This is a genomic window from Pseudomonas sp. Yb2C2, assembly GCF_052112325.1.
GTDB classification, from domain to species: Bacteria; Pseudomonadota; Gammaproteobacteria; order Pseudomonadales; family Pseudomonadaceae; genus Aquipseudomonas; species Aquipseudomonas marginalis.
The window spans coordinates 1-223,987 of record NZ_JAVAJK010000003.1 but is presented as its reverse complement, the minus strand read 5'-3'; the positions used below and the strand labels follow the sequence as shown (position 1 = coordinate 223,987).

Below are 223,987 nucleotides of genomic sequence, written 5' to 3'. Positions count from 1 at the left end.
TCAGCTCAGCTCAAGCCAGATCGGCGCATGGTCAGACGGTTTCTCCAAGCTCCGCAGGTCGTAATCCACGCCGGCATCCTTGACCCGCGCCAGCAAGCCATTGGAGGCCATGATCACGTCAATGCGCAGCCCACGCTTGGGCTCATCCTCGAACCCACGGCTGCGGTAGTCGAACCAGCTGAAACGGTCGGCCACATCGGGGTTGAGGTGGCGGAAGCTGTCCACCAGGCCCCAGTTCTTCAGGCGCGCCATCCACTCGCGCTCTTCAGGCAGGAAGCTGCACTTGCCGGTTTTCAGCCAGCGCTTGGCGTTGTCGGCGCCGATGCCGATGTCGCAGTCCTCCGGGGAAATGTTCACATCGCCCATCACCACCAGGGCCTGGTCGTTGCTGAACTGGCTTTCCAGCAGGTGCTGCAAATCTGCGTAGAAGCGCTGCTTGGCCGGGAACTTGGTCGGGTGGTCGCGGCTTTCACCTTGTGGGAAATAGCCGTTCATGATGGTCACCGGCTGGCCATTTTCATCGGCGAAGGTGCCCCAGATAAAGCGGCGCTGGGCGTCTTCTTCATCGCTGGCAAAGCCCTTGTGCACGCTCAAGGCTTCTTTGCGCGAGAGCAGCGCTACACCGTAGTGGCCTTTTTGGCCGTGGTAGTACACGTGATAGCCCAGGGCCTGCACTTCGGCCAGGGGGAACTGGTCGTCGTGGACCTTGGTTTCCTGCAGGCCGATCACGTCGGGTTGGTGTTTTTCAATCAGTGCCGCCAGCTGATGAGGGCGGGCGCGCAGCCCGTTGATATTGAAGGAGACGATTTTCATGGTCGGCGGTCCAGTCTGGCAAAAGGGCGATGCTAGCGGACAAGTCGGACGGGGGCCAGCGTGGCGGTAGGACAGATGCACTGCTAATGTCTGGGAACGACTGGTGCTGCGTAGGTTCGTACCCATAAGAACGCCATCTATTGAGTGGCGCCCAGGGAGATTGACTGTATGACTGACACTGCCATTGGCGAAGTTCGCCTGCTCAATAGCGGCTACTCCCGCGAAGCACGCTCGCTGCTGTACCAGGCCTATCGGCATGAGCCGACGTTTGCCTACATCTTCGAGGCGGAACGCGCAGGCTATGAACAACGGGTACGTGCCACGGTGCGCGAACTGGTCAAGCAGCATTTCTTCCAGAAACTTCCCGCCATCGGCCTGTTCGTCAACGACCGCCTGATCGGCATCGCGCTGATCGCGCCACCGCAGCGGCGCCTGGGGATTACCGAAAGCTGGGCCTGGCAATTGCGCATGTGGCTGAGCACCGGCGTGCGCGGTACCCGACGCTACCTTGACTACCACTATGCGGTGATGGCCTGCCTGCCCAACGAATCGGTGCATGTGTTGCCGCTGCTGGGCATTCATCCGCAATTCCAGGGCAAGCACTACGGTGAACAGCTGCTGGAGGCGGTACACAACTGGTGCGCTGAAGACCCTCACTCGTCCGGTGTGGTGTTGGACACGGGGAATTCGCGCTATCTGGAGTTCTACAAACGCCAGGGCTATGAGGAGATCGGCGAAGTGGCTGTAGGACCGATTCTGGAACACGTATTTTTCCACCCCAATCCGCAGGTGTTACATGCTGCAACGGCTTAGCGCAGAATTTTTCAGAATCCTCTGAGTTCTAAGTTTCTCCCCAGCTCGTGTAGCATCCGCGCCTATGAAGTTTCCAGGAAGATTTACCAGCGGCTTGGTTCTGCTGTTCACAAGCTGCGGCGCATTCGCGCAAAGCGAATTGGACGTGCGGATCAAGCCAAAAAACGACGCGTTGAAAGCCAACATCGAAGGCTATATCGGTGGGGTGGGCGAGCGTGACGAAGAGGCCTTGCTGCGGTTCAGCCGTGGGGCCGAAGAGCAGGCGCGCAAAGCCGCCCAGGCTTTAGGTTTCTATCAGCCCCGGATCGAAAGCGATGTGAAGGGCGGCAAGAACCCGCGCCTGATCCTCACCATCGACCCCGGCGAACCGGTGCATCTGCGCAACGTGACCATTCGGGTCGACGGCCCGGCCGCGGACCTCAAGGCCTTTCGCGTGCCCGCCAGCGACGACCTGAAATCCGGCGCCGTGCTCAACCACGGCCACTACGAAGACGCCAAGCGTCTGATCCAGAACCAGGCCTCGCGCTACGGCTTTTTCAGCGGGCGCTTCACTCACCAGAAACTCTCGGTAGACCCCCAGGCCGGTGTCGCCGATATCGAACTCATCTATGACAGCGGCCCGCGCTACACCTTGGGTAAGGTCAGCTTTGCCGGCGATACGCCGTTTGACGAAGAGCTGCTGCAACGCATGGTGCCGTTTAAAAGTGGCGCCCCCTACGATTCCGAACTGATCGCCGAACTCAACCAGAACCTGCAAGCCAGCGGCTTTTTCGAAGGCGTGCGCGTCGACGCCGCGCCTGCGGCTTCGGCCAATGACGTGATCCCGGTGGCCGTCAACCTGGAGACCCGCAAGCCACGCACCATGGGCCTGGGCCTGGGTTTCTCCACCGACGTCGGCCCGCGCGGCAAGGCCAACTGGACGCGCCACTGGGTCAATCCCCAGGGCCACAGCTATGGCTGGGAAGCTGAACTGTCGGCGCCTCGGCAGAACGTCGGGCTGTGGTACGACATCCCGCTGGACCCGCCGCTCACCGATAAACTGCGTTTCGCCGGCGGTTATCAGAATGAAGAAATCGCCAACACCGACACCTTGAGTAAATTGCTCACCCTCGGGCCCGAATGGCACAGCAAGTTGCCCAGTGGCTGGACCCGGGTGATCTCGCTCAAATACCAGCGCGAAGAATACCGCCTGGGCAATGACTCGGGCCTCAGTAACCTGGTGATGCCGGGTGTGAGTTATTCCTACCTGCGCAGTGATAACCGCATCGACCCCCACAACGGCTACCGCCTGCAATTCGACAGCAAGGTGGCGAAGGAGGGGCTGGGCTCCGACACCAACCTGCTGTACGGCACGGCCATGGTCAAGGGCCTGACCACCCTGTGGGACAACCACCGCTTCTTGGCGCGGGCCCAGGTCGGCGGCAGTGCCACCAACGGCTACAAGTCGGTGCCACCATCGCTGCGGTTCTTCGCCGGTGGTGATCAGAGTGTGCGCGGCTACGAGTACCAGACCCTGTCGCCGGAGAATGACCGGGGCGACCGTATCGGCGGCCGCTACATGGTGGCCCTTAGTGCCGAGTATCAATATTCCATCGCCGAAAAATGGCGGATTGCGACCTTTATCGACCAGGGCAACTCGTTCAACTCCCTGGAGTTGCCCAGCTTGAAGACCGGTGTGGGTGTCGGCATCCGCTGGGTCTCGCCGGTCGGGCCGATCCGCCTGGACCTGGCCCATGCCCTGGAAGACCCGGGCGGCGTTCGATTGCACTTTTCCATGGGACCTGAGCTGTGATGCGTGGTGTGAAAATAGCGGGGCTGGTCGTGTTGGCCATCCTTGTCGTGCTGTTGCTGGCCCTGTGGGCGGTCGTCGGTACCCAGGCGGGCAGTCGCTGGGCGCTGGGGCGTGTACCGGGTTTGAGCGTAGAGAATTTCCACGGCCGTTTGGGCGGCCAGTGGAGCGCCGATCATCTGCTGTGGGAGCAGGACGGCAGTCGCGTCGAACTCGATGCGCCGACGTTTGACTGGTCGCCGGCGTGCCTGTTGCGCATGACCCTGTGCATCAATCGCCTGGATGTGGAGCAAGTCCGCCTGGACGTTGCGCCGAGCACCGAAGAAAGCAGCGGGCCGATTCAATTGCCCGACCTGAAGCTGCCCGTTTCCATTCAGTTGGGCGACGTTCGTGTCGGCAGCCTGCTGCTTAACGGCAGCGAACAACTCAAGGGCCTGCAACTGGCCGCGCACTGGACCGCCGCCGGCATGCAGATTGACACGGTGCACCTGCAACGGGACGGCCTGGTGCTGGACCTGAACGGCCTGTTGCAACCCAGCGGTGACTGGCCGCTGACCGCCAGCGGCAATCTGAACCTGCCCTACGCCCCCGACGGCGCGCCGTGGACGGTGGCGCTCAAGGTTGAGGGCGACCTGCTCAAGACCCTCAAGCTTGATGCCGACAGCAGCGGTTACTTACCGGCCAAGCTCAAGGGGGAGCTGCAACCGCTGGTGGACAACCTCCCGGCCCAACTGCACATCACTGCCGATGGCTTCAAACCCAGCGCTGATCTGCCCGACACCCTGCAACTCAATCAACTGGACCTCACCGCCAAGGGCGACCTGGGCAGTGGCTACCAACTGTTGGGCAAGGCTGTGCTGCCGGCGGAAAAAGGCCCGGTGGACCTGTTGCTGCAAGGCACGGTCGACGCCAAGGGCGCGCAAATTTCCGGGCTGGACCTGAACGCCGGCGAGCAGCAAAGCCTCAAATTAACGGCCCAGATGGACTGGCAACAAGGCTTCAGCGCCGACGCCAAGATCGATTGGCTGGATTTTCCCTGGCACCGCTTCTATCCGCTGGTCGACGAGCCGCAGGTGGTAGTGCGCACCTTCAACGGTGAGGTTTCCTACAAGGACGGCAACTACCTCGGTAACCTCAAGGCCGACCTCGACGGCCCGGCCGGTAAATTCAATGTGGTCACGCCGTTCAGTGGCGACCTCACGCAAGTCTTCCTGCCTGAGCTGAAACTGACCGCTGGCCAAGGCAAGGCCGAAGGACATCTGAACCTGCAATTCGCCGATGGCATCGCCTGGGATACCGCGTTGGACCTGTCGGCGCTGAACCCGGCGTACTGGGTGGCGGAATTGCCGGGCACGTTGGCTGGCCCCTTACGCAGCAAAGGTGAATTCAAAAACGAACAGCTCAAACTCAACGCCGACCTCGACCTCAAGGGTCGCCTGCGGGGGCAAACCGCGGTGCTGGCGGCCAAGGCCGAAGGCGCGGGCGAGCAATGGACCCTGGCCAATCTGGATATCCGCCTGGGCGACAACCGCATCAACGGCAGCGGCAGCCTGCAACAACGCCTGGCCGGGCAGATCGATATCAAGCTGGCGCGCCTGGCCCAACTGTGGCCGCAGTTGCGTGGGCAGGTGAATGGCCGACTCGACGTGGCCGGCAGCCTCAAGGCGCCTCAAGGCAAACTCGACCTCAAGGGCCAGCAACTGGCGTTCGCCGATAATCGCCTGCAAAGCCTGAGCCTGGACGCGACCCTGGACAGTGCCCAGCGCGGGAAAATCGACCTCAAGGGCAGCGGCATTCAAAGCGGTGACACCCAGGTTGGCACGCTCACCGCCAGCGCCCAGGGCGATATCAGGAGCCAGAAGGTCCAACTCGACCTGGCCGGCCCCTTGGTCAAACTGGCCCTGGCCCTGGATGGCAACCTCGACCAGGGCAACTGGCGCGGTCGCCTGGCCAGTGGCGATGTGCAGGCGGGTGGCCAGGACTGGAAGCTGCAAGCGCCGGCAAAAATCGAGCGCATGGCCGACGGCAAGTTGACCTTCGCGGCCCACTGCTGGATCTCCGGCGCCGCCAGCCTGTGCGGTGAAGACCAGCGCCTGATGCCCGAACCCAAATTGCGCTACCACCTCAAGCAATTCCCCATCGACAGCCTGGCGGCGTTTCTGCCCAAGGACTTTGCCTGGCAGGGCAGGCTCAACGCCGATATCCAACTCGACTTGCCCGACAGCGGCCCCAAAGGCGTGGTCTCGGTGGATGCCAGCGGCGGCACCCTGCGGGTCAAGGACAAGGACCAGTGGCTGGATTTCCCCTACGACACCCTCAAGTTGGAAACCACCCTCAACCCCAAGCGTATCGACACCCAGCTGAACTTCCGAGGCGGCAAGCTCGGCGAGTTGCTGTTGCAGGCGCAGATCAACCCATTGCCGAAAAACAAGCCGATCAGCGGCAATTTCAGCCTGACCGGTCTGGATCTCGCCGTGGCGCGGCCGTTTGTGCCGATGGTCGAGAAACTCAGCGGCAAGCTCAACGGCAGCGGTCGGATCGCCGGTGGCCTGCTGGCGCCGCAGGTCAACGGTAACGTCAACCTGGTGGGCGGCGAAGTCTCCGGGCCGGAGCTGCCCATCAGCCTTGAAGGCCTGAACGTGCAGGCGCTGATTGCCGGTGAAAGCTTGCAGTTGAACGGCGCATGGCGCAGTGGCAAGGCCGGGCAGGGCAGCCTCAAGGGCCAGATCGACTGGGGCCAGGCCCTGGTGGTGGACCTCAGCCTGCAAGGCTCGCAACTGCCGGTCACGGTGGAGCCCTATGCGGTGCTCGAAGTGGCCCCGGACCTGAAGATCAGCCTGAAGAACGACAAACTGGCGATTGCCGGCAAGGTGCGGATCCCGCGCGGCGACATCACCGTGCGCGAACTGCCGCCTTCGACGGTCAAGGTCTCGGATGATACCGTAATCGTCGGCAGCCAGACCGAAGAGGGCAAGCCGCCGATGGCCATGGCCATGGATATCGACGTGGCGGTGGGCGAAGACCAGCTCAACTTCTCGGGCTTCGGCCTCACCGCCAAGGTGCAGGGCCATGTGCACATCGGCGACAACATGGACACCCGTGGCGAGCTGTGGCTCAACGACGGTCGCTACCGCGCCTATGGTCAGCGCCTGGATGTGCGCCGCGCACGCCTGCTGTTCGCCGGGCCGCTCGACCAGCCGTACCTGGATATCGAAGCGATCCGCAAGACCGACGATGTAGTCGCCGGTATCCGCCTCAGCGGCAGCGCCGAGCAGCCCACCACGCAGATCTTCTCGGAACCGGCCATGAGCCAGGAACAGGCACTGTCCTACCTGGTGCTGGGCCGTCCGCTGAGCTCTACCGGCGAAGACAACAACATGCTTGCCCAGGCCGCCCTCGGCCTGGGCCTGATGGGCAGCGCCGGGGTCACCTCGGATCTTGCCAACAAACTGGGGATTCGCGACTTCGACCTCGACACCCAGGGCAGCGGCAACAATACGGCAGTGGTGGCCAGCGGCAAGATCACCGAGAAACTCAGCCTGCGTTACGGGGTAGGGGTGTTCGAACCGGCCAGCACCATTGCCTTGCGTTACCTGCTGAGCAAAAAGGTGTACCTGGAAGTGGCGAGTGGCGTGGCCAGTTCCCTCGACATCTTCTACAAGCGCGATTTCTGAGTCCTGCTCGATCAAAAAATGTGGGAGGGGGCTTGCCCTAATGCCAGTCAGTTAAGCGTACATCGCCTCCTGTAGGAGCGAGCTTGCTCGCGAAAAACGTCAACGATAACGCGTGCTTCCTGAATGAACGCGGCGTCTGTGAGTTTTTCGCGAGCAAGCTCGCTCCTACAAAAAGCCTTAACTGACTGGCAAGCCTCCTCCCACATTGGTTTGCATTCCAGCCCGCCGGTCGTGAAATTAGCAAGCAAGCTAATTATTCCATTTGACTTTCGCTGCCTAGGCAGTAACATCTCGTCATACATTCACTGCCTAGGCAGTAATAAGGTGACTTCCGATGCCCCACTTCACCCCTGAAAACTTCCACAACTGCCACCTCGGGCTGTTGCTGGGCCGTGCGGCGCTCCTCAAGGACCGCATCATCGACACCCACATGGAACCCCACGGCATCACGGCCGCGCAGTTCAAGGTGCTGATCATCATGGCCCAGTTCGGCGTCGACACCCCGGCCGAGCTGTGCCGCAACCTGTCCCTGGACAGCGGTTCGATGACCCGCATGCTTGACCGCCTCGAGCAGAAAGGCCTGCTGGACCGCAAACGCTCCGAGCAGGACCGCCGCCAGGTGCAGTTGGTGCTGACTGCCGACGGCCAGCGCCTGGCAGACATGCTGCCGCACATAGGCGCCCAGGCGTTGAACCAACTGGCGGGCGTACTTGAGGCTGGCGAGCTGGAAACCCTGGAACGGATTCTCAAGAAAATTCTGATAGCTGCCGGTGATCCCATCACCCTGCAGCGGGTAGGTAAAGCATGAACACACGTGCCCTATGCCTGGTGCTCGTGGCCATGAGCATGGCCGGTTGCGCCAACTACAGCGGCCTCGACACCCAGGGCCGGCGCCTCGACGCCAACACCTTGCAGACCGGTAAATCCCTGAGCGGGGTGACCCTGTCGAGTGCCGCCTGGCCCAGCGCCGACTGGTGGAAAAGCCTCGGCGACCCGCAGCTCGACGGCCTGATCCAGGAAGCCCTGCAAAACAGCCCCGACATGCAAGTCGCCAGCGCCCGTGCCCATCAGGCCGAAGCCGCCGCCTATGCCGCGAATGCCGCACGCATGCCGACCCTGGATGCCAGCGCCGGCGTGAGCCGTTCACGCCTGGCCAAGGACCAGGACCCGCGCGGCGAGGGCGATGCCTACTCGACCGTGCGTAATATCGGCGCCAGCTTCAATTACAACTTCGACCTCTGGGGTGGCCAGCGCGCCGCCTGGGAAGCCGCGCTGGGCCAGGCCCGCGCCGCCGAAGTCGACCAGCAGGCCGCGCGCCTGACCCTCGCTGCCGATGTGGCCAAGGCCTACAGCGACCTGGGCCAGGCGCACATCGTGCGCGACCTGGCCGGCGATGACCTCAAGCGCACCCGGCAAATGCTCGACCTGAGCAAGCGCCGCCTGGCTGCGGGCATCGACAGCCAGTACCAGTACCAGCAGACCGAAAGCCTGGAAGCCAGCTCCCAGTCGCAATTGATCGATGCCGACAAACAACTGCAGAGCGCCCAGATCGCACTCGCCGTATTGCTCGGCAAAGGCCCGGACCGAGGCGGCGAACTGGCTCGTCCGAATGTGCTCAAGCCCGCCGCTGTCGCCGTGCCTTCGGTGTTGCCCGCCGAGCTGCTGGGCCGCCGCCCGGACCTGATCGCCGCGCGCTGGCGAGTCGAGGCTGCGAGCAAGGACATCGCCGCCAGCAAGACGCGCTTCTACCCCAACCTCAATCTCAGCGCGAGCGCCGGGGCCGAGTCGTTGCTGGGGGATGCGATGTTCGGCTCGGCCAGTCGCTTCTTCAACATTGCGCCGACGATCTCGTTGCCGATCTTCGATGGCGGCCGCCTGCGCGCCGACCTCGATGCGCGCGATGCCGACTACGACCTGGCCGTGGCCCAGTACAACAAAACCCTGGTGCAGGCCTTGGGCGATATCGGCAACACCCTTTCGCAACTGCGCGAAACCGGTCGGCAGATCCAGGCCCAGCAACACGCCACGGACATTGCCCAGCAGTCCTACGACACCGTGGTCCAGCGCTACGGCTCAGGGGTCGGTAACTACCTGGACGTGCTCAGCATCGAGCAGCAATTGCTGCAGGCCCAGCGTCAGCTGGCGACCCTGAATGCCGGGCAAATCGATCTGTCGATTCAATTGATGCAGGCCCTGGGTGGCGGATACAGCGCCGACAACGTGGCGTCGACCACCCCAGCCACACGCACGGAATAATTTGAGGTATTTGTCATGGCCACTGCCGAAAACACCAACGCTACAGAACAACCCAAAGACAACAACCCACGCAAACGCAAGGTCATGCTGATCGGCCTCGCGCTGATCGTCATCCTCGGTGTCGTGGGCGTATGGGGCTGGTATGAATTCTACGGGCGCTTCAACGAGAGCACCGACGACGCCTATGTGAACGGCAACGTGGTGGAAATCACCCCGCTGGTCACCGGCACCGTGGTCAGCATCGGCGCCGACGATGGCGACCTGGTTCACGAAGGCCAGGTGCTGATCAACTTCGACCCCAATGACGCCGCCGTCGGCCTGCAAAGCGCCCAGGCCAACCTGGCCCGCACCGTGCGCCAGGTGCGGGGCTTGTACAGCAACGTCGATGGCATGAAAGCCCAGGTCAACGCACAGAAAGCCGATGTGCAAACTGCCCAGGACAACTTCAACCGTCGCAAGACCCTGGCCCAGGGCGGCGCGATTTCCCAGGAAGAGCTGTCCCACGCCCGTGACAGCCTGACGGCCGCGAAAAACGCGCTGACCAACCTTGAGCAGCAACTCAAGACCAGCAATGCGTTGGTGGATGACACCGTGATCTCGTCCCACCCGGACGTGCAGGCCGCTGCCGCGCAACTGCGCCAGGCCTACCTGGCCAATGCGCGCAGCACCTTGATCGCGCCGGTCACCGGCTACGTGGCCAAGCGCACCGTGCAACTGGGCCAGCGCGTGCAGCCGGGTACGGCGTTGATGGCGGTGATCCCGCTGAACCAGCTGTGGATCGACGCCAACTTCAAGGAAACCCAACTGCGCGACATGCGCATTGGCCAGCCGGTGGACATCGAGTCGGATATCTACGGCAGCGACGTGAAATTCAGCGGCACCGTGGATAGCCTTGGCGCCGGCACCGGCAGTGCGTTTGCCCTGCTGCCGGCGCAGAACGCCACCGGTAACTGGATCAAGATCGTGCAACGGGTGCCGGTACGCATCCACATCAATGCCGAAGAACTGGCCAAGCACCCGCTGCGGGTCGGCCTGAGCACCGTCGTCAATGTCGACCTGCATGACCAGAGCGGCCCGGTGTTGGCGCAACAGGCGCCGCAAAAGGCGACCTTCACCACCAACGTGTACGACCGCCAATTGGCCGAGGCTGACGCCATGATCACCGAGTTGATCCATGCCAACAGCATCGCCGCGCCCAAGGCTGCGCAACGCTGATGAGCAATAACGCCTCCTTCACGCCGCCCAGCCTGTTGATGGCCACCATTGGCCTGTCGCTGGCGACCTTTATGCAGGTGCTCGACACCACCATCGCCAACGTGGCCTTGCCGACCATTTCCGGCAACCTCGGCGTGAGTTCGGAGCAGGGCACCTGGGTGATCACCTCGTTTGCGGTGAGCAACGCCATCGCCTTGCCGCTGACCGGTTGGTTGAGCCGGCGGTTTGGCGAAGTGAAGCTGTTCCTGTGGGCCACCATGCTGTTTGTGCTGGCCTCGTTCCTCTGTGGTATTTCCACTTCGATGCCCGAATTGATCGGCTTCCGGGTGCTGCAAGGCCTGGTGGCCGGGCCGTTGTACCCGATGACCCAGACACTGCTGATCGCGGTCTACCCGCCGGCGAGGCGTGGCATGGCCCTGGCGTTGCTGGCGATGGTCACGGTGGTGGCGCCGATTGCGGGGCCGATCCTCGGCGGCTGGATCACTGACAGTTACAGCTGGCCGTGGATCTTCTTTATCAACGTCCCCATCGGCATCTTTGCGGTGATGGTGGTGCGTGCGCAATTGAAGAAGCGCCCGGTGACCACCAGCTACCAGCCGATGGATTACGTCGGGTTGTTGAGCCTGATCGTGGGCGTCGGCGCGCTGCAGATCATCCTCGACAAGGGCAACGACCTGGACTGGTTCGAATCCAACTTCATCATTGTGGGCGCGGCGATTTCGGTGATTGCCCTGGCGGTGTTCATCATCTGGGAAATGACTGACAAGCACCCGGTGGTCAACCTGCGGCTGTTTGCCTACCGTAACTTTCGCATCGGCACGATTGTGTTGATCCTCGGCTACGCGGGCTTCTTCGGCATCAACCTGATCCTGCCGCAATGGCTGCAAACCCAGATGGGCTACACCGCCACCTGGGCCGGCCTGGCGGTGGCGCCGATCGGCATCCTGCCGGTGCTGATGTCACCGTTCGTGGGCAAGTACGCGCACAAGTTCGACCTGCGCCTGCTGGCAGGCCTGGCGTTCCTGGCGATTGGTCTGAGCTGCTTTATGCGCGCGGGCTTCACCAATGAGGTGGACTTCACCCACATCGCCCTGGTGCAGCTGTTCATGGGCATCGGCGTGGCGCTGTTCTTCATGCCGACCTTGAGCATCCTGATGTCCGACCTGCCACCGCACCAGATCGCCGATGGCGCCGGTCTTGCGACCTTTCTGCGGACCCTGGGCGGCAGCTTTGCGGCCTCGCTGACCACCTGGATCTGGATTCGCCGGGCGGACCAGCACCATGCGTACATGAGCGAGAACATGACCACCTATGACTCGGCCACCCGCGACGCGCTGCAGGCGCTCGGTGGGGCAGGGCACAAGGCCTACGCGCAACTGGACCAGATCCTCACCAGCCAGGCGTACATGATGTCCACCGTGGATTACTTCACGTTGCTGGGGTGGATGTTCATGGGGTTGATGCTGCTGGTGTGGCTGGCCAAACCGCCGTTTGGCGCCAAGGCAGGGCCGGAAGCGTCCGGCCACTGATTGGCAAAGACTGAAATGCAATCAATTGTGGGAGGGGGCTTGCCCTAATGCCGTTCAGTTAAGCGAAAGTGATTCACTGTAGGAGCGAGCTTGCTCGCGAAGAACTCAGGGCCACCGCGCTTATCGAGAATGAACGCGTTGCCTGGGCGTTTTTCGCGAGCAAGCTCGCTCCTACAAAAAGCCTTAACTGACTGGCATTAGGGCAAGCCCCCTGCCACATTTTGATCTCTGTTCACATTGGATCAGTGGTGTTTGAGGATCAGGCGCCAGGCAACGCCAGCTGCGGATTGACGAAGTCAAACGCCGCCAACTGAAAGCCTTGCTCATCCGCCTGCAACGCCCAGCCCTGCTTGTCCCAATCCCCCAGCACAATGCGCTTGGCCGCCTGGTCGCCAATCTGCAGCTTATGGATCGCCGGGCGGTGCGTGTGGCCGTGGACCAGGGTGCGCACGCCGAACTGCTGCATCACCCGCGGCACTTCCTCGGGCGTCACATCGACAATGTCGTTGGCCTTCATGCGCGTTTGCGCGCGGCTTTCACTGCGCAGCTTGCGCGCCAGCCGATGGCGGGTGCGCAACGGCAGGTGACGCAGGATAAACAGCACGATGGGATTACGCAGGATGCGCCGCAGCTTCATATAGCCAAGGTCGCGGGTGCAGAGGCTGTCGCCGTGCATCAACAGCACGGGTTCGCCTGCGAGCTGCACGACACTCGGGTCCTTGAGCAAGGTGGCGCCTGCCGCTTTGCAGAACGCCTTGCCGAGCAGGAAGTCGCGGTTGCCATGCATGATAAAAATCGGGGTACCGCTGTCGCTCAGCTCGCGCAGAGCCTCGCAGATCGAACGCTGGAAGGGCGTCATCCCATCGTCGCCAATCCAGGCTTCAAAGAAGTCCCCCAGAATGTACAACGCCTGGGCGCCACGGGCGCGGTTGTGAAGCAGATCCAGAAACGCCCGGGTAATGTCCGGGCGCTCCTCTTCCAGATGCAAATCTGAAATCAGTAATATCACTCAACGATCTCGGCTTTCTCGACGATCACGTCTTCGACCGGAACGTCCTGGTGACCGGCCTTGGAGGTGGTCGACACGCCTTTGATCTTGTCGACAACGTCCTGGCCTTCGGTGACTTTACCGAACACGGCGTAGCCCCAGCCCTGTACGTTCTTGCCGCTGTGGTTCAGGAAGGCGTTGTCGGCCACGTTGATGAAGAACTGCGCGGAGGCCGAATGCGGCTCCATGGTACGGGCCATGGCGACGGTGTACTTGTCGTTGGAAAGGCCGTTGTCCGCTTCGTTCTGGATGCTTGGGCGCTTGTCTTTCTTTTCTTTCATGCCAGGCTCGAAACCGCCGCCCTGGACCATGAAGTTACCGATGACACGGTGGAAAACCGTGTTTTCGTAGTGGCCGGCCTTAACGTACTCGATGAAGTTGGCGACGGTGATCGGCGCTTTCTCGGCGTTCAGCTCGATGACGATGTCACCGTGGTTGGTGGTCAGTTTGACTTGAGTCATGTTCACTACTCTTTTCAGGGAATTCGTGGGTTTGGACGCCTGGGGCGCCTTACCTGTCTGGCTAAACGGCGGCCAAGGCGCGCAGTTTAGCGTGCCCGGCAGGAATTTCGAGGTGGTTTTTTACCGCCCGGTTAATTAAAGCAGCAGTTTTTGGTCGTGACCTGTCAGTGTCTTGACAGCATCAGCTATGATATCGCCTTTGTTTTATCTGGCCCCAACCGGCCACGAACCTGTCTGTTCAAGGATCCTATGAGCAAGCCCACTGTCGACCCTACCTCGAATTCCAAGGCCGGACCTGCCGTCCCGGTCAATTTCCTGCGCCCGATCATCCAGGCGGACCTGGATTCGGGCAAGCACACGCAGATCGTCACCCGCTTCCCGCCAGAGCCCAACGGCTACCTGCACATCGGTCACGCCAAGTCGATCTGTGTGAACTTCGGCCTGGCCCAGGAGTTCGGTGGCGTCACGCACCTGCGTTTCGACGACACCAACCCGGCCAAGGAAGACCAGGAGTACATCGACGCCATCGAAAGCGACATCAAGTGGCTGGGCTTCGAATGGTCCGGTGAAGTGCGCTATGCCTCCAAATACTTCGACCAGTTGTTCGACTGGGCCGTCGAGCTGATCAAGGCCGGCAAGGCCTACGTCGACGACCTCACCCCGGAGCAGGCCAAGGAATACCGTGGAACGCTGACCGAACCGGGCAAGAACAGCCCGTTCCGCGACCGCTCCGTAGAAGAGAACCTCGACTGGTTCGCCCGCATGCGCGCCGGTGAGTTCCCGGACGGCGCCCGCGTGCTGCGCGCCAAGATCGACATGGCCTCGCCGAACATGAACCTGCGCGACCCGATCATGTACCGCATCCGCCACGCCCATCACCACCAGACCGGCGACAAGTGGTGCATCTACCCGAACTACGACTTCACCCACGGCCAGTCGGACGCCATCGAAGGCATCACCCACTCCATCTGCACCCTGGAGTTCGAGAGCCATCGTCCGCTGTACGAATGGTTCCTCGACAGCCTGCCGGTCCCGGCGCACCCGCGTCAGTACGAGTTCAGCCGCCTGAACCTGAACTACACCATCACCAGCAAGCGCAAGCTCAAGCAACTGGTGGATGAAAAGCACGTACATGGCTGGGATGACCCGCGCATGTCCACACTGTCGGGCTTCCGTCGCCGTGGCTACACCCCGGCCTCGATCCGCAACTTCTGCGACATGGTCGGCACCAACCGTTCCGACGGCGTGGTCGATTTCGGCATGCTGGAATTCAGCATCCGTCAGGACCTCGACGCCAACGCCCCGCGCGCCATGTGCGTGCTGCGCCCGTTGAAAGTCGTGATCACCAACTACCCCGAAGGCCAGGTCGAGAACCTCGAACTGCCGCGTCACCCGCAGAAAGAAGAGCTGGGCGTGCGCAAGTTGCCATTCGCCCGCGAGATCTACATCGACCGTGACGACTTCATGGAAGAGCCGCCAAAAGGCTACAAGCGCCTGGAGCCGAACGGCGAAGTGCGCCTGCGCGGCAGCTACGTGATCCGTGCGGACGAAGCGATCAAGGACGCCGACGGCAACATCGTCGAGCTGCGCTGCTCGTACGATCCGGACACCCTGGGCAAGAACCCTGAAGGCCGCAAGGTCAAAGGCGTGGTCCACTGGGTGCCTGCCGCTGCCAGCATCGAGTGCGAAGTGCGCCTGTACGATCGTCTGTTCCGCTCGCCAAACCCTGAGAAGGCTGAAGACAGCGCGAGTTTCCTCGACAACATCAACCCTGATTCCCTGCAAGTACTCACTGGTTGTCGTGCCGAGCCATCGCTTGGCGACGCACAGCCGGAAGACCGTTTCCAGTTCGAGCGCGAAGGCTACTTTTGCGCGGATATCAAGGACTCGAAACCAGGCGCTCCGGTATTCAACCGTACCGTGACCTTGCGAGATTCGTGGGGCCAGTGATTTAAGGGAAACATCGTGCTAACGATCTACAACACGCTCAGCAAGACCAAAGAAGTCTTCAAGCCGCTGGATGGCAACAAGGTGCGCATGTACGTGTGCGGCATGACCGTGTACGACTACTGCCACATCGGCCACGGCCGCAGCATGGTTGCCTTCGACCTGGTGACCCGCTGGTTGCGTTTCAGCGGCTATGACTTGACGTACGTGCGCAACATCACCGACATCGACGACAAGATCATCAACCGTGCCAACGAAAACGGCGAGTCGTTCGACGCGCTGACCGAGCGCATGATCGCCGCCATGCACGAGGACGAGGCGCGCCTCAACATCCTCAAGCCGGACATGGAACCGCGTGCCACGGACCACATCCCCGGCATGCACGCCATGATCCAGACCCTGATCGACAAGGGTTACGCCTACGCTCCTGGCAACGGCGACGTGTACTACCGCGTCGCCAAGTTCATGGGCTACGGCAAGCTGTCGCGCAAGAAAATCGAAGACCTGCGCATCGGCGCGCGCATCGAAGTCGACGAAGCCAAGCAGGATCCGCTCGATTTCGTGCTGTGGAAAGGCACCAAGCCCGGCGAGCCGAGCTGGGAATCGCCATGGGGCGCCGGGCGTCCGGGCTGGCACATCGAATGCTCGGTGATGTCCACCTGCTGCCTGGGCGAGACCTTCGACATTCATGGCGGCGGCAGCGACCTCGAGTTCCCGCACCACGAAAACGAAATCGCCCAGAGCGAAGCCGCCACCGGCAAGACCTACGCCAACGCCTGGATGCACTGCGGCATGATCCGCATCAATGGCGAGAAGATGTCCAAGTCCTTGAACAACTTCTTCACCATCCGCGACGTGCTGGAAAAGTACCCCCCGGAAGTGGTGCGTTACCTGCTGGTGTCCAGCCACTACCGCAGCGCCATCAACTACTCCGAAGACAACCTCAAGGACGCCAAGGGCGCCCTGGAGCGGTTCTACCACGCGTTGAAAGGCCTGCCATCCGTGGCGCCGGCCGGCGGCGAAGCGTTCGTGGCACGGTTTACCGAAGTCATGAACGATGACTTCGGCACACCGGAAGCCTGTGCGGTGCTGTTCGAGATGGTGCGCGAGATCAACCGTTTGCGTGAGAGTGATCTCGACGCGGCGGCGGGCCTGGCGGCGCGCCTGAAAGAACTGGCCAGTGTGCTGGGCGTGCTGCAGATGGAAGCCGACGAGTTCCTGCAGGCCGGCGCCGAAGGGCGTGTGGATGCGGCGCAGGTGGATGCGCTGATCCAGGCGCGTTTGGCGGCTCGTGCCAGTAAAGACTGGGCGGAATCCGACCGTATCCGTGACCAGCTGACCGCGATGGGTGTGGTGTTGGAAGACGGGAAGGGCGGGACGACGTGGCGGTTGGCTGACTGACGGTTGGTTGCTGTGCTCTGAATGAAAAACGCCCCGACTGGTTCGGGGCGTTTTTTTTGAAACTTCTAATATTGAAAGCCAATGCGTGCAAAGTCGCTCAGAGCTGATATTGTATGGTGGGAATGTTGCGATTAGCAAATATTAATCACTTTAGATTTTGCGTTTGTTTGATAAGCATTGGTCTGTACATAGGTTGGTGCGTAGAAGATTAGATTTTAAGTATATTGACTGCGCGCGGCCCTTTTCCGTCTTTAACGATATCAAAGCTCACAGAGTCGCCAGCAAAAAGCTCGACTAACCCTTCGAAACCATTCACTTCACTGTAGACAAAAAAAGCATCTTTTCCTGCTTTTCTTCTAATAAAGCCGAAGCCTTTCAGGTTGTCCGTAAAAGTAACTGTGCCAGTTTCCTCGCTCATGTTCATATCCTATTTTTTCGTTCTGTTTCGGCACTGTGTTTAAATTTTTTGTCTAGTGTTAGCTTCCAGCGCACAGCTGTTACTTTGTCGTTTCTAGCGACAATCCCAAAATGATAACGAAGTTTTCTATAAACTTTTAACTTGGAGGGGTTGCTCGTATCTACTTCTGGTATTTCGCATAATTTGTAGGCTAGACGTTGAAGTTTTTTAGAGGCGTCGTCGTCATATAGTGGTAAGCACTCGCTCAGTTGAAGCCTCAGCGACTTCGCTTGGGCGTGCCCGAGTCGCGTGAGGACTGCGACTTTCCCGGATGTTCTATTCCAAAGGGAGTGAAAATCTTTGGCGAAAGGGTCTTTCTTGTGTTCTTTTGTACATATATGAACGAGTTGTCTTACGTAGCGACGGTCTTTCTTTTTTAATTTTGGATTTCCGTGTGCAGCCCATAGACCGGTTATTTCAAAGTCCGCTTCGCGATCGTAGACATGTTCAATTTTGGTTTTTTCACGATTCAACTCAAGTTTGAATTTCGTAAAAAGGCCGGCTATTTCAGAAATAATAATTTCTGATTTTTCTTTAGGGATTGTGTTTTTTGAAGATATTGTTATATCGTCAAGTAGCCGCGTATAGCAGTAGCCCTTGGCTCTTAATTTACTGACCTTGGAGAATTCAGCGTTAAAAAATAATAGATTTGCAATATAGCTAGAGCAGCAGCCGCCTTGAGTAACTGCGCCGTTTTTGGTCGTTAAGTTGATGAGGATTTCGCAAACTTCTGCGTCAAATCGAAATAGGTTCTTGAATATTTCGAGGACGTGTTGCTTTTTTATCGATGGGTAGAAGTCTTTGATGTCTAAGCCGATAATGGTTTTAGCGCCGGCATGCGCTTGAACATTAGATACGTAATCTCGCTCTTTGAGGCCGCCATGTAGATAGTCAGGGTACGAGATGCCTTCAAATATCTCTCTATTTATCCTTTTTTGAATTGCCTTTAAGCCTGCTTTGGGCTCGTTAAGAATTCTTTCTTTTGTTTTTCCGTTTTTGATTGTTGTGCGACTAAACTCAGTGTATGAGTTTTTGGCATTGCTTGAGATTGTCAAAAGTCTTGCTTTTGACACACCTAAGCACTGAGCGAGAGCGTCAACAGATCCAATAGATCTATTGCGATAATATGGTTTTTCGTTCGCCATGTGGTATAAGTTCAGAGTCGGTTATTGATCAAGTAAGTCTTTAATAAAAGATATAACCCTAGCAATACCCAAGCCAATATATACGGTGGTGCCCACCCGTTTTATGGCCTCCCTCAGATTCACCCCTTTCAAGCCCGCGCTGTCTCCAGCTAAGGGCTCAATGCTCTTTTTGTTGCGTTTGGTATTACTATTCACGTTTACGTTTATCATGATAAAAATCATGGTTCATCTCCTTTTTGGTGGGTTTTGCCAGACCATAAGAAGACAAGGAATAAATAAGTAAATCTGAGGGGACTCTTAACTTAGCTTGCCAGACAACCGTCGCCAGTGCAGCGCGCCCCCAATGCATACGGACGCATAAAGGGGACAAGGGGACGGGGGGTGCCGGTCGTGATCTCTTTCGAGATCGCCTGTTAAGGCGTCGACTTCCTTGTATACATAGCGTGAATTTTGTAAAGAGCGGGACAGGCGAGATACACCTGTTTCGGGATCATTTATAGCATGGTGCCATCATAATTCAAGCGTTATTTTTCCTGCGAGTAATTTTTCGAAATCAACGGGGGGCGACTGCGTATTAGCTTCATGATGCTCACAGCGGAAGCGAGTGCTGAAAATGGTATGGGGATGCTAAAAAATAGCCGAAGGGGCGGATCTGCTTAATGAATTATAGATGCGCCCCTTTTCAGCGCTATCTAGGTAAAGCTATCTCGCTCTGAACCATGGCTTGTTCCATTAGCAGCTGGATCCCTTCCAGCATCCGGCAAATACCAAGCGCAACACTGCGTGGGGTGCCGTCAATCTCAAACGCTAAATGGGTTGCCAATGCATGCACTGACGCAAGGTCTTCCGAGGCATTGATCAGTAGAATTTCTGCATCTAGACCCTCGCGTACAGCAAATAGACCGTGCCCTTCGGCAGGCGGTTCTGGTTTCGTAACTGGACTCAAATAATGGTTAATCGCTTGATGAGCTGCAGCGTGAAGCGAGGATGAATCGAATGGCGGATTCGGACTGTCTTTAATCATGATTTAGCTCCTAGAGTATTGGAGCCACCACCCATCGCTGCGAAACGATACCCGGGTGGCAGCTGCACGCAGGTTCGCAGACCGGGACTCTAGGCACCCGGCATACCCGAAGGTATCCCGCGCACAGCCGCCATAACATCAGGCATAAAAAAGCGCCCGCTATCTGAGGTGGACGCTGTGCGTCTAGAGTTTAACCGGGCTGCGAAACCCGGTCGCTGAATTTTCAGCGACCGCCGAAGATTAGGCAGCCAGCTTCCCAGCGGCAACCCTAAAACGCTGTCGGAAATTTCCGTGCGTGGCCATGCGGCGATATCCAGGTTTTAGGATATTTTCCAAAATGCCCATTGAGTTTGACGCTTGTTCGCTCCTGTTTTAGATGATTACCACGACCAAACCCAAGACGAAATTGGCGGTGATTCAAATGGATTGTATTTTCTGCAGCATTGTCCGCAAAACCTCCCCAGCCCATATCCTGTGGGAGGATGAACATCACATGGCGTTCCTGTCGATTTTCCCCAATACCCCAGGTTTCAGCGTGGTCATCCCCAAGCAGCACTACGGCAGTTATGCCTTTGCGCAGTCGGATGAGGTGTTGGCTGATCTGATTGTGGCCACCAAGAAAACCGCCTTGCTGATCGACCGGGCGTTTCCCGATGTGGCGCGTACGGGGATGATGCTGGAAGGGTATGGGGTTGATCATCTGCATGCGAAGTTGTTTCCCATGCATGGGACTGGGCAGGACAGTACATTCAAGCCGTTGAGCTCGAAAGTGGACAAGTTTTTTGAGGCTTATGAAGGCTATATCTCGTCCCACGATCACGTGCGGGCGGATGATGCTGAACTGGCAGAACTGGCCGAGCGAATCCGATCTTTCGCCTAGTACAGTTCCCAATGTGGGAGGGGGCTTGCCCCCGATAGCAGTGGGTCAGTCGGCTTATCTGCAGCTGACCCACCGCCATCGGGGGCAAGCCCCCTCCCACAGTTTTGACCATGTTTTCTACAGGAATCAGCGACGGCTGCTGACTTCTGCCGGCACATCATCCCCAGCCATACGCTTGCGAAACAGCGCCGTACGCGCCAGCAGCAACGTAGTCACCGGCACGGTGATCGCCAACAAGATCGGGATCAGCCAGCCGTGCAACACCGGCGCGGACTTGAGCGCCGAAAAGTAGATAATCGACGCCAGTGCCACGCACCATGCGCCCAATGTGGAGGCGAGTGCTGGCGGGTGCATGCGCTGGAAAAAGTCCTTCATGCGCAGCAGCCCAACGGCGCCAATCAGCGCAAACACACTGCTTAATACCAGCAGCACCGCGACGACGATTTCCATCCACAACGGCATCATTCAATCACCTCCCCACGCAGCAGGAATTTGGCCAGGGCAAACGAGCCGACGAAGCCGAACAGCGCAATCAGCAACGCCGCTTCAAAGTAGGTGTCACTGGCATAACGAATACCCAGCACCAGCATCATCAGCATCGCCAGGATGTACAGGTAGTCCAGCGCCAGGACCCGGTCCTGGGCTGAGGGGCCTTTGAACAGGCGTACCAGGGTCAGCACCATGGCCAGGGAGAACAGGAACAGGCTGATCAAGATTGCGTTGGAGAGCAGGGCGCTCATTCGAAGATCTCCATCAATGGCCGCTCGTAGGCGCTTTTGAAATGCGCGATGAAGGCCGCTTCGTCATCCAGGTCGAATACGTGCAGCAGCAGGATGCTGCGGTCCAGCGCCAGTTCCGACCAGATGGTGCCGGGGACCACGGTGGTGATCATCGACAGGGCGGCGAGGCCGTTGGCGTCGCGCAGGTCCAGGGGGATTTTGACGAAGCGCGAACGCGGTGGGCGTGAGCCGCACATCAGCACGCCCCAGGCCACTTGCAGGTTGGAGACGATCACATCGCGGCCGACCAGGAAAAACAGGCGGATGATCACGCCAGGGCGGCGGATGCGGATCGGCAGCGGGCGCAGCGGTGCCATCAGCAGCGGTGCAAGCAGGCCCAGCAGCGCGCCAAGCAGCAGGTTGCCGGGGCTGACGGACAGGTTCAGCACCAGCCACAGCAACCACAAGGCCAGGGACAACCACGGGGCAGGCAACAGGCGCTTCATGGCTGCACCTCCAGCGCGGCGGTCTTGGCTTCGGGGCTGGGGACCGGACGCGTGGCCATCACCGCCATCACGTAGTGTTCCGGGTTGTTCAGGCTTTGGGCAGTGGCCTGGGTGTAGCGCATCAGCGGCTCGGCCTTGAAGGTCAGCAGGATGCTCAGGCCCAGCAGGAAGAAGATCGGCACGCACTCATAGCGGCGCAGCAAGGGCGATGGGCGCTCTTCCGGGGTCCAGAAGCGCTGGATACCCAGGCGCGCGAAGGCGATCAGCGAGGCCAGGCCCGAGAGGATCAACAGCGCCACCAAACCCCAGGCCGCGGGGCGAATGGGTTCATCCACACTGACGCCCAGGCCCAAGGGGTTAACCAGCGCACTCAACAAACTCAGCTTGCCGATAAACCCGGACAGCGGCGGCATGCCGATGATCAGCAGGGCGCAGGCGACAAAGCTCAAGCCCAGGAAGGCCATGGTCCAGGGGATCACCTGGCCGACCACGGCCTTCTGCTCGTCATCCAGGTTCACGCCAGGGCGCGGATGCAGGGATTCCATGGCCTTGGGCAGTGCGTCGATTTCTTCATCCAGCGGCAGGTCGTTGGCCGAGCGCGAACGCTCGACCAATTCGGCCAGCAGGAACAGCGCACTCAACGCCAGGGTGGAGCTGACCAGATAGAACAGCGCTCCGGCGGTCAGGCTTGGCTGGGCGAAGCCAACGGCCGACAGCAGGATGCCGGCCGAGACCAGGATGCTCAAGCTGGCCATGCGCTCGAGCCGCTGCGCCGCCACCATCGCCAGCGCCGCGCAGATGATCGTGGCCATGCCGCCGTACACCAGCCAGTCGCCGCCAAACAACGCCGACGCGCCGGCCTGGCCGGAGAACAACAGGGTCCACAGGCGCAGCACGGTGTACACGCCGACCTTGGTCATGATCGCGAACATCGCTGCCACCGGCGCACTGGCCGAGGAGTAGGCGGGGGCCAGCCAGAAGTTCAGCGGCCACATGCCGGCCTTGGCCAGGAATGCGGTGGCGAGGATCGCCGCACCGGCATGCAGCAGGCCGCGATCCGCCTCGGGGACCAGGGGGATTTTCAGTGCCAGGTCAGCGAAATTCAGCGTGCCGGTCACGCCGTAGATCATCGCCGCGCCAATCAGGAACAGCGACGACGCCAACAGGTTGATCGCGATGTAATGCAGCCCCGACGACACCCGCGCCCGGCCCGAGCCGTGCAGCATCAAGCCGTAGGACGCCGCCAGCAGCACCTCGAAGAACACGAACAGGTTGAACAGGTCCGCCGTGAGGAATGCGCCGTACAGGCCCATCATCTGGATCTGGAACAGCGCATGGAAACTGGTGCCGGCACGGTCCCAACGGGCCATGGCGAACAGCAGCGCGCTCACGCCGATGATCCCGGTGAGCACCAGCATCAACGCCGAGAGTTGATCGACCACCAGCACGATGCCGAACGGCACCTGCCAGTTGCCCGGCAGGTACACGCCAATCGAGCCGGGGCCGCCTTTTTGCGTCCAGTACAACAGCAGGATCGCGATGCCCAGGCCAATGACGCTGGAGAACAGGTTGATCCTGGCCTTCAGCGGGCGGCGTTTTTCGCCGAGCATCAGCATCAGCGCGGCGGTGAGCAACGGCAGCAGGATCGGGGCGACGATCAGTTGGTTGACCCAATTCATTCCTTGGGCTCCCGGCCGTCCACATGGTCAGTGCCGGTCAGGCCCCGTGACGCCAGCAGCACCACCAGGAACAACGCGGTCATGGCGAAGCTGATCACGATGGCCGTGAGCACCAGGGCCTGGGGCAGGGGGTCGGTGTAGTTGAGCAGGTCCTGGGGCACGCCGTCCTTGATGATCGGCTCCTTGCCGATAAACAGGCTGCCCATGCTGAAAATGAACAGGTTGACCCCGTACGACAACAGGCACAGGCCCATCACCACCTGGAACGTCCGTGGCCGCAGGATCAACCAGACGCCGGAGGCCGCCAGGACCCCAATGGCAATTGCGATGACTTCTTCCATCAGGCGGCTCCTTCGGTGGCGGCGACTACTTTGGCCTGGTTGCTCGGTTTATGCGCGCGCACCGACTGGTGGCCGAGGGCGGTGAGCATCAGCAGCGTCGAGCCGACGACCATGGCGTATACGCCCACATCGAAGAACAACGCGCTGGCAACATGAATATCGCCCAGCAGCGGCAGGCTGAAATGCCAGGTATGGGTGGTGAGGAACGGGTAGCCGACAAACAACGCGCCGATCCCGGTCAGCGTCGCCGAGAACAGGCCGAAGCCCATCCAGCGCATCGGCCGCAGGCTCATCTGCGCCTCGACCCACTGGGTGCCGGCAACCATGTATTGCAGGATAAACGCCACCGACATCACCAGGCCGGCGACAAACCCGCCGCCCGGTTGGTTGTGGCCGCGCATGAACAGGTAGAACGACACCACCAACGCAATCGGCAGCAGCAGGCGCACCAGCACCGCCGGCACCATCATGAAGCCCAGGGCGGTGTCGCTGGCCTGGCGCGGGTTGACCAGGTCGGTGGCCACGTCCGGCGCCAGTTGACGCTGCTGTGGCGGCAGCTCCATGCTTTCCTTGGACGGGCGGAAACGACGCAGCAGGGCGTACACCGTCAGCGCCACGGCGCCGAGCACGGTGATTTCGCCGAGGGTATCAAAGCCCCGGAAGTCCACGAGCATCACGTTCACCACATTGCTGCCACCGCCCTCGGGCAGGGCGCGGCTCAAGTAGAACGAGGAAATATCGTTGGGCGTCTGGCGCGTCAGCATCGCATAGGACAGCAGCGCCATGCCGCCGCCTACCACGGTGGAGAGCAGGAAGTCGCGCAGACGACGAATGCGCGCCTTGCGCAGCGAACTGGGCAGTGGCGAGACTTCTTCGATCCGCCGTGGCAGCCAGCGCAGGCCGAGCAGGATCAGTACGGTGGTGACCACTTCCACCACCAGCTGGGTCAGCGCCAGGTCCGGCGCCGAGAACCACACGAAGGTGACGCAGGTCATCAGGCCGCACACGCTGACCATGGTCAGGGCCGCGAGCCGGTGGTACTTGGCTTGCCAGGCGGCGCCGAGGGCACAGGCAATCGCCAGCAGCCACAGGGTGACGAACACGATGGAGCCCGGGATCTTCGGGCGGTCGCCCCAGCTGAGGCCGCTGTTGATCATTGGGATCATGGCGCCGATCACCGCGACGATCACCAACAGGAACAATTGGGTCTGCAGGCGCTTGGTGCTGATGCGTTTCTCGATCCTGCGCACGCCGCGCATCATCACCACCAGGCTGCGCTCGAAGCCGCGCTTGCCGTTGAAGTAGCTGATGACCGGCGGGTACTTGAAACGGCCGCGCTTCAGTTGTTTGCGTAGCAGTAGGTAGAGCACCACGCCACCGGACATGGCCACCAGGCTCATGATCATCGGTGCATTCCAGCCATGCCAGATCGCCAGGCTGTATTCCGGCAGCACGCCGCCGACCACCGGCAGCGCCGCGGCGGCGAGGATCGAACCGACCACCTGGGCCGGGAAGATGCCCACCAGCAGGCAGGTGAATACCAGCAGCTCAACCGGGGCGCGCATCCAGCGCGGGGGTTCGTGAGGTGTGTGGGGCAGGTCGGTGGCGGGCGGGCCGAAGAACACATCCACGGTAAAGCGCAGGGCGTAGGCCACGCTGAACGTGCCGGCGATGGTCGCGATCAGGGGCAGGGCGATTTCCACCCATTGGGTCGACGAGATAAACACGGTTTCAGCGAAGAACATCTCTTTGGACAGGAAACCATTGAGCAATGGCACGCCGGCCATGGATGCACTGGCCACCATCGCCAGGGTCGCGGTAAACGGGATCAGGCGCACCAGGCCACTGAGCTTGCGGATGTCCCGCGTGCCGCTTTCGTGATCGATGATGCCTGCCGCCATGAACAGCGAGGCCTTGAAGGTGGCGTGGTTGAGGATATGGAACACCGCGGCGACGGCGGCCAGCGGGCTGTTGAGGCCCAGCAGCAGGGTGATCAGCCCGAGGTGGCTGATGGTGGAATAGGCTAAAAGGCCTTTGAGATCATTCTGGAACATGGCGCAGTAAGCGCCGAGGAGGAGGGTCAGGGCGCCGGCACCGCCGACGATCCAGAACCATTCTTCGCTGCCGGACAGCGACGGCCACAGGCGGGCCAGCAGGAACACGCCGGCCTTCACCATCGTCGCCGAGTGCAGATAGGCAGACACCGGGGTCGGTGCGGCCATGGCGTGGGGCAGCCAGAAGTGGAACGGGAACTGCGCGCTTTTGCTCAGGGCGCCGATCAGCACCAGCGCGAGCATCACCGGGTACAGCGAATGCGCGCGAATCTGCTCGCCGGCCGCCAGCACCTGGTCCAGCTCATAGCTGCCGACGATATGCCCCAGCAGCATCACGCCCGCCAGCAGGCACAGGCCGCCCGCGCCGGTGACCATCAAGGCCATGTACGCACCACGACGCGCATCGGCGCGGTGGTGCCAGTAGCCGATCAACAGGAACGAGAACAGGCTGGTCAGTTCCCAGAAGAACACGATCTGGATCAGGTTGCCGGAAATCACCAGCCCGAGCATGGCGCCCATGAAGGCCAGGAAAAACGCGAAGAAACGCGGCACCGGATCGTCCGGCGACATGTAGTAGCGCGCATACAGCGACACCAGCGCGCCGATGCCGAGCACCAGCATCGAGAACAGCCAGGCGAATCCATCCATGCGCAGCACGAAGTTCAGCCCAAGGCTGGGCAACCACATGAATTCTTCGCGGATCACGCCACCGTGGGCGATCTGGGGGTAGAGCAGGGCGACTTGAACGGTTCCGACCAGAGCCACAAGGCCAGCCAGCAGGGATTCGGTGTTACGTGCATTGTGCGGCAGCAAGGCCGCCAGACAGCTGCCGATAAAAGGCAGAAGCAGTAGAACTATCAGGGACATAGGCTTCTAATCTGCGGGAGTTTGGGATGCATCATACGTGCCGCTTTGTCGATCACCAAACGGCAACATGTGGCAGGATCCTACAAAGTAGGTCGAAAACTCCCGTTTGGCATTGTTTCGGACCCTAGCCCTGTTGCTCCTGTTCCCGCTCATCCTGCAACTCGATGGCCTTTTGCCCTTTTGTCTTGATCTCACTCACAATCACCGCCACCACAATCAACGCCGCCCCCAGCATGGCAATCGGCGGGAACCGCTCGCCGGCGATCCGCCCGACTACCCCGGCCCACACCGGCTCACCGGCATAGATCAACGTGGCCCGTGTCGGCGAAACGCTTTGCTGCGCCCAATTCATGGCGACCTGGATCACCGCACTGGTCAGGCCCAGGCCCACGGCGCTGAACAATAGCAGCCAGGAGAACCCCGGCAGTGCCTCGCCCATCGGCACCACCATCAAAAACGACAGCAGCGACGCCGTCGCCAGTTGCACCACCGTCACCCGGCGTACGTCCACTTGCCCGGCGAACGCACTGATCAAAATGATTTCCGCCGCTATCGCCACGGCACCGATCAGGGTGGCGATTTCCCCGGGGCTGAAATTCAGCGAAGCCCCGGCGGGACCGGTCAACAACATCAACCCGGCAAACGCCAGCATGATGCCGATGCTTGGCATCAACCCCGGGCGCCGGCCCAGCACCAGCCATTGCAGCAGCGGCACGAACGGCACATACAGCGCGGTGATGAACGCCGATTGGCTGCTCAGGATCGTCTGCAGGCCAATGGTCTGCAAGCCGTAGCCGAACATGATCGCTACGCCGATGAACACGCCCGCCTTCAGCTCGAACAACGTCAGGTCGCGCAGTGTACGCAAGGAAAAGAACCCGACCACAATCGCCGCCGCTGCAAAGCGCAGGCCCACGAAAAACATCGGTCCGCTGACAGTCATGGCATGCTGCACCAGCAAAAACGTGCCGCCCCAGATCATGGTGATAAACACCAGGATGCACTCGGCTTTGCTGAAGCGGTTGAAACGCGAGGGGGAGTTCGGCGTGGTCATGGCGGCTCGGTCTTGCAAGGGAAAGGCACGGACCGCACAATGCGCCGCACGCTGGGCAGTATACTGCGCACACCCACCCATTGAGCAATATAGTGCACAAAGAAAATCCACAACGGGCCTCGGTCCTGCAGCACGTCAGCCAGAACGTTCGTCGCCTGCGTCACGCCGCCGACCTGAGCCAGACTGCGCTCTCGGAAAAGTCCGGGGTCAGCCGGCGCATGCTGGTGGCCATCGAGGCCGGGGAAAAGAATGTCAGCCTGTCCACCCTCGACCGTGTGGCCGAAGCGTTGGATGTGGCGTTCAGCGACCTGATCCAGGCACCGGATGTGCGCGATCACAGCCGCATCAACGAACTGGCCTGGGCGGGGGAAATCGACGGCAGCAAGGCGGTGTTGCTGGCCAAGGCCACGGCGCGGCGCGAGGTCGAGTTATGGGAGTGGCGCCTTGAACCGGGCGATCGTTATTGCCCGGACCCCGACCTGGAGGGGTGGAGCGAGCAACTGTTCGTCTTCGAGGGCAGCCTGACGTTGGTGGTCGGCGAGCAGGAAAATACCATCGGCGCCGGCGAATTCTTCATGTTCGCCAGCCACCAGCCCCATGCCTATCGCAATGACGGCCAGGTCGCCGTGCGCTTTGTGCGCAATGTGGTGATCTAACTGTTTGCCAGCCAACAGTGGATGCACACTTTGCTGGTTTGAAACTGCGGTTGTACGCCTGTTTACGCGGCAACCGGCTGATTTTACTGACGATTAAATTCAGGCACGACTCCTGCAAACACTCCAGTATCCCCTCGGAGCCTGGAGTCGGCCCATGTCTGCCCACCCTCAACAACCTGCCCATATCATCCGCTCGGACGCGGAGGCCATCGAGGTCGCCAAGCGCCTGGCCGAACGCTTTGCCGTCGACGCCAGCGCGCGTGACCGTGAGCGTCGCCTGCCCGTCGCCGAACTGGACGAGTTTTCCGCCAGCGGCCTGTGGGGCATCACCGTTCCCAAGGCCTATGGCGGCGCCGGGGTGTCCTATGTGACGGTGGCCGAGGTGATCAAGTTGATCTCCGCCGCCGACCCGTCATTGGGCCAAATCCCGCAGAACCACCTGGGCGTGGTGGACATCCTGCTGCAAACCGCCACCGAGGAACAAAAGCGCCACTACTTTGGCAAAGTCCTGGCGGGTTATCGCTTTGGTAACGCCTTCTCCGAGGCCAAGAGCAAAAACGCCGGCACCTTCGACACGCAGATTCGCTTCCACGGCGACACCGCGCAAATCAACGGCGAGAAGTTCTACTGCACCGGCGCGTTGTTCGCGCATATCGTGCCCACCGTGGGTAATAACGAAAAGGGTCAGGCCTTCATCGGCCTCGTCGAGCGCGATGCGCCAGGCCTGACCGTCATCGACAACTGGGACGGCTTCGGCCAGCGCACCACCGCCAGCGGCGGCGTGACCCTCGACGGTGTGACCGTGCCCTTGAGCGCGGTGGTTCCCGCCCACCTGGCGTTTGACCAGCCCACGGCCGATGGGCCGATTTCGCAAATTATCCAGGCGGCGGTCGACACCGGCATTGCCCTCGGCGCCCTTGAACAGGCAAAAATCTTTGCGCGGCAGGCCCGTCCGTGGATCGACAGCCAGCAGGATCACGGTTGGCAGGACCCGTTCACCATCGCCGCCATCGGCGACCTGGAGTGGCGTGTGCACGGCACCGAAGCGATCCTCTCCAAGGCCGGCCTGGCCGTCGACCGCGCCCTCGCCGAACCGAATGAAGACACCGTCGCCCAGGCTTCACTGGTGGTCGCCCAGGCCAAGGTCCTGTCGGCCGAAACTGCCTTGCTCGCCAGCAGCAAACTCTTCGAACTGGCCGGCACCCGCTCGGTCACCGCCAAGCACAACCTCGACCGCTTCTGGCGCAATGCGCGCACCCACACCCTGCACGACCCGGCCCGCTGGAAATACCATCTGATCGGCAATTTCGTGCTCAACGGCGTCAAGCCTGCGCGCCACGCCTGGAACTGAGGACCTGACCCATGACCGCCCTGACCCTCGCACGCCAACTGCTGGACAGCACCCGTCGCCACGTCGAAAAAAGCGACGACCCCTACGTGATCAGCCGCTTCGGCGATTGGCAGATTCGCGTGGATGTAGCGGCCGCCTTGCTTGAACGCGCCGAAACCGATCCAAGCCCGGTCGCCGTCACCGAAGCGCAGATCGCCGCCGCTGAAGCCTTGCTCTTTGCCAGCAACACCGAATTCGAACTGACCGGCCAACGCACCGCGCTGCCACCGACCCTGGATGATCCGTTGCGCTGGAAATACCAGGTCGTCGGCAACTACCACCTCAACGGAGTGCTGTGATGTCCCGTGAAATCCGCTTGAACGCCTTCGACATGAACTGCGTCGGCCACCAATCGCCGGGCCTGTGGGCGCATCCGCGCGATCGCTCGTGGCAGTACAAGGACCTTGAATACTGGACCGACCTGGCGAAGATCCTTGAGCGCGGCAAGTTCGACGGCCTGTTTATCGCCGACGTGCTGGGCATCTACGACGTGTACAACGGCAATGGCGACGCGGCGATTCGCCAGGCGACCCAGGTGCCGGTCAACGATCCGTTGTCGCTGATCGCACCGATGGCGCTGGTCACCGAGCACCTGGGTTTTGGCCTGACCGCGTCGCTGTCGTTCGAACACCCGTATCCGTTTGCACGCAGGCTGTCGACCCTCGACCACCTGACCAAGGGCCGCATCGGCTGGAACATCGTCACCTCCTACCTGGAAAGCGGCGCCAAGAACCTTGGCCAGAAAGCCCAGACCGAACACGACGCCCGCTACGACTATGCCGAGGAATACCTGGAGGTCTGCTACAAACTCTGGGAAGGCAGTTGGGAAGAGGGCGCGGTACTGCGCGACCGCGAACGTCGGATCTTCAGCGACCCGAGCAAGATCCACGAGATCCGCCACGTCGGCAAACACTTCCAGGTGCCCGGCATCCACCTGTGCGAACCCTCGCCGCAGCGCACGCCGGTGCTGTACCAGGCCGGTGCTTCCAGCCGTGGCAAGCAGTTCGCCGCCGAGCAGGCCGAATGCGTGTTCGTTGCCGCGCCGTCCAAGGTGCTGCTGAAAAAGACCGTCGCCGACATCCGCCGCCGTGCGGCCGAAGCCGGGCGCGACCCGAAGAAAATCCTGATTTTCAACTTGCAGACCGTGATCGTCGACGAGACCGACGCCAAGGCCAAGGCCAAATTCGACGAATACAAATCCTACGCCAGTTATGAAGGCGCGATGGCGCTGATCTCTGGTTGGACGGGCATCGATTTCAGCCAGTTCAAGCCGGATGAGCCGCTCAAGCACGTGCACACCAATGCGATTCAATCGGCGGTGGAAGCTTTCTCCACGGCGGACCCGAACAAGGTCTGGACCCCCAGCGAACTGGCCGATTGGGTCGGTATCGGCGGCTTTGGCCCGCTGTTCGTCGGCGGCCCGGAGACCGTGTCGGACCTGTTGCAGGAGTGGGTCGAAGAGACCGACGTGGACGGATTCAACCTCGCCTATGCGCTGACCCATGAAACCTTTGTCGACGCCGTCGAATGGCTGGTGCCGGAGTTGCAGAAGCGCGGCGTGTACAAGACCGAATACGCCCAGGGCACATTGCGCGAGAAGTTGTTTGGCGACGGTGCAAGGTTGGGTGCGAACCACCCGGGCGCTGGCTATCGAAACCTTGCTGAGTCCCGCAAAGCAAATGTTGCGTAGCAACTGCGCAGCCTTGGCGAGGCTGCGAATGCCAATCCCCATCGCGGCCTCACCCCGTAGCAGCTGCCGAGCGCAAGCGAGGCTGCGTCGGCCGCGACTCGGGCTCGAATCGGCAGCGCGCCTGACGCAGCCTCGCTTGCGCTCGGCAGCTGCTACGGACTTGCGTGGTGCTCGGTATCTACTTACGGGAAATTGAGTTTGATTTATTTCAGCCAGCGGACCACCGCACGCACACCCCCCAATAGGAGCAACCCCCTATGAGCGTGCACGAACCAACGGCCCTCCTGGAACACCTGCGCCACTGGGCGCAACTCACGCCGTTGCACATCGCCCTGCGCCACAAGCGCCAGGGCCAGTGGTACGCCTGGCGCTGGATCGACACCTTGCGCGATGTCGAACGCCTGGCCGATGGTTTGCGCCAGCAAGGTTTCAATCAACAGTCACGCTTGGTGCTCAGCGGCGCCTTTGAGCCGAACCTGCTGTTGCTGGCGTTGGCGGCCCAGTCCGTCGGCGCACAGGTACTGACGCTGGCCGATAACCTCGAGCCGCAGGCCTTGGAGCAACAGCTGTGGCGTATTCATCCCAGCCATGCCTACGTTCAAGGTCGCCAGCGCGATTGGACCTTCACCCAGCGGTTGGATTTCGCCCAACTGCTCGGCCCCGTCGACCCGGCGCAACACCTGCAGCGCTGGTGGCAGCCCGCCGGTGAAACCGCGTTGTGGAGCGAGGAGGGCACCCACTGGCAAGGCGGCCTGGCGGTGGTGCTGGAGCAGTGGCTGAGCAGCGGCCACGGCCTGGCCTTCCCGGAAAGCCTGGCCTCGGCGCGACGTGATCGCAGCGAAGTCGCGCCCACCGGCCTGCTGCTGTCGCCCGCCCGTTTGCTGCACCTGGCCGACGAGATCGAAAGCCGTCTGCCACCCCACGGCACCTGGCGTCGACGCCTGTGCGACTGGGCCATTGCCCACCCGCACAGCGGCCTGCGCCGCTTGCTGAAAAACCGCGTGCGCACACTGTTGGGCTTCCAGCGCCTGGCCTATATCTGGCAGCCCCTCAAATCCAATGCCGAGCCGACGTGGCTTGCCGAATTCAAACGGGAGCGTGCATGAGCCAAGCCATTCTCCAGGTGCGGGACATCTCGCTGTCGTTCAAGGGCGTCAAGGCGATCAATGGGTTGTCGTTCGAGGTGGCGCGCGGGGAAATCTGCGCGTTGATCGGGCCCAACGGTGCCGGCAAAAGTTCATTGCTCAACGTCCTCAACGGCGTGTATCGCTTCGATGCCGGCGAGATCGTGTTCGAGGCGCAGCATTTCCAGCGTATCGACCCGCTGGGCGCCGCGCGTCGAGGCATTGGCCGTACCTTCCAGAACAACGCCCTGTTCAAGAAAATGAGTGTGCTCGACAACATCCTCACCGGCCTGTCGCGGCATATGCACACCAGCCTTATCGAACAGGCCCTCGGCTTGCCCCGCGCACGCCGTGAAGCCGACGCCTTCCGCCTGCGCGCCCAGGGCATCCTCGAGTTCCTGGAGCTGCAAGCCTACCGCGATGTGCTGGTGGGCAACCTGTCCTATGGCCTGCAAAAGCGTGTGGAACTGGGCCGTGCATTGATCGCCGGGCCGAGCCTGTTGCTGCTGGACGAACCCATGGCCGGCATGAACGCCGAGGAAAAACAGGAAATGGCGCGCTTTGTCGCCGACGTGAACCGCGACCTCGGTACCACCGTGGTGTTGATCGAGCATGACATGGGCGTGGTCATGGGGCTGTCCGACCATGTTGTGGTGCTCGACTACGGGCGCAAGGTCGGCGACGGCACCCCTGCCGAGGTGCAGGCCAATCCCGAGGTGATCGCGGCCTACCTGGGAGTGACGCACTGATGACGTTCTTCTTCGAAACCCTGCTCGGCGGCCTGCTCGCCGGCACCATGTATTCCCTGGTCGCGATCGGCTTCGTGCTGATCTACAAGGCCAGCGGCGTGTTCAATTTTGCCCAGGGCTCGATGCTGCTGTTTGCCGCGCTGACCTTCGTCAGCCTGCACGACCAGGGCGTGCCGTTTGCCCTGGCGTTGCTGTTGACGGTGATCGTGATGATTGTCGGCGCCTTGCTCATCGAGCGCCTGGTGCTGCGGCCGTTGGTGAACCGCTCGCAGATCACGCTGTTCATGGCGACGCTGGGCCTGTCGTTCATTATCGAAGGCCTGGCCCAGGGCGTGATGGGCTCGCAGGTGCGCGCTCTGGACCTGGGCATCGACGATGTACCGCTGTTCGTCGGGCCGCTGATGCTCAGCCAGTTCGACCTGATCGCCGCGGCCGTGGCCGTGGTGCTGGTGACGGTGCTGGCGCTGCTGTTCAACAAGACCCGTATCGGCGTGTCGCTGCGCGCGGTGGCGGATGACACCACGGCGGCGCTGTCCATCGGCATCAACCTCAACCGCATCTGGCAGATCGTCTGGGCGGTGGCCGGCATCGTCGGGCTGGTGGCGGGGTTGTTGTGGGGGGCGCGCCAGGGCGTGCAGTTTTCGCTGTCGCTGGTGGTGCTCAAGGCCTTGCCGGTGTTGATTATCGGCGGCTTCACCTCGATTGGCGGGGCAATTGTCGGCGGGCTGATTGTCGGTGCGGCGGAAAACCTCGCCGAGGTGTATATCGGCCCGCTGATCGGTGGCGGCATCACACCGTGGTTCGCCTATGTCCTGGCGTTGTCCTTCCTGTATATCCGTCCCGCCGGCCTGTTCGGCGAGCGCGCCATCGAGCGAGTCTGAAAGCATGTCGATCCCTGTTGCTGAACACACTGCACCGTTGCTGCTGGTCCAGCGGCGCGTGCCCTGGAGCCTGCTCGGCCTGCTGGCGCTGGCGTTTATCGTGGTGCCGCTGTGGGGCAATGACTATTGGCTCAATGCGATCCTGATCCCGTTCCTGGTGCTGTCCCTGGCCGGGCTGGGCCTGAATTTACTCACCGGCTATACCGGGCAAACCTCGGTCGGTGCCGCCGGCTTCATGGCGGTTGGGGCGTTCGCCACCTATGGGTTTTTACTGCGCCTGCCTGAGCTGGGCCTGCCGGTGGCGCTGCTCGGCGGTGGGATCATCAGCGCGCTGGTCGGGCTGCTGTTTGGCTTGCCCAGCTCGCGGATCAAAGGCTTCTACCTGATGGTCACCACGCTGGCCGCGCAGTTTTTCCTGGAGTGGCTGTTCGTCAAATTCCCCTGGTTCTACAACTACGGTTCGTCCGGAACCATTTCGGCGCCGAAGCTGGCGTTGTTCGGCCATGACCTCAACACGCCGCTGGGCCGCTACTGGCTGACCCTGGTCACGGTGCTGTTGTTGACCTGGGCCGCGGTCAACCTGGTGCGCAGCCAGGTGGGCCGCAACTGGATGGCGATCCGCGACATGGACACCGCCGCCGCCGTGGTCGGCATCCCGGTGGTGCGCTACAAGCGCCTGGCGTTTGCGGTCAGTTCGTTCTACCTCGGCATCGCCGGCGCGTTGTGGGCGTTTGCCTACCTGGGCACGGCCAGCGCCAGCAGCTTCGACATCAACCGCTCATTCCAGATCCTGTTCATCATCATTATCGGCGGCATGGGCAGCATTGCCGGCAACTTCGTCGGCGCGGCATTCATCAGTTTGCTGCCGATCTTCCTCAGCCATGCCGGGCAGGCGTTGTTCGGTGGTGCGGTGGATGCCGGGCAGTTGCAGAACCTGCAGAAAATCATTTTTGGCGTGTTGATCATCGTGTTCCTGATCAAGGAACCCGAGGGCTTGATTCGCCTGTTGCATAACCTTCGCGATCGGCTGCGTCAGTGGCCCCTACGTTTCTGACTGAATAAGAGAATCCCTATGCGTGCATCCTTGAAACGTTCCCTGGCCGGCGCCGCCTTCGCGCTGGCAGCCCTGGCCGGTGCCGTGCCCCAGGCGGTAGCCTCGGCCGACCAGCAGTTCTTTCCCCTGGCCACCTACCGGGTGGGTGCCTACGCCTCCAGCGGCGTGCAGGTGTGGGCCGGGATGATCGACTACCTGCGCTATATCAACGAGGTCGAAGGCGGCATCAATGGCGTCAAGCTGGTGTGGCAGGAATGCGAGACCGAGTGGACGGCGGAGAAGGGCATCGAGTGCTACGAGCGCTTTAAGAACGGCCTGGATGGCGCGCCGGTCGCGGTGTACCAGCCCAACGGTGCACCGGCGGCCTATGCGCTCAGTGAAAGGGCTGAGGTGGACAAGATCCCGCTGATCACCCTCGGCTACGGTCGCACCGAAGCCACCGACGGCATGGTGTTCCCGTACAACTTCCCGGTGATGCTGACGTTCTACAGCGAGGCGTCGACCCTGGTGAACTACATCGCCCAGCGCGAAGGCGGCTTCGACAAACTCAAGGGCAAGAAGATCGCCACGGTCTACCACGACTCGGCCTACGGTCGCGAAACCCTTGGCCCGCTGAAATTGCTGGCGGAAAAATACGGTTTTGAAAACATCCAGATTCCGGTGGCCGACCCGGGCAATGAGCAGTCTGCGCAATGGCGCCAGGTACGCCAGGCCAACCCGGATTGGGTGTTCCTGCGTACCTGGGGCGTGTCTACCCCGGTGGCGGTGAAAACCGCCGCGCGCTTCGGCTTCCCGGTGGACCATATCATCGGCGATATATGGGCCAGTTCCAGCGAAGACGTATTGCCCGCAGGCGCCGCCGCCAAGGGCTACCTGGCGCTCACGCCTTACCCGGCAGGTGCGGATTTCGAGATCCACAAGCGCCTCAAGCAATACATCCTCGACAAGGGCCACAGCGACCTCAAGGACCTGAAAAACTTCGGCAGCGTCTACTACAACTCCGGCCTGGTGAACGCCGCCGTCGCCGTGGAAGCGATCCGCACCGGACAGGCCAGGTTCGGCAAGCGTCCGCTCAATGGCGAAGAAGGCCGCTGGGGCCTGGAACACCTGAATATCGATGACGCGCGCTTGAAGGACATGGGCTACCTGGGCTTGATGCAGAACCTCAAGCTGTCGTGCCGCGACCACGAAGGCGGCGGCTCGGCGCGCGTGCAGCAATGGGACGGCGCCCACTGGACGCTGATCAGCGACTGGATCGCCGCCGACCGCGCCCTGTTGCGCCCGCTGATCGATGAAAAATCCGCGGCGTTCGCCAAGGAAAAAGGCCTGACGCCACGCACCTGCACCGGGGATGAATAAATCATGAGCCAGCTCGCCAGCGAAGCCATGCGCCCGTCGTTGTTGACGGTCAACGATATTGAAGTGATCTACGACGGCGCGATCCTCGCCGTGGCCGGGGTGTCGCTGAGCGTGCCCAAGGGCGCCATCGTCGCCTTGCTCGGGGCCAATGGCGCCGGCAAGAGCACCACCCTCAAGGCGATCTCCGGGCTGGTGCGTGCCGAGCGCGCTGAAGTCAGCCGGGGCGTGATCGAATATGCGGGTGTCGACCTGGCCGGCGTCGACCCCAGCCAGCGCGTGCGCCAAGGCATGGTGCATGTGCTGGAAGGCCGCCATGTCTTCGGCCAGCTCAGCGTCGAAGACAACCTGCGCAGCGGCGGCTTTGTGCGGCGCCTGAGCCGCAAGGCCATGGAGCAGGATCTGGAGCGCATCTACGCCTGGTTCCCCCGGCTCAAGACCAAGCGCCACACCCGCGCCGGCCTGACCTCCGGCGGCGAGCAGCAAATGGTCGCCATTGGCCGCGCCTTGATGACCCGTCCTACTTTGGTACTGCTCGACGAGCCGTCCATGGGTTTGGCGCCTATGATCGTGCAGGAGATCTTCGAGATCATCGCGCAGCTCAACCGCGAGCAGCAGGTGAGCTTCCTGATCGCCGAGCAGAATATCAATGTCGCGCTTAACTATGCGTCCCAGGGCTACGTGCTGGATACTGGGCGCGTGGCCTTGAGTGGCAGCGCCGCCGAGCTGTTGGCGCGGGGCGATTTGCACGACATTTATCTGGGTAAACAGTAAAGGCGAATATGCATGACTGAATCCCTCCGCAACGCTGATGTGGTGATCATCGGCGGCGGCCTGAGCGGCACCATGCTGGCGGTGCAACTGCTGCGCCGGCCTGGGCAGCGCCGGATCCTGGTGATCGAACCGCGCGCCGAACTCGGCCGTGGCGAGGCCTACAGCGCCGTCGAACTGGGCCACACCTTGAACGGCAACGCGGCGCGCATGAGCGTCGACCCGGACAACGCCGACGACCTGACCCAATGGCTCACCGCCTACATCGGCGCCGGCGGTTGGCCCGAGTCGGACCAGCAGCACGTGCCCATCAGCGAGCTGTTCCCGCCACGCGGGATTTTTGGCCTGTATGCACAGCAACGGCTGGCTGAAGCCAAGGCGTTGTCGGCGTCCACCGTCGAGCATATCCGCGCCGAAGTCGTCGACCTGCAGGTCGGCGACGATTCAGTGGTGCTGACCCTCGACAACGGCCAGCAACTGCACGGCGCCCAGGCGGTGTTGGCCACCGGCATGTTCCCGGCGGCACGCACGCCGCAGACCCAGTCCAGCGGCTTGAACGCCGCCGCCGTGGACCCCTGGGACGTGCAGGCCATGACCCGGATCGACCCGCAGGCGCCGGTGCTGATCATCGGCTCCGGGTTGACCATGGTGGACGCCGTGGTGTCCCTGGAACAGGCCGGGCACCGTGGGCCCATCGAGGTGTTTTCACGCCACGGGTTGTTGCCCCATGTGCGCCGGCAGCCGCCGGGCTGGGACGATTTCCTCGCCGCCGACCACGCCTTGTGCAGCCCGCGACAACTGCTGCGCGAGGTGCGGCGTCAATGCCGCCTGGCACTGGCGCAGGGCATCGATTGGCAGGCGCCACTGGACACCGTGCGCGCCCATATCGGCCGGCTGTGGAGCCAGGCCAGCGAAGGCCAGAAACGTCAGTTCGTGCGGCATGTGCGGCCCTGGTGGGAAAGCCATCACCACCGCTCGCCGCCGTTGAGTGCCCAGTTGGTGGCTCGGCTGCATGAGCAAGGGCGGTTGCGCATTCGCGCGGCGTCGTTCAAGGGGCTGGAGCCTTCGGGCGAGGGCGTGACCATTCGCTTGCGTTACCGTGGCGAGCAGGTGATCAGCCAAGTGTCGGGGGCGGCGCTGATCAACTCCAGCGGTATCGAATACGACTGGCGCCGCGTGGCCCGGCCGTTGCCGCAGCAGTTGCTCAAGCGCGGGCTGATCACGCCTGGGCCGTTGGCGTTGGGGATTGCGGCGGATACGTGCGGCGCCGTGCTGGATGCCCAGGGCCGGGTCAGCACGCGATTGTTCGCCATGGGCCCGCCGTTGCGCGGGATGTGGTGGGAGAGCACGGCGGTGACGGATGTGGCGCTTCAGGCCAAGGCATTGGCATTGGCATTGGCATTGGCATTGAAGTTGGCGCATTTCTAAATGTGGGAGGGGGCAAGCCCCAATGCCAGTCAGTTAAGGCTTTTTGTAGGAGCGAGCTTGCTCGCGAAAAACTCACAGGCGCCGCGTTCATTCAGGAAGCACGCGTTATCGTTGACGTTTTTCGCGAGCAAGCTCGCTCCTACAGGAGGCGATGTACGCTTAACTGACTGGCATGCCACAACAGCCCTCTCTGCCGGGCGTTCAGCGTTGAGCCAACGTTTTGTAGAAACCTATGCCCCTCCCACAGGGGATCTTCATTTATCTTGAGGTCTTTACGAAGCCGGGTTTTAGGCCGAATACTTCCACCCCCTGCGGCGTCGATTGCCCGGTAGTCACCTTCACCCGCTCCACCGGCTTATCCATCGTTTCTCGATACTCCACCGTCCTGTCCGCCTGGATCGCCTCGCTCGGAATCACCATCGCCTGCGCATTGTTGTACGTGACGATGGTCAACCGCGCACTCATTCCCAGGCGCACCCGCTGCAACTGTTGCGGGGTCAGCCTGGGGATCGACAACGTCACCGGAAACTGCGCGCTGCCCTGGCTGTCGCTGGCAATCGCCAGGCCGCTGACCACGCTCACCGAGCCGCTCAGCCGTTCGCCGTCAAAACCGTCGCCCAGCACTTCCACCGCCTGGCCCTGGTGCAGTTGGTTGATGTCCAGCTCAGAGACCTTGGCGACGATTTTCAGCCGCTCGATATTGGCCAGGCCGAACAGCACCTGGCCCTGGCTGACCTTGCTGCCGGCCTGAATCGGCGCGTTGGTGTTGCCGCCGCCTTGGGGCGCATTGTTACCGGGGGCGGGCACCACGATGCCGGCGAACGGCGCCTTCACCTCCTTGCCTGCGAGCAGGGTGCGCAGGGCCTCGTATTTCACCGTGGCGTTGGTCAGTTCCATGTCGGCGATCTGGCGGTACTCGCCCTTGCCCTGGTCGAGGGCCTGTTGCAGTTCGCTGCGGGCGGAGGCGAGGTCCAGCTGCTGTTGCTGGGCCTGTTGCTTGAGGTCGTCCAGCTCATTGCGCGGGATGATGCCGCGCTTGAACAGGTTTTCGCTTTCAGTGAGTTTGCGTTGGGTATTGCCGGCGGTCATTTCGGCAGTGCGCAGGCTGCGGCGCGCACGGCTGACGGTGGGGCCGCTGTCCCAGTCCTGCAGCTCCTGCACGGCGCGGCGGGCCTTGAGCTGGGCGGAGAGGGCGTCGCGCAACTGCACTTCAAGGGTGGCCGGGTCCATGCGCAGCAGGACCTGGCCAGCCTCGACCCGCTGGCCTTGCTCCACCAGATTGGCCTGCACGTTGCCGTCGAACGGCGCCGTGAGGGTGAGGGTGGTGTCGGGTTCGATCTTGCCCACCAGGCCGATCTGGTGCACCAGCGGGTCGGGCTTGACGGCCAGCCATTGTTCGGTGGCGCCGGCCGGGCCTTCTGCGGGGCTGCGCAGGGCCAGCCCCGCGCCGGCCAGCAGCAGAATCAATGCGACGCCCAGCAGGCGTTTTCGATTAGTAGTCATTGAGGGCGATTTCCCAACTTTCCAGCGTCATGCCCAGGGTCAGGTCGAGCTGGGTCTGGGCGTTCAAATAAGCGATCAGGGCGTTGAGCTGCGCGTTTTCGGCATTGCGCAGGTCGGTCTCGAAACTCAGCACCTGGAAGTTGGTGGAGCGCCCGGCGCTGAGTTTCTCGCGTTCGATCTCGATCTTGCGCCGCGACAACTCCACCGCGCGCTGGGAGATTTCATACTGGCGCCAGCGGGTGCCGAGGTCGCGTACCACGTCGTTGACGTTGCGTTCCAGTTCCTGGCGTGCGTCGGTGATGCGGATCTCCTGGTCCTCCACGTTGACCCGCGCGCGCACTTCGGCCTGGCGCGTGCTGATGTCGCCGATGGGGATCTGCACCTGCACCCCGGCGTAGCTGTCCCAGGTGCGGTTGTTGGTGCTGCCGGCATCGTTATTGTAGGCGTCGCGTATCTGGTTCGCGCCGGCCACCAGGTCCACCTGCCAGCGCCCGGAGTCCTTGGCGATCACCAGGTTGAGGTCGGCCTGCTGGCTGCCGAGCAGGGCGGCGAGGTATTCCGGTTGCTGGGTCTGCGCCAGGTTGAAGGCCTGGCGTTTGTCGATCTGCATGGGCTTGGCCTCCAGGGCTTCGGTGGCGCGAATCGGCGTGGACAGGTCCAGGGCCAGCAGGCGCAGCAAGGCCAGGCGGTTGGTGTCGAGCTGGTTCTGCGCTTCTTCGACGCCCAGTTGCTGGGTGGCGATGTCGGCTTCGGTCTGCACGATTTCGAATTCGGCCATGCGCCCGGCGCTGATCAAGGCCTTGTTCACCTCCAGCAAGGTGCCGGAGCGCTTAAGGGCGTCCTGTACGATGCTCAGTTGCTCCTGGGCCCGCAGCAGTTCGCGGTAGGTGGCGATGATCTGGCTGATGGTCTGCGCCACGGTCGCCTTGAGGTTCAGGCGGTTGGCCTGCTCCGACAGGCGCGACAGGCGCAACGGTGCGGTGGTGGCGTCCCAGCCGGCGCCGCGCATCAACGGCTGGATGATCGCCAGGTCGAGGCCGTCGCTGCGGTAGCGCCCGGCGCGGTCGGCGTTGTTCAGCTGCTGGGTCCAGGCCATGCTCAGGCGAGTGCCGTATTCACTGAGCAAGCTGGTGGCCGGCGCCACGTTGGCATTGCGCGCACTGTCCTGAGAGCCGCGGGTACTGCGGTAATAACTGTTGAGGGTGAGCTTGGGGTTGAACACGTCTTCGGCGACGCGCAGGTCGAACTTCTGCGTCACCCGTTGCAGGTAGGCGCTGCGGATCGCCGGGTTGTTGCGCAGGCCCAGGTACACGGCGTCACCCAGGGTCATGGTGGTGACCTGGGCATTCAAGGACACGCCCCGGTCGTAACCGCTGCGCGTGCTGCTGGGGGCCGACGGCTTGATGACCACCTCGGCGGCCATGCCGTGCAGGCTGATCAACACGAGCAACCCCAGCCATTTACTCATCGCGCAAGGCCTCCACCGGCTGCAACCGTGAGGCCGATACCGCCGGGTAGATGCCAAAGAACAAGCCCACCAGCAACGTACTGCCCACCCCCAGGGGCAGGGCGGCGACGGCCAGGTCGAATAGCCAGCCCGACAGCCAGGCATAGAGCCAGGCGGCGGTCATGCCAAGTACCGCACCGCACAGCGCACCGACGGCGGTGAGGGTGACGGCTTCGAGCAGGAACAGGTTGCGGATGTCCCGCTGGCGAGCGCCCAGGGCCATGCGAATGCCGATCTCACGACGGCGCTCCGACACGTTCATCAGCATCACATTCATCACGCCTACACCGCCGCCGACCAGGGAAATGGCGCCGAGGGCCAGCAGCAGGTAGGCGAAGGTGCGGCTTTGCCTGGTCATGCCGTCGATCATTTGCTGGGGCACCTGGATGTCGACCGTGTGGTCGGTGAGCTGGGCCTGCAAGGCGCTGGCGGCTTCCCTGGCAATGTGTTCCATGTCCTGGCCGGGCGCGGCGCGGATAATTACATTGCCGATCTGCGGCATGGCATGGATGCGGCGCATGCCTTCGGCGGGAATGAACAACGACTCGTTGGCCTGTACCGGCATCAGCATTGCCCTGGGCTGGTTCTGCAGAATGCCCACCACCAGGAACAGGTAGTCGTTGATGCGCACGCGGTCGCCCAGTTGCAGCGGATCGCCCGGCGCTCCGAGGGCCTGGGCCAGTTGGTCACCGATCACGCCATAGGTTTCGTTGGCGTCGAAGCTCGACAGGAAGCGCCCCTGCCGTACCACCAGGCGCATCGCTGCCTGGATGTCCGGTGTGCTGCCGACGAGGTTGGCGTTGGTGGTGCGGCCATGGAACACGATGGGCCCGCTGAACAAGGTCAGCGCGCCGATATGGGCAATGCCCGGCACGGCCTGGCGCACGGCATCCAGGTCGAGCTTCGCGGGCGCGGGGACCGTGCTGTTGCCCTTGGGCGGGAACTGGGCGACCAGGGTGTCGGTGCCCATGTCCTTGAAAATCATCGCGGCATCCACCGCGGCGTTATGGCCGATATTGATCAGCGCCACCACCGACGAACTGCCGATGACGATGCCCAGCAGGGCCAGCACCGAGCGCTTGCCCAGGGTGCGCAGGCTGACGAAGGCTTCATGCAGCAGTTGGCTGAAGCTCTGTTCGACCCGCAGGCTCATAGGCGCCCGGCCTCGTGCACTAGGCCGTTGCGCACCAGGATCTTGCGCTCCAGGCGCTCGGCGATATGCGGGTCGTGGGTGACGATGATCAGCGTGACCTGTTGCTCGCGGTTCAATGCCAGCAGCAGGTCCATGATGTCCTGGGCGGTGCTGCTGTCGAGGTTGCCGGTGGGCTCGTCGGCCAGGATCACCGAAGGCTTGCCCACCAATGCACGGGCAATCGCCACACGTTGGCGCTGGCCGCCGGAGAGGTCGGCGGGGCGATGGTGGGCGCGCTTGGCCAGCCCGACCTGTTCGAGCATGCGCAGGGCCTGCGCCACCGATTCATGCCGCGACACACCGCGATAGCTCAGGGGCAGGGCGACGTTGTCCAGGGCGCTGAGGCGCGGCAGCAGGTTGAAGCTCTGGAACACAAAGCCGATCTGCTGGTTGCGGATCGCCGCGAGTTGATCTGGAGTGGCGCTGAAAATATCGTGGCCGGCAAAGTGGTACTGGCCGCAATTGGGCAGGTCCAGCAGGCCGAGGATATTGAGCAGGGTGCTTTTGCCTGAGCCCGAGGCGCCGAGGATGCCGCAGCTGTCACCGCGCTCGATGGACAGGCACACCTCATTGAGAATGGTCAGTTCCTGCCCGGCGAGCTGATAGCGCTTGCCGATGCCTTGCAGGGAAATCAAGCCTGGGTGCGCGGGGGTATCTGTCATCGTGACTACGCCTGCAGTCTCGACGCTGCCGTCATGCGCCCTTTGTAAATCTTTGTAACAAGTTCGGGGGCTATCTGGTTCGCGTCACGGACTGGTTTTATTTCTTGTTTTTAAAATATTGTTTGAATACTAACCGTGTTCCCGGTGCTTCGCCAGCCGTGGATGTAGAGCGGTTTTACGCTTTGAAAAGATTTCCCTCGCCGGTACGGGGGTCTACCGAAAGGTCCCTGGCTTGCCTGAGAATCCCCATGGGCAAAGGCTTTGGATAGTATGGCGGTGTGTCACTACTTGCTTTCGACCGTCCACACCGGTATAAAAAATCAAATTATTTTTTAAAACAATATTTCCGCCGTGGAACCCTTATGGTCGCGAAGAAACTCAGCGCTCCAAACGTTACCAAGACTCGATTGCTGGATGCGACAGAGGCTCTCTTCATCAAATACGGCTATGACGCCGTGCTGCTGCGGCAGATTACCGAGCGCGCCCAGGTGAACCTGGCTGCGGTGAACTACCACTTCGGGGACAAGGACTCCCTGATGAAGACCCTGCTGATGCAACGCCTGGAGCCGCTCAACGAGCAGCGCCTGGAATTGCTGGCGCGCTGTGAGGCCGAATCCGACGGCCCCCTCGACTGCGACACCTTGCTCGGCGTGCTCTTCGCCCCGGCCATGGGCCTGGAACGCAGCGACCCGGCGAGTGGGGAAGGGCGTTCGTTCATCCGTTTCCTTGGGCGGGTGTACAGCGACACCTCGCCGTTTATCCAGGAATACCTCAAGGTGCATTACCAGCCGGTGTTCCAACGCTTCTTCGAAGCCTTCGCCCTGGCCTTGCCGGACTTGCCGCGCAACGAGCTGGGGGTGCGCCTGCAATTTGCCCTCAAGGCGATTTCCGGGGTCATGGCCGGTACCGAACTGCGCCTGCTGATGAACTCCATGAGCCTGGGCCGCCCGGCGACGGATGCCGAGGTGATGGCCAAGCTGATCACCCTGGTCTCGGCGGCGATTCGTGTGCCGCAGCAAAGCCCGGAAGCCGAACACGCGCTGGCCAAGGTGCTGGATACCCAGCGTGCCATTCGTGAACAGGCGACAGCGCCGGCCGCCAAGGCCTCGCGCTGAGAAATCCCAGGCAAAAAAAGCCCGCTGGGGCGGCGGGCTTGATGTGCAACGTTTGTAACGGATGAGGCTTCACCCTACGTCCCGGGATGTGAATAAAACGTGAAAAATATGTAAGAGAAAGTGTGAAAGTGTTGATGTGAGTAAACCGGTCAACGGGCCACCTTTCTAGATCTTCCAGCGCCCGGCGCTTTTAGCCAGGCGTTGGCGCATCGCGTCCACATTCGCCGCCAGTTGCACGGTCAACAATCGATACCCATCCAGCGCGCTGTAAACCGGCGCATCCAGGCTGGGCTCGCCGCCGCTGACAGGGCTGGGGCGCTCCAGCCGCTCCGTAACCCCCGACTTCAATGCCCGCGCCATCCCCACCAACTGCACGCGAATCTGCCGATGCTCGGCTTTCAACATCACTTGCATGCGCGCCATCGCCTGTTCGTCGCGCGGGTCCGGGCGGGTGTTGCCGAGAATCTCCAGGGTGCTGATGCACATGCGCAGGTGGCGTTGGATCGCGTCCAGCTCGGTCATGGAGATGCGCACCTCCTTGGACACCGACGGCATCAGCGAGCGCAATTGCAGCATTGCCGCATTCAGGCGGTTGAGCAGCTTCAGGTGTTCATCGTCGGTGACCGACTGGCCATTGATGATCCGACTGTAGATCTGGGCGCAATCACGCAAGGCGCTGGCCAGGTTGTAGCGCCAGGAATACACGGCATACAGCGGCAGGGCGAAGGAAAACGCCAACGCCAAGGCAATGCCGATCAGGATATCCACGGTGCGCCACAGCCCGTCCGACAACGGGTTGTCACCGTGCCCCGCGACGATAAACACCGTGATCGCGGACAACAGCGCCGTGTACCCGCCCTTGCCGATGGCGTGATAGGAAAAGAACCCGCACACCACCGACATCAGCAGGTAGGTGAGCAACGGCTGGCCGACATACGCCTCCTGCACCACCAGCAGCAAACCGACGCTGGCACCGATCAGCGTGCCATAGGCGCGCTCAACGGCCTTCTTGCCGATATTGCCGTGGTGTTGCAAACCGCCGATCACCACCAGCATGGTCACCGATGCCCATTCACCATGGGGCAGGTTGATGCCGGTGGTCAGCAGGATCGTCGCCAGCAAGCCGATGGACACGCGCACGGCGTGGATCAGTTTGGCGTGGCGATAGCGGCGGTAGGGGTCGAGCAAGGGGCGCAGCAGGCGCCGGGCGAAGAGTGGCAGGTTCATCGGTAATTAAAGTGGCCTCGGTTTTGGATATGTACACAATCCAAATGTGGGAGGGGGGCGGTCCCCTCCCACATTGCGATCGGCATTGTGCTTAGAAGATATAGTCGGTGGTCAGGAAGCTTGAGTCACGGTTACGCAGGATATCGCTGACCAGCGCCTTGTTGCTGTCCTGGAACTTGGTCGCCACCAGGGTGCGGATCGAAAACACGCGCAGCGCATCATGTACCGACAGCGTGCCTTCGGCCGAGTTCTTGCGCCCGTTGAACGGGAAAGTGTCCGGGCCGCGCTGGCATTGGGCGTTGATATTGATGCGGCCGACCTGGTTGGCGAAGGTGTCCACCAGGCGTCCGACTTCCACGGCGTTGGTGCCGAAAATACTCAATTGCTGGCCGAAGTCCGAGTCGAGTACGTACTCGATCACCGTCTCCAGATCGCGGTAGGGCACGATGGGCACCACCGGGCCGAATTGTTCCTCGTGGTACACGCGCATCTGCGGGGTCACCGGGTACAGCACCGCCGGATAGAAGAACGAACCACGATGGGTACCGCCATTGGCATTCACCACGTGGGCGCCGTGTTGTTGGGCATCGGCCACCAGGTCGTTGAGGTAATCCACCTTGCCGACTTCCGGCAGCGGTGTCAGTGAAACCCCGTCTTCCCAGGGCATGCCGGGTTTGAGGGTCTCCAGCTTGCGGTTGAATTTCTCGATAAAGCTATCGACCACGTCCTCATGCACAAACAGGATTTTCAACGCGGTGCAGCGCTGGCCGTTGAAGGACAACGAACCGGTGACAGCCTCGCTGACGGCGTTGTCCAGGTCCACCTCGGGCAGCACGATGCCGGGGTTTTTCGCATCCAGGCCCAGGGCCGCACGCAGGCGGTGCGGCTTGGGGTGCAGCTTTTTCAAGTCGCTGGCGGCCTTGTTGGTGCCGATAAAGGCAAAGATGTCGATCTTGCCGCTTGCCATCAACGCACTGACGGTTTCGCGGCCGCTGCCGTAGATCACGTTGATCACCCCGGCCGGGAAGCTGTCGCGGAAGGCTTCCAGCAACGGACGGATCAGCAGCACACCGAGTTTGGCCGGCTTGAACACCACGGTATTGCCCATGATCAGCGCCGGGATCAGCGTGGTAAACGTCTCGTTGAGCGGGTAGTTGTAGGGGCCCATGCACAGCGCCACGCCCAGGGGCACGCGGCGGATTTGCCCGAGGGTGTCCTGTTCCAGCTCGAAGCGGCTGCTGCGGCGGTCGAGTTCCTTGAGGGCATTAATGGTGTCGGTGATGTAGTCGCAGGTGCGGTCGAATTCTTTCTGCGAGTCCTTGAGGTTCTTACCGATCTCCCACATCAGCAGGGTGACCACTGCGTCGCGCTGTTCGCGCATACGTCGCAAAAACGCCTCGACGTGCTGGATACGCTCCACCACGCGCATCGTCGGCCATTCACCCTGGCCACGATCATAAGCGCGCACGGCGGCATCGAGGGCGGTGAGGGCGGTGTCGGCGTCCAGCAACGGCGTGCTGCCGATCACCACGCGGCGGTCGCCCAATTGCACCGGGCTCTGCACCTGGGCCAAGGGGCCGTTCCACACCTGCAACTGGCCATCCACCAGGTAGTCACGCTGTTCGATGGGCGCCGCCAGGCGGTATTGCTCGGGAATATCGGCGACGCTGGTGGGAAACAGCTGGGCGAGCAGGTTGCTGGTGGTCATGGCACTACCCCTGAAATAGTTGCAAAACATGACGAGAGAGTCACCCAACACAGGGCTCTATGGCAAGGCTTGTGCGCGTTGCACTACACACCGGGGCGTGTCGCCTGCTCTTCGAGATAGTAGACTGCGCGCCTTTCTTGAAGGAGTTCACATGAGTCAGTACCAGCCGGGCATTCTTGCCGCACCGGTGCCTTTGCAGGCACGCCATCTGTTTTTTGCCGTGGACACCCTGGCAGCCGTGCCCGCTGCGCTGGACGCGCTGGTGCAGTTGGCCGATTCGGCGGCAGTGGTCGGGTTTGGCGAGCCGCTGGTCAACGCGCTGGGTGCAACGATTGATGGTTTGCGCAGCTTTCCTGCCGTGAGCGCACCGGGTGCGCACAACCCGTCCACCCAGCAGGCACTGTGGGTGTGGCTGCATGGCGTCGATCGCGGTGAGTTGCTGCTGCGCAGTCGCGCTTTCGAGAAGGCCCTGGCCCCGGCGTTTCGCCTGGTGCAGTCAACCGAAGGCTTCCGCTACAAGACCGGCTTCGACCTCACCGACTACGAAGACGGCACTGAAAACCCCCACGACGACGCTGCCGTTGAAGCCGCCCTGACCGACAGCGGTGCCAGCTTCGCCGCGATCCAACAATGGCAGCACGACCTCGATGGCTTCGCCGCGTTGCCCGCCCAGGAGCGCGACCATATCATCGGCCGCCGCCATGGCGACAACGAAGAGCTTGAAGACGCTCCCGAATCCGCCCACACCAAACGTACCGCCCAGGAAAGCTTCACCCCGGAAGCCTTCGTGGTGCGCCGCTCCATGCCCTGGGCCGAAAATGGCCAGGCCGGGTTGATGTTCCTCGCATTCGGCCATTCCTTCGATGCGTTCGAAGCCCAACTGCGCCGCATGAGCGGGTTGGAGGACGGGATTGTCGATGGCCTGTATCGCATCAGCACGCCGTTGACCGGTGGTTACTACTGGTGCGCGCCGGTCAAGGACGGACGCCTGGACCTGAGTGCAATCCTTCAAGGACCGCGTATCTAACGCTGTCCGGATTTGGGTGGCGAAGCGGTTTCTGCGTACGACTGCGGAACCACCCTGGCGTGGGTCGCCACAGAGACAACAGTCTGCTTTGCATATCCGTTTTTCGACGGTATGTAGAGCGGATTTGTCGAGTAATCAAGGAAACTCACTCATGGCTATTATTCATCAGCACCACGTGTCTCTTGTCCATAGTGCATCTTTCGCCACCCATGCCCCTGTTGTTGCCCATTGGCACCCTGCCAACCCTTATGCGGGGCTGTCCGACGCCGCGCTGGCGCGGGAGTTTGACAAAAATTTCGATGCATTCAGGCCAGCAGGCTCGCCACATGCGACACAGGGGAAAATTCGTGAGGTCGCGAGGCGCCCGCTGACGGGAGATGCGCAACAAAACAAGTTGACAATGTTGGCCAGGGAAGTGCTCAAGCGTGACCAGGTGATGAATCAGCTGGATACGGTGGATGTTGCGGGTCGGGACGGTATTATTGGCCGCTGGAATCCGAAGATGGCCGCCGCCAAGTTATCGGACGTTCCCCCACAATGCTCTGCTTCAACTCCAGAAGCTTGGCGTCCCAGTCCCATCATTGCTGCGAGCTTGATTGTTTACTAAGGGATGACAGGCAGGCGTGATGCGCGATGAGGCGCACATTCCATGTTCATCAACATGAAAATTTTGACAGCGGCGCCATGGGCCACTGAAATCAATCCCCGTTGATCGTATGCTAGTGGCCTTTGTTACCTGTCCGGATGGTTCATGTCTTCTGTCGTCGATGGGCTGCCCCTCAATAAACGCCTGCCGGCCGTGATCGCGATCTCCCTGGGGATCGGCATGGCGACCCTGGACACGGCCATCGTCAACACGGCCTTGCCGACCCTGGCCGAAGGGATTGGCACCGATTCCGCCTCGGTGATCTGGGTGGTCAATGCCTACCAGTTGGCGATTATCGCCACGGTTCTGCCGTTTGCGTCCCTCAGCGATGTGCTCGGGCACCGCCGCGTGTATCTCGGCGGGTTGCTGCTGTTTATCGTCTCGTCGCTGTTTTGCGGGCTGGCCGGCTCGCTGGTCAGCCTGACCGCCGCCCGTGTGGTGCAGGGGCTGGGCGCGGCGGCGATCATGAGCGTCAATACGGCGTTGCTGCGGCATATCTACCCGTCAAAAATGCTCGGGCGTGGCCTGGGCTATAACTCGCTGGTGGTGGGGCTGGCGTTTACCCTGGGGCCCACGGCGGCGTCGGCGATTCTGTCGGTGGCGACCTGGCACTGGCTGTACCTGATCAATGTGCCGTTGGGGCTGTTGGCCCTGGGATTGGGCCTGCGTTCATTGCCGACCCTGCCGATGGCCGGGCATGCCTTCGACCGCCTCGCGGCTGCACTGTGTGCCGGGTTGTTCGCCTTGCTGGTGCTGGGGCTGGGCACGGCGGTGCATGGTGCGCAGGGGGCGTTGACCCTGGGCTTGATTGCGGTGGCGCTGCTGTGTGGCGCGTTGCTGCTGCGCCGACAGGCCGGTCACCCGGCGCCGATGCTGGCGTTGGATCTGTTCAAGCGGCCGGTGTTTGCCTTGTCTTCCTTGACGGCGATCTGCGCCTTCAGCGCCCAGGGCCTGGCCTTTGTGTCGCTGCCCTTTCTGTTGCAGGCGGTGCTGGGGCATAGCCAGGTGGAAACCGGGTTCCTGATGACACCGTGGCCGGCGGTCGTGGCGGTGATGGCGTTGGTCGCCGGGCGCCTGGCTGACCGTGTGTCCCTGGGCCTGCTGTGCGGTATCGGGCTGTTGATGTTGAGTGTGGGCATGGCCGCGTTGGCGACCTTGGGCCACGGCGCGTCGGCCTTTGATATTGGCTGGCGCATGGCGTTGTGCGGTGCCGGTTTCGGCTTCTTCCAGTCGCCCAACCTCAAGGCCTTGATGACCAGTGCGCCGTTGGCGCGCAGCGGCGGGGCCAGCGGCATCGTGGCGATTTCGCGCTTGCTGGGGCAGACACTCGGCGCGTCGTTGGTGGCGTTGTGTTTCCACGTGTTCGTGGGCAGCGGGCCGCAATACGCGTTGTGGTTGGGGTGTGTGTTTGCGCTGGTGGGCGCTGTGGCCAGCGGCCTGCGTTTGCTGCCCTACGGGAAAAAGCCGTTGTAAAACCTGCGGCGGGAGGGCTAACGTGGCGACCTGAATATTTCGGGATGTTTCAGATTTATGTCAAGCCTGGCCCTCCGCACTGCTGATACCCATTCCCGCCGCGCTGCGTTGACCCTGGCCTTATGCCTGCCCAGTGACGTGTTGCTCTATCTGCTGCTGCCCATGGAGTCCCAGGCCTTCGGCATCACGCTCGCCCAGGCCGGGGTGTTGCTGGCGGCCAACCGCCTGGTGCGGATTTTCGGCTATCGGCATGTGTTGAATTTCTACGCGCGCAACGGTGATCGCCTGACCTGCATGATTGCCGCCGGGGCTGCAACGCTGTGCGCCTTGGGTAATTCGGTGCTGTCGGGCTTTGCCGCGTTGTTGGGGCTGCGGCTGGTGTGGGGCCTGTGTTTTGCCGCGTTGAACCTGTCGACTCAGGTATTGGCCACCTCCGAACCGGAGGGCGCCGCGCGCCGGGCCGGGCGTTCGCGGGCCCTGATCGCCTGGGGGCCGATGCTGGCGTTGCCGTTCGGTGGCTGGCTGACGCTGTGGGCCGGGCCGCGTCCGATCTTTGTGATCCTCGCCGGCTGTTGCCTGGTGGGGCTGTGGATGGCGCGCGGCCTGCCCAGCGCCGGGCATGATTTGCACAGCACCCCGGGGCGCCGTTTCAAGTGGCCCGACAGCGTGGCGCTGTGGTCGTTTATCGAAGGCGTGGCGCTGGACGGACTGTTTATTTTCGGCCTGTCGATCCAGGCGCAGAAGCTGCTCGGCGGTAATGCGGTGCTGATCGCCGGCGGCTTGATGGCCCTGCGTTATGTCTCGGAAATGCTCCTGAGCCCCCTGGGAGGTCACGCCGCCCAGCGCTTTGGCGCGACCTCGATGTTGTTGCTGTTTTCGTTCCTGAGTGCCTTGGCCTTGACGGCGTTCGGCAGCTATTGGGTGATTGTCGGCGCGGCGGCGGTGTTGGTGCTGCGCGCGTTGCAACTGCCCCTGGTGACCACCCTGGTCGCCGAGCGCAACCCCGGTTCACTGCGGGTGTCGGCCCTGGCGTCGAATGCGGTATGGCGTGACATCGGTGCGGGCCTCGGGCCACTGCTGGCAGGCCTGCTGTTGCCGGTGGCCTCGGCACCCCTGGTGTTTGGCGTGGCGGGTGCGGCGATTGCGGTGAGTGCGTTGTTCTGCTGGCGCACCCGTGTGGCAGCAGACTGACTTACGTGCGTTTCAATCCTTCCAGCCAGGCGGGATCAAAGCGGGTTTGTTCGGTGTCGATCCCCAGTGCCAGCATCGTGTTCTTATGCGCGTCCATTTCACCGACCAACTGCGCCTGGGCACTGGAGTTGGCGTCCAGGGCGTGCATCTGCGTCAGCCCCAGGTGATAGAAACGCAGTATCTTCATGGCCGTCGGATCATTCGCCTGCACACGCTCGGTGACGGTGTGCATCACGTTGGTCACGCGCATCAGGGTGCGCTTGAGCTGCCAGCCATACACGGCCGGTGCCAGCCACGGTTGGGTGCGGAACGGGCCGCGCAGCAGGGCGACCGTTATCAACACCCCGGCGAATACGCCACCGACATTAAAGCGGAAGTTGTCACCGCCGGGTTCGCCGAACAGCATCACCGCCAGGCTCGACAGCAGCATGGCCAGGGCCACGAACAGCACGGCCACGATCAGCGTGCTGCGGCGCGTCTGTTGGCGGTAGGTGACGGGGTCGCAGGGTTTGAGCTCGAACATCCGGTCCAGGTCTCCAGGGCGGGTAGGGGGGAAGGCATCTTCTCATGGTCAGCGGTCAGTGGTGGGGCAATCAAGTTGAACCATGATCTGGGGCAGTTTCTCTAAACCGGTGTAGTCCCTTTGAGGTCAACCACCATGCCCGAATACAAGCAGCCACCGCCCGGACCCCCCGACCCTGACCGCACGCCCGGTGAAGAGGAGCGCGACAACGATGCCTTGCGCCCCAATGACCCGAAAGAGCGTGACGCCCAGGATGATGTGGAGCGCGTCGAAGACGACCTGGAAAACCTCCACGACAAAGCTCGCCCGCTATAACAGGAGACCATGATGAATAAGCGCTCGGATGGACCGCCCTCCAATGAACACGCCAGCGGCAAGGATGAGCTGGGATTTGATCCGGACTCGCCCGATGTGGCTGATCCGCAGGTTGATCCCATCGGTCCGGCCATCGCCCCTCTGGATAAAAAGGCCAAGGACGACGGGAAAAAAAAGCCGCCCTACGATCCGTTGGGCGACTTGAAGAAATGAGCTGGGCCCCGCCAATGAGCGGGGCTTTTTGTTTATCTGGGCGGCATCCAGGTGACGTCGGTAATGCCGTACTTCTCGGCCCACGGGCGCGTGGTTTTTTTCACTTGCTCATGGCCGACCCGGCCGATACGGCTCACATGCGCAATGTCAGCGTCAACGGCTGCCCAGTGCCAGGCCTCGGCGTTGTTCATCACTTCGGCACGCACCACAAAGGACTTCGGTTGACCGTGCAGTTGGTAGTGGATGGTGTAGATTTTTGCGGTACTCATGTTGCCTCCCTGTCTTGTTATAGATGGATAGGGAACGGTTTAAAAAGGTTCACTCAAAATGACAATCTGCATGCTTGCGCGGCATAGTGACGCATTCCTCCCGCGCCCAAGGATCGCGCCATGACCCTCCTGAACCACAGCCGCCTGTACCTGCAACGCTTGGGTTACGACTCGCCACCACCGCCCACCCTGCAGACCCTGCGGGATTTGCAACTGCGTCATGTGTGCACCTTCGCCTTCGAAAGCCTGTCGACCCTGCTGCGCCTGCCGGTACCGATCGACTTGCCCAGCGTCGAGCAGAAAGTCCTGTTCGATGGGCGGGGTGGGTATTGCTATGAGTTGAACCAGATGTTCCTGGCGCTGTTGCAGGAACTGGGGTTCGAGGCGCGCGGCATTACCGGGCGGGTTGTGATGGGTGGTCCGCCGGACGCACGTACGGCGCGCACCCATCGCCTGAGCCTGGTGACCCTGGACGGCGTGCGCTACATCACCGACGTCGGCTTTGGTGGCATGGTGCCCAGCAGTCCGTTGCAGTTGGACACGCAGGCCGTGCAGGCCACGGCCCATGAGCCGTATCGCCTGACACTCAATGAGCAGGAGGGCAGCTACACGTTGTGGGCCGAGGTCGCGGGGGAGTGGCGTGGCTTGTATGTGTTCGACCTGCAAGTGCAGGCAGACATCGACTACGAAATCGGTAACTGGTACGTCTCGACCCATCCAGGTTCGCCGTTCCTGGGCCAATTGAAAGTCGCACGCCTGGCAGCGGGCGAACGCCACACCTTGAACAACGCCCACTATGGGATTCACTACCTGGATCGGCCGAGTGACAAGCGTGTGATCCAGAGCGCCGACGAGCTGCTGGACGTACTGGGCACTACCTTTGGGATTCGCGTGCCGGTTCACCCTCAGCTTGATTCAACCCTTGAGGGCTTGGTAATGGCTGCACGCCAGGAGTATTGATCTAGAGCCATCGCTGAACCGTTTTACCTCCAAGTGGGGGCAAATTTTTTCGAACCTTTGGTGCCAGCCTGGGTTCGAAGCGTTTCCTGAATAATTTGCCCACCAGACAAGGAGATGTAAACGATGTCCAAACTATTCGGAAACCTCCTCAAGCATTCCTCACTGCTGGCGCTGGTCGCCGCGCCAGCAGTGGCGTTCGCCGCACCGTCCACTGACCCGATTTCTACCTTTGGGATTCTGGGCAGCTACAACGACTTCAAGCTCGAAGGCGGTAGTGAAAGTGATAAGGACCACATGCCCGAAGCCGGTCTTTTCTACAACTTCGGCAACAAGCTCACCGCCGAGTCGGGCTTTATCTACCAGGCAGGTGTGGAAGCCAAGTACGGTAAAAAGAGTGATAACAAACTCAAGGAAGGCCAGGCCGACCTGGATCTCGGCTGGCGTGCCGCGCTGGATGCGCGCAACTTCGTCGACGTGATCGTTGGCGGCGGTTACAGCTGGACCCGCTATGAGCTGGACTCGAACGACTACGACATGGAACTCACCAACAAGTCGCCGTTCGCCAAGGCAGCCCTGGGCTACAACCATCAGTTCGATGACATGACGCTGCGTTTCGAAGCCGGTGCGCGTCGCACCATTGATGGTCGTACCAAGCTCAAGGTGGACGGCGTGGGCAGCGACACCGTAGACCTCAAGGACCGCACTAACCCGTATGCGGAAGTCAGCCTGCTGATGAACCAGAAGGGCGACCTGCCGGTGATGGCGGGCCTTTACTACACCCGCACCGAATACAAGCTCGACGGTGATTCCGAAGTGGCCGATAACACTCGGCTCAAGCGGGATGAGTACGGGGTCAAGCTAGGCATCGCGTTCTGACGCGGTTGCAATGTAAAACGCCCCGAACATTCGGGGCGTTTTTTTGGGCTGTTGCAGGTCAGCCCAGAACGCAAAAACGGCGCCCTGGGGCGCCGTTTCTGTTGATTCGCATACCGCTAAGGGATCAAACCCCCAGCACCGCGTGCTGCACCAGGGTCAGCAACGGTTGTGGGTACACGCCGAGGAAGAAGGCGAGCAGGGCGATAGCCAGCAGCATCACGCCACCGGCTTTCTGTTCCCAGTGCAGCTCAGCATCCACACGGCGCAGGTTTGGCTCGATCAGGTACAGGGTGACCATCACGCGCAGGTAGTAGAACACGCCGATGGCACTGCCCAGCACCAGGGACGCAACCAGCCACCACTCGTGGGCTTCGACACCGGTCGCGACGATGTAGAACTTGCCGATAAAGCCCGCGGTCAGCGGGATACCGGCCAGGGACAGCATCATCACGGTGAGTACGGCGGTCAGGTACGGACGGCGCCAGAACAGGCCGCGGTATTCGTACAGGGCGTCGGCGTCACGGCCCTTGTAAGGCGAGGACATCAGGGTGATCACGCCGAACGCGCCGAGGCTGGTGATCACGTAGGTGACCAGGTACACGCCGATGGCTTCCACGGCCAGGCCTTTGCTCGCCACCAGGGCGATCAACAGGTAGCCGAAGTGGGCGATGGACGAGTAACCCAGCAGACGCTTGAGGTTGTTCTGGGTCAGCGCCAGCAGGTTGCCGAACAGGATCGACGCGATGGCGATCACGGTCAACACGTTGCTCAGCACGCCGGTGTTGGCGGCAGGCGAGATCTGGAACAGACGCACCATCACCGCAAACACAGCGACCTTGGACGCGGTCGCCAGGAACGCCGCCACCGGCGCCGGGGCGCCTTCGTACACGTCCGGGGTCCACAGGTGGAACGGCACCAGCGACAGCTTGAACGCCAGGCCGATCAGCATCATCGCCAGGCCCAGTTGGGCAATCGGCGCGGGGCTGTTGGTGGCGGCCAGGGCGTGACCGATACCGGTGAAGCTCAGGCTGCCGGCTTCGGCGTAGAGCAGGGCCATACCGAACAACAGGAACGCGGAACCGGCGGCCGACAGCACCATGTACTTGATGCCGGCTTCCAGGGAACGCTTGTTGAAGAAGGCGTAGGCCACCAGGCCGTAGGTCGGGATCGACAGCAGTTCCAGGCCGATGAACAAGCCGGCCAGGTGCTGCGCGCTGACCAGCACGATACCGCCGGCCGCAGCCAGCAGGATCAGCAGGTACAGCTCTTCGCGGTTGCCCGGGTAGCCGGTGCCGCCTTCGCCGAGGTAGGCGTGGGCGAGGGTGACGCAGGCGAGGGTGGCGACGAGGATCAGCGCGATATACAGCAGCGCGAAGTCATCGACCATCATCAGCGGGGTCACCGCCAGTGGCGCGACCTTGAGTGCCGGGATAATCGACAGCAAGGCCAGGTTCAAACCGGCGCAGGACAGCAGGAACGTTTGTGAGTGATTGCGGCGCCAGGCGATCGCCAGCATCACCACCACGATGGTGAGGCTGGTGATCAGCAGCGGCGCAAGCGCGATAAAGTGTTGGATCGTGAATTCCATAGCGCTCTTACCGGGCCGAAGCGAGTTGAGAGAAGGCGGTGCCGAACCACTGCTGCACGCCATGCATCGTCGCGGCAGAAGTGTCCAGGAACGGTTGCGGGTACACGCCGATGTAGATCAGCAATACCGCAAGGCCGAGCACCATGATCAGTTCGCGAGCATCCATCCCTTTGAGGACGGTGTCGGACTTGGCCGGGCCGAAGTAGGCGCGGTGGATCATGATCAGCGAGTAGACCGAACCGAATACCAGGCCGGAGGTAGCAATGGCGCTGATCCACGGTGTTTGCACGAAGGCACCCATCAGGATCAGGAACTCGCCGATGAAGTTACCGGTACCCGGCAAGCCCAGGGAAGCGGCGGCGAAGAACAGGCTGATCGCCGGCAGGTACGCAATGCGCGACCACACGCCGCCCATCTCACGCATGTCACGGGTGTGCAGGCGCTCGTACAACTGGCCACTCAGGATAAACAGTGCCGCGGCCGAGACACCGTGGGCCAACATCTGGATCACCGCACCTTGCAACGCCAGCTGGCTGCCGGAGTAGATGCCGATCAGTACGAAGCCCATGTGGGAAACGGACGAGAAGGCAATCAGACGCTTGATGTCGGTTTGGGCGAACGCGAGGAATGCACCGTAGAAGATCCCGATCAGGCCGAGGGTCATGGCAATCGGCGCGAATTCGGCCGAGGCGTTCGGGAACAGCGGCAGGGCGAAACGCAGCAGGCCGTAGGCCGCCGTCTTCAGCAGGATACCGGCCAGGTCCACGGAACCGGCGGTCGGCGCCTGGGCGTGAGCGTCAGGCAGCCAGGAGTGGAACGGCACCACCGGCAGCTTCACCGCGAAGGCGATGAAGAAGCCCAGCATCAGGATGTACTCGGTGGTCAGGGACATCTTGGTTTTCAACAGGTCGGCGTAGTTGAAGGTAATCACGCCAGTCGAGTTGAAGTTGACCAGTACCAGGCCCAGGATCGCCACCAACATGATCAGGCCGGAAGCCTGGGTGAAGATGAAGAACTTGGTCGCCGCGTAGATCCGGGTTTTCTTGCCGTCCGAAGAACTGTGACCCCAGAGCGCGATGAGGAAGTACATCGGCACCAGCATCATCTCCCAGAAGAAGAAGAACATGAACAGGTCGAGGGCGAGGAACACGCCGACAACGCCGCCCAGGATCCACATCAGGTTCAGGTGGAAGAAGCCCACGTGACGCTGGATCTCTTTCCAGGAGCAGAGTACCGAGAGGATACCCAGCAGGCCGGTCAGCAGGATCATCAACAGCGACAGGCCGTCGAGGGCCAGGTGCACGTTGATGCCGAAGCGCTGGATCCACACGTGCTTGAATTCAAGCGCGAACGTTGGATCGACACCCGGTGCCGGAGCGAATGAATAGTCGCCATGGGCCCACAGCCAGAGGCCGAGTGCGAGTTCCAGGGACATGGTCAGCAACGCAATCCAGCGGGGGAGGGTGGCGCCGAAGCGTTCACCCATCCAGCAGAGCAGGCCGCCGATAAAGGGGATCAGGATTAGCCAGGGCAGAATCATGACGGGCTCGTTTCCTTTCGCAAGTTCGCAAAGTACGCAGTGCACTTAAACATAGTCAGGCCGCTACCACGACGATGGCGCCGATCACCAGCACGGCACCAGCAGCCATGGAAGCCGCATACCAACGCAACTGGCCGGTCTCGGTACGGCTCAGGGCGGTGTGACCGCCTTTGGCCGCGCGCGGGATCAAACCGATGGTCTGGTCGAGCGGGTCTTTACGCAGTACATGACTGATGGCCAGGTAGGGCTTGACGAACAGTTTGTCGTAGAGCCAGTCGAAGCCCCAGGCGGCGAACCACCAGGCCGAGAGGAAACGGCCGATGCCACTGTTGGCCACGGCGGTCACGAAGCGACGCTTGCCGAGGAACAGCAGGGCCGCCAGCAGGATGCCGGCGATGGCAATGGCGCCCGAGGCGATTTCCAGACTGTGCTTGGCGGCGCCGCCGGCATGGCCGGCGCTTTCCGGCAGTACACCGGCCAGTGGCGGGGTGATCAGCGCGCCGATGAAGGTCGACAGGATGATCAGCACCGACAGTGGCAGCCAGTGGGAGATGCCATGGCCTGCGTGGGCTTCGGTCTTGGCTTCACCGTGGAAGGTGATGAAGATCAGGCGGAAGGTGTACAGCGAGGTCATGAACGCACCCACCAGGCCTGCGTACAGCAGGTTCTGGTTACCGCTGGCAAAGGCTTCCCAGAGGATTTCGTCCTTGGAGTAGAAACCGGCGGTCACCAGCGGCAGGGCGGCCAGGGCGGCACCACCGACGATGAAGCTGGCGTAGGCCAGTGGCAGTTTCTTCCACAGGCCGCCCATCTTGAAGATGTTCTGCTCGTGGTGGCAGGCCACGATCACCGCACCGGAGGCCAGGAACAGCAGGGCCTTGAAGAAGGCGTGGGTCATCAGGTGGAAGATCGCCGCGTCCCAGGCGCCGACGCCCAGGGCCAGGAACATGTAGCCAATCTGGCTCATGGTCGAGTAGGCGAGGATCCGCTTGATGTCGGTCTGCACCAGCGCGGCGAAGCCGGCCAGTACCAGGGTCACGCCGCCGACGATGCCCACCAGGTGCAGGATGTCCGGCGCCAGGGTGAACAGGCCGTGGGTACGGGCGATCAGGTAGACACCGGCGGTAACCATGGTTGCGGCGTGGATCAGTGCCGACACCGGGGTAGGACCGGCCATGGCATCCGCCAGCCAGGTCTGCAGCGGCAGTTGCGCGGATTTACCCACGGCGCCGCCCAGCAGCATCAGGGTCGCCAGGGTGATCCAGAAGTCGCCGACCTGGAATTTCTGCGGTGCCAGCACCAGCAGTTCCTGGATGTTCAGCGTGCCCACCTGTTGGAACAGGATGAACAGGCCGATGGCCATGAACACGTCGCCGATACGGGTGACGATAAACGCCTTGAGTGCCGCGTTACCGTTGTTGCGGTTGCTGTAGTAGAAACCGATCAACAGGTACGAGCACAGGCCCACGCCCTCCCAGCCGAAGTACAGGAACAACAGGTTATCGCCGAGCACCAGGAACAGCATGCTGGCGATAAACAGGTTGGTGTACGAGAAGAAGCGCGAGTAGCCCGCTTCACCGCGCATGTACCAGGACGCGAACAGGTGGATCAGGAAGCCCACGCCCACCACCACGCCAAGCATGGTGATCGACAGGCCATCGACGTAGAGGGCGAAGTTGGGCTTGAAGCCTTCCACCGACATCCACTGCCACAGCACCAGAGTGTAGTGGCCGCCTTCCGGCGGTGCCACGTTGAATTGCCAGATGACGTAGGCGGCAACGATGGCCGACAGGCCAATGGAGCCCACACCGATCAGGGCCGAAAGGTTTTCCGACCAGCGTCCGCGAGAGAACGACAGCAGCAGGAAACCGATCAGGGGAAATACGAAAGTCAGAAAGATCATGTTCATCCGCGCATCTCACTGGCAGCGTCGATATCAAGCGTGTGGAAGCGACGATACAGTTGCAGCAGGATCGCCAGGCCGATACTGGCCTCGGCGGCTGCCAGGCTGATCACCAGGATGAACATGACTTGTCCATCCGGCTGGCCCCAACGTGCACCTGCAACGATGAACGCCAGTGCCGCAGCGTTCATCATGATTTCCAGGCTCATCAACACGAACAGAATGTTACGGCGAACCATCAGGCCGACCAGGCCAAGGCAGAACAGGATGCCGGCGACCGCCAGACCATGCTCCAAAGGGATAGCAGGCATCGTCATTGCTCCTTGGCTTCGTTGCGGCCCAAGTGGAAGGCAGTGATGGCTGCGGCGAGCAGCAGCATCGACGCCAGTTCGACCACCAGCAGGTACGGGCCGAACAGGCTGATGCCCACGGCTTTCGCGTCCACGGTGGTATGGCCGATGGCCTGGCCGCTCTGGTGAGCGAACAGCACATACAGCAGTTCACCCAGCAGCAGCGCTGCGAGGACAACCGGGCCGAGCCAGATGCCGGGCTTGAGCCAGACGCGTTCCTGGGCGACCGAGGCCGGCCCGAGGTTGAGCATCATCACCACAAACACGAACAGCACCATGATGGCGCCGGCGTAGGCGATCACTTCCAGCACACCGGCGAACGGTGCGCCGAGGCTGAAGAAGGTCATGGCCACGGCGATCAGCGAAATGATCAGGTAGAGCAGGGCGTGCACGGGGTTGGTGTTGGTGATCACGCGAAGCGTGGACACAACCGCGATACCCGATGCGAAATAGAAAGCGAATTCCATCTTTCTTCCTTAAGGCAGCAAGCTCTTCACGTTGATCGGCTCGGCTTCGTTTTGTGCGGCGCCTTTCGGCTTACCGGCAACGGCCATACCTGCAACACGATAGAAGTTGTAATCAGGGTTTTTACCGGGACCAGAGATCAGCAGATCTTCTTTCTCGTACACCAGGTCCTGACGTTTGAACTCGGCCATCTCGAAATCCGGTGTGAGCTGGATCGCGGTGGTCGGGCAAGCTTCCTCGCAGAGGCCGCAGAAAATGCAGCGCGAGAAGTTGATGCGGAAGAAGTCCGGGTACCAGCGACCGTCTTCGGTTTCAGCTTTCTGCAGGGAGATGCAACCCACCGGGCACGCCACGGCGCACAGGTTGCAGGCCACGCAACGCTCTTCGCCATCGGGGTCGCGGGTCAGCACGATGCGGCCGCGATAGCGCGGCGGCAGGTACACCGCTTCTTCCGGGTATTGCAGGGTGTCGCGTTTACGGAAGCCGTGACCGAACACCATCACCAGGCTTCGCAACTGGGTACCGGTACCCTTAACGATGTCGCCAATATATTTGAACATGGGTCAAATCCTCACTGAACCGCGCCCGCTGGCGTGTTCAACAACACAACGGCAGCAGTCACCAGCAAATTGATCAGGGTCAGCGGCAGGCAGAAACGCCAGCTGAAATCCATCACCTGGTCATATCGTGGACGCGGAATGGAAGCGCGCAGCAGGATAAACAGCATGATGAAGAACGCGGTCTTCAGGAAGAACCAGAAGAACGCCAGCTGCGGCAGGATGCCGAACGGACCGTGCCAGCCGCCGAAGAACAGCGTGACCAGCAGGGCCGAGATCAAGATGATGCCGATGTATTCACCGACGAAGAACATGCCCCATTTCATGCCGGCGTATTCAATGTGGTAACCGTCAGCCAGTTCCTGTTCCGCTTCCGGCTGGTCGAACGGGTGACGGTGAGTCACGGCCACGCCGGCGATGAAGAAGGTACAGAAGCCGAAGAACTGCGGAATGATGAACCACAGGTTCTGCGCCTGGTACTCGACGATGTCGCGCATGTTGAACGAGCCGACCTGCACCACGATGCCCATCAGCGCGAGGCCCATGAACACTTCGTAGGACACGGTCTGGGCCGAGGCCCGCAGGCTGCCCAGCAGGGCGAACTTGTTGTTGCTCGACCAGCCGGCGAACAGCACCGCGTAGACCGACAGGCCGGCCATGGCGAAGAAGAACAGCAAGCCGATGTTCAGGTCCGCCACGCCCCAGGTCGGGGTGATCGGGATGATCGCGAAGGCGATCAGCAAGGCGCTCATGGCCACGACCGGTGCCAGGGTGAAAATCACCTTGTCGGCAAACGGCGGGGTCCAGTCTTCCTTGAAGAACATCTTCAGCATGTCGGCGGCGATCTGGAACATACCGAACGGGCCAACGCGGTTCGGACCGTAACGGTCCTGCCACCAGCCCAGCAGGCGACGTTCGACGAAGCTGAGCAGGGCGCCCGCGACGACCACGGCCAACAGGATCACGATGGCCTTGACGACCGAGATGATCACGTCGATCACTTCAGGGGTGAACCAGGTCATTGCGCTGCCTCCTGCAGACCGTCAACGGTTTTGCCGAAGATCGCCGGCGGGATGCCGGCAAGGCCTTTAGGCAGGGCAACCAGGCCGGCACCCAGCTCTTCGTTGATACGCAGCGGCAGACGCAGGGTCTGGCCGGCCACGGTCACGCTGAGCAAGGCTCCGTCGTTGACGCCCAGGCGGTCGGCTTCGGACTTGGCCACGGACACGTAGGCCTCGGGAATGCGCTCTTGTACCGGCGCGGCCTTGGAAGAGGTCTCTTCGCTGCCGAACAGGTGGAAGAACGGCACGACCTGCCAGGTGCCCTGGGCCGGGTTGAACGGACGCGGGACCGCAGCGAACCAGTTCAGCGCGTCGCCCTGGGTTTCGATCAGGCGGGTGCCCGGGTCGCCGGCGCGGAGGTGACCACCGACTTCGTCCTGGAACTTGTTCCAGGCCTGTGGCGAGTTCCAGCCCGGCGACCAGGCAAACGGCACCTGCTGACGCGGCTCGACCGAACCCGAGTAACCTTCCATGGAGAAGGCGAACGCGGTGTCGTTGTCTTGCGGGGTACGCGGCTCGTGCACGCTGATGTCGGCGCGCATGGCGGTACGACCGGAGTAACGCAGCGGCTCACGGGCGAGCTTCATGCCCTTGATGCGGAACGCGGCGGACGGTGCGGCGTCGACGATACGCGCCAGCTGCGGCGCGCTCGCGGCGGCTGCGGCGGTGACGTGGTCGAGCTGGGTCCAGTCGATCGGCTGGTTCAGCAGGGTCGCGCGCAGGGCATGCAGCCAGCGCCAGCCTTCGTGAACCAGGATGCTGGCGTCCATGTACTTCGGATCGAACACCTGGAAGAAGCGCTGGGCACGGCCTTCCTGGCTGACCAGGGTGCCGTCGCCTTCGGCGAAGGTAGCGGCTGGCAGTACCAGGTCGGCGCGCTCGCTGGTGGCGGTCTTCTGGTGGTCGGCGACGATCAGGACCTTGGCGGCGTTCAGCGCAGCGTCAACCTTGACGGCGTCGGTGCGGGTGTACAGGTCGTTTTCCAACACCACGATCGCATCGGCAGTGCCGTCGATCACGGTTTGCAGGGCGGCGTCCAGGGACTCGCCACCGAGCATGGCCAGGCCGAGGCTGTTGGCTTCCGGCACCACCAGGCTGATGGAGCCGTTCTTGTCGCGCAGCTTCAAGGCCTTGGCGATGTTGGCGGCGGCTTCGATCAAGGCCTTGGAACCCAGCGAGGTACCGGCAATGATCAATGGACGCTTGGCTGCCAGCAAGGCATCGGCAATGCGTTGGGCCAGTTCGGCGGCTTCAGTGTCCAGGCCTTCGACTGCCGGCGCGCTGGCGTCGAGGGCGTGGGCCACGGCGAAACCGATGCGGGCCAGGTCGTCCGGTGCAGCGTGGACGCATTCTTCGGCGATGTCGTCGAGCTTGGTTTCCGCCAGGCTGGCGATAAACAGCGGGTTCAGCGCGTGCTGGCCGATGTTTTTCACCGCAGCGTCGAGCCAAGGCTGGACGCGCATGGCGTCGGCCATGTCTTCGGCCTTGCCTTTGACCGATTGACGCAGGGACAGCGCGATACGCGCGGCGGTCTGGGTCAGGTCTTCACCGAGCACGAAGATGGCATCGTGGTCTTCGATGTCACGCATGTTCGGCACCGGCAGCGGGCTGTCGTTCAGCACCTGCAGGACCAGGCGGATGCGCTCCAGCTCACCGGCTTCGATACCGGAGTAGAAGTGCTCGGCACCCACCAGCTCGCGCAACGCGTAGTTGCTTTCGAGGCTGGCGCGGGGCGAGCCGATACCGACGATGTTACGGCCGCGCAGCAGGTCGGCGGCTTTGTCCAGCGCCGCGTCCAGGCTCAGCTTGGCGCCATCGGCCAGCAGTGGCTGGCGTGGACGGTCTTCGCGGTTGACGTAGCCATAGCCGAAACGACCACGGTCGCACAGGAAGTACTGGTTTACCGAACCGTTGAAGCGGTTTTCGATGCGACGCAGTTCGCCGTAGCGTTCGCCCGGGGAGATGTTGCAACCGCTCGAGCAGCCGTGGCAGATGCTCGGCGAGAACTGCATGTCCCACTTGCGGTTGTAGCGCTCGGAGTGGGTCTTGTCGGTGAACACACCGGTCGGGCAGACCTCGGTGAGGTTGCCGGAGAACTCGCTTTCGAGCACGCCGTCTTCAACGCGACCGAAGTACACGTTGTCGTGGGCGCCGAATACGCCGAGGTCGGTGCCGCCGGCGTAGTCTTTATAGAAGCGTACGCAGCGGTAGCAGGCGATGCAGCGGTTCATCTCGTGGGAAATGAACGGGCCCAGTTGCTGGTTCTGGTGGGTACGCTTGGTGAAGCGATAACGGCGCTCGTTGTGGCCGGTCATCACCGTCATGTCTTGCAGGTGGCAGTGACCGCCTTCCTCACAGACCGGGCAGTCGTGGGGGTGGTTGGTCATCAGCCATTCGACAACGCTGGCGCGGAACGCCTTGGATTCTTCATCGTCGATGGAGATCCAGGTGTTGTCGGTGGCTGGGGTCATGCAGGACATGACGATACGACCACGGGTGTCGTTTTCGTCGGTGTACTGCTTGACCGCACACTGGCGACAGGCACCGACGCTACCAAGCGCGGGGTGCCAGCAGAAATACGGGATATCGAGGCCGAGTGACAGACACGCCTGTAACAGGTTGTCCGCCCCATCGACTTCGAGCGCTTTGCCGTCTACGTGGATAGTGGCCATGGTTCAAAGTTCTTCGTTGGCCCGTTGTCAGCGGGCGTGGCTAATGGAATCTTGTTATTCATGTGCATCTACACAGCCTTCACGGCGTCAGCACATGAGCAGGCGAAGGGCACGGACCCTTTGCCTGTTTAAGCGTTACGCGCCGACTACGATCGGCCTTGCCAGAGGCGGGACGGCGGCGCTGGTGGGCGCGATGCCGGCTTCGAACTCCGAGCGGAAGTATTTGATTGCGCTGCCCAATGGCTCCACGGCGCCCGGTGCGTGAGCACAGAAGGTCTTGCCTGGGCCGAGGAAACCGACCAGGCCCAGCAGGGTTTCGATATCACCCTCGCGGCCTTCGCCATTTTCCAGGGCCATCAGCAGCTTGACGCTCCACGGCAAACCGTCGCGGCAGGGGGTGCAGAAGCCGCAGGATTCGCGGGCAAAGAACTGCTCCATGTTGCGCAGCAGCGAGACCATGTTCACGGTGTTGTCCACCGCCATCGCCAGGCCGGTACCCATCCGGGTGCCCACCTTGCCGATGCCGCCGGCATACATCTGTGCGTCGAGGTGCTCGGGCAACAGGAAGCCGGTGCCGGCGCCGCCTGGCTGCCAGGCCTTGAGGGTGTAGCCGTCGCGCATGCCGCCGGCGTAGTCCTCGAACAGCTCGCGTGCGGTCACGCCGAACGGCAGTTCCCACAGGCCAGGGTTCTTGACCTTGCCGGAGAAGCCCATGAGCTTGGTGCCCATGTCTTCACTGCCTTCACGGGCCAACGATTTGTACCAGTCCACGCCGTCGGCGATGATCGCCGGCACGTTGCACAGGGTCTCGACGTTGTTCACGCAGGTCGGCTTGCCCCACACGCCCACGGCGGCAGGGAAGGGCGGCTTGGAGCGCGGGTTGGCGCGGCGGCCTTCGAGGGAGTTGATCAGTGCGGTTTCTTCACCGCAGATGTAACGCCCGGCGCCGGTGTGCACGAACAGTTCGAAGTCAAAACCCGAACCGAGGATGTTCTTGCCCAGCAGGCCTGCGGCCTTGGCTTCTGCCACGGCACGGTTGAGGTGCTTGGCGGCGGTGGTGTATTCGCCGCGCAGGAAGATGTAGCCACGGTAGGTTTTCAGCGCGCGGGCGCTGATCAGCATGCCTTCGATCAGCAGATGGGGCAGTTGCTCCATCAGCATGCGGTCTTTCCAGGTGTTGGGTTCCATTTCATCCGCGTTGCACAGCAGGTAGCGGATGTTGATGGATTCGTCTTTGGGCATCAGGCCCCACTTAACACCGGTGGGGAAGCCTGCACCGCCGCGACCCTTGAGGCCGGCGTCCTTCACGGTCTGGACGATGTCGTCCTGGGCCATGTCGGCGAAGGCCTTGCGCGCAGCGGCGTAGCCGTTCTTGGCCTGGTACTCGTCGAGCCATACCGGCTCGCCGTCGTCACGCAGGCGCCAGGTCAGCGGGTGGGTTTCGGCCGAACGCTTGATCAGGTTGGCCGGGCCGAAGGAAGTCAGGGTCATGGGTAGCCCTCGAGCAATTGGGTCACGCCAGCAGGCTGCACGTCACCGAATGTGTCGTCGTCAATCATCAACGCCGGCGCCTTGTCGCAGTTGCCCAGGCAGCACACCGGCAGCAGCGTGAAGCGGCCGTCCGCAGTGGTCTGGCCGAGGCCGATGCCCAGCTTGGCCTGGATCTCGCTGACCACTGATTCGTGGCCACCGATGTAGCAGACCATGCTGTCGCACACACGAATGATGTGGCGGCCGACCGGCTGGCGGAAGATCTGGCTGTAGAACGTCGCCACGCCTTCAACGTCGCTGGCGGGGATGCCGAGGATCTCGCCGATGGCGTAGAGGGCGCCGTCCGGCACCCAGCCACGTTCCTTCTGGACGATCTTCAAGGCCTCGATCGACGCCGCGCGCGGGTCTTCGTAGTGATGCAGCTCGTGCTCGATGGCCGAGCGCTCGGTTTCACTCAAGGTGAAACGGTCTGTCTGGATAAGCGTGCTGTTCATGCTTAGCGGTCCACGTCGGCCATAACGAAATCGATACTACCCAGGTACGCAATCAAGTCCGCGACCATCTCGCCTTTGATCACCGAAGGGATCTGCTGCAAGTGGGCGAAGCTTGGGGTACGAATCCGGGTGCGGTAGCTCATGGTGCCGCCATCGCTCGTCAGGTAATAACTGTTGATACCCTTGGTCGCTTCGATCATCTGGAAGGATTCGTTGGCCGGCATTACCGGGCCCCACGAAACCTGCAGGAAGTGCGTGATCAGGGTTTCGATGTGCTGCAGCGTGCGCTCTTTCGGCGGCGGCGTGGTCAGCGGGTGATCCGCCTTGTACGGGCCGGCCGGCATGTTGCGCATGCACTGCTCGATGATCTTCAGGCTCTGGCGCATTTCTTCGACACGCACGATGCAACGGTCGTAGGCATCGCCATTGGCGGCCAGCGGTACTTCGAACTCGAAGTTTTCGTAGCCCGAGTACGGACGCGCCTTGCGCAGGTCGAAATCGCAACCGGTGGAACGCAGGCCGGCACCGGTGACGCCCCATTCCAGGGCCTCTTTGGTGTTGTACTGGGCGACGCCGATGGTACGGCCCTTGAGGATGCTGTTATCCAACGCAGCCTTCTGGTACTCGTCCAGGCGCTTGGGCATCCAGTCGATGAATTCCTTGACCAGGCGTTCCCAGCCATTCGGCAGGTCGTGGGCGACGCCGCCGATACGGTACCAGGCCGGGTGCAGGCGGAAACCGGTGATGGCTTCGATGACCTTGTAGGCGCGCTGACGGTCGGTGAAGGTGAAGAACACCGGGGTCATGGCGCCGACGTCCTGGATATAGGTACCCAGGAACAGCAGGTGGCTGGTGATCCGGAAGAACTCGGCCATCATGATGCGGATGGTGTCGACGCGGTCCGGGACCTTGATGCCGGCCAGCTTCTCGACCGAGAGCACGTACGGCAGGTTGTTCATCACGCCGCCGAGGTAGTCGATACGGTCGGTGTACGGGATGAAGCTGTGCCACGACTGACGCTCGGCCATCTTCTCGGCACCACGGTGGTGGTAGCCGATGTCCGGCACGCAGTCGACGATTTCTTCGCCGTCCAGTTGCAGGATGATGCGGAAGGCACCGTGGGCCGAAGGGTGGTTCGGGCCCAGGTTGAGGAACATGTAGTCCTCGTTGGTGCCGGAGCGCTTCATGCCCCAGTCTTCCGGACGGAAGCGCGCGGCCTCTTCTTCAAGCTGCTGCTTGGCGAGGTTGAGGCTGAACGGGTCGAATTCGGTGGCGCGGGCAGGGAAGTCCTTGCGCAGCGGGTGACCTTCCCACGTTGGCGGCATCATGATGCGCGTCAGGTGCGGGTGGCCCGGGAAGTCGATACCGAACATGTCCCAGACTTCGCGCTCGTACCAGCTGGCGTTCGGCCAGATACCGGTCACGGTCGGCACGCTCAGGTCGCTCTCGGACAGTGCGACCTTGATCATCACGTCGCTGTTACGTTCCAGCGACAGCAGGTGATAGAACACGGTGAAATCGGCGCCGCTCGGCAGGCCCTGGCGCTTGGTGCGCAGGCGTTCGTCCACGCCATGCAGGTCATAGAGCATGACGTACGGCTTGGGCAGGTTGCGCAGGAAGGTCAGGACTTCGACGAGCCTGGCGCGCGCCACCCACAGCACCGGCATGCCGGTGCGTGTGGCCTGGGCGGTGAAGGCGTCAGGGCCAAAACGGTTATTGAGTTCGACGACCACATCCTGGTCGTCTGCCTTATAAGGCGGGATGCGTAGAGCACTGCCTGTAGTCATGGTTTTTTATCGCTTTCGGTCAACGTAAAGAATGAAGCCAGGTTTTCGTTCTATAAAAGAAGCGGTGCTGGATCAGACTTCGTCTGGGCTGCGCAGGTTGGTGACTGCGATTCGCTGTTCGCGGCGCTGTTCCTTTTGCGACGGCATCTCGGCGCGGTACACGCCTTGATCGCCGACGACCCAGGAAAGCGGGCGACGCTCCTTGCCAATCGATTCCTGCAACAGCATCAAGCCTTGCAGGAATGCTTCGGGGCGGGGCGGGCAGCCAGGCACGTAGACGTCCACGGGCAGGAACTTGTCCACCCCCTGAACCACGGAGTAGATGTCGTACATGCCACCGGAGTTGGCGCACGAACCCATGGAGATAACCCACTTTGGCTCGAGCATTTGCTCGTAGAGACGCTGAATGATCGGCGCCATCTTGATAAAGCAGGTACCGGCGATAACCATGAAATCCGCCTGGCGCGGTGATGCCCGGATAACTTCGGCGCCAAAGCGCGCGATGTCGTGGGGCGCCGTGAAGGCGGTGGTCATTTCCACGTAGCAGCACGAAAGACCGAAGTTGTACGGCCACAGGGAGTTCTTACGTCCCCAGTTGACCGCGCCACTCAGCACGTCTTCGAGTTTGCCCATGTAGATGTTCTTGTGGACTTGGTCTTCTAACGGATCGGAAACGGTTTCCCGTTCGCCGATGGGGTACTGCTCGTTAGGAGCATCCGGGTCGATCCTGGTGAGATTGTATTGCATCGCCAAAGCCTCATTGTTTCAGCTTCGCTTGCCGCTTACGACGAGCTTCCGGAGCCCAGTCAAGGGCGCCCACTCGAAATAGGTAGACAAGGCCTGCCAACAGAATTGCTATGAAAACGAGGGCTTCGACGAATCCGGTCCAGCCGCTTTCGCGGACGGACACAGACCAGGCAAAGAGAAAGAGGGCTTCGATGTCGAAGATCACGAAGAGCATCGCGACCAGATAGAATTTGGCTGAGAGCCGCAAGCGGGCGCCACCTGTAGGCAGCATGCCGGATTCGAACGGTTCATTCTTGCTGCGGCCCCAGGCTTTTGACCCGAGGAGGCTGGACACACCGAGCATGAAGGCGCAAAGGCCGACAACACCGAGGAGGAAAATGGCAAAGCCCCAGTTGTGGGCCATGAGTCCTGTCGCTTCGGTCATGCTGGAAATCCTTAACAGAGAGCAAAGGTCTCTGAGCTCGAAAAAGTAACGATGCAGTGACGATATGTCGCACTGCAATCAATCGCGGTGATTTTATGGCTAAACACCGGGCAAGTAAAATTCCTAGGGCGAAATTATTCGATGGAATAAGCACATAGTGCACCTTCTTGGGGCTGTAGCCCTTGCGGGGCGGGCATTAGCGGGCATTTGATCAAATGTGTTTTGTTTAACCTGTAACGAAGTTTTTATGTTCTAAATGATAATGAATATTGTTTGCGTGGGGTTTAAGCGATTGTTTCTCATACAGCGGAGTAAGTTGCCGTTACTTGCCTGATTAGCGCGAGTTGTTGGAGCGGATCTTTTAACCGATTTATCTGCGGCAAATACCGCTCTGGATCAAGGTTTTGCACAAAATCTTCAGGCTGCAAGCGTTCCTCATGTGGGAGGGAGTTGCCTCCTCCCACATTTGGCTTTGGTGAACCAGCGTGATGTGTACCGGCAAAAAAACGCCCCGAACCAGTCGGGGCGTGATTGTCGTGCGGCACTGCGGTTAGCTCTTTAACGGGTCCGCCGTGGCCGTGTACTCACATCGATCAGTGGAACTGCTCTTCTTCGGTCGAACCGGTCAGCGCGGTCACGGACGAGGTGCCGCCCTGGATCACGGTGGTCATGTCGTCGAAGTAGCCGGTGCCGACTTCCTGCTGGTGGGCCACGAAGGTGTAGCCCTTGGCGGCGTCAGCGAATTCCTGCTCCTGCAGCTTCACGTAGGCAGTCATGTCGTTGCGGGCGTAGTCGTGCGCCAGGTTGAACATGCTGTGCCACATGTTGTGAATGCCGGCCAGGGTGATGAACTGATGCTTGTAGCCCATGGCGGACAGTTCGCGCTGGAACTTGGCGATGGTCGCGTCGTCCAGGTTCTTTTTCCAGTTGAAGGAAGGCGAGCAGTTGTAGGACAGCAGCTGGTCCGGGTATTCCTTCTTGATTGCTTCGGCAAAGCGACGCGCTTCGTCCAGGTCCGGCTTGGCGGTTTCGCACCAGATCAGGTCGGCGTACGGCGCGTAGGCCAGGCCGCGGGCGATGGCCTGGTCGAGACCGGCGCGCACTTTGTAGAAACCTTCCTGGGTGCGTTCGCCGGTTACGAACGGCTGGTCGTACGGGTCGCAGTCCGAGGTCAGCAGGTCCGCGGCGTTGGCGTCGGTACGGGCCAGGATGATGGTTGGCGTGCCGGCAACGTCAGCCGCCAGACGGGCAGCAGTCAGCTTCTGTACAGCTTCCTGGGTCGGTACCAGTACCTTGCCGCCCATGTGGCCGCATTTCTTCACCGAAGCCAGTTGGTCTTCGAAGTGCACGCCGGCCGCGCCAGCCTCGATCATGCTCTTCATCAGCTCGTAGGCGTTCAGTACGCCGCCGAAACCGGCTTCGGCGTCGGCCACGATGGGCGCGAAGTAGTCGATGTAGCCTTCGTCGCCCGGGCCTTTACCGGCTTTCCACTGGATCTGGTCGGCACGACGGAACGAGTTGTTGATGCGCTTGACCACGGTCGGCACGGAGTCCACCGGGTACAGCGATTGGTCGGGGTACATGGATTCAGCGGAGTTGTTGTCCGCTGCCACTTGCCAGCCGGACAGGTAGATCGCCTGGATACCGGCTTTCACCTGTTGGACTGCCTGGCCGCCAGTGAGGGCGCCCATGCAGTTGACGAAATCTTTCTCGGGGCGGAAGGACGGCTTGGCACCTTGGGTGACCAGCTTCCACAGCTTCTCGGCGCCGAGTTTTGCAAAGGTGTGCTCAGGTTGAACCGAGCCACGCAGGCGGACGACGTCAGCAGCGGAATAAGCGCGGGTTACGCCTTTCCAGCGTGGGTTTTCAGCCCAGTCTTTCTCGAGGGCTGCAATTTGCTGTTCGCGTGTCAGTGCCATGGGGGAAAACCTCGTCGCATAGGTCTAGGTGGAAAATTCCATTTGCCAGCCACGTAGTGAATGCGTGGTTATGGCTGCTCGCTGACCAGAAGCTCAGGTGTTCAAGTCAAGTTCGGCGGGGCAGGCGACGGGATGAACGATGGCTCAAGGGGGGAGTTGAGCAGGTAAGGGCGAACTGCGAACGGTCTTCGGGCATCGTGGGCCTTTGTACGATCCATCAGTGTGTAGCCGGGTTACCTGGTTAGCTTCCGTCCCTCGGGACAACTTCGTTCCAGTCGCAACCTCGTCAAACACACCTTGTGGGCGGTACAGACACGAATCGGCTCGGGTGGGTAGCTTGGAGCGTCGATCCGAAGGCCCTTGCCAGGGCCCCTGATTAGCGGGAGCGAGGCCATCATGCCCATGCTTTTTTGGATCGTCAAATGTTTTGTAGTGCTTTTTTTCAGGCACTACATCTTTAGTCTAATACGACTCATCAGTCAGTTTTTGGTGCTTCAGTTCAGGGTGTCGACCTTAACCCGCAACGTCAGGTCATCGCGGCCCTGGGTAGAGTAGCTGCGGGTTGTGGAGGATTTGTCGGCCTGGGTCTCGCGGTTGATGCCGGCCAGGGGGATCCATTCGCCAAGGCGCCCGCTGACGGTTGTGTCGGTGCTTTGCACATTCACTACATCGGGACGTTCCTGGCTCATGCGGTCACGGTTGGTACTGATCGCCAGATGCACGGTCTCGCCGGTGACGCTGGCGGTGACATAGAAGCCCTGGGTGACGTTGCGGTACTGGGTCTGGTTCTGCGGGCGACCGTAGGCGTCAGGCTGAGTGGTGGTCATTGGCACGCTCTGGCCGACCTGGATCAGCGCGGGCACGCCTTCGCTGGCCTGAATCTGCTGGATGCCGCCGTCGCGGCTGGCGGTGCCGTAGCTGATGATGCGGGTCTGGCTGTCGCCGCTGTTCTGCTGGTTGTTTTCATTGGTATCGACGGTGATCAGCAGGCGCTTGGCTGGTGTATCCAGCTGGGCGAGCAGCGTGCGCAGGTCCTGGATCTTGCCGGGGGCAGCGTTAACGATAAGCTGGTTGCCGTAGGCGCTGACGGTGCCGTCCTTGCCGATGAAGTTCTGCGCAACCGGGAGCAGGTCGGTGCTGGTGCGGTTGCTCAGGTTGACGACTTCGGTGTCGGCCATTGCCGAGCAACTGGCGGTGAGGAGGAGGGCGGTGAGCAGGGTGCGTAGGGACATGTCCGTGATCTCTGCGAGTCATTTGGGCTTGATAGTGCCAGTTTGTCGGCCTGGAGTGTAGTAAGCGGACTTGCCTGTGGTGAGCGGGCTTGCCCCGCGCTGGGCTGCGTAGCAGCCCCTATAAAAAACGCCGCGTTCTTACGGAAAGAATGCGGCGTTTGGTTTGGGGCTGCTGCGCAGCCCAGCGCGGGGCAAGCCCGCTCACCACAGGACCACAGGCAAGCTGGCTCACCACAGGCAAGCCCTTACAGCAGGGATCAGGCCCCGCGCACCATATCGACATGGGGAATCCCGACTTCCAGGAATTCCTCGCTGACGATCTTGAAGCCCAGTCGCTCATAGAACGGCGCCGCATACACCTGCGCGCTCAGGAACTGCTTGGTCTGGCCACGTTGCTCGGCCACGCCAATCACCGCTTCCATCAGCTTGTCGCCGACCTTCAGCCCGCGCCAGTCCTTGAGCACCGACACCCGGCCGATCTCGCCGCTGGGCAGCAGGCGCGCGGTACCAATCGGAAAGTCGCCTTCGAATGCAAGGAAATGCACTGCGTCTGCGTCGTCCGCATCCCACTCAAGTTCAGGTGGGACGGACTGTTCAGCGATAAATACCGCTTCACGAATGCGCCGAATCTCGGCGATATCCTTATGCCAGTCCGCGACACCTACGTGAATCCTATTCATCGGCAAACCCCAGGCTTCCTTGCTTGACCAGTTCGCACAGCAGGTCGCGGGCGTCTTCGTCCAACAGCCATTCGCCGAGGTTTTCGGCGTGCAGGGCATCGGCGGCGCAGACCAGTTTCAGCAGTTCGCGCAGTTTGCCCGGCAGGTAACGGCTCTGGCCGCTGGCGAACAGCAGGACGTCATCGTCGACTTCCGACCAGGCCATGCGCGCGCTTGGGTTGCGCACCAGGATCGCACCGTCCTGCAGGCTGTTGATGAAGTCGTCTTCGCCCAGTTCTTCGCCCGCCACCAGTTCCGGGTAGCGCGGCTCGGTCATGAATTGGCCGAACCAGGTCAGCAGCATGCGCTCGTCGCTCATGTGCTCGGCCAGCAGGCTCTTGAGGCGGTCGAGGGCGTCGCTCTGGATCTGGTGCGGGTCGCTGACCGGCTGCGCGTCGGCGTCGGTGTAGCGCTCTTCGTCGGTCAGGTACTGGGCGAGGAAGTCGGTGAAGTGGGTCAGCACTTCGGCGGCGCTTGGGGCGCGAAAGCCCACTGAGTACGTCATGCAGTCATCTTCGGCGATGCCGAAATGCGCCAGGCGTGGCGGCAGGTAGAGCATGTCGCCCGGTTCCAGCACCCATTCGGCGCTTTCTTCGAATTCGGCGAGGATGCGCAGGTCGGCGTGTTGCAGCAGCGGGCTTTCGGAGCTGCACATCTGGCCGATCTTCCAGTTGCGCTTGCCCTGGGCCTGCAGCAGGAACACGTCGTAGTTGTCGAAGTGCGGGCCTACGCTGCCGCCGGGTGCGGCAAAGCTGATCATCACATCGTCGATGCGCCAGCTTGGCAGGAAGCGGAACTGCTCCAGCAACTCGGCCACTTCCGGCACGAACTGGTCGACCGCCTGTACCAGCAGGGTCCACTCACGCTCAGGCAGGGTGCTGAAGGCGTCTTCGGCGAACGGGCCGCGGCGCAGTTCCCACGGGCGTTCGCCGTGTTCGATCACCAGGCGCGATTCGACTTCTTCTTCCAGGGCCAGGCCGGCGAGTTCGTCGGCGTCGATCGGGCTTTCGAAGTCAGGGATCGCCTGGCGGATCAGCAGTGGTTTTTTCTGCCAGTAGTCGCGCAGGAATTCCCGTGCCGTGATGCCGCCCAGAAGTTGAAGAGGGATATCAGGATTCATGTGTAACCTATTGAAAAAAAGCACTTTTCAGACTGAAATAAAAACGCCCGGCGCGGCCGGGCGTCTCAAGGGGGCTTGCGCTAATCAGATGCGCTTGGCTTGCTCTACAGCGTTGCCGATGTAGTTGGCCGGGGTGAGCAGTTTCAGCTCGGCCTTGGCCGCGGCTGGCATGTCCAGGCCATCGATGAAAGTTTGCAGTGCTTCAGGGCTGATGCCCTTGCCACGGGTCAACTCTTTCAGCTTCTCGTAAGGGTTTTCGATGTTGTAGCGGCGCATCACGGTCTGGATCGGCTCGGCCAGCACTTCCCAGCACGCGTCCAGGTCAGCGGCGATTTTCTGCGCGTTGAGCTCCAGTTTGCTGATGCCTTTGAGGCTGGCTTCGTACGCGATCACGCTGTGGGCAAAGCCCACCCCGAGGTTGCGCAGTACGGTGGAGTCGGTCAGGTCGCGCTGCCAGCGGGAGATCGGCAACTTGCTGGCCAGGTGCTGGAACAGGGCGTTGGCGATGCCGAGGTTGCCTTCGGAGTTTTCGAAGTCGATCGGGTTGACCTTGTGCGGCATGGTCGACGAACCGATTTCACCGGCAATGGTGCGCTGCTTGAAGTAGCCCAGGGAGATGTAGCCCCAGATATCGCGATCGAAGTCGATCAGGATGGTGTTGAAGCGCGCAATGGCGTCGAACAACTCGGCGATGTAGTCGTGCGGTTCGATCTGCGTGGTGTACGGGTTGAAGCCCAGGCCCAGCTCGTCTTCGATGAAGGCGCGGGCGTTGGCTTCCCAGTCGATCTCCGGGTAGGCCGACAGGTGGGCGTTGTAGTTGCCGACAGCGCCGTTGATCTTGCCCAGCAGTGGGACTGCGGCGACTTGAGCGATCTGGCGCTCCAGGCGGTACACCACGTTGGCGAGTTCCTTGCCCAGGGTAGTCGGCGACGCCGGCTGGCCGTGGGTTCGCGACAGCATCGGCACGTCGGCGAAACGGATGGCCAGCTCGCGGATGGCTTCGGCGGTCTGGCGCATCAGCGGCAGCATCACGTCATCACGGCCTTCGCGCAGCATCAAGGCGTGGGACAGGTTGTTGATGTCCTCGCTGGTGCAGGCAAAGTGGATGAATTCGCTGACCTTGGCCAGTTCCGGCAGCTTGGCCGCCTGCTCCTTGAGCAGGTATTCGATGGCCTTGACGTCGTGGTTGGTGGTGCGCTCGATCTCTTTCACGCGCTCGGCGTGCTCCAGGGAGAAGTTGTCCGCCAGGGCATCGAGTACAGCGTTGGCTTCGGCGGAGAACGCCGGTACTTCGCTGATGGCGGGGTGAGCGGCCAGGCGCTGGAGCCAGCGCACTTCAACCAGTACACGAGCACGGATCAGGCCGTATTCGCTGAAAATAGGGCGCAGGGCCTGGGTTTTGCCGGCGTAGCGGCCGTCAACAGGGGAAACCGCAGTGAGCGAAGAGAGCTGCATGGGGTGTTCTCGGACAGTCGGGCAACGAAATGGGGCGCGTATCATACATGAAAAAATTCGCCGGTCCGTTGCCAACTGACCGGCGTATTACGCGTAACGGCTTGAAAATAGCCTGTCGGTGCGACTTATTCGTTGCGCATCAACGGGTAAAGCTCTTTGAGCAATTTGCGTCGGCTGATCACCAGCTGCCAACGATGACCGCCCAATTGCCGCCACAACCGCGCCGACCGAATACCGGCCAGCAGCAGTGCGCGGATTTTCGAGGCGTTGTTCGGTTGCTGCAGGTTGCGCATGTCGCCGTGCACCTGGATGCGTTGGCGCAAGGTGCTCAAGGTGTCCTGGTACAGCGCACCGCAGGCGGCGATCACGTTTTCGTGGGCCGGGCCGAAGTGTTCTACCTGGGACTGGATCTGTGGCAGGCGTTTGCCGATGGTTTCCAGCATGTCTTCGCGCTTGGCCAACTGGCGCTCGAGGCCGAGCATCGACAGGGCGTAGCGCAGCGGCTCGCGCTGCAAGGTGCTGGGGTCGCGCTCCAGGGCGCCGATCAGTGCGCGATAACCTTCACGCAGTGCGAGGTCGTCGCCGCCGTAGACTTCCAGGGTGTCCTTGGGGTCGCGGATCAGCAGGCTGCCGAGCATGCAGGTCAGGCCGGCTTCGGTGACCTGGCCGGTCTTGGCGATCTTGTCCACGAGCACGGCGGAGAGAAATACCCCGCCGAGTGCCGTCAATTGCTCCTGGGTCGGGCTCATGCCGGGTTGCTCCAGGCTTCGGCGACTTCAATCACGCCGCCGCCCAGGCAGATTTCGCCGTCATAGAACACCACGGACTGGCCAGGAGTGACCGCACGTTGCGGGTCATCAAAGGTGGCGCGGTAGCCCGTCGCGGTTTTTTCCAGGGTGCAGGGCTGGTCGCCCTGGCGATAGCGCACCTTGGCCGTCAGGCGGCGCGGGGTGCTCAGGTCGATCGGGTTGACCCAATAGATCTCCGAGGCCAGCAGCGCGCCCGAGAACAGCAGCGGGTGTTCATTGCCCTGGCCGACGATCAGCACGTTGTGCTCCAGGTCCTTGACCAGCACGTACCACGGCTCTTCGCCGGCATCCTTCAAGCCGCCGATGCCCAGGCCCTGGCGCTGGCCGATGGTGTGGTACATCAAGCCATGGTGACGGCCGATCACTTCGCCGTCGGTGGTCTTGATCTCGCCCGGTTGCGCCGGCAGGTACTGCTTGAGGAAGTCGCTGAAACGGCGCTCGCCGATAAAGCAGATCCCGGTGGAATCCTTCTTCTTGGCGGTCGCCAGGCCGTGTTGCTCGGCGATCCTGCGGACTTCGGGCTTTTCCAGCTCGCCCACCGGGAACAGGGTCTTGGCGATCTGTTCACCGCCGACGGCGTGCAGGAAGTAGCTCTGGTCCTTGTTCGGGTCCAGGCCCTTGAGCAGTTCGGTACGGCCATCGATGTCGCGGCGACGCACGTAGTGGCCAGTGGCAATCAGGTCGGCGCCAAGGATCATGGCGTAGTCGAGGAACGCCTTGAACTTGATTTCGCGGTTGCACAGGATGTCCGGGTTCGGCGTGCGACCAGCCTTGTATTCGGCCAGGAAGTGCTCGAACACGTTGTCCCAGTACTCGGCGGCAAAGTTGGCGGTGTGCAGCTTGATGCCAATTTTGTCGCACACGGCCTGGGCGTCCGCGAGGTCGTCCATGGCGGTGCAATATTCCGTTCCATCGTCTTCTTCCCAGTTCTTCATGAACAGGCCTTCCACCTCATAACCCTGCTCCATGAGCAGAACGGCGGAAACGGAAGAATCCACGCCGCCGGACATGCCGACGATGACGCGCTTCTTTTGTGTGTCAGAAGGGGCTGGATCACGCATAGGGTTTCAACGGGTGTCTTGAAAAAGGACGCGATTCTAACAGGCCTGGGCCCGCAAGGCTAAAGAGAAGGGCGGATCAATTCCAGGCTGTGACGCTGGCCGGCCAGATAATCATCGATACAGCGGATGATCAGCTCGCTACGCCAGTCGTCGCGCACGGCCATCAGCTCGTCACGGCTCAGCCAGCGGGCGCGCAGGATGCCTTCGTCCAGTTGATAGTCCGGGTGGTGTTTCAGTGCCTTGGCAATAAAGCAGACGCGTTGATAGGTAACCCCGTTGCTGGGTGCGGTGTACAGGTAGATGCCGACGATGCCGGTGGCTTCCACGTCCCAGCCGGTTTCCTCGAGGGTTTCGCGCACGGCGGCCTCGGTCAGGGTCTCGTCTGGGTCGAGGTGGCCGGCAGGCTGGTTGAGCACGGCGCGGCCGCCCTTGAGTTCTTCGACCATCAGGAACTTGCCGTTGTCTTCGACGATGGTGGCGACGGTGATGTGGGGTTGCCAGGTCATGGGATGCCTCTCGATTCTGAATGCAGCGCAGTCTTGGAGCAGGATTACAGCAGTGTGGGAGGGGGCAATCCCCCTCCCACAAGGATGATGCATAAGCAATCTGCATGATGCGCCTGACATTTTATGATTTTACCGATTTCAGCGCCTGGCGCAGCTTATCTCTCCAGAACCCTCAGTTTGGAGAGTGTCATGAACCCTATTGCCGATAAAAGCTACGAAGTACGCCTTACATCGCCACTGCCCATTGTCTTCATCCTGCTGTGGAGTTCCGGCTACATCGGCGGTGCGTACGGTGTGCGTTATGGCGAGCCCTTCACCATGACGTTCTATCGGTTTGCCCTGGCTGCCCTGGTGTTCCTGGGCGTTGCACTCGCCATCAAGGCGCAATGGCCTAAACGACTTGCCCCCTACCTCCATGCTGCGACAGTAGGACTGCTGTTGCAGGCCCTGCAGTTCGGCGGCCTTTACACCGGCATCAGCCACGGCGTTCCCGCAGGGCAGGCGGCATTGATCGTCGGGCTGATGCCGGTGTTCGTGGTGATCGGTGCCTATTTCTGCCTGGGTGAACAATTGAGCTGGCGCGACCTGCCGGGTTCGATCCTGGGTGTTGGCGGCGTGGCCATCGTCGTGGCCAGCAGCTTTTTTGGCTCCGAGGCGTCAGTGGGTGGTTACGGCGCGGTGGGCTTGGCGCTATTGGGTATCACGCTTGGCACGCTCTACCAGAAGCGCTTTCTTGGCGGGGTGAATCTATGGGTGGGGTGTTTCATTCAGATGGTCACCGCGTCGTTGGTCATGTTGCTGCTGGCATACACCACTGAAACCATGCAGGTCACCGAGTGGGTTCCATTCGCAGCGTCGGTGGCCTGGATCACGCTGATGAACTCCGTGGGTGCGCTGACGCTGCTGTATTTGATGATTCGACGCGGGGAGGCGAGTAAGGCGACGAACTTGTTTCATGTGATTCCGGCGGTCACGCAGATCATGGCGTCGTTGGTGTTGGGTGAGGTGCCGAGTGGGGTGGCGATTGTAGGGTTTGTTGTTTCAGGGGCAGGGGTTTATTGGATGAATCATGTGCGCGCCAAGTAGGTAGTCTTGACAGGTATAGCGGGCGCCTTGCACTAATGGCAGGGAATAATTACTCACTCCCATGGGTGTGGCATGAGAGTCAATCTTGATATTCAGTCGCTGCGCAGTTTCCTCAAGGTCGCAGAACTGGGCAGTTTCACCCGGGCCGCGCAAGCGTTGAGCCTGACCCAGCCGGCAATCAGCCAGCAAATTCGACGACTTGAGGATTTGCTGGGTGTCGAGCTTTTTGCCCGCGACAATCGGCAGGTGTTGCTCACCCTCGAAGGAGAGCGCTTGACCGGCTATGCCCAGCAAATGGTCAGCGTCAACGACAAAGTGGGGAGCCTGTTTGATGCCAGTCGCACTCAAGAGTCCGTGACGCTGGGTATTCCCGAATATTTCAGCGAGGAAATCCTGCAGCGCGTTATTCCTGCTCTGGCGCTTGAATTACCTTCAGTGCGAATTGTGGTCAAGGTCGCGCGTTCCCAGTTGCTCGCGGAGGCGTTCAGTGAGGGACGAATCGATATTGGCCTGATGATTGATGAGTTGCCAAAAGTCGCTGGCGTGCCTTTGCATGCACTTTCGTTGATGTGGCTGGGTGGCGAGTGTGCGGCAGCCCCCATGGAAGGGCAGGAAGTTTCGCTGGCGCTGTTCAAGGCGCCCTGCGTGTTCAGGAGCCTGGCGATTCGGCGTTTGGAGGAGAGTGGCATCAGGTGGCGCTGCGTGTATGAGTCTGAAGACTTGATGTCGCTGCGTTCAGCGGTCCAGGCGGGAGTCGGTGTGACGCTTTTACCCTGGTTTGCCCAGGTGCCGGGCTTGAAAAACGTCGAAGCGCTCGCGCATTTGCCTGCGCTGCCGGGGTTTGGGGTTGAACTCAAGCAGAGGCCGGGCTGGGAGCCTTGGTACAAACCGCAGTTCCTGGCGATTATCGAGGCCGCATGGCGCGAGGAATACGGTGTTGCATAAACCCTGAAAACACAAACCCCGGCACGTGGCCGGGGTTTGTGATGCATCCCTACAACCTTACTTCAACTTGGCAATCGCCGCATTGAGGGTGTTGCTTGGGCGCATGGCCTTGCTGGTCAGCTCCGGGTTCGGCGCGTAGTAGCCGCCGATGTCCACTGGCTTGCCCTGTACGGCATTGAGCTCGGCAACGATGGTTGCTTCGTTCGCGGCCAGGGTCTTGGCCAGTTCGCTGAATTGACCTTGCAGTGCAGTGTCTTCGGTCTGGGCGGCCAGGGCCTGGGCCCAGTACAGCGCCAGGTAGAAGTGGCTGCCGCGGTTGTCGATGTTGCCGACTTTGCGCGATGGCGACTTGTTGTTGTCGAGGAACTGGCCGGTGGCCTGGTCCAGGGTCTTGGACAGCACCAGGGCTTTCGGGTTGTTGTACGTCACACCCAAATGCTCGAGGGAAGCGGCCAGGGCCAGGAACTCACCCAGGGAATCCCAGCGCAGGAAGTTCTCTTCCAGCAGCTGTTGCACGTGCTTCGGCGCCGAACCGCCGGCGCCGGTTTCGAACAGGCCGCCGCCATTCATCAGCGGCACGATCGACAGCATCTTGGCGCTGGTGCCCAGTTCCATGATCGGGAACAGGTCGGTCAGATAGTCGCGCAGTACGTTGCCGGTCACCGAGATGGTGTCCAGGCCTTTGCGGGTACGTTCCAGGGTGAACTTCATCGCGTCGACCGGCGACATGATGCGGATGTCCAGGCCTTCGGTGTTGTGGTCTTTCAGGTAGGCCTGGACTTTCTCGACCACGACGCCGTCGTGTGCACGCTTGGGGTCCAGCCAGAAGATGGCCGGGGTGTTGCTGGCGCGGGCACGGTTGACGGCCAGCTTGACCCAGTCCTGGATCGGCGCGTCTTGGGTCTGGCACATGCGGAAGATGTCGCCGGCTTCGACTTTCTGTTCCATCAGCAGGTTGCCCTTGCTGTCGGTCACGCGGACGACGCCGTCAGCCTTGACCTGGAACGTCTTGTCGTGGGAGCCGTACTCTTCGGCTTTTTTCGCCATCAGGCCAACGTTTGGCACGCTGCCCATGGTGGTAGGGTCGAAGGCGCCGTTGGCCTTGCACTCTTCGATCACCGCCTGGTAGATGGTGGCGTAGCAGCGATCCGGGATCACGGCCTTGGTGTCGTGCAGCTGGCCGTCGGTGCCCCACATCTTGCCGGAGTCACGGATCATGGCCGGCATCGAGGCGTCGACGATCACGTCGCTCGGCACGTGCAGGTTGGTGATGCCTTTGTCGGAGTTGACCATCGCCAGGGAAGGGCGAGCGGCGTAGACCGCCTGGATGTCAGCTTCGATCTGCGCCTGCTGCTCGGCCGGCAGGGCCTTGATGCGGGCGTACAGGTCGCCGATGCCGTTGTTCAGGTTGAAGCCGATTTGTGCCAGCACGTCTGCGTGCTTGGCCAGGGCGTCTTTATAGAATTCGGCAACGATCTGGCCGAACATGATCGGGTCGGAGACCTTCATCATGGTGGCTTTCAGGTGGACCGACAGCAGCACGCCTTGTTTCTTGGCGTCTTCAATTTCAGCGGCGATGAAGCTGCGCAGGGCGTTCTTGCTCAGTACCGCGCTGTCGATGATTTCGCCGGCCTTGACGCTGGTCTTTTCTTTCAGGACGGTGGTGGTGCCGTCCTGGGCGACCAGCTCGATCTTGACAGCGTCAGCGGCTTCGATCTGCACGGCTTTTTCGCTGCCGTAGAAGTCGCCGTTGCTCATGTGGGCAACGTGGGACTTGGAGTCTGCAGCCCAGGCGCCCATCTTGTGCGGGTGCTTGCGAGCGTAGTTCTTGACCGACAGCGGCGCGCGGCGGTCGGAGTTGCCTTCGCGCAGTACCGGGTTCACGGCGCTGCCCTTGACCTTGTCGTAACGTGCACGGGTTTCTTTTTCCGCGTCGGTGGTTACGGTTTCCGGGTAGTCCGGCAGGGCGTAGCCCTGGGCCTGCAGTTCCTTGATCGCCGCTTGCAGCTGCGGGGTCGAGGCGCTGATGTTAGGCAGCTTGATGATGTTGGCTTCAGGGGTAACGGCCAGGTCGCCCAGTTCGGCGAGGTGGTCCGGTACGGCCTTGGTGCCCAGTTGCTCGGGGAAGCTTGCGAGGATGCGCCCTGCGAGGGAGATGTCGCGGGTTTCCACGGCAATATCAGCGGAAGCGGTGAAGGCCTCTACGATAGGCAGCAGTGAATAGGTGGCGAGGGCTGGGGCTTCGTCGGTGAAGGTGTAGATGATCTTCGAGCGGGTGGGCATATTCGGATTAACTCTCTTCTTTGCTGAAAGCGTGCGCAGAAACTCGAGATGCGCCGGGTGGAGCGCGTTCGTTCAAAGTCATCCATGAGCGAAAGGTCGAGGTTTCTTCGCGGTGATGTTGGGTTGCATCAGTCGAGCGTCAAGCGGGTGGACTATTGTATTAGTCCTGCTTTGTAGCGGAGGGCCCTGTTCCAGAGCGGTCTGCCATCGTGACTCTTTGGTCAGCGGCGGCATTATACATAGGTCGCTATGCTTACGCCGAGCCTTCATACAAAAGGTGTGTCGTCCATTGGTCTAAAGGTCGCAGGTACCGGGTTACGCCTAAAGTCGCACGAAGTGCTCAAGATTGGCGCTTTTCCCTTTGCTTTCAGGCTTGTAGGCGACAATTTATGCTGTTTTCGATGCAAATGAGCATGGCGCGAGGTTTCAGTCGCCATTTATCTGGAGTAGGCTCGAACGCAGCCAGATGTTCAATCCATAGATGGAGTTCAGCATGGGATACAAGAAGATTCAGGTTCCGGCAGTCGGCGACAAAATCACCGTCAATGCAGACCATTCTCTCAATGTTCCTGACCAACCGATCATCCCGTATATCGAAGGTGACGGTATTGGCGTCGACATCAGCCCGGTGATGATCAAGGTGGTCGACGCAGCTGTTGAAAAGGCCTACGGCGGCAAGCGCAAGATCTCGTGGATGGAGGTGTACGCCGGCGAGAAGGCGACCCAGGTCTACGACCAGGACACCTGGCTGCCCCAGGAAACCCTGGATGCGGTCAAGGATTACGTGGTGTCCATCAAGGGCCCGCTGACCACTCCGGTAGGGGGCGGCATTCGTTCGCTGAACGTGGCCCTGCGTCAGCAACTCGACCTCTACGTGTGCCTGCGCCCGGTGCGCTGGTTCGAAGGTGTGCCCAGCCCGGTCAAGAAACCAGGCGATGTGGACATGACCATCTTCCGCGAAAACTCCGAAGATATTTACGCCGGGATCGAGTGGAAGGCCGGCTCGCCGGAAGCGACAAAGGTCATCAAGTTCCTCAAGGAGGAAATGGGCGTCACCAAGATTCGTTTCGATCAGGATTGCGGCATTGGTATCAAGCCGGTATCGCTGGAAGGCACCAAGCGCCTGGCGCGCAAGGCCCTGCAATATGTAGTGGATAATGATCGCGACTCGCTGACTATCGTGCACAAAGGCAACATCATGAAGTTCACCGAAGGGGCCTTCAAGGAATGGGCCTACGAAGTGGCGGCTGAAGAATTCGGTGCGACCCTGCTGGATGGCGGCCCGTGGATGCAGTTCAAGAACCCGAAGACCGGCAAGAATGTAGTGGTCAAGGATGCCATCGCCGATGCCATGCTCCAGCAGATCCTGTTGCGTCCGGCCGAGTATGACGTGATCGCGACCCTCAACCTGAACGGCGACTACCTGTCCGACGCCCTGGCGGCAGAGGTGGGCGGTATCGGGATTGCGCCGGGTGCCAATCTGTCCGACACCGTTGCCATGTTCGAGGCGACCCACGGTACTGCGCCCAAGTATGCGGGCAAGGACCAGGTCAACCCGGGTTCATTGATCCTGTCGGCGGAAATGATGCTGCGTCATATGGGCTGGACCGAAGCGGCCGACTTGATCATCAAGGGCACCAACGGTGCTATCTCGGCCAAGACCGTGACTTATGACTTCGAACGCCTGATGGATGGCGCGAAGCTGGTGTCTTCGTCGGGCTTTGGGGATGCGTTGATTTCGCACATGTAAAAGCCTGGTACAAAAAAACCGGCAACCCAAGTCGATCGGGTGGCCGGTTTTTTATCGCATGTCACTCGCTTCGCGGGGTGTCAGGCCGTTTGTTTCTTTTCGTTATGAGCGGTTGATGGCGTGTTTTTTTCATGTGTTTCGGCTTTCACTGCACCGATATTCACGGCGTGCAGCCCTTTCGGTCCTTGAATGATTTCAAAGCTCACAGCTTGGCCCGCCTTCAGCGTTTTGTACCCATCCATGTTAATCGCTGAATAGTGCGCAAAAAGGTCCTCGGTTTTACCGTCTTCATTAACAAAGCCATATCCCTTGGCATTGTTGAACCACTTGACCTTGCCACTGATCTTGACGCCAGACATACCCATATCCCTCTGCACCAGACTCCATCACTGGAGTATCATCCAGTTTATCCGTCCTAACCCGAATAAATAAGGTTGACTGCGCGGACCTTTTTTACCCACTGTGGGTTCTATTGGTTGTAACACCGATTTGCCGATAGTCAAGGCGACTGAGCGGTCAGAGTTGAAATTCTGACAGGTCGCCCCCACCACTGTATTTGAACCACTGACGAACCTTTCTTTCCATGCATGCAATCAGCCAGATTCGACTAACATTCAATCAGGATCGACCGGATCACGAACACGATGACGACGGTTCTGCAGGCATTGCTGTTCAGGAGGCCAGGCCTGCTTTACAGGCGCCGCCGATGTACAAGGTGGTTTTGTTCAACGATGACTACACACCGATGGATTTCGTGGTCGAAGTGCTCGAGGTGTTTTTTAACCTGAACCGCGAGTTGGCGACCAAGGTAATGCTGGCCGTTCACACAGAAGGACGGGCAGTATGTGGAGTGTTTACCCGTGACATCGCCGAGACAAAGGCCATGCAGGTCAACCAGTACGCCAGGGAAAGCCAGCATCCGCTACTCTGTGAAATCGAGAAGGACGGTTAACGCCGACCACTTGGGTATGAGGTGAAGCTATGTTAAACCGCGAGCTCGAAGTCACCCTCAATCTTGCCTTCAAGGAGGCTCGTTCGAAGCGTCATGAATTCATGACCGTCGAACACCTGCTGCTGGCACTTTTGGATAACGAAGCTGCCGCCACGGTTCTGCGTGCGTGCGGCGCCAATCTCGACAAGCTCAAGCATGACCTGCAGGAGTTTATCGACTCCACCACGCCACTGATCCCCGTGCATGACGAGGACCGTGAGACCCAGCCAACCCTGGGCTTCCAGCGGGTATTGCAGCGTGCTGTTTTCCACGTACAGAGCTCCGGTAAGCGTGAAGTCACAGGCGCCAATGTGCTTGTGGCGATCTTCAGCGAACAGGAAAGCCAGGCAGTGTTCCTGCTCAAGCAGCAAAGCGTTGCCCGTATCGATGTCGTCAACTACATCGCCCACGGTATCTCCAAGGTGCCTGGGCACGGCGATCATTCCGAGGGTGAGCAGGATATGCAGGACGACGAGGGCGGTGAGTCTTCTTCTTCAAGCAACCCGCTGGATGCCTATGCCAGCAACCTCAATGAGCTGGCGCGCCAGGGGCGGATCGATCCGTTGGTGGGGCGTGAGCTTGAGGTGGAGCGCGTAGCGCAGATCCTGGCGCGCCGTCGCAAGAACAACCCGTTGCTGGTGGGTGAGGCGGGCGTGGGCAAGACCGCGATTGCCGAAGGCCTGGCCAAGCGCATCGTCGACAACCAGGTGCCGGACCTGCTGGCCAATAGTGTCGTCTACTCCCTTGACCTGGGCGCGTTGCTCGCCGGGACCAAGTACCGTGGCGATTTCGAGAAGCGCTTCAAGGCCCTGCTCGGCGAGCTGAAAAAACGCCCGCAGGCGATCCTGTTCATCGACGAGATCCACACCATCATTGGTGCCGGTGCGGCATCCGGAGGTGTGATGGACGCCTCCAACCTGCTCAAGCCGTTGTTGTCGTCGGGTGATATCCGCTGCATCGGCTCGACCACCTTCCAGGAATTCCGCGGCATCTTCGAGAAAGATCGTGCCTTGGCGCGTCGCTTCCAGAAAGTCGACGTGTCCGAGCCGTCGGTCGAAGACACCATCGGCATCCTGCGCGGGCTCAAGGGGCGGTTTGAAGCGCACCACGGCATCGAGTACACCGATGAGGCGCTGCGTGCGGCCGCCGAGTTGGCGTCGCGCTACATCAATGACCGGCACATGCCGGACAAGGCCATCGATGTGATCGACGAGGCAGGGGCCTACCAGCGCCTGCAGCCGGTCGAGAAGCGTGTGAAGCGCATCGACGTGCCTCAGGTCGAGGACATTGTCGCGAAGATCGCGCGGATTCCGCCAAAACACGTCAACAGTTCCGACAAGGAGCTGCTGCGTAACCTGGAGCGCGACCTCAAGCTCACCGTGTTCGGCCAGGACGCAGCGATCGACGCGCTGTCCACCGCGATCAAGCTGTCGCGTGCGGGCCTCAAGTCGCCGGACAAGCCTGTCGGTTCGTTCCTGTTCGCCGGTCCTACCGGTGTCGGCAAGACCGAGGCGGCGCGGCAATTGGCCAAGGCCATGGGGATCGAGCTGGTGCGCTTCGACATGTCCGAATACATGGAGCGTCACACCGTGTCGCGCCTGATCGGTGCGCCTCCGGGCTATGTCGGTTTCGACCAGGGCGGCCTGTTGACCGAGGCGATTACCAAGCAGCCCCATTGCGTACTGCTGCTCGATGAAATCGAGAAGGCCCACCCGGAAGTCTTCAACCTGCTGCTGCAGGTAATGGACCACGGGACCCTGACCGACAATAACGGGCGCAAGGCGGACTTCCGCAATGTCATCCTGATCATGACCACCAACGCCGGTGCCGAGACGGCCGCGCGGGCTTCGATCGGCTTTACCCACCAGGATCACTCGTCCGATGCGATGGAAGTGATCAAGAAGAGCTTCACGCCGGAGTTCCGCAACCGCCTGGATACCATTATCCAGTTTGGTCGCCTCAGCCATGAGGTCATCAAGAGTGTGGTGGACAAGTTCCTTACCGAGCTTCAGGCGCAGTTGGAAGACAAGCGCGTGCAACTGGATGTCACGGAAGCGGCACGCAGCTGGATCGCCGAAGGTGGCTACGACGCGGCAATGGGCGCTCGCCCGATGGCGCGCCTGATCCAGGACAAGATCAAGCGGCCGCTGGCCGAAGAGATCCTGTTTGGCGAGCTTTCCGACCATGGTGGCGTGGTGCATATCGACCTGAAGGATGGCGAGCTGACCTTCGAGTTCGAAACCACGGCTGAAATGGCCTGATCGTTCTGCAATAACGCAAAAGGCGCCGAAAGGCGCCTTTTTGCTGTCTTGAAATGCAATTCTCAGAATGGGGCTTGCCCCCTCCCACAGGATCCCTTGGTGTTGGAGAAATCCCATGCACACAAAAACGCCCGGCATAACCGGGCGTTTTGTATTGACTTGCTTAGCGAGCGCGGTAAGTGATGCGCCCTTTGCTCAAGTCATAGGGCGTCAGCTCGACGCGCACTTTGTCACCGGTAAGAATACGAATGTAGTTCTTGCGCATCTTGCCGGAGATATGCGCGGTTACGACGTGCCCATTTTCCAACTCCACACGAAACATGGTGTTGGGCAGGGTGTCGACGACAGTGCCTTCCATTTCGAAGCTGTCTTCTTTCGACATGCAGTAAAGCCCTCGGTATCCAGTGAATGGCCCGGTGCAACTGCGCCAGGCAAAAGCGGCGTGCATTGTGCCCGAAAAAGGGTGTTTAAGCCAAGGGGTTCTAGTTAAGCGTGACCCATCTTTGATTAATCAGCAGTTCTATGGGGCGATATTGGGTCTTGTAGTTCATTTTTTTGCAGTTCTTGATCCAGTATCCGAGGTACACCGCCTCCAGTTCCAGGCGCAGTGCTTCACCGATTTGCCAGAGGATTGCAAAGCGCCCAAGGCTGCGACGCTCTTCGGCTGGCTCGTAGAAGGTGTAGACCGCTGATAGGCCGTTAGGCAGCAAATCGGTCACGGCGACGGCCACCAGACGGCCGTCCGCGCGAAATTCGTAAAAGCGCGAGAACGGCAGGTCACGCACCAGGAAGGTGGAAAACTGGTCGCGGCTGGGTGGGAACATATCGCCGTCGGCGTGGCGCTGCTCGATATAGCGCTGGTACAGGTCGAAATACTCTTCGGTGAATCGTGGCTTGGCAGCTGCCACCGTCAGGTCGGCATTGCGCTTGAGGATGCGCTTCTGATTGCGGTCCGGCAGAAACTGCGCCACGGGGATGCGTGCCGGCACGCAGGCATTGCAGTTCTGGCAGTGGGGCCGGTACAGATGATCGCCGCTGCGTCGAAAACCCATTTCCGAGAGATCGGCATACACGTGCACATCCATTGGCTGGCTGGGGTCGAGGAACAGCGTGGTGGCCTGCTCGTCGGGCAGATAGCTGCAAGAGTGGGGTTGAGTGGCATAAAACTTCAAGCGCGCCAACTCGGTCATGATCAACCCTCGGATAAGCTTTGAAATAAGTGTAAGCCAGGTGTGCGGATGTCGCCTAAGAAACCCATGGCCCGGAATTGCGTTGGTCCAGGTGGTCTTGTAGGAAATCGGCAAATTCACTGCGAGGAATGGCGCGAGCACCCAGGCTATGCAGGTGATCATTGGGCATCTGGCAGTCGATCAGTACAAAGCCCCAGGCCTGCAATTGCCGGGTCAATGTAGCAAAGCCGAATTTCGAGGCATTGTCGGCACGGCTGAACATGGATTCGCCAAAAAACAGCTGGCCCATCGCCAGGCCATACAGTCCGCCCACCAGCACGCCTTCGTCCCATACCTCAACCGAATGTGCATAGCCGCGCTGATGCAGTTCCAGATAGGCGCGCTGGATACCTTCGGTGATCCAGGTGCCATCGGCATACGCACGCGGCGCGGCGCACGCCTGGATGACGGCGGCAAAGTCCTGGTCGAAGGTCACGGTATAGCGCTGCTGGCGCAATAGTTTGCCCAGGCTGCGGGAGACATGCAGCTCGTCGGGGAATATCACGGTGCGCGGGTCCGGCGACCACCAGAGGATCGGCTGGCCCTCCGAGAACCAGGGAAAGCAACCGTGGCGGTAGGCTTGCACCAGTCGCTCGGCCGACAGGTCGCCACCGGCGGCGAGCAGGCCATTGGGTTCACGCATGGCCTTGGCCAGCGGGGGAAATGTCAGTGAGTCGCGTTGTAACCAGGTCAGCATGGCATCCAGGCTTGCGGAAGGGGAGGGGAGTGGCAGGCGGATCGCCTGCCCCAAGGGGTGTGATTATTGTCGACGCAGCGCTGTGGGGCCAGCCCGAATCGGCTGTTGGCGTGCATAAGCGTGAGCGGGTGTTTCTGCAACTCTCTGCGTGAGGCGTGGTCGTAATCGGGTCTGGCCCATGCAGGCCATTTGCCAAGCTTGCCTGGATTGGTAAAAACAGCTCATAAGCCTTTGTCAGCAAAGACAATGCATGCTCAAATTGAACATGTTGTGACACACAATTGGCTATGCTGCCTGAAGAAAGCCAAGTGGCGTGGCAACCGCAACACAAACCCGTACAATGCGGCCATTGTGGCGTTATCGCCATTTCATCCAGCAATCGCCCAGTGTTAAAAGTAGATTCCACGACGTTCGTTCATTTTTCAGCTGCTCGGATTGGGCAGTATTTGCAGTTATTCAACAGATGGACGCGCTAACAGGCGCAGGAAAAGACCCGTTTTGAAGAAATCCGCCGCAACACCTAAAGCAGCCGTCGTGCCGGCCTGGCGCCAGCACCTGCACTATCGACTCAAGGAAGGCGCGCTGATCGCTATCGGCGCGCTGTGCCTGTTCCTGATGATGGCCTTGCTCACCTATGGCAAGGACGATCCGGGCTGGAGCCACAACAGCAAGATCGAAGACGTGCAGAACTTCGGTGGGCCTGCCGGTTCCTACAGCGCCGATATCCTGTTCATGGTGCTGGGTTACTTCGCCTATATCTTCCCGCTGTTACTGGCGATCAAGACCTGGCAGATCTTCCGCCAGCGTCATGAGCCGTGGCAGTGGAGCGGCTGGCTGTTTTCGTGGCGCCTGATCGGCCTGGTATTCCTGGTACTGTCCGGTGCCGCCCTGGCGCATATTCATTTCCACGCACCCACCGGCCTGCCGGCGGGCGCGGGTGGGGCGCTGGGCGAGAGCCTCGGCGACCTGGCGCGCAAGACCCTGAATATCCAGGGCAGCACCCTGATGTTTATCGCGCTGTTCCTGTTTGGCCTCACCGTGTTCACCGACCTGTCGTGGTTCAAGGTGATGGACGTGACGGGCAAGATCACCCTCGACCTGCTGGAGCTGTTCCAGGGCGCTGCCAACCGCTGGTGGGCCGCCCGGGTCGAACGCAAGCGCATGGTGGCCCAGTTGCGCGAGGTGGATACCCGCGTCAACGAAGTGGTGGCCCCAAGCACACCGGACCGCCGTGAGCAGGCCAAGGTCAAGGAACGCCTGATCGAACGCGAGCAGGCCCTGAGCAAGCACATGTCGGACCGCGAGAAGCAGGTGCCGCCGGTGATCGCCCCGGCGCCGCCCAAGCCGGCCGAGCCAAGCCACCGCGTGCAGAAAGAGAAACAGGCTCCGTTGTTTGTCGACAGCGCCGTGGAAGGCACCTTGCCGCCGATCTCGATCCTCGACCCGGCCGAAAAGAAACAGCTCAACTATTCCCCTGAGTCCCTGGCGGCCGTCGGCCATCTGCTGGAAATCAAACTCAAGGAATTCGGCGTCGAGGTGTCGGTGGACTCGATCCATCCCGGCCCGGTGATTACCCGTTACGAAATCCAGCCGGCTGCCGGCGTCAAGGTCAGCCGCATTTCCAACCTGGCCAAGGACCTGGCGCGCTCCCTGGCCGTGACCAGCGTGCGCGTGGTGGAAGTGATCCCGGGCAAGACGACCGTGGGTATCGAGATTCCCAACGAAGATCGCCAGATCGTGCGCTTCTCCGAAGTGCTGTCGACGCCCGAATACGACAACTTCAAGTCGCCGGTCACCCTGGCCCTGGGCCACGACATCGGCGGCAAGCCGGTGATCACCGACCTCGCCAAAATGCCTCACCTGCTGGTGGCCGGTACCACCGGTTCGGGTAAATCGGTGGGCGTGAACGCGATGATCCTGTCGATCCTGTTCAAGTCCGGCCCGGAAGACGCCAAGCTGATCATGATCGACCCGAAGATGCTCGAACTGTCGATCTATGAAGGCATTCCGCACCTGCTCTGCCCGGTGGTCACTGACATGAAGGACGCCGCCAACGCCCTGCGCTGGAGCGTTGCCGAGATGGAGCGCCGCTACAAGCTGATGGCGAAGATGGGCGTGCGTAACCTGTCGGGCTTCAACGCCAAGGTCAAGGAAGCCCAGGACGCCGGCACGCCGCTGACCGACCCGCTGTACAAGCGCGAAAGTATCCACGACGAAGCACCGCTGTTGAGCAAGCTGCCGACCATCGTGGTGGTGGTCGACGAGTTTGCCGACATGATGATGATCGTCGGCAAGAAGGTCGAAGAGCTGATCGCGCGTATCGCCCAGAAGGCGCGGGCGGCCGGTATTCACTTGATCCTCGCCACCCAGCGTCCGTCGGTGGACGTGATCACCGGCCTGATCAAGGCCAACATCCCGACCCGCATGGCGTTCCAGGTGTCGAGCAAGATCGACTCACGGACCATCATCGACCAGGGCGGTGCCGAGCAACTGCTGGGCCACGGTGACATGCTCTACATGCCGCCGGGTACCAGCCTGCCGATCCGGGTCCACGGCGCCTTCGTCTCCGACGATGAAGTGCACCGCGTGGTGGAGGCCTGGAAGCTGCGTGGCGCGCCCGAATACAACGACGACATCCTCGCCGGTGTCGAAGAGGCCGGCAGCGGCTTCGACGGTGGTAGCAGCGGTGGCGACGATGATGCCGAAACCGACGCGCTGTATGACGAAGCCGTGGCGTTCGTGCTGGAAAGCCGCCGCGCCTCGATTTCTGCGGTGCAGCGCAAGCTGAAGATCGGCTATAACCGCGCTGCGCGCATGATCGAAGCCATGGAAAACGCTGGCGTCGTCACTGCAATGAACACCAACGGCTCGCGCGAAGTCATCGCCCCCGGGCAGATGCGCGACTGATTCCGTGCCGCGTGGCAGCACGCGGCGCGCCCTTACGACTCAATGAGGACTCCCATGCGTCTTATCCGCATGCTGTTGTTGCCGGCACTGGCCCTGACCGCTGTTTCGGCCCACGCTGACCCGGCCTCCGTCGCCAGCCTGAAAAACCTGTTGGACAAATCCCAGACCCTGACTGCGCGCTTCTCCCAGCTCACCCTGGATGCCGGTGGCACCCAGTTGCAGGAAACCGCCGGCGAGATGGCCGTGCAGCGCCCAGGGTTGTTCTACTGGCACACCGAAGGCAAGGCCGAGCAGACCATCGTCTCGGACGGCCAGAAAGTCACCCTGTGGGACCCGGACCTGGAGCAGGCGACCATCAAGAAGCTCGACCCGCGCCTGAACCAGACGCCGGCGCTGCTGCTGTCGGGCGATGTGTCGAAAATCAACGACAGCTTTGACATCACCTCCAAGCAAACCAGCAACGTGATCGAGTTCACCCTCAAGCCGAAATCCAAGGACACGTTGTTTGACACGCTGTCCCTGTCGTTCGGCAACGGCGTGATCAATAACATGCGCCTGGTCGACAGCGTCGGCCAGCGCACCGATATCCTGTTCTCCGGGGTCAAGGCCAACCAGCCGGTACCGGCGTCCAAGTTCAAGTTCGACATCCCCAAGGGTGCCGACGTGATCCAGGAATAAACTGCCCAGAGGTTTCAAACGCTGCCCATGGATCTGTTTCGAAGTGACCCGATTGCCCAGCCTTTGGCCGCGCGCCTGCGCTCGACCAACCTGGATGAGTACGTCGGTCAGGAACACCTGCTCGCTCGCGGCAAGCCTTTGCGCGAAGCCCTGGAGCAGGGTGCGCTGCACTCGATGATTTTCTGGGGGCCGCCGGGCGTGGGTAAGACCACCCTGGCGCGGCTGCTGGCAAAAGTCTCGGATGCACACTTCGAAACGGTCTCGGCCGTGCTGGCCGGGGTCAAGGAGATCCGCCAGGCCGTCGAGGTGGCCAAGCAGCAGGCCGGACAGTACGGCAAGCGCACCATCCTGTTTGTCGACGAAGTGCATCGCTTCAACAAGTCGCAGCAGGATGCGTTTTTGCCCTATGTCGAGGATGGCACGCTGATTTTTATCGGTGCCACCACCGAAAACCCTTCGTTTGAATTGAACAATGCGTTGCTCTCGCGGGCGCGGGTCTATGTGCTCAAGAGCCTCGATGAAGCCGCGATGCAAAAGCTGTTGCACCGCGCCCTGAGCGAAGACAAGGGCTTGGGCAAGCGCCAACTGAGCCTCAGCGATGAAGGCTTCAAGATTCTGCTAAGCGCCGCCGATGGTGATGGCCGGCGCTTTCTCAACCTGCTGGAGAACGCCTCCGACCTGGCCGAAGACGGCAGCGAGATTGGCGTCGACCTGCTGCAAAGCCTGCTCGGCGATACGCGTCGGCGTTTCGACAAGGGCGGCGAAGCCTTCTACGACCAGATTTCGGCGCTGCACAAATCCGTGCGCGGCTCCAACCCGGACGGCGCGCTGTATTGGTTTGCGCGCATGATCGACGGCGGCTGCGACCCGCTGTACCTGGCGCGCCGCGTGGTGCGCATGGCCAGTGAAGACATCGGCAACGCCGACCCGCGCGCCCTGAGCCTGTGCCTGGCGGCCTGGGAAGTGCAGGAGCGCCTCGGCAGCCCGGAAGGTGAGCTGGCGGTGGCCCAGGCCATCACGTACCTGGCCTGCGCGCCGAAAAGCAACGCGGTGTACATGGGCTTCAAGTCCGCCCTGCGTGCGGCCGCCGAACACGGCTCCCTCGAAGTGCCGCTGCATCTGCGCAATGCGCCGACCAAGTTGATGAAACAACTGGGCTACGGTGATGAATACCGCTATGCCCATGATGAGCCGGACGCCTATGCCGCCGGCGAAGACTATTTCCCCGACGAGCTTGAGCCGCAGCCGTTCTACCAGCCGGTGCCCCGCGGCCTGGAGCTGAAGATCGGTGAAAAGCTCAATCACCTCGCCCAACTCGACCGCCTCAGCCCCAAACAGCGGAGAAAGTAGTGTTCAAGACGATTCTTGCCGTGTCCGCAGCCGGCATCGCTGGTACATTATTGCGTTTCGCCACTGGTACTTGGGTGAGCGCCAATTGGCCGAAGCATTTTTATGCAGCGACCCTGGCGGTCAACCTGGTGGGTTGCCTGATCATCGGGTTGTTGTACGGCTGGTTCCTGTTGCGCCCGGAAGTACCGATTGAAATTCGCGCCGGCTTGATTGTCGGCTTTGTAGGCGGTCTGACGACCTTTTCATCCTTTTCACTGGATACGCTGCGCCTGCTGGAAAGCGGGCAGGCCCTGGTCGCCTTCGGGTACCTCGGCATCAGCGTGTTCGGCGGGCTGCTCGCCACCTGGGCCGGCCTGTCCTTGACCAAACTTTGATAAACGAGAGACCGACATGCTCGATTCCAAACTGTTACGTAGCAACCTTCAGGACGTAGCGGACCGCCTGGCTTCCCGTGGCTTTGCCTTGGATGTTGCGCGCATCGAAGCGCTGGAAGAACAGCGCAAGACCGTCCAGACCCGCACCGAAGCACTGCAGGCTGAGCGGAATGCGCGTTCCAAATCCATCGGTCAGGCCAAGCAACGTGGCGAAGACATCGCGCCGTTGATGGCGGACGTCGAGCGCATGGGCACCGAGCTGTCCGACGGCAAGGTCGAGCTGGAAGGCATTCAGTCCGAGCTGGATTCGATCCTGCTGGGCATCCCCAACCTGCCGCACGAGTCCGTGCCGATTGGCGAAGACGAAGACGGCAACGTCGAAGTGCGTCGCTGGGGCACGCCAACGGCCTTTGATTTCGAGATCAAGGACCACGTCGCCCTGGGCGAATTGACTGGTGGCCTGGATTTTGAAACCGCCGCCAAAATGTCCGGTGCGCGCTTTGCCTTGCTGCGCGGCCCGATTGCACGCATGCACCGTGCCCTGGCGCAGTTCATGATCAACCTGCACACCGGCGAGCACGGTTACGAAGAGGCTTACACCCCGTACCTGGTGCAGGCGCCGGCGCTGATGGGCACCAGCCAGTTGCCGAAGTTCGAGGAGGACCTGTTCAAGATCAGCCGCGATGGCGAAGCCGATCTGTACCTGATCCCGACCGCCGAAGTGTCGCTGACCAATATCGTTGCGGGCGAGATCCTCGATGCCAGGCAACTGCCGCTCAAGTTCGTCGCTCACAGCCCGTGCTTCCGCAGTGAAGCCGGTGCGTCGGGTCGTGACACCCGCGGCATGATCCGCCAGCACCAGTTCGACAAGGTCGAGATGGTGCAAGTGGTTGAGCCGTCGACCTCCATGGAAGCCCTGGAAGGCCTGACCGCCAACGCCGAACGCGTCCTGCAGCTGCTGGAGCTGCCGTACCGCGTCCTGGCGCTGTGCACCGGCGACATGGGTTTCAGCGCCGTGAAGACCTACGACCTCGAAGTGTGGGTACCCAGCCAGGACAAATACCGCGAGATTTCCTCGTGCTCCAACTGCGGTGATTTCCAGGCCCGGCGCATGCAGGCGCGTTTCCGTAACCCGGAAACCGGCAAGCCGGAGCTGGTGCACACCCTCAACGGTTCGGGCCTGGCTGTAGGTCGTACCCTGGTGGCGGTGCTGGAAAACTACCAGCAGGCTGACGGTTCGATCCGCGTACCTGAAGTGCTCAAGCCTTACATGGCGGGCGTCGAGGTCATCCGCTAAATGGAATTCCTGCCGCTGTTTCATAACCTGCGCGGCAGTCGTGTGCTGGTCGTCGGTGGGGGGGAGATTGCCTTGCGCAAATCCCGCCTGCTGGCTGACGCCGGCGCAGTGCTGCGGGTGGTTGCTCCCCAGATCGAAGACCAGTTGCGTGAGTTGGTGCATGGCAGTGGCGGGGAATTGATTCTGCGCGGTTATCAGGAGGCCGACCTGGAAGGCTGCACCCTGATCATCGCGGCGACCGACGACGAGCCACTGAACGCGCAAGTGTCCAGTGACGCCAAGCGTCGTTGCGTTCCGGTCAATGTGGTGGACGCGCCGGCCTTGTGCAGCGTGATTTTCCCGGCGATTGTCGACCGTTCGCCCTTGGTGATCGCGGTGTCCAGCGGCGGCGATGCGCCGGTGCTGGCGCGCTTGATCCGCGCCAAGCTGGAAACCTGGATTCCGTCCACCTACGGCCAGTTGGCCGGGCTGGCGGCGCGCTTTCGTGCCCAGGTCAAAGGTTTGTACCCGGATGTGCAGCAGCGTCGGGCGTTCTGGGAAGAAGTGTTCCAAGGGCCGATTGCCGACCGTCAGTTGGCCGGGCAGGGCGATGAGGCTGAGCGTCTGTTGATCGAAAAGGTCAACGGCGCACCGCCTTATGCGCCGGGTGAGGTGTACCTGGTCGGTGCCGGCCCAGGCGACCCGGACCTGCTGACCTTCCGTGCCCTGCGCCTGATGCAGCAAGCCGACGTGGTGCTGTACGACCGTTTGGTGGCACCGGCGATTCTGGAGCTGTGCCGTCGTGATGCCGAGCGCATCTACGTCGGCAAGCGCCGCGCCGACCACGCCGTGCCGCAAGACCAGATCAACCAGCAACTGGTGGACCTGGCCAGGCAAGGCAAGCGCGTGCTGCGCCTCAAGGGTGGCGATCCGTTCATCTTTGGCCGTGGCGGTGAAGAAATCGAGGAACTGGCGGCCCATGGCATCCCGTTCCAGGTGGTGCCGGGGATCACCGCAGCCAGTGGTTGCGCGGCGTACGCCGGGATTCCGCTGACCCATCGCGACTACGCACAGTCGGTACGCTTTATCACCGGGCACTTGAAGAATGGGACGTCGGACCTGCCTTGGAGTGACCTGGTAGGGCCGTCGCAGACCCTGGTGTTCTACATGGGCTTGATTGGCTTGCCGATCATCTGTGAGCAACTGATCAAGCATGGGCGTGCCGCGGATACCCCGGCGGCGTTGATCCAGCAGGGCACCACGTCCAACCAGCGCGTGTTTACCGGCACCCTGGCGGACTTGCCGCGCATGGTGGCGGAGCATGAAGTGCATGCGCCGACGCTGGTGATCGTCGGTGAGGTGGTGGTGCTGCGCGAGAAGCTGAAGTGGTTTGAAGGCGCCCAGTCACAAGTCTGAGCACCTGCGCACACATCGACTGTAGGAGCGAGCTTGCTCGCGAAAATCGTCAACGATAACGCGCCCATCCTGAATGCACGCGGTGTTTTTGAGTTATTCGCGAGCACGCTCGCTCCTACGGGTTTTGTATCAGCTCCAAATGCCTTTGCTGGTTAGCCGCGCTCGATCATGCCCGGCATCAAACGCCTGCAACGGCCCCTTCGGCACGATCGCCGTCGGGTTGATGGTGCGGTGGCTCCCATAGTAATGCCCCTTGATGTGTGTGAAATCCACCGTCTCGGCCACGCCCGGCCACTGATACATCTCCCTCAGCCAATTCGACAGGTTCGAATAATCGGCAATCCGCCGCAGATTGCATTTGAAGTGGCTGTAATACACCGCATCAAAACGAATCAGCGTGGTGAACAAGCGCACATCCGCCTCGGTCAGGTACTCGCCGGCCAGGTAGCGATGGTCGCCCAGGTGCTGCTCCAGGTGATCCAGTTCGGCAAACACATCATCAAACGCGCTTTCATACGCTTTTTGTGAGGTGGCAAAGCCTGCGCGGTACACGCCATTGTTCGCGGCCGGGTAGATCCGCTCGTTGAGCCCATCGATGGTCGCGCGCAGCGGCTCAGGGTAGAAGTCCAGGGTGTTGCCGGTCAGGCCGTTGAACGCGCTGTTGAACATGCGGATGATCTCTGCCGATTCATTGCTGACGATGCGGTTGAGCTGCTTGTCCCACAGCACCGGCACGGTGACGCGGCCGGTGTAGTCGGCGGTGTCGGCGGTATAGCGCTGGTGCATGAATTCGAAACCATCGAGCTTATCGCCGGTGGAGCCGTGGGCCTTGTCGAAGGTCCAGCCGTTTTCCAGCATCAGCCAGCTGACCACGGACACGTCGATCACGCTTTCCAGGCCCTTGAGCTTGCGCAGGATCAGGGTGCGGTGGGCCCAGGGGCAGGCCAGGGACACATAAAGGTGATAACGACCGGCCTCGGCCTTGAAGCCGCCTTCGCCGCTGGGCCCCGGCTGGCCATCGGCGGTCACCCAGTGGCGGCGCTGGGCCTGTTCGCGCTGGAAAGCGCCATCTGCGCTACTTTCGTACCACTGGTCTTTCCAGTGTCCTTCGATCAGCAAACCCATGACTGGCTCCTTGGCTAATAAGCGTTGGAGCCCAGTCTAAAGGGATGAGTTCGAACTAAAAGCGCAAAGACCGGGCGTGAATGATCGATTAAATCGATTTGTCCCGTGCATCCCAGTATTGCCGGGCTAATTCGAACGCCTGTTCCCGTGGGTGGCCGAGGCCGCGCAAGGCCAGGGCCATGGTGGCGATCAGCGCCAGTTGCGGGTAGCTGTCTTCTACGTCGCCGCGCCACACGGCCTTCAAGTGATCAGGCTCCAGGGTTGCCGGCTTGACGTGGCGCTGGTCGGAGAGGGCAGGCCATTCTTCATCCCAGCTTTCGCCACCGGTGGTGCCATAGAGGTGGCTGATCGTGTCGGGGTTGATCTCGACTTCGCCGCCGTCGCCCTTGACCACGATCACATGATCGCCAAGCAGGCCGCTGGCATCGCGGTGCACGCCCTGGTAACCGGGGTGGAAAATGCTTTGCAGGCCGCAGCGCGCATTCAGCGGGTTGAGCAGGCGCGCCAGGGAGTGGATCGGCGAGCGCAGGCCGAGGGTGTTGCGCAGGTCGATCATGCGTTGCAGTTGCGGCGCCCAATCGCCCAGCGGGATAAACGCCAGGTTGCCTTGTTCAAACGCGGTCCCGACCTGCTGCCAATTACGGCACAGCGGGATGTGCAGGGTTTGCAGCAATTGTTCGGTGTACAGCCGGCCCGCCGTGTGTGCGCCGCCGCCGTGCATGAGGATGCGCACGCCATGTTGCGCCAGGCACTTGGCCGCCAGCAGGAACCACGGCAGGTGGCGCTTCTTGCCGGCGTAGGTCGGCCAGTCGACATCCACATTCAGTGCCGGGGCGTTCAAGCGTTCACGCACGGCTTCGGTAAAGCCGGCGAGTTCTTCCGGGCTTTCTTCCTTGTGGCGCAGCAGCATCAGGAAGGCGCCGAGCTGGGTGTCTTCGACTTTTTCGTCGAGCAGCATGCCCATGGCTTCGCGGGCCTCTTCGCGGGTGAGGTTGCGCGCGCCGCGCTTGCCTTTGCCCAGGATGCGCACGAACTGCGCAAACGGATGCTCGGCAGGGGTTTCAAGGGTCAGCGGGGCGAAGTCGGTCATAAGCAATTCGTCGGTCTGGGCAGGCCCGCCAGCTTGGCGGCGAGTTTGGCGGGAGTGCCGTTGAACAGTGTGTTGAGGTGCAAGCTGTTGCCCTTTTCCGGGCCCAGCTTCAAGGCCGTGTACTTGATCAGCGGCCGCGTGGCAGGGGACAGCTGGAATTCGGCGTAGAACTGGCGCAGCAGTTCGAGGATCTGCCAATGATCGGCGGTCAATTCCAGGCCTTCGACGGCGGCCAGGGCATTGGCCACCTCATCGGACCATTCATTCAGGTCGACGAGGTAACCGTCCTTGTCCAGGTCCAGGGTGCGCGCGCCTACGGTCAGGGTGTTCATAGCCAGGTGTTGACCTTGCTGTAGTCGAGCGACAGCTGCACGAAACCCGGGTAGTCCACGCTGTCGGCCCAATCCGGCAGCGGCAGATTGCGCGCCTGCATGTCTTCGGCCAGCACAAAAACCTTTATGCCCTTGGTGTGCAGGGCCGCGTTATGCAGCCCATAGGCGCCATCGCCGCAGAGCAGGATCGCGTCTTCGGCGCCACAGATACGCAGGCAACTGTCGAGGCGGCTGTCGGTAAACGGGGAGTGGGAAACCACATGTAGAGTCGACATCAGAGGGTCATCACCTGGTCGTAACGGTCAATCAGCTTGGCGATCGCTTCGCTGTCCAGCGACTGGGCATTGGCCGGCTGCGTCAGCCCGCGCTCACCCAGGCTATGGCTGCAGGCGAACACGTCATCGATGCCGAACAGGCCCAACGCCTGCAAGTTAGCGCTGAGGTCCTTTTGCTGCACGGCCTTGGCATCCTGGTGCGGCGCCAGTTGGAACACGCCGTCATCCATGAACAGCACGCCGATCGGCAGATCGAATGCGCCCCCGGCCAGCACGATATCCAGCGCTTCGCGCGCGCTCGGCCCGGACCAGGGCGCCTGGCGGCTGATCACTAACAAGGATTTGGACATGTCACGGCCCTCCAAAACAGATCAGGCGGTCGGCGGCCTGGGTGGCGTCGTGCAATTGCCCCAGGCCCGACAATGCCCAGGGCGCATCCAGGTTGGCCGCGCTGCGTTGATAGCGCGTGGCTTCCTCGACATTAAGCACGCCACGACGCAAGGCGGCAGCGATGCACACCACGCCGTCGAGTTGATGCACATTGACCAACTCGCGCCATTGGCGGGCGATGTCCTGCTCATCCTGGGGTGCAACGATGTTATTGGAGGCGCCGTAGACGCCGTCCTGATAGAAAAACAGCCGCACAATCTCATGCCCGCCGGCCAACGCCGCCTGTGCAAACAGCAGGGCGCGGCGCGAGGAGGGCGCATGGGCGGCGGAAAACACTGCAATCGCAAACTTCATGGAACACTCTGCAAGCAAACGTGGGCCAATGATAAAGCCGCCGCCACGAAAAAGCCCGCCATGATCAAAACGGTCACCCTCGATGATCGTTCTGACGATTGCCGGTAGGCGCCAGGCTGCCTAGTCTGTGGGAATCCGAAACCCAAATGGAGTCTCCATGTCAGGTCCCTTGGCGTCCCTCAAAGTGCTGGATTTTTCCACCTTGCTGCCCGGCCCGTTTGCTTCCTTGATGCTGGCGGACATGGGCGCGGAGGTACTGCGTATCGAGTCCCCCACGCGCATCGACCTGCTGCGGGTGCTGCCGCCCCATGACCAGGGGACTTCCGCCAGCCATGCCTATCTCAACCGCAACAAACGCAGCCTGGCGCTGGATTTGAAGCAGGCCCAGGCGCTGGAGATCGTGCGCGAACTGGTCAAGGACTACGACATTGTCCTCGAACAATTCCGCCCCGGCGTGATGGAACGCCTGGGTCTGGGGTACGAGGCGCTGAAGGCGATCAACCCGCGGCTGATTTATGTGTCGATCACCGGGTATGGGCAGACCGGGCCCTATAAGGACCGCGCCGGGCATGACATCAACTACCTGGCGCTGGCCGGGGTCGCCAGTTACACCGGGCGCCGGGACAGCGGGCCACTGCCCTTGGGCGTGCAGTTGGCGGACGTCGGCGGCGGTTCGCTGCATGCAGTGGTGGGGCTGCTGGCGGCCGTTATCGCCCGGCAGCAGAGCGGGGTCGGCCAATACCTGGATGTCAGCATGACCGATTGCTCGTTCAGCCTGAACGCCATGGCCGGCGCGGGTTACCTGGCGTGTGGTGTGGAGCCTGAGCGGGAGGGCCATGTGCTCAATGGCGGGAGTTTCTACGATTACTACCGCTCCCGAGATGGGCGCTGGATGTCGGTCGGCAGCCTGGAACCGGCTTTCATGCAGCAGTTGTGTGAAACGTTGGGCCGCCCGGAGTTGGCCGCGCAGGGCTTGAAGCCTGAGCAGCAGCCGGCGCTTAAGCAGGCCTTGCAGGTGGAGTTCGAGAAGCGCAGTTTCGAGCAATTGTGCGAGCTGTTTGCCGGGGTGGATGCCTGCGTGGAGCCGGTGCTGACGCTCAGCGAAGCCGTGGCCCATCCGCAGTTGAAGGCGCGGGCGCTGGTCAGCCAGGTGCCCAGGGGTGATGGCTCTAGCCAGGCGCAGATAGCCTGCCCGTTGAAGTTTTCGGAAGGGTTGCCAGCGCCCCGGCACATTGGCGTCGCCGTGGGTGCGCACAGTGATGAAGTGTTGGCGGAGCTGGGCTTGAGCCCCCAGCGCATCAGCGAGCTGCGCAGCTCCAAGGTGATTATGTAGTGGCTGGGCGGACGCTATCGGGAGCAAGCCCCCTCCCACATTAGGCCTGTGAATACGATCAAAATGTGGGAGGGGGCTTGCTCCCGATGAGGCCTTTATTCCACTCTGGTTTCGCCGGTAAACACCAATGTCTGCCGACAGCGCCGACACAGGTACCGCCGCCCCTGAGCCACCATGCCATGGCGTTGCGACGAAAACGGAAAGTCACTGTCGGCACACGGGCAACGATAAATATAGCGGGTTACCTGGCGACGCTTCACGGCATAGGTGTGGCAGCGGTCCGGCGGCAGTTCATAGACCCCACGCATGATCAGTTGCCATTCCTCGCCATGGGGCTGGATGCGTTCGCCGAACAATTGGTGGGCAATCAGGTGCGCCACCTCATGGGCCACGGTCTGTTTCAGGAAGTGTTGGCTGTTTTCTCGGTACAACTGTGGGTTGAAGCGCAGCAGGTTCTCGTGCAAATGCGCGACACCGGCCTTCTGGCCCCGCAGCTTGAGGCTGACCTGGGGGCGTTTGAAGCTTCGTTTGAAAAAGGATTCGGCTTGCAGGAAACAATCTTCGACGCGGGTATTGAGTTGCTCGGGCATGCTGTACATATCTCCAGAGGCGTCCAGTATGCCGCAAAGCGGGGTGTTTCCGAATCTGTCAGGCGCCGAATGGTCATGCATAACGCACAAGGCCACCTTGCGGTGGCCTTTCCTTCACGATTGAGCGGGTCAGTTAGTGTAAATCGGTCCTACGCCCAGCCCCCAGACAATCACGGTAAACGCCATGATCGCCACCAGCACCACCAGCCCTACGGCCAGTATCGAGCTGGAAAACAGGAAACCTTCATCCGGATCGATGCTCATGAAGGTCGGTACGCCGACATACAGCAGGTACACCGTGTAGCAGATCGCCGCAGTGCCCACCACCATGCCCAGCCACATATGCGGGTAGAGCGCCGCCAGCCCGCCGATAAACAGAGGTGTCGCGGTATAGGTGGCAAACGCCACGCACCGCGCCATGCTGGGGTTGGCGTCGTAGGTGCGGGCCATCCAGTGGATGAACGCGCCCATCACTGCCACGCCGCCGAGCATGGCCGCGTAGGACATGAGAGTCATCCACAGCGCACTTTCCTGGGTCAGCATGACCGGGGAGCGGTTGCCGATGACCCAGCCGACCTGGGTGGTGCCGATAAAAGCCGATACGGCGGGGATCGCCGCGAGAATCAGGGTGTGAGTGAGGTACATGTGGCCGATGCTTTCTTCTTTATCGCCACGAATTTCCCGCCATTCCTGGTCGGGATGGGTAAACAGCCCCACGACGTGATGGATCATGCCAGTCACTCCTGTCGTTATTACCATCGCCCCCCATCGGAGCGCCCACGGGCCAGATGGCCACAAAGGTCTGGATATATGTGTGCGACCTCAAGTCGCAGTATAGGAAGGGATGACCGGAATAACCGTAGGGCCTTTAGAGCAAATTGCGCTGTAAACAGGGGGCCTAATCGCGGCGGGGTCTTTTACTGTTAGCCCTTTAGCTGTTTTTTTTGCGTAAAATACCCGGCTTTTCGTCACACACCTCCAGCGGATCCAAGCGCCATGGGCACTCTTACGGTCAACCAGAACAAACTGCAAAAACGCCTGCGCCGCCTGGCCGGTGAGGCAGTCGCCGATTTCAACATGATCGAGGACGGCGACAAGGTCATGGTCTGCCTCTCCGGCGGCAAAGACAGCTACACCATGCTCGACGTGCTGCTGCACCTGCAAAAGGTCGCGCCGATCAAGTTCGACATCGTTGCGGTCAATATGGACCAGAAACAACCGGGCTTCCCCGAGCACGTGCTGCCGGCCTACCTCAAGGCGCTGGGCGTCGAGTACCACATCGTCGAAAAAGACACCTATTCGGTGGTCAAGGAACTGATCCCTGAAGGCAAGACCACCTGCTCGCTATGCTCGCGCCTGCGCCGTGGAACGCTCTACACCTTTGCCGATGAGATCGGGGCGACCAAGATGGCCCTGGGTCACCACCGCGACGATATTGTCGAGACCTTCTTCCTCAATATGTTCTTCAACGGTTCGCTCAAGGCCATGCCGCCCAAGCTGCGTGCCGATGACGGGCGCAACGTGGTGATCCGCCCGCTGGCGTATTGCAACGAGAAGGACATCCAGGCCTACTCCGACTTCAAGCAATTCCCGATCATCCCGTGCAACCTGTGCGGCTCCCAGGAAAACCTGCAGCGCCAGGTGGTCAAGGACATGCTGGTGGATTGGGAGCGCAAGACCCCCGGGCGTACCGAAAGTATCTTCCGCAGCCTGCAGAACGTGCAGCCGTCGCAATTGGCCGACCGCAACCTGTTCGACTTCACCAGCCTTAAAATCGATGAGAGCGCCGCGCCGCGTTTCGTCAATGTTGTGAACCTCTGAGCTCATTCAACGCTCTGACACACGGCGCTCGCGGGCGCCGTTTTCAATTCCATTGCCAGCATTCAACAGCAGGAGAGGGCATGCGCGATTACAAGTGGCTGCACGAATATTGTCTGAATCGCTTCGGTTCAGCGGCCGAGCTGGACGCCCACCTGCCGGTGCCCAAGACCCCGGCGCAGTTACGCAAGATCAGTGATGATCGCTACCTGTCGACCTTGGCGTTGCGCGTGTTTCGCGCCGGCTTGAAACACAGCGTGGTGGATGCCAAGTGGCCGGCCTTCGAGCAGGTGTTCTTCGGCTTCGACCCGGAAAAAGTCGTGTTGATGGGGGCCGAGCACCTGGAGCGGCTGATGCAGGACGCGCGCATCATCCGTCACCTGGGCAAGCTCAAGAGCGTGCCGCGCAATGCGCAGATGATCCTGGACATCGAGCAGGAAAAAGGCAGCTTCGGCGCATTTATCGCCGACTGGCCGGTGACCGATATCGTCGGGTTATGGAAATACCTGAGCAAGCACGGTCATCAGCTGGGCGGGCTGTCGGCCCCGCGCTTTTTGCGGATGGTGGGCAAGGATACCTTTGTGCCGAGCGATGACGTGGTCGCGGCATTGAATGCGCAGAAGATTGTCGACAAGGCACCCACCAGCCTGCGCGACCTGGCCACGGTGCAGGCTGCGTTCAACCAGTGGCATGCCGAGAGTGGGCGGCCGATGTGCCAGCTGTCGATGATGCTGGCCTATACGGTGAATCACTGACCGGGTTCTAGGGTGTGGCCAACCGGCGGTTCAACTGGTGCCGCCAGCGCACATACAGCAGCGCCGTGCAAAACACCGCCAGGCTGGCCAGCATCTCCAGCACCCCGAACCACTGCCGGTTCGGGTCATACGCCGCCAGCGCGCCCTTGATGAAATACAGGTTCACCGCAAAGCACATCCACGAATGCCCGCGCGCGCTGCCGATGATCATCCCCGGCGCCAGCACCAGCAGCGGCACCAGTTCGATCAGCAGGATCACCCACGGGCGTGCGCCGTGCAGGTCGGCGACGAACAGGTAGTACCCGCACAACAAACCCACCAGGGCGAAAAACGCCAGCAGGCTTAACGCGCGTGCCGCCTTGACCCGTGGCTCCAGCCACGCTTGCGGCGGTAGAACCTTAGGCTTCCTGGCCACGGCCGTTCTCCAGCAGCGTGGCGGTCTTGGCCAGGCGCAGGCCCAGGGCCCGGCACAGGGTGATTTCATGCGGGTCGAGCAGGCGCTTGCCATCCGGCCCGGCATGGTGGCTGGCGCCATACGGCGTGCCGCCGCCCTGGGTGTCGAGCAGCGCCTGTTCGCTGTAGGGCAGGCCAGTGATCAGCATGCCGTGGTGCAGCAGCGGCAGCAGCATCGACATCAGCGTGGTTTCCTGGCCGCCATGCAGGCTGGCGGTGGAGGTGAACACCCCGGCCGGCTTGCCGACCAACGCACCGGTGAGCCACAGGTTGCTGGTGCCGTCGAGGAAGTACTTGAGCGGCGCGGCCATGTTGCCGAAGCGCGTCGGGCTGCCCAGGGCCAGGCCCGAGCAGTTTTTCAAGTCATCGAGGCTGGCGTACAGCGCGCCTTCGTCCGGGATGCTCGGCGCCACGGCTTCGCATTCGGTGGAGATCGCCGGTACGGTGCGCAGCCGCGCTTCCATCCCGCCTTGCTCGATGCCACGGGCAATCTGCCGAGCCATTTCGCTCACCGAGCCATTGCGGCTGTAATACAACACCAGCACATACGGCGCAGTCACGGCAGGATCTCCAGCACGTTCTCTGGCGGACGGCCAATGATGGCTTTATTGGCGGTTTCCAGGATCGGGCGTTCCATCAGCTTGGGGTGTTCGGCGATCGCGGCGATCAACTGCGCTTCGCTGAGGCTGGCGTCGGCCAGGTTGAGGGCCTTGTATTCGTCTTCGCCGGTGCGCAGCAGTTGGCGGGCGCTGATGCCCAGCTTGGCCAGCAGTGCCTTCAATTGCGCGGCATTCAGCGGGTTTTCCAGGTAACGCACCACGGTGGGGGCGAGGCCTCGGGCTTCCAGCAGTTCGAGCGCACCGCGGGATTTCGAGCAGCGCGGGTTGTGATAAAGCGTCAGATCGGTCATGTGCGGGTCGCATCTTGCGTAAGGTGGCGGGTATTCTACCTGCGCGGCGTCCTGTCCTTAAACCGTAAGAGGCGATAGGTCGCAGCCAACGTTCATTTTTGCGAAGGAATACCCCATGACAAGGCGACTGATCGGTGCATTGGCGATCATTACAACCCTGCTGCTCAGCGGCTGCGGCAATGACTACGGCGTTGACCAGTACGGCCAGAAGGTCGAGGCCGAGCGCCTGGACAAACAGTGGCTGGTGGTCAACTACTGGGCGGAATGGTGTGGCCCATGCCGTACGGAAATCCCCGAACTCAACGCCCTGGCGGAACAGTTGAAGGGGCAGGGCGTGGGGGTGTTCGGGGTTAACTTCGACAATGTGCAGGGTGCAGAGCTGAAAGAGGCCAGCGACAAACTGGGGATCAAGTTCACCGTGCTGGCACAGAACCCGGACGGGATCTTCGAGATTCCGCGCAGCGAAGCGTTGCCGGTGACCTATATCATTGATGACAAGGGCAAGGTGCGCGAGCAGTTGATGGGTGAGCAGACGGCGGAAGGGGTGTTGGCCAAGCTCAAGGCCTTGCGCGGCTAGAGTATTGCCCCCGATCAAATGTGGGAGGGGCGGTGCGACGATTCGACTTGCCCCGATAGCGGTGTGTCAGCCGACACACCTGCCAACCATGCCGCCGCCATCGAAGCCTCGCTAAAGCTCGACATCTCCCACAGGGGCCCAGCGGTGCCCACGAGATCTACAGCCGAGCAACTTCCCACCTGCCAACCCATCTCATTATTTAAATCTCACCAACCTGTAGGTCGGTGGAATCAGCCCTCTTCGAGCCACAGGCGAATCGGCTTGCCTTCGGTCGGCCAGAAGCGGGTCTGCTCGATCGGCGAGATGTCCCAGCGCTGTACGCCTTGCAGGGCCTGGAAGAAGCGCTGTTCCTGCTCCATCAGGGCCTCGGCGCAGAGCTTGCGGGTACTGCCGAGCTTGCCGAAGCTGAGTTTGTCGCCCTCAAGGATGTACGGCGCGAACCAGTGGTTGCAACCGCCGTTGCCGTAGGCACGCCCATCGGCGCCGAGGGTGACGGTCAGGTGTGCGTAATCCATCAACGGCCGCTCACCAATCCACTCCACCACGTAGCTGTGATCCTGCTTGAGCTTGGCCGCGTCACCGGCGCAGCCACTCAGGGCCGCACCGACGGCGGCGAGCAGAAGCAGGCCTTTCATTGCCCGGCCTTCTGGCATTTCGGGCAACGATGTTTGTCGCCTTCGCTGGCCCAACCCAACTCGGCAATGCGTGCATTGGCGGCCGGTTGCAGCGGCTCCTTGGTCAGCTTGGTTTCCACCGCGAATTCAAACTCCAGCACGGTGTCGCAGCTGTCGCAGTTGACCTTCCAGGTGTGAATCTCCAGCTCGCCGAACTTCGGCCCGCGGGCCATGGCGACCCACTGGCCGGCAGGGCGGATGGAGTAGCGCGCGTCACCTTCGACGGTAAGGCGCATGGACAAGGTTTTACTGCCGCGCAGAGTGACGATCAGCACGTCGTCATGCTTGATCGAGCCACCGTTGCCGGTGACCTGGTAACGGCCCGGCACCAGGGCACGGCATTCGATCAGGGTGTGTTGCGGGCTCAGCAAGCTGAAGCGGAAATCGTGTTCGGCCATGGATCCTCCAAATAGGCGCGGCATCCTATCACGGGTGCCTGCTGATCATGAGCCTGGTATGTGACCGCTGATCATCCTTCGACGAGGTTCTGCGCCCGGCCATCGGCCCATGCCGCAATATTGGCCAATGTGGTGCCGGCAATCGCCGCCAGGGCTTCGCGGGTAAGGAACGCCTGGTGTGCGGTGACGATCACGTTGGGGAAGGTCAGCAGGCGCGCGAGCACATCGTCCTGCAAGGGCAGATCGGAGCGGTCCTCGAAAAACAGCTGGGCTTCCTCCTCGTACACATCCAGCCCCAGGTAGCCGAGTTGGCCGTCCTTGAGTGCTTCGATCAGCGCCGGCGTGTCGACCAGGCCACCGCGACCGGTGTTGATCAACATGGCGCCGGGTTGCATCCGCGCCAGGGAGCGTGCATTGATCAGGTGCTTGCTGTCGGCGGTCAGCGGGCAGTGCAGGCTGATGATCTGGGCCTGGGCCAAGAGCTCCGGCAGGCTCACATAGTCAGCGCCGAGGGCATGGACCTGGGGGTTGGGGAACGGGTCGTAGGCGAGCAGCCGGCAACCGAAGCCCGCCATGATCCTGGCGAACGTGGCGCCGATCTGGCCGGTGCCGACCACGCCGACGGTCTTGCCCACCAGGTCGAAGCCGGTGAGGCCATGCAGGCTGAAATCGCCGTCGCGGGTGCGGTTGTAGGCGCGATGCAGGCGGCGGTTGAGGGCGAGGATCAGGGCCACCGCGTGTTCGGCGATCGCATGGGGCGAATAGGCCGGGACGCGCACGATGGTCAGGCCCAGACGTTTGGCGGCAGGCAGGTCCACATGGTTGTAGCCGGCCGAACGCAACGCGATCAACCGCGTGCCGCCCTTGGCCAGGTGTTCCAGCACCGGGGCGCTGAGGTCATCGTTGATAAAGGCGCAGACTACCTCGTGGTGTTCGGCCAGGGCGACGGTGTCGAGGTTGAGCCGGGCGGGTTGGAATTGCAGTTCCAGGCCGCGCGGCAAGGGTTCGCCGAGGAAACTGTCGCGGTCGTAGGTCTGGCTGCTGAAAAGAATCACGCGCATCAAAGGCGTCCTTTTTGATGAGTTCAGGCGCTGACCCGCGCTTCACTAGCCAGCCGTGCAATGGCCATGTCCAGCTCGTCCAGCGCGGTCATGGCCTTGGCGTCGTCCTGCTTGAGCAGGGTTTCGGCGCGCTGGCAGGCGGCGCGCAGTTGCGGCACGCCACAGTAGCGGGTGGCGCCGTGCAGACGGTGGACGCGTTCGATCAGGGCCAGGTTGTCCTTGGCCTCGCGGGCGACGTGAATGGCCTGGCGATCGGCTTCCAGGGAGGCCAGCAGCATGGCCAGCATGTCGGCCGCCAGGTCCATCTTGCCGGCGGCCAGGCGCAGGCCTTCCTCGTGGTCCAGCACCGGCAATTGCACCCCGGGGCCCAGGCCTTCGACGGCGCGCTCCGGCACCTGGTTGCGCAGGGCCAGGCCGGTCCATTTCAGCACCACCTGGGCCAGTTGCCGTTCGCTGATGGGTTTGGTCAGGTAGTCGTCCATACCACTTTGCAGCAGGGCGCGCTTTTCGTTGGCCATGGCGTGGGCGGTGAGGGCGACCACCGGCAAGGGCGTGCCATGGCGCTCGCTTTCCCACTGGCGGATCGCCTCGGTGCTCTGGCGTCCGTCCATGCCCGGCATCTGCACGTCCATCAGCACCAGGTCGAAGGTGTCCTGTTTCACCGCGTCGACCGCCGCGTAGCCGCTTTCCACTGCCCGGACCTGCGCGCCCATGTCTTCCAGCAGGGTTTGCACCAACAGCAGGTTTGCCGGGTTGTCGTCGACACACAGCACACGCGGCGCACGGCTGGACAACGGCTCGCCCGGTTCACTGCGGGAGGGCCGCGGGCTGATCAGGTCGGACAGGGCACGGCGCAGCTTGCGGGTACACGCCGGCTTGGCCTGCAACTGGCTGTTGGGGTTGGGTACCGACTCGTTGAACAGCATCTGTTCGGTGGTGGGGCACAGCACCAGCACTTTGCAACCCAGGTGTTCGAGGTCCCACAGGTGCTGGTTGAGGCGCTCGGGCGGAATATCGTTGGCGGTCACGCCGAGTACCGCGAGGTCGATAGCCTGCTCGGTCTGGTGAGCGCTGGTGATGCCGTTGGTCAGGCTTTCCAGGGTATTGAACGGCGTTACTTCCAGGCCACAGTCTTCCAATTGGTGCTGCAGGGCCTGGCGAGCCAGGTCGTGGTTTTCCAGCACCGCTACACGATGGCCCAACAACGGCGCGCAGGGCAGGTCTTCGACGTCGTCGCGGGTCTTGGGCAGGTTCAGGCTGATCCAGAATTCAGAGCCTTCGCCCGGCGTGCTGTCGACGCCGATTTCACCGCCCATTTGTTCGATCAGGCGCTTGGATATCACCAGGCCAAGCCCCGTGCCGCCGGGCTGGCGCGACAGTGAATTGTCGGCCTGGCTGAACGCCTGGAACAACGCCCGCACGTCCTGGCTGGACAGGCCGATGCCGGTGTCCTGCACGCTGATGCGCAGTTGCACGCTGTCTTCCTGCTCGTCCTCGATCATCGCCCGGGCCACGATGGTGCCTTCGCGGGTGAACTTGATCGCATTGCTGATCAGGTTGGTCAGGATCTGCTTGAGCCGCAGCGGGTCGCCCACCAGCGCCAGCGGCGTGTCGCGGTACACCAGGCTGACCAGTTCCAGCTGCTTGGCATGGGCGGCGGGGGCGAGGATGGTGAGGGTGTCTTGCAGCAGATCCCGCAGGTTGAACGGGATGCTGTCGAGCACCAGCTTGCCGGCCTCGATCTTCGAGAAATCGAGGATCTCGTTGATGATGCCCAGCAGGTTGTCGGCGGATTTTTCGATGGTGCCCAGGTAGTCCAGCTGGCGCGGGGTCAGCTCGCTTTTTTGCAGCAGGTGGGTAAAGCCGAGTATGCCGTTGAGCGGCGTACGGATTTCATGGCTCATGTTCGCCAGGAACTCGGACTTGATGCGGCTGGCCTCCAGGGCCTCCTTGCGCGCCAGGTCCAGCTCGATGTTCTGGATCTCGATGGTTTCCAGGTTCTGGCGCACGTCTTCGGTGGCCTGGTCGATGCTGTGCTGCAATTCTTCCCGGGCGTTTTGCAGGGTTTCGGCCATGCGGTTGATGCCCGATGCGAGTTGATCCAGCTCCTGGCTGCCCAAGGGTGGCAGGCGGGTTTCCAGGTTGCCGTCCTTGAGTTGGGCCACCGCTTGCTTGATCAGGCCAATCGGCGCGTTGATCGTACGGCTGATGCGCAAGGCCAGGGCTGCGGTGCAGATCAGGCCGATGGCAATCAGCAGCAGGCTGGCGAACAGGCTGCGATAGCCGCGCAGCAACATACCGTTGTGGGACAACTCCACCTCGACCCAGCCGAGCAGGCGATCGGCTTCATCGGGGATCAAATCGCCCGCCAGGTTGCGATGGCGACCAAACACCGGCAGCAGGTAGCGCGTGGCGTCGTTGCCGGTGCGCTGCAGCAGGTGGGAACTGTTACCCACCGGCGGCTGGTTGAGCATGGTCGGGCCGGCGTGGGCCAGGGGCGTGCGGTCCGGCGCGAGGAACGCCACGGTGCGTACGTCCGTCTGTTCCAGGGATTGGGTGGCGATACGCTCCAGCAGGTCGGTATTCCTGCTGCCCATGGCCGGAGCCACCAGGGGCGCCAGCTGCTCGGCGATCATTTCGCCGCGTTGCAGCAGTTGGGCCTGCAACTCCGAGAGCTGCATCCAGGTGAAGTATCCTCCCAACAACAAGGCCATCAGGCTGGTCGGTAATAAGGTCAGCAACAGTACGCGGCCTTTTATCCCCATTCTTTTAAGCACGCCACTCTCCTGCTACCACACTGATATCAATCTTCCGCGCCGGCATCCGGCCCGCGCCACCTGCGCAGTGTAGCCATTTGCGCGGCCTGGAATCTTGCAAATTAATGACAGAGGGCAATCTTCGGGCCGTTGGACGCCGTGTGGCGATTGCCTGCGGCGGGGTTATCTTGAATAATCAGTGATTGAGAATGACTTGCAGACGCTAATGAATCCCGCAGCAGTTGGCCTACCCCGTATCCTCACAATTGAAGATGACCCCGTGCTGGGTGCCTATGTGCATGAGCATTTGGGGCGCTGTGGCTTCCAGGTCACCTGGTGCCAGAACGGTCAGCAGGGCTTGGAGATGGCGCGCGACCAGGCATTCGACGTGGTGTTGATGGATATTCTGCTGCCGGGCCTGGATGGCTTGTCGATCCTCACCCATCTGCGCCGGAGCCATTCGATTCCGGTGATCCTGATGTCGGCCCTGGGCGCTGAAACCGATCGCGTCAGCGGTTTTCGCCTGGGTGCCGATGATTACCTGCCAAAGCCCTTCAGCATGGTAGAGCTGCGCGTGCGTATCGAAGCCATCCTGCGGCGGGTGGCCCTGGATCGGCGCCCGTTGCCGACGCTTGAGCCCGTGCGCGAGGATACCCGCACCCTGCGTTTCGACGATGAACTGTGCGATGTTTTTCATCAAGGCCACTGGGCGGGCCTGACCCGCAGCGAATATCGCCTGCTGGAAACCCTGCATCGCAACGCTGAAGAAGTCCTCAGCAAAGCCTTCCTCTACCAGCACGTGTTGCAACGGGGTTATGCGCCCCATGATCGCAGCCTCGACATGCATATCAGCCAGATCCGCCGCAAGCTCAAGGCCATCGGCTACAGCGAGCGTGAGGTGCGCACGGTGTGGGGCAAGGGCTATGTGCTGAGCGGTCACGACGATGGGCTTTGAGGCATCACTGAAACGGCTGCCGGGCAGGCACTCGTTATTCTGGAAGCTCGCCTGCCTGCTGATCGCCTTCTGTTTGCTGATGATCTGGCTCAGTTGGTCCTGGGGCCGGTACATGGAGCAAAAGAACGCCTACCTGTCCGATGAGGCCAGGAGCACCTTGAGTGGTTATGCGGTCGGCGCCGAGCAGGCCTGGAACCAGAGCGGCAATGCCGGCGTTGATGCGTGGCTGCAGGCAATGGGCAAGCGCGAAAGCACGTGGATCGGGGTGATCGGCAATGACTTGCAGTCGTTGAGCAGCTACCCGCTGACCGACACGGAAAGCCAGCGCCTGACCTTTCTGCGGGGCCTGGATTGGCCGGTCAGCCGCCACGTCAAGGGGTTGCCGTGGTTGAAGATCCCGTTTGCGGTGGATCCGGGCGCCGGTTCGCTGGTGATTGAACTGCCGCAGCGTTTTATGCCGGGGCGCTACCAACTGTTCTGGCGGGTGCTGACCAACGGCGTGATTCCCGGCCTCTTTACCTTGTTGCTGTGCATCGGCCTCTATCGGTTGCTGATCATGCCCCTCAATCAACTGCGCGAGCAGGCCAACGCATGGCGTGCCGATCAATTGAATACGCGGATGTCCCACGACGCCACCAGCCGCCAGGACGAATTGGGCGAGCTGGGGCGCGCGTTTGATCATATGTCCGAGCGCTTGCAGGGTACGGTGATGCTGCAACAGCAGCTGTTAAGGGACATGTCCCATGAACTGCGCACGCCCTTGAGCCGTTTGCGGGTGGCCTGTGACAGTGAGCAGGATCTTGCGCGCCTGCGTGAGCGGCTGGGGCGGGAGATCGATGCCATGCAGCGCCTGGTGGAAGACAGCCTGCAACTGGCCTGGCTGGATACCGAGCGGGCGCCGCTGCCCAAAGAAGATATTCAGGTGCAGGCGCTGTGGGACATGCTGCGCGAGAACGCGTGCTTTGAAAGCGGTTGGCCGGCGTCGCGGCTGCCCTGCCTTCTGGGCGCCGACAGTTGGGTACGGGGCAACCTGAATGCCCTGGCCCAGGCCCTGGAGAATATCCTGCGCAACGCCATACGCCATTCCCCGGCGGAGGGGGTCGTGTGCCTGGATGGATGCCGCGAGGGGGAGTATTGGCACCTTTGGTTGGAAGACCAGGGCGGGGGAATCGATGAGCAGGATCTGGAGCGAATCTTTGCGCCGTTTACGCGGCTGGACGGTTCGAGGCCCGGCGATGGTGGCTTCGGGCTGGGCCTGAGCATCGCGCGCAATGCCGTGCAACGCCAGGACGGCAGCCTGTGGGCGGAAAATACCGGCCAGGGCCTGCGTGTGCACCTGCGGTTGCCGGCGCGATAGGTCTCAGCCTCGGCGCTGCTTGCGCTTTTTCCATTGGTGCGCGACCCACCAGCGCCAGTACCCCATGGTCAGGCAGTAGGCCAGTGCGCCCAGCACCAGCCCCAACACCACCGAACCCAGCAGGAAGGGCTGCCACAGCGTGCTCAACTGGCCGCTGATCCACTCCCAGGTCAGGTCGTCGGGCAGGCTGCGCGGTGGCACATTCATCAGCCAGGCGCCGGTCATGTAGGTGCAGATGAACACCACCGGCATGGTGATCGGGTTGGTCAGCCATACCAGGCTGATGGCGATGGGCATATTGCCGCGCACGGTGATCGCCAGCACTGCCGCCAGCAGCATCTGCAATGGGATCGGGATAAACGCCGCGAACAAACCCACGGCCATGGCGCGTGCCACGGAGTGCCGATTCAGGTGCCAGAGGTTCGGGTCGTGCAGCAACGTGCCAAGAAACTGTAATGACTTGTGTTCCCTGATACTGGTGGGGTCGGGCATGTACCGTTTGAATAAGCGCCGAGGCATAGGGGGTCCAGGTCAGTTCGAGGGGCAAGTATGCCCGCATTCTATAAACAGAAAATTCAGACTTTGTGACAAAACATCATAGGACACGCTGGGCCCTCGTCTAAGACTGAGTGGATCACTTGAAAAGGAGGGTTCATGAAGACAGGGATGTTCGCGCTCGCGCTGGGGTTGCTTGCCTTGCGCTTTCTACCGGCGTTGCCGTCGACGGGGTGGCTGATAGCCATGTTGGTGCTGGCATTGATGCTATTGCCTTTTCGTACGTCGCCACTGGCATTTTTCCTGCTGGGTTTGAGCTGGGCCTGCATCAGCGCGCAGTGGGCGCTGGATGATCGACTACGGCCGGTGCTGGATGGCCAGACGCGATGGCTGGAAGGCCGTGTAACCGGGTTGCCGCAGCAGACAGGGACGGGCGTGCGTTTTGAGCTGGCCGACAGCCAGGCGCGCAACGCCCGGTTGCCCAAGCGCATCCGGGTGTTTTGGCACGGCGGGCCGCCGGTACGCAGTGGCGAGCGCTGGCGTCTGGCCGTGACGCTGAAACGGCCTGCCGGGCTGCTCAATTTTCACGGTTTCGATCAGGAGGCCTGGCTGCTGGCCCAGCGCATTGGCGCCACTGGCTCGGTGAAGGATGGTGAGCGCCTGGCGCCGGCGCGTCATGCCTGGCGTGACACTGTCCGCCAACGTCTGATGGCGGTGGATGCCCAAGGCCGCGAGGCGGGCCTGGCGGCTTTGGTGCTGGGGGATGGCTCCGGGCTGGCGGCCGAAGACTGGCAGGTGTTGCAGGACACTGGCACGGTGCACCTGTTGGTGATTTCCGGCCAGCACATTGGCTTGCTGGCGGGGTTGATCTACGGCTTGGTCGCGCTACTTGCACGCTACGGCTGCTGGCCCCGCACCTGGCCGTGGCTGCCGTGGGCGTGCGGCCTGGCGTTTGCCGCCGCGCTGGGGTACGGCCTGCTGGCAGGGTTTGGCGTGCCGGTGCAACGGGCCTGCGTCATGGTGGGGCTGGTGTTGTTGTGGCGCCTGCGCTTTCGTCATCTGGGCTTCTGGTGGCCGTTGTTGCTGGCACTCAATGGCGTGCTGATCCTGGAGCCACTGGCCAGCCTGCAACCCGGATTCTGGCTGTCCTTCATGGCTGTCGCGGTGCTGGTCCTGGGATTTGGTGGGCGCTTGGGGCCGTGGAGTGTCTGGCAGGCATGGACACGCCCCCAGTGCTTGATTGCCGTTGGTCTGTTTCCTGTGTTGCTGGTGCTCGGCTTGCCCGTCAGCGTCAGTGCGCCGCTGGCCAACCTGGTTGCCGTGCCGTGGATCAGCCTGGTGGTGTTGCCCCTGGCGTTGCTGGGGAGCACATTGTTGCCGCTGCCGTATGCGGGTGAGGGCTTGTTGTGGCTGGCGGGTGGGGCGCTTGACGAGTTGTTCCGGGGCTTGGCATGGCTCGCTGGGCTAATGCCTGCCTGGATACCGGCCGAAGTGCCCCTGGGTTACTGGCTGATCAGCCTGGTCGGCGCGGTGCTGTTATTGCTGCCCAGCGGCGTGCCGTTTCGGCCCCTGGGCTTGCCACTGCTGTTGTTGGCCGTGTTTCCACCCCGCGAGCTCGTGCCCCATGGGCGGGTGGAGGTGGTGCAGCTGGATGTCGGGCAGGGTCAGGCCTTGATCCTGCGTACCCGCCATCACACGTTGCTCTACGATGCCGGTCCGCGTTCGGGGGCGGTTGACCTCGGTGCCCGTGTGGTAGTGCCCGCGTTGAAAAAGCTCGGCGTCGGGACGCTGGATATGATGCTGCTGAGCCACGCCGACGCCGATCATGCCGGGGGGGCGTCGGCTGTTGCCCGAGGGTTGCCGATCCGGCGTGTCGTGGGCGGTGAAACCGAGGGGTTGCCCGCGTTTCTCGCCACCCAGCCCTGCGTCAGCGGCGAACAGTGGGAGTGGGACGGTGTGGCATTCGAGCTGTGGCAGTGGCCTGATGCGATTGATGGCAACCCCAAGTCCTGTGTTCTGCAGGTCCAGGCCAATGGTGAGCGGCTGCTGCTCACGGGGGATATTGATCGGGCTGCCGAGCGAGCATTTCTCGCGTCTTCGTTGGCCGTGCACACCGACTGGCTGCAATCCCCTCACCATGGCAGCCGCAGTTCGTCGTCCTGGCCTTTTCTACAGCGGCTGGCGCCCACGTCGGTGCTGATTTCCCGTGGGCGTGGCAATGCGTTCGGCCATCCTCACCCGCAGGTGGTGGAGCGCTACCAGCGACTGGGCAGCCAGATATACGACAGTGCCGAGCTGGGCGCGGTGCGCGTGCAATTAGGGGCTTTCCAGCCACCCACTGTTGCGCGTAGTCAACGCCGTTTTTGGCGCGAAACGTTACCCTGAGCCGGCCATGCCAAAGGCCGGCGCCTGGGACAGACGGGTCCATGGCCGACGAACCCCGCCGCCGAACCTATATGGTAAAGTGGCGCACTTTTTCGAGGGGACATTCACTGTGTGGGAATTGGTCAAATCTGGCGGCTGGATGATGTTGCCCATCATCCTGAGCTCCATCGCCGCACTCGGCATCGTTGCCGAACGTTTGTGGACCCTGCGCGCCAGTCGCGTCACCCCCGAGCATCTGCTGGGGCAGGTCTGGAGCTGGATCAAGAACAAGCAGCTGGACAAGGACAAACTCAAGGAACTGCGCGCCAACTCGCCCCTGGGTGAAATCCTCGCCGCCGGCCTGGCCAACTCCAAGCATGGTCGCGAGATCATGAAGGAGTGCATCGAAGAGGCCGCCGCCCGGGTCATCCATGAACTGGAACGCTATATCAACGCCCTCGGCACCATCGCAGCCATGGCGCCGTTGCTCGGTTTGCTGGGGACGGTACTGGGCATGATCGATATTTTCAGCTCGTTCATGGGCTCGGGCATGACCACCAACGCGGCCGTGCTGGCCGGCGGTATCTCCAAGGCCCTGATTACCACGGCGGCGGGCCTGATGGTCGGTATTCCTTCGGTGTTCTTCCATCGTTTCCTGCAGCGGCGCATCGATGAACTGGTGGTCGGTATGGAGCAGGAAGCCATCAAGCTGGTGGAAGTGGTGCAGGGCGACCGTGATGTGGACCTGGTTGGGGGCAAAGCGTGAAATTTCGCCGCAAGCAACGGGAAAATGTCGACATCAACCTCGCGTCGTTGATCGACGTGGTGTTTATCCTGCTGCTGTTTTTTGTCGTCACCACCACCTTCACCCGGCAGACCGAACTGCGCGTCGACCTGCCGGAAGCCGTGAGTGGTTCGCCGGCCGAAGACCAGGAAGTCAAGCAACTGGACATCGCCATCAGCGCCGACGGCGCGTTTTCGGTGAATAACCAGGTGCTCGAGAAAAACGACCTCGCCAGCCTCATGGCGGCCCTGGAGAAAGAGTCCGGCGGCGATACCAAGATGCCGTTGTCCATCAGTGCCGATGGCAAGACCCAGCACCAGGCCGTGATCACTGCGATGGACGCTGCCGGCAAGCTCGGTTTCAGCCATCTGCGCATGAGCACTGTCGAGGCGGCGAGCCAACCCTGATGGCCATGTCCGATCGTTTGCTCAAGGCCTGGTACGAGGGCCATCCGGCACTGGCGTTGTTGCGTCCGCTGGAATCGTTGTATCGCCGGGTGGTGCAGCGCAAGCGCGCGCGGTTCCTGGCGGGAGAGGGCGAGATCTATCAATCGCCGGTGCCGGTGGTGGTGGTCGGTAATATCACCGTGGGCGGCACCGGCAAGACGCCGTTGATCCTGTGGTTGATCGAACACTGTCGGCGCAGTGGCCTGCGGGTGGGTGTGGTCAGTCGCGGGTATGGCGCCAAGCCGCCGCAGTTGCCATGGCGCGTCGAGGCGAGCCACAGCGCCACGGTGGCGGGCGACGAGCCTTTGCTGATCGTGCAGCGCTGCGGCGTGCCGCTGATGATCGATCCCGACCGCAGTCGTGCGGTGCAGGCCTTGCTTGCCAGCGAGACCCTCGACCTGATCCTCTCCGACGACGGGCTGCAACACTACCGCCTGGCCCGTGACCTGGAACTGGTGCTGATCGACGCCGCCCGGGGCCTGGGCAATCGCCGTTGCCTGCCGGCGGGGCCGTTGCGCGAACCGGTTGAGCGTTTGCACAGTGTGGATGCACTGCTCTACAACGGTGCCGGCTCGGATCGCGACGACGGCTTTGGATTTCGCCTGCAACCTACCGCATTGGTCAACCTGCACAGCGGCGAGCGCCAGTCGCTGGCGTATTTTCCTGAGGGGCAGCAGGTACATGCGGTTGCCGGTATCGGCAACCCGCAACGTTTCTTCAACACCCTCGAAACGCTACACTGGCAGCCGATTCCCCATGCTTTCGCCGACCATGCGCCCTACAGTGCCGAGGTCTTGAGTTTTACCCCGTCATTGCCACTGGTCATGACCGAGAAGGACGCGGTGAAGTGCCGCGCCTTTGCCCAGCCCGACTGGTGGTACCTTGCGGTGGATGCGGTGCCGTCGCCGGCGTTCGTCGCCTGGTTCGACACGCAGCTGATGCGCCTGCTGCCCGCCCGTCTTTTGCCTTAAACGCTTTTTTCCAGGAAACACTCATGGACACCAAACTGCTCGACATCCTCGCTTGCCCGATCTGCAAAGGCCCGCTCAAGCTCAGCGCCGATAAAACCGAGCTGATCAGCAAGGGCGCCGGCCTGGCGTACCCGATCCGTGATGGCATCCCGGTGATGCTGGAAAGCGAAGCCCGCACCCTGACCACCGACGAGCGCCTGGATAAATGACCACAGCCTTTACCGTTGTCATTCCTTCCCGCTACGCCTCGACACGCCTGCCGGGCAAGCCGCTGCAACTGATCGGCAGCAAGCCGATGATCCAGCTGGTGTGGGAGCAGGCCTGCAAAAGCAGCGCTGAGCGTGTCGTGGTGGCCACTGATGACCCGCGCATCATCGAAGCCTGCAAAGGGTTCGGCGCCGAAGCGGTGCTGACCCGTGAAGATCACAACTCCGGCACCGATCGCCTGGCCGAAGTGGCCACGCAGTTGGGCCTGGCGCCAGACGCCATCGTGGTCAATGTGCAAGGCGACGAGCCGTTGATCCCGCCGGGCGTGATCGACCAGGTGGCCGCCAACCTGGCCGCCCACGGTGAAGCGCGTATGGCGACCCTGGCTGAGCCGATTGAAGACATCGACACCCTGTTCAACCCGAACGTGGTCAAGGTGGTCAGTGATGTCAACGGCCTGGCGCTGACCTTCAGCCGTTCGACCTTGCCCTGGGCGCGCGACGCCTTCGCCAGGAACCCTGACCTGCTGCCGGAAGGCGTGCCGTATCGTCGCCATATAGGTATCTACGCCTATCGTGCGGGGTTTCTGCATGACTTCGTCAGCTGGGGGCCGTGCTGGTTGGAAAATACCGAATCCCTGGAGCAACTCCGAGCCCTTTGGCACGGCGTACGCATCCACGTGGGCGATGCTCTGGAAGCACCGCCTGCGGGTGTCGATACCCCGGAAGACCTTGAGCGCGTCCGTCGCCTGCTGGGGGCCTGATGGAGGTTCTGTTTGTCTGCCTGGGCAATATCTGCCGCTCGCCCACCGCTGAGGGCGTACTGCGCCATAAATTGCGCGAAGCCGGGTTGGCGGGGCAGGTCGACGTAGCGTCCGCCGGCACCGGCGAGTGGCATGTCGGCAACCCGCCGGACCAGCGCAGCCAACGTGCGGCGCTGGTGCGCGGCTACGATTTGTCGGCCCAGAGGGCCCGGCAGGTCTCCCGCGCCGACTTTGCGCGCTACGACCTGATCCTGGCCATGGACCACAGCAACCTGCGCAACCTCAAGGCCATGCAGCCCGGCCAGGGCAAGGCGGAGTTGGACCTGTTCCTGCGGCGCTATGAGGCTGAAGTGGACGAGGTGCCGGATCCCTACTACGAAGGCGAACAAGGCTTCGAGTGGGTCCTGGACCTGATCGAGCGGGCGTGTGATTTACTGGTGATCGAATTGAAGGGGCGGTTATGACCTTGCAAGTGCGGGCGCAGGTGTCGCTCAAGCCATTCAACAGCTTTGGCATTGATGTGCGTGCCCGACTGTTCGCCGAGGCCCGCAGTGACGCCGATGTGCGCGAGGCACTGGCCTATGCGTCGACCCAGGCGTTGCCCTTGCTGGTGATCGGCGGTGGCAGCAACTTGCTGCTGACCCAGGACATTCCTGCCCTGGTGTTGCGCATGGCCACCCAGGGTATTCGCGTGCTGCAGGATGATGGCGTGCAGGTGGTGGTCGAAGCCGAAGCAGGCGAGGCCTGGCACCCGTTTGTGCTGTGGACCCTGGAGCAGGGCTTCTGTGGTCTGGAAAACCTCAGCCTGATCCCCGGCACCGTCGGTGCCGCCCCCATGCAGAACATCGGTGCCTACGGTGTGGAGATCAAGGACGTCTTTGCCGGCTTGACCGCCCTCGATCGCCAGACGGGCGAGTTGCGCGATTTCAGCCTGGAAGAATGCAACTTTGCCTACCGCGACAGCCTGTTCAAGCACGAAACCGGGCGCTGGTTGATCCTGCGGGTACGCTTTGCCCTGAGCCGCGCCAGCCACCTCAAGCTCGACTACGGCCCAGTGCAGCAGCGCCTGGCAGGGCAGGGGATCACCGAGGCGACACCGAGCGATGTCAGTCGCGCGATTTGCAGCATCCGTAGCGAAAAATTGCCCGACCCGGCAGTGCTTGGCAATGCCGGCAGCTTCTTCAAGAACCCGTTGGTGTCCAAAGCCCTGGCTGAAGAGTTACAGGCACAGTATCCGGACCTGGTGGCTTACCCACAGGCGGATGGGCAGATGAAGCTGGCCGCTGGCTGGCTGATCGACAAGGCCGGCTGGAAGGGCTTTCGTGACGGCGATGCCGGCGTGCATGCCCTGCAGGCGCTGGTGCTGGTCAACTATGGCGGCGCCACAGGGCACGATATTGCCAACTTGGCCCAGCGTATCCAGCGCGACATCGCCCAGCGTTTCAAGGTCGAGCTGGAAATGGAACCCAACCAGTACTGATACCCCGAAAACAAAAATGCCCCGCATCTTTCGATACGGGGCATTTTTTATGCAGCGAGTAAATCAGTCGTCGCGGCTCATGATGCCGAAGATCTGCAACAGGCTGATAAACAGGTTGTAGATCGACACATACAGGCTGACGGTCGCCATGATGTAGTTGCGTTCACCGCCGTGGATGATGGCGCTGGTCTGGAACAGGATGCACACGGAGGAGAACAGCACAAAACCCGCGCTGATCGCCAGTTGCAGGCCGCTGATCTGGAAGAACATGCCCGCCACCACCGCCGCCAGCAACACGAAGAAGCCCGCGGTGATGAAGCCACCCAGGAAGCTCATGTCCTTGCGGGTGACCAGCACGTAGGCCGACAGACCACCAAACACCAAGGCGGTCATGGCAAACGCCGAGCTGACCACTTCCGCACCACCGGCCATGCCGAGGTAACGGTTGAGGATCGGGCCGAGGATAAAGCCCATGAAACCGGTCAAGGCAAACGCCGACACCAGGCCCCAGGCCGAGTCACGCAGCTTGTTGGTCAGGAAGAACAGGCCATAGAAACCGATCAGTACGACAAAGATATTCGGGTAGCCGACGTGCATCTGCTGGGCCACGAACGCCATTAAGCCGCTGAATGCGAGGGTAAGGGCGAGCAGGCCATAGGTGTTGCGCAACACGCGGCTGACTTCAAGCTGCTCAGCCTGCGCGTTACCATTCACTGCGTAATTCTGTTCGCGCATGGCGACACTCCTTCGGTTTTGAAACGTTCAGTCGCAAAGATCATAACAGACGCTCTGTAACAAGCGATGGCGAGAGTTTGACAGTGTGTTTCATTCGGGTATTATGGCGCCCGCTGAGACAGGATGGGCTACCCTAATCCTGTGATGCACAAGGGAAATTGGCAGAGTGGTTGAATGCACCGGTCTTGAAAACCGGCGAACGTTAATAGCGTTCCCAGGGTTCGAATCCCTGGTTTCCCGCCAAGATTCAAACGAAAGCCCCGCTATGCGGGGCTTTTGCGTTTCTGGGGTTTGGCGATCTTCTGATTACTGTGCCCTGTAGCAGACTCGCGCAGCCAATACTGATGATTGCCGATGCAGCCCGGGACCTGAATCAAGCAACTGAAGCCACTTCCACTGGCTCATTTAATTCGTGGTTTTTTCAGCCAGCTTTTGCTCGTCATCTTTTTATTTTTTTACTACTATCGTTCATCTGCGCACTCAAGGAAGAGAGGCTGAGCGCCTTGAGGCTGGTAGAAAAATTACACTCGATCATTGAATGAGTTATTACTTTTACCCAGAACCTAACGACTCAGCCATCCGTAATTACCTCTTGGTGGAACCGATGGATAAAATGTGTGGCATCGTTGTAGTGGTAGGGCTTGCCCTCTCTGGATGCGCTACGAAAACTCCCGAAAAACCTGATGTGACTCCACCTCCTGCCGTCGTCCGGGAAGCACCGCCTGAGGTCGCACCTTCGACCCCAGAAAAGTGGACTGTGCGATACGAGGCTGCACCTGCGAACGCCAGTGCTGACGCCCCGAAAGCAACTTCTCCGGAGGCGGCTCAATCAGAATCAGAAACAAACTTGAACCAAAATCGCGCTGAGCAATGCCGTAAAGAACTGGATGTTTTAAAGGTCTACAACAAAGCGTCTTACGATAAATACGAGGCGCAATACCAGGCCATTGCTGCCAAGACTGCCAAATACATGGAAATTAAAGACTCATTGGGTCCCGATTTAAACTACATGGTTATGCCGGCTTATCAATTTCAAATTCGTGAGTTCTGCTTCCGAGTTAAGACCCGTCTGTCGGAGCTTGTGCTTCGCCAAGCCCGATAATGATTCCACGTCCGGGGACGTCTTTTGCCAGCTGGTGAAACAAGCGCTGCATTGTCCGAAAGATGACGAGGGTCCCAGGCGTGGTTTCCCGCCAGGACTTAAACGAAAGCCCCGCCTTAGCGGGGCTTTCGTGTTTCCGGCCCCAATGTCGCGAACGTTGTGAACCCGTTGGCATTAACCCATATGCACAGGGAACGATGTTAATGGGCCATGTTCCAACCTGCCGTGCCAAGCCCGCCCAATGACGGCAGGGTTCAATCGGCCCCGCATAAACAGCGGTGCGCGCAACCCCATTACAAGGACGCAAGCGTTATGCAGTCATCCCCCTCCCAAGCGCCTTCCGCCACCGGCGAACTGATCGCCAGTTTCCGTCACGGCAAGGGTTTTCTGATTTTCAGTTTGATATTTGGCGTTGTGTTGTTAGGTCTCGCCGGGTTTGTGTTGTATCTGGGCACGATCCTGCCACCGGGCAATGAAGGGCCGGTCAGCCTCCAGACGTCCCGTGGCATGGCCTTCAGCTTCAGCAGCCCCCATACCTTGATTTACGCCACCAGCGCTTTGCTGGCGGTTCTCGGGCTGGGTGTATTTGCCGCTTACGCCTGGCACAGGAAACTGCGTGCGCCGCTTTACGACGTGTATGAGCATGGTATCGAGCGCATCATCAACGATCAGCGCGAATACACCGCCTTTGCCGAGATCGATGACTTGTATCTGTTTGGCTCCGGGCAAACCGTGCTGACCGGCATGATCACCAACGTGGCTTACCGTCGTAATGCCACGGAGCCGTTTCATCGAGTGATCGAGAGCCTCAAGGGCTTTCACGATTTCCAGCAGTTGGTCCGTGAGCTGCACGTACGTGCACGTCTGCCGGGGGTGCGGGCGACGCTGGAGTCGGGTGGGGCGGTCAGGTTCAATTGCATCAGCTCCGGGCAGGTCTGGGGCAAGCGTGTCAGCGGCAACTTCCTCAAAATCACCACGACGCCGATTGTGGTGAGCCAGGATTTTCTCGAATACCAGGGGCGCAAGGTGCCGATGTCGTCGCTGCGTACCGTCGACCTCAACGCCTGGACCGAAAAGGTGGTGATCAAGGACGAGAGCGGCAAACCCGTGTTGTCGACCATCGCCACCGGCATTCTGAGCCACGACCTGTTCCTCAACACACTCGATGCCGTGTTTGCGGCTGAAGAGCAAGCACGCGAACCGGCTTGAGCCAATCGTGTCATTCATGAGGATTAAACGATGATCTATCGCGGCGCAGGCTGGCTGACACTGTTCACGCCGGTGGCCATGGTGTTGCTGCTGATGGGGGTGTGGCCCGACCCCAGCGTCAAACCCGGCAATACCTCACTGATGCAACTGTTGATGGGGGTGGGGATTGGCTCGGCCATCAATACCGTGCTGGGCTTTGTCCTGAATCGGCAGGTGCATGAAGATGGCGTGCGCCATCACTTCTTTTTCATGCCCATGCAGTGGCCGGCGCTGGCGATCATGATTGTCTGCGCGGTGATTGCCCTGCTCAAGTAAGGCCGCCCGTAGGCGGGCGTCCAACTAACGGTTTGAGGGGAACGCAAAGGTTCCTGGCTTTTCGCCCATTATTGAACGCTGCAACCCCTGGAGCCTGTTGGATGAACCGTCAAGACCCACCTCACCTCGTCGCCACGCTTCCCGGAGCGCCAAGCACTGGAAGCCCTGTCGCGCACCCACCCACCTGGTATTACGGCCCGGATCTACCGAGCGTTGGCGGCAGTGGTCGGGGGATCCTGGGGTTCTACATTGCGCTACTGATGCTGTTGCCGGGCTATGGGCTGGTGATGTTGCTCCTGGCCGGGCTCGGAGCGCTTCAGGGCACGCCGCCCAGCGCTGAATCGAGTTTTACGACGTCGGCGCTCATCCTGTTCATGCTCGGTACCGCAGTGCTCATCGGTGCGATGTTTGCCTGGATGGCCTCTACGCCTCATGTGGAGGCCTTCACGTTCGATGAAAACCAGCAACTGCTTAGCCTCACGGTTATCCGTCGTGGCCGCAGGCCCTACGAAGTGCGGGTGCCATTCAGCAACATCATTTACGTCTGCCCCTACGTCCTCGCCCGGTTTGATCGCCATGGGCATTTCCACCTCGTGGGTCAGGTACCCAAGGACAAGGTTTTCGAATATCGGTTGGGTGAGGGTATCTCTCTGGACGAAATGGCGTTTCACGCTGAATGGTTGCGGGGAATGATAGGGGCGCGGATGCACGAGCTGGTGAATCTGGATAAATGAAACATTCGCGTTAATACCAGACGCGTAGTGTCGGGCCGTCCGCGCTTGAAACCCGCGCGAACGCTACTGCGGCAGCAATGGCATTTAAGTTGATGGGCCCAAATACAGGGCGAAAACTGCCCCAGCCACACGCGCAGCTGATCTTAAAGGCAGTGACCCATGGCTCAGCAGAAAAGCTGAGCCACCGAAAGCAGGCATATCACCTGGACAAAAATCTGAGCTCGAATGGGATGTTTCATCTGTGCGACCCTCCTGTACAGCTGCGGGGGGAAGTGCCATACGCGATGTAGATCCTCCCTGGATCGCCCACAACACTCGCAACTGTTCCATGGAGTATAGGCCCTGAAACGAATCTTTCACGATTGGGCCGATTCAGTCCCCGGCGGGCTCTGCTTACAACTATATGCCCAGCCCATTGCACTTTTTTTCATTTATCCAATCTATCTTTGTCCCAGCCCTGCCGATTTCCCGCGTGGGCAAAAGAACCAGATCGGGTGCCGATGGATCGCACGTTACTTTTATTCAAGACTCGACGAGTGCCTCGGCCCCTGTGGCTGGCCGTGGTGTTGATACTCTGCGCCAGTGGCTGCACCCAGCAGCAGGGGCGGGATATCGCCAAGCAGTTCAGCGATGGCAAACCCGATGAATTCTTCCAGACCAGTGTCGATCGCATGGCGACCCTGGGCATGCGCGACAACTTGCAAAGCCTGTATTTGCTCATGAACAAGCTCTACCTGCGTAACCCCAACCAGTGGCGCCAGTCGGGTTATCCGGATGCGGTGAGCGCTGCGCGGGAGATCCGCCTGGCCATTGAGCAGCGCCGCTCATTACCCGCCCTCGGGGAGCGTCGCGACCTGGCGGCGCTGAGCTACTCCTTGAGCCCTGAGTTTCAGGGCGATCGGGTCGGGGCGTTTATCTATGCCATCGGCAGTATGATCGTGACCGCCCACGGTGGGCGTACCGAGTTCTACATTACCGACTCGATCAACCCGCAGTTCGTCAGCAATGCCGCGCGCAATATCGAGAAGGCCACCTGGCTGCTCAGCAAGCGTCAGGATGCAAACGGTGTCCTGCTCCTGTTTTCCAATGAGATCTCGGAGGAGGGCAGCAACCTGAGTTTCGCCGTCGAGTTCGGCAAGATTGTTGCGCGTCTGGACCTGTTGACCCAGATGCTCGACGAACGCTACCGCCGTATTGGCCTTAACTATGCACAAAGCCTGTTGTTGATGAATTTCCTGCCGGTGCAGTAATTGGGTTGTTCGGTATGCTGTTTCTGCTTTGGATGTAGGAAGCGGCCTATCTTGCATTCCGATGCTTGAAACACCTCCCTGTGCGCAATAGCCTCGGATTTTTCTGAAAAAACGAGGCCCTACCTTGGGTAAGCGAAAAACGGCTTGGCCGACGGACCGCGAAATACGCCTGCGCTTTATCCTTTTCGCTGTGATCGACGCCGCGAGCGTTCACGGCGTCCCCTCTGAGCTGTTGCTGCCCGCGCATAAATTGCTGCGAGACTCGCCGACAGAGGCGCAGTTGCTCGCTGCTCTGGGGGAAATTCTGGCCACTGATGAAATGCATGGGTTCAGGCTACCACCAGGGTCGGAGGCCGATGAATTGATGCAGTCGCTGGAAAAGCCCGACGGCTAGGCTCATCCGTTAGACCGTTTATTTCCTTAAGATTGGACGAGATTCCTCAATCGAATATCCATGACGTCCATATCCGCCAGGTAACGGATATAAGTAACGCAATAGCGTCCTAATCACTGTTATCACGCCAAATACAGCTGTCTTGTTCGACTAAGCGTGCCTGGGAACACCCATTCCTGCTGCTCTGCCGGCGTCTTGCGCAGCCCTCCGGTCTCTCTAGAATCGACGCCAGAACCTAGCCATTTCCTGTCGATTACGGAGTTTCGAACATGATGAATGCAATGCAGATGCCGATGAACACCTCCATGCCAATGATGCCGATGATGGGCATGCCGATGATGATGGCAACCATGAAATGCGAAATGGCCGCTGACGCCATGATGTGCACCATGAAGCCGGCAGCCGGCATGGACATGGCCCAGTTCAAGACCAATGCCGAAATGATGGCGATGATGATGAACTGCGGCATGCCGATGATGATGCAGTGCGCCAACATGTCGATGATGTGCATGTCGGCCGACGCCATGGCCATGATGACCGGCATGAACATGATGCCGATGATGGGCATGCCGATGCTGATGATGAAGTGCGTCATGGAATGCACCATGATGGCTGACGGCATGATGTGCAAAATGATGCCGATGCCGGGCATGAGCATGGACATGATGAACAACTGCTGCATGCTCATGAACAAAATGATGAATGACTGCGCCATGCCCATGATGATGAGCTGCAACGGCATGCCGATGATGTGCTGCACCTGCTGACAGGTCCCGCGCGATGAAAAAACGCCCCGATAAGTCGGGGCGTTTTTTTTGCCGTGATTAATCCAGCCGCTCGGGGTAGGTGATCACCAGGAACGCCACGGCTTCGCTGTCCGCCGGGTTGCGGTAGCGGTGGGGCTGGTCGGCGTAGAACAGGATTGAATCGCCGGTGGACAGCAGGTAGCGCTCGTCATTGACGCTGACTTCCAGTACGCCTTGGGCCACCACCAGGTTTTCCTGGATGCCCGGGCCGTGGCCTTGGGAGACTTCCTCGCCGAGTGCCCGCAGGCGAATCTCGTAGAACTCGGACTGGCGTGCCGTATCGTAGGGAAACAATGCGCGGCTGATAAACGCGCCATCGGCACTCACCAGGCGCTTGCTCTGCTGCGCCGGCAACACTTCCACCCCTTCGAACGCGCGGTCTTCCAGGAACGCCGCCACCGACACCTTCAAGCCCTTGGCAATTTTGCACAACACCTTGATCGACGGCACGCTGCGCCCGGATTCGATCTGCGCCAGCATTGCCCGGCTCACGCTGCAGGCGCGTGCCAGGGCGTCCAGTGACAAGTGCCGTTTGCTGCGCAGGCGTTGCAGGTTATGCGCAACGCACAGGCTGATCACATCGTCATCGGTGTTGGGTTTGGGCAGCGGTTCGGGCGGTTCGGGAATCACATGCAGGAAATTCATTGGCCTACGCCCGGCGTGTATCGCTGGGCGTTGCGGCGTGGGTGGTAAACACCGCCAACCCTGCGCGCGCTGCGTACATCGCCCACATCAACTCGGCCGCAGCACGTGCCTGGCGGCGTTTGCGGTGGAGGGTAAAGTCGATGACGGTGGCGGATGCAGGCATGGGAGGCGATCTCGTAGGTGACTCGATGGCTCCACAGTAATGCGTACTGGTTATTTCTTTAAATATTGAGTTTGCATGTATTAATTCGATTTTGGACTTAAAAAATAAATCCGGTCCGACGCTGTTGTGGGAAGCGTCTGGTCCGTTATTAAGGCGTGACTTGGCGGGCATCGTTGTCTTCCCATCACTGTTCGCGTGACGGCCCAGCCTTTCACGCCCCCGAATTCCAAGGATCCGCCCATGCTGCTGCGCCCACCTCCGTTCCTGTTCGCCGCCCTGACCTTTAGCTCCCTGGTGCACGCCGAAGACTTGCAATTGGCGCCGGTCGAAGTTACCACGCCCGAGGCCGGCGCCGGCGAAGTCGCCCAGGCGCAGCTCAAGAGCGTGCCCGGTGCTACCAATTACATCGACATGAGCAGCGTGCAGCAGGGGCGGGTGAGCACCAATGAAGACGTGTTCAAGTACCAGCCTGGGGTGTATGCCAAGGCGGCAAACAATGAAGGGGTGAAGCTGTCCATTCGTGGTTCGGGCCTGAACCGCAGCCCAGGCGCCCATGCTTCAGGGCTGTACGAAATGTTCGATGGCTTGCCGCTGACCGGCCCCGGCGGCACCCCTTATGAACTCAAGGACCCGCTGTGGCAAAGCCGCGTCGAGGTGCTGCGTGGCGCCAACGGTTTTGATCAAGGCGCGTTGGCTCTGGGGGGCGCGGTCAACTACGTGACCCATACCGGCTACGATGCGCCCAAGCTGCAAGTGCGCTATGAAGCCGGCAGCCGTGGCTATGCCCAGCGCGAGATCAGTTCGGGCCAGGTGCTGGGGGATGCCGACTACTACATCAGCCTCACCGACTCGGAATCCGACGGCTACCAGCGCCAGAGCGCCGCCACCGGCAAGGGCATGGCCGCCAACTTCGGCTACCGCTTCAACCCGGACCTGGAAACCCGCTTCTATTTCCGCTACCGCGAAACCACCAACGACACCCCCGGCAAACTCACCCGCGCCCAGATCAGCCACGACCCGCGTGCCGCCAACAGTCTCAACGCTGCCCGCGATTCCAAGCGCCTGCAACCGGGTTCCACCTGGATCGCCAACAAGACCACCTTGCAGTTGGACGACAATTCGCGCCTGGAAGTCGGGCTGGCCTATCACGATTACCCGATGGACCTGCGCGAAGGCACCAACCGTCTCAAGGTGGCCTACACCGATATCAGCAGCACCTTGAATTACATCCGCCAGGACACGCTGTTCGGCCACGACAGCAAAACCACCCTCGGCCTGCGCACCACCCAGGCGATGCCCAACAACGGCACATCGGAATACGTGCGCACGCCAGCCGGCAACACCGCAACCTATGCCCCAGGCACCAAGACCCGCGACTACAGCTACCTGGGGTCAGACACCGTGCTGCATATCGGCAATGACCTGGAGCTGGTCCAGGACCTGTGGCTGACCACCGGCCTGGCGGCGACCTACACCCGCCGTGAAACCCAGGTCACCTATCCCGAAGGCCAGGCGCCGCTCAGCCAGCATGACTGGGACTACGCACCGCGCATCGGCCTGCGCTATGACTTCACCCCGCAGTTGCAGGTGTACGGCAACCTGAGCCGCTCGGTCGAGCCGCCGCATGCGTGGTCGATGATCTGGGGTTCCAACAAATACTTTCCAGCGGGCAGCGGCCCGGCCACTGGATTACAGCGCGAAGGCGTCAGCCTGAAAAACCAGACTGCCACCACTCTGGAAATCGGTGGCCGTGGCGAAGCATGGCTCGGCCAGTGGGACCTGGCGCTGTACCGCTCCGAAGTGCGCCACGAACTGCTCACCGTGGAAACCCAGGCCCAGACCTCGACCAGCAATGCCATCGTCGCCGAATCCAATGCCAGCCCCACCGTGCATCAGGGCGTGGAGCTGGGCCTGCTCAGCCCGCTGTGGGACGGCGGCCGCAGCGGTAAGCTCGACCTGCGCCAGGCCTATACCTTCAGCGACTTCCACTACCGCGACGACGACCGTTTCGGCGGCAACCGCTTGCCGGGCATCCCCCAGCACTACTATCAGGCGCAACTGCGCTACGGCCACCCGACGGGCTTCTACACCAGCCTCAATACCGAGCATTCCTCGCGGGTGGCGGTGGATTACGCCAATTCCTATTACGCCGCGTCCTACACCCTTCTGGGCGCGACCTTCGGCTACGACGCACCCAAGCAGGACTGGCAAGCCTGGGTCGACCTGCGCAACCTCACCAACCGCCGCTACGCCAACACCGTCACGCCGGGCTACGACGACAAGGGCCTGGATGTCGCACGCTCCACCCCGGCGGACGGACGCGGGATCTACACCGGTGTCTCATGGAGCTGGCGCTAAGCCGCAGCTATCCAGCCCCCTGTGGCGAGCGGGCTGCGACGGGGAGGGCCTTGCTCCTACACCGTTTTACTGGCATTGTTTGCGCAATTGGTAACTCTTCCCATTTGAGACTCTTTTGCGCATGCATGACATTCCGGCCGCGCTGGGCGATTCAGTGCGTCAGCAGACCCTTACGGCGATGTACCGCGAGCACCACGGCTGGTTGCAGGGCTGGCTGCGCCGAAAACTGGGGTGTTCCCAGCACGCCGCCGACCTGGCCCACGATGCCTTCATCCGCGTGCTGATGCTGGCCGAGCCGCAAAATATCCAGGAACCCCGGGCCTTCCTGGCCACCACGGCGGGGCGTTTGCTGATCGATGGCGCCCGGCGTCGACGCATTGAAAAAGCCTACATGGAAGCCCTGGTGATCCAGAGCGAGGACGCCGGCATGCCCGACCCGGCCGCGATCCATATCGCCCTGCAAGCCCTGGAACGCATCGCCGAAATGCTTGCCGGCTTGCCCGCCAAGGCCCGCGAAGCCTTCCTGTTGAGTCGCTTGGACGGGTTGACCTACAGCGAAATCGCCACGCGCCTGGACGTGTCTGCCAGTACCGTCAAAAACTACATCTCCAGCGCCCTGGTGCACTGCTATCACAGCCTGCACGCGGCAGACCCGCTGGCATGAACTCCGAACAGATCATCCAGCAAGCGGCAAATTGGCTGACCCGCCTGCACGACGACGAGGTCAGCGACGCCGAGCGTCAGGCCTTCAACGCCTGGTGCCAGGCAGACCCTCGTCACGCCGTCGCCATCGACCGCATGCGCGCGCTGTGGGGAAGCCTCGATGCCTTGCCTGCACAACCCGCACGCGTGGCCCTGAACCGCGCATTTGCCCCGCGTCGCGCGCGCGGTGCCCAGGCGATGGGCGTGCTCGGCGTATTACTCTGCGGCTGGCTGGGCCTTACGCACCTGCCGGTGTGGATGGCCGACCAGCGCACCGACGTGGGCGAGCGGCGCCAGATCGTCCTTGAAGACGGCAGCCAGTTGCAACTCAACAGCAACTCGGCGGTGGACGTGAAATTCGACGGCCACCAACGGGTGATCGAACTGCTGCAAGGCGAGCTCTGGGTCGACGTGGCCAAGGATGCGACGCGGCCCTTCGTGGTGCGTACCGACCAAGGCACGGCGACGGCACTGGGCACGCGTTATTTGGTCAAGCGCGCGCCAGACGGCACGACGGTGGTGACGGTGATCGAGTCCACCGTGGCAGTCAAAGGGGACAGCAGCGAAGGGGTCAAGGTCACTGCCGGCCAGCGTTCGGTCCTCGACCATGGTCGCGCCCAACCGCCCCAGGCTACCGACGACACCGACCCGGACGCCTGGACCCGTGGCCTGCTCAAGGTCAACGACCAACCCCTGAGCGAAGTGCTGCAAACCCTGGCCAGCTACCGCCACGGCCTGCTGCGCTTCGACCCTCAGGCCTTGCAGAACCTGCGGGTGACGGGGGTGTTCAAGCTGGATGACACGGCGGCGGCGCTGTCGACCCTGGCGGATAACCTGCCGATCCAGGTGGAGTACTTCACCGACCTGCTGGTGGTGGTCAAGCCGCGCTAGCGTTCGTTCTGGCGCAGGCGCTTGTACAGGGTGTTGCGGCTCACCCCCAGCTCCCGCGCCAGGTGGGAAATATTCCCGCCAGCGGCCTTCAAGCGCTGGGTCAGGTCGATGCTGGCATCCAGGTGTTCACTGGCGGGCAGTGGCGCCGTCACGTTCAAATCGACAAAAAAATCGTCCGGCAGATGCTCCGGGCGGATCGGCTGTTCCTCGGCCATCGCCAGCGCCACCTGCAGCACGCTGCTCACCTGGCGCAGGTTGCCGGGCCACGGGTGCTGTTCGAACAGTGCCAGCACCTCGGCGCTGAGCCCGGCCCACTGGCCTGGCTCCCGGTGTTGCTGCCACAGTTGCTGGAACAGCGCCCGTTTGTCGCTGCGCTCGCGTAGCGGTGGCAATTCAAGGGTCAGGCCGCCGATGCGGTAGTACAAGTCCTCGCGAAAGCGCCCGGCCTGGACCTGCTCGCGCAAGGCCCGGTTAGTGGCCGAGATGATGCGCAAATCCACCGGGAACAACTCGCTGCTGCCCACCGGCTGCACACAACGCTCCTGCAATACCCGCAACAGGCGCGCTTGCGTCGGCAGCGGCATATCGCCGATTTCATCGAGGAACAGCGTGCCCTTGTCGGCCTTGCGGATCAGGCCAATGCTGCCTTTCTGGTTGGCGCCGGTGAACGCGCCTTTTTCGTAGCCGAACAGTTCCGATTCCACCAGCTCGGCGGGAATCGCCGCACAGTTCACCGCGATAAACGCCTGCTGGCTGCGGGAACTGGCCTGGTGCAGGGCCTTGACGAAGACTTCCTTGCCCACCCCGGTTTCCCCGTGGATCAGCAGCGGGATGTCCTTCTCCAGCAAACGCTCGGCCTGGCGCACGGCTTTTTCCACGCGCACATCGCCAAAGTGCAGGGTCTTCAAACCAATCGCGGCGGGCTTTGGCGCAACGGGTTCGCTGAACACGCGGGCCTGCACCGGCATCTGCTTCGGTCGCTTCAGCAGGCACTGGAAGCGATTGCGTCCCGCCGCCTGCAACGAAAAGGGCAGGCCCTCCGGTTGATTGAGCAACTCCAGCAGCGACACCTTGAACAAACTGTCGATCATCACCCGCGACAGGCTGATGCCCAACAGGTTGTCGGCCCGGCGGTTGGCCGAGAGCACCTGGCCGCTCTCGTCAAAGATCAGCAGGCCCGCCCATTGGCTGTCGAGGTTGCTCAGGCCGGTGTTGAAGGTCAGTTGGAAATGCTCACCGCGAAACAGGTTGAGGATCAGCCGATTCTCCACGGTCTGGCTCATCATCTTGACCATGCCCAGGGTGTGGGAGGGCGGCAGGTAGCTGTCACTGGAGACATCCAGCACCGCGATGATTTCGCGCTGGGCATCGAAGATCGGTGCTGCCGAGCCGGTCATGAAGCGGTTGGCCTTGAGGAAGTGTTCGTCATGTTCGATATGCACCGCCTGGGCACAGGCCAGTGCGGTGCCGATGGCATTGGTGCCGCTGGAACGCTCCATCCAGCTGGCGCCGGCGCTGAACCCTCGGGCCAGCTTGGGCTCGATAAAGCGCTGGGTGCCCCAACTGGTCAGCACCTGGCCCTGGTTGTCGGCCAGCATGATCAGGCAGTTGGAATTGCTCAGGATGTTTTCGTAGTAGGGCAGGACTTCCTGGTGCGTGGTCTGCACCAGGGAATGCTGGCTTTCCAGCAATTGGCTGATGCCCTCGGCGGGCAGTTGATCGAAGCTGGGCGTGCTCTGGTGGTCCAGGCCGAAGGCGCGGCAACGGCGCCAGGATTCCTGGATAAGGGTGTCGTGAGCCAGGGGTTCGGCCATGGGGCGACCTTCTTTTTATTGTTTTGGGGTCTTGCACAATCAACGGATGCAACCACGTCAATCGGGTTCAAAGAGTGTTGTTCATAACTGTTCATTGTCAACCCCCGGATTGTTCAGTTGTTCAGCCAGACCTGTTCATTTCTGTTCGCTCCTGAACATCCCGTTTCACCCATTTCCTTGCGGATCAAGCACCTGCCGTTTTTGGCATGAAACTCGCTCTGACGACTGGCCAGATTCATTCCAATAATAAAAAGGTCGTGTCATGTCATTGACCCTGGAACATGTCTCCCGCGTCGTCGAAGGCCAAACCTGGATCGACGACGCCAACCTGCGCTTCGAAGCCGGCTCCTTCAACGTCTTGCTTGGTCGCACCCTGTCCGGCAAGACCAGCCTGATGCGCCTGATGGCGGGCCTGGACAAGCCCGACAGCGGGCGCATCCTGATGAACGGCGTGGATGTCACCCACAAACCGGTGCGCCTGCGCAACGTGTCGATGGTGTATCAGCAGTTCATCAACTACCCGACCATGACCGTGTTCGAAAACATCGCCTCGCCGTTGCGCCAGGCCGGTGTGTCCAACGAGCTGATCCAGAGCAAGGTGCTGGAAACCGCGCGGATGCTGCGCATCGAGAAGTTCCTGCAACGTCACCCGCTGGAGCTGTCCGGTGGCCAGCAGCAACGCACGGCCATGGCCCGCGCGTTGGTGAAAGACGCCGAACTGATCCTGTTCGACGAGCCACTGGTGAACCTGGACTACAAATTGCGCGAAGAGCTGCGTCAGGAAATGCGCGAGCTGTTCAAGGCGCGGCACACCATCGCCATCTACGCCACCACCGAGCCCAACGAGGCCCTGGCCCTGGGCGGCACCACCACCATTCTTCACGAGGGCCGGGTGATCCAGAGCGGCAAGGCCGCCGAGGTGTATCACCAGCCACAGACCGTGTTGGCCGCCGAGCTGTTTTCCGAGCCGCCGATCAACCTGATGCCGGGGCGTATCAGCGGTAACGAGGTGAGCTTCGCCAATTTCGTGCACTTCCCGCTGAACGTTGACCTGCGTCCCATCGGCGAAGGCGAATTCCGCTTTGGTGTGCGCCCCAGCCATATCAGCCTGGTGCCGAGCAACGACGACGACCTCGAGCTGGCGGTGACCGTGGAAGTCGCCGAGATCAGCGGTTCGGAAACCTTCCTGCATGTGCGCAGCGAGCACTTCCTGCTGGTGCTGCACCTGCCGGGGGTGCATGAGTACGACGTCGACGCGCCGATCCGCGTGTACATCCCCACCCATAAACTGTTTGTGTTCGATGGCCAGGGCCGTTTGGTCCAGGCCCCCGGGCGCCGCGTCGCGAGGGTTGCCTGATGGCCGAGATCCATTTGCAGAACCTGGCGCACAGCTACAGTCCCACGCCGAGCGGCCCTGAGGACTACGCCATCCGGGCAATGAACCACGTGTGGGAGCAGGGCGGTGCCTACGCCTTGCTCGGGCCGTCGGGCTGCGGCAAGTCGACGTTGCTCAATATCATCTCCGGCCTGCTGAGCCCGTCCGAAGGGCAGGTGCTGTTCGATAGCAAAGTGGTCAATGACCTCACCCCGGAAAAACGCAACATCGCCCAGGTGTTCCAGTTCCCGGTGGTGTACGACACCATGACCGTGTTCGATAACCTGGCCTTTCCCCTGCGAAACCAAGGCATGGCCGAGGCGAAAATTCACAGCAAGGTGCAGGAAATTGCCGAAGTCCTCGACCTGCAAAACCTGCTGAGCAAAAAAGCCCGCAACCTCACCGCCGACGAAAAACAGAAAGTCTCCATGGGCCGTGGCCTGGTGCGGGATGACGTGTCGGCCATCCTCTTTGACGAACCGCTGACGGTGATCGACCCGCACCTGAAGTGGAAGCTGCGGCGCAAGCTCAAGCAGATCCATGAGCAGTTCAATATCACCATGGTCTACGTCACCCATGACCAGCTTGAGGCCTCGACTTTCGCCGACAAGATCGCGGTGATGTACGGCGGGCAGATCGTGCAGTTCGGCACGCCCCGTGAGTTGTTCGAACGGCCCAGCCACACCTTTGTCGGCTATTTCATCGGTAGCCCTGGGATGAATCTGATCGAAGTGCAGGCCGAGGCCGGCGGTGTGCGCTTTGCCGGTACGCTTCTGCCGTTATCCGAGGCCTTGCAGCAACGCATTGCCGGCAGCGACTACAAGACGCTGCAGGTGGGGATCCGCCCGGAATTCATTCACGTGTGGGACGAGTACAACCCTGACGCCCTGCAGGCCGATGTCACTCACCTCGAAGACCTCGGCACCTACAAGATCATGACCCTCAACCTCGACGGCGCCACCCTCAAAGTGCGCCTGGCCGAAGACAAACCGGTGCCCGAGGGCAGGGCGTCCATCAGCTTTCCCGCGCAGTGGCTGATGGTGTATGCCGACGACTACCTGCTGGAGGTGCAGCCATGAACAAGGTGCAGAACAACAGGGCCTGGTGGCTGGTGTTGCCGGTGTTCCTGCTGGTGGCGTTCAGTGCGGTGATCCCGATGATGACGGTGGTCAACTATTCGGTGCAGGACATCTTCGACCAGTCCAGCCGCTACTTCGTCGGCGCCGACTGGTACAAGCAGGTGCTGCTCGACCCACGCCTGCATGACTCGCTGCTGCGCCAGTTCATCTATTCGGCTTGCGTGCTGCTGATCGAAATCCCCCTGGGTATCGCCATCGCCCTGACCATGCCGACCAAGGGCCGCTGGTCGTCGCTGGTGCTGATCATCCTGGCCATTCCGTTGCTGATTCCGTGGAACGTGGTGGGCACCATCTGGCAGATTTTCGGCCGTGCCGATATCGGTCTGCTGGGCTATAGCCTCAACGCCCTGGGCATCAGCTACAACTATGCGGCCAACACCATGGACGCCTGGGTCACCGTGCTGGTGATGGATGTGTGGCACTGGACCTCATTGGTGGCGCTGCTGTGTTATTCCGGGCTGCGAGCGATCCCGGATGTGTACTACCAGGCCGCACGTATCGATCGGGCTTCGGCGTGGGCGGTGTTCCGGCATATCCAGTTGCCGAAGATGAAAAGCGTGCTGCTGATCGCGGTGATGCTGCGCTTCATGGACAGTTTCATGATCTACACCGAGCCCTTCGTCCTCACGGGGGGCGGGCCGGGGAATGCCACGACGTTCCTCAGTCAGACGCTGACCCAGATGGCCGTAGGCCAATTCGACCTGGGCCCGGCGGCGGCGTTTTCCCTGGTGTACTTCCTGATCATCTTGTTGGTGTCCTGGCTGTTCTACACCGCCATGACCCACTCCGACGCCAACCGCTGAGGCCGCCAACATGAGCAAGCGCAAGGTTATTCCGCTGCTGATCTACATCCTGTTCCTGCTGGTGCCGATCTACTGGCTGCTGAACATGTCCTTCAAGAGCAACACCGAAATCCTCGGCGGGCTGACCCTGTTTCCGCAGGATTTCACCCTGGCCAACTACAAGGTGATCTTCACCGACCCCAGCTGGTACACCGGTTACCTCAACTCGCTGTACTACGTGAGCCTGAACACGGTGATTTCCCTGAGCGTGGCGTTGCCGGCAGCCTATGCCTTCTCGCGCTACCGCTTCCTGGGTGACAAGCACCTGTTCTTCTGGCTGCTGACCAACCGCATGGCGCCACCCGCGGTGTTCCTGCTGCCGTTTTTCCAGCTGTATTCGTCCATCGGCCTGTTCGACACGCACATCGCCGTGGCCTTGGCCCACTGCCTGTTCAACGTACCGCTGGCGGTGTGGATCCTGGAGGGCTTCATGTCGGGGGTGCCCAAGGAAATCGACGAAACCGCCTACATCGACGGCTATAGTTTTCCCAAGTTCTTCGTGAAGATTTTTATCCCGTTGATCGGCTCCGGCATCGGTGTGACCGCGTTTTTCTGCTTCATGTTTTCCTGGGTCGAGCTGCTGCTGGCGCGCACCCTGACCTCGGTCAACGCCAAGCCCATCGCCGCGGTGATGACCCGCACGGTGTCGGCGTCGGGTATCGATTGGGGGGTGCTGGCAGCGGCGGGGGTGTTGACCATCCTGCCCGGCATGCTGGTGATCTGGTTTGTTCGCAACCATGTGGCCAAGGGCTTTGCCCTGGGCCGGGTCTGAGGAGTCGATGATGGAATGGATGGCCTGGACCACCCCCACTGCACTGTTCTTTGGCGGCATTGCCCTGATTCTGGCGGGCATGACCACCTGGGAGCTGCGCTCGCCGAGCATTCCGCGGCGCGGCGTCCTGCCGATCAGCACCACCCGTGGTGATCGCTTGTTTATCGGTCTTCTCGGCAGCGCCTACCTGCATTTGCTGGTGATCGGCGTTACCGACTGGAGCATCTGGGTAGCGTCCGCGCTCTCCCTGGTATGGCTGTTGAGTGTGATGCGTTGGGGCTAGTGCCCCGACACCTTGTAGGAGCGAGCTTGCTCGCGAAAATCGCCAACGATAACGCGGGCATTCTGGATGTACGCGGTGTCCTCGGGTTTTTCGCGAGCAAGCTCGCTCCTACAGAGGGTTGTGGCGTTTGTAGTCCTTTTTGAAATTAACCAGGAGGTCTCTATGTTGAATAAAAACAATAAGCTGCGACATAGCATTTCATTGGCCGCCGTACTGGCCCTCAGCGGTTTGAGCGCTTCGGCCTGGGCTGATGCGTATGAAGATGCGGCGAAGAAATGGATCGGCAGCGAGTTCAAGCCGTCGACCCTCACGGCCGACCAGCAGTTGGAGGAGTTGAAGTGGTTTATCAAAGCCTCGGAACCGTTCCGTGGGATGAAGATCAACGTGGTGTCGGAAACCCTCACCACCCACGAGTACGAATCCAAGGTGCTGGCCAAGGCCTTCAGCGAAATCACCGGCATCAAGCTGACCCACGACCTGCTGCAGGAAGGCGACGTGGTGGAGAAACTGCAAACCCAGATGCAGTCCGACAAGAATATCTATGACGGCTGGGTCAACGATTCCGACTTGATCGGTACGCACTTTCGTTATGGCAAGACCGAATCCATCACCGACCTGATGGCCAACGAAGGCAAGGCCTTTACCTCGCCAACCCTGGATATCAAGGACTTTATCGGCATCTCCTTCACCACCGCGCCGGACGGCAAGATCTACCAGCTGCCCGACCAGCAGTTTGCCAACCTCTACTGGTTCCGCGCCGACTGGTTCGAGCGTCCGGAGCTGAAAGCCAAGTTCAAGGAAAAATACGGCTATGACCTCGGCGTGCCGGTGAACTGGTCGGCCTATGAAGACATCGCCAAATTCTTCAGTGAAGACGTCAAGGAAATCGACGGCAAGCGCATCTATGGGCACATGGACTACGGCAAGAAAGACCCGTCCCTGGGCTGGCGCTTCACCGATGCCTGGTTCTCCATGGCCGGTGGCGGCGACAAGGGCCTGCCCAACGGCTTGCCGGTGGACGAGTGGGGCATCCGCGTGGAGGACTGCCACCCGGTGGGCTCCAGCGTCACCCGTGGCGGCGACACCAACGGCCCGGCGGCGGTGTTCGCCACGCAGAAATACGTGGACTGGATGAAAGCCTACGCCCCCCCGGAAGCGGCGGGCATGACCTTCTCCGAATCCGGCCCGGTGCCGTCCCAGGGCAACATCGCCCAGCAGATATTCTGGTACACCGCGTTTACCGCCGACATGACCAAGCCGGGCCTGCCGGTGGTGAACGCCGACGGCACGCCGAAATGGCGCATGGCGCCGTCGCCGGTCGGACCGTATTGGGAAAAAGGCATGAAGAAGGGGTACCAGGACGTGGGTTCCTGGACTTTCCTCAAGTCGACGCCGGAGAAGCAGAAACTCGCGGCCTGGTTGTACGCGCAGTTCGTCACCTCGAAAACCGTGTCCCTGAAGAAAACCATCGTCGGCCTGACGCCGATTCGTGAGTCCGATATCAACTCCCAGGCCATGACCGACATGGCGCCGAAACTCGGTGGCCTGGTGGAGTTCTACCGCAGCCCGGCGCGGGTCGAGTGGACCCCGACCGGTACCAACGTGCCGGACTACCCACGTCTGGCGCAACTGTGGTGGAGCAACATCGCCGCCGCCGCCAGCGGCGAGAAAACCCCGCAACAGGCCCTCGACAACCTGGCCAAGGAGCAGGACGCGATCATGACGCGCCTGGAACGCTCCAAGGTGCAGCCGGTGTGCGGCCCGAAAATGAACCCCGAGCGTGACGCGCAATACTGGTTCGACCAGCCGGGCGCGCCGAAACCGAAACTGGCCAACGAGAAACCGAAAGGCGAGACCGTGGCCTACGGCGACCTGCTCAAGCAGTGGGAGGCCGCGCGTAAGTAAACGTGCCGGGGCGTGGAACACAAAACGGCACCCAGGTGCCGTTTTGTTTTGGTGCAAACATGAAGGCGCAGCTCTGTGACCGATGACGCGCGGTGGTCAGGCAATCCTGAGTATGGGCAGCTTACTTTCGTGGCGGCCTTCGGGCCGACCATGTCGTTGGAGTTGACCGAGTACATATCCGTTGCTGCGGTAACGGCTGCCTATGGTTCCGCTCTTACAGCGGGTCACTTTTGGAGGGACCCAAAAGTAACCAAAAGGTCCTCGCCCCAACACTCGGCACCTCGCCTAGGCTCGGTGTGCCCTCACTCCGGCTTTGGAGCGTGGGCCGCCGCGATGGGCCATCCATGGCCCAGCGCGGCTAACCCGGCGTCCTGCCGGGTTACCCACGCTCCAAAGCCTGCGTTCGGCCAGCGTGTTTGACGGGGCGATTTTAGATCAAAAGCCAAAGCGAGGCGGCCTTAAAGCCGACCTGATCTTTGAAGCGTACGCGGTGTGGCTTCTACTTCCTTAACCGCTGACGAAGTCAGCAATCTTTTGATCTGCTCTGGCTCTGGCTCTGGCTCTGGCTTTTGATCTTGATCTCAGTCGCCCCGTTAACCACGCTGGCCGAACGCAGGCTTGAATCCGTGGGTAACCCGGCAGGACGCCGGGTTAGCCGTCCTGGGCCAGGGATGGCCCATGACGGCGGCCCACGGATTCAAGCCTGCGTTCGGGCATACCGAGCCTAGGCGAGGTACCGAGTGGTGGGGCGAGAGCCTTTTGGTTACTTTTGGGCTCTTTCCAAAAGTGACCCGCTGTAAGAGCGGAACCCTAAGTGGCCGTGACCGCAGCAACGGATATGTACTCGGTCAAACCCAACGACATGGTCGGCCCAGAGGCCGCCACGGAACCAAGCCCCCTCACCACAAAGAGATTTCTCAGCCTGAAAGACAGACTCGCTAGCCAGCGCTGCGACAACCCCCTGTTCGGTAAACCACCGCTGATCCTTCAGGAACAAGGACCCAGAACTGACCGATCTGTCACCCACGGTTCATAAACCAGACGGAAGGCACCTAAGTCACCTCAAGTTGCAAGTTACAGGGCAGATAACAACTATGTCACTTACATCCGCAACAACGTTCAAGGATCGAACTCATGCCCCAGCGCCAATCCAGCCGCCTGCCTCTTCCCGTTTATCCACGTTTTCGCTGGTTCGCTTTGATCCCGGTCGTGCCCGCCGTGTTGTGGATACTCGTGCAATCAACCTCGCCGGCCAATCTGCTGGCCTGCACGGTACTGGTGCTGATCGGCCTCGGTGCCTGTGCCTGGAGCGCGAGTTCGCAGCGCAACGCGATGCTGCAAGCGCTTGCACTGGCGGAACAGTCAGATGCGCACGCGGTGCACGACGGCATGGCCTCTCGTGCCCAGCTCGATGAGGTATTGCTGGGCGCCATGCCCATCTGGGCCAAGCAGGTGGAAAGCTCGCGCCATCAGACCGAAGAAGCGATCGTGAGCCTGGCCAACCGTTTCACCGGGATCGCCGCACGATTGCAGGAGACGGTACAAGCCTCGCAGCACGCGGCCGGTGAACTGGACGGGCAGGCCGCCGACGGCGCGCTTGAGGTGCTGGCACGCAGTGACAGCGAGCTGAGCCAGGTGATCAATTCGCTCAAGGCCACCCAAACCAGCCGTGACCAGACCCTGGCCCAGGTCCGCAGCCTGACCGCCTATACCGGCGAACTGCGGACCATGGCCGCCGATGTGGCAGCGATTGCCGCGCAAACCAACCTGCTGGCCCTCAACGCCGCCATCGAGGCGGCGCGTGCCGGTGAGGCCGGGCGCGGTTTTGCGGTGGTGGCCGACGCGGTGCGCAGCCTGTCGAGCAAATCCAGTGAAACCGGCCAGCAGATGTCGGCCAAGGTCGACATCATCAACAACGCCATTACGCAATTGGTCCAGGCCGCGTCCAGCAGTGCCGACCAGGACAGCCATTCGGTGGCCGAGTCCGAAAACAGTATTCAAGTAGTGCTCGAACGCTTCCAGAACATCACCGGGCGCCTGGCCGAATCCGCCGACCTGCTCAAGCAGGAAAGCTACGGCATCCGGGATGAGATGACCGAAGTGCTGGTCAACCTGCAATTCCAGGACCGGGTCAGCCAGATCCTCAGCCACGTGCGCGACAACATGCACGCCCTGCATGAGCACCTCCTGCAGGCCAGCCAGGCCCCGGACCAGCCGGTGGCCGTCGACGCCCGCCAATGGCTGGCGCGCATGGAAGCCACCTATGCCACCGACGAGCAACGGCGCCTGCACCATGGAGAGGCGGCCGTCCAGCAGAATTCTCAAGACATCACCTTCTTTTAGGAGCACATCATGGCGAAGAGTGTATTAGTGGTCGACGACTCCAGCAGCGTGCGGCAAGTGGTCGGCATAGCCTTGAAAAGCGCCGGTTACGACGTCATCGAGGCCAGCGACGGCAAGGATGCCCTGGGCAAGCTGACCGGGCAGAAAGTGCACCTGATCATCAGCGACGTGAACATGCCCAACATGGACGGCATCACCTTCGTCAAGGAGGTCAAGAAGCTGGCCAACTACAAGTTCACCCCGATCATCATGCTCACCACCGAGTCCCAGGAGTCGAAAAAGGCCGAGGGCCAGGCCGCCGGCGCCAAGGCCTGGGTGGTCAAGCCGTTCCAGCCTGCGCAGATGTTGGCAGCTGTGTCTAAACTGATCCTGCCTTGATCCCGGCGCCAGGGAGGCTCCCATGCCGATTACCACTGAAACACTCGACGACACTGCCCAGGTGCGCATTGACGGCGAGCTTACGATCTACACCGTAGCGGAACTGGCGGCGGCGCTGCTGCCGCAGATGGGCGCGGCACCCCGCCTGGAACTGGACCTGTCGCAGGTCACAGAGATGGATGGCGCCGGCTTGCAGTTGCTCGCGGTTATCCGACGAGAGGCCAGTAATGCCGGCATAGCCTTGAGCGTGACCGGCCAGAGCCAGGCGGTCACGCAGGCGCTCCAACTGTGTCGCAGCGCGGCCTCATAGTCAGCGCTTCCCATGTTTTTGATCGACAAGGAAAGTCACGGTGAGCATTAATCTCGATCAGGCACAGCAGACATTCATCGTAGAGGCGCGCGAGCTGTTGCAGGCCATGGAGCAATCCCTGCTGCAATTGGAAAGCGAGCCCGGCGACCAGGATGCCATCGGCGCGATTTTCCGCGCCGCGCATACCATCAAGGGTTCGGCGGGCCTTTTCGGCCTGGCGTCGATCGTGGGGTTCACGCATATCGTCGAAGACGTGCTTGACCGCCTGCGCGAAGGCAGTGTGGCGGTGGACGCTGCCTTGATCGCGCTGCTGCTCAAGTGCGGCGACCACATGCTCGAACTGGTCGAAGTGGTCGCCAACCGCGGTGAGGTGCCGACGCCTGCCGCTCTGGAGCGCGGCGAGGCATTGCGCGAGGCGCTGAGTGCCTACCAGCCGATGCGAACTGCCGTTGCCAGCGTCGAAACCGCCGAGGTGACCGACGACGTGGCGGTCGAAGTGCTTTGGCATATTTCCCTGCGCTTCGGCACGGATGTGTTCCGTAATGGCATGGACCCGCTGTCATTTCTGCGCTACCTCGAGACCTTGGGGCAGTTGATACAGGTCGCCATCCTGACCGACAGCATCCCGCCCATGGACAGCTGGGACCCGGAAAGCTGCTACCTGGGTTTCGAGATCGACCTGCGCTCGACGGCCAGCCACGCCAGCCTCAACGAGGTGTTCGATTTCGTGCGTGACGACTGTGAGGTGCACATCAGTGCCGTCGATGAAGCGCCCGACAGCACCCAGGCCCCGGCGGGCGAACCGGGCACGCAGGCCGAGCCAGCCCTTGTGACGGCTGCACCGCAGCGTCTGGCGACCGGCGAAGCGAAAAGCCGCGACGGCAATTACGTGCGCGTCAACGCCGACAAACTCGACGAGTTGATCAACCTGGTGGGTGAGCTGGTGATCGCCAGCGCCGGCGCGAACCTGCTGGCCCGGTCCTGTAACAACGACCCGTTGCACGAGGCCTCCTCGACGGTATCGGGGCTGGTGGAAGAGATCCTCGATGGCGCCCTGCATTTGCGCATGATCCCCATCGGCGACACATTCAACCGCTTCCGCCGCGTGGTGCGCGATATCAGCCAGGAACTGGGCAAGGACATCGAACTGAGCATCAGCGGCGCGGAAACCGAACTGGACAAGACCGTGGTCGAGAAGATCGGCGACCCGCTGATGCACCTGTTGCGCAACGCCATGGACCACGGCATCGAAAGCGCCGATGCGCGGCGTGCGGCCGGCAAGTCGGCCAAGGGGCATCTGAGCCTCAATGCCTACCACGACTCGGGGAGCATCGTCATTGAGATCGCCGACGACGGCGCCGGCCTCAACCGCGAACGCATCCTGCAAAAGGCCCAGGAACGCGGGCTGGTGGCCAGCGGTGCGGTGCTCAACGACCAGGAGATCTACAACCTGATCTTCGAGGCGGGGTTCTCCACCGCCGAGGCGGTGACCAACCTGTCCGGGCGCGGTGTCGGCATGGACGTGGTCAAGCGCAATATCACCTTGTTGCGCGGCACCGTCGACCTCGACAGCCGTCCCGGCCAGGGCACCGTGGTGCGCATTCGCTTGCCGCTGACCCTGGCGATCATCAATGGGTTCCTGGTCGGCATCGACCAATCCACCTACGTGATTCCCCTGGACATGGTCCAGGAGTGTATCGAGCTGGATGAACAGCAGCGCCAGTCCAGTCGCGACACGGGTTATCTGGACCTGCGTGGCGAGGTGTTGCCGTTGGTGCACCTGCGCGACCACTTCAGCCACGAAGGCCCCGCGACCCGACGCCAGAATGTGGTGGTGGTGCGTTACGCCGAGCATAAGGCCGGGCTGGTGGTGGATGACCTGCTCGGCGAGTTCCAGACCGTGATCAAACCCCTGGGCAAGTTGTTCGGTGCACTGCGTGGCATCAGCGGCTCGACCATATTGGGCAGCGGCGCGGTGGCCCTGATCCTGGATGTACCGGTACTGCTCAACCAAATCGTACAACTGGAAGCCCGCACGGCCCAGGCGCCTCAGTCGCCACCGGCCGTCGCTCGCTGACGCATTTGCAATTCCATGGAGGTTCCCCGATGAAATGGTTCTACGATCTTAAGATTTCCACCAAGTTGATCTGTTCATTCCTGGTGGTCCTGGCGCTCACTGGGGCCATGGGCGGCTTCGCCATCCTCCAGCTCGGTGCCGTCAACCAGGCCGCCCAGGACATCAAGGGCAACTGGATGCCCTCCATGCGTGCCGCGGCAGGCATGCGCTTTTTTGCCGCCAACTATCGCTTGAAAGAGAACCGCCACATCGGCACCGAGATTGCCGAGGAAAAGGCCCAGGCCGAACGCGAAGCCGCCGACGCGCGCCAACAGTTCGAAACCCGCATGGGCACCTACGAGCAATTGCTGTCGAACGATGAAGATCGGCAACTCCTGGCCAGCGTGAAAAGCGCTTGGGACGCCTACCTTGCAAGCAGCAAGCAGGTGCTTGAGTTTTCTCGCCAGAACCAGGAAGCCCAGGCGCGCGGTTTGCTCAGGGGAGAATCCAAGGGGCATTTCGATGAGGTGACGGCCCGTCTGCAGAAAATGGTCGAGCTCAATGATGCCGGCGCAACGGCCGCAGGTGACAAGGGTTCCGTGCTGTATGAAAGCGCACGGGTGTCGATCATCGCGGTACTGGTCGCCGCCCTGTTGATCGGCCTGGGCCTGGCGATGTTCATCGCGCGGATCATTTCCCGCCCGTTGCGCCAGGCCGCGAGCGCCGCCGAGCAATTGGCCGAAGGCAACCTCAACGCGCACATCGAGCCGGGCGGGAAGGATGAAACCGGCATGGTGCTCAACGCCATGCGCAACATGGTCGGCAAGCTGGCGCATATCATCGGCGAAGTGCGTAACGCCGCCGACAACCTGGCCAGCGCCTCCGAGGAGGTCAGCGCCACCGCGCAATCGATGAGCCAGGCCACCAGTGAGCAGGCCGCCAGCGTCGAGGAAACCAGTGCGTCGGTCGAGCAGATGAGTGCCAGCATCAACCAGAACACCGAAAACGCCAAGGTCACCGATGGCATGGCCAGCAAGGCCGCCAAGGAAGCCACCGAGGGCGGCGAATCGGTACAGCAGACCGTGGTGGCGATGAAGAAAATCGCCCAGCGCATCAGCATCATCGATGACATCGCCTACCAGACCAATCTGCTCGCGCTCAACGCCGCCATCGAGGCCGCTCGGGCCGGCGAGCACGGCAAGGGGTTCGCCGTGGTGGCCGCCGAAGTGCGCAAGTTGGCCGAACGCAGCCAGGTTGCCGCCCAGGAAATCGGTGAACTGTCCTCCAGCAGCGTGGACATGGCCGAGAAGGCCGGCAAGTTGCTCGACGAAATGGTGCCCTCCATCAACAAGACGTCCGACCTTGTGCAGGAAATCAGCGCCGCGTCCGAGGAACAGGCCGCCGGTGTCGCGCAGATCAACACTGCGATGACCCAGCTCAACCAGGTAACCCAGCAAAATGCCTCGAGCAGCGAGGAACTGGCGGCCACGGCGGAAGAAATGAGCAGCCAGGCCGAGCAACTGCAACAGGCCATGAGCTTTTTCGTGCTGGATTCAGCGCCCAAGGCCGCAGTTCAAAGCAACAGCGTGGACAGCCCGGGCAGCAAGCCCAACCGTCAGGCGCCACAGCCGAAACCACCGGCGCAGCGCAAGGCGTTCGCCTACACCATGGCCAGTGCCCCGGACGAAGCGGATTTCACCCGCTTCTGATCCCATGATCAATACGGGCCTACTAGGGAGAGTGACATGGGTGCAGCAATGACGACTCGGCAGACCGCAGCAGCGGTCGATGAGGATGCGCAGTATCTGACCTTCATGCTCGGCGGTGAAATGTTCGCCATCGGCATTCTGGGGATCAAGGAAATTATCGAATACGGCAGCCTGACCGTGGTGCCGATGATGCCCGCGTTCGTACGCGGAGTGATCAACCTGCGCGGCGCGGTGGTGCCGGTGGTCGACCTGTCGGCGCGCTTTGGCCGGGCCAACTCGGCGATCAGCCGGCGCTCCTGCGTGATCATCATCGAGGCGAGTACCGAAGATGGCCAGGCCCAGGACATCGGGCTGCTGGTCGATACGGTGTCTGCGGTGCGGGAGATCCCGGCGACGCAGATCGAACCGCCACCCAACTTCGGCGCACGAATTCGCGCCGATTTCATCAGCGGCATGGCCAAGGTCGACGGCAAGTTCGTGATCGTGCTGGAGGTGGACAAGGTGCTGTCCATCGATGAGATGTCCAGCCTCGCCGAGGCCGGCCAGGCGCCGGCCCTCGACCTCGACCCGCGTTGAGACCCGACCATGGCAGACACCGTGTCCATCGATGACCATGAATTCGGTCAGTTCCAGACCTGGCTGTACCGCGCGGCGGGCATCAACCTGTCGCCGACCAAGAAAGCCCTGGTGGCCGGGCGCCTGTTCAAGCGCCTCAAGCACTATGAGCTGCACAGCTATGGTGAGTATTTCAAGCTGATCATGAATGACCAGCGCAAGGGCGAACTGCAGGTTGCGCTGGATTTGCTGACCACCAACGAAACCTATTTTTTTCGCGAGCCCAAGCACTTCGACTTCCTGCGTCAGCACGTGCTGCCCCGGGCCGCGCCGGGCAAGGTGTTTCGCGTGTGGAGTGCGGCCAGCTCCTCCGGTGAAGAACCCTACAGCCTGGCGATGACCCTGGCCGAAAGCCTCGGCAGCACGCCCTGGGAAGTGGTCGGCTCGGACATCAGCTCCCAAGTGCTGGCCAAGGCGCGCACCGGCCATTACTCCATGGAACGCACCGAGACATTGCCCCAACCGCTGCTGGCCAAGTACTGCCTCAAGGGCATTGGTCGCCAGGAGGGCACCTTGCTGATCGACAAGGCCTTGCGTAGCCGCGTCAATTTTGTCCAGGTCAACCTTAACGAAGCGCTGCCGGCCCTGGGTGAGTTCGAGGTGATTTTCCTGCGCAACGTGATGATTTATTTCGACCAGCAGACCAAGAGCCAGGTGGTCGCGCGCCTGTTGCCGCTGCTCAAGCCGGGCGGTTACCTGATCATCAGTCACTCGGAAAGCCTCCACGGTGTCAATGACACCTTGAAACTGGTGGCTCCGTCGATTTACCGCAAGCCATGAAAAAGCCCGTCGGTACGGCCGAAGTGGTATTGGCGCCTGGCCAGGTCAGCTTTGCGACGCGGCCGACGCGCCTGCGCACCTTGCTTGGTTCCTGCGTGGCGATCACCTTTTGGCACCCGCAACGGCTGATTGGCGGCATGTGTCACTTCATGCTGCCGGGCCGCGTGCGCGACCGTCAGCCCCTGGACGGCCGATATGCCGACGAAGCCCTGGAGCTGCTGCTGCGCCACGCCGAGATCAATGGCACGCATGCACAGGATTACCAGGTCAAATTGTTCGGCGGCGGCAAGATGTTTCCCCAGCTGTGCCGCCTGCCGACGCAGGACGTGGCCAGCCTGAATATTCGCGCGGCACTGGCCCTGGCCGAGCGCTATCACCTGCACCTGACGGCCCAGGACATGGGCAGTACCGGTTACCGCACGATCATGTTCGACCTGTGGAACGGCAACGTCTGGGTCCGGCACCAACCAATGGGAACAATTCAACAAGATGCCTACCAAAAAAATCAGTGTGCTGCTCGTCGATGATTCGGCCGTGGTGCGCCAGGTACTGCTGGCGATTCTCAGCGATACGCCGGATATCCATGTCATGGGCGCCGCCTCCGACCCGATTTTCGCCATGGACAAACTCGCCCGGGAATGGCCGGATGTGATCGTGCTGGACGTGGAAATGCCGCGCATGGACGGCATCACCTTTCTCAAGAAAATCATGAGCGAGCGGCCGACGCCGGTGGTGATCTGCTCCTCGCTGACCCAGAAAGGCGCGGAAACCTCCCTGCAGGCGCTGTCGGCGGGCGCTGTGGAAATCATCACCAAGCCCACTACCGGGTTGAAGAATTTCCTGATCGAGTCGGCGGCCGAACTGGTGGCAGCGATCCGCGCCGCAGCAAACTCCAACGTCAGGAACCTGGGCAAGCGCAGCGCCAGCCCGGCGCCGGTACTGGCCCCGGCCAGCAAGCTCACTGCGGATGCGATCCTGCCTGCCGCCAATGGCCATGCCATGGCACAGACCACCGAGCGTATCGTCGCCATCGGCACGTCTACCGGCGGTACCCAAGCGTTGGAGGCGGTTCTGACGGCACTGCCGAGGGTGTGCCCAGGCATGGTGATCGTGCAGCACATGCCGGAAAAGTTCACCGCCTCGTTTGCCGAACGCCTCAACAGTGTATGCGAGATCGAGGTGCGCGAAGCGCGCAACAACGACCGCATTCTGCCGGGCCTGGCCCTGATCGCGCCGGGTGGCAAGCACCTGATGGTGACTCGCAGCGGCGCCTATTATCACGCCCAGGTCATTGATGGGCCCTTGGTCAACCGGCACCGGCCATCCGTGGATGTGCTGTTTCGCTCGGTGGCCAAGTTCGCCGGCAGGAACGCCACCGGCATCATCATGACCGGCATGGGCGACGACGGCGCGCGCGGGCTCAAGGAGATGCTCGAGGCCGGCGCCGCCACGGTGGCCCAGGACGAGGCCAGTTGCGTGGTGTTCGGCATGCCCAAGGAGGCCATCAAGCTGAATGCCGCCCAGCGCATCATGGCGCTGGAGGATATCCATCAGGCGATCTTGTATAAGTGACGTCGCGCGCCGGCTTTTGCGCTGCGCCAGAATCCGCGGCGTGGGCTACTGACGACCACTGATCCGCAGCCGCACAACCCCGATTGAATTTTCCCCATGCCCGCAGGCTCTGCATTTTAGACGCGTGTGCTGTTGAGCGCGCTTGCGGGGCCTCCTTGTCGGGAGGCCTGGTTGGATCGGACTTTGCGGAAACTGCCATCATGACGCTTCTCACAGCGCTGTCGGGCCAGCCGGCCTCCATCACCCAACCGGGTCAGTATCAGTGGTTGTACCAACACCTGTATGGCGAAACCCCTGGCGCTGAAGAGGTTGCGCGGGAGTTTCTACGCACGCACTTGGCGCAGGTGCGCGACGCGCCCAGTGAGTTGCCGCAGATGCCCGAACAACTGCCGGCCTGGATCGAACAGCGCTGCGCCGACGTGGCCCAGGCCTATGCCGATTACCTGGAGCAACGCCAGCAAGGCCGGCCACGTCGTTATTTCCAGAACAAGGCCCATGCGCTGTATTTCCTGCAGCGCGTGGCACCGACCAAACAGGTCGACGGTGCCTGGCTCAATGGCCTGCTGCGCTATTGGCACGACCCGCGCTTCGACGGCCTGCTCACCACCTATCTCGAAGAGCTGGGTGACGGCGAAGCGGCGCAGAACCATGTGGTGATCTACCGCAAATTACTCAGCGAGCATGATGCCGACAGCGACGCCGGCCTTGAGGACGACCATTACCTGCAAGGCGCCCTGCAACTGGCGCTGGGCCTGTGCGCCGACGACTTCCTGCCGGAGATCATCGGTTTCAACCTCGGTTATGAGCAGTTGCCGTTGCACCTGCTGATCACCGCGTATGAGCTGAGCGAACTGGGCATCGACCCGTATTACTTCACCCTCCACGTCACCATCGACAACGCCAGCAGCGGCCACGCCTGCAAGGCCGCGCAGTCGGTGTTGAACCTGCTGCCGCTGGGGGAGGGCAGGGAGGACTTCTATCGCCGCGTGGCCGAGGGGTACCGCCTGAATGACCTCGGCCCGGGGACCAGCGCCGTTATCCACGACTTCAACCTGAATGACGAAGTGGTCGCCATGCTTGAACGCAAGCGCACGTTCGGCCAGCACATGCATTCGGATTACTGCCGCTTCGAAGGCAAGACCGTCAACCAATGGCTGGCGCGGCCGGGGCAGATCGGCGCCTTTCTCCAGGCCCTGGAAGACAAGGGCTGGATCAAGCGCAACCAGGATCCGGCCGAGAGCCGCTTCTGGCAGTTGATCGAAGGTGCGGGCGCGGCGATGTTTGGCGTGTTCAGCGGCTATGAGAAACAGCTGCTGCGCGATTGGATCGCGGGTGATTGGATCAGCGCTCAACGTGTGGCGCCCGTGCGGCCCGGACGCGGCAGCCGCTTCTCCCGCGAGCAGCATCGCCCGTCCGACCCGGACACCCAGGCGCTGGTGGATTCGCTGTGGAACCTGCCCGATGAGCAGCAGCTCAATGCGCTGATCCCGTGGCTGTCGGCGCGGCGTCACTGCACGCCCGCCGGGTTGTATGCCACTCGCCGCTTTATCCAACTGCGTGCGCGCCTGCGCTAAGGAAATCATCCATGTCTGCACAACAACTCGCCGACCGCGCCCTGCTGAACCTGGGCCGGGGGTTGAAGGAAAATGGCTACCGCTTCATCACGCCAACGCCCTTGACCCATGAACGGTTTTTCCAGCGCCAGGGGGCGCCGCTGGCGAAGGACCTGCGGGATGTCTTCGGCTGGTCGCTGCCGTTTGACCGCGAGCTGTTGCCGGAGGCGTTTCGAGAGGAGCTGCAGCAGGCCGATGTGGTCGAAAAACACGAGGCGCTGTGGCGCAGTGCGGTGCGTTGGTCGAGCCTGGACGACCTGCTGTTTGCCCACTCGGCATACCCCACCACGCAAGCGGACGCGGTGTTTTTCGGGCCTGACAGCTATCGGTTTGCCCAACTGATCGAAGCCCATCTGCAACAGCGCGTCGAGCCGATCAAACGCGCCGTGGACATCGGCTGCGGCGCCGGTGTGGGCGCGCTGGTGGTCGCCCGTGCGCGGCCTGACGCCGAGGTGCTGGCGGTGGACATCAACCCGCGCGCCTTGCGCCTGACGGCAGTGAATGCCGAGCTGGCCGGGCTGGCGAACGTCACCGCGTACCACAGCGATGTACTGGGCAGCGTCGAAGGCACGTTCGACCTGATCGTCGCCAACCCGCCCTATATGAACGACGACCGCCAGCGTGCCTACCGGCATGGCGGCGGGGCACTGGGCGAGCAACTGTCGGTGCGCATCACCGGCGAGGCCGTTGGGCGCCTGGCCCTGGGCGGCAGCCTGGTGCTCTACACCGGCGTGGCGATTGTCGCCGGGGAAGACCCGTTCCTGGCCGCCGTCACGCCGTTGCTGGACAGCGATGCCTTTGGGTGGACCTACCGCGAACTTGACCCCGATGTGTTCGGCGAAGAGCTGGAAAAGCCCGGCTATGAGCGTGTGGAGCGGATCGCCGTGGTGGCGCTCACCGTCACCCGTTTGCGCTGACGCTCATCTATCCCCCGTAGCAGCTGCCGAGCGCAAGCGAGGCTGCGTCAGGCGCGCTGCCGATTCAGGTTCTAGTCGCGGCCGACGCAGCCTCGCTTGGGCTCGACAGCTGCTACGCGACGATTTGATTCAGGGAGAAGGCGTCAGGCCGTGGCTTGTGGCTGCAGGTGCAACTCGCCGTCGACATCCTTGGCCAAACCACTGGCCAGAAACAGCGGCACCAGGCGCTTGTGCAACTGCGGCTCGACAAATTCCTTCACCGTCTCCAGCGCCAGCGGGCCACTCGAAGGCAGCTCAGCCTTGGTGAAGGACAACCAGGCCTTTTTCAGCGCCATCAACACATCACTGCCCGCCGTGGAGGCAAAGCGGCGCTGGGTCGGTTTGCCGTCGAAGCTGAAGGTGTGCTGGAACGCGTAGCCGGTTTCGTCACCGCCGCTGGCGGTGCAGCGTATGCAGGTGCACGGGCCGTCGCCGAAAGCGCTGCGCAGGTAGCTGTTGAAGTCCACCACGGGTTTGAGTGACAGGCGCTTATCCACCTCGAACAGGTCCCCGGTCATTTTTTCGTCAGTGTTCAACGTGCAGTTCCTCACAGTGTGCGGCAGTTTTTTCAAAGCGCGGCACGATACCAGCCGCGCGCCGTTTTAGGGGTATTTGCATAACAATAGACCCAGATATTCTTTTGCTGTCTAAAAAACCGCGGCTACGCTCCATCACCTTCTCGAAAACGCGGCAGATTCCCCATGACGTTCAAGCGTTCCTCCCTGACTCTCCTGGCCGCGTCCCTCGCCGCCGCCAGCGTCTTGCTCAGCCCTGGTGCCCAGGCCGAAGGCAAGATCAGCATCGCCCAGCAATTCGGCATCGGCTACCTGATCCTCGATGTGGTGCGCGACCAGCACCTGATCGAAAAACACGGCAAGGCCCAGGGCCTGGACATCCAGGTGGAATGGAACAGCATTTCCGGCGCCACCGCCATGAACGAATCGCTGCTGGCCGGCGCTCTGGATGTGGTGTCCGCCGGTGTGCCGCCGATGCTCACCCTGTGGGACCGCACCAAGGGCAAGCAGAACGTCAAGGCCATCGCCTCCTTGGGCTCGATGCCCAACTACCTGTTGACCAACAACCCCAAGGTAAAGACTCTCAAGGACTTCACCGAGAAAGACCGCATCGCCGTGCCCGCTGCTGGGGTGGGTTTCCAGTCGCGGACCTTACAGATTGAAACCGCCAGGCAGTTCGGCGATGCCAACTACAAGAAGTTCGATGACATCTCCATCAGCCTGGCCCACCCCGATGCCACCGCCGCGTTGATTGCCGGTGGTTCGGAGATCAACGCGCACTTCTCCAGCCCGCCGTTCCAGTACCAGGAACTGTTGAACCCCAATGTGCACAAGGTGCTCAGTTCCTACGACATCCTTGGCGGTCCGGCGACGTTCAACGTGCTGTACACCACGCAGAAATTCCACGACGAAAACCCCAAGACCTACCAGGCGTTCTACGCCGCGCTGGCCGAAGCCGAGCAGATCATCAAGGCCGACAAACCCGCAGCGGCCAAGGCGTACATCCGCGTAGAACAGTCGAAGCTGCCATTGGACCTGGTGGAAAAAATCGTCCAGGACCCGGAAATCGACTTCACCATCGTGCCGCAGCGTACCTATATCTATGCCGAGAAATTGCAGGAATTGGGCGTACTGAAAAACAAGGCGGCGAGCTGGAAGGACTACTTTTTCGAAGAGGCTCATGGCGGTAACGGCAGCTGAACGTCGATCCCCATTGGAAATACGCTCAACTTTGTGGGAGGGGGCTTGCCCTAATACCGGTCAGTTAAGGAGGAACACTGTAACTGTGGCACGTTCAGCGTTTGAAGTGTCAGCGGAAGAACTCACCCGGCGTGGCATCGAACTGCTGCCGAAACGCGTTGATAAACGCCGAGGTGGACTCATAGCCACAGTTCAACGCCACATCCGTCACCCGCTCGCCTTGCTCCAGGGCGGGCAGGGCGCTCAGTAACCTTAAACGCTGGCGCCAGGCCCGAAACGTCAGGCCGGTGTCACGCAAGAACAACCGGCTCAGCGTCTTCTCACTCACCCCTAGCTTCTGGCTCCAGTGCCCCAGGGTGGTCTGCTGTTCCGGGTGCAGGTTCAGGCTGCGATAGATTTGCCGCAGGCGCGGGTCCAGCGGCAAGGGCAGCATCAGGTCTACCTGGGGCGCTGCCGCTAACTGGTCCAGCACCACCTGGGCCAAGCGCCCATCCGGGCCATCCTCGGCATATTCCACCGGCAGCTCGCTGAAACTGCGGATCAACTCGCGCAGCAGGCTGCTTACCTCCAGCACCTGGCAGCGCTCTGCGGCCCAGGCGGTGACGCTGCAATCAAGGTACAGGCTGCGCATCTCGGTATGGGGCGAGCTGTACACCCGATGCGGCATGCCCGCCGGGATCCACACCGCCCGCTGGGGCGGTGCGACGAAGCGGCCGGCGCTGGTCTGGATCTCCAGCACCCCGGAAATGGCGTAGGACAATTGCACCCACGGGTGGCTGTGCCGGCGGGTCAGCGCACGGTTGGGCAGCGATTCGGTGCGCCCATACACCGGCCGTGGCAGGCTGGAAAGCCCAGGCACACTGCGACGTACGGTATTGGCATGTCCTTTAGGCGGCATTTACTGGCTCATTGGCGTTAGTCGGTAACAAGGCGTTACGTTAGAGTCGCCATGACGCTCTTGGCAACCCCCGGAAGATTCGCTTATGACTCGCCCCCGTTTTCTGCCCGACAACTTCACCCTGACCTTGATCGCCACGGTGATCCTCGCCTCCCTGCTGCCCGCCAGCGGCCAGACCGCCGTGGCCTTCGGCTGGGTCACCAACCTGGCCATCGCGCTATTGTTCTTTTTGCACGGCGCCAAGCTGTCGCGCCAGGCCATCGTCGCCGGCGCGGGCCACTGGCGCCTGCACCTGCTGGTGTTCAGCCTGACTTTTGTACTGTTCCCGCTGCTGGGCCTGGCGCTCAAACCGGTGTTGTCGCCGCTGATCGGCAAAGACCTGTACATGGGCATGCTTTATCTCTGCGCCTTGCCGGCCACGGTGCAATCGGCGATTGCCTTTACTTCGCTGGCGCGGGGCAATATCCCGGCGGCGATCTGCAGCGCGGCGGCCTCCAGCCTGTTCGGCATCTTCCTCACGCCGTTGCTGGTGACGCTGTTGCTCAATGTGCACGGCGAGGGCAGCTCCACCGTCGATGCGATCCTGAAAATCAGCGTGCAACTGCTGCTGCCGTTTATCGCCGGGCAGATCGCCCGCCGCTGGATTGGCGCGTGGGTGGGGCGCAATAAAGCCTGGCTGAAGTTCGTCGACCAGGGTTCGATCCTGCTGGTGGTGTACGGCGCGTTCAGCGAAGCGGTCAACGAAGGCATCTGGCACCAGATCCCGCTGTGGGAACTGGGCGGCCTGGTGGTGGCCTGCTGCGTGTTGCTGGCCTTGGTGCTGGTGGCGTCCACCCTGTTGGGCAAGGCTTTTGGCTTTAACCAGGAAGATCGCATCACCATCCTGTTCTGCGGCTCGAAGAAAAGCCTGGCCACTGGCGTGCCGATGGCCCAGGTGCTGTTCGCCGGGGCGAGCATGGGCGTGCTGATTTTGCCGTTGATGCTGTTTCACCAGATCCAGTTGATGGTCTGTGCGGCGTTGGCGCAGCGTTATGCCAAGCGGCCGGAGTCAATCCCGGAACTGATGGCACAGGTGGATCCTTGAAGGTCCGTGTTACTATTTTTCCGCGCTGCTCAAGGGCTGGCATTGGGCCGCCTTGACCCGCGCGGAAACCGAGTACGACGACCTGTAAATGAGCATTTCAGCCGCAACCCCCCAAGCCAACTGGCAACCGGTCATCGCCCTCGCGTTGGCCGCGTTTGTGTTCAATACCACTGAATTCGTCCCCGTCGGGCTGCTCAGCGCGATTGGCGCCAGCTTCGACATGCCCGTGTCCAGCGTCGGCCTGATGCTCACCATCTACGCCTGGATCGTGTCCCTGACCTCGCTGCCGGTGATGCTGCTGACCCGCAACATCGAGCGGCGCAAGCTGCTGATCGTGCTGTTCTGCCTGTTTATCGCCAGCCACATCTTGTCCAGCGTCGCCACCAGCTTCGGCCTGTTGATGGTCAGTCGCGTCGGCATTGCCTTGTCCCATGCACTGTTCTGGTCGATCACCGCCTCCCTGGCGGTGCGCCTGGCGCCGGAAGGCAAGCAGGTGCAAGCCCTCGGACTGCTCGCCACCGGCACGTCCCTGGCGATGGTGCTGGGCATTCCCCTGGGCCGCCTGCTCGGCGAAGCCATGGGCTGGCGCACCACGTTCCTGGTGATCGGTGCTTTCGCCGCCGCCCTGGTGTTCTGGCTGGCGCGCACCTTGCCGTTGCTGCCGAGCCAGAACTCCGGTTCCCTGCGCAGCCTGCCACTGCTGTTCAAGCGTCCGGCGCTGGTGGCGTTGTATGTGCTCACCGCCATGACCGTGACCGCGCAATTCACCGCCTACAGCTACATCGAACCCTTCGTCGAAGGCGTGGCCGGCATGAGCGGCAGCGCGGTGACCCTGATCCTGCTGGTGTTCGGCGGCGCGGGTATCATCGGTTCGCTGTTGTTCAGCCTGGTGCACCGCTTCAACCCCCACCTGTTTGTGGTCGGCGCGGTGTTTATCCTGGCCGCGTGCCTGGCGCTGATGCTGCCCTTGAGCGGCGCCGAGTCGTACCTGGTGATCCTCAGTGTGTTCTGGGGCATGGCGATCATGGGCTTCGGCCTGGCCATGCAGTCCAAGGTGCTGGTGCTGGCCCCGGACGCCACCGACGTGGCCATGGCGATGTTCTCCGGCATCTACAACATCGGCATCGGCGGCGGCGCCCTGATGGGCAGCTGGGTCGGCAGCCACTTCGGCTTCGCCTGGGTCGGCCTGGCGGGCGGGTTGCTGGCGGCGCTGGCATTGATCGGGTATTGCCTGGCGATTCGCAAGTTTGGGACGGGTGTCGCGCAAAGCTGAGGCAGGAGCGAGCCTGATCGCTCCTGGCATTTATGCTCGCCAGCAAACAGTGGGCTGGCGGGCACCGGGTGTGGGGCGTCAGGCCACCGGAATCAGCGGGTCAGCCGCCGCCAGGGCGGTGGCCCGTTCTGCGGCTGGCGGGTAGATCCACACCGTGTTGATCTGCTGCTTGAGCTCCTTGGCTTCCTGGCCCACCAGCTTGAGTTGACGATCCCAGCCCTCGGTGTACACCGCGCCCCAGGCCCCGAGGTCGAGGCAGGTGACGTATTTGGGCTGGCTGTAGGTCATCGGGGCCACGCCGATCAGGTCGGCGGCGACGTTGTTGCCGGCGTAGCGGCCCAGGGCGATGGCGTGCTGGCAGGACATGCCGGCGAAGTGACCGAGGTCGTCGGTGGCGGCGTAGGCCACATCACCGGCGGCAAAGACATCGGCCTGGCCCTTCACCTTGAGGTTGCCGTCCACATGCAGGCGGCCCTGGGGGTCAAGGGTGCCGCTGACCTGTTCGGTCAGCGGGTTGGCGCGAAAGCCGATGGTCCAGATCACGGTGCTGGACTCGATGCGCTGCCCATCGGCCAGGGTCACGCCGCCGGCATCCACCGCGGCCACGGAGGTGTTCAATCGCCATTCGAGGCCCAGGTGTTGGCTGGCTTCGACGATGGACGGGCGAATGCCATCGCCCATGGATGCCCCGATCTGCGGGCCACGGTCCACCACGATCACACGGATAGTGGCGTCGTCACCCAGTGCTGCGCGCAGGCGTGCCGGCATTTCGGTGGCGGTCTCGATCCCGGTAAACCCGCCGCCGGCCACCACCACGGTGTTGCGTGCCGGGCTGTCGGGCAGGTTTTTCAAACCCTTGATATGGGCTTCGAGGCGCGTGGCGTCTTCGATCTGGTCCACATCGAACACGTGCTGGAGGCCTTCCATCTGCGGGCGATTGAGACGACTGCCGGCGGCCAGCACCAGGCGGTCGTACTTGAGGGTGGTGGGGATGCCTGCTGCGTTGCGGTAGGTCACCTGCTTGCCGTGTTCATCGATGCGGTCGGCGGCGCCCTCGATGAAGTCCACGCCGACTGCCGCAAACAATGGGCCCAGCGGTGCCTGCATGGCATGCACTTCGGCCTCGTAGAAACGTGGGCGAATACGTAGCGCCGGCTGTGGGGCCAGGACGCTGATCTGCACGTCATGGCGATCATGTTTATCCAGCAGGCGCGCGGCGCTCAAGGCGCTCCAGACACCGCCGAACCCGGCGCCGATGATAAGGATGTGCTGCTTCATGGGGATGCTCCAGGGACCAGGTCGATACGATTGCTCAAGGCGCAATGCGTTACCGGCCTACTCTAAGAGCGCCGCGGTTTGGCGGGTAGGACAGAAAACCCTGAATAACTGCCAAGCGGCCTGCCGTCAGCGGGAAAAGCGCGCGCGGTAGTCGCGAGGGGAAATCGCAAGGTGGCGATGGAAGGTGTAGCGCATGCGCTCTTCATCGCCAAAGCCACACAGGTGCGCCACCTGGTCGATGTTGCGCTGGGAGTCTTCCAGCAGGCGCCGCGCCGCCTCCACGCGAAACAACTCGATGGCCTTGGCCGGGGTGCGCCCGGTTTTTTGCTTGTAGACCCGGGCGAAGTTGCGCGGGCTCATGCGGCTTTGTTCCGCCAGGCGCTCCACCGTAAGCTCGCGGTCGCTGAGGTTGTCGGCGATCCACAGGTGCAACGCATCGAAACCGGCAGTGTCGTCGGTCTGGGCTTGCAGCAGTTGGCTGAACTGGGCCTGGCCGCCAGGCCTTTTGAGAAACACCACCAGTTCCCGTGCCACTTGCAGGGCGACGTGACGCCCGCAATCGGCCTCTACCAACGCCAGCGCAAGGTCGATGCCGGCACTCACGCCTGCCGACGTCCACACATTGCCTTGCTGGACAAAGATCGCGTCCATGTCCACATCGATGCTGGGGAACCCGCGCTTGAGCATGTCGCACATCGCCCAGTGCGTGGCAGCACGCCGGCCCTGGAGCAAGCCGGCCTGGGCCAGCAGGAAGGTGCCGCTGCACACCGAGGCCGTGCGCCGGGCCCGAGTGGAGGCGTGACGCAGCCAGTCCACCAGGTCGGTGTTGGCGGCCAGCGCCTGTTGAATGGCGGGGGCGCCGGGTACGATCAAGGTGTCCAGGGCGGCGGGGTCAAATTGCGCCAATGGCAGGGTGTCGACGCTCAATCCTTCGGCCGTTGGCATCAAGCCGCCCGCCAGGCTGGCGGTGTGCACCACATAGCCCGGCAGGCCACGCTCGACCATGGCCTTGGTGGCAGCCCAGAACACGGTCTGGGCACCGGTCAGGTCGAGCAGGCCCATTTGCGGGTAGGCCAGGAACACCAAGGTGCGCGACTGGCCGAGCGGCTGGACGGGGGTCATAGCGCCGACAACACCGCCTCGAGTTTTTCCTGATCCCGCGCAAACTGTCGAATCCCTTCCGCCAGCTTCTCCGTGGCCATCGCATCTTCATTCGACGCCCAGCGGAACTGCGCTTCGTTCATTGGCTGACGCGCTTCGCCTTCGGTCACCGGCACCAATTTGCGCGCCAGCGTGCCCTGGTCTTCGTCGAGCTTCTGCAGCAGCTCCGGGCTGATGGTCAGGCGATCGCACCCCGCCAGCTGTTCGATCTGGCTGAGGGTGCGGAAGCTTGCGCCCATCACCACGGTGTTGATCTGGTTGGCCTTGTAGTAGTTGTAGATGCGCGTCACCGATTGCACGCCTGGGTCATCAGCGCCGGTGTAGTCCAGGCCGGTGTTCTTGCGGTACCAGTCGTAGATGCGGCCCACGAACGGTGAGATCAGGAACACCCCGGCATCGGCGCAGGCCTGGGCCTGGGCGAAGGAGAACAGCAGGGTGAGGTTGGTCTGGATGCCGGCTTTTTCCAGGCGTTCGGCCGTGCGGATGCCTTCCCAGGTGGAGGCGAGTTTGATCAGCACGCGGTCGCGGCTGATACCGGCCTGGTCGTACAGGGCGATCAACTGGTTGGCCTTGGCCCACAGCGCGTCTTCATCGAAGGACAGGCGCGCGTCGACTTCGGTGGAAATACGCCCGGGGATAACCTTCAAAATGCCGGCACCGACGGACACCGCGAAGTGGTCGCAGGCCAGGCCGACGTCGCCCTTGGCCAGGTTGACGGCATTGCGCAGCAGCTCGGCGTATTCCGGGATCGCGGCGGCCTTGAGCAGCAGCGACGGGTTGGTGGTGGCGTCCACCGGGCGCAGGCGGCTGATGGCTTCGAGGTCGCCGGTGTCGCAGACCACGGTGGTGAATTGCTTGAGTTGTTCGAGCTTGGACGTCATGAGCGGCAGTCTCCAGAAATAGGGTTAGTGGTTCAGGGCCTGTGCGGTGTCCAGGTCGGTGATCAGGATATCCAGGTAGCCGCCCTTGAGCGCGCCACGAATGGCCTGGACCTTGTTCAGCCCGCCGGCCAGGCCGAGCACGCGGTGGATACTGCGCAACTTGGGCAGCGCCACCGAGACCACGAATTCTTCATCTTCCTCCAGCACCGGCTTGCCCTGGGCATCGAAGTAGCGCAGGCAGATATCGCCGACGGCACCGCGCTCGGCCAGCAGGCGCAGCATGTCCTCGGTGTAGTAGTTGCCACTGTTGCGCAGCAACTGTGAGGGTTCCAGGTCGCCGATGCCGACGATCGCCAGGGTGATGCTGTCAAAGCGTTGCAGCACTTCCTTGACCTCTTCCATCTGCACGATGCGCTGTTTGCTTTCCACCGATTGCTCGATGCTTTGCGACGGCAGCAGGAACGCCGGGCAGTTGAGCAGGGTGGCCAGGCGCTGGGTGAGCAGGGTGGCTTCAAACGCGCCTTTGTGGCCGACGCCGCCCAACAGTTGTACCACTTCCTGGGCGCCTTGTTTGCCCGGCTGGGCATGCAGGTGGCCGACCATGGCGCGAATGGTGCTGCTCCACGACGAAATGCCGATATGGTCCTGGGGCGACAGGCTGGTCTCCAGGTAGTGGGCAGCCGCCGAGCCGATGGCTTGCTTGATGCTTTCATCGTTGCCGGGCTCGGTGGCTTCCACCACGATCACCTGGCGCACGTCGTAGCGGCGTTGCAATTGGTTTTCCAGCTCCAGGTGCAGGCCTTGCAGGCGCATCACGCTGATCTTCACCACGCCTTCCTGCAGCGCCCGGCGCAGGGCACGGCTGATAAAGGATTGGGACAGGTCCAGCTGGGCGGAAATCTCGGACTGCTTGAGCCCGTCTTCGTAATAGAGGCTCGCGATCTTGGTGATCAGGCGCTGTTCTTCGATCTGGCTCATGAAGGCCTCAGTGATGACATCAATGCGGGTGAGGATACCAAACCCTTACGACATGATCAGGCCGCCGTCGATATTGATCGCCTGGCCGGTCAGGTAGGCCGCGTCATCCGAGGCCAGGAACGCCACCAGGCCGGCGACATCCGAGGGCTTGCCGGCCCGGCGCAGGGGGATGTTCCTGACCCATTCGGCCATCAACTCGCCCTTGGCGTAGCGTTTTTCGTCGGTGCTGAGGATCTCGCCCCACACGCGGTCGTTGTAGTCCCACATCTCGCTTTCGATGATGCCGGGGCAGAACGCGTTGACCGTGATGTTATGCCGCGCCAGTTCCAGTGCCAGGCTCTGGGTAATGCCGATCACGCCCATTTTGCTGGCGGCGTAGTGCGGGGTGTAGATAAACCCCTGGCGGCCCTGGCCGGACGAGGTGTTGATCAAGCGCCCGCTGCCTTGCTTGACCATGTATTTGGCCGCCTCCCGGCAGCCCAGCCACACGCCGGTGGTGTTGACCTGCAGCACCTTGTCGAAGTCGGCGCGGGGCATCTTGTCGTAGTGGTCGATGGTGATGATGCCGGCGTTCTGCACTGACACGTCGATGCTGCCGAAGCGTGCGTGACCCTCGCGGTAGAGGGTTTCGATGTCTTCTTCGCGGGTCACGTCGATGCCCAGGGCCAGGGTGTCGACCTTGTATTCCCGGGCCAGTTGGTCGGCGGTGAATGTCACGCGCTCCAGGTCGTTGGAGGCCAGCACCAGGTTGGCACCTTCCTGGGCGAAGCGCTCGGCAATGCCGGCACCGATGCCACGGCAGGCGCCGGTGATCACGATGGTTTTACCGCTGAAACGTTGCGACATGACAAAACTCCTTACCAGCAGACAAAACCACCATCGACCAGCAGGTCGACACCGGTGCAGAAAGACGAGGCCTGGCTGACCAGGAAAATCGCCGGGCCGACCATTTCGTCCACGCTGGCCATGCGGCCCATGGGCGTGGTCTGTTCAAAGATCTTCACCTGGTCGGCGACTTCCGGGCGTGAGTTCATCGGCGTGGCGGTGTAGCCGGGGCTGATGCAGTTGACGCGCAGGCCTTTGTCGGCCCATTCCATCGCCAGGCTTTTGCTCAGGTGGATCACCCCGGCCTTGGAGGTGTTGTAGTGCGCCTGCAACAGGCCGCGGTTGACGATGCTGCCGGACATGGAGGCGATATTGACGATAGCGCCCTTGCCACGCGGCAACATCACCGCAGCCTGGGCCTGGCAGCTGAGGAAGATGCCGGTGAGGTTGATGTCCAGGGTGGTTTGCCAGCGTTGCAGCTCCAGGTCTTCGGCGGCCTGGGCATTGGCGATGCCGGCGCAGTTGACGGCCACGCTGAGCGGGCCGAGCTCATGCTCGGTGTGCGCGACCGCTGCATCCAGGGCAGCTCGCTCGGTGACGGTACCGCTCAACGCCAAGGCGCGCCGGCCCAGGGCCTGGATGCGTTCTACCGTGCTGGCAATGCCGGGGCTGCCCGGAAGATCAAAGCAGGCTACATCGGCGCCGGCTTCGGCGAGCCCGACGGCGATAGCCTGGCCAATGCCGCTGCCGGCGCCGGTAACAAAGGCCACTTGGCCTTGAAGACTAAAAAGCTGCATGAATAACTCCAATTTTTGAAATCACAGTAGATCCCCCGTGGGAAGGGCGGTGCGACGACTCGACTTGCTCCCGATAGCAGTGGTTCAGTTACAGATGCATCTACTGACACTCCCTCATCGGGGCATAGGTATTTACATAATTTTCAGAGACTGGCGAGTTCTCGTGTGGTGAGCGGGCTTGTCCCGCGCTGGGCTGCGAAGCAGCCCCATTACAGGCGATGTGTTTTTAACTGACACACCGAGGTGCCTGGTTTTGGGGCCGCTTCGCGCCCCAGCGCGGGGCAAGCCCGCTCACCACAGCAGCCCTATCTGCCGAGCGTTCAGCGCCGAGCCAACGTTGTGTAGATACCCACCGCAATCGGGGGCAAGCCCCCTCCCACATTTGATCGCCATTGTTTGTGAGGACCGGGTTCCTAGGCGGTGGCCATTTCCATGACCGCAACCGGAGTGGCCTCGCCACGCTCCAGAATCCCCATCTGCCGCCCTCGGCTCATCACCATCACCCGATGGGACAAGCCCAACACTTCATCCAGATCGGAACTGACCACAATCACCGCCATGCCCTTGGCCGCCAGGTCCGCGATCACTTCATAAATCGCCGCCCGCGCGCCCACGTCGATGCCGCGTGTGGGTTCATCGAGGATGAACACCTTGGGGTTGCGCGCCAGCCACTTTGCAATGATCACCTTCTGCTGGTTACCGCCGGACAAGCTGGAAATCCGCGACTGCGGCGCACCTTTGACCCCCAGTCGCGCCACCGCCGTGCGCGCGAATTCGCGCAGTGGGGCAGGGAACACCCAGCCGCGTTTATCCAGCAGGTCGGTGTTGCCATAAATCAGGTTGTCTTCGATGCGATGCTCCACCACCACGCCTTGCTGCTTGCGGTCTTCGGGCACCAGCACCACGCCGGCCTGGATCGCCTCGAAGGGCGAGCGCAACTGGCGGACCTCGCCATCCAGCACCATATGGCCGCGAATATCCTGGGCCGCGCCGGCAATGGTACGCACCAGCTCGGTTCGCCCGGCGCCGACCACCCCGGCAATGCCGAATACCTCGCCGGCACGCACGCTGAAGTCGATGCCGTGCAAGGCAAACTCACGGCAGCTCAACTCCTTGACCTGCAACATCACCTGCTCCTGGGGCGCCTGCAACGCAGGAAAGATCCGCTCCAGGCTGCGCCCGACCATCTGCTCCACCAACTCCCGCACCGGCACCTGGGCCGTGGCATGCAGGGCGATCTGGCGACCGTCGCGCAGCACCAGCACGCGGTCGGCGATGCGTGCGATCTCTTCCAGGCGGTGGCTGATATAGATAAACGACACACCCTCGGCCTTCAGCCGTTCCACCTGCTTGAACAGCAGCTCGGTTTCCTCGCCACCCAATGCGGCGGTGGGTTCATCGAGGATCAACAGGCTGGCCTTCAGCGTCAGCGCCTTGGCGATTTCCACCAGTTGCTGGGCCGCCACGCTCAGGCCTTCGACCTTGCGCGAGGCCGGCACCTTGAGCCCCAGGCGCTCTAACTGGATCTGCGCCTGGGCCTCCATGTACTCGCGGTCCACCCGCCCACGGCGCATGGGCAGGCGGCCGACGAAGATGTTCTCGGCAATCGACAGTTGCGGCAGCAGGCGGATTTCCTGGTGGATCAGGCCGATCCCGGCCCCCAGCGCGGCCCCCGGTGAAGCGGGGGCGTAGGGCGCGCCGAGCCAGGTCATGCTGCCCCCGGCTTCCGGTTGCACCAGCCCGGCGATGATCGACGACAAGGTCGACTTGCCCGCGCCGTTTTCACCGAGCAGGGCCAGTACTTCACCGGGGCGAATGTCCACGTTGACCTGCGACAACACCTGCACCGGCCCGTAGGCCTTGCTGATATTGCGCAGGCACAGCACCGCGTCTGATCGAGCGGTGTCAACGGCTGCTGCTTGCATGACGACCTCCAAGGCTTACGGGTGCTGTTGCAGGAACGGCGCGACGTTTTCTTTAGTGGTCAGCACGGTGGGCAACAACTGCTCCTTGGGCAGGGTCTTGCCGGCTTTGAGGTCGATGGCCGAGGCCACGGCCAGGCGCCCCATTTTCTGCGTCTGCTGGGTCATGGTCGCGTTCAGCACACCGCTTTGCACGGCCTTGAGCCCGGCCACGTCGCCGTCGAAACCGACCACGACCACCTTGTGATCGAGGTTGCCGACTTTCACCGCCTGGGCAGCGCCCAAGGCCATGGCATCGGCTCGGCCGAAGAACACGGTGATGTTCGGGTCACGCTGGAGCAGGTCCTGGGCCACGGCGAAGCCTTTGTCCTGGGCCCATTCAGCTGGTTGCTGGGCGACGACCTTGAGGTCCGGGAAGGCTTTCAGGCCCTCTTCAAAGCCTTTGGCGCGATCATTCTCGGGGGTGGTACCGATCTGGCCTTGCAGGATCGCGATGCGGCCCTTGCCGTCGGTGATCTTGCCCACGTACTCGGCCAGGGTCTTGGCGCCGGCCACGCTGTCGCTGGCGATAAAGGTGTCGCCCGGTGCGTCGGGGGCGTTGCGGTCCACGGCGATCACCGGGATGCCCGCAGCCTTGGCGGCTTTCACCGGCACACCGGCGGCGGTGGCACCGGCCGGGATGTAGATCAGCACGTCGATCTGGCGGGTGATCAGGTCTTCAATCTGGCTGACCTGGGTGGAGGAGTTGCCCTGGGCGTCCACGGTGATCACCTTGACCCCCTTGGCTTTGCCTTCGGCTTCCACCGATTGCTTGATCTGGTTGAAGAAGTCGGCCTGCAGGTTGGCCACGGCCAGGCCGATGGTCAAATCCTTGGCCCAGGTGGTGCCGGCAACGGTGAGGGTGGCGGCGGCGAGAGCGGTGGCCAACAGCAATTTCTTGGGGCTGAACATGTCGGTGACTCCTGGTTTTATTGTTGGAGGGTGTCAACTGTCGAACAGGTTTAACGGGCAGTGCTGGAGCGGCGTCGCAGGGTGTCGATGGTGACGGCGAGGGCGATGACCACGCCGATCACCACTTGTTGAATAAAGGGCGAAACCCCCAGCAGGTTGAGGCCATTGCGCAATACGCCAATGATCAGTACGCCCACCAGGGTGCCGCCGATGCTGCCGACGCCGCCACTGAGGCTTGCGCCGCCAATCACCACGGCGGCGATGGCGTCCAGCTCCAGGCTCAGCCCGGCGCTCGGTTGCGAGGAGTCCAGGCGCGCGGCCAGGGTCACGGCGGCGATGCCGGCCAGCGCACCGCTGATGGCGTACACCCAGAGGGTAATCGCCCGCACCTTGATGCCCGACAGCCGTGCCACTTCCGGGCTGCCGCCCATGGCGTAGAGGTTGCGGCCGCCGGCACGAAAGCGCAGGAACACCCAGGCCACCACCAGCATCACCAGGAACAGGCCCACGGTGGCCGAGAGGAAACCGAAGTGACGCACCGTCGCCAGGCTGGTGAACCAGTCCGGATAGCCGACGATCTGCCGGCCTTCGGTGAGGATATTCGCCAGGCCACGGGCCACCGACATCATGGTCAGCGTGGCAATAAAGGGTGGCAGCTTGGCGTAGGTGATCAACGCGCCGGAGACCAGCCCGGCGAGCATGCCGCTGGCAATCGAGATCGGAATCGCAAAGCCCAGGGGCACCGCCTGATCCTGATACAGCCAGCCGAGCATCATCATCGAGAAGGCCAGCACCGAGCCGACCGACAGGTCGATGCCGCCGATCACGATCACCGCCGTCATGCCGATCGCCAGGATGCCCAGCACCGTGACCTGATCGAGGATGTTCAGGCCATTGCGCAACGAGAAGAAGAATTCGGAACTGAAGGAGAAGACCAGCACCAGCAGCACCAGCCCGATCAACGGGCCGCCGATATTACTGGGCAGCAGTTTGACAATACGTGGGCGAGGTGGCGGCTTGAGTTCGGCCGGGTGCTGGACAATAGCTTTGGCGTCCACAGTGTTCTCCTGAGTTATTTTTTTTGGAGTGCTTCAGGCTTCTTGAATATTTATGCGTGCCTGACTGTTAATTCAGATTCCAGTGACACCGTGTCAAAGTCAAGCGCTTAATTTTTCTTGCCTGCCGCTGAAACGGTGTTTTTGCCCGGCGCAAAGCCACGGTCTAGAGGAGCCGGCGTGGGATTTTGGCCGTTTGTCCGAGGGGGATTTCCGAGTTTTATTTGATTTTTCGGCGGTTCGCTCACTTGACCTGCCGGAGGATCGGCGTCTAAATAGAAATATATTGTCACTGCTGAATAAATATTCAAAGACAGCCTTGGACACTTTCACCCCGCGTGGTCAGCCTCAAAGGAGCCGCTGCATGAATGCCTTCCAGTACGACGCCCACCAGATCAAGGAACAGGCCCGCCTGATTCGTCGCCATGTGATCCGCCTGAACGCCGACTCACCGGCCGGCGGGCACACCGGGGCGGATCTTTCCGAAACCGACATCCTCGCCACCCTGTATTTCCGCGTCCTCAACACCGGCCCGGAACGCACCGAAGACCCCGAGCGCGATATTTATATCCAGAGCAAGGGCCACGGCGTGGGCGGTTTGTACTGCTGCCTGGCGCAGGCGGGCTACATCCCCACCGAGTGGCTGCCCACCTACCAGCACTTCAACTCGCACCTGCCCGGCCACCCGGTACGCCAGAAAACCCCCGGCATCGAACTGAACACCGGCGCCCTCGGCCACGGTTTGCCGGTGGCGGTCGGGCTGGCCCTCGCGGCGAAGATGTCCGGCAGCAACAAGCGCATCTACGTGCTCACCGGTGACGGCGAACTGGCCGAAGGCTCCAACTGGGAAGCGGCGATGGCGGCGGCCAAGTACGGCCTGGATAACCTGTTTGTGATCGTCGACAAGAACAAGCTGCAGCTTGCCGGTTTGACCGCCGAGATCATGCCGCTGGACCCACTGGACGTGAAATGGGCGGCCTTTGGCTTCCGCGTCAGCGAGTGCGACGGTAACGATGTCGGCCAATTGATCGAAGCCCTGGAAAGCATGCAGACCAAGACCGGCGCGCCCCAGGTGCTGATCGCCCACACCATTAAAGGCAAGGGCGTGTCGTTTATCGAAGCCCGCCCCGAATGGCACCACCGCGTGCCCAAGGGTGATGAAATCAACGCAGCACTGGAGGAGTTGAACCATGGCGAGTGAACATTTGGCGAGCGTCATGGTGCAAGCGTTTATCGCTGCCGTGGATGCCGGGCTGGACGTAGTGCCGGTGGTCAGCGACTCCACCTCCACGGCCAAGATCGGCCCGTTTGCCCAGCGGTTTCCCGAGCGGCTGATCAATGTGGGCATTGCCGAGCAATCCCTGGTCAGCGTCGCGGCGGGCCTGGCCCTGGGCGGCAAGATCGCCGCCACCTGCAATGCGGCGCCGTTCCTGATCTCGCGGGCCAATGAGCAGATCAAGGTGGACGTCTGCTACAACCAGGCCAACGTGAAGATGTTCGGCCTGAATGCCGGCACCAGTTATGGCCCGCTTGCCAGCACCCACCACAGCCTCGACGATATTTCGGTGATGCGCGGGTTTGGCAATGTGCAGATCTTCGCCCCCGCCGATGCCGTCGAGTGCCGGCAGATCGTCGATTACGCGCTGCGCTACCACGGCCCGGTGTATATCCGCCTCGACGGCAAAGCCTTGCCCGACGTGCACGGCGCCGATTATCAGTTTGTGCCCGGTCAGGTAGACATCCTGCGCCAGGGCGCCGATGTGAGCATAGTGGCCCTGGGCTCGGTGGTGCATGAAGCGGTGGATGCAGCGGCATTGCTGGCGGAGCAGGGCATCCAGGCGCAGGTGATCAACCTGTCGTCGATCCGGCCCTTGCAGCGTGATGTGTTGCTCAGCGCTTTGAGCGGCACCCGCGCGGTCATCAGTGTGGAGGAACACAACATCAATGGCGGCGTCGGCAGCCTGGTCGCCGAAGTGCTGGCCGAAGCCGGGTTGGGCATTGCCCTGATCCGCCTGGGTATCGGCGATGGCGAGTACGCCGCCGCCGGTGCCCGCGAACCGACCCGCGCCTTGCATAACATCGACGCGGCTGGGATCGTGGCGGCTGCCACTCGGTTGCGGTGAATTCAATGAATAACAATACCCCGCTGATCCTGGCGATAGATGAAGGCACCAGCAACGCCAAGGCGGTGCTGGTCAACGAACTTGGCCAGGTGATTGCGCGCGGTTCGCGACCCTTGAGCATCAGCCATCCCCAGGTCGGGTTTTCCGAGCAGGACCCGCTGCTGATCTGGCAAAACACGTTGGCTGCGATTGAAGAATGCCTGGCCCAGGTGGACCGTCCGATCACTGCGTTGGCCATCAGCAACCAGCGTGAATCGGTGGTGGCTTGGGATAGGCATACCGGTGAGCCATTGTCGCCGTGCATCAGTTGGCAGTGCCGACGCTCTACGGCGTTGTGCACGCAACTGCATGAGCAGGGTCATGAAGCGCTGATCCTGGAAAAGACCGGGCTGGCGTTGGACCCGATGTTCTCGGCGGGCAAGTTCCGCTGGATTCTCGATCACCTTGAGGATGGTCACGCCCGCGCTGCTGCAGGCGATATCTGCCTGGGCACCGTCGACAGCTGGCTGTTGTGGCAACTCAGCGGCGGCCAGGTGTTCGCCACCGACTATTCCAACGCCGCACGCACCCAACTGTTCAACCTGCACACCTGCGCCTGGGATCCTGAGCTGTTGGCGCTGTTCGGCATTCCGGCTGCGGCGTTGGCGCCGATCCGGCCGAGCGCCGGTTTCTTCGCCGAAACCGTCGCGTTGGGCGGCTTGCCCGCCGGCATCCCGGTGATGTCGATGATCGGCGACTCCCATGCGGCGCTGTACGGGCAGGGCGGTTTCGCGCCGGGGCTGGTCAAGGCCACCCTCGGCACTGGTTCGTCCTTGATGACGCCCATGGGCGGGCCGATTGCCTCCACCCATGGCCTGTCGACCACCCTGGCCTGGCACGATGGCAGCCAACCTACTTTCGGCATGGAAGGCAATATCGTCCATACCGGCGCTGCCGTGCAGTGGGCGTCGAAGCTGGTGGCGGGAGAATCCCTGGATGCGCTGACCGAACAGGCCGCGCAATTGCCGGATAACGGCGGCGTGTATTTTGTCCCGGCGCTGTCCGGCCTCGGCGCACCGCACTGGAAGGCCGACGCCCGTGGGCTGATCTGCGGGCTGACCGAAGCCACGTCCGGCGCGCACATCCTGCGCGCGGCGCTGGAATCCATCGGCTATCAGATTCGCGATGTGTTCGAAGCCATGCAGCAAGACATCGGCAGCCCGCTCAAGGAACTGTGGGTGGATGGCGGCGCCACGCGCAACCGCTGGCTGATGCAGTTCCTCGCCAACCTGCTGCAACGCCCGGTGGTGCGCAGCCTGTCGCCGGAGGTTTCGGCATTGGGCGCCGCGCACCTGGCGGGACGGGCGTTGGGGGTGTGGGCGAGTGATGCGGCGCTGGGGCAGTTGGAGCGCCAGCGCGAGCGCTTTGAGCCGCAGGAGGATCCGGCGATGGCGGAGCGTTACTCAGAGTGGAAAAAGGCTCTAGCCCGAACACTCCTCTAACCGCATATGCAAACCAACTGTGGGAGGGGCTTGCCGCCGATGAGCATAGGGATCTACATAACGTTGACTCAACACTGAACGTCCGGCAGATAGGGCTGTTGTGGTGAGCGGGCTTGTCGAATCGTCGCACCGCCCCTCCCACATTGAGATCACACCCGCCTTCAAGGCCGCCAGGTCTGCACATCCTTGGCATCCACCGCCTTGGGCAATAACCCCGCCTTGAAGAACGCATCGGCAATTTTCTGCTGCTCACCCAACTGATCCACCGTCACTTGCTGCACCTGATAACTGCGGTGCGCGTTCGCCGCTTCCACCGTGGCCACATCCAGGTTGCCCCACAGCGGGCCGAGCACTTTCGCTGCTTCTTGCGGATGGGCTTTCACCCACTTGCCGGTCTTTTCCAATTCCCCATACACCACCTTCAACACTTCCGGGTGCGCCTTGGCGTACGGCGTGCCGGTCAGGTAATAGCGCTTGTAGCTCGCCAGCCCAGCACCATCCGCCAGGGTGCGCGTCGGCAGTTGCCGCTGCACGCTGGTGAGGAAGGGTTCCCAGGTGACCCAGGCGTCCACCTTGTTGTTCTCGAACGCCGCGCGGCCATCGGCCGGCGACAGGTAAGCCGGCTCGATATCCGAGAATGCAAGGCCGGCCTTGGCCAGCGCGGCAATCAACAGATAGTGAGTGCCGGCGGCCTTGGTCACCGCGATCTTCTTGCCCTTCAAATCCGCTAACTGTTGGATCGGCGAGTCCTTGCGTACCACGATGGCCTGGGCCGAAGGCGAGGGCGATTCCTGGGCGAAGTAGGTGAGTTTGGCCTGGGCTGCCTGGGCGAAGATCGGCACGGTGTCGGCCACGTCGGCGCTGATGTCCACGTTGCCGACGTTCAGCGCTTCCAGCAGCGGCAGGCCGCTGGGGAACTCATGCCAGCTCACCTCGATGTTGTCGGCCTTGAGGGCTTTCTCCAGGGTGCCCTGGGTCTTGAGCAGGGTGATCAGCGTGGAGGATTTCTGGTAACCGATGCGCACGGTTTCCTGGGCTTGCGCACTGACAGCGACGGAAAAAGCCAGCAATCCTAATACAGCGGCGAGGGGACGACGAAGGGGCATGGTAGGCTCGATTTTCAACGAAATATGCCCAAGCTTAATGATCTAAAAACCATTCGATAAATACTCTTTCGATCTGAGCTTAGGGCGCTTTCATCCGCTTCCTGCCCATCAGGCATAACCATAGAATTATATGGTTCTTTCATAAAAGTCAGTCATTAATATAATCAAAATGGTTTTTTTGACGCTTTCGGCCCTTCTTTGGAGTGGGCTGATCCATTAAATAGGGATAGTTCGCATGGCTGCTTTTGATCACCTGACCCGTCGCCGCCTGCTGGGTCTGGCCGGCCTCACCCTGGCCAGCCTGTCGCTGCCGCGCCTGGGTTTTTCCGCCGACGCACACGCCGGCCACACTACCGCCCAGGAGCCTGCCGGCACCGGTGAGTTCATCCGCCTCGACGCACCGCGCAAACTCAAACTGGCAGTCAACCTCAACGCGGTGTGCCTGGCGCCGGTGGTGATCGCCCATGGGCAGGGCTTCTTCACCAAGCACAACCTGGACGTGGAACTGGTCAACTTCGGCAACTCCACCGAGGTCTTGCTGGAAGCCATCGCCACCGGCAAGGCCGACGCAGGCGTGGGCATGGCGCTGCGCTGGCTCAAGGCCCTGGAGCAGGGCTTTGACGTGAAGCTCACCGCCGGCACCCATGGCGGTTGCCTGCGGTTGCTCAGTGCCGCCAACGGCGGCGTGAGCAAGCTGGAAGACCTCAAGGGCAAGGCCATAGGCGTCACCGACATGGCCAGCCCGGACCGCAATTTCTTTTCGATCCTGCTGAAAAAACACGGCGTCGACCCGGTGCGCGATGTGGAGTGGCGCCTGTACCCGGCCGATCTGCTCGGCACGGCGCTGGAGCGTGGTGAAGTGCAGGCGGTGAGCGGCAGTGATCCGTTCATGTACCGTCTGATCAAGTCCGGCGTGGCGCGGGAGCTGTCCACCAACCTGGTGGAGGAATACGCCAATCTCAGTTGCTGCGTGGTCGGCGTCACCGGCAAATTGGTCCGCGAAGACAAGCGCGTGGTCGCGGCGCTGACCCAGGCGATCCTGGAGGCCCATGACTATTCCGTGCAGCACCCGGAGGACGTCGCCAAAGGCTTCCAGGCCTACGCACTGAACACCTCCACCGAAGAAGTCCAGGCGATCCTCCACGACCACACCCACGGCCACCACGCGGTCGGCGCGGCGCTGACCCAGGAGATCACCACCTACGTCACCGACCTGAAAACCGTGGAAGTGATCAGCAAAGGCACCGACCCGATAGCGTTTGCCAAGGAGATCACTGCCGATGTCTTCAACTGACGCAACCGTCCTCAACCCGCCTGTGGCGCTCAAGCTCGGGTGGCAAGGCGCGGCGGTGGTGACGGCCTGGGTGGCCGTCGCGCTGCTGATCAGTTACTGGCCCAACGCGGTGCGCAACTGGCCGATGACCCAGGGCCTGGCCAACCTCTGCTTGGGCGTGGCGGCGTTGTTTATTGTGCTGAGCCTGCTGGGGCGCAGGCTGTCGACACTCGCGCTGCGCTTGCGCAGGGCCGCGCCCTGGCTGATCGCCTTGCCGGTGCTGCTGGGCCTCTGGGAATTGCTCACCGCCAAGCTTGCGCTGTTGCCGGTGCCGTTCTTCGCACCACCCCAAGCCTTGCTCGCGGTGTATATCGAAGACTACGCACGCCTGGCCGACAGCCTGCTGCATTCGGCGCTGCTGCTGGGCTCGGGGGTGGCGCTGGGCGCGGCCACCGGGTTTGTCGCCGGCGTCGCCATTGGCTGGTCCACGCTTATCGGCTACTGGCTGCACCCGGTGCTGCGCATCCTCGGCCCGGTGCCATCGACGGCGTTGTTGCCGCTGTGTTTTTTCCTGTTTCCCAGCAGTTGGAGTGCGAGCGTGTTTTTGATCGCCCTGGCCACCTGGTTTCCGGTCACGGTGCTCACTTGGTCCGGCGTGGCCAGCGTCGATAAGGCCTATTACGACGTGGCGCGCACCCTCGGCGCCCGGCCGGGTTTTCTGATTTTCAAAGTAGCGATTCCCGCCGCGCTGCCCCACGTCTTCGTCGGCCTGTTCATGGGCCTGGGCGCGTCGTTTTCCACCTTGGTGGTGGCGGAAATGATGGGGGTCAAATCCGGCATCGGCTGGTACCTGCAATGGGCCCAGGGCTGGGCCGCCTACGCGAACATGTACGCCGCACTGCTGATCATGGCGCTGGCCTGTTCGGGGTTGATCACCGGGTTGTTCCTGGTGCGTGATCGGTTGCTGGCCTGGCAGAAAGGAGCGATGAAATGGTAGCCCTGGCACACGCGGTATCGGCTTCGGAAGGATTGGCGCTGCGCATAGAAAACCTCAGCCATGGTTTTGCTCTGGACGGCCAGCATTTGCCCGTGTTGGAGCGGGTGTCCCTGGACGTGGCGCCGGGAGAGTTTGTGGCTTTACTCGGGCCTTCGGGGTGCGGCAAGTCCACCTTGCTGCGCCTGGTGGCGGGGCTGGAACCGGCGGACGCCGGACGACTGTTGGCCGATGGCGAACCCATCACCGGGCCGGACCCGAGCCGTGTGGTGGTATTCCAGGACCCGACCCTGTACCCATGGCGCCGGGTGTGGGACAACGTCGCCCTCGGCCTGGAAGCCCAAGGCCTGCTCAAGACCCATTCGGCCAAAGTCGATGAGGCCCTGGACAAGGTCGGCCTCGGCCAGTTCGCCCGTGCCTATCCTCGGCAATTGTCCGGCGGCATGGCCCAGCGGGTGGCGTTGGCCCGTGCACTGGTCAATCAGCCGCGATTGCTGATCCTCGACGAACCCTTGGGCAAACTCGACTCCCTGACCCGCATCACCATGCAAAAGGAACTGATCGACCTGTGGCAGCGCCAGGGCTACACGGCGCTGCTGGTGACCCACGATGTGGAAGAAGCCTTGCTGCTGGCTAACCGGGTGATTGTGTTCAGCGACCGCCCGGCGAAGATCCAGGCACAGTTGAGCATCGATAGGCCCTATCCACGGCACCGGGATGATCCTTACCTGGTGGACCTGCGGCGGCAGATAATGGGCCTGCTGGGGTTGGGCGAAAACTGGTAGTCAGTGGGCGTCTTTCAGCGCAATGGTTTGGATGGTTGGGCTGAGCACCCCCGCACGGTCCGCCAGGTAACGCGCCGGCGGCTGGCCCACCGCCTTGCGGAACATGGTGATGAAACCGCTGGCGTTTTCATAACCCAGGTCCAGTGCCACCCGCTGCACACTTTCACCCTTGGCCAGCCGTTGCAGGGACAGGATTACATGCAACTGCCGGCGCCAGCGGCCGAAACTCAGGCCCAATTCCTCCAGCAACAGGCGCGTCATGCTGCGCTCGCTCATGCCGATGCGCACGGCCCATTGACCGAGGGTGGCTTTGTCGGTCGGGTCGGCCAGCAGGCTGTTGGCCAGGCGGCGCAAGCGGGCGTCCTGGGGCATGGGCAGGTGCAGGGCTTCGATCGGTGCGGCGGCCAGTTCATCCAGCAAGGTGTTGATCAAGCGGCCTTGGGCGCCGGCCTCGTCATAGAGTTGCGGGAAGCTGACGGCCTTGCTGATCAGCTCATGCAGCAACCCGGACACGGCCAGGGTGCAGCATTGCGGCGGCAGGGCGTGGGCGGCGTCGGGGTCGATCAGCAGGCAATACACCTCGGCCTCGCCAGACCCGCGCGCAGCATGGGGCGTACCGCCGGGAATCCATAATGCGCACTGGGGCGGCACGATCCAGATCCCCGCTTCGATTTCACAGTGGATGACCCCGCGCAGGGTGTACATCAACTGGCCCTTGCGGTGGGCGTGCTGGGCATGTTCCCAGGTGTCCGACGTGCTGGTGGCGCCCACGGCCACCACGGCGCGGGGGAACAGGTCGGCGTCCTTGGCCATCAACGGGTCGAGCAGATCAAGACGGTGGTGCTTCATGGCGCGGGTCGCAAGTTGGCCGGATTGCGAAACAGTCTGGCTATTCTGTGCAATGCCGTCCAGGGGTTCGAGCTTTATATTGAGATCCACTCTCATTAAGGAGCTTTGCCATGCGACTCGACAGTACAAAGTTCCCTGTGGTGAAAATCGTCTTCGATGCGCCCAGCGAAGGTGGGCCGCAGGATGCTTTCCTGGCCTTTGAAGGGCTATTGGCGAGGGAGCAGGCCTTTATGTTGCTGCACGAAAAATCCGTGGATGAAAACAACCATGAGCACTCCCACGAAGAGCGTAAGCAGGCGTCGATCTGGATGAAGAAAAACAAACAGGCGCTGCGCATGTTCGTCAAAGGCATGATCCAAGTTGAGCCCAGCGCCGCCAAACGCCTGGCACTCAAGCCGTTCGCGGTGATGTTCAGCAAGGCCTGGGGCTACCCGTTGCTGGTGGTGGAATCCAAGGACCAGGCCTGGGCACTGGCGCGGGATGTGCTGGATGAGCGGGTGTCGGATGTGGCGCATTTTTGAAGGGTAAAGTGGAGCAAAAAATGTGCGAGCGGGTCTGGCCGCGGGCCCGCTCCCACATGGGTTGGTGGTATGGCTCAGTCCACGCAGTTCGCTCGGCCCAGCTTGCCTTTCTCCACCGTCGCCGAGCAGCCGAAGTGGCCGTTATCCACTTGGCACGCGCCGGTCACCGGACCGTTGCCGGACTGGGTGGTGACGCTGGTCTGGCACTCGCCTTCACACTGGCTCGAATCGGTACATGCCTTGCCCGCATCCTTGTACGGGGTGATGCATTTCCAGCTCTGCAGCTTGCCGACTTGCTTCATGGTACCGCCGCCTGCCAGGCAGGTGGACGCCGCAGCGTCCTGGGCGGGTGGGGTCGTGGTACAGGCCGATACCAGCAGTACAGCGGCCAGGCCAATCATCAATTTCATGCAAAGTCCTCGTGGAGTAAGCGCAACGGTGCAGTGTACGGGCATATGGACTACTTTGATTGACAAGCGATCCCCACCCGGTAATGACTCATGCGCACGTTATGGAAGCGGTATGTGGCCCTGCTGGAAAACGACCTGAGCACGCAAATTTTCGACAACGTCAAAAACCTGCTGGTGTGCGCGCTGCTGTTTGCGGCGGGCACCAATACCCTCGTGGGGCAGCAGGACCTGTTTATCGGGGTGTTTGCTTCCAGCGTGGCAGGGTGGGGGCTGATCCTTCTGTCGACAGTGCTGATGCTGTTGAACGTCAGCGATGGCATTCGCCGGCTGGCCAAGCTGCGTTATCACCTGGCATTGCAGCTGTTGCTGATCCTGGTTTATCTGGTGGTGGCCGAGCGGGTGGTAGAGATTGTGTGGGGCTTCAGGGCGCATTGAATCGAGGTGTTCACCGCGTTCGCGCTAGAATTGCCCGCCCGCGGACCAGGATGCGCACCATGCACACGCTTTATTGTTACGTCGATGGATCTGACAACCAAGCAATCGAACCGGTATTGGCCGACGCCTTTCGCGCATTGGTCAGCGATTGGGCGCAATATTGCGCCGTGTTTGTGAATCACCAGCACGAGCGTACACCCGACCTGGCGCCTGATGATCTGAATGACTGGTTTATCGGGCTCAACCTTCCTTTACCTCACGTTAGCCAATCTCAAATTGACCAATTGGTTGTGTTTGCCAAAGCCCTGGCTGGCGCAACAGGGCGTGATTTTGTGGTGGGTATTTCGTTGCCGTCGGGGCTTTGCGAGGATCTGGTGTTTCTCGACGCGAACGCTGACGAGACTGAGGGATTACGCTTGTACACACGGTTGGAGGCTGCGCTCCATGGGGCTTGATATTCATCTTGAGGCTGATAAGCGAATGTCCCTGGTCCATCTGGCTGACGCCGTGAACGCGGTGGGCGTTGCTGAACTGGAACAGAATGAACACTCGGTGGTGGCGCACTTTCATTCAGGTCTTTTTCTGAGCGGCTGCTATGAAGTGGATGATCCTGATATTCGGGCGCAAGGCCTGAGCGATCTGGCATTTCCGGTGGCCGTTCGTGGTTATCTGCGCATCAAGGGGCCTGCGCCACAGGACGCTGATCCATTGGCTGACGTCAGGCACCTGGTTGAGCAACTGACTGCGAGGTGTGAGGCCTGTTTCTTGATGTCGTTTCAGTACGAGTCCCTTATGTATTGCCGGGACGAGGAGGGCCTTCACGTTATGTAGTACGCCACCTGGCCTGCGTGTTTCAGGTATCCTCCGCACCCCGCTTTCCACCGATTCAAAGACAGATGACAGGACAAGACATGCAGGCGCTGCTGGAGTCGATCCTCGACGAAGTGCGCCCACTGATCGGCCTCGGCAAAGTCGCCGACTACATTCCCGCGCTGGCCGATGTACCGGCCAACCAACTGGGCATCGCGGTGTACGGCAATGACGGCTCGGCCTACCGCGCCGGTGACGCCGATACGCTGTTCTCGGTGCAGAGCATTTCCAAGGTGTTCAGCCTGGTGCAGGCCATCGACCACGGCGGCGAAACCATCTGGGAACGCCTGGGCCACGAGCCTTCGGGGCAACCGTTCAACTCGTTGGTGCAACTGGAATTCGAACGCGGCCGCCCGCGTAACCCCTTCATCAATGCCGGCGCGCTGGTGATCTGCGACATCAACCAATCACGCTTTGCCGTGCCGATCCTGTCGATGCGCGACTTCGTGCGGCGCCTGTCGGGCAACCCGCAGATCCTGGTCAACAGCGTGGTCGCCGACTCCGAAGCCCAGCACGGCGCACGCAACGCGGCCATGGCCTACCTGATGAAATCCTTCGGCAACTTCCACAACGATGTGGACGCGGTGTTGCACAGCTACTTCAACTACTGCGCCCTGCAGATGAGCTGCCTGGACCTGGCCAAGGCGTTCAGCTTCCTCGCCAACGAGGGCACCAGTGCCCACAGCGGCGAACAGATCCTGAGTGCGCGGCAGACCAAGCAAGTCAACTCGATCATGGCCACCAGCGGGCTGTATGACGAGGCGGGCAATTTTGCCTACCGCGTGGGCTTGCCGGGCAAGAGCGGGGTCGGCGGCGGCATTGTCGCGGTGGTGCCGGGGCAATTTACCGTGTGCGTGTGGTCGCCGGAGTTGAACGCGGCGGGCAACTCGCTGGCGGGGATCAAGGCGTTGGAGTTGTTGAGTGAGCGGATTGGGTGGTCGGTGTTTTGAGATCGTTCCCACGCGCGTGGGAACGATCATCTGAGTGTCATGCCGCTGGATGGGCGTCATCCAATGCTTTGTCCACCAACAATTGCACACCTTCCAGCATTCGGCAGATGCCCAACGCCACATTGCGTTGGGCGCCGTCGATTTCAAAGGCCAGGTGCGTGGCGATATCGGTGATGGAGGATAGATCCTGGGAGGCGTTGACCAGCAGGGTTTCCGTGCCCAGGTCGGGGCGCACGGTGAAGAGTTTTTCTGGGGGATTGGGGCTGTCTTTGATCATGGTGAAGCTCCTTTGTAAATGGGGCTGCCACGATTCGCGGTCAATCGAAGAGGGTGGCAGCTGTACGCGGGTTGACCGACCGGCCCAAAGAACAAAACCGGCATACCCTAAGGTATCCCGCGTACAGCTGCCGCGACACGATACATCAGACGTAAAAAAACGCCTAAGCTCGGGGTTGGCGCAGTTGCTCTTTGAAGTCGGACGGTCAAATCCGGTCGCTGAATTGGCAGCGACGGCACAGAGGTTAGTCAGCGAAGTTCCGAGCGACAACCTGAAACAGTCGTGGGATAAGTCCTAAGGAACTCATGGCCAGACGCTACATCCTGTGGCGAGGGAGCTTGCTCCCGCTGGGCCGCGAAGCGGCCCCAAAAATGGGACTGCTGCGCAGTCCAACGGGAGCAAGCTCCCTCGCCACAAACGCCTATTCAGCGTCCTTTTTTGCGCGTCTTCGACCCCGGCAAAATCATGCCCACCTCTTGCTGGTAGCGCCGATACCGCTCACCAAACAACGCCACCAGGTCCTTTTCTTCAAAGCTGGCGCCAATGAAGAGGTAAACCGTCATCCCTGTCGCAAACAACAGGTGCCCGGCCGTCATGTGCGGTGTTGCCCAAAAGGCGATCAGGAAGCCGAGATACAGCGGGTGACGCACGATCCTGTAAAACAGCGGCGTCCTGAATACTGGCGCCTGTGGTGTGGTTTTGCGCCAACGGTCGATGGCCTGCTTGAGTCCGAACAGTTCGAAGTGGTCAATCAAAAAGGTTGCCAGTAAAGCGATGCCCCAGCCCAGCCAGAACAGGCCAATCCACAGGGCCTTGGCCCACGAGGTTTCAACCTTCCAGACGGTGAGCGGCATCGGTTGCCACAGCCAGAACATCAGCACCAGCACCAGGCTGCTGAGTAGTACATACGTGGAGCGTTCAACCGGCGCAGGCATGAATGTCGCCAGCCACTGCTTGAAGCCTTTACGCGCCATGACCGTGTGCTGGACGCCGAACATCAGGATCAGCGCGCAGTTGATCAGCACGGCGACTGGCCACGCGACGAGGGGGCCATCGTTGATGTTCTTGGGCACCGCCACACTGCCGACAAAGCCGATCAGATATAAGCACGTGAACAGGAACGCCAAATAGCAGCAGGTGCCGTACACCAGCCCCATGGCACGGGAGGTGCGAGTGTTGTCGAGTTGCATGAGCATGCCTTTCCCACAGGATGAATAGACCGCAAACCCGCAGGTCAGCCAGTCCATGGCTAAGCCTAGCGGGTTTTGCGTACCAAAGGACCTGTGAGGGATAACGGTTTTCAGCGTGCCTGCAATTAGGATTCAGCTGATATTGAGCCGATCCAACAAGCTGTACCAAGCCACCCCCGCACCAATGTAAAACCGCTGCAATCCGTGCATCGGCAAGCGTTGCAGCGGCGTGACCGGGTAGGAAAATTCAGCCTGGCTGTCGCACAACCGCCCGGCCAGTTGCTGCCCCAGGCTGGTACACAATGCGATACCGCGGCCATTGCAGCCCAGCGCCAAGGTCAGCCCCGGCGCCGGTTCGTGGACATGGGGCATGAAGTCCCGCGTGATTGCGATACGCCCGGCCCAGCGGTACTCAAACTCCAGCGGGCCCAATTGCGGAAAGAGCAGCGCCAGGGAGCGCTCCAGGTGGGCAAAATCGGCCGGTGACGTGGGGTCGTTGAACAACCCGCGTCCGCCCATCAGTAAGCGCCCATGACTGTCTTTGCGAAAGTACAGCAGCAGCCGTTGTGCGGTGGACACGGTTTCCTGTCCCGGCAAGATGCTCTCTGCCGCACGCCCACGCAGCGGTTTGGTGGCGACGATAAAACTGTTCGCCGCGAGGATGCTCTGCGCCATGCCCGGCCACAGGTTGCCGCTGTAGCCATTGGTGGCCAGCACCACTTGATCGGCCATCACCTGCGCACCGCCAGCGGTCTGCAGTTGCCATCCCGGGCCCTGGCGCTGTAACCCTGTCACTGCGCTGTGACCATGAACGCGAACACCCGCCGCCAACGCCGCCCCGACCAGCCCACGGGCATACGCCAGCGGCTGAATCGCCCCGGCGCGGCCATCCAGCCAGCCGCCGGCAAATGCCTCGCTGCCCATGCGCGATGCCACCGCCGCCGCATCCAGGCGCTGCACCGGCACGCCGCGCCGCGCCCATTGCTCGGCTCGCGCATGCAGGCCGGCTACGCCCTTTTGCGTGTACGACACCTGCATCCAGCCTTTGCGCACCGGCGCGCAATCAATGCCGTGCCTGTCGATCAACGTGAACACCAGGTCCGCCGAGTTCGACACTGTCGAGATCAACGGCTCGGCCTGCTCCGGTCCGTACATCTGCACCAGTTGCTCCGGGTCGTACTTGAGCGTCGGGTTGACCTGCCCGCCGTTGCGTCCCGATGCGCCCCAGCCGGGCTCATTGGCTTCCAGCACGCACACGCTGACCCCGCGCTCGGCCAGATGCAGGGCTGTCGACAGGCCGGTATACCCCGCGCCGACAATCGCCACATCCACGTTCACCGACTCACCCAGCGCAGGCGTCGGCACCACGGAGGGCGCCGTCGCCGACCACAATGATTTCATGACAGGCTCCGCGTGTTGCCGGTGGGGTGCAGCACGCGCCGCAGGAAGTCCTGGGTACGTGCATGCTGTGGATCGCCCAGCACCTGCTCGGCCGGGCCGCTCTCGACGATGTAGCCGCCATGCAGGAAGCACACGCGGTCGGCGACTTCGCGGGCAAAGCCCATTTCATGGGTGACCACGATCATGGTCATGCCTTCGTCGGCCAGGGTGCGCATTACCGCCAGGACATCGCCCACCAGTTCAGGGTCGAGGGCCGAGGTGGGTTCGTCGAACAGCATGGCTTCAGGTTTCATCGCCAGGGCGCGGGCGATGGCCACGCGTTGCTGCTGGCCGCCGGAGAGCTGTTCGGGGTAGGCGTCGGCCTTGGCGCTCAGGCCTACCTTGTCCAGCAACACCAGGGCCTCTTCGCGGGCCTGCTTGAACGGTTCGCCTTTGACATACACCGGACCTTCCATCACGTTTTCCAGCACGGTGCGGTGGGGGAACAGGTTGAAGCGCTGAAACACCATGCCCATGCGGCTGCGCAGCGCGTGCACGGTTTTGCTGCCGCGTTGCACGGTTTCGCCGAACACGTTGATGTGGCCGCCATCGTAGGCTTCCAGCGCGTTGATGCAGCGCAGCAGGGTGGATTTGCCCGAGCCCGAGGGGCCGATCAGGCACACCACTTCGCCCTTGGCCACGTCGAGGTCAACGCCGTGCAGGACGCGGTGGCTGCCGTAATGTTTTTGCAACTGACGAATCTCGATCATGCTTTTTTCCTCCGCCCCAGGTGCTGCTCCATACGACGCAGGCCATACACCAGCGGCAGGCTCATCAGCAGGTAGAGCAGGGCGACCAGGGTGTAGACGGTCATGTTCTGGAAGGTCGACGAGGCGATCAGTTGGCCTTGGCGGGTCATCTCGGCGACGGTGATGGTGGAGACCAGGGACGAATCCTTGAGCATCATCACCAGGGTGTTGCCGTAGGGCGGCAGGGCGATGCGAAACGCCTGGGGCAGGATCACCCGGCGCATCATCAGCGCCGAGCGCATGCCCAGGGCTTCGGCGGCTTCACGCTGGCCCTGTTCCACGGCGATGATGCCGGTGCGGAAGTTCTCGGCCTGGTATGCCGAGTAGGCGATGCCCATGCCGATCACCCCGGCGTAGAACGCCGTGAGGTGCACGCCCATGTCCGGCAGCACGAAGTAGATGTAGAACAGCTGCACGATGATCGGCAGGCCACGGATCACGTTGATGATGGTGCTGGCCACCCATGACAGCGTGCGAATCGGCGACAGCTTGAGCAGCGCCAGCACCAGGCCGATCGCACTGCTGAGCAGGAACGACAGCACGGTGATCTGGATCGTCACCCAGGCGCCCTGCAGCAGAATCGGCAGGAAGTCCCGGGCGTTTTGCAGGAACTCGGCCGGGTTCATGGGCGCACCTGGGTATCAAGTCCCCACTTCTTGAGGATGCTGTCCAGGGTACCGTCGGCCTTGATGCCGGCGATGGCGGTGTTCAGGCGCCCGAGGGTTTGCGCATCGCCTTTGCGTACCACCAGGCAGACTTCGCCGACGTTGGTGGGCTGGTAGTCGGGGGCGAGCTTCACGCCTTTGAACAGCTTCTGGCGAATCTGGTAGGCCACCACCGGCTGGTCGCCGACCGCCGCTTTGATGCGCCCCAGGGACAGGTCGCGGACCATCTCGCCGATGGAGTCGTAGGTGCGAATCTCCTTGAAGATCCCCAGCTTGTTCAGTTGGTCGTAGAACACCGTGCCGGCCTGTACGCCGACCACCTGATCCTTGAGCGGCGTGAGGTCGGGGTAGGCGGCGCTGTCGTCGGCATTGATGATCAGGCCCTCACCGTAGGCGTACACCGGGGCGCTGAAGTCGACGACCTTGGTGCGCTCTTCGGTCTTGAGCATGCCGGCGGAAATGAAGTCGAGCTTGCCGGAGGTGAGGGAGGGGATCAGCGCGGCGAAGTTGGTCTGTTCGATCTGGCTGGTGAAGCCGCCGGCCTTGCCCACGGCCTCGGCGACGTCGACCATCACGCCCTGGATGCTGTTGGTCTTGATATCGAGGAAGGTGAACGGCGACCCACTGGCGGTTGCACCGACTTTGTACGTGGACGCACTTTCTGCGTGCGCGGCGCTGACGCAGAGTGTGGCGCACACACCGAAGGCAAGGCGGCGAAACAAGGGCGAAAGACTGTTCATCGGGCTACTCCAGAAGGAAAACGGAAAGTCAGTACCGCGAGCGGTTACCGATGAAATCGCAAGCTCTGTGCCATTTCGATTCAAATAAATCGAATCACGCTATATAAAATCGACAAAATGAACTATTCGTATCGCTATGCGATATTTATTGGTCTATTTTTGTGATTTGGGGTAGTAATATCGCCACGCCTGATCCACCTGACCGCGAGTCCGCCATGTCCGAAGAACGCAACAGTCTGCACAACCAATCCCTGGAGAAAGGCCTGTCGGTGCTCAAGGCATTCAGCGCCCAGCGCCGCAGCATGAGCCTTGCAGAGGTGGCCGAGGCCGCTGGCATGACCAAAAGCTCGGCCCAGCGCATGGTGTTTACCCTCGAAAGCCTGGGTTACCTTCGGAAACACTCCCGCACACGGCATTACCAACTCACCCCCCGGGTGCTGGAGTTGGGGTTCAGCTACCTGGATGCGCATTCATTGATCGAGGTGGCCAACCCGTTTCTGTCGGAACTGACCCGGCTGACCGGCGAGACCTCGTGCCTGACCGAGCCGGCGGGCTACGACATGACCTATATCGCGCGCTTTGTCAGCGCGGGTTTTGTACCTGTGCATATGCCGATCGGCTCGCGGGTGCCGATGTACTGTACGGCGTCGGGGAGGGCGTATCTGAGTGCATTGCCGCAGGAGGAGGCGTTGGCGCTGATCGAGCACAGCCAGCGGGTGGCACACACCAGCCAGACGTTGACGGACGTGGCGGGCATTCTGGAATCGTTGCAGCAGGTGCGCGAGCAGGGCTATGCGGTGAATGCCCAGGAGCTGTTCCTCGGCGACATGACCATCGGCGCGCCGGTGCTGGGCGCCAATGGCCGGCCGGTGGCGGCGGTGCATGTGGTGGCGCCGACCAGTCGGTGGAGCAGGGCGGATGCGGAGAAGCAGCTGGCGCCGGCGCTGTTGCAGTGCTCCAGGGCACTGAGCAACTCGGCGCGGAACCTGGAATAACCGGCAATGTAGATGCAAATGTGGGAGGGGGCTGGCCGCCGATGGCAGTGTGTCAGCGAGCAACTGCTTGCTGATCCACCGCTATCGGGCAAGCCCCCTCCCACATTCTGTTCGGTTCGCTATGGCCTGTCAGGCCATTGCATCCCAGGCGCGATCACCGTGCTCGTCCTTGATCCGAGTCGGCAGGCCCATCACGTCCAGCGCCTTGAGAAACGGCTCAGCCGGCAGTTCCTCGACGTTGGCCATGTGTTTCACATCCCACTCGCCCCGGGCGACCAGCAGCGCTGCGGCTACCGGTGGAACGCCTGCGGTGTAGGAGATGCCCTGGCTGTCCGTCTCGGCAAAGGCTTCTTCGTGGCACGCCACGTTGTAGATGAACATCTCGCGTGGCTGGCCATCCTTGGTGCCTTTGACCAGGTCGCCGATGCAGGTCTTGCCGGTGTAGCCCGGGGCGAGCGAAGACGGGTCGGGCAGCACGGCCTTGACCACTTTCAACGGCACCACTTCCAGGCCTTCGGCGGTGGTGACCGGCTTCTCGGAGAGCAGGCCGAGGTTTTTCAGCACGGTGAACACGTTGATGTAGTGTTCGCCGAAGCTCATCCAGAAACGCACGTTGGGCACGTCAAGGTTTTTCGACAGCGAGTGCACTTCATCGTGGCCGGTCAGGTACAGGTTCTGCGAACCGACCACCGGCAGGTCGTCGGTGCGTTTGACTTCGAACATGGTGTTGCTGGTCCACTGGCTGTTCTGCCAGCTCCACACCTGCCCGGTGAATTCGCGGAAGTTGATTTCCGGATCGAAATTGGTGGCGAAGTATTTGCCATGGGAGCCGGCATTGACGTCGAGGATGTCGATCGAATCAATGCGGTCGAAATGCTGTTGCTGCGCCAGCGCGGCATACGCGTTGACGACACCCGGGTCGAAGCCCACGCCAAGGATGGCGGTGATGTTCTTCTGTTTGCACTCTTCCAGGTGGTTCCATTCGTAGTTGCCGTACCACGGCGGGGTCTCGCAGACCTTGCCCGGCTCTTCGTGGATGGCGGTGTCGAGGTACGCAACGCCCGTGTCGATGCAGGCACGCAGTACCGACATGTTGAGGAACGCGGAACCCACGTTGATGACGATCTGCGATTCGGTCTCGCGGATCAGGGCCTTGGTCGCTTCCACGTCCAGGGCGTTCAGCGCGAAGGCCTGGATGTCGGCGGGAACCTTCAGGCTACCCTTGGCCTTGACGCTGTCGATGATGGCCTGGCATTTGGAGATGTTGCGCGACGCGATAGCAATACGACCGAGTTCGTCGTTGTGCTGCGCGCACTTGTGGGCCACCACCTTGGCGACACCTCCTGCACCAATGATAAGAACGTTCTTTTTCAATTGCTTTATTTCTCCTATATCCGCCAGCTTACGAAAGGCTGGACAGGTAGTCGTCGTAACCAAATTCACGAACCACTTCGACTGTACCGTCGAGTTGTTTCACTACGATGGACGGCATTTTCAGGCCGTTGAACCAATTTTTCTTGACCATGGTGTAGCCCGCGGTGTCGATGAACGACAGCCGATCGCCGATGGCCAGCGGACGATCAAATTGATACTCGCCGAAGATGTCCCCGGCCAGGCAGGATTTGCCGCACACCATGTAGGTGTGTTCACCCTCGCTCGGCGCCAGCTTGGCGTTGAGGCGATAGATCAGCAGGTCCAGCAGGTGGGCTTCGATGGAGCTGTCCACGACGGCGAGATTTTTGCCGTTGTAGAGGGTGTCGAGCACGGTGACTTCCAGGGACGCGCTGTTGGTGATCGCCGCTTCGCCGGGTTCCAGGTAGACCTGCACGTCGTACTTCTGCGAGAACGCCTTGAGGCGCTGGCAGAAGGCGTCGATGGCATAGCCTTCACCGGTGAAGTGGATGCCGCCGCCGAGGCTGACCCAGTTGACCTTGTGCAGCAGCGCGCCGAAGCGTTCTTCGATGGTGTTGAGCATCTGGTCGAACAGGTTGAAGTCGCCGTTCTCGCAGTTGTTGTGGAACATGAAGCCGGAGATCTGCTCGATCACGCCTTCGATCTTCACCGGGTCCCATTCGCCCAGGCGGCTGAACGGACGCGCCGGGTCGGCCAGCAGGTAGTCGGAGCTGCTCACCTGCGGGTTGACGCGCAGGCCGCGGGTCTTGCCTTCGCTGCGTTCGGCAAAACGCTGCAGCTGGCTGATGGAGTTGAAGATGATCTTGTCGCAGTTATCGAGCATCTCTTCGATTTCATCATCGGCCCAGGCCACGCTGTAGGCGTGCGCCTCACCTTCGAACTTCTGGCGACCGAGCTTCAACTCATACAGCGACGACGAGGTAGTGCCGTCCATGTATTCCTGCATCAGGTCGAACACCGACCAGGTGGCAAAGCACTTGAGCGCCAGCAGGGCCTTGGCGCCGGACTGCTCGCGCACGTAAGCAATCTTCTGCATGTTGACCAGAAGCTTCTGTTTATCGATGAGGTAGTACGGCGTTTTGATCATTTTTGAGAGCCTGCGGCGGTGCCTGCCAAAAAAGGACACGCATTGTGCCCGCACTTGGATCGAATCGAAAGGTTAGCCGGCGGATTTCGCACGCCGGTTTTTCAAGCATAGCCCCGGAGTATGACTATCTAAGGATATGCACCGGCCCGGTGTGGGAGGGGGCTTGCTCCCGATAGCGGTGGACCAGCCCGCCAATAGGGTGCCTGACACACCACTATCGGGTTCAAGCCCCCTCCCACATTTTGGCCTATGTGACTTTGTTGCACTGCCATCAAACCGTCATCTCCCCACCACCTTCCTGCCACATTCCGCCGTTACTGTCCTCGCCAATGAGATCGATCTCAAGCGAGTAAACATGACTGACCTGAAAGACGTTGCGGGGCTGGCTGGCGTATCCCGCGCTACCGCCGCCCGCACTTTTGCCTCCCCCGACCAGGTGCGCCCGGCGACCCGTGAGCAGGTGTTCGCCGCTGCCCGGGAGTTGGGGTTTCGGCCCAACCTGCTCGGCCGCCAACTGCGCCTGCAAACGACCCAGTTGATCGGCGTGGTGGTGCCCAACCTGCTCAACCCGGTGTTCGCCGAACAGTTCCAGGCCATGGAGCGTGCCGCACGTTTGCGTGGCTACAGCCTGGTGCTGGCGACCACCGACTACAGCAGCGAGCGCGAGTGCATCGTAGTGGAAGAACTGCTGCGCCAGCGCGTCGATGGCCTGGTGCTGACGGTCACCGATGCCGAAAGCAACAGCGTGCTCAGCAGCCTGAATACCGAACGGACGCCGTTCGTGCTGGCCTATCACCAACCGAGCAACCCCAACTACAGCGCCGTGTCGGTGGACAACCGCGCCGGCATGGCCTTGGCCACGCGTTACCTGCTGGAGGCCGGTCATCGACGCATCAGCATGGTCGCCGGCCCCGCCTTGCAGTCCGACCGCGCACGCCTGCGCTATGCCGGTTACTGCGACGCGATGAAGGCATACGGTCTCAAAAGCCGCGCGGTGATCGAAATGCCTGCCCATACCCAGGCTGAATTCGCTGCCATCCAGCCGTACCTCAACGGCCCCGACGCCCCCAGCGCGCTGGTGTGTTCCAACGATTTCCTGGCTATCAGCCTGATCGCCGAGCTGCGCCGCAACGCCTGGAATGTACCTGGGCAACTGTCGGTGATGGGCTTTGACGGCATCGCCCTCGGCACCCAGATGCACCCGACCCTGTGCAGCGTGGTACAGCCCATCGCGCTGCTGGCCAGCACGGTGATTGACCAACTGCTGGCGCAGATCGCCGGCAACGATCCCATTTCCCATTGCCTGCCTTGCCATATCCGGCCGGGCGAAAGTACCCAACCCTTTGAGGAGTCCCTTGATGCGCGCATTCAGTAAAACCCTGGCCACCGTGCTGCTCTGCGGTGTGGCCAGCCTGGCCCAGGCCGCCGACACCGCGATTTGCTACAACTGCCCGCCGGACTGGGCCGACTGGGGCACCCAGCTCAAGGCCATCGCCGCCAGCACCGGTGTGCAGGTGCCGCTGGACAACAAGAACTCCGGCCAGTCCCTGGCGCAACTGGTGGCCGAAAAGGCCGCGCCCGTCGCCGACGTGGTCTACTACGGCGTGACCTTCGGCTTGCAGGCGCAAAAGGCCGGCGTGGTCGAGGGTTATAAGCCCAAGGGCTGGGAACAGATCCCCGCCGGGTTGAAAGACCCCGCCGGCCAGTGGTTTGCGATCCACTCCGGCACCCTGGGCATCATGGTCAACGTCGAGGCATTGGGTGGCCTGCCGGTGCCGCAAAGCTGGGCCGACCTGCTCAAGCCTGAATATAAAGGCATGGTCGGCTACCTGGACCCGTCCAGCGCCTTCGTCGGTTACGTCTCTGCCGTGGCGATCAACCGCGCAATGGGCGGCGACCTGGACAACTTCGCCCCGGCCATCGACTACTTCCAGAAACTGGCGAAAAACGCCCCCATCGTGCCCAAGCAGACCGCCTATGCGCGGGTACTGTCCGGCGAGTTGCCGATCCTGGTGGACTACGACTTCAACGCCTACCGCGCCCGCTATAAGGACAACGCCAATGTCGCCTTCGTGATCCCCAAGGAAGGCAGCATCAGCGTGCCCTATGTGATGAGCCTGGTGGCCAACGCGCCGCACCGCGCCAATGGCGAGAAGGTGCTGGACTTTGTGCTGTCCGACGCCGGCCAGGCACTCTGGGCCAAGGCCTACCTGCGCCCGGTGCGTCCGGTGCAGATGCCGGCTGAAGTGGCCGCGCAGTTCCTGCCCGACAGCGATTACGCCCGCGCCGGTGTGGTGGACTATCAGAAAATGGCCGCTGTGCAGGAAGCCTTCTCCGCCCGTTACCTGAACGAGGTCAAGTAAGTGGCTGCATCGGCAAAACAGGCAGCCTGGGCGCTGGCCCCGGCCTTTGCAGTGCTGTTCGCGTTCTGGCTGCTGCCGCTGGCACACTTGATGGTGCTCGGCGCCGATAGCCGCGACAGCCACGGCAGCGGCTATTGGCAGGTGCTCAGCAGCGCGCAGTACCTGGGCAGCCTGGCGCAGACCTGCGTGCTGGCCATCGTGGTGACGTTCACCGCGTTGTTGATCGGTGGCATCAGCGGCGTGTTCCTCGCGCGCCAGCAGTTTTTCGGGCGCTCGGCGTTGGTGGCGTTGCTCACGTTTCCCCTGGCGTTTCCGGGGGTGGTGGTGGGCTTCCTGGTGATCCTGCTGGCCGGGCGCCAGGGGTTGCTGGCGTCCCTGGGCCTGCAATTGGCCGGTGAGCGCTGGATCTTTGCCTACTCGCTGGCCGGGCTGTTTGTCGGCTACCTGTACTTCTCGATTCCGCGGGTGATCCTCACGGTGATGGCCGCGTGCGAAAGCCTCGACCGCAGCCTGGAAGAAGCCGCGCATTCGCTGGGAGCAGGGCACTGGCGGGTGGTCTGCGACGTGATCGTGCCGGGCCTGGCGCCGGCGTTGGCGTCCTGCGGTGCGATCTGCTTCGCCACGTCCATGGGCGCGTTCGGCACCGCGTTCACCTTGGGCACGCGCCTGAATGTAACCCCGGTGGCGATCTACAATGTATTCACCAACTACGCCAATTTTGCCGTCGCCGCCGCGTTGTCGGTGGTGCTCGGCGCGGTGACCTGGGCGGTGCTGTTGCTCACGCGACGCCTGGTGAAAAATGCGGGGACGGTCTTGTGAAACGCTCATCGCTGTTTGTGATGCAACTGCTGTTCACCCTGCTGGTGTGCGCGTTCATGCTGGTGCCGGTGCTGATGTCGTTGCTGGCCGGGTTGACGCGCAATTTCTTCGTCGGCCTGTCCAGCGGCCTGACGTTCGACTGGCTGATCCAGGTATGGCAGGCCTATTCGCCCACCGTATGGCTGTCGTTGCAATTGGCCCTGGCGTGCGCGGTGTGTGTCTGCGTGATCGGCGTGCCGGCGGCCTATGCGCTGGTGCGCATGAACAACCGCTTCAGCCGTGCCTTCGAAGAGCTGATGGTGCTGCCCGTGGCGATGCCGGGGCTGGCCAGTGCGCTGGCGTTGCTGCTCACCTACGGCCAGTTCGGCACGTTTCGCAGCAGCTGGCTGTTCATCCTGGTCGGCCATGTGTTGTTCACCTTGCCGTTCCTGGTACGTCCGGTGATGGCGGTGATGCAACGCCAGCAACTGCCGGTGCTGGAAGAGGCGGCGGCCAGTCTGGGCGCCGGGCCGATCAGGCGCTTTTTCAGCGTGGTGGTGCCCAACTGCCGGGCGGGGATTCTGGCGGGCGTGCTGATGGTGGTGACCTTGTCGTTGGGGGAATTCAACCTGACCTGGATGCTCCACACGCCGATGACCAAGACATTGCCCGTGGGCCTGGCCGACAGCTACGCCTCGGCGCGCCTGGAAATCGCCAGCGCCTATACCCTTATCTTTTTGCTGATGATCGTGCCGCTGCTGATTGCGTTGCAGGCCATCAGCGCTCGTTTGTCCCGTGGAGAGCGTCGATGACCGCTATCACTATCCGCCTGCAAGGCTGTCGCAAGGCATTCGCCGACGGCACCGTGGCTGTGCATGACCTGAACCTGACCGTCGAAGGCGGTGAGACCCTGGCGATCCTCGGCCCGTCCGGCTGCGGCAAGACCACCACCTTGCGCCTGATTGCCGGCCTGGAACGCCCGGATGTAGGCCAGGTTTTTTTCGGTATCGACGACGTCACCCGCCTGCCCATCGAGCGCCGCGACGTGGGCATGGTGTTCCAGAACTACGCGCTGTTTCCCAACCTCGATGTGGCCGGCAATATCATCTACGGCTTGAAGATTCGCGGCATGGCGCCGCTTGCGCGGAACAAGCGCTGTGAGGAACTGCTGGAGTTGGTCGGCCTGCAACAGCATGGCAAGCGCAGCATCCACGAATTGTCCGGTGGCCAACGTCAACGGGTGGCCCTGGCCCGTGCCCTGGCGCCGCGCCCTAAAGTGCTGTTGCTGGATGAACCGCTGGCGGCCCTGGATGCGCAATTGCGCGAGCGCCTGCGCAGCGAGCTGAATGAACTGCTGCGCGGCCTCGGTATCACCTCGGTATTTGTCACCCACGACCAGGGCGAAGCCATGGCCCTGGGCGATCGTATCCTGGTGATGGAGCACGGCCGCGTCGCGCAACTGGCCAGCCCACGGGAGATCTACCAAAAGCCGGCGAATGCCTTCGTCGCCGGTTTTGTCGGCAACCTCAATGCCTTTGCCGTCACCTCGCGAACAGCCCATGGCCTGAAAGTCTGCGGCGGCGAGTTGCCGTGGCAGGCCGTCGACGTGCCCAACACGGTGTACTGCCGCCCCGAACACTTGCGGGTGATGGAGAGCGAAGGGCACTTGCACGGCCATCTATTGGCGCAGTTTTTCCAGGGCGCGCAAAGCCGCCTGTTGGTGGACGTGGGCGGCCCGCAACCGCTGCTGGTGGACAGCAGCGACAACCACCTGTACGCCGTCGGCGCGCCGATTGCCCTGGCGATTGCGCCGCACATGTTGTTCACCCTGAATGCGTGAGAGTTTGCTTGTGAATCGTCCGTTTCTTGTTGCGCAAATCAGCGACCTGCACCTTAAAGCCGGCCAGCGCCTGACGTATGGGGTGGTCGATACCCTGGGCGCGCTGCGCCGTGCCGTCGACCATTTGAACGCCAGCCACCCACGGCCCGATATCGTGGTGGTCAGCGGTGACCTGGTGGACTTCGGCCGCGCCGATGAATACGCCGTGCTGCACCCCGAACTCGCGCGCCTGCACATGCCGTGCTACCTGGTGCCCGGCAACCACGACACACGCGGTCCGTTGCTCGAGGCATTCCGTGATCACGCCTATTTGCCGTTGTCGGCAGAGGGCCCGTTGGACTGGGTGGTGGACGAGCATCCGCTGCGTTTGATCGGCCTGGACTCGACTATCCCGGGTGGGCACGGCGGCCAGCTACTGGACAGCCAATTGCACTGGTTGGACGCGCAACTGGCACGACGCCCGGACGTGCCGACGTTGCTGATCCTGCACCATCCACCGTTTATCAGCGGCATCGGCCATATGGACCGCGAACCCTTTATCAACGCTGCGGCGCTGGAAGCAGTTGTGTCTCGCCACCCGCAAGTGGAACGCCTGCTGTGCGGGCACCTGCACCGACCGATGCAACGACGCTTTGGCGGCAGCTTGAGTTGTGTGTGCCCCGGTACTTCCCATCAGATTGTGCTGGACCTGCAGGACGCCGCGCCCGCGCATTTCAACCTGGAGCCGGCGGGGTATCTGTTGCATCGCTGGGATGCGCAACAGGGCCTGATCAGCCACAACGGCGTGTTCGGGGATTACCCGGGGCCGTACCCGTTTTATGACGCTCATGGATTGATTGACTGAGGTTTACGGAGGTTTCACTTCACTCAACTCGCTAACAACTAAGCAACTGAATAACCGTTAACGCCGCGGCCAACTTCACATTTGGCCGACGGCATCCTGCTGCCCATTTTTTGCGCCCGGAACCTGGGTTCCGCGCCGGAGTTCGTCCTGATGAAAGCCACGTTGAATGTATTAAGTGTATTGACCGGCGGCCTGGGCATTGCCCTGAGCCCCTTGGCGTCTGCTGACTTTTTGAGCGACAGCAAAGCCAACTTGAGCATGCGTAACTTCTACTTCAATAACGACAACCGCGACGGCACGGCGGCACCGTCGAAGACCGAAGAGTGGGGCCAGGCCTTTATCCTCAACTACCAGTCGGGCTTCACCGACGGCACCGTCGGTTTTGGCCTGGACGCCATCGGCATGCTCGGCGTGACCCTCGACAGCAGCGCCGCGCGCCATGTCGGCAGCTCGATGATCCCCACCGAAGACGGCAAGGCCACGGATAACTGGGCCCGTGGTGGCGCGACGGCCAAGGCGCGCTTTGCCAAGACCGAAGCGCGCTACGGCTACCTGCGCCCGAACCTGCCGATCCTGGTGAGCAACGACGGCCGCCTGTTGCCGCAGTCGTTCGAAGGCGGGCAGGTCACCAGCAAGGACATCGACAACCTGACCCTGGTCGGCGGCCAGCTTGAGCACACCACCGGTCGCGGCTCCAGCGACCGCAGCGGCCTGGCAGCGGCGGGCGGTACCCGGGAGAGCAATAAATTTACCTACGCCGGTGCGGACTACCAACTGACCAAGGACCTGATGGTCCAGTACTACTACGCCAACCTCGAAGACTATTACCAACAACATTTCGCCGGGTTGATCCACGTATTGCCGCTGGGCGAATACGGCTCATTGAAAACCGACCTGCGCTACTTCAAGACCAGTTCCGACGGCAAAAACAGCAGCGCCGCCGGACGTGCCGAAGGCTACAAATTGGGCGGCTTCACCAAGAACGGCAACGGTGAAATCGACAACAACACCTGGAGCGCCGCGTTCATCTACTCCCTCGGCCCGCACGCGATCACCGCCGGCTACCAGCAAGTCTCGGACGACAGCAACTTCGCCCAACTCAACCAGGGCGGCCTGGTGAACAAAGGCGAGGGCGGTGCCAGCCTGTACCTCTACACCGACCGTACCGTACAGACCTTCATCCAGGCCGGCGAACGCACCGGCTTTGCCCAGTACGCCTACGACTTCGCGTCGCTGGGTGTACCCGGCCTGAAGGCCTCGGTCATGTACCTCAAGGGCGAGCACATCCTCACCACCAGCGGCAACGACGCCAGCGAGTGGGAGCGGGACATCTCGTTGGATTACGTGGTGCAGAGCGGCACGTTCAAGAACGTCGGCTTCGGCTGGCGTAACGGCGTGTCACGCAGTGAAGTGGCGCGGGACCAGGACCAGAATCGGGTGTTTGTGAGTTATTCGATTCCGTTGATGTAGTACCGCTGAGCCCCTCATCTTTGTAGGAGCGAGTTTGCTCGCGAAAAACGTCAACGATAACGCGCCTGTTCAGAATGCCAGCGGTGTCCTTGGGTTCTTCGCGAGCAAGCTCGCTCCTACAGGGGGGCTTGCTCACGCCACCCGATTCCTGCCCGCGCCCTTGGCCTCATACAAGCGCATGTCCGCGCGCTTGAGCAATGCCAGGGAGTCGCGGTCAGAAGGCTCGGCCACGCCCACGCCGATACTCACGGTCAGGCGACCCACGCTTGGGAACACTGCCGCCTCGACAGCCACACGGATCTTTTCGGCGACCACGTCAGGGCTGTCCGGCGCTTCGACTTCCGGCAGCAGCACGGCGAATTCTTCTCCGCCATAACGGGCAACGAAGTCGGTGGCGCGCGTGGTGTTTTCTATCAGGGCTGCCAGTTGGCACAGCACATCGTCACCGATGGCATGGCCGTAGGTATCGTTGACGCGCTTGAAATAGTCGGCGTCGATCAGCAGCAGGGCGAAGGTGCGGCCGGTACGTTGGAACAGCAGGCTGTTCTCGGCGAGTTTTTCGTCGAAGCGGCGCCGGTTGAACACGCCGGTGAGGGCGTCGTGGGTGGCCAGCTTGAGCAGGTCGGCGTTGGCCTGGGTGAGGTCGGCGGTGCGTTGCGCCACGGTGGCTTCCAGGGAGGCGTTGGCGTCTTGCAGTTCACGTTCCTTGGCGAGCAGCGATTGCGTCATGCCGGTGAGCGATTGTCCCAGTTGGGCAATCTCCAGCACCGGGTGTTCCTGGGGGAAGACCGCGCCGGGCTGATGGTCCTGCACCTGTTTGGCGGACTTTGCCAGGCGCTCGATGGGACGGCTGAGGGAGGAGGCGAGGTAATACGCGGCCACTACAAAAGTGATCGCCGCGAGCAGGCCGAGCACGAGCAATTTGTACAGCAGGCTGCGCGCCGGTTGCAGGGCTACGTCCAACGGCTGGCGCACCATGATGTACCAGTTCATCCTGGCGTTGGACGGGCTTGGCACGGCGACGGAGGCCGTGACGTAGCCGTTGCCGGAGAACCAGCCGGCCGACGTGAGCAGCTTGTCTGCGGGTATCTGTTCACCCGCGAGGGCTTCGGGGTAAAGCACCTTGCCATCGAAGTCGACAATCAAGGCCTCGATATCGGGGAGGGCGTCTTTTTGCGTTACGGCGGAATCGACGATCTGCGTCACCCAGCGCCAGTGGGCATGGGCGCCCAGTACGCCAATCGTCTCGCCACGGGCATTGCGAATCGGCGCGGCAAAGTCGATAAAGCGCAGCGGCTCGCCATTCGCCGCGCCCGGCAGCAGTTTGGCCAGCAGCACTGCCTCGTGGGGATCGCCGGTGTACTCACCGCGCAGGCCGGCCTGGAACCAGGGGCGCTGCTGCACCGATTGATTGACCAGCAGCCCGTTGACGGCCTGGCGCACACGCCCGTCGGCGTCGGCAACCCCCATCCACGCGTACTCGGCGCGCGATTGGGTGCGCAGTTCCATCAAGGCCAGGATGTCCGGCGCATCCAGATCGCCACGGCGAAACAGCGGGGCCTTGCTGAGCAACGCCACTTCCAGCTGCCGTTCGCGCAGTTGCACGGCCAGCAGCGCCGCCGTCGAGCGCGCAGTGCTCAACAGCGTATTGGCGCTGGCCTGTTTCATCTGCTCGGTGGCGATGTGCCCCACGTAGAAACCCACACTCAACAAGATGAGCAGCGACAACCCGGCAAACCATAGGGTGAGGTGACTACGCAGGCTGGCTTTGATCATGAGTGCTCATTTGAATGTTTGTTTGGGGCCATGGTAGGCCTAATAGATAGGTCGCGACCAGCGGTGGGTGATCTGCAGTGGAGTGCTATTCATTGCAGCCGCTCATTCCCTGGAATTTGCGCGCATTGGACGCGATCAGTGAAACTGAAGCAGATGCGGGAAGTGCTCTGGAAGGGCGAACTCGGCGAAGCCGGCATGTGTGCCGTTGCTCGTAAACTTTCGTCATAGAGTCTGAGGAACGAATAACGCTGAAGTACGACGTACCGGGAATACGTCACAGCCGAGGACACTACGTTGAACGTTAATCTGAATGCCTACTCAAGTGCTTTTATACCACCCCATCAGCCCAGCGACAGCGTCGACCAAGCCAACAGTAAAGCTGCATCTGTACTTTCCAGAGGAAAGCGAGGGGTCGCTACTCAAGATGGACTGTGGCCGCAACATTCAACTCTAAAAATTTCCATGGCGGGCATGACCGATGAGCAAAAGAAATTCACAAGAGACAACATCAATAAGTGGGCGCCTCACGTTAACTTGAAGTTCGACTTCACTGACAAGCCCGGTGGGGATATCAGAATTGAAGGGGGGGACGGCAATTGGTCAGGGTTGGGCACTGAATCGAAACGTCAAGACGCCGATAAACCAACCATGCTCATCAACTTCAAGAACGGGATGAATTCAGGGAGTGCAGCCACGATATTGCATGAGTTTGGCCATGCCCTAGGGTTGCATCATGAACACCAACATCCGGAAAACACCTTGGATTTGAACATGTCGCAGATTTACCCAGCGCTGGCCAGCCAAGCTGATCGAGAAGGGGTTGACTACAATATGAAAAAAATAACTGAAGGTGTCGTCAGTGCCCCCTACGATCAAAAATCCATTATGCATTACGGTTTTGCTGCCAATTGGCTCAACGACGGCAAAGCCATCGAGGGAAATAGCGAACTCTCAAAGGGTGATATCAGTTTTATACGTTCACTCTATCCTCCCAAGATAAGAAAGCCCGTCTCCTCCCCATGGTGGGACTACCGTGGCCTTTACAAGCGTTCTTGAGATGCTCCAGCGGCACAGGGCGGTGGCTGTTGAGGTGCTGCTGGTGAATATGAATAAAACTCTTGCTCATCAGTAGTAAAATGAGTTTGTCTCATTATGCTGTGCTGTCGACAATAGCTCCCATCCCAACCGCTTGGAGTTTTTTGTCATGGCAGTCGCTCATTCCCTCGGATTTCCGCGCATTGGACGCGATCGTGAACTGAAAAAAGCGCAGGAAGCGTTCTGGAAGGGCGAACTCGACGAAGCCGGCCTGCGGGCCGTCGGCCGTGAACTGCGCAAGGCCCACTGGGATCTGCAGAAACAGGCCGGTATCGAGTTGCTGCCCGCCGGTGATTTCGCCTGGTACGACCAGGTGCTGACCCACTCGCTGATGTTCGGTGTGATCCCCGAGCGTTTCCGTCCAGCCGACGGCAACGCCACCCTGCACACGTTGTTCGGCATGGCCCGGGGTGTCAGCGACAGCTGCTGCGGCGGTGCCCACGCCCAGGAAATGACCAAGTGGTTCGATACCAACTACCACTACCTGGTGCCTGAATTCAGCGTCGACCAGCAATTTCACCTGGGTTGGGAGCAGTTGTTCGAAGAGGTGCAGGAAGCCCTCGACCTGGGCCACACCGTCAAGCCGGTGGTGATCGGCCCGCTGACCTACCTGTGGCTGGGCAAGGCCAAGGGGGGTGATTTCGACAAGCTCGACCTGCTTGAGCGCCTGCTGCCGTTGTACGGCCAGATCTTCCAGCGCCTGGCCGACCTCGGCGTGGAATGGGTGCAGATCGACGAGCCGATCCTGGTCCTCGACCTGCCGCAGGAATGGAAGAACGCGTTCGAGCGTGCCTACAACCTGATCCAGCGCGACCCGCTGAAAAAGCTGGTGGCGACCTACTTCGGTGGCCTGGAAGAGAACCTCGGCCTGGCCGCGAACCTGCCAGTGGATGGCCTGCACATCGACCTGGTGCGCGCGCCGGAGCAGTACCCGACCATCCTTGACCGCCTGCCTGCGTACAAGGTGCTGTCCCTGGGTGTGGTCAACGGCCGCAATGTGTGGCGCTGCGACCTGGAAAACGCCCTGGCCATCTTGCAGCACGCCCATGAAAAACTCGGTGATCGCCTGTGGGTGGCGCCATCCTGCTCGCTGCTGCACAGCCCGGTGGACCTGGGCCGTGAAGACCAGTTGGATGCCGAGCTGAAAAGCTGGCTGGCATTCGCCGTGCAAAAATGCGCTGAAGTGGCGGTGCTGGCGCAAGCGGTTAACCAGCCTGAAGCGCCCAACGTCCTTGCTGCCCTGGCCGAAAGCCGCGCGGTGCAGGCGGCCCGCGCGGCCTCGCCGCTTATCCACAAGCCTGCGGTACAGGCGCGGGTGGCGGCGATTACCCGCCAGGACAGCCAGCGCCAGTCGCCGTTTACCCAGCGTATCGAGAAACAACGTGCGGGCCTGAACCTGCCGCTGTTTCCGACCACCACCATCGGTTCGTTCCCGCAGACCGCATCGATCCGCCTGGCGCGGCAGTCCTACAAACAGGGCAAGTTGAGCCAGGCCGAATACGTCGAAGCCATGCACAGCGAGATTCGTCACGCCGTCGAGGTGCAGGAAAACCTCGGCCTGGACGTGCTGGTGCACGGTGAAGCCGAGCGTAACGACATGGTCGAGTACTTCGCCGAGCAGTTGGACGGCTACGTGTTCACCCGCTTCGGCTGGGTGCAGAGCTACGGTTCGCGTTGCGTGAAGCCGGCAGTGATCTTCGGCGACCTGAGCCGCCCCAAGGCGATGACGGTGGAGTGGATCCGCTACGCCCAAGGCCTCACCCGCAAGGTGATGAAGGGCATGCTGACGGGACCTGTGACCATGCTGATGTGGTCGTTCCCCCGCGAAGACGTGAGCCGCGAAGTGCAGGCGCGCCAACTGGCCCTGGCGATTCGCGACGAAGTGGTCGACCTGGAGGCCGCCGGCATCCAGATCGTACAGATTGACGAAGCCGCGTTCCGCGAAGGCCTGCCGTTGCGCCAGGCGCAGTGGCAAGGCTACCTGGACTGGGGCACCGAAGTGTTCCGCCTGTGCGCCTCGGGCGTGCGCGATGAAACCCAGATCCACACGCACATGTGCTACAGCGAGTTCAACGATGTGATCGAGTCCATCGCCGCCATGGATGCCGACGTGATCACCATCGAGACCTCGCGCTCGGACATGGAGTTGCTGGACGCGTTCGAAGCCTTTGCCTACCCCAATGACATTGGCCCGGGCGTCTACGACATCCACTCGCCACGGGTGCCGAATGCCTCGGAAATGGCCAACCTGTTGCGCAAGGCGGCGAAACGGATTCCTGCCGAGCGCCTGTGGGTGAACCCGGATTGCGGGTTGAAGACGCGGGGGTGGCCGGAGACGGAGGCGGCGTTGATTCATATGGTCACTGCAGCTCGCCAGCTACGCGCTGAGTTGGCTTGATATCGTAAAAAATGTGGGAGGGGGCTTGCTGTGGTGAGCGGGCTTGCCCCGCGCTGGGCCGCGCAGCAGCCCCAGTAAAGCAGAATGCGGTATATCAGAAACTCCATAGCGGCTGTTTTGGGGCCGCTACGCGGCCCAACGCGGGACAAGCCCGCTCGCCACAGGGGGAACTCGCCAGTCTCTGAAAATTGTGTAGATACCTATGCCACGATGAGTATGGGCGAGCTCCCACATTTGGATCTGTGTCAGATTAGAGGTATTTGAGCCAGGCCAGGTCGCGCCGCCGCGCCTTGAGCGCGGCGAACCAGCGCACCGGTGGGTAGAGCGCCAGGGGCAACACCAACGCCACCAGCCACACCGCACCGATACTCTCGAAGCCAAAGTAGTTGCCCTGGTTCAGACCAAGCAGCGCGACACAGGCGACATACAGCACTTTCAGCACATAAAGGTGCAACAGGTAAAAGAACATCGGCACGGATCCAAACACCGCCAACACGCCGATCCAGCGTCGATGCCCCGCGCGTTCAAACGCCAGCAACAGTAACAGTCCAATGCCCAGGGTCAACGCCAGGAACAGCAGCGAAGGCGGGTACTTGGTGACGTTGAAAAAGCTCATCAGCGTCTGCACGCCGTTGTCATACGCCTGCCAGGGCTTCTCGCCGTAGCCATTGAGCCCACGCAACAGCACAAACCCCAGCAACGCACCCAAGCCGCCGAGCAGCAAATACCGCTGGCGCACGGCAGGCCGCGTGGCATTGGCAAACCACGGTCCCAGGCCGTAACCCAGGGCAATCACGCCGATCCACGGCAGTACCGGGTAGGTCGTGCGCAGGCGCAGGGTGTCGGATACGTCAATCCAACTGCGTTCATGCAGGATCGTCCACGGAATATGCAGCGCCGAGCCTGGGTCGAAGTGCAGGCCATCCAGCAGGTTGTGCCCGCCGATGATCACCAGCGCCAGCACGATCAACAGCGGGCGCGGCAACCACACCAGGGCGGCGAGGGCGAGCATGCTGATGCCAATCGCCCAGATCACCTGCAGATAGATCACGCTGGGCGGCAACTGGAAGGTCCAGGCGAAGTTGACCAGGGTGAACTCCAGCACCACCAGGAACAACCCGCGCTTGAACAGGAACGCCGACACATCGCGGCGGCCCTGGTATTTCTGGCCGTATAAAAACGCGGATAAGCCCGTGAGCAACACAAACACCGGCGCGCACAGGTGGGCGAGGGTGCGGCTGATAAACAACGCGGGCTCGGTGCTGTCGATGCTCATCGGGTCGCTGACTTGGCGATGCAGCAGGAAGGTCTCGCGTACGTGGTCGAGCAGCATGAACAGGATCACCAGGCCGCGCAGGGCGTCGATGGAGAGCAGGCGTTGGCGCAGGGGAACGGCATCGGTCATGGGCGGGATCACAGGGCAGGGCGGAAAATTGGCGTTATCCTATAACATTAATCGACGCGTTGCCCTCCATTGATCCCGCTTCTGATACCTTCAGTAAACCCATACCCGGAGCCCCTGAGCATGAGCACCCCTCAAACCGTCATCGACTTCTGGCAGCACGCCGGCCCCAAGCGCTGGTTCGCCAAGGACGATGGGTTCGACGCCACCTTCCGCGACACCTTCCACGCCACCCACCTGCAGGCCGCCCGGCGCGAGCTGGAAAGCTGGCTGGATTCAGCCGAAGGCGCCTTGGCCTTGCTGATCCTGCTCGACCAATACCCACGCAACGCCTTTCGCGGCACCGCGCACATGTTTGCCACCGACCCGCTCGCGCGTCTGTATGCCGCGCGCATGGTGGACGCCGGGCTCGACCAGCAGGTGGAGCCGGCATTGCGCGCGTTCTGTTATTTGCCGTTCGAACACTCGGAAGACCCAAGGGACCAGCAACGCTCCCTGGCCCTCAACCAGCCACTGGACGCCAACACTTACCGCTGGGCCAAGGAACACGCGCAGATCATCGAGCGCTTCGGGCGTTTTCCCCATCGCAATGCGGTGCTGGCCAGGGTCACGACGGATGAAGAGCGCGCCTTTCTGGACAAGGGCGGGTTTGCCGGTTAACCCGCTATTCCGCCCGGGAATGCCCCCATAAAAACCGCGCATTGTCTTTCTCGGCGCGCATCTCGTAGCGTAGGGCTTCACCCAAGGAGCCCCGTTATGAACCAGCCCCCGTTGCGCCTCTACGTTGATTCGCTCTACACCAGCCCGTACGCGATGTCGGTCTTCGTCACCCTGCGGGAAAAAGGCCTGGCCTTCGACCTGGTCACCCTGGACCTGGACACCGCGCAAAACCAGACAGCCGACTTTGCCCAGCTATCCGTGACCCAGCGCGTGCCGACCCTGGTGGAAGGCGATTTTGCCTTGTCGGAATCCTCCGCGATTACCGAATACCTGGACCAGGCCTACCCCGAGACAGCCGTGTACCCGGCCGATCCCAAACAGCGGGCGAGGGCACGACAGGTGCAGGCGTGGTTGCGCAGTGATTTGCTGCCGATTCGCCAGGAGCGTTCGACCCTGGTGGTGTTTTATGGGCAGAAAATGCCGCCGTTGTCAGCCGACGCCCAAGGGGCAGCCCGGCGCTTGATCAGTGCGGCGCAGGTGCTGTTGGCGGGCAACCCTTCGTACTTGTTCGGTGAGTGGTGCATTGCTGACGTGGACCTGGCGGTGATGCTCAATCGCCTGATTCTCAACGGCGACAGCGTACCTGCCGAGTTGCTGGCTTATGCGCAGCGCCAGTGGCGCCGGCCGTCCGTGCAGGCGTGGGTCAACCTGCAACGTCCTGCGCTGTAGCGCTGGTCGTCATTTGCATGACGCGCCGGTCCAGGTCTTCCCAATCGGCCATGCCCAGCACCCGCGTGGTGTTCAAGCCACGCAGGTAGCCGCGCAACTGCTGGGCACTGGCGTGCACCTGGTCGGCCTCCGACGCCTCATCCAGCAGTACCTGTTCATACTCGACCAGGTAATCGGCGACCCGCTCGCGAAACTCCGGCAAGACGGCTTCGCGGATGCGGTCGAAGGTTTTCTGGTGAGGCTTCATGGCGTGGTCCTTATAGGTTTTATGTGAGCACTATCGGTTCAGATAATAGTCACCATCATGCAACGCAAGTTCTGTTTTTTCAGGAAAAGCGCAAAATCGCCTGCATCGGGACGCTGTTCAAGGAAATGCACGATGAGGACGTTGATTCAGCTGGGTTTAATGATGCTGATGCTGGGCACTGTGATCGTCAACAACGCAGCGATCGCTGATGAATTGCGTGCAGGCCATTTGCTACCTATCGTCGGTAGCGTAGACTCCCTGCAGCATGCGCAATCGGTGGGGGTGTTGTTAAGCGATAACACCCGCGACAACCTCAGCTACCTTGAACGCTACCACGACATGGCCTTGAACGGCGCCAGGGATGCCCTTGACGCAGGTATCCGCGAGGCGTTCGTCAACAGCTCCGACCCGGAACTGGCCATTGATTGGTTGATGAGCTCGCTGCAGGGAACCTTTTTGTCGGTGACGGTCTACGACAACCTGGATGCCCTGGTGCAGGCTCGCCCCGATGTGGTGGTGATGCTCGATACCCATAACCAACTGCTGACCCAGCGCAACGATCAGGTCGAAGCGCGTTTTATCGCACGGTTTTATGACGCGAACCTGCAATACATCGCCAAGGCCGAAGGCTCGGTGCACAGGCAGGTGCCCTCGGTGTGGGTGCACGACAAGGCCGCACCGGAGATTGCCGCGCGGATCGAACAGCAGCGGGATGTGCAGCTCGATGCGTTGAAGCAGTTCGATGCCTCGCTCAAGGCGCTGGTTCGCGCGGGTTGATGTGAACCTTTATTTTTAGACTCAGGATTTTTTCATGCGCTCTTTTTTCGTACCGGTCGCGGCCCTGTTGCTGGCCGGTTGTGTTTCCGCTCCCAATAATCCGACCTTGACCCTGCAAACCGGCAAGAGCCCGGATGACTATGTGCAATGCCTGCTTCCCAAGCTGGAAAAGCACGGCATCACGTCGACGGTGACCCAGAACTCGCGCCACGCCAAGCTGGTGTTGACCAGCAAGATTGCCGCCGATGACGTGCTGGAGGTCTACAAGGCGGGGGACGGCGGCAAGGTGTTTTTGTATGAGCGCAAGCCGCTGGCGTCGACCATTACGCCGTCGCGGCTTGAACAGGTGGCGCAGGACTGCAGATAACCGATGTGGGAGGGGGCAAGCCCGCTCACCACAGCGGTTCGATCCTGCTGCTGGCGGTGGTCATCGACCGCATGAAACAACGCTGATGGTGGTAAACAAGCCCGTCGTAGTGAGCGGGCTTGCCCCGCGCTGGGGCGCGAAGCGGCCCCAATACAGTCACTGCATTCTTCCAGGCTGAACCGGGTTGCGGGTTTTAGGGCCGCTTCGCGCCCCAACGCGGGCAAGCCCGCTCACCACAGTTACAGTGTTCCTCCTTAACTGACTGGCATTGGGGCAAGCCCCCTCCCACATTTGAATCTGCATAAGGCCTAAGGTCTGGCTTCATTGCTGAAGCTGTTAACCGTTTTCACCAGCCCTTGAGCCGCCAGCGCCACCAACTCCCCACCTTTCTCCACCGTCGCCAGCGCCGGGTCCGAGCCCATGCGCCCGTCGGGGAAGCGGGCGCGGAAGTCCAGGGCTTCACGGATCGGCCCGGTGTTGGCGATCTGCGGGGAGTAGTCGGCCGACTTGATCGCGTCCGGGTACGCCCACTGCGTCACCGCGATTTCCGAAGGCGTCGCATGGCTGCCATGGCCCACCGGGAATTGGCGGTGCGCCAGGTCAGTGACGCCTTCCAAGTCCCACCAGTTCACCAGCTTCAACGCAAACCCGGCAGGGCGACGGCCGAAGCTCGCCTCGGCGTACAGCTCGGAAAACGCCGCTTCAATCGTGGCGATATTGCCGCCGTGACCGTTCAGGAACAGGATCTTGTCGAAACCATGCCCGGCCAGCGAGCGCACCCAGTCGCCAATCGCAGCGATAAAGGTGGAAGGGCGCAGGGAAATGGTGCCAGGGAAACCCAGGTGGTGCTGGGCCATGCCGATATTGAAGGTCGGGCCGATGAGGATGTCGGCGTGCCTTTGCGCCTCATGTGCGATGATTTCCGGGCACATCCAGTCGGTACCCAGCAGGCCGGTGGGGCCGTGTTGTTCGTTGGAGCCGATGGGGATCACCACCGTGCGGCTGCGTTCCAGGAACTGCCCGATCTCGATCCAGGTCGATTGATGTAGAAGCATGCGAAGCTCTCTTTTATCTGTGGGGACAGGCTAACCGCCACGGATTGTACGACTACTCGCCACCTGCTGGGGTTTGCAATTGAGGTACGTCGAGGACTTCAACCAGCGTTGGTCGGGGTACCACGAAAACATGAACTGCCCATCCTTGAGCTTGTCCACCACCTGGCGTGCCACCTGCGGGCGCACGGCCGGGCAACCCTGGCTGCGGCCGATGCGGCCTTCGCGCTTGCTCCACAAGGGGCTGACGTAGTCGGCGGCGTGAATCACGATGGCGCGGTCGCGGGCCTGGTCATTGAACCCCGGCTCCAGGCCGTCCATGCGCAGCGAGTAGCCATGGGTGCCGAGGTAGCTTTCCTGGGTGCGGAACAGGCCCAGGCTGGATTGATGGCTGCCTTCCAGGTTGGAGAATTGGGTGGCGAAGTTTTCCCCGGACTTTGCGCCGTGGGCCACCAGGTCGCGCAGCACCAGGGTTTTCTTGCGCAGGTCGAAGATCCACAGCCGACGGGCGGTTGAAGGTTGGGAATAGTCAATCACGGCCAGGCGCTCGGAGCGTTCCTCGCCATTATTGACGGCGCATTGCACGGCGTTCAGGGCGCTTTTCAGTACCGTGGGATTGAGTTCTGGAGCCGAGCGCGCCAGGCTGCTATACAAGGAAGGAGGGTTGCCATTGGCGGCGAGGGTAATATTGCTCAGTAAAGCCAGGCCCACGGTGACCAAACCGAGGCGGCACATAAAAGTCAGCATCTACAGTACATCCCCCCACTGTGGATTGGAGCAAAGCTATTGTTCAAAAAACACGCATGTTACTTGAGCATTTGCCTGCTCGTTGCACCATTGGTCGCCACAGCCGACGTGCTGCCGGTCGAGCCATTGCCGGTCACCACGCCGGCGCCGGTCGAACTGGCCCCGCTGCAACAGGCACTGGCGCAAATGCCGGGTGTCTGCCCCAGCCTTGCCGCGCAGATAGACGCCGCCGCCCAACTGCGCCTGCAAGCGTTCTACCAGCAGCAGGGGAATGGGCCGCTGTGGTCCGCCAACGATCGCCGCGAGGCACTGCACGCCCAATTGCAGCTGCTCGCCGATGACGGGCTGGACCCCTCCCACTATAGTCTGCCTGCGGCGGATGCCACGGCCAATGTGCTGTGCAGCGACATCGACATCAGCCAGCACTACCTGCAAGCCCTGCAGGATCTGCATTACGGGCGCCTGCAGCAATCGCGCTTCGAACCGCTGTGGCATTCGCAGCCGCCCACCCGCGACCCCGACACCGAAGTGCTGGCCCTCGCTGCCCTCGGCCTGCAAAACATGGCGCAAGCCTTTGACCAGGCGCGCCCCAGCGCCGACCTGTACCGCAGCCTGCGCAACGCCTATTCCACGGTCCGCCTGCAACCCTTGCCCCATTGGGATCCGGTCGGCAGCGGCCCGTTATTGCGTCCCGGCATGGACGACCCGCGTGTCCCGGAACTGGCCCGTCGGCTCCACAGCGGTGGCTACCTGTCTGTCGAGCCCAAGGGCGCGGGCAAACAATACGGTCCGGAACTGGTCACCGCGGTGAAGGCCTTCCAGCTCAGCCACTCCCTGCAATCGGACGGCGTGATCGGTGCCGGCACCGTGGCCGAACTCAATATCAGCCCGGCCATGCGCCGCGAACAACTGCGCATCAACCTCGAGCGTTTCCGCTGGCTGGCCCAGGACCTGGAGCCCGAAGGCGTACTGGTCAACGTCGCCGCCGCGCAACTGAGCGTGTACCAGAGCGGCATCCCGGTGTGGCAGACCCGCCTGCAAGTGGGCCGCGCCGAACGCCAGACGCCGCTGCTCAAGTCACGCATCACCCGGTTGACCCTCAACCCCACCTGGACCATCCCGCCCACCATCATGCGCGAGGACAAACTCCCGGCCATCCGCCTCAACCCCGAGTACCTGCGCCAGCAGAACCTGCAAGTGCTCGACGCCGAAGGCCACCCGCTGGCGCCGGAAAATATCGACTGGGCGCGCCCCGGCAATATCCTCCTGCGCCAGGAAGCGGGCCCGCGCAACCCACTGGGCAAGATCGTGATGCGCTTTCCCAACCCGTACTCGGTGTACCTGCACGACACCCCCAGCCAACCGCTGTTCACCAAGGGCCCGCGGGCGTTCAGCTCCGGTTGCGTGCGGGTCGAACAACCGCTGCTGCTGCGCGACCTGCTGGTCAGCCCGGCCGAACGCGCGCGCACCGATGAACTGCTGGCCACCGGCGTGACCCATGAATTCCGGCTGGCCACCCCGGTGCCGGTGCTGTTGGGCTACTGGACGGTGCAGGTCGACGGCCAGGGTGACCTGGTGTATGCGCCGGATATTTATGGGCGCGACCTGGTGTTGATGAAGGCGATGGGGAGTGTGCTCTAGGGCATTGCCGTGTGGGCAACGATTGACGCGACGGCCTCGGTAGCTGTCACGGAGGCCGTGTCCAGGGTCAACACGGGTTGGTCCCAACGCTCATATTCATGCGCCGATACCGACTGCCAAGTCGGCGGCGTCAACCCAGGAATGTCGCCCCTACGGGTTTCCACCCGGCGCCGGTGTTCCTGTGCGTCTGTACACACCACCTGAATATTGACCAGCGCCACGTCTGCCGTCGCGGCCGTCGCTGTCCAGGCTGCCCGACTCTCCTTGACCGGGTTCACGCAATCGGCGACGACCCTATGGCCCAACTGCAAGTTACTCAGCGCCAGCGCATTCGCCACGCCGTAACCGCTGGCACCGACATCACCCGCCAATACGCCAGCGTCGCGAATCGCCTGTTCGATCACATCGATGCGCAGGTAAACCGCACCGGTCTGGCGCGCCAACTCGCGGGCAATCGTGGTTTTGCCGGTGCCGGGCAGGCCGCTGAAGACGATAAGCATGCTTGACTCTCGATAAGCTTGGGTCGGTTCAGGGTATCCTCCAGTTCCCCCACCGGTCGACCCCAGGACAGCCCATGACCTTGCCGTTCACAAAAATGCACGCCCACGGCGACGATTTCATCATCATCGACCGCCGTGGCCTGGACGACCCTGTTACCCCCGAGGTCGCCCGCCGCCTGGGCAATCGCCACACCGGTATCGGCTTTAATCAATTGGCCGTGGTGCTCGACTGCGAAGACGCCGCTGCGCGCATCAAGTTCTGGAACCCCAATGGCACGCCGCTGCAAACCTGTGGCAGCGCCACGCGCGGGGTGGCCGACCGCTTGATGCATGAAACCCGCAGCGATTCGGTTGTGCTGCGCACCGACCGGGGCCTGTTGACCTGCGTGCGGGTAGCGGATCGTCAAGTGTCGGTCAACATGGGTGAGCCGTCGCTGGACTGGTCGGCCGTGCCGCTGGCCGAGGCCATGGATACGGGTACGTTACCGCTGGCGGGCAACCCGGCGGCGTGCAGCATGGGCAACCCCCATTGCACGTTTTTTGTGGCCGACATCAACGCCATCGATCCGGCCGCCGTCGGCCCGGCGCTGGAAATTCACCCGCTGTTCCCGGCCAGGACCAATGTGCATTTCGTGCAGGTGCTCGACCGTGGGCATATCCGCCTGCGCATTTGGGAGCGTGGCGGCGGCGTGCCGTTGGGCTCCGGTTCGTGCTGCTGCGGCGCGGTGGTCAATGGCATCCGCCGTGGCTTGCTGGATGCCACGGTGCAGGTGCAGTGCGACGGCGGTACGGTCACGGTGTGTTGGGACGGGCAGGGCGGTGTGGTGTTGACGGGCAGTGTGGAGCCGATCATGCAGGGCAGCGCCTACCTGTTCTGAAACGTCACCGTGAAGGTGGTGCCGGCCGTGGCACAGGAACTCACCGCCACATCGCCGCCATGGACCTTGGCCAACTCCCGCACGATATACAGACCCAGGCCCACGCTGCGCACGTCGCTGCCCTGGTCGGTGCCACGGGTCATGGGTTCGAACAGCCCGGCCAGCAAGGCTTCGGGAATCGCCGTGCCATGGTTGTGCACCGCCACTGCGCAAGCGCCGGCATCCAGGCGCGAGGTGATGGTGATCGGCCGTTGCGGGTCACCATAGGCCACGCTGTTGGCCACCAGGTTGCCGATGATCTGCTGCACGCGATCGGCATCCAGGCAGGCGTCGCCGCTGCCTTGTGCGTGATGCTCCAGCGTTGCCTTGGGGAACGCCACGCGCAGTTCGTCCACCGCGCGATGGATCACCTCGTGCAGGTCCAGCGGCGCCGCCTTGATGGTGATGCCCTGGCCGACCCGTGCCTGGGTAAAGTCCAGCAGGTCGGCGATCATGCGTTGCGCGCGCTCGGAGGACTGGTCGATATGCCCCAGCAGTTGGCGCTCCTTGGGTGTGCGTTCGCCACGGCTGAGAAAGTCCGAGGCCATGCGGATCGCCGTGAGCGGGTTTTTCAGGTCATGGCTGACAATCGCGACCATCTGCTCGGCAAACAGGGCGCGACGCTGGGCGATGGCGTAGGCCTCGTTCAGTTCGGCCTGGGCTTGTTGCAGCGCGACTTCGGTGGCGGTTTTTTCCTGCAACAGCGCTTCGGCCAGGTGGCGCGCGTTGAGCAGCTCGCGCTCGTACTTGTCGCGGTCGGTGGTGCCGAACAGCGCCAGGTCGTACACCACGGCGCCGGCCTGTTCGCGTTTGTTGCCGTTGAGCAGCACGGTCAGCTTGTGGCCATCGCGGTGCAGCAGGTCCAGCTTCACCTCGGTGACGCTGCCGTGCATGCGCAGCATGGGCGCCAGGTGAGTCTGGTGGAAGATCCTCCCGCCCATGCTCAGCAGGTCCTGGAAACGCCGGCCCTGCAGCTCGGCGATGCTGAACCCCAGCCCGTCGCTGAAGCGTGCGTTGGCCTGCAGGATCGTGCCATCTTCCGTGGTGACAGCCAGGGCGCAGGCGGCGCTGTCGAACAGATCAGCCGGCACGTGCGGCCATCCACGGCACCAGGAAGGCGTCCATGGCCACCGCGCAGGCCTGCGGTGCGCTCATGTGCGGGCAATGGCCGACGTTGTCCACCAGGCAATAGGTGCTGTTGGGCAGCACGCTGTGCAGGTATTCACCCACGGCCACCGGGGCGATCAGGTCGTCACTCGATTGCAGGATCAGCACCGGGGTGGGCAGGCCGATCACGTCCTGGCGGTTGTCCGACATAAAGGTCACGCGCGCGAACTGCCTGGCGATCTCCGGCTCGGTGCGGCAGAAACTCTCGGTCAACTCGTCGCTCAGCGCCGGTTGGTCGGGGGCTCCCATGATCACCGGGGCCATGGCGCTGGACCAGCCGAGGTAGTTGCTGTCGAGGGTGTCGAGCAGGTCGTCGATGTCGGCGCGTTTGAAACCGCCCACGTAGCCGTCGGCATCGAGATAGCGTGGCGACGGTCCGATCATCACATGGGCGGCGACACGGCCGGGGGCCAGGCGGTCGGCGAGGGTGCCGATCATGGCACTGACCGAGTGTCCCACCAGGATGACCGGGCCCTCGGCAAAGGCTTCGATGATCTCGTTCAAGTCGCGGGCATAGCCGTCCAGCGCGCTGTACTTGGCTTTGTCAAAAGCGTTGAGGTCGGACAGGCCTGCGCCCGTCAGGTCATACATCACCACGCGAAAACGCTCTTTGAACTGCGGCGCAAGGTAGTTCCACATGGCCTGGTTGCAGCCAAAACCATGGGAAAACACCAGGGTCGAGTGGCCGTCACCCATCACGTTGACGTTGTTGCGCTGGAGTAGGCCCATGGGGATCTCGAAGTTATGGCGTATTGCTAGGTGTGCTGCAGTTTAGATAGTCGATGGCTTTGGGTCACGCGTTATAGCGCTGATAAGGTAAAGTCGGCGCCTTCAGGAAGAAACTTCAGGTAACAAACATGATGCGGTGGTTGCGGCAATCCGTCTTGAGTCTGCTGGTATTGATGTCCGCCGGCCTGTTTATCACCGCCCAGGGCGAGACGTCGCCCATCGGCGTGGCCCTCGACCAGCGGGTGATCGACCTCACCAACACCCTCGACGCCGCCACCACCACCCGTCTGCAAGACCAGCTCGCCGCCCTTGAGCAGCGCAAAGGCGCGCAGGTGGCGGTGTTGCTGGTGCCCACCACCCGTGGCGCGAGCATCGAGGACTACGCCAACCAACTGTTCCGTGCCTGGAAACTGGGGCGCAAGGATGTCAACGACGGCATCCTGCTGCTGGTGGCCAAGGATGATCGCAAGGTGCGCATCGAAGTCGGTTACGGCCTGGAGGGCACGGTGACCGACCTGCTGGCCCACCGGATTATTGAAGAACACATCACCCCGGCCTTTCGCCAGGGCGACTATGCCGGCGGTGTCGAGCAGGGCGTGAACGACCTGGTTGTCCTGGTGGATGGCGGTGACTTGCCGCAAGTGGCCGGGCACGGCGGCAGTCTTGAGGCGCTTGCGGTATTGCTGGCGTTTGTGTGTGGTGCCATCGGCGGCGTGCTGGTCGCGGCGCGCAAGCTGGGCTGGCGGGGGGCGCTGATCGCCACCGCAGCCGTTACCGTGGCGCTGGTGGTATTCGCCGGTGGCCGGGAATGGCCGATGTACCTGCTGGTACTGCCGCTGACCCTCCTGATCGGCGGCGCCACCTTCGGCGCCTTGTGGCTGGCGCGCACGGCGTTCTACTGCGTGATAGGGCTGTTGGCCTACATCGCCGGGGTGGTGATCGCCAACCGGTTCGTGGAGGTCAGCTATATCCATTGGCTGGTGTGGCCGTTTGGCGCGGCGTTGGTGCTGGGCTTGTACCTCGGGTTGTTCTTCGTCATCAGGGCATCCTGGAAAAAGCGCCCGCGCTTTTTCCTCCTGCGTGCGCTGGCGGTCATGGCCATCTACGTCGCTGCGGCGACACTGCTGGGGCACGGGTATCAGGGCTGGATCGTGGCGATTCCAGTGGCCTCCTTTGTGGCGTTTATCGTGTTTGTGCAGAGCATCGCCAGTTCCGGCTCGGGGTCCGGTTCGGGCGGTGGTTCCGGTTCGGGCTCCAGTGGCTCCAGCTCCAGCAGCAGTTCCTCGGGGGGCGGTGGTTCCAGTGGCGGTGGCGGGGCGTCGGGGAGTTGGTAATCGGCGGTTGTTCGGCGTGACGCCAGGCTGCAAGCGGCTGTCGGGCAAAGCCTTGGACGTTACAGCCGCTTGGACAGAAACACGCGACTGCTGCCTGCCGGTTCACATGGGACTTCCCCGAACCGCACCCACCCATGCTTTTCATAAAAGCCCGGTGCCTGAAAACTGAGGGTATAGAGCACCGCGTTCGCGCAGCCGCGACGCCGGGCTTCGTGCTCAAAGGCGTGCAGCAATCGGCTGCCGAGGCCTGTGCCGCGCAGGGTCTCGGGCAGGTGGAACAGGTCGAGAAAAGCCATGCCCAGGGTGGTTTTGCCGGTGATGCCGCCAACGATCTGCCGGGTATCGGGATCTTTGAGCAATACCGTCAAAGGCAGGCGATCGTTGTAGCCGGCGATACCTTCGTTGAACGCAGCCAGGCCGTTGCCGAGCATACGCTCGGCGTCGGGATTGGCCTGGTCGCTGACTTCAATAAGCGCTGCGGTCATTGCGAAACCCTCCGTTGGTTAAAGCGTCATCAGCATCTCATGCCAGGCCATGCCGCCATGATCCGAGGGTGACGGCTGCATGTAGGTGTAGCCCATGCGGGTGTACAACGGCACATGCTGTTCCTTGCACATCAGGTGAATCGTGCGCTTGCCCATGGCGCGCATGCGCTGCACGAACTCGCTCATCAGCACCTTGGAATACCCCTTGCCCTGATGCGCCGGGTCGACCACCACCGACATGATCACCGCATTCGGCGCCTCGGCCGAATGCCCCACCAGTTCCTTGAACGCCTCGTCCGACATCACCACTTCGTGGGCACAGCCGCTGTTGATAAAACCTGCCACTTCGCCATCGGCTTCCAGGATCAAAAAACCTTGCGGGTATAGGGCAATGCGCGTGGCGATCTTTTCCAGGGTCGCGGCTTCGTCGCCCTCGTAGGCGGTGATTTCAATTTCAAAGCAACGGGCGGCGTCGGCGGGGAGGACGTTGCGCAAGGTGAGGGCGGGCATGGGCGTTTCCTGGGGCGTTGAGCGAAAGGCCACATCATAACGGCCTCGCTGGGACTCTGCGCAGAACACCGATCGAAATTGTGGGAGGGGGCTTGCCCCGATGGCGGCGTGTCAATCAGCCCATCTATAACTGATCCACCGCTATCGGGGTGTAGCCCCCTCCCACAGTTTTGTCTGCGCCAGGCTTGGTGGTGGGTGCTGTTTTCGATGTATGTTGGTCAGGGGCACGGCATTCAAGAGGCAGTGTGGAGCCCGTCAAAGCGGGAGCAAGCTCCCTCACCTCCGTTATTCATTCACCCGGGCGGGCAACGGAAATCCATGAAGGAAGGACCCCATGCTGGAAATAAAACGCGCCACCCCCACCGACGCCAACGCCGCTTTTGACATCCGCCGCGCAGCCATCCGCAGCCAATGCATCGGCGCCTACACCGCCGAACAAATGGCGCTCTGGACCCGTGGCAAGGCCGAGGACGGCTACAGCGCGCTGATGGACAAACCGTTCTACCTGGGCTGGTTGAACGGTGAACCGGTGGCCACCGGCATGCTCGACCTGGCCAACAACGAAGTCGGCGCGCTGTTCGTGTTGCCCGCATTCACCGGACGCGGGTATGGCAAGGCGATGCTGGATCACCTTGAGCAGGTCGCGCTGGAACTGGCGATTGAAGAGGTGGTGCTGGACGCGACGTTGAATGCCGCGAGTTTTTATCGCGCGTGCGGCTACGTGGGCGATGAACAGGCGATTTATCACTCGCCGTCGGGGTTGCAGTTGGCGTGTATTCCGATGAAAAAACAGCTGCATCAGTGACGCAAATGCACGCGCAAGTTGCCGATAACCTGCGCGACTGAAGGCCCGTGGATCACCGGCGGCATCGGGCTTTCACCAAACTCCCGCCACACAAACAGCGTCAGCTCCGCACCATCGGTGAGGGTTCTTGCCAGGTCCTGGGAACCCAAATCCTGCAACCGCCGATAACGCTCATCCCCCCAGAACGCGTCTTCCACCCAGTCATACACCGGGATGAAATGAAAGTGCAGCGGGAACCCCGGCAGATGCCCATAGCGGCTGATATACAACCATTTGGGCTTGAGTTGCGCCTCCATGACCCGCTGGGTTTTCGCAAGCAGTCCACCCAGTTCGGCCAGCGCTGCATCCGGCATATCGGCGAGGGAATCAACAGGCGCCTTGGCACCCAGCATCAGGTAACCCGGCAGCTTCGAAGCCAGGTGATGGTTGAGCAGCCAGTGCTCGGTCTCAAACAGGATGTAGGCGGGGTCGATCTGCATCAGTGCGCGTCCTTGGGAGCAAGGTCGGCAGGATAACAAGCACGCACGCCTGTATCCCACAAAACCACGGGATCTGTGTCTACCCCATGCAGCCTCAGCCCGATAGCTTCCCGTCACGACCACCCACGACCGAGCAAACCATGGAACTCACCGCTGTCCCGTTTGGCATCACCGACTGGTCCACCGTCGAACCCGAGCTTCACCCCGGCGTCAGCGGCAGTGCCTCATGGCGCACCTGCCACTTCGGCACCACCCGCGTGCGCAGAGTGGATTACAGCCCCGGCTACCTGGCCGATCACTGGTGCACGCGCGGGCATGTGCTGCTGTGCCTGGAAGGCGAGTTGCACACCGAGCTGGAAGACGGCCGCCGGTTCACGCTGACGGCGGGGATGAGTTACCAGGTGGGCAATGATATGGAGGCGCATCGTTCCTCGACGAGTGTCGGGGCGAAGCTATTTATCGTGGATTGAAGGGTGACCTTTGTGGCGAGGGAGGTGCCACTACCTCTTCGACGTAGCGCTGTCGCGCAGCAAACTGGGACCTCTGTGGCGAGCGGGCTTGTCGAATCGTCGCACCGCCCGCGTTGGGGTGCGAAGCGCCCCTGATGAAGACAGATGTGGTGTATCAGACACTCCTCTGCGCCTGGTTTTGGGGCTGCTGCGCAGCCCAACGCGGGACAAGCCCGCTCACCACAAGAATGCGCTCGCCTGAAATTATTTATGCAGGACTCAAGACTTCAGTGTGAAATTTTAACCCTTTAAAATCAGTTAGTTATTTCAAGTTTGATAAGGGCTTTCTCCCGTTGGACTGCGCAGCAGTCCCGTTTTTTCAAACAAAGAGCGGGGGCCACTTCGCGGCCCAACGGGAGCAAGCTCCCTCGCCACAGGTACGGTGTTCGCCCTTAACTGCCTGCCGTTAGGGCTTGCCACAGGAACAGGCACCCCCTTAAATCCGCTGTATCAATGCATCTTGCTATGGTCCATGCCATCCAGCCCACGCGCCGTGGCCTGGACCTCAACGGTCTGCTTTTCGCCCTTGGCGTCCTGCACCGTCAGGGTCAGCGGCACCTGGTCACCTTCCTTGATCTGGCCGGTCAGGCCCATCAGCATCACGTGGTAGCCGTCCGGGTCGAGCTTGACTGCCTTGCCCGTCGGCAGGGCCACCGAGTCCACGGGGGCCATGCGCATCACGTCGTCCTTCATGCTCATCTCATGGATCTGCACATCCTTGGCCACCGGCGAGGCCACGCTGAGCAGCTTGCTGTCGCTGTCGGCGGTCACGGTCATGAATGCCCCGCTGGACGGTTGGCCCGGCACCGAGGCGCGCACCCAGGCGTCGGTGACTTGCACCTGGGCACTGGCGTGGGCGGCGAGGCCCAGCAGGGTGAGGCCAAGGGTGAAGCGCTTGAGGTGTTGAACGGCAGTCATTAGCAGACCTCCATGACGGTGAGCAGGTCTTCTGCGCACTCTTTAGCGGTAAGGGATGCCTGCAACCCCAGGCGCAGGTTGCCACGGGTGTCGAAGACAAAACTGGTGGCCGTGTGGGACAGGGTGTAGGTGTCGCCGGCGGGGATCTTTTCATAGAAGATCCCGAACTCCTTGGCGGCCACGGCGATTTCTTCCGGGGTGCCATACAGCGCTTCGAAGCTGGGGTCGAAGGCCTTGACGTACTTGTCGAGAATCTCCGGCGTATCGCGTTCCGGGTCCAGGGTGATAAAGATCACCTGCATGATCTCGCCGTCGCGGCCCATCAGTTTCTTGGCCTGGGCGGCGCGGGCCAGCGTGGTCGGGCACACGGCCGGGCACTGGGTGAAACCGAAGAACACCACCGGCATCAGGCCACGGTAGGAACTGAGGGTGACGGTGTCGCCCTCGGTGTTCTTGAGCTTGAAGGTGCGGCCCATGATCTTGTCGCTCAAGTCCTTGCCGTACTTGAAGTTCAACTTGGGGCTGTTGTCACAACCGGCCAGCAGGCCCAGGCCCAACAGGCCCATGCCGGTGAGGACCTTGCGGCGGGTGAATAACGTACTCATCAACGGTGCATCCTGTGAAACGCCCGCATTGCGCGAAATCAACTCGGCGGGCTTTGAATAGGAGTAAACGAGGAGGGCGCCAAGTCTACCAACCCTGGCCAGCCCGCGTAATCTGCGACGTTCTGCCACAGGGGCACGCTGGATTTCATCCTTTTGCACCGCTGGTGGTAGAGTCGCCGCCATGAAATCGAGCCACCCCGACCGTTCCCTGATCGTCTGGACCCTGTACTTCTGCGTGCTGATGAACCTGTTCGTGTGCGGTTTGGGCCATGGCCAGATGACCGGCCAGCAGCTCAACGGGATCGGTGGCGCGTTCTGTGGAGTGGACGGCCAACAGGCGCCACTTTCCGACAAAGGGCTGGGCGCCCCGTCTTCCAGTAACATCTCGAACTACTTTGCCTGCCCGGTGTGCAACGCCGTGACCGTCGCGCTGGTGTTCCTGATCGGCCTGGCCTGGTTGCTGGGCCTGGGGCAGACCCCACGCCCTGCCCATGAGCGGCGCAACAAGGCGCCGCCGCGTTATTCCTGGCCTTCGGCCAACCCCCGCGCATCCCCCGCATTCTGACGTGTGCCCTGGGCCTCCTGTGAACAGGGGGCGTTCTATCGTCACGACTGTGAGTGCGCTTTATGAACCATCACTTGCCTGCAGGCGCCAGCCGCCTGGTCAGCCAGGCGTCCCGCCGCACGCGCGCGGAGCCGGCACGCCCGGACTACCCGAGCAATGCCCGCTGCTTTGTGCACCTGGATGCACGCCTGTTGCCGTATTGGCACACCGTGTTCGACATCTGCCCGACGCTGCTCAAGCTCGACCCGCCCGAAGGCCTGAACCTGTTTCGCAGCTTTATGACCTGGGCCTATCGCAACCGCCCGGCCCAGGACTGGACGTATCACTTGAGCGTCTGTCGTTGGCTGTTGGGCTCGGCGTATCGCGCGCAGATTGGCGACGAGCCCATCGAGGCCTTCATGGCCGCCGCCGCAGCGCGCTGGATCAGTACCGATCAGAGCCCTGCGCTGGGCATCGTCCTGGCGTGGCGCGGGTCGAAGGTGTTCGATTGGAAGGACGCTCGGTTCGCGGCTGCCGAACAACAGGTGCTGCCCGCTCCAGCGTGGGAGTTTGCCTGGAGCCCGCTGACGCACCTGGGCGAATTCAACCGCTGGTTGCCGCTGCCGTGAACCGCGCTTGATCGGCATCAAGGCCACGGCCTGAGCAAGTCCGCACACTGAGGGTCCTCACTGGCCGGTCCCTCTGCGAGGCCTCCATGCTCTACCTCCTGTTGCTATTGGCCCACCTGTTCGCCGCGCTGATCTTTATCGGCACGGTGTTTTTCGAGGTGCTGATCCTGGGGCACCTGCACCAGCACTTGCCGATTCGGGTGATGGTGCTGGTGGAGCAGGGCGTCGGCCGGCGCGCCCGGGTAGTGATGCCGTGGGTGTTGCTGGTGCTGTTCGGCGCCGGGCTCGGCATGGTCTGGCTGCGTTATCTGCCGGCGTTGGCGGCACCGTTGGCGTCCTCGTTCGGCACGTTGCTGAGCCTCAAGTTGATCCTGGCCGCCAGCGTATTGCTGCACTTTCTGGTGACCATGGCGCGGATGCGCTGGGGCAAGGTCAGCGCGCGCTATAGCCGCTTTATTCACCTGAGCCTGTTCGCGCACATGGTCGCCATTGTGTTGCTGGCCAAGGGCATGTTTTACCTCAGATGGTAACGACCTTGATGCATATCAAGGTGCGCCGACCAGTCGCACCGGACAATGCACCACCGCCGCCCGCTCCGGAGTCCGCCATGCGCACCCATCTTCATCCCACCCGCTTTCGTCAGGGCCAGGGCGTGCAGGACCTGGCCTGCGATGCGGACACGCGCCGCTTCCATGGCGGTGTGGGTTCCCTCGACCTGTTGCGTGCCCTGCGCGACAGTCGCCAGCGCCAGCGGCCCCTGGCGTTGAACCTGCAGTGGCCGGCGGTTGACGGCGGCGCCGACTACCTGCGCAGCCTCACCGAGGAAATCCAGTTGATCGGCTGCCAGCTCGGTCCGCGCCAGCCGGTCGAGCACTTTCACCAGCGCGGCACCACGCCGACCATCGAGCAGGTGTGTACGTTGCTGGAACACCTGCACAGCCGCTTCAACTTCCTCGACCACGACCGCGGCGACTACCGTATCGACCTCGACCCCTGGCACACCGACTGGGCCACCATGGGCCTGCTGCGCGACCAGGGTTTCAACCACGCCAGCATCGGCGTGCCCGACGCCAACCGGGACGGGCCGCTGTCCCAGGCACGCTATCAGGACCCGGCGCCCATCGAGTCGCTGGTGGATGCGGCGCGGACCTTCGGCTTTCGCTCAGTGAACATCGACCTCGGCTACGGCCATGCCTGGCAGACGCCGGCCAGTTTCGAGCAGAAACTGGCCAGCCTGATTGCCCTGGAGCCGGATCGCCTGCAACTGTTCGATTACGCCCAGCCACCGGTGCGCTACCAGGGCCGGCAACCCCAGGCGTTTTGCAGCGCGGCGGATAAGATCGTCATGCGCCGCAGCGGCTTTGAACACCTCACCGCCGCCGGGTATCACTACATCGGCCTGGGCCAGTTCGCCCGCGCCGACGATGACCTCAAACAGGCCCAGGAGCGCGGTCGCCTCAGCCGTAACTGCGAAGGCTTTACCCTGCACGGTTACTGCGACCACATCGGCTTCGGCCTGGGCGCCATCAGCCAGATCGATACATTGTGCGCGCAGAACACGGCGGTTCTGCCGCACTACCGTGAGCAGCTGGCCAGTGGTCAACCGGCCACGTGCCGAGGCTGGTTTCGCGAGGCGGCCGACCCGGTGCGCCTGCATGTCGCCGAACGCCTGGCCTGTGACCTGGAACTGAATATCCAGGCCGTGGAGCGCCGTTACGGCCTGTTGTTCAGACGTTATTTCGCCAACCTCTGGCCGCTGCTGGAGGCGTTGCACCGCGACGGTCTGCTCGAGTTGTCGCCTACGTTTATCTGGCTGCTGCCTGCGGGCCTGCCCCAGGTGGATGCCATCTGCGCATTGTTCGAACGGGCGGTGCTCGCCACCCCCGTCAGCGCCAACGACGAGGTGATCGACCATGACGGCGTTTGAGTTCGACCGTGCCCTGGTGCACAAATACGACCGCCCGGGGCCGCGCTACACCTCGTACCCGACCGCGCCGCAGTTCAACAGCGCGTTTGCCCTGGACGACTATCACCAGGCCGTGCGCGCCAGTCACCAACTCGCCGCGTCCAAGGCGTTGTCGGTGTACATCCATATTCCGTTCTGCCAGAGCCTTTGCTACTACTGCGGCTGCCACAAGATCATCACCCGCAAGACCCATCGCGCCGTCGAGTATGTGGCGTACCTCAAGCGCGAGATCCAGATGCAGGGCGCGCTGTTCGAGCGCTCGCGACGCCTGACCCAATTGCACCTGGGCGGCGGCACCCCGACGTATCTGGACGACGCGCAACTGGCCGAACTGATGGCCTGCCTGGCGGACAACTTCAGCCTGGATGACAGCGACGCCCATGAGTTTTCCATCGAGGTCGACCCGCGCACCATCAGCCTTGAGCGCATCAACACCCTGCGCCGCCTGGGCTTCAATCGCCTGAGCTTCGGCGTGCAGGACTTCGACCCCGACGTCCAGGCCGCCGTCAATCGCGTGCAAAGCGAAGCGCAGATCCTGCAACTGGTGGCGGCGGCCCGCGAGGCGCGCTTCAAGTCGGTGAGTGTCGACCTGATCTACGGCCTGCCCCTGCAAACCGTGGCCAGCTTCGACGTGACCCTGAGCAAGCTGATCGCCCTGCGCCCCGACCGCGTGGCCGCCTACAGCTACGCGCACCTGCCAAGCCAGATCCGCGCCCAGCGCATGATCCGCCCCGAAGACATGCCACCCCCGGCACGCAAGCTGGAGCTGCTGGAACTGACCATTCGCCGCCTCACCGAGGCCGGGTATGTCTACATCGGCATGGACCATTTCGCCCTGCCCGACGATGAGTTGGCACTGGCCCGCGTCAACGGCAGCCTGCAACGTAACTTCCAGGGTTACTCCACCCATGCCGATTGCGACTTGATCGGCCTGGGCGTATCGGCCATCGGCAAGGTCGGCGACAGCTACAGCCAGAGCGTCAAGGAACTGTCCCAGTACTACGCGCGCATCGATGCGGGCATGCTGCCGGTGCAACGCGGTTACCGGCTCAACCCCGACGACGTACTGCGCCGCGAGGTGATCAATGGGTTGATGTGCGACGGCCGCGTCGATGTCGCCCAGGTGGAAGCGGCCCATGGCATTCGCTTCAATGAGTATTTTGCCCAAGCGTTGACGCAGTTGGACGAGCAAGTGGCGGACGGGCTGTTGCTGGTTCGGGACGACGCGCTGCAACTGCTGCCCAAGGGCCAACTGATGGTGCGCAGCGTGGCCATGGCCTTCGACGCCTACCTGGGCGGTGCCCACAAAGGCCAATTCTCCCGCACCGTCTGACCCACCACGCAGCCCGATAGCAGTGTGTCAGCCAACACCTCTACCAACCCTGCCACCGCCATCGAAGCCTCGCTAAAGCTCGACATCTCCCACAGGGGATCAGCGGTGCCCATCAGACCTACGGCCGGACGTTTTCTACCTGTCAACAACATTCAAATGTGGGAGGGGCGGTGCGACGATTCGACTTGCTCCCGATAGCGGTGGGTCAGCCAGCACCTCTATCAACTGTGCCGCCGTCATCGAAGCCTCGCTGAAGCTCGACATCTCCCACAGGGGATCAGCGGTGCCCATCAGACCTACGGCCGGACGTTTTCTACCTGTCAACAACATTCAAATGTGGGAGGGGCGGTGCGACGATTCGACTTGCTCCCGATAGCGGT

The 223,987-nt window shown here is 61.8% G+C and carries 223 protein-coding genes and 1 tRNA gene; 120 read left to right on the top strand and 104 right to left on the bottom strand.

Annotated elements, in window-relative coordinates; all coding sequences use genetic code 11:
* Positions 1–813: an exodeoxyribonuclease III gene (gene xthA / locus Q8X51_RS05340; RefSeq protein ID WP_065924116.1), complete on the bottom strand. Its 813-nt coding sequence runs from the start codon at positions 811–813 to the stop codon at positions 1–3.
* Positions 814–981: 168 nt separating this feature from the next.
* Between xthA and Q8X51_RS05335 the strand changes: the two genes are divergently transcribed.
* The 7 genes from Q8X51_RS05335 (at position 982) to Q8X51_RS05305 (ending at position 12,089) form a co-directional block, all read left to right on the top strand.
* Positions 982–1,626, top strand: coding sequence for a GNAT family N-acetyltransferase (locus Q8X51_RS05335; RefSeq protein WP_027606279.1), 645 nt, complete (start codon positions 982–984; stop codon positions 1,624–1,626).
* 64 nt (positions 1,627–1,690) lie between these two features.
* Positions 1,691–3,418 carry an autotransporter assembly complex protein TamA gene (locus tag Q8X51_RS05330; RefSeq protein ID WP_108572655.1) on the top strand — a complete coding sequence of 576 codons (1,728 nt, stop codon included), beginning with the start codon at positions 1,691–1,693 and terminating at the stop codon, positions 3,416–3,418.
* Positions 3,418–7,089 carry a translocation/assembly module TamB domain-containing protein gene (locus Q8X51_RS05325; protein WP_407694125.1) on the top strand — a complete coding sequence of 1,224 codons (3,672 nt, stop codon included), beginning with the start codon at positions 3,418–3,420 and terminating at the stop codon, positions 7,087–7,089. Before Q8X51_RS05330 ends, Q8X51_RS05325 begins: the two co-directional genes overlap by 1 nt.
* Before the next feature lie 334 nt (positions 7,090–7,423).
* Positions 7,424–7,897: a MarR family winged helix-turn-helix transcriptional regulator gene (locus Q8X51_RS05320; RefSeq protein WP_027606282.1), complete on the top strand. Its 474-nt coding sequence runs from the start codon at positions 7,424–7,426 to the stop codon at positions 7,895–7,897.
* On the top strand, positions 7,894–9,345 hold the full coding sequence (locus tag Q8X51_RS05315; RefSeq protein WP_074847194.1) for an efflux transporter outer membrane subunit: 1,452 nt from the start codon (positions 7,894–7,896) through the stop codon (positions 9,343–9,345). The genes Q8X51_RS05320 and Q8X51_RS05315 overlap by 4 nt, the downstream gene beginning before the upstream one ends.
* Positions 9,346–9,360: 15 nt before the next feature.
* Positions 9,361–10,560 (top strand): HlyD family secretion protein, encoded by a 1,200-nt coding sequence (locus tag Q8X51_RS05310; protein WP_065948374.1) that lies wholly within the window; start codon positions 9,361–9,363, stop codon positions 10,558–10,560.
* Positions 10,560–12,089: a DHA2 family efflux MFS transporter permease subunit gene (locus Q8X51_RS05305; protein WP_027606285.1), complete on the top strand. Its 1,530-nt coding sequence runs from the start codon at positions 10,560–10,562 to the stop codon at positions 12,087–12,089. Before Q8X51_RS05310 ends, Q8X51_RS05305 begins: the two co-directional genes overlap by 1 nt.
* 259 nt (positions 12,090–12,348) lie before the next feature.
* Here Q8X51_RS05305 and lpxH read toward each other — a convergent pair whose 3' ends face one another.
* Both lpxH and Q8X51_RS05295 read right to left on the bottom strand, forming a co-directional pair.
* Positions 12,349–13,098 carry a UDP-2,3-diacylglucosamine diphosphatase gene (gene lpxH / locus Q8X51_RS05300; protein ID WP_027606286.1) on the bottom strand — a complete coding sequence of 250 codons (750 nt, stop codon included), beginning with the start codon at positions 13,096–13,098 and terminating at the stop codon, positions 12,349–12,351.
* On the bottom strand, positions 13,095–13,598 hold the full coding sequence (locus tag Q8X51_RS05295) for a peptidylprolyl isomerase (RefSeq protein ID WP_065927032.1): 504 nt from the start codon (positions 13,596–13,598) through the stop codon (positions 13,095–13,097). Before Q8X51_RS05295 ends, lpxH begins: the two co-directional genes overlap by 4 nt.
* A gap of 249 nt (positions 13,599–13,847) precedes the next feature.
* Between Q8X51_RS05295 and Q8X51_RS05290 the strand changes: the two genes are divergently transcribed.
* Together Q8X51_RS05290 and cysS are read left to right on the top strand one after the other, a co-directional pair.
* Positions 13,848–15,548 (top strand): glutamine--tRNA ligase/YqeY domain fusion protein, encoded by a 1,701-nt coding sequence (locus Q8X51_RS05290; RefSeq protein WP_065927033.1) that lies wholly within the window; start codon positions 13,848–13,850, stop codon positions 15,546–15,548.
* 15 nt (positions 15,549–15,563) lie between these two features.
* Positions 15,564–16,946, top strand: a complete 1,383-nt coding sequence (cysS, locus tag Q8X51_RS05285) for a cysteine--tRNA ligase (protein ID WP_407694124.1) — start codon at positions 15,564–15,566, stop codon at positions 16,944–16,946.
* 208 nt (positions 16,947–17,154) lie between these two features.
* Here the strand turns inward: cysS and Q8X51_RS05280 are convergent, their stop codons facing one another.
* The 4 genes from Q8X51_RS05280 to Q8X51_RS05265 form a co-directional block, all read right to left on the bottom strand.
* Positions 17,155–17,364 carry a cold shock domain-containing protein gene (locus tag Q8X51_RS05280; RefSeq protein ID WP_407694123.1) on the bottom strand — a complete coding sequence of 70 codons (210 nt, stop codon included), beginning with the start codon at positions 17,362–17,364 and terminating at the stop codon, positions 17,155–17,157.
* Between the two features lie 2 nt (positions 17,365–17,366).
* On the bottom strand, positions 17,367–18,548 hold the full coding sequence (locus Q8X51_RS05275) for a reverse transcriptase family protein (RefSeq protein ID WP_407694122.1): 1,182 nt from the start codon (positions 18,546–18,548) through the stop codon (positions 17,367–17,369).
* A gap of 21 nt (positions 18,549–18,569) precedes the next feature.
* Positions 18,570–18,770, bottom strand: a complete 201-nt coding sequence (locus Q8X51_RS05270; RefSeq protein WP_407694121.1) for a hypothetical protein — start codon at positions 18,768–18,770, stop codon at positions 18,570–18,572.
* A 466-nt stretch (positions 18,771–19,236) separates the two neighbouring features.
* Positions 19,237–19,572 carry a DUF6124 family protein gene (locus tag Q8X51_RS05265; RefSeq protein WP_407694120.1) on the bottom strand — a complete coding sequence of 112 codons (336 nt, stop codon included), beginning with the start codon at positions 19,570–19,572 and terminating at the stop codon, positions 19,237–19,239.
* Positions 19,573–19,993: 421 nt separating this feature from the next.
* Between Q8X51_RS05265 and Q8X51_RS05260 the strand changes: the two genes are divergently transcribed.
* Positions 19,994–20,452 (top strand): HIT family protein, encoded by a 459-nt coding sequence (locus tag Q8X51_RS05260; RefSeq protein WP_407694140.1) that lies wholly within the window; start codon positions 19,994–19,996, stop codon positions 20,450–20,452.
* Between the two features lie 126 nt (positions 20,453–20,578).
* On the opposite strand, the gene Q8X51_RS05255 is transcribed toward Q8X51_RS05260, so the two are convergent.
* From Q8X51_RS05255 to Q8X51_RS05225, 7 genes are all read right to left on the bottom strand, one after another.
* Complete coding sequence (locus tag Q8X51_RS05255; RefSeq protein ID WP_112195958.1) at positions 20,579–20,917, bottom strand: Na+/H+ antiporter subunit G; 339 nt, start codon at positions 20,915–20,917, stop codon at positions 20,579–20,581.
* On the bottom strand, positions 20,914–21,192 hold the full coding sequence (locus tag Q8X51_RS05250; RefSeq protein WP_065927036.1) for a K+/H+ antiporter subunit F: 279 nt from the start codon (positions 21,190–21,192) through the stop codon (positions 20,914–20,916). The genes Q8X51_RS05255 and Q8X51_RS05250 overlap by 4 nt, the downstream gene beginning before the upstream one ends.
* Positions 21,189–21,677, bottom strand: coding sequence for a Na+/H+ antiporter subunit E (locus Q8X51_RS05245; protein WP_323147038.1), 489 nt, complete (start codon positions 21,675–21,677; stop codon positions 21,189–21,191). Before Q8X51_RS05245 ends, Q8X51_RS05250 begins: the two co-directional genes overlap by 4 nt.
* Entirely contained in the window at positions 21,674–23,356 is a 1,683-nt protein-coding gene (locus Q8X51_RS05240; RefSeq protein ID WP_065927038.1) for a monovalent cation/H+ antiporter subunit D, read from the bottom strand. Before Q8X51_RS05240 ends, Q8X51_RS05245 begins: the two co-directional genes overlap by 4 nt.
* Positions 23,353–23,697: a Na+/H+ antiporter subunit C gene (locus Q8X51_RS05235; RefSeq protein WP_003192163.1), complete on the bottom strand. Its 345-nt coding sequence runs from the start codon at positions 23,695–23,697 to the stop codon at positions 23,353–23,355. The genes Q8X51_RS05240 and Q8X51_RS05235 overlap by 4 nt, the downstream gene beginning before the upstream one ends.
* A complete protein-coding gene (locus Q8X51_RS05230) occupies positions 23,697–26,618 on the bottom strand; it encodes a monovalent cation/H+ antiporter subunit A (protein WP_323147037.1) in 2,922 nt (973 codons plus the stop codon). Before Q8X51_RS05230 ends, Q8X51_RS05235 begins: the two co-directional genes overlap by 1 nt.
* Positions 26,619–26,742: 124 nt before the next feature.
* A complete protein-coding gene (locus Q8X51_RS05225) occupies positions 26,743–27,672 on the bottom strand; it encodes a DMT family transporter (RefSeq protein WP_115488486.1) in 930 nt (309 codons plus the stop codon).
* A 92-nt stretch (positions 27,673–27,764) separates the two neighbouring features.
* Between Q8X51_RS05225 and Q8X51_RS05220 the strand changes: the two genes are divergently transcribed.
* The 11 genes from Q8X51_RS05220 (at position 27,765) to Q8X51_RS05170 (ending at position 38,771) form a co-directional block, all read left to right on the top strand.
* The gene (locus tag Q8X51_RS05220) at positions 27,765–28,328 is read left to right on the top strand and encodes a helix-turn-helix domain-containing protein (RefSeq protein ID WP_027606295.1); all 564 of its coding nucleotides are present in this window, start codon (positions 27,765–27,767) and stop codon (positions 28,326–28,328) included.
* 154 nt (positions 28,329–28,482) lie between these two features.
* Positions 28,483–29,679 (top strand): SfnB family sulfur acquisition oxidoreductase, encoded by a 1,197-nt coding sequence (locus Q8X51_RS05215; RefSeq protein ID WP_407694119.1) that lies wholly within the window; start codon positions 28,483–28,485, stop codon positions 29,677–29,679.
* An 11-nt stretch (positions 29,680–29,690) separates the two neighbouring features.
* Positions 29,691–30,017 carry an acyl-CoA dehydrogenase gene (locus Q8X51_RS05210; protein ID WP_065927040.1) on the top strand — a complete coding sequence of 109 codons (327 nt, stop codon included), beginning with the start codon at positions 29,691–29,693 and terminating at the stop codon, positions 30,015–30,017.
* Positions 30,017–31,408: an LLM class flavin-dependent oxidoreductase gene (locus Q8X51_RS05205; protein ID WP_065927041.1), complete on the top strand. Its 1,392-nt coding sequence runs from the start codon at positions 30,017–30,019 to the stop codon at positions 31,406–31,408. Before Q8X51_RS05210 ends, Q8X51_RS05205 begins: the two co-directional genes overlap by 1 nt.
* A gap of 257 nt (positions 31,409–31,665) precedes the next feature.
* Positions 31,666–32,514, top strand: a complete 849-nt coding sequence (locus tag Q8X51_RS05200) for an AMP-binding protein (RefSeq protein ID WP_065927042.1) — start codon at positions 31,666–31,668, stop codon at positions 32,512–32,514.
* Entirely contained in the window at positions 32,511–33,281 is a 771-nt protein-coding gene (locus Q8X51_RS05195) for an ABC transporter ATP-binding protein (RefSeq protein ID WP_065927043.1), read from the top strand. Before Q8X51_RS05200 ends, Q8X51_RS05195 begins: the two co-directional genes overlap by 4 nt.
* On the top strand, positions 33,281–34,162 hold the full coding sequence (locus Q8X51_RS05190; protein WP_027606301.1) for a branched-chain amino acid ABC transporter permease: 882 nt from the start codon (positions 33,281–33,283) through the stop codon (positions 34,160–34,162). Before Q8X51_RS05195 ends, Q8X51_RS05190 begins: the two co-directional genes overlap by 1 nt.
* A 4-nt stretch (positions 34,163–34,166) precedes the next feature.
* Positions 34,167–35,216 (top strand): branched-chain amino acid ABC transporter permease, encoded by a 1,050-nt coding sequence (locus Q8X51_RS05185; RefSeq protein ID WP_065948365.1) that lies wholly within the window; start codon positions 34,167–34,169, stop codon positions 35,214–35,216.
* Between the two features lie 18 nt (positions 35,217–35,234).
* Positions 35,235–36,575 (top strand): ABC transporter substrate-binding protein, encoded by a 1,341-nt coding sequence (locus Q8X51_RS05180; protein ID WP_407694118.1) that lies wholly within the window; start codon positions 35,235–35,237, stop codon positions 36,573–36,575.
* Between the two features lie 3 nt (positions 36,576–36,578).
* Positions 36,579–37,346 carry an ABC transporter ATP-binding protein gene (locus Q8X51_RS05175; protein WP_065927046.1) on the top strand — a complete coding sequence of 256 codons (768 nt, stop codon included), beginning with the start codon at positions 36,579–36,581 and terminating at the stop codon, positions 37,344–37,346.
* Between the two features lie 12 nt (positions 37,347–37,358).
* Positions 37,359–38,771 (top strand): FAD/NAD(P)-binding protein, encoded by a 1,413-nt coding sequence (locus Q8X51_RS05170; RefSeq protein WP_407694117.1) that lies wholly within the window; start codon positions 37,359–37,361, stop codon positions 38,769–38,771.
* A gap of 258 nt (positions 38,772–39,029) precedes the next feature.
* Here Q8X51_RS05170 and Q8X51_RS05165 read toward each other — a convergent pair whose 3' ends face one another.
* The 4 genes from Q8X51_RS05165 to Q8X51_RS05150 are packed head-to-tail and all read right to left on the bottom strand — an operon-like array spanning position 39,030 to position 43,635.
* On the bottom strand, positions 39,030–40,274 hold the full coding sequence (locus Q8X51_RS05165; RefSeq protein ID WP_407694116.1) for an efflux RND transporter periplasmic adaptor subunit: 1,245 nt from the start codon (positions 40,272–40,274) through the stop codon (positions 39,030–39,032).
* Entirely contained in the window at positions 40,264–41,742 is a 1,479-nt protein-coding gene (locus tag Q8X51_RS05160; RefSeq protein WP_323146494.1) for a TolC family protein, read from the bottom strand. Before Q8X51_RS05160 ends, Q8X51_RS05165 begins: the two co-directional genes overlap by 11 nt.
* Entirely contained in the window at positions 41,735–42,934 is a 1,200-nt protein-coding gene (locus tag Q8X51_RS05155; RefSeq protein WP_407694115.1) for an ABC transporter permease, read from the bottom strand. The genes Q8X51_RS05160 and Q8X51_RS05155 overlap by 8 nt, the downstream gene beginning before the upstream one ends.
* Positions 42,931–43,635, bottom strand: coding sequence for an ABC transporter ATP-binding protein (locus tag Q8X51_RS05150; protein WP_407694114.1), 705 nt, complete (start codon positions 43,633–43,635; stop codon positions 42,931–42,933). The genes Q8X51_RS05155 and Q8X51_RS05150 overlap by 4 nt, the downstream gene beginning before the upstream one ends.
* A 362-nt stretch (positions 43,636–43,997) precedes the next feature.
* On the opposite strand from Q8X51_RS05150, the gene Q8X51_RS05145 reads away from it, so the two are divergent.
* Positions 43,998–44,750, top strand: coding sequence for a TetR/AcrR family transcriptional regulator (locus Q8X51_RS05145; protein WP_065927052.1), 753 nt, complete (start codon positions 43,998–44,000; stop codon positions 44,748–44,750).
* Positions 44,751–44,915: 165 nt separating this feature from the next.
* Here Q8X51_RS05145 and Q8X51_RS05140 read toward each other — a convergent pair whose 3' ends face one another.
* Positions 44,916–45,977, bottom strand: a complete 1,062-nt coding sequence (locus Q8X51_RS05140; protein WP_065927053.1) for an FUSC family protein — start codon at positions 45,975–45,977, stop codon at positions 44,916–44,918.
* A gap of 91 nt (positions 45,978–46,068) precedes the next feature.
* A complete protein-coding gene (locus Q8X51_RS05135; protein WP_065927054.1) occupies positions 46,069–47,685 on the bottom strand; it encodes an NADP-dependent glyceraldehyde-3-phosphate dehydrogenase in 1,617 nt (538 codons plus the stop codon).
* Positions 47,686–47,836: 151 nt separating this feature from the next.
* Here Q8X51_RS05135 and Q8X51_RS05130 point away from each other — a divergent pair, with 151 nt between their 5' ends.
* From Q8X51_RS05130 to Q8X51_RS05115, 4 genes are all read left to right on the top strand, one after another.
* Complete coding sequence (locus Q8X51_RS05130; RefSeq protein ID WP_065948359.1) at positions 47,837–48,712, top strand: Dyp-type peroxidase; 876 nt, start codon at positions 47,837–47,839, stop codon at positions 48,710–48,712.
* Between the two features lie 151 nt (positions 48,713–48,863).
* Positions 48,864–49,319 (top strand): hypothetical protein, encoded by a 456-nt coding sequence (locus Q8X51_RS05125; RefSeq protein ID WP_407694113.1) that lies wholly within the window; start codon positions 48,864–48,866, stop codon positions 49,317–49,319.
* A gap of 144 nt (positions 49,320–49,463) precedes the next feature.
* On the top strand, positions 49,464–50,831 hold the full coding sequence (locus tag Q8X51_RS05120; protein WP_407694112.1) for an MFS transporter: 1,368 nt from the start codon (positions 49,464–49,466) through the stop codon (positions 50,829–50,831).
* A 57-nt stretch (positions 50,832–50,888) separates the two neighbouring features.
* Positions 50,889–52,022, top strand: coding sequence for an MFS transporter (locus tag Q8X51_RS05115; protein WP_065927057.1), 1,134 nt, complete (start codon positions 50,889–50,891; stop codon positions 52,020–52,022).
* 1 nt (position 52,023) lies between these two features.
* Here the strand turns inward: Q8X51_RS05115 and Q8X51_RS05110 are convergent, their stop codons facing one another.
* On the bottom strand, positions 52,024–52,545 hold the full coding sequence (locus tag Q8X51_RS05110) for a DUF3087 domain-containing protein (RefSeq protein ID WP_065927058.1): 522 nt from the start codon (positions 52,543–52,545) through the stop codon (positions 52,024–52,026).
* Positions 52,546–52,680: 135 nt separating this feature from the next.
* On the opposite strand from Q8X51_RS05110, the gene Q8X51_RS05105 reads away from it, so the two are divergent.
* Both Q8X51_RS05105 and Q8X51_RS05100 read left to right on the top strand, forming a co-directional pair.
* Positions 52,681–52,860 carry a hypothetical protein gene (locus Q8X51_RS05105; protein WP_407694111.1) on the top strand — a complete coding sequence of 60 codons (180 nt, stop codon included), beginning with the start codon at positions 52,681–52,683 and terminating at the stop codon, positions 52,858–52,860.
* 12 nt (positions 52,861–52,872) lie between these two features.
* Positions 52,873–53,073, top strand: a complete 201-nt coding sequence (locus tag Q8X51_RS05100) for a DUF6021 family protein (protein WP_027606319.1) — start codon at positions 52,873–52,875, stop codon at positions 53,071–53,073.
* 32 nt (positions 53,074–53,105) lie between these two features.
* On the opposite strand, the gene Q8X51_RS05095 is transcribed toward Q8X51_RS05100, so the two are convergent.
* Complete coding sequence (locus Q8X51_RS05095) at positions 53,106–53,342, bottom strand: DUF6555 family protein (protein WP_027606320.1); 237 nt, start codon at positions 53,340–53,342, stop codon at positions 53,106–53,108.
* Positions 53,343–53,462: 120 nt separating this feature from the next.
* On the opposite strand from Q8X51_RS05095, the gene Q8X51_RS05090 reads away from it, so the two are divergent.
* Both Q8X51_RS05090 and Q8X51_RS05085 read left to right on the top strand, forming a co-directional pair.
* Entirely contained in the window at positions 53,463–54,302 is an 840-nt protein-coding gene (locus tag Q8X51_RS05090; protein WP_065927060.1) for an arylamine N-acetyltransferase family protein, read from the top strand.
* 123 nt (positions 54,303–54,425) lie between these two features.
* Positions 54,426–55,178, top strand: coding sequence for an outer membrane beta-barrel protein (locus Q8X51_RS05085; protein WP_330214765.1), 753 nt, complete (start codon positions 54,426–54,428; stop codon positions 55,176–55,178).
* A 124-nt stretch (positions 55,179–55,302) separates the two neighbouring features.
* Here the strand turns inward: Q8X51_RS05085 and nuoN are convergent, their stop codons facing one another.
* The 21 genes from nuoN to Q8X51_RS04980 form a co-directional block, all read right to left on the bottom strand.
* Entirely contained in the window at positions 55,303–56,766 is a 1,464-nt protein-coding gene (gene nuoN, locus Q8X51_RS05080; RefSeq protein ID WP_003174731.1) for an NADH-quinone oxidoreductase subunit NuoN, read from the bottom strand.
* Positions 56,767–56,773: 7 nt separating this feature from the next.
* The gene (gene nuoM / locus Q8X51_RS05075) at positions 56,774–58,306 is read right to left on the bottom strand and encodes an NADH-quinone oxidoreductase subunit M (protein WP_017527174.1); all 1,533 of its coding nucleotides are present in this window, start codon (positions 58,304–58,306) and stop codon (positions 56,774–56,776) included.
* Positions 58,307–58,361: 55 nt separating this feature from the next.
* Positions 58,362–60,215 carry an NADH-quinone oxidoreductase subunit L gene (gene nuoL / locus Q8X51_RS05070; protein WP_407694110.1) on the bottom strand — a complete coding sequence of 618 codons (1,854 nt, stop codon included), beginning with the start codon at positions 60,213–60,215 and terminating at the stop codon, positions 58,362–58,364.
* Positions 60,212–60,520 (bottom strand): NADH-quinone oxidoreductase subunit NuoK, encoded by a 309-nt coding sequence (gene nuoK / locus Q8X51_RS05065; RefSeq protein WP_003174727.1) that lies wholly within the window; start codon positions 60,518–60,520, stop codon positions 60,212–60,214. Before nuoK ends, nuoL begins: the two co-directional genes overlap by 4 nt.
* Positions 60,521–60,522: 2 nt before the next feature.
* Positions 60,523–61,026 carry an NADH-quinone oxidoreductase subunit J gene (gene nuoJ / locus Q8X51_RS05060; protein ID WP_003174726.1) on the bottom strand — a complete coding sequence of 168 codons (504 nt, stop codon included), beginning with the start codon at positions 61,024–61,026 and terminating at the stop codon, positions 60,523–60,525.
* Between the two features lie 9 nt (positions 61,027–61,035).
* Positions 61,036–61,584 carry an NADH-quinone oxidoreductase subunit NuoI gene (gene nuoI, locus Q8X51_RS05055; RefSeq protein WP_003174725.1) on the bottom strand — a complete coding sequence of 183 codons (549 nt, stop codon included), beginning with the start codon at positions 61,582–61,584 and terminating at the stop codon, positions 61,036–61,038.
* Positions 61,585–61,595: 11 nt separating this feature from the next.
* Complete coding sequence (nuoH, locus tag Q8X51_RS05050; protein ID WP_017137518.1) at positions 61,596–62,603, bottom strand: NADH-quinone oxidoreductase subunit NuoH; 1,008 nt, start codon at positions 62,601–62,603, stop codon at positions 61,596–61,598.
* Entirely contained in the window at positions 62,600–65,314 is a 2,715-nt protein-coding gene (nuoG, locus tag Q8X51_RS05045) for an NADH-quinone oxidoreductase subunit NuoG (protein WP_407694109.1), read from the bottom strand. The genes nuoH and nuoG overlap by 4 nt, the downstream gene beginning before the upstream one ends.
* Positions 65,315–65,449: 135 nt before the next feature.
* On the bottom strand, positions 65,450–66,805 hold the full coding sequence (gene nuoF / locus Q8X51_RS05040; RefSeq protein ID WP_027606325.1) for an NADH-quinone oxidoreductase subunit NuoF: 1,356 nt from the start codon (positions 66,803–66,805) through the stop codon (positions 65,450–65,452).
* A complete protein-coding gene (gene nuoE / locus Q8X51_RS05035; RefSeq protein WP_003232080.1) occupies positions 66,802–67,299 on the bottom strand; it encodes an NADH-quinone oxidoreductase subunit NuoE in 498 nt (165 codons plus the stop codon). Before nuoE ends, nuoF begins: the two co-directional genes overlap by 4 nt.
* 2 nt (positions 67,300–67,301) lie before the next feature.
* Complete coding sequence (nuoC, locus tag Q8X51_RS05030) at positions 67,302–69,086, bottom strand: NADH-quinone oxidoreductase subunit C/D (protein ID WP_407694108.1); 1,785 nt, start codon at positions 69,084–69,086, stop codon at positions 67,302–67,304.
* Between the two features lie 72 nt (positions 69,087–69,158).
* Entirely contained in the window at positions 69,159–69,833 is a 675-nt protein-coding gene (locus tag Q8X51_RS05025; RefSeq protein WP_003174719.1) for a NuoB/complex I 20 kDa subunit family protein, read from the bottom strand.
* A 10-nt stretch (positions 69,834–69,843) separates the two neighbouring features.
* Positions 69,844–70,257, bottom strand: a complete 414-nt coding sequence (locus Q8X51_RS05020) for an NADH-quinone oxidoreductase subunit A (RefSeq protein WP_003219575.1) — start codon at positions 70,255–70,257, stop codon at positions 69,844–69,846.
* A 593-nt stretch (positions 70,258–70,850) separates the two neighbouring features.
* Positions 70,851–72,176, bottom strand: coding sequence for an isocitrate lyase (gene aceA, locus Q8X51_RS05015; RefSeq protein ID WP_003219577.1), 1,326 nt, complete (start codon positions 72,174–72,176; stop codon positions 70,851–70,853).
* A 494-nt stretch (positions 72,177–72,670) separates the two neighbouring features.
* Entirely contained in the window at positions 72,671–73,408 is a 738-nt protein-coding gene (locus Q8X51_RS05010) for a secretin N-terminal domain-containing protein (protein WP_065927065.1), read from the bottom strand.
* A gap of 257 nt (positions 73,409–73,665) precedes the next feature.
* Positions 73,666–74,088: a GNAT family N-acetyltransferase gene (locus Q8X51_RS05005; RefSeq protein WP_065927066.1), complete on the bottom strand. Its 423-nt coding sequence runs from the start codon at positions 74,086–74,088 to the stop codon at positions 73,666–73,668.
* Positions 74,081–75,247, bottom strand: coding sequence for a ribosomal protein uL16 3-hydroxylase (locus Q8X51_RS05000; protein ID WP_027606329.1), 1,167 nt, complete (start codon positions 75,245–75,247; stop codon positions 74,081–74,083). Before Q8X51_RS05000 ends, Q8X51_RS05005 begins: the two co-directional genes overlap by 8 nt.
* 84 nt (positions 75,248–75,331) lie before the next feature.
* Positions 75,332–76,702, bottom strand: a complete 1,371-nt coding sequence (gene purB, locus Q8X51_RS04995; protein WP_065927067.1) for an adenylosuccinate lyase — start codon at positions 76,700–76,702, stop codon at positions 75,332–75,334.
* A 125-nt stretch (positions 76,703–76,827) separates the two neighbouring features.
* The gene (hflD, locus tag Q8X51_RS04990; RefSeq protein ID WP_027606331.1) at positions 76,828–77,451 is read right to left on the bottom strand and encodes a high frequency lysogenization protein HflD; all 624 of its coding nucleotides are present in this window, start codon (positions 77,449–77,451) and stop codon (positions 76,828–76,830) included.
* Entirely contained in the window at positions 77,448–78,572 is a 1,125-nt protein-coding gene (gene mnmA, locus Q8X51_RS04985) for a tRNA 2-thiouridine(34) synthase MnmA (protein ID WP_065927068.1), read from the bottom strand. The genes hflD and mnmA overlap by 4 nt, the downstream gene beginning before the upstream one ends.
* A 59-nt stretch (positions 78,573–78,631) precedes the next feature.
* Positions 78,632–79,078: an NUDIX hydrolase gene (locus tag Q8X51_RS04980; RefSeq protein WP_065927069.1), complete on the bottom strand. Its 447-nt coding sequence runs from the start codon at positions 79,076–79,078 to the stop codon at positions 78,632–78,634.
* Positions 79,079–79,267: 189 nt separating this feature from the next.
* On the opposite strand from Q8X51_RS04980, the gene Q8X51_RS04975 reads away from it, so the two are divergent.
* Both Q8X51_RS04975 and Q8X51_RS04970 read left to right on the top strand, forming a co-directional pair.
* The gene (locus tag Q8X51_RS04975) at positions 79,268–80,164 is read left to right on the top strand and encodes a DMT family transporter (protein ID WP_065927070.1); all 897 of its coding nucleotides are present in this window, start codon (positions 79,268–79,270) and stop codon (positions 80,162–80,164) included.
* Positions 80,165–80,236: 72 nt separating this feature from the next.
* On the top strand, positions 80,237–81,109 hold the full coding sequence (locus Q8X51_RS04970; RefSeq protein ID WP_407694107.1) for a LysR family transcriptional regulator: 873 nt from the start codon (positions 80,237–80,239) through the stop codon (positions 81,107–81,109).
* A 57-nt stretch (positions 81,110–81,166) separates the two neighbouring features.
* Here the strand turns inward: Q8X51_RS04970 and Q8X51_RS04965 are convergent, their stop codons facing one another.
* On the bottom strand, positions 81,167–83,392 hold the full coding sequence (locus Q8X51_RS04965) for an NADP-dependent isocitrate dehydrogenase (RefSeq protein ID WP_065948350.1): 2,226 nt from the start codon (positions 83,390–83,392) through the stop codon (positions 81,167–81,169).
* Between the two features lie 493 nt (positions 83,393–83,885).
* On the opposite strand from Q8X51_RS04965, the gene icd reads away from it, so the two are divergent.
* A complete protein-coding gene (gene icd / locus Q8X51_RS04960; RefSeq protein WP_027606337.1) occupies positions 83,886–85,142 on the top strand; it encodes an NADP-dependent isocitrate dehydrogenase in 1,257 nt (418 codons plus the stop codon).
* A gap of 80 nt (positions 85,143–85,222) precedes the next feature.
* Here icd and cspD read toward each other — a convergent pair whose 3' ends face one another.
* Entirely contained in the window at positions 85,223–85,501 is a 279-nt protein-coding gene (gene cspD, locus Q8X51_RS04955) for a cold shock domain-containing protein CspD (RefSeq protein WP_043293603.1), read from the bottom strand.
* 224 nt (positions 85,502–85,725) lie between these two features.
* Here cspD and clpS point away from each other — a divergent pair, with 224 nt between their 5' ends.
* Entirely contained in the window at positions 85,726–86,094 is a 369-nt protein-coding gene (clpS, locus tag Q8X51_RS04950; RefSeq protein WP_141606718.1) for an ATP-dependent Clp protease adapter ClpS, read from the top strand.
* A 29-nt stretch (positions 86,095–86,123) separates the two neighbouring features.
* Complete coding sequence (clpA, locus tag Q8X51_RS04945; RefSeq protein ID WP_027606339.1) at positions 86,124–88,394, top strand: ATP-dependent Clp protease ATP-binding subunit ClpA; 2,271 nt, start codon at positions 86,124–86,126, stop codon at positions 88,392–88,394.
* Between the two features lie 163 nt (positions 88,395–88,557).
* Here clpA and infA read toward each other — a convergent pair whose 3' ends face one another.
* From infA to aat, 3 genes are all read right to left on the bottom strand, one after another.
* On the bottom strand, positions 88,558–88,776 hold the full coding sequence (gene infA / locus Q8X51_RS04940) for a translation initiation factor IF-1 (protein ID WP_002553999.1): 219 nt from the start codon (positions 88,774–88,776) through the stop codon (positions 88,558–88,560).
* Between the two features lie 100 nt (positions 88,777–88,876).
* A complete protein-coding gene (locus Q8X51_RS04935) occupies positions 88,877–89,584 on the bottom strand; it encodes an arginyltransferase (RefSeq protein ID WP_027606340.1) in 708 nt (235 codons plus the stop codon).
* Positions 89,585–89,639: 55 nt separating this feature from the next.
* Positions 89,640–90,320, bottom strand: a complete 681-nt coding sequence (gene aat, locus Q8X51_RS04930; protein WP_065927073.1) for a leucyl/phenylalanyl-tRNA--protein transferase — start codon at positions 90,318–90,320, stop codon at positions 89,640–89,642.
* Positions 90,321–90,818: 498 nt separating this feature from the next.
* On the opposite strand from aat, the gene Q8X51_RS04925 reads away from it, so the two are divergent.
* From Q8X51_RS04925 to cysG, 6 genes are read left to right on the top strand one after another with little or no spacing between them, the layout of a single operon-like run.
* Entirely contained in the window at positions 90,819–93,227 is a 2,409-nt protein-coding gene (locus Q8X51_RS04925; RefSeq protein WP_065927074.1) for a DNA translocase FtsK, read from the top strand.
* Positions 93,228–93,281: 54 nt separating this feature from the next.
* On the top strand, positions 93,282–93,905 hold the full coding sequence (gene lolA / locus Q8X51_RS04920; RefSeq protein WP_016975527.1) for an outer membrane lipoprotein chaperone LolA: 624 nt from the start codon (positions 93,282–93,284) through the stop codon (positions 93,903–93,905).
* A gap of 27 nt (positions 93,906–93,932) precedes the next feature.
* A complete protein-coding gene (locus Q8X51_RS04915) occupies positions 93,933–95,255 on the top strand; it encodes a replication-associated recombination protein A (RefSeq protein WP_027606344.1) in 1,323 nt (440 codons plus the stop codon).
* Positions 95,255–95,629 (top strand): fluoride efflux transporter CrcB, encoded by a 375-nt coding sequence (gene crcB / locus Q8X51_RS04910; protein WP_027606345.1) that lies wholly within the window; start codon positions 95,255–95,257, stop codon positions 95,627–95,629. Before Q8X51_RS04915 ends, crcB begins: the two co-directional genes overlap by 1 nt.
* 16 nt (positions 95,630–95,645) lie before the next feature.
* The gene (gene serS / locus Q8X51_RS04905; RefSeq protein ID WP_407694106.1) at positions 95,646–96,926 is read left to right on the top strand and encodes a serine--tRNA ligase; all 1,281 of its coding nucleotides are present in this window, start codon (positions 95,646–95,648) and stop codon (positions 96,924–96,926) included.
* Positions 96,927–98,321 carry a siroheme synthase CysG gene (gene cysG / locus Q8X51_RS04900; RefSeq protein WP_407694105.1) on the top strand — a complete coding sequence of 465 codons (1,395 nt, stop codon included), beginning with the start codon at positions 96,927–96,929 and terminating at the stop codon, positions 98,319–98,321.
* A gap of 129 nt (positions 98,322–98,450) precedes the next feature.
* On the opposite strand, the gene Q8X51_RS04895 is transcribed toward cysG, so the two are convergent.
* From Q8X51_RS04895 to tusD, 6 genes are all read right to left on the bottom strand, one after another.
* Positions 98,451–99,446 carry a glutathione S-transferase family protein gene (locus Q8X51_RS04895; RefSeq protein ID WP_407694104.1) on the bottom strand — a complete coding sequence of 332 codons (996 nt, stop codon included), beginning with the start codon at positions 99,444–99,446 and terminating at the stop codon, positions 98,451–98,453.
* 88 nt (positions 99,447–99,534) lie between these two features.
* Entirely contained in the window at positions 99,535–100,536 is a 1,002-nt protein-coding gene (locus Q8X51_RS04890) for a glycosyl transferase family protein (RefSeq protein ID WP_065927078.1), read from the bottom strand.
* A complete protein-coding gene (locus Q8X51_RS04885) occupies positions 100,533–100,868 on the bottom strand; it encodes a TusE/DsrC/DsvC family sulfur relay protein (RefSeq protein ID WP_407694103.1) in 336 nt (111 codons plus the stop codon). The genes Q8X51_RS04890 and Q8X51_RS04885 overlap by 4 nt, the downstream gene beginning before the upstream one ends.
* Positions 100,865–101,143: a sulfurtransferase complex subunit TusB gene (tusB, locus tag Q8X51_RS04880; protein WP_053128523.1), complete on the bottom strand. Its 279-nt coding sequence runs from the start codon at positions 101,141–101,143 to the stop codon at positions 100,865–100,867. Before tusB ends, Q8X51_RS04885 begins: the two co-directional genes overlap by 4 nt.
* On the bottom strand, positions 101,143–101,493 hold the full coding sequence (tusC, locus tag Q8X51_RS04875; RefSeq protein WP_065948345.1) for a sulfurtransferase complex subunit TusC: 351 nt from the start codon (positions 101,491–101,493) through the stop codon (positions 101,143–101,145). Before tusC ends, tusB begins: the two co-directional genes overlap by 1 nt.
* A 1-nt stretch (position 101,494) precedes the next feature.
* Positions 101,495–101,887 (bottom strand): sulfurtransferase complex subunit TusD, encoded by a 393-nt coding sequence (gene tusD, locus Q8X51_RS04870; protein ID WP_407694102.1) that lies wholly within the window; start codon positions 101,885–101,887, stop codon positions 101,495–101,497.
* A gap of 157 nt (positions 101,888–102,044) precedes the next feature.
* Between tusD and Q8X51_RS04865 the strand changes: the two genes are divergently transcribed.
* The gene (locus Q8X51_RS04865; RefSeq protein WP_407694101.1) at positions 102,045–103,220 is read left to right on the top strand and encodes a CaiB/BaiF CoA transferase family protein; all 1,176 of its coding nucleotides are present in this window, start codon (positions 102,045–102,047) and stop codon (positions 103,218–103,220) included.
* A 95-nt stretch (positions 103,221–103,315) separates the two neighbouring features.
* Here Q8X51_RS04865 and Q8X51_RS04860 read toward each other — a convergent pair whose 3' ends face one another.
* Positions 103,316–103,810, bottom strand: a complete 495-nt coding sequence (locus Q8X51_RS04860; protein ID WP_027606355.1) for a SprT family zinc-dependent metalloprotease — start codon at positions 103,808–103,810, stop codon at positions 103,316–103,318.
* Between the two features lie 129 nt (positions 103,811–103,939).
* On the bottom strand, positions 103,940–104,542 hold the full coding sequence (locus Q8X51_RS04855; RefSeq protein ID WP_027606356.1) for a Yip1 family protein: 603 nt from the start codon (positions 104,540–104,542) through the stop codon (positions 103,940–103,942).
* A gap of 264 nt (positions 104,543–104,806) precedes the next feature.
* On the opposite strand from Q8X51_RS04855, the gene ttcA reads away from it, so the two are divergent.
* The gene (gene ttcA / locus Q8X51_RS04850; protein ID WP_065948342.1) at positions 104,807–105,631 is read left to right on the top strand and encodes a tRNA 2-thiocytidine(32) synthetase TtcA; all 825 of its coding nucleotides are present in this window, start codon (positions 104,807–104,809) and stop codon (positions 105,629–105,631) included.
* Positions 105,632–105,711: 80 nt separating this feature from the next.
* Positions 105,712–106,383 (top strand): DNA-3-methyladenine glycosylase I, encoded by a 672-nt coding sequence (locus Q8X51_RS04845; protein WP_065948341.1) that lies wholly within the window; start codon positions 105,712–105,714, stop codon positions 106,381–106,383.
* A 7-nt stretch (positions 106,384–106,390) separates the two neighbouring features.
* Here the strand turns inward: Q8X51_RS04845 and Q8X51_RS04840 are convergent, their stop codons facing one another.
* Genes Q8X51_RS04840 through arsC form a run of 3 tightly spaced genes read right to left on the bottom strand, consistent with a single transcriptional unit; the run spans position 106,391 to position 107,746 of the window.
* A complete protein-coding gene (locus Q8X51_RS04840; RefSeq protein WP_065940056.1) occupies positions 106,391–106,798 on the bottom strand; it encodes a DUF2069 domain-containing protein in 408 nt (135 codons plus the stop codon).
* Complete coding sequence (gene wrbA / locus Q8X51_RS04835; RefSeq protein WP_027606360.1) at positions 106,782–107,396, bottom strand: NAD(P)H:quinone oxidoreductase; 615 nt, start codon at positions 107,394–107,396, stop codon at positions 106,782–106,784. Before wrbA ends, Q8X51_RS04840 begins: the two co-directional genes overlap by 17 nt.
* On the bottom strand, positions 107,393–107,746 hold the full coding sequence (gene arsC / locus Q8X51_RS04830) for an arsenate reductase (glutaredoxin) (RefSeq protein ID WP_065927085.1): 354 nt from the start codon (positions 107,744–107,746) through the stop codon (positions 107,393–107,395). Before arsC ends, wrbA begins: the two co-directional genes overlap by 4 nt.
* Positions 107,747–107,861: 115 nt before the next feature.
* On the opposite strand from arsC, the gene Q8X51_RS04825 reads away from it, so the two are divergent.
* Positions 107,862–108,323, top strand: a complete 462-nt coding sequence (locus tag Q8X51_RS04825; RefSeq protein WP_407694100.1) for a TlpA disulfide reductase family protein — start codon at positions 107,862–107,864, stop codon at positions 108,321–108,323.
* Positions 108,324–108,553: 230 nt separating this feature from the next.
* On the opposite strand, the gene Q8X51_RS04820 is transcribed toward Q8X51_RS04825, so the two are convergent.
* The 4 genes from Q8X51_RS04820 to Q8X51_RS04805 form a co-directional block, all read right to left on the bottom strand.
* On the bottom strand, positions 108,554–108,958 hold the full coding sequence (locus tag Q8X51_RS04820) for an META domain-containing protein (protein WP_407694099.1): 405 nt from the start codon (positions 108,956–108,958) through the stop codon (positions 108,554–108,556).
* A complete protein-coding gene (locus tag Q8X51_RS04815; protein ID WP_027607327.1) occupies positions 108,955–109,395 on the bottom strand; it encodes a hypothetical protein in 441 nt (146 codons plus the stop codon). Before Q8X51_RS04815 ends, Q8X51_RS04820 begins: the two co-directional genes overlap by 4 nt.
* Positions 109,396–109,466: 71 nt before the next feature.
* On the bottom strand, positions 109,467–110,456 hold the full coding sequence (locus Q8X51_RS04810; protein ID WP_407694098.1) for a 2-hydroxyacid dehydrogenase: 990 nt from the start codon (positions 110,454–110,456) through the stop codon (positions 109,467–109,469).
* 23 nt (positions 110,457–110,479) lie between these two features.
* The gene (locus Q8X51_RS04805; RefSeq protein WP_065948339.1) at positions 110,480–113,233 is read right to left on the bottom strand and encodes a response regulator; all 2,754 of its coding nucleotides are present in this window, start codon (positions 113,231–113,233) and stop codon (positions 110,480–110,482) included.
* Between the two features lie 205 nt (positions 113,234–113,438).
* On the opposite strand from Q8X51_RS04805, the gene Q8X51_RS04800 reads away from it, so the two are divergent.
* Complete coding sequence (locus Q8X51_RS04800; RefSeq protein WP_407694097.1) at positions 113,439–114,167, top strand: response regulator transcription factor; 729 nt, start codon at positions 113,439–113,441, stop codon at positions 114,165–114,167.
* Entirely contained in the window at positions 114,157–115,524 is a 1,368-nt protein-coding gene (locus Q8X51_RS04795; protein ID WP_065927090.1) for a sensor histidine kinase, read from the top strand. The genes Q8X51_RS04800 and Q8X51_RS04795 overlap by 11 nt, the downstream gene beginning before the upstream one ends.
* 3 nt (positions 115,525–115,527) lie before the next feature.
* Here Q8X51_RS04795 and Q8X51_RS04790 read toward each other — a convergent pair whose 3' ends face one another.
* Complete coding sequence (locus Q8X51_RS04790) at positions 115,528–116,043, bottom strand: DUF2062 domain-containing protein (RefSeq protein ID WP_027607322.1); 516 nt, start codon at positions 116,041–116,043, stop codon at positions 115,528–115,530.
* Positions 116,044–116,178: 135 nt separating this feature from the next.
* On the opposite strand from Q8X51_RS04790, the gene Q8X51_RS04785 reads away from it, so the two are divergent.
* From Q8X51_RS04785 to murB, 8 genes are all read left to right on the top strand, one after another.
* The gene (locus Q8X51_RS04785) at positions 116,179–118,404 is read left to right on the top strand and encodes a ComEC/Rec2 family competence protein (protein ID WP_407694096.1); all 2,226 of its coding nucleotides are present in this window, start codon (positions 116,179–116,181) and stop codon (positions 118,402–118,404) included.
* A 109-nt stretch (positions 118,405–118,513) separates the two neighbouring features.
* A complete protein-coding gene (locus tag Q8X51_RS04780; protein WP_027607320.1) occupies positions 118,514–119,149 on the top strand; it encodes a MotA/TolQ/ExbB proton channel family protein in 636 nt (211 codons plus the stop codon).
* The gene (locus Q8X51_RS04775) at positions 119,146–119,574 is read left to right on the top strand and encodes an ExbD/TolR family protein (RefSeq protein ID WP_027607319.1); all 429 of its coding nucleotides are present in this window, start codon (positions 119,146–119,148) and stop codon (positions 119,572–119,574) included. The genes Q8X51_RS04780 and Q8X51_RS04775 overlap by 4 nt, the downstream gene beginning before the upstream one ends.
* On the top strand, positions 119,574–120,584 hold the full coding sequence (gene lpxK, locus Q8X51_RS04770) for a tetraacyldisaccharide 4'-kinase (RefSeq protein ID WP_074847165.1): 1,011 nt from the start codon (positions 119,574–119,576) through the stop codon (positions 120,582–120,584). The genes Q8X51_RS04775 and lpxK overlap by 1 nt, the downstream gene beginning before the upstream one ends.
* 23 nt (positions 120,585–120,607) lie before the next feature.
* On the top strand, positions 120,608–120,793 hold the full coding sequence (locus Q8X51_RS04765) for a Trm112 family protein (protein WP_003174668.1): 186 nt from the start codon (positions 120,608–120,610) through the stop codon (positions 120,791–120,793).
* Positions 120,790–121,554, top strand: a complete 765-nt coding sequence (gene kdsB, locus Q8X51_RS04760) for a 3-deoxy-manno-octulosonate cytidylyltransferase (protein ID WP_065927093.1) — start codon at positions 120,790–120,792, stop codon at positions 121,552–121,554. The genes Q8X51_RS04765 and kdsB overlap by 4 nt, the downstream gene beginning before the upstream one ends.
* A complete protein-coding gene (locus Q8X51_RS04755; protein WP_065927094.1) occupies positions 121,554–122,018 on the top strand; it encodes a low molecular weight protein-tyrosine-phosphatase in 465 nt (154 codons plus the stop codon). Before kdsB ends, Q8X51_RS04755 begins: the two co-directional genes overlap by 1 nt.
* Positions 122,015–123,034, top strand: a complete 1,020-nt coding sequence (gene murB / locus Q8X51_RS04750; RefSeq protein ID WP_065927095.1) for a UDP-N-acetylmuramate dehydrogenase — start codon at positions 122,015–122,017, stop codon at positions 123,032–123,034. Before Q8X51_RS04755 ends, murB begins: the two co-directional genes overlap by 4 nt.
* A gap of 63 nt (positions 123,035–123,097) precedes the next feature.
* Here the strand turns inward: murB and Q8X51_RS04745 are convergent, their stop codons facing one another.
* Positions 123,098–123,769, bottom strand: coding sequence for a Bax inhibitor-1/YccA family protein (locus Q8X51_RS04745; RefSeq protein WP_027607314.1), 672 nt, complete (start codon positions 123,767–123,769; stop codon positions 123,098–123,100).
* A gap of 152 nt (positions 123,770–123,921) precedes the next feature.
* Here Q8X51_RS04745 and Q8X51_RS04740 point away from each other — a divergent pair.
* The 7 genes from Q8X51_RS04740 (at position 123,922) to Q8X51_RS04710 (ending at position 128,773) form a co-directional block, all read left to right on the top strand.
* A tRNA-Ser gene (locus tag Q8X51_RS04740) sits at positions 123,922–124,012 on the top strand.
* A gap of 295 nt (positions 124,013–124,307) precedes the next feature.
* The gene (locus tag Q8X51_RS04735; RefSeq protein WP_407694095.1) at positions 124,308–124,871 is read left to right on the top strand and encodes a hypothetical protein; all 564 of its coding nucleotides are present in this window, start codon (positions 124,308–124,310) and stop codon (positions 124,869–124,871) included.
* A 312-nt stretch (positions 124,872–125,183) separates the two neighbouring features.
* Positions 125,184–126,080: a hypothetical protein gene (locus tag Q8X51_RS04730; protein WP_137212182.1), complete on the top strand. Its 897-nt coding sequence runs from the start codon at positions 125,184–125,186 to the stop codon at positions 126,078–126,080.
* Between the two features lie 30 nt (positions 126,081–126,110).
* Positions 126,111–126,395: a hypothetical protein gene (locus Q8X51_RS04725; protein ID WP_027607310.1), complete on the top strand. Its 285-nt coding sequence runs from the start codon at positions 126,111–126,113 to the stop codon at positions 126,393–126,395.
* Positions 126,396–126,496: 101 nt separating this feature from the next.
* Positions 126,497–127,129 carry a hypothetical protein gene (locus Q8X51_RS04720; protein ID WP_407694094.1) on the top strand — a complete coding sequence of 211 codons (633 nt, stop codon included), beginning with the start codon at positions 126,497–126,499 and terminating at the stop codon, positions 127,127–127,129.
* Positions 127,130–127,629: 500 nt separating this feature from the next.
* Positions 127,630–128,379 (top strand): hypothetical protein, encoded by a 750-nt coding sequence (locus tag Q8X51_RS04715; RefSeq protein ID WP_027607308.1) that lies wholly within the window; start codon positions 127,630–127,632, stop codon positions 128,377–128,379.
* 124 nt (positions 128,380–128,503) lie between these two features.
* Positions 128,504–128,773 carry a hypothetical protein gene (locus Q8X51_RS04710; protein ID WP_065927112.1) on the top strand — a complete coding sequence of 90 codons (270 nt, stop codon included), beginning with the start codon at positions 128,504–128,506 and terminating at the stop codon, positions 128,771–128,773.
* 253 nt (positions 128,774–129,026) lie between these two features.
* Here Q8X51_RS04710 and Q8X51_RS04705 read toward each other — a convergent pair whose 3' ends face one another.
* From Q8X51_RS04705 to Q8X51_RS04695, 3 genes are all read right to left on the bottom strand, one after another.
* Positions 129,027–129,533, bottom strand: coding sequence for a hypothetical protein (locus Q8X51_RS04705; RefSeq protein WP_407694093.1), 507 nt, complete (start codon positions 129,531–129,533; stop codon positions 129,027–129,029).
* Positions 129,534–129,597: 64 nt separating this feature from the next.
* Entirely contained in the window at positions 129,598–130,224 is a 627-nt protein-coding gene (locus tag Q8X51_RS04700; RefSeq protein ID WP_065927114.1) for a helix-turn-helix domain-containing protein, read from the bottom strand.
* Between the two features lie 4 nt (positions 130,225–130,228).
* A complete protein-coding gene (locus Q8X51_RS04695; RefSeq protein WP_162844266.1) occupies positions 130,229–130,387 on the bottom strand; it encodes a hypothetical protein in 159 nt (52 codons plus the stop codon).
* Between the two features lie 240 nt (positions 130,388–130,627).
* On the opposite strand from Q8X51_RS04695, the gene Q8X51_RS04690 reads away from it, so the two are divergent.
* The 3 genes from Q8X51_RS04690 (at position 130,628) to Q8X51_RS04680 (ending at position 134,338) form a co-directional block, all read left to right on the top strand.
* Complete coding sequence (locus tag Q8X51_RS04690; RefSeq protein ID WP_407694092.1) at positions 130,628–132,745, top strand: TonB-dependent receptor family protein; 2,118 nt, start codon at positions 130,628–130,630, stop codon at positions 132,743–132,745.
* 121 nt (positions 132,746–132,866) lie between these two features.
* Positions 132,867–133,409, top strand: coding sequence for a sigma-70 family RNA polymerase sigma factor (locus Q8X51_RS04685; RefSeq protein WP_407694091.1), 543 nt, complete (start codon positions 132,867–132,869; stop codon positions 133,407–133,409).
* Positions 133,406–134,338, top strand: a complete 933-nt coding sequence (locus Q8X51_RS04680; protein ID WP_407694090.1) for a FecR family protein — start codon at positions 133,406–133,408, stop codon at positions 134,336–134,338. The genes Q8X51_RS04685 and Q8X51_RS04680 overlap by 4 nt, the downstream gene beginning before the upstream one ends.
* Here Q8X51_RS04680 and Q8X51_RS04675 read toward each other — a convergent pair.
* Positions 134,335–136,152: a sigma-54-dependent Fis family transcriptional regulator gene (locus Q8X51_RS04675; protein ID WP_065927118.1), complete on the bottom strand. Its 1,818-nt coding sequence runs from the start codon at positions 136,150–136,152 to the stop codon at positions 134,335–134,337. The genes Q8X51_RS04680 and Q8X51_RS04675 overlap by 4 nt on opposite strands.
* A gap of 262 nt (positions 136,153–136,414) precedes the next feature.
* On the opposite strand from Q8X51_RS04675, the gene Q8X51_RS04670 reads away from it, so the two are divergent.
* From Q8X51_RS04670 to Q8X51_RS04590, 17 genes are all read left to right on the top strand, one after another.
* Positions 136,415–137,509, top strand: coding sequence for an ABC transporter ATP-binding protein (locus Q8X51_RS04670; RefSeq protein ID WP_027607299.1), 1,095 nt, complete (start codon positions 136,415–136,417; stop codon positions 137,507–137,509).
* On the top strand, positions 137,509–138,606 hold the full coding sequence (locus tag Q8X51_RS04665; protein ID WP_065927119.1) for an ABC transporter ATP-binding protein: 1,098 nt from the start codon (positions 137,509–137,511) through the stop codon (positions 138,604–138,606). The genes Q8X51_RS04670 and Q8X51_RS04665 overlap by 1 nt, the downstream gene beginning before the upstream one ends.
* Positions 138,603–139,469, top strand: a complete 867-nt coding sequence (locus Q8X51_RS04660; RefSeq protein ID WP_065927120.1) for a carbohydrate ABC transporter permease — start codon at positions 138,603–138,605, stop codon at positions 139,467–139,469. The genes Q8X51_RS04665 and Q8X51_RS04660 overlap by 4 nt, the downstream gene beginning before the upstream one ends.
* A gap of 10 nt (positions 139,470–139,479) precedes the next feature.
* A complete protein-coding gene (locus Q8X51_RS04655) occupies positions 139,480–140,280 on the top strand; it encodes a carbohydrate ABC transporter permease (RefSeq protein WP_003174634.1) in 801 nt (266 codons plus the stop codon).
* Positions 140,281–140,290: 10 nt separating this feature from the next.
* Positions 140,291–140,563 carry a DUF2160 domain-containing protein gene (locus Q8X51_RS04650; RefSeq protein ID WP_027607297.1) on the top strand — a complete coding sequence of 91 codons (273 nt, stop codon included), beginning with the start codon at positions 140,291–140,293 and terminating at the stop codon, positions 140,561–140,563.
* A gap of 162 nt (positions 140,564–140,725) precedes the next feature.
* Positions 140,726–142,468, top strand: a complete 1,743-nt coding sequence (locus Q8X51_RS04645) for an ABC transporter substrate-binding protein (protein ID WP_065927121.1) — start codon at positions 140,726–140,728, stop codon at positions 142,466–142,468.
* Between the two features lie 1,134 nt (positions 142,469–143,602).
* Positions 143,603–144,811 (top strand): methyl-accepting chemotaxis protein, encoded by a 1,209-nt coding sequence (locus tag Q8X51_RS04640; protein WP_065924559.1) that lies wholly within the window; start codon positions 143,603–143,605, stop codon positions 144,809–144,811.
* A 9-nt stretch (positions 144,812–144,820) separates the two neighbouring features.
* Entirely contained in the window at positions 144,821–145,189 is a 369-nt protein-coding gene (locus Q8X51_RS04635) for a response regulator (RefSeq protein ID WP_027607294.1), read from the top strand.
* A gap of 22 nt (positions 145,190–145,211) precedes the next feature.
* Complete coding sequence (locus Q8X51_RS04630; RefSeq protein ID WP_074847102.1) at positions 145,212–145,499, top strand: STAS domain-containing protein; 288 nt, start codon at positions 145,212–145,214, stop codon at positions 145,497–145,499.
* 40 nt (positions 145,500–145,539) lie between these two features.
* Entirely contained in the window at positions 145,540–147,576 is a 2,037-nt protein-coding gene (locus Q8X51_RS04625) for a chemotaxis protein CheA (protein ID WP_407694089.1), read from the top strand.
* A gap of 29 nt (positions 147,577–147,605) precedes the next feature.
* The gene (locus tag Q8X51_RS04620) at positions 147,606–149,264 is read left to right on the top strand and encodes a methyl-accepting chemotaxis protein (RefSeq protein WP_065924562.1); all 1,659 of its coding nucleotides are present in this window, start codon (positions 147,606–147,608) and stop codon (positions 149,262–149,264) included.
* 36 nt (positions 149,265–149,300) lie between these two features.
* Positions 149,301–149,840, top strand: coding sequence for a chemotaxis protein CheW (locus Q8X51_RS04615; protein WP_407694088.1), 540 nt, complete (start codon positions 149,301–149,303; stop codon positions 149,838–149,840).
* Between the two features lie 9 nt (positions 149,841–149,849).
* A complete protein-coding gene (locus Q8X51_RS04610) occupies positions 149,850–150,659 on the top strand; it encodes a CheR family methyltransferase (RefSeq protein ID WP_115489146.1) in 810 nt (269 codons plus the stop codon).
* On the top strand, positions 150,656–151,186 hold the full coding sequence (gene cheD, locus Q8X51_RS04605) for a chemoreceptor glutamine deamidase CheD (protein ID WP_065924565.1): 531 nt from the start codon (positions 150,656–150,658) through the stop codon (positions 151,184–151,186). Before Q8X51_RS04610 ends, cheD begins: the two co-directional genes overlap by 4 nt.
* Positions 151,149–152,231 (top strand): protein-glutamate methylesterase/protein-glutamine glutaminase, encoded by a 1,083-nt coding sequence (locus Q8X51_RS04600; protein WP_065924566.1) that lies wholly within the window; start codon positions 151,149–151,151, stop codon positions 152,229–152,231. Before cheD ends, Q8X51_RS04600 begins: the two co-directional genes overlap by 38 nt.
* A gap of 200 nt (positions 152,232–152,431) precedes the next feature.
* A complete protein-coding gene (locus Q8X51_RS04595) occupies positions 152,432–153,805 on the top strand; it encodes an iron-containing redox enzyme family protein (protein ID WP_065924567.1) in 1,374 nt (457 codons plus the stop codon).
* Between the two features lie 11 nt (positions 153,806–153,816).
* Positions 153,817–154,761, top strand: a complete 945-nt coding sequence (locus tag Q8X51_RS04590; RefSeq protein WP_407694087.1) for a methyltransferase — start codon at positions 153,817–153,819, stop codon at positions 154,759–154,761.
* A gap of 143 nt (positions 154,762–154,904) precedes the next feature.
* Here the strand turns inward: Q8X51_RS04590 and Q8X51_RS04585 are convergent, their stop codons facing one another.
* The gene (locus Q8X51_RS04585) at positions 154,905–155,336 is read right to left on the bottom strand and encodes a hypothetical protein (protein ID WP_065924569.1); all 432 of its coding nucleotides are present in this window, start codon (positions 155,334–155,336) and stop codon (positions 154,905–154,907) included.
* Between the two features lie 165 nt (positions 155,337–155,501).
* Here Q8X51_RS04585 and Q8X51_RS04580 point away from each other — a divergent pair, with 165 nt between their 5' ends.
* Positions 155,502–156,515, top strand: coding sequence for an ABC transporter substrate-binding protein (locus Q8X51_RS04580; protein ID WP_065924570.1), 1,014 nt, complete (start codon positions 155,502–155,504; stop codon positions 156,513–156,515).
* A gap of 109 nt (positions 156,516–156,624) precedes the next feature.
* Here the strand turns inward: Q8X51_RS04580 and Q8X51_RS04575 are convergent, their stop codons facing one another.
* Complete coding sequence (locus tag Q8X51_RS04575) at positions 156,625–157,413, bottom strand: AraC family transcriptional regulator (protein WP_074847098.1); 789 nt, start codon at positions 157,411–157,413, stop codon at positions 156,625–156,627.
* An 85-nt stretch (positions 157,414–157,498) separates the two neighbouring features.
* On the opposite strand from Q8X51_RS04575, the gene Q8X51_RS04570 reads away from it, so the two are divergent.
* The gene (locus Q8X51_RS04570) at positions 157,499–158,497 is read left to right on the top strand and encodes a bile acid:sodium symporter family protein (RefSeq protein ID WP_027607273.1); all 999 of its coding nucleotides are present in this window, start codon (positions 157,499–157,501) and stop codon (positions 158,495–158,497) included.
* 88 nt (positions 158,498–158,585) lie between these two features.
* Positions 158,586–159,770: a sugar transporter gene (locus tag Q8X51_RS04565; RefSeq protein WP_074847096.1), complete on the top strand. Its 1,185-nt coding sequence runs from the start codon at positions 158,586–158,588 to the stop codon at positions 159,768–159,770.
* Positions 159,771–159,848: 78 nt separating this feature from the next.
* Here the strand turns inward: Q8X51_RS04565 and Q8X51_RS04560 are convergent, their stop codons facing one another.
* The 9 genes from Q8X51_RS04560 to Q8X51_RS04520 form a co-directional block, all read right to left on the bottom strand.
* A complete protein-coding gene (locus tag Q8X51_RS04560) occupies positions 159,849–161,048 on the bottom strand; it encodes an NAD(P)/FAD-dependent oxidoreductase (RefSeq protein WP_065924574.1) in 1,200 nt (399 codons plus the stop codon).
* A 126-nt stretch (positions 161,049–161,174) separates the two neighbouring features.
* On the bottom strand, positions 161,175–162,170 hold the full coding sequence (locus Q8X51_RS04555; RefSeq protein ID WP_074847094.1) for a GlxA family transcriptional regulator: 996 nt from the start codon (positions 162,168–162,170) through the stop codon (positions 161,175–161,177).
* On the bottom strand, positions 162,167–163,090 hold the full coding sequence (gene tal, locus Q8X51_RS04550) for a transaldolase (protein WP_065924576.1): 924 nt from the start codon (positions 163,088–163,090) through the stop codon (positions 162,167–162,169). Before tal ends, Q8X51_RS04555 begins: the two co-directional genes overlap by 4 nt.
* Before the next feature lie 24 nt (positions 163,091–163,114).
* Positions 163,115–164,068, bottom strand: coding sequence for a sugar-binding transcriptional regulator (locus tag Q8X51_RS04545; RefSeq protein WP_074847093.1), 954 nt, complete (start codon positions 164,066–164,068; stop codon positions 163,115–163,117).
* 45 nt (positions 164,069–164,113) lie between these two features.
* Positions 164,114–164,914, bottom strand: a complete 801-nt coding sequence (locus tag Q8X51_RS04540; protein ID WP_065924578.1) for an SDR family oxidoreductase — start codon at positions 164,912–164,914, stop codon at positions 164,114–164,116.
* Positions 164,915–164,925: 11 nt separating this feature from the next.
* Positions 164,926–165,690 carry an SDR family oxidoreductase gene (locus tag Q8X51_RS04535; protein ID WP_065924579.1) on the bottom strand — a complete coding sequence of 255 codons (765 nt, stop codon included), beginning with the start codon at positions 165,688–165,690 and terminating at the stop codon, positions 164,926–164,928.
* A gap of 413 nt (positions 165,691–166,103) precedes the next feature.
* The gene (locus Q8X51_RS04530; protein WP_315872067.1) at positions 166,104–167,615 is read right to left on the bottom strand and encodes a sugar ABC transporter ATP-binding protein; all 1,512 of its coding nucleotides are present in this window, start codon (positions 167,613–167,615) and stop codon (positions 166,104–166,106) included.
* Between the two features lie 15 nt (positions 167,616–167,630).
* Positions 167,631–168,563 carry a sugar ABC transporter substrate-binding protein gene (locus Q8X51_RS04525; protein WP_065924581.1) on the bottom strand — a complete coding sequence of 311 codons (933 nt, stop codon included), beginning with the start codon at positions 168,561–168,563 and terminating at the stop codon, positions 167,631–167,633.
* Positions 168,564–168,613: 50 nt separating this feature from the next.
* The gene (locus Q8X51_RS04520; protein ID WP_027607262.1) at positions 168,614–169,621 is read right to left on the bottom strand and encodes an ABC transporter permease; all 1,008 of its coding nucleotides are present in this window, start codon (positions 169,619–169,621) and stop codon (positions 168,614–168,616) included.
* A gap of 361 nt (positions 169,622–169,982) precedes the next feature.
* Between Q8X51_RS04520 and Q8X51_RS04515 the strand changes: the two genes are divergently transcribed.
* The 3 genes from Q8X51_RS04515 to Q8X51_RS04505 are packed head-to-tail and all read left to right on the top strand — an operon-like array spanning position 169,983 to position 173,222.
* Positions 169,983–170,819: a transketolase gene (locus Q8X51_RS04515; protein ID WP_065948088.1), complete on the top strand. Its 837-nt coding sequence runs from the start codon at positions 169,983–169,985 to the stop codon at positions 170,817–170,819.
* On the top strand, positions 170,809–171,741 hold the full coding sequence (locus Q8X51_RS04510) for a transketolase family protein (RefSeq protein WP_065948089.1): 933 nt from the start codon (positions 170,809–170,811) through the stop codon (positions 171,739–171,741). The genes Q8X51_RS04515 and Q8X51_RS04510 overlap by 11 nt, the downstream gene beginning before the upstream one ends.
* Before the next feature lie 5 nt (positions 171,742–171,746).
* Positions 171,747–173,222, top strand: coding sequence for an FGGY family carbohydrate kinase (locus Q8X51_RS04505; RefSeq protein WP_407694086.1), 1,476 nt, complete (start codon positions 171,747–171,749; stop codon positions 173,220–173,222).
* 161 nt (positions 173,223–173,383) lie between these two features.
* On the opposite strand, the gene Q8X51_RS04500 is transcribed toward Q8X51_RS04505, so the two are convergent.
* Positions 173,384–174,328, bottom strand: a complete 945-nt coding sequence (locus Q8X51_RS04500) for an aliphatic sulfonate ABC transporter substrate-binding protein (RefSeq protein ID WP_407694085.1) — start codon at positions 174,326–174,328, stop codon at positions 173,384–173,386.
* Between the two features lie 235 nt (positions 174,329–174,563).
* On the opposite strand from Q8X51_RS04500, the gene Q8X51_RS04495 reads away from it, so the two are divergent.
* The 3 genes from Q8X51_RS04495 to Q8X51_RS04485 are packed head-to-tail and all read left to right on the top strand — an operon-like array spanning position 174,564 to position 177,380.
* Positions 174,564–175,622, top strand: coding sequence for an ABC transporter substrate-binding protein (locus Q8X51_RS04495; protein ID WP_065948092.1), 1,059 nt, complete (start codon positions 174,564–174,566; stop codon positions 175,620–175,622).
* On the top strand, positions 175,609–176,598 hold the full coding sequence (locus Q8X51_RS04490) for an ABC transporter permease (RefSeq protein ID WP_407694084.1): 990 nt from the start codon (positions 175,609–175,611) through the stop codon (positions 176,596–176,598). The genes Q8X51_RS04495 and Q8X51_RS04490 overlap by 14 nt, the downstream gene beginning before the upstream one ends.
* Positions 176,592–177,380: an ABC transporter ATP-binding protein gene (locus tag Q8X51_RS04485; RefSeq protein WP_223016394.1), complete on the top strand. Its 789-nt coding sequence runs from the start codon at positions 176,592–176,594 to the stop codon at positions 177,378–177,380. The genes Q8X51_RS04490 and Q8X51_RS04485 overlap by 7 nt, the downstream gene beginning before the upstream one ends.
* Here Q8X51_RS04485 and Q8X51_RS04480 read toward each other — a convergent pair whose 3' ends face one another.
* Entirely contained in the window at positions 177,381–178,229 is an 849-nt protein-coding gene (locus Q8X51_RS04480) for an AraC family transcriptional regulator (protein ID WP_407694083.1), read from the bottom strand.
* Between the two features lie 110 nt (positions 178,230–178,339).
* On the opposite strand from Q8X51_RS04480, the gene Q8X51_RS04475 reads away from it, so the two are divergent.
* The gene (locus Q8X51_RS04475; protein WP_407694082.1) at positions 178,340–178,750 is read left to right on the top strand and encodes a hypothetical protein; all 411 of its coding nucleotides are present in this window, start codon (positions 178,340–178,342) and stop codon (positions 178,748–178,750) included.
* A gap of 74 nt (positions 178,751–178,824) precedes the next feature.
* On the opposite strand, the gene Q8X51_RS04470 is transcribed toward Q8X51_RS04475, so the two are convergent.
* Positions 178,825–179,160, bottom strand: a complete 336-nt coding sequence (locus tag Q8X51_RS04470; protein WP_074847090.1) for a hypothetical protein — start codon at positions 179,158–179,160, stop codon at positions 178,825–178,827.
* A 90-nt stretch (positions 179,161–179,250) separates the two neighbouring features.
* Between Q8X51_RS04470 and Q8X51_RS04465 the strand changes: the two genes are divergently transcribed.
* The 4 genes from Q8X51_RS04465 (at position 179,251) to glsB (ending at position 181,415) form a co-directional block, all read left to right on the top strand.
* Complete coding sequence (locus tag Q8X51_RS04465; protein ID WP_053134342.1) at positions 179,251–179,595, top strand: hypothetical protein; 345 nt, start codon at positions 179,251–179,253, stop codon at positions 179,593–179,595.
* Between the two features lie 59 nt (positions 179,596–179,654).
* Positions 179,655–180,050, top strand: a complete 396-nt coding sequence (locus Q8X51_RS04460; RefSeq protein WP_141155336.1) for a hypothetical protein — start codon at positions 179,655–179,657, stop codon at positions 180,048–180,050.
* Complete coding sequence (locus Q8X51_RS04455; protein ID WP_407694081.1) at positions 180,040–180,426, top strand: hypothetical protein; 387 nt, start codon at positions 180,040–180,042, stop codon at positions 180,424–180,426. Before Q8X51_RS04460 ends, Q8X51_RS04455 begins: the two co-directional genes overlap by 11 nt.
* Before the next feature lie 80 nt (positions 180,427–180,506).
* Entirely contained in the window at positions 180,507–181,415 is a 909-nt protein-coding gene (gene glsB, locus Q8X51_RS04450) for a glutaminase B (protein ID WP_090402994.1), read from the top strand.
* A 37-nt stretch (positions 181,416–181,452) separates the two neighbouring features.
* Here the strand turns inward: glsB and Q8X51_RS04445 are convergent, their stop codons facing one another.
* The 6 genes from Q8X51_RS04445 to Q8X51_RS04420 all read right to left on the bottom strand — a co-directional run bounded on the left by Q8X51_RS04445 (position 181,453) and on the right by Q8X51_RS04420 (position 186,476).
* The gene (locus tag Q8X51_RS04445) at positions 181,453–181,692 is read right to left on the bottom strand and encodes a DUF6124 family protein (RefSeq protein ID WP_027607251.1); all 240 of its coding nucleotides are present in this window, start codon (positions 181,690–181,692) and stop codon (positions 181,453–181,455) included.
* Between the two features lie 425 nt (positions 181,693–182,117).
* Positions 182,118–182,888: a methanethiol S-methyltransferase gene (gene mddA / locus Q8X51_RS04440; RefSeq protein WP_281114523.1), complete on the bottom strand. Its 771-nt coding sequence runs from the start codon at positions 182,886–182,888 to the stop codon at positions 182,118–182,120.
* 126 nt (positions 182,889–183,014) lie between these two features.
* Complete coding sequence (locus Q8X51_RS04435; RefSeq protein WP_407694080.1) at positions 183,015–184,283, bottom strand: NAD(P)/FAD-dependent oxidoreductase; 1,269 nt, start codon at positions 184,281–184,283, stop codon at positions 183,015–183,017.
* On the bottom strand, positions 184,280–185,032 hold the full coding sequence (locus tag Q8X51_RS04430) for an amino acid ABC transporter ATP-binding protein (RefSeq protein WP_281114090.1): 753 nt from the start codon (positions 185,030–185,032) through the stop codon (positions 184,280–184,282). Before Q8X51_RS04430 ends, Q8X51_RS04435 begins: the two co-directional genes overlap by 4 nt.
* Positions 185,029–185,697: an ectoine/hydroxyectoine ABC transporter permease subunit EhuD gene (ehuD, locus tag Q8X51_RS04425; RefSeq protein WP_027607247.1), complete on the bottom strand. Its 669-nt coding sequence runs from the start codon at positions 185,695–185,697 to the stop codon at positions 185,029–185,031. The genes Q8X51_RS04430 and ehuD overlap by 4 nt, the downstream gene beginning before the upstream one ends.
* Positions 185,694–186,476, bottom strand: coding sequence for an ABC transporter substrate-binding protein (locus Q8X51_RS04420; protein ID WP_092488726.1), 783 nt, complete (start codon positions 186,474–186,476; stop codon positions 185,694–185,696). The genes ehuD and Q8X51_RS04420 overlap by 4 nt, the downstream gene beginning before the upstream one ends.
* Before the next feature lie 215 nt (positions 186,477–186,691).
* On the opposite strand from Q8X51_RS04420, the gene Q8X51_RS04415 reads away from it, so the two are divergent.
* Positions 186,692–187,471, top strand: a complete 780-nt coding sequence (locus Q8X51_RS04415; RefSeq protein WP_027607245.1) for an IclR family transcriptional regulator — start codon at positions 186,692–186,694, stop codon at positions 187,469–187,471.
* 129 nt (positions 187,472–187,600) lie between these two features.
* On the opposite strand, the gene Q8X51_RS04410 is transcribed toward Q8X51_RS04415, so the two are convergent.
* Both Q8X51_RS04410 and Q8X51_RS04405 read right to left on the bottom strand, forming a co-directional pair.
* Complete coding sequence (locus Q8X51_RS04410; protein ID WP_090402998.1) at positions 187,601–188,845, bottom strand: saccharopine dehydrogenase family protein; 1,245 nt, start codon at positions 188,843–188,845, stop codon at positions 187,601–187,603.
* Positions 188,846–188,873: 28 nt separating this feature from the next.
* A complete protein-coding gene (locus Q8X51_RS04405; RefSeq protein ID WP_027607243.1) occupies positions 188,874–189,971 on the bottom strand; it encodes a carboxynorspermidine decarboxylase in 1,098 nt (365 codons plus the stop codon).
* Between the two features lie 355 nt (positions 189,972–190,326).
* On the opposite strand from Q8X51_RS04405, the gene Q8X51_RS04400 reads away from it, so the two are divergent.
* The 7 genes from Q8X51_RS04400 (at position 190,327) to Q8X51_RS04370 (ending at position 197,286) form a co-directional block, all read left to right on the top strand.
* The gene (locus Q8X51_RS04400; RefSeq protein WP_407694079.1) at positions 190,327–191,346 is read left to right on the top strand and encodes a LacI family DNA-binding transcriptional regulator; all 1,020 of its coding nucleotides are present in this window, start codon (positions 190,327–190,329) and stop codon (positions 191,344–191,346) included.
* Positions 191,330–192,334, top strand: a complete 1,005-nt coding sequence (locus tag Q8X51_RS04395) for an ABC transporter substrate-binding protein (RefSeq protein ID WP_407694078.1) — start codon at positions 191,330–191,332, stop codon at positions 192,332–192,334. The genes Q8X51_RS04400 and Q8X51_RS04395 overlap by 17 nt, the downstream gene beginning before the upstream one ends.
* Positions 192,335–193,153: an ABC transporter permease gene (locus tag Q8X51_RS04390; protein ID WP_053134326.1), complete on the top strand. Its 819-nt coding sequence runs from the start codon at positions 192,335–192,337 to the stop codon at positions 193,151–193,153.
* Positions 193,150–193,944, top strand: a complete 795-nt coding sequence (locus Q8X51_RS04385; RefSeq protein ID WP_065948102.1) for an ABC transporter permease — start codon at positions 193,150–193,152, stop codon at positions 193,942–193,944. The genes Q8X51_RS04390 and Q8X51_RS04385 overlap by 4 nt, the downstream gene beginning before the upstream one ends.
* The gene (locus Q8X51_RS04380; RefSeq protein ID WP_407694077.1) at positions 193,941–194,972 is read left to right on the top strand and encodes an ABC transporter ATP-binding protein; all 1,032 of its coding nucleotides are present in this window, start codon (positions 193,941–193,943) and stop codon (positions 194,970–194,972) included. The genes Q8X51_RS04385 and Q8X51_RS04380 overlap by 4 nt, the downstream gene beginning before the upstream one ends.
* Before the next feature lie 10 nt (positions 194,973–194,982).
* Positions 194,983–195,816 carry a phosphodiesterase gene (locus Q8X51_RS04375; protein WP_065924658.1) on the top strand — a complete coding sequence of 278 codons (834 nt, stop codon included), beginning with the start codon at positions 194,983–194,985 and terminating at the stop codon, positions 195,814–195,816.
* A 150-nt stretch (positions 195,817–195,966) separates the two neighbouring features.
* On the top strand, positions 195,967–197,286 hold the full coding sequence (locus Q8X51_RS04370) for an OprD family porin (RefSeq protein WP_065924659.1): 1,320 nt from the start codon (positions 195,967–195,969) through the stop codon (positions 197,284–197,286).
* Between the two features lie 132 nt (positions 197,287–197,418).
* Here Q8X51_RS04370 and Q8X51_RS04365 read toward each other — a convergent pair whose 3' ends face one another.
* Positions 197,419–199,062, bottom strand: coding sequence for a sensor domain-containing diguanylate cyclase (locus Q8X51_RS04365; protein WP_323146453.1), 1,644 nt, complete (start codon positions 199,060–199,062; stop codon positions 197,419–197,421).
* Positions 199,063–199,356: 294 nt separating this feature from the next.
* Here Q8X51_RS04365 and Q8X51_RS04360 point away from each other — a divergent pair, with 294 nt between their 5' ends.
* Both Q8X51_RS04360 and metE read left to right on the top strand, forming a co-directional pair.
* Positions 199,357–200,118, top strand: a complete 762-nt coding sequence (locus Q8X51_RS04360) for a M12 family metallopeptidase (RefSeq protein ID WP_407694076.1) — start codon at positions 199,357–199,359, stop codon at positions 200,116–200,118.
* A gap of 148 nt (positions 200,119–200,266) precedes the next feature.
* A complete protein-coding gene (metE, locus tag Q8X51_RS04355; protein ID WP_407694075.1) occupies positions 200,267–202,555 on the top strand; it encodes a 5-methyltetrahydropteroyltriglutamate--homocysteine S-methyltransferase in 2,289 nt (762 codons plus the stop codon).
* Between the two features lie 250 nt (positions 202,556–202,805).
* Here the strand turns inward: metE and Q8X51_RS04350 are convergent, their stop codons facing one another.
* The gene (locus Q8X51_RS04350; RefSeq protein WP_407694074.1) at positions 202,806–203,960 is read right to left on the bottom strand and encodes a DUF1624 domain-containing protein; all 1,155 of its coding nucleotides are present in this window, start codon (positions 203,958–203,960) and stop codon (positions 202,806–202,808) included.
* A 120-nt stretch (positions 203,961–204,080) separates the two neighbouring features.
* Between Q8X51_RS04350 and Q8X51_RS04345 the strand changes: the two genes are divergently transcribed.
* Complete coding sequence (locus tag Q8X51_RS04345) at positions 204,081–204,617, top strand: DUF924 family protein (protein WP_137212212.1); 537 nt, start codon at positions 204,081–204,083, stop codon at positions 204,615–204,617.
* Positions 204,618–204,713: 96 nt separating this feature from the next.
* Positions 204,714–205,346: a glutathione transferase gene (gene yfcF, locus Q8X51_RS04340; protein ID WP_315872058.1), complete on the top strand. Its 633-nt coding sequence runs from the start codon at positions 204,714–204,716 to the stop codon at positions 205,344–205,346.
* Here yfcF and Q8X51_RS04335 read toward each other — a convergent pair.
* Positions 205,321–205,593 carry a hypothetical protein gene (locus tag Q8X51_RS04335; protein ID WP_065924604.1) on the bottom strand — a complete coding sequence of 91 codons (273 nt, stop codon included), beginning with the start codon at positions 205,591–205,593 and terminating at the stop codon, positions 205,321–205,323. The genes yfcF and Q8X51_RS04335 overlap by 26 nt on opposite strands.
* A gap of 132 nt (positions 205,594–205,725) precedes the next feature.
* Here Q8X51_RS04335 and Q8X51_RS04330 point away from each other — a divergent pair, with 132 nt between their 5' ends.
* Both Q8X51_RS04330 and Q8X51_RS04325 read left to right on the top strand, forming a co-directional pair.
* On the top strand, positions 205,726–206,370 hold the full coding sequence (locus Q8X51_RS04330) for an ATPase (RefSeq protein WP_065924605.1): 645 nt from the start codon (positions 205,726–205,728) through the stop codon (positions 206,368–206,370).
* Positions 206,371–206,404: 34 nt separating this feature from the next.
* Positions 206,405–206,737, top strand: a complete 333-nt coding sequence (locus Q8X51_RS04325; protein ID WP_027607228.1) for a hypothetical protein — start codon at positions 206,405–206,407, stop codon at positions 206,735–206,737.
* A 308-nt stretch (positions 206,738–207,045) separates the two neighbouring features.
* On the opposite strand, the gene Q8X51_RS04320 is transcribed toward Q8X51_RS04325, so the two are convergent.
* Together Q8X51_RS04320 and Q8X51_RS04315 are read right to left on the bottom strand one after the other, a co-directional pair.
* The gene (locus Q8X51_RS04320; RefSeq protein ID WP_407694073.1) at positions 207,046–207,792 is read right to left on the bottom strand and encodes a creatininase family protein; all 747 of its coding nucleotides are present in this window, start codon (positions 207,790–207,792) and stop codon (positions 207,046–207,048) included.
* A gap of 30 nt (positions 207,793–207,822) precedes the next feature.
* Positions 207,823–208,536 carry a murein L,D-transpeptidase catalytic domain family protein gene (locus Q8X51_RS04315; protein ID WP_065924606.1) on the bottom strand — a complete coding sequence of 238 codons (714 nt, stop codon included), beginning with the start codon at positions 208,534–208,536 and terminating at the stop codon, positions 207,823–207,825.
* Positions 208,537–208,575: 39 nt separating this feature from the next.
* Here Q8X51_RS04315 and Q8X51_RS04310 point away from each other — a divergent pair, with 39 nt between their 5' ends.
* On the top strand, positions 208,576–210,177 hold the full coding sequence (locus Q8X51_RS04310; protein WP_407694072.1) for a L,D-transpeptidase family protein: 1,602 nt from the start codon (positions 208,576–208,578) through the stop codon (positions 210,175–210,177).
* Here Q8X51_RS04310 and Q8X51_RS04305 read toward each other — a convergent pair.
* The gene (locus Q8X51_RS04305) at positions 210,174–210,677 is read right to left on the bottom strand and encodes an AAA family ATPase (RefSeq protein ID WP_065948107.1); all 504 of its coding nucleotides are present in this window, start codon (positions 210,675–210,677) and stop codon (positions 210,174–210,176) included. The two genes, Q8X51_RS04310 and Q8X51_RS04305, sit on opposite strands and share 4 nt — an antisense overlap.
* A 74-nt stretch (positions 210,678–210,751) precedes the next feature.
* Between Q8X51_RS04305 and dapF the strand changes: the two genes are divergently transcribed.
* Entirely contained in the window at positions 210,752–211,555 is an 804-nt protein-coding gene (gene dapF / locus Q8X51_RS04300; protein ID WP_407694071.1) for a diaminopimelate epimerase, read from the top strand.
* Here the strand turns inward: dapF and Q8X51_RS04295 are convergent.
* Both Q8X51_RS04295 and Q8X51_RS04290 read right to left on the bottom strand, forming a co-directional pair.
* Complete coding sequence (locus Q8X51_RS04295; RefSeq protein WP_407694070.1) at positions 211,543–212,685, bottom strand: PAS domain-containing sensor histidine kinase; 1,143 nt, start codon at positions 212,683–212,685, stop codon at positions 211,543–211,545. The two genes, dapF and Q8X51_RS04295, sit on opposite strands and share 13 nt — an antisense overlap.
* Positions 212,675–213,490 carry an alpha/beta fold hydrolase gene (locus tag Q8X51_RS04290; RefSeq protein WP_315872055.1) on the bottom strand — a complete coding sequence of 272 codons (816 nt, stop codon included), beginning with the start codon at positions 213,488–213,490 and terminating at the stop codon, positions 212,675–212,677. The genes Q8X51_RS04295 and Q8X51_RS04290 overlap by 11 nt, the downstream gene beginning before the upstream one ends.
* Positions 213,491–213,618: 128 nt before the next feature.
* On the opposite strand from Q8X51_RS04290, the gene Q8X51_RS04285 reads away from it, so the two are divergent.
* Positions 213,619–214,824 carry a TPM domain-containing protein gene (locus Q8X51_RS04285; RefSeq protein ID WP_065924613.1) on the top strand — a complete coding sequence of 402 codons (1,206 nt, stop codon included), beginning with the start codon at positions 213,619–213,621 and terminating at the stop codon, positions 214,822–214,824.
* Positions 214,825–214,883: 59 nt separating this feature from the next.
* Here Q8X51_RS04285 and Q8X51_RS04280 read toward each other — a convergent pair whose 3' ends face one another.
* Both Q8X51_RS04280 and Q8X51_RS04275 read right to left on the bottom strand, forming a co-directional pair.
* A complete protein-coding gene (locus tag Q8X51_RS04280) occupies positions 214,884–215,309 on the bottom strand; it encodes a GNAT family N-acetyltransferase (RefSeq protein WP_065924614.1) in 426 nt (141 codons plus the stop codon).
* 18 nt (positions 215,310–215,327) lie between these two features.
* Positions 215,328–215,819, bottom strand: a complete 492-nt coding sequence (locus Q8X51_RS04275; protein ID WP_407694069.1) for a GNAT family N-acetyltransferase — start codon at positions 215,817–215,819, stop codon at positions 215,328–215,330.
* A gap of 334 nt (positions 215,820–216,153) precedes the next feature.
* Here Q8X51_RS04275 and Q8X51_RS04270 point away from each other — a divergent pair, with 334 nt between their 5' ends.
* Positions 216,154–216,624 carry a GNAT family N-acetyltransferase gene (locus Q8X51_RS04270; protein ID WP_092357348.1) on the top strand — a complete coding sequence of 157 codons (471 nt, stop codon included), beginning with the start codon at positions 216,154–216,156 and terminating at the stop codon, positions 216,622–216,624.
* On the opposite strand, the gene Q8X51_RS04265 is transcribed toward Q8X51_RS04270, so the two are convergent.
* Positions 216,618–217,103, bottom strand: coding sequence for an HIT family protein (locus Q8X51_RS04265; protein ID WP_407694068.1), 486 nt, complete (start codon positions 217,101–217,103; stop codon positions 216,618–216,620). The two genes, Q8X51_RS04270 and Q8X51_RS04265, sit on opposite strands and share 7 nt — an antisense overlap.
* Positions 217,104–217,243: 140 nt before the next feature.
* Between Q8X51_RS04265 and Q8X51_RS04260 the strand changes: the two genes are divergently transcribed.
* On the top strand, positions 217,244–217,573 hold the full coding sequence (locus tag Q8X51_RS04260) for a DHCW motif cupin fold protein (RefSeq protein ID WP_407694067.1): 330 nt from the start codon (positions 217,244–217,246) through the stop codon (positions 217,571–217,573).
* A 489-nt stretch (positions 217,574–218,062) separates the two neighbouring features.
* Here the strand turns inward: Q8X51_RS04260 and Q8X51_RS04255 are convergent, their stop codons facing one another.
* Together Q8X51_RS04255 and Q8X51_RS04250 are read right to left on the bottom strand one after the other, a co-directional pair.
* Positions 218,063–218,530 carry a copper chaperone PCu(A)C gene (locus tag Q8X51_RS04255; RefSeq protein ID WP_074847076.1) on the bottom strand — a complete coding sequence of 156 codons (468 nt, stop codon included), beginning with the start codon at positions 218,528–218,530 and terminating at the stop codon, positions 218,063–218,065.
* Positions 218,530–219,135 (bottom strand): SCO family protein, encoded by a 606-nt coding sequence (locus Q8X51_RS04250; RefSeq protein ID WP_024074981.1) that lies wholly within the window; start codon positions 219,133–219,135, stop codon positions 218,530–218,532. Before Q8X51_RS04250 ends, Q8X51_RS04255 begins: the two co-directional genes overlap by 1 nt.
* A gap of 181 nt (positions 219,136–219,316) precedes the next feature.
* Here Q8X51_RS04250 and Q8X51_RS04245 point away from each other — a divergent pair, with 181 nt between their 5' ends.
* The 5 genes from Q8X51_RS04245 (at position 219,317) to hemN (ending at position 223,607) form a co-directional block, all read left to right on the top strand.
* Positions 219,317–219,700, top strand: coding sequence for a DUF2946 domain-containing protein (locus Q8X51_RS04245; RefSeq protein WP_065924620.1), 384 nt, complete (start codon positions 219,317–219,319; stop codon positions 219,698–219,700).
* A 62-nt stretch (positions 219,701–219,762) separates the two neighbouring features.
* Entirely contained in the window at positions 219,763–220,308 is a 546-nt protein-coding gene (locus Q8X51_RS04240; RefSeq protein WP_074847074.1) for a putative natural product biosynthesis protein, read from the top strand.
* 86 nt (positions 220,309–220,394) lie between these two features.
* Positions 220,395–220,838 (top strand): CopD family copper resistance protein, encoded by a 444-nt coding sequence (locus tag Q8X51_RS04235; protein ID WP_407694066.1) that lies wholly within the window; start codon positions 220,395–220,397, stop codon positions 220,836–220,838.
* A 77-nt stretch (positions 220,839–220,915) separates the two neighbouring features.
* Positions 220,916–222,235 (top strand): coproporphyrinogen III oxidase, encoded by a 1,320-nt coding sequence (locus tag Q8X51_RS04230; RefSeq protein ID WP_407694065.1) that lies wholly within the window; start codon positions 220,916–220,918, stop codon positions 222,233–222,235.
* Positions 222,222–223,607 carry an oxygen-independent coproporphyrinogen III oxidase gene (gene hemN, locus Q8X51_RS04225; RefSeq protein ID WP_065924624.1) on the top strand — a complete coding sequence of 462 codons (1,386 nt, stop codon included), beginning with the start codon at positions 222,222–222,224 and terminating at the stop codon, positions 223,605–223,607. The genes Q8X51_RS04230 and hemN overlap by 14 nt, the downstream gene beginning before the upstream one ends.
* Positions 223,608–223,987 lie beyond the last annotated feature (380 nt).

Bases quoted from the DNA above. Each gene is read 5' to 3' on its own strand.
- xthA (WP_065924116.1), bottom strand. From the start codon at position 813: ATGAAAATCGTCTCCTTCAATATCAACGGGCTGCGCGCCCGCCCTCAT.
- Q8X51_RS05335 (WP_027606279.1), top strand. From the start codon at position 982: ATGACTGACACTGCCATTGGCGAAGTTCGCCTGCTCAATAGCGGCTAC.
- Q8X51_RS05330 (WP_108572655.1), top strand. From the start codon at position 1,691: ATGAAGTTTCCAGGAAGATTTACCAGCGGCTTGGTTCTGCTGTTCACA.
- Q8X51_RS05325 (WP_407694125.1), top strand. From the start codon at position 3,418: ATGCGTGGTGTGAAAATAGCGGGGCTGGTCGTGTTGGCCATCCTTGTC.
- Q8X51_RS05320 (WP_027606282.1), top strand. From the start codon at position 7,424: ATGCCCCACTTCACCCCTGAAAACTTCCACAACTGCCACCTCGGGCTG.
- Q8X51_RS05315 (WP_074847194.1), top strand. From the start codon at position 7,894: ATGAACACACGTGCCCTATGCCTGGTGCTCGTGGCCATGAGCATGGCC.
- Q8X51_RS05310 (WP_065948374.1), top strand. From the start codon at position 9,361: ATGGCCACTGCCGAAAACACCAACGCTACAGAACAACCCAAAGACAAC.
- Q8X51_RS05305 (WP_027606285.1), top strand. From the start codon at position 10,560: ATGAGCAATAACGCCTCCTTCACGCCGCCCAGCCTGTTGATGGCCACC.
- Q8X51_RS05295 (WP_065927032.1), bottom strand. From the start codon at position 13,598: ATGACTCAAGTCAAACTGACCACCAACCACGGTGACATCGTCATCGAG.
- Q8X51_RS05290 (WP_065927033.1), top strand. From the start codon at position 13,848: ATGAGCAAGCCCACTGTCGACCCTACCTCGAATTCCAAGGCCGGACCT.
- Q8X51_RS05280 (WP_407694123.1), bottom strand. From the start codon at position 17,364: ATGAGCGAGGAAACTGGCACAGTTACTTTTACGGACAACCTGAAAGGC.
- Q8X51_RS05275 (WP_407694122.1), bottom strand. From the start codon at position 18,548: ATGGCGAACGAAAAACCATATTATCGCAATAGATCTATTGGATCTGTT.
- Q8X51_RS05270 (WP_407694121.1), bottom strand. From the start codon at position 18,770: ATGATTTTTATCATGATAAACGTAAACGTGAATAGTAATACCAAACGC.
- Q8X51_RS05265 (WP_407694120.1), bottom strand. From the start codon at position 19,572: ATGATTAAAGACAGTCCGAATCCGCCATTCGATTCATCCTCGCTTCAC.
- Q8X51_RS05260 (WP_407694140.1), top strand. From the start codon at position 19,994: ATGGATTGTATTTTCTGCAGCATTGTCCGCAAAACCTCCCCAGCCCAT.
- Q8X51_RS05255 (WP_112195958.1), bottom strand. From the start codon at position 20,917: ATGATGCCGTTGTGGATGGAAATCGTCGTCGCGGTGCTGCTGGTATTA.
- Q8X51_RS05250 (WP_065927036.1), bottom strand. From the start codon at position 21,192: ATGAGCGCCCTGCTCTCCAACGCAATCTTGATCAGCCTGTTCCTGTTC.
- Q8X51_RS05245 (WP_323147038.1), bottom strand. From the start codon at position 21,677: ATGAAGCGCCTGTTGCCTGCCCCGTGGTTGTCCCTGGCCTTGTGGTTG.
- Q8X51_RS05240 (WP_065927038.1), bottom strand. From the start codon at position 23,356: ATGAATTGGGTCAACCAACTGATCGTCGCCCCGATCCTGCTGCCGTTG.
- Q8X51_RS05235 (WP_003192163.1), bottom strand. From the start codon at position 23,697: ATGGAAGAAGTCATCGCAATTGCCATTGGGGTCCTGGCGGCCTCCGGC.
- Q8X51_RS05230 (WP_323147037.1), bottom strand. From the start codon at position 26,618: ATGTCCCTGATAGTTCTACTGCTTCTGCCTTTTATCGGCAGCTGTCTG.
- Q8X51_RS05225 (WP_115488486.1), bottom strand. From the start codon at position 27,672: ATGACCACGCCGAACTCCCCCTCGCGTTTCAACCGCTTCAGCAAAGCC.
- Q8X51_RS05215 (WP_407694119.1), top strand. From the start codon at position 28,483: ATGTCTGCCCACCCTCAACAACCTGCCCATATCATCCGCTCGGACGCG.
- Q8X51_RS05210 (WP_065927040.1), top strand. From the start codon at position 29,691: ATGACCGCCCTGACCCTCGCACGCCAACTGCTGGACAGCACCCGTCGC.
- Q8X51_RS05205 (WP_065927041.1), top strand. From the start codon at position 30,017: ATGTCCCGTGAAATCCGCTTGAACGCCTTCGACATGAACTGCGTCGGC.
- Q8X51_RS05200 (WP_065927042.1), top strand. From the start codon at position 31,666: ATGAGCGTGCACGAACCAACGGCCCTCCTGGAACACCTGCGCCACTGG.
- Q8X51_RS05195 (WP_065927043.1), top strand. From the start codon at position 32,511: ATGAGCCAAGCCATTCTCCAGGTGCGGGACATCTCGCTGTCGTTCAAG.
- Q8X51_RS05190 (WP_027606301.1), top strand. From the start codon at position 33,281: ATGACGTTCTTCTTCGAAACCCTGCTCGGCGGCCTGCTCGCCGGCACC.
- Q8X51_RS05185 (WP_065948365.1), top strand. From the start codon at position 34,167: ATGTCGATCCCTGTTGCTGAACACACTGCACCGTTGCTGCTGGTCCAG.
- Q8X51_RS05180 (WP_407694118.1), top strand. From the start codon at position 35,235: ATGCGTGCATCCTTGAAACGTTCCCTGGCCGGCGCCGCCTTCGCGCTG.
- Q8X51_RS05175 (WP_065927046.1), top strand. From the start codon at position 36,579: ATGAGCCAGCTCGCCAGCGAAGCCATGCGCCCGTCGTTGTTGACGGTC.
- Q8X51_RS05170 (WP_407694117.1), top strand. From the start codon at position 37,359: ATGACTGAATCCCTCCGCAACGCTGATGTGGTGATCATCGGCGGCGGC.
- Q8X51_RS05165 (WP_407694116.1), bottom strand. From the start codon at position 40,274: ATGACTACTAATCGAAAACGCCTGCTGGGCGTCGCATTGATTCTGCTG.
- Q8X51_RS05160 (WP_323146494.1), bottom strand. From the start codon at position 41,742: ATGAGTAAATGGCTGGGGTTGCTCGTGTTGATCAGCCTGCACGGCATG.
- Q8X51_RS05155 (WP_407694115.1), bottom strand. From the start codon at position 42,934: ATGAGCCTGCGGGTCGAACAGAGCTTCAGCCAACTGCTGCATGAAGCC.
- Q8X51_RS05150 (WP_407694114.1), bottom strand. From the start codon at position 43,635: ATGACAGATACCCCCGCGCACCCAGGCTTGATTTCCCTGCAAGGCATC.
- Q8X51_RS05145 (WP_065927052.1), top strand. From the start codon at position 43,998: ATGGTCGCGAAGAAACTCAGCGCTCCAAACGTTACCAAGACTCGATTG.
- Q8X51_RS05140 (WP_065927053.1), bottom strand. From the start codon at position 45,977: ATGAACCTGCCACTCTTCGCCCGGCGCCTGCTGCGCCCCTTGCTCGAC.
- Q8X51_RS05135 (WP_065927054.1), bottom strand. From the start codon at position 47,685: ATGACCACCAGCAACCTGCTCGCCCAGCTGTTTCCCACCAGCGTCGCC.
- Q8X51_RS05130 (WP_065948359.1), top strand. From the start codon at position 47,837: ATGAGTCAGTACCAGCCGGGCATTCTTGCCGCACCGGTGCCTTTGCAG.
- Q8X51_RS05125 (WP_407694113.1), top strand. From the start codon at position 48,864: ATGGCTATTATTCATCAGCACCACGTGTCTCTTGTCCATAGTGCATCT.
- Q8X51_RS05120 (WP_407694112.1), top strand. From the start codon at position 49,464: ATGTCTTCTGTCGTCGATGGGCTGCCCCTCAATAAACGCCTGCCGGCC.
- Q8X51_RS05115 (WP_065927057.1), top strand. From the start codon at position 50,889: ATGTCAAGCCTGGCCCTCCGCACTGCTGATACCCATTCCCGCCGCGCT.
- Q8X51_RS05110 (WP_065927058.1), bottom strand. From the start codon at position 52,545: ATGTTCGAGCTCAAACCCTGCGACCCCGTCACCTACCGCCAACAGACG.
- Q8X51_RS05105 (WP_407694111.1), top strand. From the start codon at position 52,681: ATGCCCGAATACAAGCAGCCACCGCCCGGACCCCCCGACCCTGACCGC.
- Q8X51_RS05100 (WP_027606319.1), top strand. From the start codon at position 52,873: ATGAATAAGCGCTCGGATGGACCGCCCTCCAATGAACACGCCAGCGGC.
- Q8X51_RS05095 (WP_027606320.1), bottom strand. From the start codon at position 53,342: ATGAGTACCGCAAAAATCTACACCATCCACTACCAACTGCACGGTCAA.
- Q8X51_RS05090 (WP_065927060.1), top strand. From the start codon at position 53,463: ATGACCCTCCTGAACCACAGCCGCCTGTACCTGCAACGCTTGGGTTAC.
- Q8X51_RS05085 (WP_330214765.1), top strand. From the start codon at position 54,426: ATGTCCAAACTATTCGGAAACCTCCTCAAGCATTCCTCACTGCTGGCG.
- nuoN (WP_003174731.1), bottom strand. From the start codon at position 56,766: ATGGAATTCACGATCCAACACTTTATCGCGCTTGCGCCGCTGCTGATC.
- nuoM (WP_017527174.1), bottom strand. From the start codon at position 58,306: ATGATTCTGCCCTGGCTAATCCTGATCCCCTTTATCGGCGGCCTGCTC.
- nuoL (WP_407694110.1), bottom strand. From the start codon at position 60,215: ATGAACATGATCTTTCTGACTTTCGTATTTCCCCTGATCGGTTTCCTG.
- nuoK (WP_003174727.1), bottom strand. From the start codon at position 60,520: ATGCCTGCTATCCCTTTGGAGCATGGTCTGGCGGTCGCCGGCATCCTG.
- nuoJ (WP_003174726.1), bottom strand. From the start codon at position 61,026: ATGGAATTCGCTTTCTATTTCGCATCGGGTATCGCGGTTGTGTCCACG.
- nuoI (WP_003174725.1), bottom strand. From the start codon at position 61,584: ATGTTCAAATATATTGGCGACATCGTTAAGGGTACCGGTACCCAGTTG.
- nuoH (WP_017137518.1), bottom strand. From the start codon at position 62,603: ATGACCTGGTTCACCCCTGAAGTGATCGACGTGATCATCTCGGTCGTC.
- nuoG (WP_407694109.1), bottom strand. From the start codon at position 65,314: ATGGCCACTATCCACGTAGACGGCAAAGCGCTCGAAGTCGATGGGGCG.
- nuoF (WP_027606325.1), bottom strand. From the start codon at position 66,805: ATGACCCTGACTTCCTTCGGCCCGGCCAACCTGATCAAGCGTTCGGCC.
- nuoE (WP_003232080.1), bottom strand. From the start codon at position 67,299: ATGAACAGCACGCTTATCCAGACAGACCGTTTCACCTTGAGTGAAACC.
- nuoC (WP_407694108.1), bottom strand. From the start codon at position 69,086: ATGACTACAGGCAGTGCTCTACGCATCCCGCCTTATAAGGCAGACGAC.
- Q8X51_RS05025 (WP_003174719.1), bottom strand. From the start codon at position 69,833: ATGCAATACAATCTCACCAGGATCGACCCGGATGCTCCTAACGAGCAG.
- Q8X51_RS05020 (WP_003219575.1), bottom strand. From the start codon at position 70,257: ATGACCGAAGCGACAGGACTCATGGCCCACAACTGGGGCTTTGCCATT.
- aceA (WP_003219577.1), bottom strand. From the start codon at position 72,176: ATGGCACTGACACGCGAACAGCAAATTGCAGCCCTCGAGAAAGACTGG.
- Q8X51_RS05010 (WP_065927065.1), bottom strand. From the start codon at position 73,408: ATGTCCCTACGCACCCTGCTCACCGCCCTCCTCCTCACCGCCAGTTGC.
- Q8X51_RS05005 (WP_065927066.1), bottom strand. From the start codon at position 74,088: ATGAATAGGATTCACGTAGGTGTCGCGGACTGGCATAAGGATATCGCC.
- Q8X51_RS05000 (WP_027606329.1), bottom strand. From the start codon at position 75,247: ATGAATCCTGATATCCCTCTTCAACTTCTGGGCGGCATCACGGCACGG.
- purB (WP_065927067.1), bottom strand. From the start codon at position 76,702: ATGCAGCTCTCTTCGCTCACTGCGGTTTCCCCTGTTGACGGCCGCTAC.
- hflD (WP_027606331.1), bottom strand. From the start codon at position 77,451: ATGAGCCCGACCCAGGAGCAATTGACGGCACTCGGCGGGGTATTTCTC.
- mnmA (WP_065927068.1), bottom strand. From the start codon at position 78,572: ATGCGTGATCCAGCCCCTTCTGACACACAAAAGAAGCGCGTCATCGTC.
- Q8X51_RS04980 (WP_065927069.1), bottom strand. From the start codon at position 79,078: ATGACCTGGCAACCCCACATCACCGTCGCCACCATCGTCGAAGACAAC.
- Q8X51_RS04975 (WP_065927070.1), top strand. From the start codon at position 79,268: ATGAACCCTATTGCCGATAAAAGCTACGAAGTACGCCTTACATCGCCA.
- Q8X51_RS04970 (WP_407694107.1), top strand. From the start codon at position 80,237: ATGAGAGTCAATCTTGATATTCAGTCGCTGCGCAGTTTCCTCAAGGTC.
- Q8X51_RS04965 (WP_065948350.1), bottom strand. From the start codon at position 83,392: ATGCCCACCCGCTCGAAGATCATCTACACCTTCACCGACGAAGCCCCA.
- icd (WP_027606337.1), top strand. From the start codon at position 83,886: ATGGGATACAAGAAGATTCAGGTTCCGGCAGTCGGCGACAAAATCACC.
- cspD (WP_043293603.1), bottom strand. From the start codon at position 85,501: ATGTCTGGCGTCAAGATCAGTGGCAAGGTCAAGTGGTTCAACAATGCC.
- clpS (WP_141606718.1), top strand. From the start codon at position 85,726: ATGCATGCAATCAGCCAGATTCGACTAACATTCAATCAGGATCGACCG.
- clpA (WP_027606339.1), top strand. From the start codon at position 86,124: ATGTTAAACCGCGAGCTCGAAGTCACCCTCAATCTTGCCTTCAAGGAG.
- infA (WP_002553999.1), bottom strand. From the start codon at position 88,776: ATGTCGAAAGAAGACAGCTTCGAAATGGAAGGCACTGTCGTCGACACC.
- Q8X51_RS04935 (WP_027606340.1), bottom strand. From the start codon at position 89,584: ATGACCGAGTTGGCGCGCTTGAAGTTTTATGCCACTCAACCCCACTCT.
- aat (WP_065927073.1), bottom strand. From the start codon at position 90,320: ATGCTGACCTGGTTACAACGCGACTCACTGACATTTCCCCCGCTGGCC.
- lolA (WP_016975527.1), top strand. From the start codon at position 93,282: ATGCGTCTTATCCGCATGCTGTTGTTGCCGGCACTGGCCCTGACCGCT.
- Q8X51_RS04915 (WP_027606344.1), top strand. From the start codon at position 93,933: ATGGATCTGTTTCGAAGTGACCCGATTGCCCAGCCTTTGGCCGCGCGC.
- serS (WP_407694106.1), top strand. From the start codon at position 95,646: ATGCTCGATTCCAAACTGTTACGTAGCAACCTTCAGGACGTAGCGGAC.
- cysG (WP_407694105.1), top strand. From the start codon at position 96,927: ATGGAATTCCTGCCGCTGTTTCATAACCTGCGCGGCAGTCGTGTGCTG.
- Q8X51_RS04895 (WP_407694104.1), bottom strand. From the start codon at position 99,446: ATGGGTTTGCTGATCGAAGGACACTGGAAAGACCAGTGGTACGAAAGT.
- Q8X51_RS04890 (WP_065927078.1), bottom strand. From the start codon at position 100,536: ATGACCGACTTCGCCCCGCTGACCCTTGAAACCCCTGCCGAGCATCCG.
- Q8X51_RS04885 (WP_407694103.1), bottom strand. From the start codon at position 100,868: ATGAACACCCTGACCGTAGGCGCGCGCACCCTGGACCTGGACAAGGAC.
- tusB (WP_053128523.1), bottom strand. From the start codon at position 101,143: ATGTCGACTCTACATGTGGTTTCCCACTCCCCGTTTACCGACAGCCGC.
- tusC (WP_065948345.1), bottom strand. From the start codon at position 101,493: ATGTCCAAATCCTTGTTAGTGATCAGCCGCCAGGCGCCCTGGTCCGGG.
- tusD (WP_407694102.1), bottom strand. From the start codon at position 101,887: ATGAAGTTTGCGATTGCAGTGTTTTCCGCCGCCCATGCGCCCTCCTCG.
- Q8X51_RS04865 (WP_407694101.1), top strand. From the start codon at position 102,045: ATGTCAGGTCCCTTGGCGTCCCTCAAAGTGCTGGATTTTTCCACCTTG.
- Q8X51_RS04860 (WP_027606355.1), bottom strand. From the start codon at position 103,810: ATGCCCGAGCAACTCAATACCCGCGTCGAAGATTGTTTCCTGCAAGCC.
- Q8X51_RS04855 (WP_027606356.1), bottom strand. From the start codon at position 104,542: ATGATCCATCACGTCGTGGGGCTGTTTACCCATCCCGACCAGGAATGG.
- ttcA (WP_065948342.1), top strand. From the start codon at position 104,807: ATGGGCACTCTTACGGTCAACCAGAACAAACTGCAAAAACGCCTGCGC.
- Q8X51_RS04845 (WP_065948341.1), top strand. From the start codon at position 105,712: ATGCGCGATTACAAGTGGCTGCACGAATATTGTCTGAATCGCTTCGGT.
- arsC (WP_065927085.1), bottom strand. From the start codon at position 107,746: ATGACCGATCTGACGCTTTATCACAACCCGCGCTGCTCGAAATCCCGC.
- Q8X51_RS04825 (WP_407694100.1), top strand. From the start codon at position 107,862: ATGACAAGGCGACTGATCGGTGCATTGGCGATCATTACAACCCTGCTG.
- Q8X51_RS04820 (WP_407694099.1), bottom strand. From the start codon at position 108,958: ATGAAAGGCCTGCTTCTGCTCGCCGCCGTCGGTGCGGCCCTGAGTGGC.
- Q8X51_RS04815 (WP_027607327.1), bottom strand. From the start codon at position 109,395: ATGGCCGAACACGATTTCCGCTTCAGCTTGCTGAGCCCGCAACACACC.
- Q8X51_RS04810 (WP_407694098.1), bottom strand. From the start codon at position 110,456: ATGCGCGTGATTCTTTTCAGCAGCCAGACCTACGACCGCGACAGTTTC.
- Q8X51_RS04800 (WP_407694097.1), top strand. From the start codon at position 113,439: ATGAATCCCGCAGCAGTTGGCCTACCCCGTATCCTCACAATTGAAGAT.
- Q8X51_RS04795 (WP_065927090.1), top strand. From the start codon at position 114,157: ATGGGCTTTGAGGCATCACTGAAACGGCTGCCGGGCAGGCACTCGTTA.
- Q8X51_RS04790 (WP_027607322.1), bottom strand. From the start codon at position 116,043: ATGCCTCGGCGCTTATTCAAACGGTACATGCCCGACCCCACCAGTATC.
- Q8X51_RS04785 (WP_407694096.1), top strand. From the start codon at position 116,179: ATGAAGACAGGGATGTTCGCGCTCGCGCTGGGGTTGCTTGCCTTGCGC.
- lpxK (WP_074847165.1), top strand. From the start codon at position 119,574: ATGGCCATGTCCGATCGTTTGCTCAAGGCCTGGTACGAGGGCCATCCG.
- Q8X51_RS04765 (WP_003174668.1), top strand. From the start codon at position 120,608: ATGGACACCAAACTGCTCGACATCCTCGCTTGCCCGATCTGCAAAGGC.
- kdsB (WP_065927093.1), top strand. From the start codon at position 120,790: ATGACCACAGCCTTTACCGTTGTCATTCCTTCCCGCTACGCCTCGACA.
- Q8X51_RS04755 (WP_065927094.1), top strand. From the start codon at position 121,554: ATGGAGGTTCTGTTTGTCTGCCTGGGCAATATCTGCCGCTCGCCCACC.
- murB (WP_065927095.1), top strand. From the start codon at position 122,015: ATGACCTTGCAAGTGCGGGCGCAGGTGTCGCTCAAGCCATTCAACAGC.
- Q8X51_RS04745 (WP_027607314.1), bottom strand. From the start codon at position 123,769: ATGCGCGAACAGAATTACGCAGTGAATGGTAACGCGCAGGCTGAGCAG.
- Q8X51_RS04735 (WP_407694095.1), top strand. From the start codon at position 124,308: ATGAGTTATTACTTTTACCCAGAACCTAACGACTCAGCCATCCGTAAT.
- Q8X51_RS04730 (WP_137212182.1), top strand. From the start codon at position 125,184: ATGCAGTCATCCCCCTCCCAAGCGCCTTCCGCCACCGGCGAACTGATC.
- Q8X51_RS04725 (WP_027607310.1), top strand. From the start codon at position 126,111: ATGATCTATCGCGGCGCAGGCTGGCTGACACTGTTCACGCCGGTGGCC.
- Q8X51_RS04720 (WP_407694094.1), top strand. From the start codon at position 126,497: ATGAACCGTCAAGACCCACCTCACCTCGTCGCCACGCTTCCCGGAGCG.
- Q8X51_RS04715 (WP_027607308.1), top strand. From the start codon at position 127,630: ATGGATCGCACGTTACTTTTATTCAAGACTCGACGAGTGCCTCGGCCC.
- Q8X51_RS04700 (WP_065927114.1), bottom strand. From the start codon at position 130,224: ATGAATTTCCTGCATGTGATTCCCGAACCGCCCGAACCGCTGCCCAAA.
- Q8X51_RS04695 (WP_162844266.1), bottom strand. From the start codon at position 130,387: ATGCCTGCATCCGCCACCGTCATCGACTTTACCCTCCACCGCAAACGC.
- Q8X51_RS04690 (WP_407694092.1), top strand. From the start codon at position 130,628: ATGCTGCTGCGCCCACCTCCGTTCCTGTTCGCCGCCCTGACCTTTAGC.
- Q8X51_RS04685 (WP_407694091.1), top strand. From the start codon at position 132,867: ATGCATGACATTCCGGCCGCGCTGGGCGATTCAGTGCGTCAGCAGACC.
- Q8X51_RS04680 (WP_407694090.1), top strand. From the start codon at position 133,406: ATGAACTCCGAACAGATCATCCAGCAAGCGGCAAATTGGCTGACCCGC.
- Q8X51_RS04675 (WP_065927118.1), bottom strand. From the start codon at position 136,152: ATGGCCGAACCCCTGGCTCACGACACCCTTATCCAGGAATCCTGGCGC.
- Q8X51_RS04670 (WP_027607299.1), top strand. From the start codon at position 136,415: ATGTCATTGACCCTGGAACATGTCTCCCGCGTCGTCGAAGGCCAAACC.
- Q8X51_RS04665 (WP_065927119.1), top strand. From the start codon at position 137,509: ATGGCCGAGATCCATTTGCAGAACCTGGCGCACAGCTACAGTCCCACG.
- Q8X51_RS04660 (WP_065927120.1), top strand. From the start codon at position 138,603: ATGAACAAGGTGCAGAACAACAGGGCCTGGTGGCTGGTGTTGCCGGTG.
- Q8X51_RS04655 (WP_003174634.1), top strand. From the start codon at position 139,480: ATGAGCAAGCGCAAGGTTATTCCGCTGCTGATCTACATCCTGTTCCTG.
- Q8X51_RS04650 (WP_027607297.1), top strand. From the start codon at position 140,291: ATGGAATGGATGGCCTGGACCACCCCCACTGCACTGTTCTTTGGCGGC.
- Q8X51_RS04645 (WP_065927121.1), top strand. From the start codon at position 140,726: ATGTTGAATAAAAACAATAAGCTGCGACATAGCATTTCATTGGCCGCC.
- Q8X51_RS04640 (WP_065924559.1), top strand. From the start codon at position 143,603: ATGCCCCAGCGCCAATCCAGCCGCCTGCCTCTTCCCGTTTATCCACGT.
- Q8X51_RS04635 (WP_027607294.1), top strand. From the start codon at position 144,821: ATGGCGAAGAGTGTATTAGTGGTCGACGACTCCAGCAGCGTGCGGCAA.
- Q8X51_RS04630 (WP_074847102.1), top strand. From the start codon at position 145,212: ATGCCGATTACCACTGAAACACTCGACGACACTGCCCAGGTGCGCATT.
- Q8X51_RS04620 (WP_065924562.1), top strand. From the start codon at position 147,606: ATGAAATGGTTCTACGATCTTAAGATTTCCACCAAGTTGATCTGTTCA.
- Q8X51_RS04615 (WP_407694088.1), top strand. From the start codon at position 149,301: ATGGGTGCAGCAATGACGACTCGGCAGACCGCAGCAGCGGTCGATGAG.
- Q8X51_RS04610 (WP_115489146.1), top strand. From the start codon at position 149,850: ATGGCAGACACCGTGTCCATCGATGACCATGAATTCGGTCAGTTCCAG.
- cheD (WP_065924565.1), top strand. From the start codon at position 150,656: ATGAAAAAGCCCGTCGGTACGGCCGAAGTGGTATTGGCGCCTGGCCAG.
- Q8X51_RS04600 (WP_065924566.1), top strand. From the start codon at position 151,149: ATGCCTACCAAAAAAATCAGTGTGCTGCTCGTCGATGATTCGGCCGTG.
- Q8X51_RS04595 (WP_065924567.1), top strand. From the start codon at position 152,432: ATGACGCTTCTCACAGCGCTGTCGGGCCAGCCGGCCTCCATCACCCAA.
- Q8X51_RS04590 (WP_407694087.1), top strand. From the start codon at position 153,817: ATGTCTGCACAACAACTCGCCGACCGCGCCCTGCTGAACCTGGGCCGG.
- Q8X51_RS04580 (WP_065924570.1), top strand. From the start codon at position 155,502: ATGACGTTCAAGCGTTCCTCCCTGACTCTCCTGGCCGCGTCCCTCGCC.
- Q8X51_RS04575 (WP_074847098.1), bottom strand. From the start codon at position 157,413: ATGCCGCCTAAAGGACATGCCAATACCGTACGTCGCAGTGTGCCTGGG.
- Q8X51_RS04570 (WP_027607273.1), top strand. From the start codon at position 157,499: ATGACTCGCCCCCGTTTTCTGCCCGACAACTTCACCCTGACCTTGATC.
- Q8X51_RS04565 (WP_074847096.1), top strand. From the start codon at position 158,586: ATGAGCATTTCAGCCGCAACCCCCCAAGCCAACTGGCAACCGGTCATC.
- Q8X51_RS04560 (WP_065924574.1), bottom strand. From the start codon at position 161,048: ATGAAGCAGCACATCCTTATCATCGGCGCCGGGTTCGGCGGTGTCTGG.
- Q8X51_RS04555 (WP_074847094.1), bottom strand. From the start codon at position 162,170: ATGACCCCCGTCCAGCCGCTCGGCCAGTCGCGCACCTTGGTGTTCCTG.
- tal (WP_065924576.1), bottom strand. From the start codon at position 163,090: ATGACGTCCAAGCTCGAACAACTCAAGCAATTCACCACCGTGGTCTGC.
- Q8X51_RS04545 (WP_074847093.1), bottom strand. From the start codon at position 164,068: ATGAGCCAGATCGAAGAACAGCGCCTGATCACCAAGATCGCGAGCCTC.
- Q8X51_RS04540 (WP_065924578.1), bottom strand. From the start codon at position 164,914: ATGTCGCAACGTTTCAGCGGTAAAACCATCGTGATCACCGGCGCCTGC.
- Q8X51_RS04535 (WP_065924579.1), bottom strand. From the start codon at position 165,690: ATGCAGCTTTTTAGTCTTCAAGGCCAAGTGGCCTTTGTTACCGGCGCC.
- Q8X51_RS04530 (WP_315872067.1), bottom strand. From the start codon at position 167,615: ATGCAAGCAGCAGCCGTTGACACCGCTCGATCAGACGCGGTGCTGTGC.
- Q8X51_RS04525 (WP_065924581.1), bottom strand. From the start codon at position 168,563: ATGTTCAGCCCCAAGAAATTGCTGTTGGCCACCGCTCTCGCCGCCGCC.
- Q8X51_RS04515 (WP_065948088.1), top strand. From the start codon at position 169,983: ATGAATGCCTTCCAGTACGACGCCCACCAGATCAAGGAACAGGCCCGC.
- Q8X51_RS04510 (WP_065948089.1), top strand. From the start codon at position 170,809: ATGGCGAGTGAACATTTGGCGAGCGTCATGGTGCAAGCGTTTATCGCT.
- Q8X51_RS04505 (WP_407694086.1), top strand. From the start codon at position 171,747: ATGAATAACAATACCCCGCTGATCCTGGCGATAGATGAAGGCACCAGC.
- Q8X51_RS04500 (WP_407694085.1), bottom strand. From the start codon at position 174,328: ATGCCCCTTCGTCGTCCCCTCGCCGCTGTATTAGGATTGCTGGCTTTT.
- Q8X51_RS04495 (WP_065948092.1), top strand. From the start codon at position 174,564: ATGGCTGCTTTTGATCACCTGACCCGTCGCCGCCTGCTGGGTCTGGCC.
- Q8X51_RS04490 (WP_407694084.1), top strand. From the start codon at position 175,609: ATGTCTTCAACTGACGCAACCGTCCTCAACCCGCCTGTGGCGCTCAAG.
- Q8X51_RS04485 (WP_223016394.1), top strand. From the start codon at position 176,592: ATGGTAGCCCTGGCACACGCGGTATCGGCTTCGGAAGGATTGGCGCTG.
- Q8X51_RS04480 (WP_407694083.1), bottom strand. From the start codon at position 178,229: ATGAAGCACCACCGTCTTGATCTGCTCGACCCGTTGATGGCCAAGGAC.
- Q8X51_RS04475 (WP_407694082.1), top strand. From the start codon at position 178,340: ATGCGACTCGACAGTACAAAGTTCCCTGTGGTGAAAATCGTCTTCGAT.
- Q8X51_RS04470 (WP_074847090.1), bottom strand. From the start codon at position 179,160: ATGAAATTGATGATTGGCCTGGCCGCTGTACTGCTGGTATCGGCCTGT.
- Q8X51_RS04465 (WP_053134342.1), top strand. From the start codon at position 179,251: ATGCGCACGTTATGGAAGCGGTATGTGGCCCTGCTGGAAAACGACCTG.
- Q8X51_RS04460 (WP_141155336.1), top strand. From the start codon at position 179,655: ATGCACACGCTTTATTGTTACGTCGATGGATCTGACAACCAAGCAATC.
- Q8X51_RS04455 (WP_407694081.1), top strand. From the start codon at position 180,040: ATGGGGCTTGATATTCATCTTGAGGCTGATAAGCGAATGTCCCTGGTC.
- glsB (WP_090402994.1), top strand. From the start codon at position 180,507: ATGCAGGCGCTGCTGGAGTCGATCCTCGACGAAGTGCGCCCACTGATC.
- Q8X51_RS04445 (WP_027607251.1), bottom strand. From the start codon at position 181,692: ATGATCAAAGACAGCCCCAATCCCCCAGAAAAACTCTTCACCGTGCGC.
- mddA (WP_281114523.1), bottom strand. From the start codon at position 182,888: ATGCTCATGCAACTCGACAACACTCGCACCTCCCGTGCCATGGGGCTG.
- Q8X51_RS04435 (WP_407694080.1), bottom strand. From the start codon at position 184,283: ATGAAATCATTGTGGTCGGCGACGGCGCCCTCCGTGGTGCCGACGCCT.
- Q8X51_RS04430 (WP_281114090.1), bottom strand. From the start codon at position 185,032: ATGATCGAGATTCGTCAGTTGCAAAAACATTACGGCAGCCACCGCGTC.
- ehuD (WP_027607247.1), bottom strand. From the start codon at position 185,697: ATGAACCCGGCCGAGTTCCTGCAAAACGCCCGGGACTTCCTGCCGATT.
- Q8X51_RS04420 (WP_092488726.1), bottom strand. From the start codon at position 186,476: ATGAACAGTCTTTCGCCCTTGTTTCGCCGCCTTGCCTTCGGTGTGTGC.
- Q8X51_RS04415 (WP_027607245.1), top strand. From the start codon at position 186,692: ATGTCCGAAGAACGCAACAGTCTGCACAACCAATCCCTGGAGAAAGGC.
- Q8X51_RS04405 (WP_027607243.1), bottom strand. From the start codon at position 189,971: ATGATCAAAACGCCGTACTACCTCATCGATAAACAGAAGCTTCTGGTC.
- Q8X51_RS04400 (WP_407694079.1), top strand. From the start codon at position 190,327: ATGACTGACCTGAAAGACGTTGCGGGGCTGGCTGGCGTATCCCGCGCT.
- Q8X51_RS04395 (WP_407694078.1), top strand. From the start codon at position 191,330: ATGCGCGCATTCAGTAAAACCCTGGCCACCGTGCTGCTCTGCGGTGTG.
- Q8X51_RS04380 (WP_407694077.1), top strand. From the start codon at position 193,941: ATGACCGCTATCACTATCCGCCTGCAAGGCTGTCGCAAGGCATTCGCC.
- Q8X51_RS04370 (WP_065924659.1), top strand. From the start codon at position 195,967: ATGAAAGCCACGTTGAATGTATTAAGTGTATTGACCGGCGGCCTGGGC.
- Q8X51_RS04365 (WP_323146453.1), bottom strand. From the start codon at position 199,062: ATGATCAAAGCCAGCCTGCGTAGTCACCTCACCCTATGGTTTGCCGGG.
- metE (WP_407694075.1), top strand. From the start codon at position 200,267: ATGGCAGTCGCTCATTCCCTCGGATTTCCGCGCATTGGACGCGATCGT.
- Q8X51_RS04350 (WP_407694074.1), bottom strand. From the start codon at position 203,960: ATGACCGATGCCGTTCCCCTGCGCCAACGCCTGCTCTCCATCGACGCC.
- Q8X51_RS04345 (WP_137212212.1), top strand. From the start codon at position 204,081: ATGAGCACCCCTCAAACCGTCATCGACTTCTGGCAGCACGCCGGCCCC.
- yfcF (WP_315872058.1), top strand. From the start codon at position 204,714: ATGAACCAGCCCCCGTTGCGCCTCTACGTTGATTCGCTCTACACCAGC.
- Q8X51_RS04335 (WP_065924604.1), bottom strand. From the start codon at position 205,593: ATGAAGCCTCACCAGAAAACCTTCGACCGCATCCGCGAAGCCGTCTTG.
- Q8X51_RS04330 (WP_065924605.1), top strand. From the start codon at position 205,726: ATGAGGACGTTGATTCAGCTGGGTTTAATGATGCTGATGCTGGGCACT.
- Q8X51_RS04325 (WP_027607228.1), top strand. From the start codon at position 206,405: ATGCGCTCTTTTTTCGTACCGGTCGCGGCCCTGTTGCTGGCCGGTTGT.
- Q8X51_RS04320 (WP_407694073.1), bottom strand. From the start codon at position 207,792: ATGCTTCTACATCAATCGACCTGGATCGAGATCGGGCAGTTCCTGGAA.
- Q8X51_RS04315 (WP_065924606.1), bottom strand. From the start codon at position 208,536: ATGCTGACTTTTATGTGCCGCCTCGGTTTGGTCACCGTGGGCCTGGCT.
- Q8X51_RS04305 (WP_065948107.1), bottom strand. From the start codon at position 210,677: ATGCTTATCGTCTTCAGCGGCCTGCCCGGCACCGGCAAAACCACGATT.
- dapF (WP_407694071.1), top strand. From the start codon at position 210,752: ATGACCTTGCCGTTCACAAAAATGCACGCCCACGGCGACGATTTCATC.
- Q8X51_RS04290 (WP_315872055.1), bottom strand. From the start codon at position 213,490: ATGGGCCTACTCCAGCGCAACAACGTCAACGTGATGGGTGACGGCCAC.
- Q8X51_RS04285 (WP_065924613.1), top strand. From the start codon at position 213,619: ATGATGCGGTGGTTGCGGCAATCCGTCTTGAGTCTGCTGGTATTGATG.
- Q8X51_RS04280 (WP_065924614.1), bottom strand. From the start codon at position 215,309: ATGACCGCAGCGCTTATTGAAGTCAGCGACCAGGCCAATCCCGACGCC.
- Q8X51_RS04275 (WP_407694069.1), bottom strand. From the start codon at position 215,819: ATGCCCGCCCTCACCTTGCGCAACGTCCTCCCCGCCGACGCCGCCCGT.
- Q8X51_RS04270 (WP_092357348.1), top strand. From the start codon at position 216,154: ATGCTGGAAATAAAACGCGCCACCCCCACCGACGCCAACGCCGCTTTT.
- Q8X51_RS04265 (WP_407694068.1), bottom strand. From the start codon at position 217,103: ATGCAGATCGACCCCGCCTACATCCTGTTTGAGACCGAGCACTGGCTG.
- Q8X51_RS04260 (WP_407694067.1), top strand. From the start codon at position 217,244: ATGGAACTCACCGCTGTCCCGTTTGGCATCACCGACTGGTCCACCGTC.
- Q8X51_RS04255 (WP_074847076.1), bottom strand. From the start codon at position 218,530: ATGACTGCCGTTCAACACCTCAAGCGCTTCACCCTTGGCCTCACCCTG.
- Q8X51_RS04250 (WP_024074981.1), bottom strand. From the start codon at position 219,135: ATGAGTACGTTATTCACCCGCCGCAAGGTCCTCACCGGCATGGGCCTG.
- Q8X51_RS04245 (WP_065924620.1), top strand. From the start codon at position 219,317: ATGAAATCGAGCCACCCCGACCGTTCCCTGATCGTCTGGACCCTGTAC.
- Q8X51_RS04240 (WP_074847074.1), top strand. From the start codon at position 219,763: ATGAACCATCACTTGCCTGCAGGCGCCAGCCGCCTGGTCAGCCAGGCG.
- Q8X51_RS04235 (WP_407694066.1), top strand. From the start codon at position 220,395: ATGCTCTACCTCCTGTTGCTATTGGCCCACCTGTTCGCCGCGCTGATC.
- Q8X51_RS04230 (WP_407694065.1), top strand. From the start codon at position 220,916: ATGCGCACCCATCTTCATCCCACCCGCTTTCGTCAGGGCCAGGGCGTG.
- hemN (WP_065924624.1), top strand. From the start codon at position 222,222: ATGACGGCGTTTGAGTTCGACCGTGCCCTGGTGCACAAATACGACCGC.